The following is a 226,246-nucleotide window of genomic DNA, read 5'->3' as shown; positions in this document are numbered from 1 at the left end:
TCATTGCGGTCCCTCCTGAATCAGCAGTTGGCCCACGCAGCGTATATTTCCTTGGAACGAATGTCCATACCCGAATTGACTCATGGAGGAACCCTCCGCGTAGCCGCTGCCTGCTTAACGCAAGAGGACGACGGCGGGAGCCTCCCACCGTCGTCCTCTAGCGTTTTCCAGCGCGTGGCTTCCTCGAATGTGGGCGCCTTGGGAGCCTAGTTCTTGAGGCTGACCGTATACGTGTTGGGTCCGCTGCAGGTGACCGCGATGTGGTGCTTGGGAGCGTTCGCCCGTGCCGAAACATCGTTCACGACGGCGTCGAGAGTGTGGTCAACGGCTGAGCGGTCCCAGATTTTGAGCGTGACAGAGTGGGTGGTTTCGAACGTCATTATTCGGTACCTTCATTCAGATTCGGCCATGGCTCCGCGACGGTGCGGAGCCAGGAATTGGTCTTTCCATGATGCACAGCGCCGTACTAACGTCACAAGCGGAATGACGCGCACAGGCCCGTGAGACTCATCACAGCCACCCTTGGTGGTGCATGTGGCGCGGGCGCCCACAGCCGAGGAGACCATCATGACCACGCTGCCAAACCGCCCCAACACCGCCCTGCTGGTGATCGACGCCCAGAAGGGCGTCATGGCCGGTGTCCTCAGGCGCGACGCGGTGCTCGCCAACATCGGAACGCTTGTGGACAAGGCCCGCGGCGAGGGCATTCCGGTGGTGTGGGTCCAGCACTCCGACGAGCAGTTGGAGCTGGGCAGTGAGGCCTGGGAGTACGTCCCGGAGCTGGCGCGCCGGGAGCAGGAACCGCTGGTGCCGAAGACGTTCAGTGACGCCTTCGAGGACAGCCGGCTTGAGGACGTGCTCGCCGCAGCCGGGGTGGGACGCCTGGTGGTGGGCGGCGCACAGACGGATGAATGCATCCGGTCCACCATCCACGGTGCCCTGGTCCGCGGCTATGATGTGACGCTGGTCAGCGACGCGCACACCACGGAGGACCTGAGCGAGTGGGGCGCCCCGCCGCCGGAAATGGTCATCGCCCACACCAACCTCTACTGGCAAAACCAGGCGGCGCCCGGCCGCACCGCCGGGGTCACGGAGACCAAGGACGTGACGTTCTGATTAGAATCGAGCTAGTCGACTATTGAGGGAATCATGAAGAAACTCACCACCGTCCTGCTCGCTGCCGGACTCCTCGTCTCCGCTTCCGCCTGCTCCGCGACGAAGCTGACCACCGCGGAAACCTGCGATCGCGTCAAGAACGTCGTTTCCAGCTCCACGAGCGGCTCGGACAAGTACGCAATGACCCGCCTCGGCAACCAGATCCGGCCGATCGAAGCAGTGTCCTCGGACGAACTGCAGCCCGTACTGCAGGCCATCCTGGACTTCACGGACGAGTCCGCCAAGGACAGCCCGGATGCCGCGAAGCTCAAGGACCTACAGGCCGAGTACCAGAAGGCCGGCACCAAGTTCGGCCAGCTCTGCAGCTAAGGCGCCATTCCAACAGAAGACCTCCGTCCGGATTCGCTCCGGACGGGGGTCTTCTGCGTCTGCGACGTAGTCCCAGGCCGGCCGGCCACGTGAAGTGCACCGATTGAATTGTTGTCCGATGAAGGGGCGCGGGTTTATCCGCTTGCTGTGAGCTGATTTCGAGGTGCCGAAAGCGTGCTTACCGGTTGAGAAGGTAACCCCAGTCCATGGCCTTGTGGATGCTCTCATTGTTGAAGCCGGCGTGGGCATGCCTCAACTGCTGCATGCGCGCTTCCCCGGCCCCTGGTTCGTACCCAACGCTCCTCCAAGCGTCGTTGATTAAGGCGTCCGCCCGGACCAGGGCAGCGTTGATCTCGGCCTCGGCGTAGAGATCCCACAGGGTTTCATGGATGTTGATCCGCCCGAGGTCGTACTGACCCATGTGCTTGGAAAAGCGCCGATTGACGTAATGCAGGCGGTCGGCGCCACCGAACAGGAGCTCCCGGACGTGAAACTGCGATGCCGCTCTAAGGCGGAAGGTGCGGTCTTCGCCCCTCTCCACCTTGCGTTTGGCAGATCGGGACCGGCGCCCGATCAGCGCCCCCTGCAGCAGGGATCTAAGCAGCTGCCATCCGTTGTTCATAGGCGAAGCCTAGCTGCACCGACCATGGAGCCGGTCCCGGAGCGGGAAGCCATCCCGCTGGAACTGGAATCCAAGTCAGGAGCATTGCTTGACCCACGCTATAGCGAGCTACGTGATGTTCCGGGCGATGGCCTCACCCAGGATGCGCGCGCCCTCGGGGAATGCCCCGGGGTTCGGTCCCGCGTAGTTGAGCCGGATGAACGGGCCCGCGGCCTCGGCCGGGAACCATTCGGTGCCCGCGGCGATGATGACGCCGGCACTCTCGCAGTCGCGGGTCAGCCGCTCCAGGTCGGTTCCGTCGGGCAGGCGTGCCCAGAGGTTCAGCCCTCCCTTGGGGAGGTTGCTGATGTGGGCCTGCGGGGCGTGTTCGCGCAGGCTGGTGACCAGGAGGTCGCGCCGTGCCTGCAGCTGATGGCGGAGTCCGCGAAGGTGGGTCTGCCACCCGGGCTGCGTGACGACGTCGAGCGCTGCCGCCTGGAGGAGGCCGCTCACATACATGGACTCAGCCGCCTGGGCGGCGAGGATGCGTTCACGTGCCGGACCGCGGGCGATGACCCCGGCCACCCGGATGGCCGGGGAAACGCTCTTCGTCAACGAGCGCAGGTACACCACGTGGCCGGAGTCGTCCTGTGCGGCCAGGCAGATGGGGTTGGCGGTGATCCCGAAATCGTGTGCCCAGTCGTCTTCCACCAGGAAGGCCCCGTGCCGGCGCACCACGTCCAGGACCTCCTGGCCCCGCTGGGCGGACCACTGGGCCCCGGTGGGGTTCGCGAAGTTGGGCTGTGCGTAGAACATCCGCGCGCCGGTTTCCTCGAAGGCCCGGGCGAGCTCGACCGGATCGGGGCCGTCGGGCCCGCTGGGCACGGGGACCACGCGGACGCCGGCCTGCGACGCGGCCAGGATGGCGCCCCAATAGCTGGGGGATTCGATGAGCAGGGGCTGCCCGACGCCCACCAGTGCCCGGAAGATCGAGCTGAGGCCGCTCTGGCTGCCCGGCAGCACAATGACGTCGCTGGGCGTTGGCGGCATGACCCCCACCGGGGTTGCCGTGCCGAGTTCATGCGCGAACCACGACTGCAGCTCGGGAAGACCCGCCGCCGGTGGCCGGAACAGGGCGGCGTCACCCCGGGACGCCCGCGTGAGCGCCGCACGGACCAGGCGTTCCGGCAGGAGCTCCCGGGCCGGATAGCCCGAGTGGAACGCGATGACATCGTTCGCAGTGCTGCGCATCGCGGCGGAGGCCGGGCGCAGCGGGGCCTGCGGCGCCCGCAGCGCCGCCGTCTGCCAGCCGTAGTCCGAGGGGCGCGCGGTCCTCACGGCCCGCACAAACGTCCCGACGCCGGGCCGGCTCTCGATCAGTCCCTGCGTTGCGAGGACCTGCAGCGCCTTCTGCACCGTCACCGGGCTGGCCTGGTACTCGGCCACCAGGGACCGGGTGGACGGCAAGCGGGCCCCCGGTGCGGCGCCGGCGATCCATTCCTTCAGTCGCGCCACAATCCGGGAACTGCTATCGTTATTCATGAGAGACAATAGTAGCGCTACTACGCTGATTCGCCCAGTGGTATCGTCCAAGCCGGTCACCGGCCTGTGGTGGGGCCTTCTTGGAGTAGCGGCATTCTCCTTCACCGTTCCGTTCACCCGGGTTGCGGTGGGCGGGCTGTCGCCGCTCTTCATCGGCTCCGGCCGCGCCGTGCTGGCCGCGATCCTGGCGGCCTTTGCCCTCGCACTCACCCGGCAGCGGTTTCCGCACGGTGTGCAGTGGGCCAGGCTCGCGGTGGTTGCCGGCGGCATCGTCATCGGCTTCCCGCTGCTCACCTCCTACGCGCTCACCACCGTTCCTGCCAGCCACGGCGCCGTCGTCATTGCCCTGCTCCCGGCAGCGACGGCTACTGCCGTGGTCCTCCGCACCCGCGAACGCCCGCCACGGGCCTTCTGGGCCATGACCGCCGTGGGGGCCGTGGCGGCCATCGGCTTTGCGTTCATATCCGGCGGACCGGACCAGGCCGGCGGCTATGGACAATTCCACTCGGCGGACCTGCTGCTCCTCGGTGCCGTGGCGGCCGCCGCCATCGGCTATGCCGAAGGAGGGCTGCTGGCCCGCGAACTGGGCTCCTGGCAGACCGTCTCCTGGGCCCTCGTCATCGCGTCGCCGCTTATGGTCTGCCTGACGCTGCTCTCCCTGGCCCAGCAGCCGCCGGCCGCCACCCCGGTCCAGTGGGCAGCCTTTGCGTACCTGGGCATCGTCAGCATGTTCCTGGGGTTCTTCGCCTGGTACCGCGGCCTCGCTATCGGCCCCATGGCACAGGTCAGCCAGATCCAGCTCATCCAGCCGGTCCTGAGCATCTGCTGGGCCGGGCTCCTGCTGGGGGAGGCCCTCGGCTGGCCCACCCTCATCGGCGGCCTGGCCGTCATCCTCTGCGCCGGTGCCGCAGTCCGCGTACGGCTCAGGCCTGCGCCCGCGCCGCCCCGCATCTCCGCCGTAATGCCACTTGAGCCTGCAAAGGATTAGACCCATGTACATCCCAGCGCACTTCGCAGCCAGCACCGCCGCCATCCAGGACCTGCTCGCCCGGTCGGCCGCGGCCAACCTGGTCACCATGACCTCCCAGGGCCTGCTCGCCACCATGCTGCCCCTCATCCATGAGCCCTCCATTGGAGAACACGGAGCCCTGCACGGGCACCTGGCCCGGAACAACACGCAGTGGGCCGAGCCTGCCATCGGGGAATCACTCGCCATCATCCAAGGCCGGGACGACTACGTTTCGCCCTCCTGGTACGCCTCGAAGGCCGAACACGGACGCGTTGTCCCCACCTGGAACTACTCCACGGCCCACGTGTACGGCACCCTGGTGATCCACGACGACCCGGTGTGGCTCGGCAACCACGTGAGGCGGCTGAGCAACGTCCACGAAGCCCGGTTCGAGCGGCCGTGGTCCGTGGATGACGCACCGGAGCGCTTCATCGCGGGCCAGCTGCGCGCGATAGTCGGCGTCGAACTGCTCATCACGCGGATCGAGGCGAAGACCAAGCTCAGCCAGAACAGGAGCGAGGCCGACATCGACGGCGTGGTGGCCGGCCTGGGTGCCCAGGGCCGGGCCGAAAGCGCCGCCGACGTCGAACGGGCAAGGCCGAACAGGGCGGCCGTCCGGGGCTAGGGCGCGGCTGCAGTTACGGCGTACCCGTCGCCGGGCCCGTCACCGCGTCGTAGAAGGCTTGGGCTGCGGTGCCGGCGTCTGGACCATGGAGGCCGGCGGCGCGGGGAAGGGATCCGTGCGGTATAGCGGGGCGACGGCCAGCATGTAGTTGGCCCACTGCGGGCCGGCGAGCATGTACCCGTCAAGGTTCTTGTAGTGGTTGCCGTTGATGACCACGTCCCGGCCGAGCCGGCCCTGCCCCTCCAGGGCATCGCCGAAGAAGGAGGCGGTGGCGATGCCCCTGGTGTAGCCGACCACCCAGGTGGAGCCGTTGGTGTTGTTGGTACCGGTCTTGGCCGCGACGGGCGCCACGCTGTAGACCTTCGGATGGATCCAGTAGCCGGAGCCGACCTTCAGCATGTCCTGCAGCACGGAGTTGACGCCGCGGGCGACCTCGGGTTTGACGGCGGCCCGGCACTCGCTGGTCTGGGCCGGGAACTGCTGTCCGGACGAGTCCGTCACGGACGCAATGGCGATCGGGGCGCAGTACCGGCCATCGTTCGCGAACGTGGCGAAGGCGTTGGCCAGGACGAGCGGTGCCACGCCGATGGCGCCCAGCAGGTTGCCCAGCTGGTGCATGTTGATCTGTGCGTTGTCCAGGCCGCTGTGGAGGCCCACCGTGTCCACGATCTTCTGGATACCGCAGAAGTCCAGCTGCGCGGCCGAGGCGAACGTTGCGGTGTTGATGGAGTTGTAGAGGCCGTAGTTGACCGGCATGGGGCGGTAGTAGCCGAGGTCGTTGTTCTGCAGGTCCTCATCGGCGCCCAGCCCCGCGTTCTTCTGTGCCGTGCTGTAGCCGCCCAACACCTTGCCGCAGCTGGACCTCCACGGGAAGCCGACCGGGTACACGCGGCGGGACGCGTCCACCACGCCCGTGATGGACTTGCCCTCGTTGAGCCACTCCGCGAAGGTGAAGGGCTTCATGGTGGATCCGGGCTGGAAGCCGCCGGCGCCGTTGAGGTCGTTGCCGTTGGCGTCCTTGGAATCCACGTTGAAGTTCAGCTGGGTGTCGAACTTCCCCGGCTCGGGCAGGTACACGGTGTTTTGCACCATGGCGAGGATCCGGCCCGTGCCTGGCTCAATCGAGACCATGGACGAACCCCACTTGTCAGGATTCGCGCCCGCCGTCGCGTCCACCTGCGCCTGGGCCACCGGCTGAAGGCGGCTGTCCAGTGTGGTGGTGATGGTCAGGCCGCCGCGGTAGAGGAAGTTGTTCCGTTCCGAGAGGGAGACCCCATAGACGGGGTTGTTGAGGATCAGGTGGGCCACGTAGTCGCAGAAGTAAACCGCCATCACTGCGTTGGCGCAGCCCTGCCTCGCGGGCGTGATCTTGAGGTCGACGCCGGTGGCGATGGCGGCGTCGTACTCTGCTTGCTGGATCATGCCCTGCTCAAGCATGTCGTTCAGCACGCGGTTGCGGCGGCTCAGCGAGAGCTCGGGATTGACGGCGGGGTTGTAGAGGCTGGGGCTGTTCACCAGGCCGGCGAGCAGGGCCGACTGCGGCAGGGTGAGGTCCTTGGCAGACGTGCTGAAGAAATAGCGGGCCGCGGCCTCAATCCCGTAGGCGTCCCGGTTAAAGAACACAATGTTGAGGTATCCCTCAAGGATCTGGTCCTTGGTGTATCGCTTTTCGAGTTCCAGGGCGAGCTTGATTTCGCGGACTTTGTCGCCCACGGATTTCTGCCCGCTCAGCACCACCAGATCACCCCTGTCGGCTGAAATCCGCGATTCGTTGAGCACATTGGTGACATATTGCTGCGTCAGCGTCGAGGCACCCTGCCTGCCCTTTCCCGTGAGGTTGTAACTCAGCGCCCGGACAATTCCCTGGGTATCCACTCCGTTGTGCTCGTAAAAGCGGCGGTCCTCGACGGCGACAATCGCCTGCCTGACATAGGGCGATATTTGGTCAAGGGAAACTTTGATGCGGTTCTCCGCATAGAAACTGGCGATCAGCTGGCCGTCAGAGGCAAGGACCTTTGTTGACTGCGCCGGCGCATTGACCTCAAGTTCGGCAGGAAGACCCTCAAAAAAAGAAACGGAAGTTCCCACCGTGGCTTGCGTAAAAGCGACGGCCGGAAGCATCAGGCTGGCGGCCAGAACACCGCAAAGCGCACTCACTATGAAAAAGCCGATCACCCCGCCAAGGGTTGCGGCAAGACCAAGTCTCGGTCGGTTCTTTCGCGCCATCTTTTCCCGCTATCACGAGTCCGACGATGCTTTAGAATACGCCGGAATTCCGCTTTGTAGATAGCGCCGGGCCGGGCAGTAGCGGACCGGCCCGGGCCGGTGCACACTTAGCGTGTGAAGCCGTTTGTCCTGCTTGCATCCCGTGCCCAGGATGCCGCCGCCGAGGAAGAATACCGGGCATATCTGCGCTTTGGCGGACTGGCTCCGGAACGGCTGGAACGCATCCGGATGGAAGCCGCTCCCTTGCCGGAACTCGATCTGCAGGACTATTCCGGCGTGATCGTGGGCGGCAGCCCATTCACCTCCAGCGACCCGCCGGAGCACAAAAGCGAGACGCAGCAGCGCGTGGAGTCCGAGTTGGCCCGGCTGCTGGACCGGATCGTGGCAGCCGACTTCCCGTTCCTCGGCGCCTGCTACGGCGTCGGAACCCTCGGCCTGCACCAGGGCGCCGTGATTGACCGGACGTACGGCGAAGGCCTCGGCAGCGTGACCATCAAGCTCACCGCCGAGGGCGTCCGTGACCCGCTCCTGAACGGCCTGTCCGAACGGTTCATCGCGTTCACCGGCCACAAGGAGGCCTGCACCGTCCTGCCCGCCAACGCCGTGCTTCTGGCGAGCTCGGCAGCCTGCCCCGTGCAGATGTTCCGCATCAAGGAGAACCTCTACGCCACCCAGTTCCATCCGGAGCTCGACGCCGAAGGGCTCGTCACCCGGATCGACACCTACCGCCACTCCGGCTACTTCCCGCCCGAGCAGGCGGAACAGCTGATGGCGGACGCCCGCAGGTTCACGGCCACCGAGCCGATGAAGATCCTCCGGAACTTCACCGCTCGGTACGCGCGCTGAGGGGGGCGTTGAGGGGGAAAGATACGGCATGGCCAAGCTCATCTACTCAGGCATCACGTCCCTGGACGGCTACATTGCCGACGCCGACGGCAACGGCGTGGTCTACCTCCGCTACGCGGCTTAGCCCATGGTCGCGGTGTCGATCACGAAGCGGTACCGCACATCCGAGGCGAGCACCCGCTCGTAGGCCTCGTTGATCTTGCTGGCCGGGATGACCTCGATCTCCGCTCCCAGGCCGTGCTCGGCACAGAAATCGAGCATCTCCTGGGTTTCGCGGATGCCGCCGATCGCCGATCCGGCGAAGGAGCGGCGTCCCAGGATCAGCGAGAACACGTTGACCGGGAGCGGTTCCGCGGGAGCGCCGACGTTCACCAGGGCACCGTCGAGGGAGAGCAGCTGCAGGTAGGAGCTGATGTCGATCGGGGCGCTGACGGTGTTGATGATCAGGTCGAAGGTGCCCGCGAGCGTCTCGAAAGTGCCGGCGTCGCTGGTGGCGTAGAAGTGGTCCGCGCCCAGCTGCAAGCCGTCTTCCATCTTCTTCAGCGACTGGGACAGCACGGTAACCTCGGCGCCCATGGCGTGTGCGATCTTGACGGCCATGTGGCCGAGTCCGCCGAGCCCGACGACGGCAACCTGCTTGCCGGCGCCGGCACCCCAGTGCCGCAAGGGGGAGTAGGTGGTGATGCCCGCGCACAGCAGGGGAGCGGCGACGTCCAGCTCCAGGGCATCCGGGATCCGGACCACGAAGTGCTCGGTGACCACCACGTGGGTGGAGTAGCCGCCCTGGGTGACCGTGCCGTCGCGGTCCACCGCGCCGTAGGTGCCGGTCATGCCGGCCAGGCAGTACTGCTCCTCGCCCTTCTTGCAGTTGGCGCATTCCCGGCAGGAGTTGACCATGCAGCCCACGCCCACCCGGTCGCCGAGCTTGTGGCGGGTGACCTCGGAACCGAGCCCGATGACGATGCCCGCGATCTCGTGGCCGGGGGCCAGCGGGTACTGCTGCGGTCCCCAGTCGCCGCGGACGGTGTGGATGTCCGAGTGGCAGATGCCGGCGAACTTGATCTCAATCAGGACGTCGTGCGGGCCGACGTCGCGGCGTTCAACGGTGGTGGGGACGAGGTCTTCCATGGCGGACGGGGCGGCGTAGGCGTTGGCGGTAAGCATGGTTCTCCAGAGTTCGTGGGTGGCTTTTCGTGTCTGTCTTCAAGAAAACAGGAACCCTTCCCGCAGCGGGAGTCCCTGTTGGTCCGGGTACTGGCAGAACCCCTTGGGGTCCGGCCGGCTGTTCAGCCCCGCCGGGAGGGGCGCAGCGTCAGGCTGGCAGCGGTGGTCAGGATCAGCAGCCCGACGGCGGCCAGCAGGCTGATGCGGAGCCCGTCCGGGAAGCCGTGGTGGGCGATGAGCGTCCCGAAGACCGCGATGGCCAGGGCGCCGCCCAGTTGCCGGCAGGTGTTCAGGCCGCCGCTTGCCGCCCCGGCGCGCCGGGCCGGGACGCTGTCCAGGAGCACCGCCGTCATGGGCGGGATGGACAGCGAACCACCCAGCCCCACCGGGATCATGAGCACTGCCAGCGTTGCCGTGGGCGCCTCCGCCGCCGCCAAGGCGATGGCCAGGAGGCCTGCCGCCATGAGGGCCTGCCCGACGGCGATGGGCACCTTGGGCCCGTACCGTGCGGCGATCCTGGCCGAGAGCAGGTTGCTGAAGGCGACCAGTGCCGTCATCGGCAGGAACACCAGGCCGGTCTCCAAAGCGGACAGGCCCCTGTCCTGCTGGAGGTACAGGCTGAGCAGGAACACCATGCCGTAGAAGGCCACGGTGAAGGCGAAGCCCACGGACATGGACACCGCCACGGGCCTGGAACGGAACATGTCCAGGGGCAGCATCGGCTGGGAACCGCGGGACTGGGAAAGCAGGAAGGCGAGCAGGGCCGCCGTCGCGATCCCCAAAGCGAGCAGCACCTGCGGTGCATCGAAGCCCACGGCGCCGCCCTCGATCACCCCGTACGTCAGCGCCCCCATGCCGAGGATCGCGGTCGCCTGGCCGGTCCAGTCGAAGGGGACAGCCTGCCCGGGGGAGCGGGGGATGCGGCTGAGCAGGAACAGGGCCAGTAGGCCGACGGGCAGGTTGATGAAGAAGATGGAGCGCCAGCTGGACAGGGCCAGGAAACCGCCCAGCACGGGGCCGGCCGCCGAGGCGACGGCCCCGCCCACCGACCAGACGGCGATGGCGCGGGCGCGCCGGACCGGGTCCGGGAATGCCTCGCGGATCAGGGCGAGGGATGCCGGCATCATCAGCGCCGCTCCTGCGCCTTGCAGGAAGCGGGCCGCCACGAGCCAGCCGAGCGAGGGGGCCAGCGCGCAGGCGGCCGAGGCGGCGACGAAGACCAGGAGCCCGGCGCCGAAGCCCTGGCGGGCGCCGATCCGGTCCGAGAGCGTTCCGCCGAAGAGCAGCAGGGCGGCGAACATGAGTGTGTAGCTGTCCAGGACCCACTGCAGCCCGGTCATGCCGCCGCCCAGTTCCTGGCCGATCACGGGCAAGGCAACGTTGACCACCAGGGCGTCGAGCGTGATGACGAAGAAGCCCAGCAGTGCGACGGCCAAGGCCGGGCCGGGGGCGTGGGCGGCCACTGCCGTGGCCGGCGCTGCTCCAGATGCGGGCGGACGGCGGAACGTGAGGGAGGTGGGCACGGGCGCTACTCCTGGGCTGCCGTGGTTTGGCCCTCTTGGCAGATTTCCTTGAGGGTGACGATGGCGGACATGGCATTCGGCCATCCCGTGTAGAAGGCGAGGTGGGTGATGGCTTCGATGAGTTCCTCGGGGGTAAGCCCGTTGGCGAGGGCGCGGCGCAGATGGGATGCCTGCTGGCCGGTGCGGTAGAGCGACACCAGGGCGGAAACCGTGACGAGGCTGCGGTCGCGGGGAGAGAGGCCGGGACGTTCCCAGACGTCGCCGAACAGGACGTCGTCGGTGAGCTGGACCAGCTTCGGTGCGAAGTCGCCGATGAGCTGCTGGGCCGGCGAAAGGGTGGTTTCGGTCATGGTGGTTCTCCTGGACGTGGCTTGTTGGGTCCTCTGCGTGGGGTCACCATCCAGAAAACGCTCCTGCGTCCCTGCGTGGGAGATCCTGTTGATACAGGTACCAGCAGGACCTCCCGCCAGCCTAGGAAAGCCTCTAGCGTTGACAGCGTGGACAACCGCAATGAGATTCGTGAGTTCCTGGCGTCCCGGCGGGCCAGGATCAGCCCGGACCAGGCCGGGCTGCCTGCCTATGGTGGGAACCGCCGCGTGCCCGGGCTTCGCCGCGAGGAGGTGGCCCTCCTGGCCGGTGTGAGCGTTGACTACTACATCCGCCTCGAGCGGGGGAACCTGGGCGGCGTCTCCGAAAGCGTGCTGGAAGCACTCGCCCGGGCGCTGCAACTCGATGAGGCCGAGCATGCCCACCTGTTCGACCTCGCCCGGGCTGCGGGCACCACCACCGCGCCGCGCCGGGCTCCCCGGCAGCAGCGGATCCGGCCCAGCGTGCAGTTCACCCTGGACGCGATCACGGGCGCAGCGGCGTTCGTGCGCAACGGACGCCTGGACATCCTCGGCGCGAACAAGCTGGGCGAAGCCCTGTATTCGGACCTTTACAGCGATCCGCAGAGGCCTGTGAACCATGCCCGGTTCACCTTCCTCAATCCCCGCGCCGCCGCGTTCTACCCGGACTGGAACCGTGCGGCCAACGACACTGTGGCGATCCTGCGCGCTGAGTCCGGCCGCGACCCCTACGACCGCGGCCTGACTGACCTGGTGGGTGAGCTCTCGATGCGCAGCGAGGAATTCCGCACCCGCTGGGCGGCACACAATGTGCGCCAGCACCGCACCGGGCTCAAGCACTTCCACCACCCCGTGGTGGGTGACGTCCACTTCATGTTCGAGGCGCTGGACCTTGCAGCCGACCCCGGACTCTCAATGCTGATCTACACCGCCGAACCCGGCTCGGCCACCGAGGAAAAGCTGCGGCTCCTGGGCAGCTGGGCCGCGACGCAGCCACAGCAATCCCAGCCCCTCGAAAAGGCAAGCAGCACCGACGAAGCCTGACGCCGCCGTCGGGCCCCAAAACCGCCGAAGAAAGAGATCACATGGAAATCCAAGCCAAGACGCCCAGCAACGGGGGACCCGCGGAGCTGCTGTTCACTGGCGAGGCCGGGCCGGAAACCGAGGGGGGAAACCACCTCAGCGAGGCGGAATACGGCGGGAACCAGGAGGCCTGACATGCAGGAACCGGCCGGCGCCGGGCGCATGGACCATCGGAACGAGATCCGTGAGTTCCTGGCATCCCGGCGGGCCAGAATCAGCCCGGACCAGGCCGGGCTGCCCGCCTACGGCGGGAACCGGCGCGTGCCGGGGCTCCGCCGGGAGGAGGTCGCCATGCTGGCGGGGTGAGCATCGACTACTACATCCGCCTGGAGCGCGGGAACCTGGGAGGCGTCTCCGAAAGCGTGCTGGACGCCCTGTCCCGGGCGCTGTACCTGGACGAGGCCGAGCACGGTCACCTGTTCGACCTCGCCCGGACCGCGGGAATGTCCGCGCAGCCCCGGCGCCGGCCGGCCCCGCAGCACGTTCGGCCGACCGTGCAGCGGATCCTCGACGCGATGACCGATGTCCCGGCGTTCGTCCGCAACGGGCGCCGGGACATCCTAACCGCCAACCGGCTGGGCCTCGCCCTCTACTCGGAGCTGTACATCGACCCGGTGCGGCCGGTGAACATCGCGCGGTCCGTGTTCCTGAGCCCACGCGCCCAGGACTTCTCCCCGGACTGGGCCGGTGCCGCCACCGATCTGGCCGCCAGCCTGCGCCCTGAAGCTCCTCGCGAGCTGGGCGGCTACTTCTTCGCCAGGAACCCCAGCAGCGCCTCGTTGATCTCGGCGCCGTGCGTCCACAGCAGGCCGTGCGGGGCGCCGTCGATCTCCACATACTCGGCGTCGGGCAGGGCCTCGGCGAACCGGCGGCCGGTGATGTCGATGGGGAGGATCCTGTCCTCTGTGCCGTGCACGATCAGGGCGGGCACGTCGATCTTGGGGATGTCGGCACGGAAGTCCGTGAGCCATGTCGGCTGGGCTGCCACCGAGGCGAAGGCCCCGGACTGGGCCGCGAGGTTCCAGCTGGCGTTGACCGCTTCCTGGCTGAGCCGCGGCGTTCCCAGGAAGGCGTTGCTGTTGTAGAAGTTGCCGAAGAACTCCGTGAAGAAGGCGTAACGGTCCGCCGTGACGGCCGCGGTGAGGCCATCGAATACGGACTGCGGAACGCCGGCGGGGTTGTCCTCGGTCTGCAGAAGGAACGGTTCCAGGGACGCGAGGAACACGGCCTTGGCCACACGGGCCGAGCCGTACGTGCCGAGGTAGCGGCCAACCTCGCCGGTGCCCATGGAGAAGCCCGCCAGCACGGCGTCGTTCAGGTCCAGGGATTCCAGCAGCGTGTTGAGGTCCGCGGCGAAGGTGTCGTAGTCGTAGCCGAGCGTCGGCTTGCTGGACTTGCCGAAGCCGCGGCGGTCGTAGGTGATGACGCGGTAGCCGGCGCCGAGCAGGGCAGCCGTCTGCTTTTCCCAGGATGAGCCGTCCAGCGGGTAGCCGTGGATGAGCACCACCGCCTGGCCGCTGCCGTGGTCCTCGTAGTAGAGCTCGATCTCGGTGCTGTTTTCGTTTCCGACGGTGATGTAAGCCATGTCGGCGGTCCTTTCGACGCTGTGGGTGTGATCGATCTGTGGCGCTGACATCCACTATAGGGAGGGCGGGGGCTTGCCGGTCGCCGCTTCCATCGGGCGATTCTCGCTTGTGCTCCAGCTGGTGAGGAAATCGAGTTGCTCCTGGGCGTGGCTTCCCGGCTCGGCAGTGTAGGCGACCAGCGTCAAACCTTCTCCGGGGATTTCGAGTGCGTCGCCGGTGAGCTCGATGTCGCCCACGAGCGGGTTGCGGAGTGACTTGCGGGCCGAACGGTGGAAGCGGACGTTGTGCCGTGCCCAGCGTGTGGAGAACTCCGTGCTTCCGGTGGCGAGGTCACCGATGAGGCTGTTCAACTCCCGGTCGCGGGGGTTGCGGCCCGCTTCGGTGCGCAACGCGGCCGCAAGGTCATCCGCGAGGGTGTCCCATTCGAGAAAGAAGTCTTGGGAGCGGGGGTCGAGGAACATGAACCGTGCGAGGTTCAGCGGCAGGGTGCCGGGGCTGAGGATGCCGGCATAGAGGGCGAAGCAGACGCTGTTGGCGGCCACGATGTCCATGCGTGAGTTGCGGACGTATGCGGGCGTGCCCGTCATCCCGGCCAGGATCCGTTGAACGCTGGGGCGCACTTCTGCCCGGGCCCGGCGTGTTCCCGATGCCCGCGACGGCCCGGCGGCCTTGGCCAGGTCGAGCAAGTGGGCCCGTTCGGCCTCGTCGAGCTGGAGGGCGCCGGCGAGAGACTCGAGGACACTCTCGGAGACTCCCCGGAGGTTCCCCCGTTCGAGCCGTGCATAGTATTCCGTGCTGACGCCGGTGAGCATGGCCACTTCCTCGCGCTTGAGTCCGGCCACCCTCCTCGTCCCGCCGTAGGCGGGCAGCCCGGCTTGGGCGGCAGTGATGCGCGAGCGCCGGCTCATGAGGAACTCGCGGACATCTTTGCTGTTGTCCATGCGTCTACGCTACGACGGCCCTGCCCTGCCTAACAGGAACTGGCAGTACACCGCACAACAGGCACTCCCACGCGCAGTACTGGACTGCTTTTCTTGAAGGAGTCCACCTCGTGGCGGCGTCCCCGCCGCTGCGCCACGCCCAAAGGAGCCCAGCATGAAGCTCATACCCACCGCACCCACGGCAAAAGGCCCTGCGGACAGGTTCACGGGGGACGTCTACCTCAACGTGCTTCACAGCGGAGAGGTTCCATCCAGGTTGGTGGCCGCGGTGGTCCGCTTCACCCCTGGGGCCCGCACAAACTGGCACTCCCACCCCCTCGGCCAGACCCTGCACTGCACGGACGGCATCGGGATCGTCGCCACCCGCGACGGCAGGGCCATCCTCATGCGTCCCGGGGACACGGTCCACACCCCGCCGGGCGAGGAGCACTGGCATGGTGCCACGCAGGACAACATGATGTGCCACCTGGCCATGGTCGAGCAGCACCACGGCGAGAGCGCCACCTGGCTGGAACCCGTCAATGACCGGGACTACGCGGCCGCCCACACTCAAACCCAGCGATAACGACACACCCCAGCAAAGGACATTCCATGAACAACGTGACCCTCAACAACGGCGTCCAGATGCCGATCCTGGGCTTTGGCGTCTTCCAGATCCCGGAGGAGGAAACCCAAGCCGCCGTCGAAGCCGCCCTCGCTGCCGGCTACCGGCACTTGGATACGGCGGCCTCCTATGGCAATGAGGCGGCCGTCGGCGCGGCGATCAAGGCGAGCGGAATCGCACGCGAGGACCTTTTCGTCACCACCAAGCTTTGGATCCAGCACGCGCCAACAGGCAGCGTTCAAGATGACACCAGGCGTGCCTTCGAAGACTCCCTCCGCAGGCTCGGACTGGACTACCTCGACCTCTACCTGATCCACCAGCCACTCGGGGACTACTACAGCGAGTGGCGCGCAATGCAGGACCTCAACAGGCACGGCTTGGCCCGTGCGATCGGCGTCTCGAACTTCCACCCCGACAGGCTTGTGGACCTCATCGACCACAACGAAATCGTCCCGGCCGTCAACCAAATCGAGACCCACCCCTTCCACCAGCGCGCCGCTGACCAGACCCTGATGCGCGAGCGCGGCGTGCAGATCGAGTCCTGGGGGCCGTTTGCCGAAGGCAAGAACAATCTGTTCAGGGATCCGGTCCTCAGCGCCATCGCCGAGGCACAGGGCAAGTCCGTTGCCCAAGTGGTCCTCCGTTGGCTCATCCAGCGCGACGTCGTGGTCATCCCCAAGTCCGTGCGTCCGGAGCGCATGGCCGAAAACCTCGATGTCTTCGGCTTCACCCTTAGCGATGAGCAGATGGGCCGGATCGCCGCCCTGGACACCGCTGCCAGCCTCTTCTTCGACCACCGCGACCCCGCGATGGTCAGCTGGCTGGGCGGACGCCGGATCGGCTCATGAGCACGAAGCAACGGACAGTCGGCCGGCGCTCCATCCTGCGTTCGGCTGTCACCGGCCTGGGCGCCGCCATGATCACCACCGCAACGTCAGGCTGCGCCCCGGGAGAACGGAACGCACCCATGCGCGCGGAAGAAGCAGCGGTGCCTTCCGCGCAAGGGACCGCCAGTCCCCGGGAAGGGCGGCAGGTCCTGCTCGCCTACTACTCCCGCGCCGGGGAGAACTACTTCAACGGCGGCCGCAAGCACCTGGACACTGGCAACACCGAGGTGCTTGCCGGCATGATCGGCCGAACCATCGGCTGCGATGTACACCGCATCGAAGCCGCCGACGCCTACCCCGAGGACTACGACGCCACCGTGGCACGCAACGTCCGCGAGCAGAATACGGACGCCCGCCCGGCCATGGTCACCTCCCTGCCCTCGATCGGGCAGTACGGCACCGTGCTGCTGGCCAGCGGCATCTGGAACGTCCGGGCACCCATGATCATGACAACATTCGCTGAAAGCTACGACTTCACCGGCAAAACCATTCGTCCCGTCACCACCCACGCCATGAGCGGCCTCGGCACCACCGAGCGGGACTACGCCCGCTCCTGCCCCGGGGCGGTTATCGGCGAGGGACTGGCCGTCCGCGGCGAGGAGGTCCAGGACGCCGGACCGGACATCGAATCCTGGCTACGCCGAACCGGCCTCGTCCGGAATTCCCCGTGATCACGCGCGCGGGCGTCGACGAAGCAGCTGCCATGGCCTAAGCACCGGCTTCACGCCTCCCTGCGGTGTTCCAGCCGGGATGACTCGCTGCCTGGCAAAGTGCATTGCAAAAGGGCGCGCCCGGCCAGACCGGACGCGCCCTTCGTGTGCATCGACCCACGAACTGGCTAGTAGCGCCTGATTCAGTCGACCAGCGCCGGGTCCTCGACGCGCTCCGAAGACTCAACGCGTACCGGAGGCCCGGTACGGTCCTGGGCCTTCACGGAGCGGTGGTGCAAGCAGTTAGCCAACGCCAGGACGGCCACGAGCCCGAAGGTGCTCAGGAGCTGGGGACGGGAGTCCTCGCCGATGAGGCCGACGACGAAGATCGCCGCGAGGATGAGCAGCCCAAGGCCCGTGAGCCAGGGGAAGCCCGCCATCCGCAGGGGAAGCACCGTTCCCTCGCGATCCGCGCGGACGCGCAGCGCGAGCTGGGCGAGGAGGGCGGAGGTCCACACCAACAGGGACGTCGAGCCCACAATGTTGAGCAGGACGGGAAGGACCTTGTCCGGGAAGGCTACCTCGAGAACGGCCGTGACGACGCCGAAGGAGACGCTGGCCAGCACGGCAACCACCGGAACCCGGCCCTTCGACAGGGAAGCAAGGACGCGCGGCGCTTCGCCACGCTCGGCGAGCGAGAACGCCATCCGGGAGGCGCCGTAGAGGTTGGCGTTGAGGGCGGAGAGCAGTGCCGCCACGGCCACCAGGGTGATGGCGGTGGCCGCCCCGGGCATGCCGGCAGCCTCCAACACGGCGGCAAACGGGCTCTTTAGCCCAGCCGAACCCACGGGAACCACCGCCGCGATAACGAAGATCGCACCAATGTAGAAGACCAGGATGCGCCACAGCACCGTCCGGACTGCTTTCCGCACGCTGCGGGCCGGCTCCTCGGTCTCAGCTGCCGCCACGGACACGATCTCGGTGCCGCCGAACGCGAACGCCACCACGAAGAGTGCCGTGGCGATCCCGGCGAGACCGTTGGGCGCGAATCCGCCTCCGGTGAAGTTGGCCAGGCCCGGCGACTGGACGCCCGGCAGCCAGCCAAAGAGCAGGGCAGCGCCGACCAAGAGGAACCCGACGATTGCTACCACCTTGAGCAGGGCGAACCAGAACTCGAACTCACCGAAGTTCTTCACACTGGTGAGGTTCACGGCTGTGAGTACCACGATGAACACGAAGGCCATCAGCCACACCGGCAGGGCGGGGAAGATGGTGGAAAGCAGGCCTGCCGCGCCGAGGGCTTCCGCTGCGATGACCACCACGAGCTGCAGCCACCAGAGCCAGCCCACGGTGGCGCCGGCCACCGGCCCGTAGGCCTTGGCGGTGTAGACGGAGAAGGCGCCGCTGTCCGGATTGGCGGCGGCCATCTCACCGAGGGCCCACATCACGAGGATGATGAGGGTGCCGGCGACGAGGTAGGAGATCAGCACGGCCGGGCCGGCGGCCTGGATGCCGGCGCCTGAGCCGATGAAGAGGCCCGCGCCGATGGCGCTTCCGAGCCCCATCATGGTGAGCTGGCGGGGTTTGAGTGCGGCGCCCAGTGCGCGGCCAGACGTCATTGTCTGTTGTTCCATGGGGGGAGTCCTCAGGTTGTAGGTGGAACGGATGGGGTAACAGGAAGGTCGGTTTTTCAGGCTGCGTGGGCTTCCAAAAGCCGGAGCACACGATCGTTGGAGGCGGGGTCAGCAACGGTGATCCGGATGCCGTCTCCTTGGTATGCGCGGACCAGGATGTCCGCGCGGTCAAACGCGTCGACAAGCCTTTCCCGGAGCTCGTCGTCCGCACGGATCCAGAGGAAGTTGCCCTGGCTCGGCTGCAGTTTCCAGCCCTGGGCTTCCAGCTGGGCGGCCATCCGTGCGCGCTCCTTCTTGACGACGGCTACACGCGCGTCCATCTCCGTCCCGGCGTCCAGCGAAGCGATCGCGGCCTTCTGGGCCAGCGCGGTCACGGAGAAGGGGATGGCGGTCCGTCGCAGTCCCTCAGCGATGTCCGGCGCCGCCACGGCGTATCCCACGCGCAGGCCGGCGAGCCCGTAGGCCTTGGAGAAGGTGCGCAGGATGCAGACGTTCGGGTACTGGCGGTAGAGGGCCAGGGAATCGGGGCCGCTGCCGGCTTCGGCGTATTCCACGTAGGCCTCGTCGATCACTACGAGGACGTCGGAGCGGACGGATTGCAGGAAGGCCTCGATGCGTTTGTGGCTGATCGGCACGCCGGTGGGATTGTTGGGGGTGCAGAGCAGGATGACCTTGGTCCGTTCGGTGACGGCGGCGGCCATGGCGTCAAGGTCGTGGCCCTCAGCGCTGTCCAGCGGGATGCGGACCGGCCGGGCGCCTGCCAGCTCAACCAGGATGGGGTAGGCCTCGAAGGAGCGCCACGCGAAGATCACCTCATCCCCTGGGTCGCAAAGGCCGGTGATGATCTGCTGGAGGACGCCGACGCTGCCGGGTCCCACGGCGATCTCTCCGGCCGTGACGCCGAGGTGGCGGGCGATCCGTTCGCGGAGTTCGACGGCGGCACTGTCAGGGTAGCGGTTCATCGCACCGGCCGCTGCGGCCACCGCGGCGGCGGCGGCGGGCAGTGGTTCGTAGTGGCTTTCGTTGCTGGCCAGGGCTGCAACGTCCATGCCGGCGCTGCGCCGGCCCGGGACGTAGGGCGGGAGGCCGGCCACAGCGCCACGAAGGGTGGGGAACGCGGTGTGCGGTGCGGTCAGGAGCTGATCATGGGTCATGAGGACCGATCATGATTGTGACCCCGCCCACATTGCAAGATAGGCTCAACCCATTGGGACTTCTGCTCAAAATCTACTGTATGTGGTGAAAATATGACCATCCCGAACCCCCGCAACTTCGATTCCCTGGACGCCAGGATCATCCTCGCCCTCGACAAGGACCCCGAGGCCAGCGCCCTGGCACTCTCGCGGACGCTCGGCGTCGCACGGAACACGGTCCATGCCCGGCTGTCACGCCTTGAACGCAGCGGCGCCCTCCGCTCCTTCAGCCGCAGGCTGGATCCCGCCGCGCTTGGATACGATCTGATGGCCTTCCTCTCGCTGGCGATCAGCCAGACCCGGGCGGGCTCGGTGGAAGACGGGCTCGCCGCGATTCCGGAGGTCATTGAGGTGCACGCCACCACCGGGGACGCGGACCTCATGGCCAGGGTGGTGGCACGCGGTACGGCCGATCTCTACCGCATCACCAACCAGATCCTGGAAATCGAGGGGATCCAGCGGACCAGCACGGCCATTTCCGTGCTGGAACTCATGCCGCCCCGCTACGACGGCCTCCTGAGCCGGCTGTCGGAGCAGGAAAGCCGCCCCTCGGACTGAGTCGAGTGACCCGCGCCATACTTGGGCATATTGTCACTATTTCCGTTAGCTACTGATAATTCTCCCTACTGATTATTGCTCTCTTGCCTATCTGTGAGCCAGTGCACAAGATTCCTGCATGACTTCACTTACCGTCTCCGGCCGCGTGGCGCAGGTTCTCAGCAGCTATCTCAGCGATGTCTTCGGCGTGATGGGCAACGGCAACGTCTACTTCCTGGACGCCGCGGAGAAGCTGGGCCTCCGCTTCTCCGCCGTCCGCCATGAAGGCGCCGCCATCGCCGCGGCCGACGCGTACTACCGGGCGTCGGGTCGTCTCGCCGCGGGCACCACCACCTACGGCCCCGGCTACACCAACGCGCTCACCGCCCTCGCCGAGGCGGTCCAGGCCCAGATCCCCGTGGTGCTGGTCACCGGGGACGCTCCCAGCACCGGCGCCCGGCCCCAGGACGTGGACCAGGCGGCCATCGCCGCGGGCCTCGGCGCGGCCACCTTCACCGTCACCCGCGACGCCGCGGGCGCCATCACCCAGCAGGCGGTGGAGTACGCACTCACCAGGCGCACCGCCGTCGTGATTGCCATTCCCTACGACCTCGCGGCACTCGAGGCTGCGGACGAGGAACTTCCCGCGCCGCACGCACCACAGGTGACGGACGACGTCGACGGCGGCCTCGGGCAGGCAGCCCGCCTGCTCGCCGGGGCGAAGCGGCCGCTGATCCTCGCCGGCCGCGGTGCGCATCTCGCCGGAGCCGGCCCAGAGCTCCGGGAGCTCGCCGACCGCCTGGGCGCCCTGACCGCCGGAACCGCCCTGGCGCTCAACCTCCTCCAGGGCGAGGGTTACCTCGGCGTCGCGGGCGGCTTCGGCACGGACACCGCGGCCGGGCTCATGGGCGAGGCCGATGTGGTGCTGGTGGCCGGGGCAAGCCTGAGCCAGTTCACCATGCGCTTCGGCCACCTGCTCGGCCCGGACAGCACCGTCATCCAGATCGACACCGCCCTGCAGCCGACGCACCCCCGGGTGGATGTGTTCGTCAGCGCGGACGTGAAGTCTGCTGCAGGACACGTCCTGCGGATGCTGGCTGGCCCGGCCTCGCCGAACGCCGGCCGCTCGGACGCCTGGCGCGCGGAAGCCCGCAGGCGCCTGGCCGAGGGACCGGCGCACCATCCAGGCTCAGCAGAGACGCCGGACGGCCGGCTGGACCCGCGCTCCCTTGCCACGGCACTGGATGCCGTGCTGCCGGAGCGCCGCACGGTGGTCCAGGACGGCGGGCACTTCGTCGGCTGGGCACCCATGTACTGGCGCATCCCGAGGCCGCAGGACCTGGTCATGGTGGGGACCGCCTTCCAGGCCATCGGGCTGGGCCTTGCCAGCGCGGTCGGGGCGGCCCGCGCAGTGGAGGACGGCCGCACCCTGGTGCTGGCCTCCGGCGACGGCGGTTTCCTGATGGGCCTGTCCGACCTCGAATCGCTCATTGGCGCGGCCAGCAGCGCCGTCGTGGTGATCTACAACGACGCCGCCTACGGCGCCGAAATCCACCAGTACGGGTCCCAGGGCCTGACCGAAAAGCCCATGCTGATCCCCGAGGTGGACTTCAGCGGCATCGCCCGCGCGCTCGGCGCCGAGTCCGCGATCATCCGTTCACTGTCGGACCTTTCCGCGCTCACGGACTGGATCGATGCTGGCGCCAAGGGAACCTTCGTGGCCGACTGCCGGATCACGTCGAGCGTCCGGGCCCCGTGGATGAGCGAGTGGATGCAGGCCTCGCAGGCTGCCAAGGCGATGGTGGGCTAACTAGCCGTGTTCGGTCTCGATGCTGCGGCAGGCCAGCTGCAGGGCAAGCCGCTGGTTCGGATCGTCCAGGTCCACGCCCAGCCGCTCGCGAAGGCGGTGCAGGCGGGCCGTCACCGTGTTGCGGTGGAGCCCCAGGACAAGGCTCGTGGTTGACACCGAGCCGCCCGCTTCCAGGTAGGCCTGCAGCGTGCGCAGGAGCTGGCCGCCGTCGATGCCTTGGAGCGGCGCCAAGGCGGTCTCGGCGAAGGCCCGGAGGATCTCGGAATCCTGCCATGCCGCCAGAAGCCTGGCCACGCCCAGCTCGTCGATGTGTTCTGCGGCCGGGCGGTAGTCATGCGTCCTGGCGAGCGTTGCCGCATCCCGTGCTTCCAGCAGGGTACTGGCCAGCCCGCCGGGGCCGTGATGAACCCGGCCCACTCCGGCCACCACCTCCCAGTGCCGGGGCAACTCGGCAAGCATCAGGCGGACTGACCGCAGGACACGGCGGCCGTCCGAGGACGGCGGTTCGGTGGCACTGCTGATCCAGACTGTCCACCCATCGCCGCGGTCCACCACAGGGCCGTCGAGCTTCTGCGCGGCCAGGGCGCTCCGCAGCTTGCTCAGCGCTGTCAGGGGGTCATCCCGGAGGGGGTCCGGTGTGCGCGCGGTCCGGATCAGGTGGATGCCCACGTGCCAGTCCTGGAGCCGCCAGCCGGCGGACAGCGCCCGTTCCACAACATCCTGGCTCACCACGTCCTGTCCGGCGATGAGGTCCGCGAGAAGGCGTCCATGGAACACCGAATCGCGTTCGGCTGCTGCGCGCTGGCTGGTGAGCCAGGCCCGGACAAAGGGCTCGGCGACGGCCAGGGCGCTGGCCGTGGCGGTGCGCTGCTGCTCATCGCTGCCTGCCGAGTGTGAGGCAAGCCAGGCCGCGGCATGGGTGGAGCCTGGTTCAGTCACGGGGTGGATCAGGAGCTGGCCGCCAGGTGACGGGTCGCTGTGCTGGGGCACGGTCAGGTCCAGCCTGAGCGTGGGCGGCAGGCTCACTGGCTCGCCATGGATGGCCGAGCCGTCCGAGGACAGCAACCAGACTGGCTGCGACAACGCCAGGCTTAATGCGGCGAGGATGTCCTCTGCGGCGGTCTTGGTGCTGAGGCGCCGGACAACGTCCTCGATAAGCCGGGCCCGCTGCACCTCCGGCGCGCGCACCCGGATGGTGAGCCGGTGGAGCAACTCGACCAGATCGGCCCCGACGACGGACAGCACCGGGATGCCGAACCGGTCGGCCAGCCGGATGGTGGACAGGAGCGGCGGCTGCTCGTCCGCGGTAATCAGCAGCGCCGCCACGCCGGCCGACTCTGCGCGCCGGACGAGGGCCTCCAGGCGGTACGCCGGGCTCACGGCCGCCGCGGCGCACACCACAAGGTGACCATCCGCCGTCGTCGGGAGTTCACCGCTGTACCAGCTCAGGTCCCGCACGGCCCGGTCCAGTCCGTCGGCACCGGCCACCACGGAGGCTCCGCCGAGCACGGTCTCGGTGAGAAGTTCGCGAACGCTGACCGGCGCGTATCCGGCGGTCACGGGGCCGCACCCGGCCGGCCGGAGTCGATGCCGAAGGCGGCCAGGCCAATGTGTCCTTCCGAGCCGGCCGGCCAGCCTTGAATCGGCCGGAGGCAGAGCAGCGCGATGGACTGCCCGGAGCGGAGCCTGTCCGGCGGAACGGGAACGAACGTCACCGGGTCCATGACCACCAGGACATCCGGTGCCGATGCGCGGGAGGCGCCGTCGATGGCAGCGTTCAAGTACTCGTCGAGCATGTCGACCCTGACGATGTGCCCGGCGGACCGGTCCATGACCGTGATGCTTCCTGGGGTGTCGCCCCGTCGCGGCCGGATCTCGTCCACCCTGCCCTCGCACAGCAGCTCGCCGCCCAGCCGGGCGGCCAGCTCTGAAACGCTGAGGCCGGCAGCCGCGGCCAGTGCCTGTCCCAGCGCCAGGCAGGCGGTGACGGAACCGGGGAGACCGTGGACGGCCAGAGTGTCGGCCCTGCACGGGTACAGCGCCACGGCTGCGGCGCCGCCGAGAGCGGCGACGTTGGCGCGCATCAGCCGGTCAGCCGAGTCGATCGAGGGTGATTCGATGATGACGGAGTCCCCGGCGGCTCCGACCACTGCCATGGGTGTGGCGGAGTGGCCTGCGGCCGCCAACGTTGTCTGGCTGATCCGGGGGAAGGCCCTCCCCATGAGGTCTCCATCCACCACGGGCAGCCCCAGAACCTGTGCCGCCACGAGCGGGATCAGGGCGTTCAGGCCGCCGATCTCGATGACACCGATAGCGCCGACGCGCTCGCGCAAGGCACCTGCCAGTGCCACGACGGCGTTGGCGAAGTCCTCTCCTCCTGGCGGCCGCTCCGCGACGACGTCGGGCGCGCCGGCCAGGCCAATGTGGACCACCAGGGTGTCCGCCGGCAGGTTCCTGGCCTGCACCAGGCGGGTGTGCGCTCCATCCTGGAGCAGATGGCGCAGCAGCCGGGCGCCGACGGCGACGTCTCCGCCGCCGCCGGAACCCAGCAACCCCGCGCCGGCAGCGAGCGCAGATACATCGTCCACGCCCAGCCGGCGCTCCCCTGGAGTTCCTGTGGTCACGGCTGCCGTTGCACGGACTGTGTGGTCATGGTGATCATTGTGGCACGGCACTTCAGCCGATCGGCACGTACTCGTGGTCGTAGCCGAAGTAGCCAGGGCCCACCAGTTCCAGCGCCGCCTCGGTGCGCCAGCGCGGGTCGCAGGGGGCCGCCAGGACGGTGACCCGCACCCCGTAGCGGAGCATCTCCGTGGTCACCGGCTCGCCGGAATCCGTGTCAAGGACGCAGATGAGGTCCGGCACGCTGGCGACCACTTCGCCGTCGCGCCGTGCCACGAGGTGCTCGTTCTGGAACGCAAGCTCGAAGCGTGAGCCCGTGTCCTCGCCGACACCGTCCAGGTGTGCCTCGCCGCGGGCGAAACCGGCGACGGTTTTGCGCTGGATGTCCACGATCTTGCCGGTGAACAGCTTGCGGCCCTTCAACAGTGCGGTGGCCGCCGCCACCGGGTCCCGGTGCTGCTCGCGGGCCTCGCGGATGCCCTGCCCCAGCTGCTCGCACAGCGTGATGGTGCCTGGGACCATGAGGTCCTTGATCTGCCGGCCGGTGAGGACGTACAGGCTGACGGCGGCCGTGCAGCCCATCTCCACGGTGATGGCGCGGGCCAGCCGTTCGGCCCACGCGTTGTCCACCGTCCGCATGGTGACGGCGTTGCCGCGTTCGTCGGCCATGGTCAGGGGGCTGGCCTGGATGCCGCTGAGCGTGGGCAGGACCATCTGCAGCTCGGGGAAGGCCCGGCCCATGGCGTCCGCGTCGACGAGCGGCAGGCCCAGTTCCGCCGCGGCGATGAACGGTGTCACGGAGTTCAGGCCGCCTGCCTCTATGGAGACAGTGTGCGTGATGCGCTTGCCGATCGCCTGCTCGACGGCGCGCAGGGCGTTGGTGGCCTCGTCACCCGCGGGCATCTTTTCCAGCATCACGGTGGGGGCGCCCATGAGGGCCACGGGGACCACCACGGCGTCGTCCGGCAGTTCGTCCACATCGAGAAGCGTTACCGGTCCATGCTGGCGCAGGGCCTGCTCGGCCAGGAGCCGTCCCACGTACGGGTCGCCGCCGCCGCCGGTTCCCAGGACCGCCGCCCCGCGGGCGATGTCCTGCATCTGGGTTTCGTCGATTTCACGCATTGTTGCCTCCTAGAGCCAGATTGCCGACTACCTTGACCCGGATGCGCGTTGCGTTGCCGGGCAGATATGCCAAGGGAACTTCTTCTATGTCCACGATCGAGACGGAATCGGGCCGTGCGCCGGCTGCGATGGCGCGGTCCGTCGCTTCCTGCCGCGCGGCGTCGAGCACCGAATCCCGGCTACCCGGATCCACGGAGAAGACCCTGTCCACCTCGCCGCCCACCTGGGCGATGGCCGCGCCGATGGCGTTGGCCACGGAGCCGTGCTCCGGCCGCAGCACCGCCGAGGCTCCGGCCAGGTTGTCCGGAACCAGGAACCCGCCGCCGCCCACCACCACTACCGGCACAGGTTCGGCCGAGGTCCTCATCCGGTCCACCGTTTCGGCTGTCCGCGCGGCGATGTGCTCCAGGGCCGCCTGCACCAGCGAAGGGTCCAAGCCAGCCACGCGTTCCTGGTCACCGAGCCGGACCAGTCCTGCGGCGGCGGCCACGTCGGTGGCTGTGAGCGTGTCCCCGCCGAAGAGCAAGGCACGTTCGGTCAGCGCATAGCCGACGCTGCCCGGCCCCACCTGGACCCCGCCGTCGAGCGCCGTGACGAGGCTGCCGCCGCCGATGCCAATGGAAAGCACGTCCGGCATGCGGAAGTTTGTCTGGACGCCGGCAACGGCGACGTCGGTGGAGGCCTCGCGGGGGAACCCGGACTGCAGGATCCCGACGTCGGTAGTGGTGCCGCCGACGTCGACGACGGCGCAGTTTTGCTCTCCGGAGAGGAAGGCCGCGCCGCGCATTGAGTTGGTGGGGCCCGAGGCGAACGTTGCCACGGGGTAGCGGCGGGCATAGTCGATGTCCATCAGGGTGCCGTCATTCTGGCTGAGGTACACCGGCGCGTTGATGCCGGCCTCGGTAACCGTGCGGCTCAGGCCTGACGTGACGTGGTCCGCGAGGTCGCGGAGCGCCGCATTGATGATGGTGGCGTTTTCCCGCCCAAGCAGGCCCATCCGCCCGATCTCGTGGGAAAGGCTGACGGAGAGTTCCGGATACTCGCTCTCCACGATCTGGGCGGCCCGCAGCTCGAACTCGGCGTTGATGGGTGAAAACACGGAGGACAGGGCAATGGAGCGGGCGCCGGCGTCGGCCACCTTGTCCAGGACGTCCCGGAACTCGCGCTCGTCGAAGGGGCTGATCTCACGGCCGTCGTACTCGTGGCCGCCGTGGCACAGGTAGCTGTGGCCGCCGAGGACATCCACCAAACGGGCGGGCCAGTCCACCAGCGGCGGCAGCGCGCGGGTGGCCGGAAGACCGAAGCGGATGGCCGCCGTCGGGGTCAGGTTCTTGCCCTCCACCAGGGCATTGATGAAGTGCGTGGTGCCGATCATGACCGCCGCCACGTCACCGGGCTCGAAGCTGGCTTCCTGCTTCAGCTGCCGCAGCGCACTGACGATGCCGCTGGTGACGTCCGGTGTGGTGTGGGTCTTTGTGGCGGCCAGCACGCTGGTGCCGTTCATGAGGACCGCGTCGGTGTTGGTGCCTCCGACGTCTATGCCGATGCGCATCATGGCTGTTTCTCCTTTGATTTCAGGTTCGGGGACGGCCGGTTCAGCCTCAGGGGACAGCCGGGGCCGGGACGGAAGCCGGCTCGTGGCCGGGGTAGGTCTTGGTGCTGCCCACGCCTCGGATGAGGCCAAGGCGTCCGGCGATGATGTAGAGGACGAAGGCGACCACGAGGGAGTTGATGGACGGCAGGCCCCAGGTCACGAAGTAGCCGACCACGGAGGAGACCACCCAGATCACGATCGTGGCCGGCACCCAGGAGGGCGCGTGCTCAGGCAGGCGGCCGAGCTTGCGGCTGGATTCCAGCTCGCCGCGCCACTTGCGGACCACGAAGTACTCGGCCACCATGACGCCCGCGATGGGCGGGAAGACGACGCCGAGCAGGATGAGGAAGTCCGTGAAACGGCCCAGGATGCCCGCCGCACCCAGCGCGGTGCCGATGAGGCCTACCGTCAAGGTGACGGCCCCGCGGTGCAGATTGCGCTTCAGTGTGCGGTCGGCGAAGTTGACGATGCCCAGCGACGCCGCGTAGAGGTTCCAGTCGTTGATCTTCAGCGTTGCGGTAATGACGATGAGGGTGCCGATGAATCCCGACGTCGAGGTGACAATGGCGACGACGTCGTTCGTCTTGAGTGCGAGCGCCAGGAGGACGCCGATCAGGCCGATGACATACTCACCCAGGGTGATTCCCAGGACCGTCTGCTTGACGACGTCCTTGGCCGAACGGTTGAAGCGGGACATGTCCGGGGTGATGACGGCGCCCACGATGAAGCCTCCGGCGACGATGGTGGTGCCCTGCACCAGTGTCAGAGCCGGGCCGGCGGGCGGCGCGGACATGAGATCGCCGATGCTGTGCCGGGACAGCTCGGCAATGATGGACCAGCCTGCCAGCAGGAGGAACGCGGGGACAGCGACATATGCGGTCCAGGCCATCGACGACATGCCGAACATGACGATCACGGTGACCAGGACGCCGAAGACTAGCGCCCAGGCCCACACGGGCAGGACCCCCACGAGGCTGGCCAGCCCCTGCGCCGAGACGGCGTTCTGGATGCCGAACCAGCCGATGGCGCTGAGGCTGATGGCTATGCCGATCAGGGAGGAGCCGGCGCCGCCGAAGCCGGTCCAGCGGGCGAGCACCGACGTCGAGAGCCCTTCGCGCTGCCCCGCAATTCCGGTGAAAATCGTGACGATCTCCAGGATCACGGAGCCGAGCGTAATGGCAAGGACGGCGCTCCAGAAGTCCATGCCGAAGCCGAGGATGGCGCCGAGCAGGAAGCTTGCCAGCGAGCTGAGCTGGCCGAAGCGTTGCGTGGCTACCGAGAACCAGTGGAACCGCGCAGATGCCGGTACCCGTTCAAGTGCGTAGTCATCATGGCCGACTGCTGTTGCCATCGGGACCTCCAAGGTTGTGAGGATTGGGGAGATCTCCAACGTAGGCCCGGATGTGGCAAGCATCACGGTGCGTGTTGCCCTGTTTCCTGCCGGTAACAGGGCAGCGCGCATAGCCGGGCACAGGCGATAGCCTGAGGGTGGCAGCCACGACACCCACCTGGAACGAGGACTTCCCATGATCACACGCACCGACGTCGAGCAAGCCGCTGCCCGGATCGCCGGGAGGATCCGCGTCACCCCGGTGCTGGAAGCGGACCGCGGCTCGTTCCCCGGCGAGGTGTGGCTCAAGTGCGAGTTCATGCAGCACACCGGCACGTTCAAGGCCCGGGGTGCGTTCAACCGGGTCCTGGCCTGCCGGGAGCGCGGCGAACTGAAGGACGACGTCGGCATCGTGGTGGCCTCCGGCGGCAACGCCGGCCTCGCCAACGCCTACGCCGCGGCCCACCTGGGCGTGCCCGCCACCGTGTTCGTGCCCGAGTCCGCCCCGGCCGTGAAGGTCAAGAAGCTCTGGGCCATCGGCGCCAACGTGGTCCAGCGCGGTGCCGAATACTCCGAGGCCTACGACGCCGCGATGGCCTACGCCGCCGAGAAAGGCGCCGTCTACTGCCACGCCTACGACCAGCCCGAGATCGCCGCCGGTGCCGGCACCATCGGGACCGAACTGCTGGAGCAGCTGGGCGAGGTGGACACCGTGGTGGTGGCCGTGGGCGGCGGCGGGCTCATGGCAGGGGTCGCGGCCGCCGTCGAGGGCCGGGCCACCGTGGTGGGCGTCGAATCCGAAACCACGCCCACGCTCCACGCGGCGCTCGCGGCCGGGGCCCCGGTGGATGTTGCCGTTTCCGGGATCGCCGCGGACTCCCTGGGGGCCCGGCAGGTCGGCCGGATCGGCTTCCAGGTGGCCGTCCGGACCGGCGTCCGCTCCGTGCTGGTTTCCGACGAGCAGATCGTTGCCGCCCGCTCCCTGCTGTGGGAGCAGTATCGCATCATCGTGGAGCACGGCGCGGCCACGGCCTTCGCCGCCCTGCACTCCGGCGCCTACGTTCCGGCGGAGGGGGAACGCGTGGCCGTGATCCTCTGCGGCGCGAACACGGACCCCGCGACGGTCTGACACTCTCCACGACTGCACCCGCCAGGGACAAGCGCACCCGGTTCACCACACCAGGTGCGTTTGTCCTTGACGTGTGCAGGTCCGTCGGGGCCCGCTACCCGAGCATTTCCAGGAGCAGCGCGCAGGCAGCGGGCACAGGCTGGATGATCTCGGCGCGGGAGTTCTCGGCCAGCCTGCGCGCCGTTGCGCTCAGCGGGCCTCCCGCGATGATGACCGCCTGTGCCCCGTCCGTCCCGGAGGATTCCCCGACGGCGGCGGACAGCTCCCGGTACTGCTGCTCGGGGTCGGCGGCGAGCACCAGCGGCTCCGAGGGAGTCAGCCGGACGCCGGTGAACCATTCAGACTTGCCGTGTGCTGCCACCAGCGCGGCCAAGGATCCGGCCAGCAGCGGGGTGCTCGTGGCCATGCCGAAGCTGCGGTTGTTGCGTGACGCCGCGTGGATCGAGCCCTGGCCGATGCCCACCACCGGAAGGGCCAGCTCCTCGCTGAGCTGCTCCCGGCCAGGATCCCCGATGGCGGCAACCATCACCGCCGCCACCGCACCGCCGCCGGGACCGGCCAGGTAGTCCAGCACCGCCGTCCTGACATGCGCGGCGGATTCCGCCAGCGAAGCGGGGTCGATGATCATCGCCGGCCCCGCCGCGGCGGTGATGCCCACGACGTCGAAGCCCCGCGGTCCGAGCTCCGCCGCGGCAAGGTCCGCCATCATCGCGGTGGTTTTCGCGTTCGTGTTGGGATTGACCAGCAGCACAGTGCGGCGGGCACCCGCGTTCTGGGCACCTGCGTCCACGCGGCCGGACGGATCAGTGCCCATAGATCGCGGCCTCCTCGTCGCCGGAACCGGCGTCCGCGTCTTCCTCAAGCGGCTTGCCGAAGGTCTCCGGCGGGAACTGCACCACGATGGCCAGGATGCAGAACAGGACGGCGAGTGTGGTGAACATGCCCGGCAGGCCGGAGGAATCGAACACGGCACCGGAGATCAGCGGGAACAGGCCGCCCGAGAGCGAGCCTGCGGCCAGGATGATCGAGGTGCCGAAGCCGCGGGTGCTGGTGGGGTAGAGCTCCGGCGCGAAGAGCCAGATGGTGGTGTTCAGGATGATGACCGAGAAGTTGAACAGCACGCCGAAGACGACAACCAGCACGATGTCGTTGGCCAGGAACGCCATGGACAGGCCCGCCACGCAGCCCAGGATGGCCGCCGCCGTCAGCACCTTCTTGCGCGGCAGGCGGCTGGCGAGGTATGCCGCCGTCGCGGCCCCCACGAGGGAGCCGGACTGCATGATGAGGGTGAACCACAGGCTCGTGTTCACGGCGTAGCCGCGCGAGACCAGGATGGTGGGCATCAGGGTGAGCATGGAGATCTGTGCGGCGTAGGACATGCAGACCGCGATGCACAGCAGCACCGTGCGCTTGAGCAGCTTGCCGCGGAGGGCGTCCTTCCAGTGCCCGGACGATGTCGCCGCCACCGGGTCAGGGACTGCGGTGATGAACTGTTCGGGGTCGGTGATGGGTCCGGACAGCTTGCCGCGGGCCAGGCGGGTGATCACCAGGTTGGCTTCGTCGATCCTGCCCTTGGAGGCCAGGAAGCGCGGCGTTTCCGGGACATACCGGCGGAAGAACATCACCAGCAGGGCCGGGATGAAGAGCAGCCCGAAGACCCAGCGCCACTTGTCCGGGCCGTCAAAGAGGGTGAAGACCAGGATGCCGAAGGCCGGGGCCAGCATGTTGCCCAGCCCTGCCGCCGTCACGTTGATGAGCCCCACGGCCGTGCCGCGGTGTTTGGCGGCAAAGAACTCCGCCATCATGATCACGGCCACCGCGATCTCGCCGCCCAGGCCGAAACCGACCACGAAGCGTCCCGCTGCGAGGATGGGGTAATTGGGCGCGACGGCACAGAGCAGGGAGCCGCCGGCGAAGATCATCAAGTTGATGACCAGCATCTGGCGGCGCCCGTACTTGTCCACGATGAGTCCCGTGGCGAGCCTGCCGAGGGCTGTCGCAGTGAAGGTCATGGTGTTGAGCAGGCCGATTTCCGTGGCGCCGAGCCCCCACGACTGGCGCAGGACGGGCCCGGTGATGCCCACGGCGTTCTGCTCAAGGGCGTCGAAGAAGACGCCCAGAAGAATCATGAAGACGATCTGCCGGTGGGCGCCGGTGACGCCGATCCGCTGGTACGCGCCTTCGATTTGTTTGGCCAGCGAGCCGGTCCGCGGTGATGCGGCGGACTCCCGGGCAAGTTCCTTGTCCACAGTGTGCTCCTTACTGAGCTCTGAAGGGGATCGTCCGTGCCTGTCGGACGCGTTCCATAATGCGGAATGGGATTATCACATTAGGGAATGTGATGGAGATTACACTTTGGGATCCCAAATGATCAAGACCTTGCCAGGAATCCGAATGTGACCGGAAGGCTTTCGCAACACGGCGCCCGACGGCGGCACGCTCGTGCCGCCGTCGGGCGCGCTGCGTGGGCTGGACCCTACTGATCGACCGTGGTGACGTCCCTGCCGTTGAGCGGCTGGACCGGGCGGCTGTTGCCCGCGTGGGCCGCGCGCAGTGCGGCGAGCTGCCCGGCTCCCAGTTCCACGGGGGTCTCGAGCAGCAGCCAGCGGACGCCTTCCGAGCAGGGTGGCGTGGTCAGGCTGCCGTCGTATGCGAAGTGGTCCAGCGACGCCGGGAACAATGCCGGGAAGTCCACGACGCCGGCCGCCACCTTCTGCCTGCCGGCTGCGGGCACCCTGTCAGTGAACGGCGCCCACGCCGCATTGTCAGCCCCCGCCTTGGCGAGGATCCCGACGACGGCCAGCCCGCCGTCGTCGGCCTGGTGGACGAAGTGGAACTCGGCCTCGTGCCGGACGCCATCCAGCGTGTGCTCGGAGGGGGCGTGGAAGTGCATCTGCTTGAACGCGTACTGCTTGCCGCCCACCGTGATGCCCTGGGCCGCGAGGGACCGCAGCTCGCTGGTGTGGCCGTTGTCGGTCATCTCGCACTCCGACGCCGAATAGCCCAGGGTGAGCGGTGCCGGGGACGGGCCCGAGCCGCCGCGGACGTCGATGGGGGACTGGGCGGTGCCGGAGGAGCAGGAGCCGAAATCGGAGTTCAAAGCGCCCCAGTGTTCGGGGCCCTCGGCGCCCTCGTAGGACCATGCGTGGGGAGCGCCGGAGGCTGCTCCGGAAGCGGTGCCGGAGACGGTGCCGGAGGCTGCCGGCGAGGCGGCGGCGGAACCGGCGGCGGACTTGCCGCAGCCGGTGACGAGTGCCAGCAACCCCAGGCCGGATCCGACTATCAAAGACTTCCTGGTCATTATTGTGGCGCTGCGCATTTTCCATCCTTGCTTCGTGTGGGGTCCGCGCCGGAGGGCCCGGACGGACCTTCGACGAGTACCACGGGCGCCGGGGGCGGGTCTTGTCACGAGCCCTGGGCACAGGATGTGACCCGGCGCCGGGCTCAGCTGAGCGCGGCCCTCACCACAAGCTCGAACGTCGGGCGTGGGTCCGTGCAGTCGTGCCGGGCTATGCGGTGCAGGAGGAGGCCTTCGTAGCTGGCCGCGATAGCTGAGGCGGCGGTCTGCGGATCTTGCGCGCCGAGCAGGGCAAGCACGGGAATGAATGCCGACTCCATGGCGACACGGCCGCGGGACACGGTCTCTCGGAGCGCCGGGTTGTGGCTGGCCTCCATGAAGAGGACCAGGCGGGCCGTCGTCAGCGTGCGGTGAGTCGTGGTCGCCGACTCAAGCAGTCGGCAGAGCATCTCAACGAGTTCTGAGGCCGAGGCCGGAGGACGGTCGGGGCCGATCTCCGACATTTCACGGTCCACGATCCGATCAACGGCACCGCTCAGGAGGGCTGCCCTCGTGCGGAAGTAGTTGGACGTTGAGCCCTTCGGAATGCCTGCCCTATCGTCCACCCGGGCGTGAGTGAGAGCGCGCAGGCCCGCTGTTCCGAGCAGCTCGATCGCAGCGTCGAGTGCACGGAGTTTGGTTGGCGTCATATGCCGACTATAAACCTAGTGGCCGGGTAGGCGGTTTTGGCTAATCCTCGGACGATCCCCGGAAGGCGACGCCGAGCATGGCCAGGGCGGCCGTGCGTACTGGCAGGTAGTTCTCCGCGGCGGCGATGTTGTTCATCAGTCGAGAACCTGCGACGATCCGCTGGGTGGGCCGACGGCGCTCGGCGTCATAGCGGCTCAGCGCTTCCTCGACGCCCCTGCCCGCAGTGAGCGCCTTGGCAAGCGCGAGGCCATCCACGAGTGCCTCGCAACCGCCGCGCCCCAGATTGGGAGCCATGGCATGCGCGGCGTCACCCACAAGGACGTATTTGCCGCTGACATAGCTGCGCAGCGGCGCCAAGTCTTCAAGGTGGCGCCTGTCGATCCCGTCTTCCGTGATGTGGTCGATGACCTCCAAGACGCCAGCGTGCCAGCCGCGGTACTTCTCTTTGAGTAATGCGAGGTTGCCGCCGCCATTGACCTCTGCCAACTCGCTCCGAAGGCCGGCGTACCAGTTTGTGCCGCCGCCGGCGTAACCCCCGAAACCGAAGAGCCTCCCCCGCCCCCAGGTCTCTGATTGGGAATTTGGCGTGAAATCGAGCGTGCCCCGCAAGGCGTACGTGCCGAGGTCGCGCAGCCGGGCCGCGGGAAAGACGGCCTTTCGAGCAGCGCTGTGGACGCCGTCGGCCACCACCACAACGTCGGCCGCCGGCAGTTCGTGCAACTCTGCCACGGCGGAATCAAAGACCACCGTTCCATTGGGCAAGCCGGCATAGAGGCCCGCGAGCAGATCCTTACGGCGGAGGCCGCGGAGGTTACCGGGTACGCGTGGGCGCGCCAAGACCCGTCCTTCCGGGTTCCGGATCTCGAAATGGCTAAAGGTGGTGATGGTCTCATTGAGGAATTCGGTGACCCCGAGTTCCTCAAGAGCCCTGTATGTGTCTGGCCAAATCCCCAGCGCAGTTCCTGCTGTGGAGAGTCCGCTGAGACGCTCATGAATGGCGACGTCCCAACCCTCAGCAACCAAAGCCCTGCCGGCAGCGAGTCCCGCGATGCCGGCGCCAATGATGACTGCTGAACCTTTCATGAACGAAGAATACTATAAACATAGTGAGCTGTCACTACTTTCATAGTAAGGAGGGGCGCGTCCACAGTGGGTGCAGATTCCCGATGAACTCTTGTGACAATTCCGTCATTTTTGCCGAAATGCTGGATATGCTCTCTCCATGGCTGCCAGGCATTGGGGAACTGCAGCTTCTTCCCTCGCCTGCCGGCGCAATTCTCGGTTAGTTCTCCTCGGAATTCACTCGAAAGGCGCACCATGGCAAACAGCAAACCCCAGACCGCAGCACGGACAGCGGAGCTTGAGGCCGGCCCCTCGCTGGTTTCGCGCCTCGGGGCGGAAGCAATCGGCACGTTCATCCTGGTCTTCGGCGGCGTAGGCACGGCCCTGTTTGCCGCCAAATTCCCCGAAGCCTCCAACACCCTGGGGGTCGGTTTCCTGGGCGTGGCGCTCGCCTTCGGCCTCACGGTGGTGGCCGGAGCCTACGCGTTCGGCCACATCTCCGGCGGACACTTCAACCCGGCCGTCACCATCGGCGTGGCACTGGCCGGCCGGTTCCCCAGCAAGGACATCCCCGGCTACATCGTGGCCCAGATTGTGGGCGGCGCCCTGGCCACCAGCCTGCTCGTGGCCATCGCCGCCGGCGGCAAGGACGGCTTCTTCGATGCAGCCCGTGCGGGCGGCTTCGCCTCCAACGGCTTCGGCGAGCACTCGCCGGGCGGCTTCGGCCTGGTGTCCGCGCTGGTGATCGAAGCCGTCCTCACCGCCGTGTTCCTGCTGGTCATCCTGGGCGTCACGGACAAGCGCGCGACGCCGGGCTTCGCGGCCCTCGCGATCGGCCTCACCCTGACGCTCATCCACCTCATCAGCATCCCCGTCACCAACACCTCGGTGAACCCGGCCCGCTCCATCGCCACGGCGCTCTATGCCGAGGGCTGGGCATTCGGGCAGCTGTGGGTGTTCATCGTGGCACCCATCGCGGGTGCGGCCCTGGCGGCCGTGCTCTACAAGACGGTCTTCGGCAGCAAGCAGGCCTGAGGGGCGTCACGCCCCACACAGCCAGGCACGCTGCAAGCGCGCCAAGACCCGAAGGGCGGTGGCACCGGAATCCGGTGCCACCGTCCTTCATTTTGGGGCGGGCCTGCCGCATGGGACAAGGAGCGCGCCCTGGCTGGCGCCGATACTGCTTTATTCCTCCTTTCGGCTTCGCGTTGACTACAACGCAAGTCAGTGGCCGGACCCGGCGAAGAAGCCGGAACACGTCCCCCACAAGTGTTAGGAGCAGCTCCGTGTCACCACAGATCTCCCGCAGAACGGTCCTCAAGGGGGCGGGCGCGCTCTCCCTCGCCGCCGCAGTCAGCTCGATGTTCGCGCAGAGCGCCTGGGCCACAGATCAGCCGGGTGCCGCGGATTTCGCCACCCTGCGGGCCCGCTGGGTGGACCAGATCACGGGCCGCACCGTGATCCAGGCCGGAGACGCGGACTTTGCCAAGGCCATCGCCGGGCTGAACAGCGGCGCCGCGGCATCGCTGGCCAAGCTCAACAGGGCACCAGGCCGCACCTCGGTCTTCACCGACCTTTCATTCGCCAAGGACGCCGAGATGGTCAGCACCTACACGCGGCTCTCGCAGCTCGCCACGGCCTGGGCCACGCCCACCTCCGCGGTCTTTGGCGACGCGGCCGTCCTGGCGGACATCAAGGCAGGCCTGGCCGACGCGAACGCCCTGTGCTACAACGCCGGCAAGGACGAGGTGGGCAACTGGTGGTCCTGGGAAATCGGCGTTCCCCGGGCCCTGGCGGATGCCATGGTGCTCCTTCACGATGAGCTGTCCGCCGCGGAACGGGACGCGTACTGCGCGGCTATCGACCACTTTGTGCCCGATCCCTGGCTGCAGTTCCCGCCGAAGCGCGGCAAGATCACGTCCGTGGGAGCCAATCGGGTGGACCTGTGCCAAGGCATCATCATCCGCTCGCTGGCCGGAGAGGACGCCACCAAGCTCCAGCATGCCATCGCCGGGCTGAGCCAGGTGTGGCAGTACGTCACCAAGGGTGACGGCATCTTCCACGACGGCTCCTTCATCCAGCACAGCACCACCCCCTACACCGGCTCCTACGGGATCGTCCTGCTCAACGGCCTGTCCAAGCTCTTCGCCCTGCTGGGCGGCACGGCCTCCGAGGTTTCGGACCCGTCCCGCAGCATCTTCTTCGACGCCGTGGAGGGCTCGTTCGCACCGCTCATCGTCAACGGGGCCATGGTGGATTCCGTGCGCGGGCGCAGCATCAGCCGGGAGGCCAACACCGGCTACGCCCTCGCCGCCACCGGCATCGAGGCCATCCTGCTCCTGGCCCGGGCCATGGATCCGGCCACGGCCACCCGCTGGCGCGGCCTCTGCGCGGGCTGGATCACGCGCAACAGCTACCGCCCCATCCTTGTAGGGGCCAGCGTGCCCCGGACGGCCCTGGTCAAGGAACTCCTGGCCACCGGCATCGCCCCCGTGGCGGAGGCCCCGGGCCACCGGCTGTTCCCCGCCATGGACCGCACCATGCACCGCGGCCCGGGCTGGGCCATGTCCACGTCCTTGGCCAGCAACCGCATTGCCTGGTACGAATGCGGCAACGGCGAGAACAACCGCGGGTATCACACGGGCTCTGGCATGACCTACTTCTACACCGCTGACCTGGGCCAATACGATGACGCGTACTGGGCAACCGCCAACTACAGCCGCCTGCCCGGCATCACCGTGGACACCACGCCCCTGCCGGACAAGGTGGAGGGCGAATGGGGCGCCGCCGTCCCGGCGAACGAATGGACCGGCTCCACCGCCCTGGGTGAGGTGGCCGCCGTCGGGCAGCACCTGCTGGGACCGGGCGGCACGGGACTGACCGCCCGCAAGTCCTGGTTCGTCAGCGGGGACGTGGCCGTGTGCCTCGGCGCGGACATCAGCACCCGGAGCGGCGCACGCGTGGAAAGCGTCATCGACCACCGGAACCTCCACCAGGGAAACAACGCGCTCACGACGGCGGCCGGCACCATCGCCGGAACCGCCGGCAGCGCTGAGCTGCTGAGCGAGGAGCGGTGGGTGCACCTGGAAGGATTCGGCGGTTATGCCGTGCTGGACTCCGCCCCGCTGACCGTGCTGCGGGAGTCCCGCTCCGGCAGCTGGTCCGGCGTCAACATCAACGGCAGCACCACGGTGCAGCAGCGCAACTTCGCCACCCTCTACATCGACCACGGGGCCGGCACCACCGCCGGCAGCTACGCCTACCTGGTGGCCCCCGGCGCAACGCCCAAGGCCATCCAAGAGCTCGCCAAAGGCAACAGCCACACGGTCCTCCGCAACGATGCCACGGCGCAGTGCGTGGAGTTCAAGGCCGGGAAAACCACGGCCGCGACGTTCTGGAAGCCCGGAACCGCAGGGGATCTGGGGTCGACGGGCCCGGCCTGCGTGGTGTTTTCCCGGCACGGCGATGTGCTCACGCTGGCCGTCAGCGAGCCTACACAGAAGGCCGCCAGCCTCACCCTGACCCTGCCGCCGGGCGAGTGGGCCACCGTGCTGGAGGGCTCCGGAGGGACGCTGGGCACCGATGCCACCGGCCGGGCGACGCTGACGCTCGCCACCGCCGGGCTGGGCGGCCAGACGCAGGCGTTCAAGCTCCTGGCGCTGTAGGCCGTCCGGAACCGCTGCGTTGCGAGGCCCGCTCTACGTCCCCAAATAGCTCGAACAGACGTAGAACGGGCCTCGCAACGGGCAGCCTCAGTGCTTTGCCAGCAGTTTTGCCCCGCAGGAATCCCGCACCACGATCCGGGGCCGGAGGCGCACCTGGTACAGCGGACAGGCATCCCCTTCGTTGAGCCGGCGCAGCAGCACTTCCGCGGCCATGACGCCGAGCCTGTGCTTGGCCGGAGACACCGCCGTCAAGGGGACCTGTGCCAGGTCGGCCATCTCGTCGTCGTAGGACACCAGCGCCAGGTCCTGCGGGATCCGGACGCCGCGGCGCATGGCCACGGCCTCCAGCAGCGCCGCCTCGCGGTCGCCAAAGACCAGTGCAGCCGTGGCCCCGCAGCCGGCCAGCTGGGCGAACATGTGCTCGGCCTGGTCCGCCTCCCACTCCGGCTTGGTGGCGCTGAAGGCCATGGTTTGCCCGCCGTCCCCGGTCCTGTCGCCGTGCCCATCTCCGGCCAGGCCGAGGGCCTTCATGGCGCTGGTGTAGCCGGCAATGACCGCCGCCTGGGTGGGGTTGCTGCTGCGGGCGGCCTCGTTGGCGCGCGTCAGCAGCCCGATCCTGCGGTGGCCCAGGCGGTGGAGGTGCATCACGGCGTCGTAGGCTCCGCCTTGGTGGTCCGAACACACGTGTTCCGTCCGGTCCCCGGGGCCCAGATCATCCAGGCTCCGCTCCAGCAGGACCACCGGCACCGGCAGGGCCATCAGCTCGGCAACCCGGCTCTGGGGGTCCTCAATCCCGGTCAGCGTCGGCACCAGGATGAGGCCGTCCACCTCGGCATCGAGGAGGAACTGGATGCTGGCGTTCTCCCGGGTGAAATCGTAGTGGTAGGTGGAAAGCTGCAGGCTGGCACCGTGCGCCGAGAGGTGTTCCTCGATGCCCTGGAGCACGCTGGGGTAGTACAGCTGCGTATCCGGCAGCAGCACGCCGATGGTGTGCCGGGTCCGCTTCTGCAGCCGCTGCGGGGCCGCCACAAAGCTGCCGGCTCCCTGCCTGCGGACCACCAGGCCCTTGCGGACGAGGTCCTCGAAAGCCCGGCGGACGGTGGTCAGGGACAAGCCCGTTTCGTCCGAGAGCTGCTGCTCCGTGGGCAGCTTGGTGCCCACGGCCCACGTGCCGGCCAGGATGCCACGGCGGATATCGTCGCTGAGGTTCTGGAATTTCAGGTTCTGCTTGGCCGCGTCGCGGATGTCCGGGCGGCCCCGTCTCTTGTCACCCTGCACTTCGGCGGCCACGGCCCTTCCTTTCCTCAGCTGGTCCTTCCATCATGGGCCACCAGGAAGATAGTTTTCAGGGTGTAATCGGCAGGGATTCCTTCCGGGGGACGGTCTTCCGCCTTGGGAATCGCCAATGCTCCTTGAATCCTCCGGTCCGTGCCGCCTAGTAATGGTCGGAAGGTGCGCGGACACGCCGCGGGCCCACGACCCAGTGCTTGGAGTGCGGTGCCTGAGAAGAAGCCCAACATCGTCCTTGTCCTCAGCGACGACCAGGGGCCCTGGGCCTTGGGGTGCGCCGGGAATCCCGAGATCCGGACCCCGCATCTGGATGCCCTGGCCGCCCGCGGCACGCGGCTGGAGAACTTCTTCTGCGTTTCGCCCGTGTGCTCCCCGGCCCGGGCCAGCCTGATGACGGGGAACATCCCCTCCGGGCACGGCGTGCACGACTACCTCGACGGCGTCGAGACGGGGCCCGGCGCCGTCGACTACCTGGCCGGGCAGCGGCTCTTCACCGATGACCTGGCCGGGCAGGGCTACCGCCTGGGGTTGTCCGGCAAATGGCATCTTGGCGCCAACGATGTACCGCGCCAGGGCTTCACGCACTGGTTCGCCCTGGAAGGGGGCGGCAGCCCGTACCGCCGCTCCACCATGTACCGGGACGGCCGGGCGGAGCTGGTCACCGAATACCTCACCGACGCGATCACCCGGGACGCCCTGGACTTTGTCTCCGACGCGGCGCAGGCCCCGGAGCCGTTCTTCCTGGCTCTGAACTACACCGCCCCGCACAAGCCGTGGAAGGGCCAGCACCCGCCCGAGTTCGAGGCACTGTACAGGGACTGCGAATTCAGCAGCTGCCCGCAGGAGCCGGTGCATCCCTGGACGCCCACCGTGGACGGAGTCCCGATCGGGGGAGAGGCCGATGTCCGGGCCGCCCTGATCGGCTACTTCGCCTCGGTCAGTGCCATGGATGCGGGGATCGGGCAGCTCCTGTCCCGGCTCGAAGAACTGGGCGTGGACGGGGACACCCTGGTGGTGTTCAGCAGCGACAACGGCTTCAACTGCGGCCACCACGGCGTCTGGGGCAAGGGCAACGGAACCTTCCCGCAGAACGTCTACGATTCCTCCGTCAAGGTTCCGGCCATCTTTGCCTTCCCCGGCCGGATTGCCGAAGGTACGGTCCGCCACGAGCTGCTTTCGGCCTACGACCTGGCCGCCACGGTGCTCGAACTGGCCGGCCTGGATCCCCGGCCCTTCGAACAGGGCCCGGGGGAGTCCTTCGCGAGCCTGCTGGCTCCCGCTGGCGGTACCTCAGCGGACAAAGCCGACGACGGCGGACCCGACGACGGCGGCGCCCGGCCCGGCGGGCGCGGGGGACGCGCCGTCGTCGTCTTTGATGAATACGGCCCCGTGCGGATGATCCGCAGCACCGAATGGAAGTACGTCCACCGCTACCCGCACGGCCCCCACGAACTGTACGATCTGGCGGCTGATCCGGACGAACGGAACAACCTGGTGGATGAGCCCGGCCAGCGGGACCGCGTCGCCGGGCTCCGGAGGGAGCTGCAGGAGTGGTTCGACCGCCATGCGGTGCCGGGGCGGGACGGTAGCCCGCTCCCCGTGGCGGGGGCGGGCCAGACGGCCCCGGTGTGGCAGGACCCGCTCGGGGCGTTCACGCCCCCGAACTGGGACGGGACGGCCGGTTCGGGACAAGCTCAATAGCTCTGGGTGCGCCGGGACGGCTGAGCGCCTGAAGAAGCTACTGCCAGGACATTGTGAACCAGGCGATTGCGATGGCGTATCCCACGAGTGCCAGAAGGGCGAACCGTTTGGGCGTCCCGAACGGGTTGCTTTTCGTGAACCCGAAAAAGGAATTGATGTTGAAAAGGTGAAGCAGCAAACCGCCGCCCAACAGCCCGAGGTGCATGGAGGGCGGGGCCAGCAACAGAACTGTTACGGCGAAGAGGGCATATTCGAGGGTGAACGCCAGGCGTGGACGCGACCACAAGCCAAATCCGATTCGGCGGTCACTTTGGCCCCAGCCTCGAATCGGCAGGTCGCGGAGGTGAACCACTGCATCCAGAAGCCAGTGCGACAGGACGCCAATCCAGAAAAGCACGCCGACAAGCACGCTCTGATAGATCAGGCCGGCCAACAGCGCCGGCAAGAGGCTAAGTGCGCCGCCGAGAATCAGCGAATGAGAATACGGGTAGGAGGTGAATTCGACCGCCGTCTGCAACGGGTTGTCGCGGTCCACCTTCAGCCGCTCCTTGCCGGCGAAAACCAGTGCAGGCCACACAAGGTCGGGCCAGGCGACCGCGACGGCGATGGGCAGGGCGGGCGCCCCTGGCACCACTGTGAGAATGGCCGTTGCCGCGGCGAAATGACCTATGTACATGAGCGCAAAGCCTACAGCGTGGTGGCGAGCGGCGGTCTCACGCCCGGCTTAGTGAACCCCGTTCAGGAGGGAGCGGCTGACGGCCGGGATGGGCTGCCGGGCGGGCGGGATCCCGACGGCGGTGCCCGACTCCGCAGCATCGTATGCCGCCAGGATGACCTGCACGATGTGCCGCGCGTGCTCCACGCTGACCTTGGGCACGCCGCCGTCGAGCATGGTGATGAAATCCTGCAACTGCAGGAAGAATCCTTCCTGGATGTCCTCCGGACGCGGCTCCCAGACGGTGCGGCTCACGCCGTTGCTGCGCACCAGCGTGCCGCCGGCCGGGCTGGTGGAAATGGAACCGTTCTCGCACACGATGAGGACCTCGTCCACGCGGGCGGGCGGATCCGACACCACGGAAATGGTCACGTGGACGCCGTTGCGCAGTGTCAGTGACAGGGCGCCGTCCGTCTCCACCGGGGCCCCGAAACGGCTGAGCGTGCCGGCACTGACGGATTCCACCTCCGCGCCGCCGAACCACACGGTGCGGTCCAGGCAGTGCCCGCCGATGTTCATCAGGGCGCCGCCGCCGGCCATGCGCTTGCTGAAGAACCAGTCGGGCCGCGTGCCCGGGCGGTAGTCGGTGCTCCGGTAGTCGCGGATCATGAGGACACGGCCCAGTTCGCCGCCGGCAAGGACCTTCTCGGCGGCGATCTTCTCCGGCAGGAAATGCTGGATTTGCCCGATGGCCAAGGCCACGCCAGCCTTCCCGCAGGCACGGACCATGTCATCGCAGTCTTCAACCGTGGTGGCCATGGGCTTTTCCACCAGCACATGCAGGCCGTGGTCCGCGGCGGCAAGCACCATTTCCAAATGCAGCGCGTGCGGGGTGTTGATGATGACGGCGTCCAGGCCGGCCGAGCGGTACATCTCCAGGTAGTCCGTGTAGACCTCCGCCCCGCACAGACGTGCGACCTCGCGGGCCGCTTCCTCCCGCAAATCGCAGACGGCGCCCAGTTCCACACCGTTGATCCGCCCGGCGGACAGCGCATGGAAATGCGCAACCGCTCCTGCCCCAATAATTCCCAGTCGTATCAATGTCCCTCATAAGCTCGGCGCAGAAGCGCGGCCGCCGGACTCCGGCTACCGCGCAGTTCCCTTCCGATTATTTGGCTGCCGAAGAGAGGAATAAATGCCTATTGCGGGCTAAGTTCGCGGGGGATGCGCGGGAAGCGGAACCTTTTTCGGCGGCTTTTCGCAGGGGATCCCGAGAAAGGACGCAATACCCATTGAATCCTCCTTTCAGGCGCTGTGAGAGTCATCGAACCGAGCCGTACCCGGCCGGACCCCTCACTTGAAAGGTGATCCCCATGGGCAAAGCAGCCCGTCATCTTCGCCCGCTGGCCCTCCTGCTGGGTGCAGCCCTGGCCATGTCCACTACTGCCTGCGGCGGGGCCGGCGAAGCCTCCCCTGCGGCTGAGTCCGTGGACATCTCCGGGCCCATTTCGGGGCAGAGCATCAACTACTGGTCCATGTGGAAGGAAGGGGAGCCGCAGCAGAAGGTCATTGCCAAGGCCATCGCCGATTTCCAGCAGGAAACCGGGGCCACTGTCAGCGTCCAGTGGCAGGGACGCAGCAACACGGAAAAGCTGGTTCCGGCGCTGAACACGAACAACGTGCCGGACTTGGTGGACGGTACCTTCGCAAAATTGGCACCGGTCATCGGCGACACCGGCCAGGCCAGCCCGCTCACCTCTGTCTACGCCCACCAAATCGACGGCAAGCCGGTCAAGGCCCTGATCCCGGAGAAGTTCACCAGCGCCGGGGTCTTCAACGGCGAGGACGGACAGCCGTGGATGGTTCCCTACAGTGTCAGTTCCGATGCCATCTGGTTCGACGCCGCAAAGCACCCGGAACTCAAGGCCAAGCCGCCGGCATCGTGGGATGAATTCATCAAGGTCCTGGACAGGCTGAAGGCGGGCGGAACGGCCCCGATCGCCGCGGACGGCGATGTTGCCGGCTACAACTCCATGTGGTTCGTGACCAGCATGCTCCGGCTCAAGGGCTCAGGCAGCTTCAAGGCCCTCGTCGAGGACAAGTCCGGCGCCGCATGGGACGATCCCGCTGTCCTTGAGGCAGCCAAGAAGGTTGAATCCCTGGTCAAGGGCGGCTACCTCAACAGCGGCTACAACGCGAGCAAGTTCCCCGCCCAGCAGCAGCTGTGGGCCAACGGCAGCGCGGCCCTCATGCTCAACGGTTCCTGGACGCCCACCGAAACGGGCACGTACGCGGCCCCGGGCTTCGACTACTCCTCGTTCCAGTTCCCGTCGATCGATTCCAAGCCGGCCAGCGCCCGCGTGGACTTCATCGGCTTTGCCGTTCCGGCCAAGTCGAAGAACCAGGTGCCTGCACAGCGTCTCGCCGCGTTCCTCCTCGGCAGCAAGTACCAGAACGCCCTCGGCACGGAAGCCAAGGTGCTCCCGGTCCGGGCCGACGCGCCTGTTGCCCCCGCCGTCGCGTCCGTCAAGGCAGCCATCGACGCCGCCCCGGCCACCCACCTGCAGAACGACGGCGTGACCTTCCCCGGCTACATGGAGAAGGTCTTCTTCCCGAAGGACGACGAACTGTTCCTGGGCAAGAGCTCCGCTTCGGAGTTCGTCGCGAAGATGAAGGCAGCACAGATCCAGTACTGGAAGGACAACGGGTAATGGCACTGAGCCTGAAGACCCGCACGGGCAAGCCGTCCACCCAGCGGCCGTCCACCCAGCGGCCGCGGTTGCTGCGCCAGGCCGCCCCGGGGAACCGCCGTCGGGGAAGCTCCATCGACGAGCAGCGCAAGAAGCTGCTGGTGCCCTTCGTGGCCCCGGCGTTCGTCCTGTACACGGTGCTCTTCATCGTCCCGGCCCTGGGCGCGGTGTGGATCAGCCTGCACAAGTGGGCAGGCTCCGGCCCGATGAAGTTCGTGGGACTCGACAACTACGGCCGGATCCTCCGCGACCCGCAGTTCCTGCGTTCCTTCGGCAACACGCTGCTCCTGCTCTTCGTGGTGGGGGCCGCCATCTTCATCCTGGCGTTTGCCATGACCCTGGTCCTGCGGGACATGGCCGGGAAGAAGATCGCCCGCAACGTGATCTTCTTCCCGCACCTGGTCAACGCGCTCGTCTTCGGCGTGCTGGCAGGGTTCATCTTCAATCCCGGCGGGATTGTCAACAGCTTCCTGGCGCCCTTCGGAATCACGGAGCCGCCCAAGTGGCTGGCGCAGGACAACATCTTCCCGCTCATCATGGCCACGCTCATCTGCACCACCACCGGCTACTTCACCACCATCCTCATGGCCGGCGTGGACCGCATCCCGCCCTACTACTACGAGGACTGTGCCCTGGCCGGGGCCACCGCCTTCCAGCGGCTGCGCTACGTCATCCTGCCGCTGACCTGGGACGTTTTCGGCACCTGTGCCGTGCTGTGGACCATCTCCTCGGTGAAGATCTTCGAGATCATCTGGGTCTTCGGCGGCAGCAGCGGTGCAGGCGTTCCGCCGACCCAAAGCTGGACGGCGGCCGTCTACACCTACGTGAACGCCTTCTCCGGCCAGTCCACCCCCGCCTACGGCGCCGCCACCGCCTCGGCCGTCCTGTCCCTGGCCCTGATCTCCGTCCTGGTCATTGCGCTGCGGCGTGCCATGCGGCGCGACGCCGTCGAGTTCTAGAGGAAACCCATGAGCGAACACACAGAAACCCTCAGCTTCAAGGCCCGGCGGCAGGCGTCCGGACAGTCCGTCAGTCCCGCCCTCCGCGGCGAGCGCAGCGTTGGCCGGGCCATCGGCGTCGGACTCCTCTGGCTGGTGGTCGCCATCAGCATCGCCTCGCTGGTGTGGATGGTTGCACAGGCCTTCCGGGATACCCGCTCCATCCTGGACGATCCCTGGGGCGTCCCGGCGTCGCTGGACTTTGGCAACTTCGTCCGGTCCTGGACCGTGGGCGACTTCGCCGTCGCCACCTGGAACAGCCTGCTGACCACCGTGGTGTCCTCGGTCCTGACGGTCGCGATTGCCGCACCGTGTTCCTACTACCTGAGCCGGGTGGAGAACCGGCTGACCTGCGGGCTGAGCCTGTACTTCATCCTCGGCCTGGGCATTCCCGCGCAGGTCATCCTGATCCCGCTCTTCGTGATGCTGAACAAGGTGTACCTGACGGACAGCATCATCGGCCTGAACCTCGTGTACATCGGCGTCTCCATGCCGTTCACCGTCTTCCTGCTGACGGCGTTCTTCCGCTCCCTGCCCATGGAAATGGAGGAAGCGGCGGCCCTGGACGGAACCACGGCGTTCGGCACGTTCTGGCGCATCACCCTGCCGCTGGCCAAGGGCGGCATCCTGACCGCGTTCATCCTGCAGGTCATTTCGCACTGGAACGAGACCCTGCTGGCCCTGACGCTGCTGCAGTCCACGGAGAAGTACACGCTCCCCGTCGCCCTGATCTCCTTCGTCCAGCAGCAGACCTATTCCGGTGCAGACTGGGGCGGACTGTTCGCCGGCCTGGTGATCGTGGTCCTGCCCATGCTGATCATCTACGTCTGGCTGGGCCGCCGCCTGACCGAGGGGCTCACCCTGGGCATGGGCAAGTAGCCGCCGGGCGGGCGGACAGGCTTGGGGGCCCGACGGCGGACCTTGCGTGCTGTGGGCGGCTCAGCCTTGAGGGGGTTCCTGCGTCGCCGTGAACCGCACTGCTGAGTGGTACGGCCCCGGTGGTGGACCGAGGAAGGGGCCCGGCCTCGGGAAGCCCGGCGGTCCGGGCGGGAACTGGCCGTCTGCGTCGCCGTTGCTGCCAAGCAGGCTGCGCGTCAGGGCCTCGCCGTCCGCCATGAGCTGGACCACCGCGGCGTCCAGATGGGCGTCCCCGGGAGCCTCGCCGGCCAGGGCAGCGGCAAGCACCGAGCGCCGGATCAGCTCCTTGGCGAACGAGGCCGTGGTGCCGTCAGTCCGGGCAGCCGCGCCTTCCCGTGCGGGCACCGAGAAGTCCAAGCCCTGTGAGTAGAGCCGCAGCAGTTCCGTGCGTTCGTGCTCCGAAGGGAGCGGGATTTCCACGGCCAGGTCCACGCGCCCGGGCCGCTGCGCGAGGGCCCGTTCCAGCATGTCCACCCGGTTGGTGGTGAGGACGAAGGCGACGTTGGAATCGTTGTCCAGTCCGTCCATGGCATCGAGCACCTCGAAAAGCAGGGGCTTGGGGCCGTGGCCGAAGCTGCGGTCCTCCGCGATCAGGTCGCAGTCCTCCAGCACCACAATGGACGGCGCCAGGGCCCGGGCGAGCTTGGCCGCCTCCGAGACCCTGGCGAGCGAACCCCCGGAGAGGAGCACCGCCGTCGTGCCTTCGCTTTGGCTCAGCAGGTACCGGACGGTGTGCGTCTTGCCCGTCCCCGGCGGACCGTACAGCAGCAGGCCGCGCTTGAGGTGCTGCCCATGCGAGCTCAGGACCTCCGCCTGCCGGGCGATGCCCAGGGCGTGGTCCTCCACCTTGGCCAGGAGCCCGGCCGGGAGGATGACGTCTCCGCTGCCCAGCACGGGGCGCCGGACAAACGTCACCCCTCCCATGCTCGGCCCGTAGTCGCTGACGCTGAGGGCGATGACCTGGCCCTTGAAGACGCTCCGGTGCTCCAGCTCGCGGCGTATTTCGGCCAGGAAATCGGCTGCCACCGCGGGCTCCGTGGCCAGTACCTCCAGCGTGGCGACGGGGCGGCCGAAATTCGGCTTGGCCTCGCGCTGCAGGACCGCCACGGGCGAGCCCTTGTAGCTGAACAGCCAGAGCCCCTGGGCCACCGCCTGGCGCTGCTCGTCCGGTCCGATCGCCAAATTGGTGTAGTCCGGCCGGGCCAGCGGGAAACGCGGAAAGAGGTGCGATTGCTGCAGGATGTCGCTGAAGGACAGGTGGTTGCGCTGGTCTCCGCCGCCCACGCCCACCAGCCTGCTGTCCGGATCACGGCCGGCCACGGCCTCCATGAGGATGTCCAAGTCCACCAGCCGGTGCGAAGGCACCTGCTCCACCACCACGGACAGTTCGTGGGCGGGCAGGCCCAGGTGCCCGGTGAGCGCGTCCAGCAGTTGCGTGCCGTCCTTGACCTGGTTGGCGCCGGCCTGCGACAACTCCACCAGTGCGCCGAAGTGTTCGATGAATTTCCCCAGTTTTTCATCCATGCACAGACCCTAGCAGGAGGGCATTGCCTGGCCGGGGCACCGATGCCACAGTGAACCATGGCCACAGAGGAAGACGTCCGCAGGATCTGCCGCGGGTTTCCCGGAGTCAGCGAACGGCCCAGCTGGGGCCGGCCCGCCTGGTTCGGCAAGACCCTCATGGCCCGGATCTGGGAAGACGGCGTGCTCACCGTGAAGAGCGAAGAACGCGAGGCGCTCGCCGGCACCGCCCCGGACACCTATTTCTGGACCCCGCACCACCAGCAGTCGCCCACGCTGGTGCTGGTGCGCCTGGACCGGATCGACGTCGAGGAACTGGACGAGCTGCTGCAGGAGTCCTACCGCGTGGCCGGCGGCCCCGGCAGGGCCTGAGCGGCGGCGCCGGCCTCCCGCGCTGCGACCTCGATGCGGGCGCAGTGCTCAGCCCATTCCTCGGAACTGCGCGCCGGGATGTTGGGATCGCCAGGTCTCTGGCCCGCTGTGCCGTCGATGAGTTCGCGCAGGATGTCCGCGTGTCCCGCATGCCGGGCCGTTTCCACGGACATGTGCACCAGGATCTGATGCAGGGTCACATCCCGCTTCTCCTCGGCCCACCACGGCACCACACCGGGCGCGTCCAGGGGGAGGGCCTCGATGGTGGCGTCGCTGTGCGCGGCCGAGAAATGGTGCAGCTCCACAATCTCGTCACGGCTCTCCGAGGCAGGTACCCACAGATCGGCGTCCGGCTCCGCATCCTCCGCAAACCACGGCAAGTCCCGGCCGCTCGGACGCCCGAACGTTTCCCCGAAGTACCCCAGTTCCACGCTGGCCACATGTTTCACCAGGCCCAGCAGATTGGTTCCCGTGGGCGTCATCGGCCTGCGGGCATCGTATTCGCCCAGGCCATCGAGCTTGCCGAGCAGGTCCGCCCGGCGCAGGCGCAAATAGCTGAGCAACGTCGCTTTGTCATCCATGGCTGCACTCTACCGAAGGGGTCCGACAAGACCCGCGAGCCGGACGGCGGGAACAGACGGCTAAGCTGGCGCGCATGGGGGAACACAACATTCATGGGGAACATGCCACACCGAAGCCTGCCCGCAGGGCCTCTGCCGCCGTCGTGCCCATACTGGGACTGGCAGCGGTGCTGGCGGGCTGCGTATTCGCGTGGAACAGCGCAACGAGCGACATCGGCTGGTTTGCGTATGCGCCGCTCAGCAACAAGATCGTCACGGGGAACGGCACGATCTTCGTCAGCCAAGGGACACAGATCGGCATCGTTGTCGCGGCCCTGGGCCTGCTGCTCCTGGCGTTTTGGGCGGGGTACCGGATCGGCAGGCAGCGCCCCGCTCGGCGAGACCCTTAAACGACGAAACCGTGGGTGCGGCCCGGTTGCTGCGTTCTGGAACCCAGCAACCGGGCCGCAGCCACGGTTTCGATCTAAGGGAGCCCGGGATTAGCCCGGCAGCGGGGCCCCGGTGAGGCGGACCTGGCGGTTCATGTCCTTGTAGAGCAGGTAGCGGAACTGGCCGGGACCGCCGGCGTAGCACGCCTGCGGGCAGAACGCGCGCAGCCACATGAAGTCGCCCGCCTCAACCTCCACCCAGTCGTTGTTGAGCAAGTACATGGCCTTGCCCTCGAGCACGTACAGGCCGTGCTCCATGACGTGGGTCTCCGGGAAGGGGATGACGCCGCCCGGCTGGAAGGTGACGATGTTGACCTGCATGTCGTGGGCCAGGTCGTTGGAGTCCGTGAAGCGGGTGGTCTTCCAGACGTCGTCGGTGTCCGGCATGGAGGTCGGCTCCACGTCCTTCTCGTTGGTGACGAAGGACTTGGCCTCGTACCCTTCGAGGCGCTCGTAGGCCTTGCGGATCCAGTGGAAGGAGACGATGTCGTCCGAGACGTTCTCCAGGCCCCACTCCGAACCGGCGGCGAGGTAGGCGTAGCCGCCTTCTTCGAGTTGGTGCAGTTCCCCCTCGAGGCTCAGGTTGACCTTGCCCTTGGTGACGAAGATGACGCCTTCGACGCCGGCCTCGAACTCGGCCTTCGGGGCGCCGCCGCCCGCGGCGATCTCGACGATCAGCTGCGAGAAGGTGGTGGCGAAGCCCGAGATCGGCCGGGCAATGATCCAGGAGCGGGTGTTGGTGAAGCCCGGCAGGTTGCTGGTGACGATGTCCGTCATCACGCCCTTGGGGATGACCGTGTAGGCCTCCTTGACGATCGCACGCTCCGTGGTGAGGTGGGTCTGCGGCGGCAGGCCGCCCTGGGGGTAGTAGTAGTTGCCCATGATGGGATCCTTACTTCGAAGTGGAGTTGGCCAGCCGCGGGTGCGCCAGTGCGGTCAGCTGGGAAAGTTCGACGCCGGCGAGCGCGTGGACCTCTTCGGTCCCCACGGCGCCGCACTGGACGCCGCGCAGGACGAAGGCGGCCAGGGCCCGGGCGGTGGCGGGCTCGTCCATGACCCCGCCTTCCGTGCGTTCCACGTAGTTGCGCAGGCGCAGTGCCGCTGCGGGCAGGCCCTCGCGGTAGAACGCGTAGCTGGCCGCGTAGCGGCTGGGCAGCTGGGCTGCGTGCAGGTCCCAGCCCTGGTAGTAGCCGTTTTCCAGGGAGCGGCGGACCAGCCGGCCGTGCAGCTTCCAGGCATCCTCGACGGCGTCGCCCACGGGGATGATGTTGGTGGAGCCGTCGGAGAGGCGGATGCCCGTTCCGGCGACGGCCAGCTGCATGACTTCTTTGGCGAAGTCGGCCACCGGGTGCTCCATGGACTGGTACTCGGCCGAGATCTGCAGCGAGGCGCTGTAGTCGTAGGTGCCGTAGTGCAGGCCACTGATGCGGCCCGGGACCACGTGCGGCAGCCGTGCCAGCGGCGAGGTGCCGTCGGCGCCGAGGATCAGCTGCGGCGTTTCCACCTGGACCTCGAAGCGGAGCCGGCCGGCGGGAAGCCCGTGGACCTCCTCCAGCCGGGACACGGCGAAGTCCATGGCCTGGACCTGCGCCACGGTGGTGACCTTGGGCAGGGTCAGGATCAGCCCGGCCGGCAGTTCGCCGGCCTTGGCCAGCGTGGAGACGAACAGGTCCAGGGTCCGCAGGCCGCGGGCCCGGGTGGGGGCCTCGAAGCACTTGAAGCGGATGCCGATGAAGGGCGGCGCGGTGCCGGCGGCGACCGCCGCGGCCACCTGCTTGGCGGCAGCAACGGCGTCGGCGTCTTCTGCCTCGTCGCCGCGGTTGCCGTAGCCGTCCTCAAAGTCCAGGCGCAGGTCTTCGATCGGCTCGCTGGCGAGCTTCGCCGCGACCCGCTCCGCAACGGCAGCGGCCAGCTCAGGCTCCTGGCCGAGCAGCGAACCCAGGCGGGCAAGCCCGCCGTGGGCCTCCGCCGCCGCGAGCGCCTGGGCGCCCCATTCGGCGGCGAGCTGCGGCGTGAAACGGTCGGCCGGCACGTAGACGGTGTGGATGGGCTGGCGGCTGCCGTCGTCGCCGGGGTAGCCCTGGTCCAGGAGCTGGTCGGTGGCGGCCAGCTGTTCCTCGATCCGGGCGAGGTCCGCGGCGCTGAAGGACGGTTCGGTCATCTCAGCCCACCAGTTCGTAAGCAGGCGTGGTGAGGAAGTCCGTGTAGTCGTCAGACAGGCAGATGTCCTCGATCAGCTTCGACGCCGGCTCGTAGTACGCCTTGAAGTTCTCGTCGCCGAACTCGATGCGCAGCCGCTCGGTCTCTTCGCCGAGGATGCGGCTGACGAGTTCGCGGGTCACGGTGTTGCCCGTATCCGCGAGGACCGACTTGTTGCGGATCTGCTGCCACACCTGCGAGCGGGAGATTTCCGCGGTTGCGGCGTCTTCCATGAGGTTGTGGATGGCCACGGCACCGCTGCCGGAGATCCATACACCGGTGTACGCGACGGCGACGTACAGGTTCAGCCGCATGCCCGCCTCGGTGACGTCCCCGCCGGCGGATGCGACGTCGATCAGCTGCTCGGCCGTGACGCTGACCTCCGGGCGCTGCTTGTCCAGCTGGTTCGGACGGTCGCCCAGGACGGAGTCGAACACTTCACGGCACGTGGAGACGAGGTCCGGGTGGGCGACCCAGGAGCCGTCGAATCCGTCGTTGGCCTCGCGGGTCTTGTCGGCGCGGACCTTGTCGAAGGCCGCGGCCGTGACCTCGGGCTGCTTGCGGTTGGGGATGACGGCGGCCATGCCGCCCATGGCGAAGGCGCCGCGCTTGTGGCAGGTCTTGACCAGGAGCTCGGTGTAGGCGCGCATGAACGGTGCGGTCATGGCCACGGTGGCGCGGTCCGGCAGCACGAATTCCTCGCCGGCGTCGCGGAAGTACTTGATGATGCTGAAGAGGTAGTCCCAGCGTCCGGCGTTCAGGCCGGAGGCGTGGTCACGCAGTTCGTAGAGGAACTCGTCCATTTCGAAGGCGGCCGGGATGGTTTCGATCAGCATCGTGGCGCGGACGCTGCCCTGCGGGATGCCGAGGAAGTCCTGGGCGAACACGAAGATCTCGTTCCAAAGGCGGGCCTCGAGGTGGGACTCCATCTTGGGAAGGTAGTAGTACGGTCCGTGGCCGTTGAGCAGCAGCTGCTTGGCGGTGTGGAAGAAGTGCAGGCCGAAGTCCACCAGCGCGCCCACGGCGGGGGCACCGTCGATCAGCAGGTGGCGCTCTTCCATGTGCCAGCCGCGCGGGCGGGCCACCACGACGGCGAGCGGCGCGTCGGTGCGGAGCTTGTATTCCTTGCCCTCCGGAGAGGTGTACGCGAGGGTGCCGGCGGCGGCGTCGCGCAGGTTCAGGATGGCGTCGATGACGTTGGGCCACGTGGGGGTGCTGGCGTCCTCGAGGTCCGCCAGCCACACCTTGGCGCCCGAGTTCAGCGCGTTGATGGCCATTTTGGCCGGCGTGGCCGGGCCGGTCATTTCGACGCGGCGGTCCTGCAGCGCGGCGGGTGCCTCGGCGACCTTCCAGTCGCCGTCGCGGATTTCCTGGGTCTCCGGGAGGAAGTCCAGGCGGCTGGTGCGCGCGACGCCGTCGCGCTTGGCCTTTCGGGCCTCGAGCAGTTCGTTGCGGGTGCCGGCGAAGCGCTTGTGGAGCTCCTCGACGAAGGCCAGCGCTTTGGGGGTGAGGATCTCTTCGGCGCGTTCGACCGGCTGGCGGTCCGTGACAGTGATAGCCATATTGGTAAGTCCTTTACTAGAGAGCGCGGGCGGCGTGCGCTGCGGCTGCCACTGCGGCGGCCACATCAGCGGCGACATGCGGATCGAAGACGCTGGGGATAATGTAGCTCGCGTTGAGCTCGTCGTCAGCCACCCGGTTGGCAATAGCGTCTGCGGCTGCCACCAGCATGTCCGGCGTGATGTCCGATGCTCCGGCGTCCAGCAGACCGCGGAAGAAGCCCGGGAAGGCCAGGACGTTGTTGATCTGGTTCGGGAAGTCGCTGCGGCCCGTGGCCACCACGGCGGCGTGCTTGGAGGCGAGCACCGGGTCGATTTCCGGCGTCGGGTTGGCCATGGCGAAGACGATCGCGTTCTCGGCCATGGCAGCAACCTGCTCCTCGCCGATCACGTGCGGGGCGCTGACGCCGATGAAGACGTCGGCACCGGCCATGGCTTCGTGCAGGGTGCCGGAGAAGCCTTCCTCGTTGGTGTTCTCGGCGATCCAGGAGCGGTGCTCGTCGTCGTACTGCTGGCCGGAGTGGATGGCGCCCGAGCGGCCGGCGGCGACGATGTGCTGCGCGCCCTGGGCCTTGAGGAGCTGGATGATGGCCGAGCCGGCAGCGCCCACGCCCGAGACCACGATCTTGACCTCGGAGAGCTTCTTGTCCACCACGCGCAGGGCGTTGACGAGGGCTGCCAGGGTGACGATTGCGGTGCCGTGCTGGTCGTCGTGGAAGACGGGGATGTCGAGTTCATCGCGCAGGCGCTTCTCGATTTCAAAGCAGCGCGGCGCAGCAATGTCCTCGAGGTTGATGCCGCCGTAGACGGGGGCCATGGCCTTGGCGATCATGATGATTTCCTCGGTGTCCTGGGTGTCCAGGCAGACCGGCCAGGCGTCAACATTGGCGAACTGCTTGAACAGCGCGGCCTTGCCTTCCATGACGGGCAGGGCCGCGGCGGGGCCGATGTTGCCCAGGCCTAGGACGGCCGAACCGTCGGTGAGGACGGCGATGGTGTTGCGCTTGACGGTCAGATTGCGGGCCGCGGCCGGGTCTTCGGCGATGGCGAGGCAGACGCGTGCGACGCCGGGCGTGTAGGCGCGGGAGAGATCGTCGCGGTTGCGCAGGGCCACCTTGGGGACCACTTCGAGCTTGCCGCCGAGGTGCATGAGGAAGGTGCGGTCCGAGACGTGCTGGACCGTGACGCCGTCGAGCGCGTTCAGGGCGTCTTTGACGCGGGCGGCGTGGTCGTCGTCGGTGGTGTTGCAGGTGACGTCGACAACAAGGGTGTCGTGGTGGGATTCCGTGACGTCAAGCGCGGTGATGGCTGCGCCGGCTGCGCCGACGGCGGCGGCGAGTTCACTCGTGGCGGTGAAGCTAGACGGCGCGGCAACGCGCAGGGTGATCGAGTTACCGGGGCTCGGGTTCGCCATTGAAATTCCTCCTCATAGGGTCCGTTCCCGGACCACCAGTCCAACTAAATGTTTTCGTATTATGGATATTATTATCTACAAAGTGGAAACACAACCCCCTGACGGTCATGTTTGGGGCATCGCCCGCGGCCCGGATGTGCTGTATCTTGAGTGTTCTAAGCAATTTTTTTCACGATGTGGATAAGAGTTGTCGGAATCTGAGTCATTGGAGACAAGGGAATGGCTGAAAAAGCCTCCGGAGGCGTGCAGTCCGTCGAGCGCGTCTTCGAACTGCTGGAACTCATCACGGACGCCGGCGGAGACGTCACGCTCAGTGAACTGTCCTCCTCCACGGACCTGCCCCTGCCCACCATCCACCGCCTGCTGCGCACGCTGGTCTCGCTCGGCTACATCCGCCAGCTGCCCAACCGCCGCTACGCGCTGGGCCCCCGGCTGATCCGGCTCGGCGAAGGCGCCAGCAAGCAGCTCGGCGCCGTGGCCCGCCCGCAGCTGAAGTCCCTCGTGGAACGGCTCGGCGAAACCTCCAACATGGCCGTGCTGGACTCGGACATGGTCATCTACGTGGCCCAGGTGCCGTCCATGCACTCCATGCGCATGTTCACCGAGGTCGGCCGCCGCGCCCACACGCACGACACCGGCGTGGGCAAGGCCATCCTGGCCCAGCTGGACGACGACGTGGTCCGCGGCATCGTGGCCCGCACCGGCATGCCCACCCCCACGAACAAGAGCATCGGCGACATCGAGTCCCTCCTTGCCGACCTCAAGCTGATCCGCGAACGCGGCTACTCAATCGACGAGGAAGAGCAGGAGCTCGGCGTGCGCTGCTTCGCCATGGCCGTGCCCAATGCTCCGACCCCCACCGCGATCTCGGTCTCCGGGCCGATCACCCGCGTGGACAAGGCCTTCGCCGACCGAGCCGTGCCGCTGCTGCGCCAGGCCGCCCTGGCCATCTCCATGGAGCTCAACCAGAGCTAGCTTTCAGCGCCGCGGTGGCCGGGTGTGCCGCTTGAGCATGGAGTCCACCACCATGGGGTGAACAGGGCGCACGACGCCAAAGTACAGCCGCCCACGCCACCCCTTGAGTTCGACGGCGGTAGTCACCCGGATGATCCGGCTCACCGGATCGACCCCGACGGCGATTGCGCAGTCCAGGTGCCGGTCGCGGATGAAGATCAGGGCTTCTTCGCCCGACTGCTCGCTCACGGTGAATGTGTCCCGCGGTGCCTTTGGAATGCCAAGCAATGGCACCAGGACCTGGCGCAGGCGCATGGCTCCCGCGATCCACGGTGGCATTGATTCCACGGAGAAGAGCCGCTTTGCCCACTCCGCGGGGTCCGTGCCGGCGCCGGCAGGGAGGGCGGCCAGGCAAACGTCTGCGTAGTCGGGCCGGGGGATCTCGCGGAGGGCGAGCGAACGGAAGCAGGGCAGCTGTTCGGTCATGACCTGATCCTATTTGGCGTTCCCTTGCAGCGGCACAAGGCTGGGTGGCGAGTGCCGCCGTCGTACGTTCTGCGCGACATGACAAAAGACGGCAGTGTCCCCCAAGGAAACACTGCCGTCAGCTGTCATGCCTGGGGACGGGAGCTAGTGCTCCGCGACGGTGGACGCCTTGAGCGGCACTTCCTTGCCGTCGGCGTCGATCAGCTTGCCGTTCTCGAAGCGGTCGCCGTCGGCCAGGCAGGCGAGGTCCTGCTCGCTGACCACACGGCCGGTGCCGGCCACGAACACCGACTGGTTGTCCGAGTTGCCCGCCTTGAGGTGGTTGAAGAGCAGGTTCAGGAGGATCGCCATGATGGCGGCCGAGCTGATGCCGGAGTGGAAGATCGTGCCGAACCAGGACGGGAACTGATCGTAGAACTTCGGGGCGGCGATGGGGATCATGCCGAAGCCGATGGAGGCCGCCACCACGATCAGGTTCATGTTGTTGCGGTATTCCACCTTGGCGAGCGTCCGGATGCCGCTTGCGGCCACCGTACCGAAGAGCACGACGCCGGCGCCGCCCAGGACGGGCGTCGGCACCGCTGCGACCACCCGGCCCAGGATGGGCAGCAGGCCGAGGACCACCAGGATGAGCCCGCCGGCGCTGACCACGAAGCGGCTCTTGATGCCGGTGATGGCCACGAGGCCCACGTTCTGGGCGAAGGCGCTCTGGGTGAAGGAGTTGAACAGCGGGGAGATCGCGCTGGAGAGCATGTCCGCGCGGAGCCCGTCGCCGATGCGGCGGGAGTCCACCTTGGTGTCCACGATCTCGCCGACGGCGATGATGTCCGCCGAGGTTTCCGTGAGGGTCACCAGGATGACGATCAGCATGGACACGATGGCCGCGATCTCAAAGGTCGGCGCGCCGAAGGCGAACGGCGTGGGGAAGGCCACGATGTCGCCCTGGCCCACCTTGGAGAAGTCCGCCATGCCGGTAACCAGGGCGATCGCGGTGCCGATCACCATGGCGAGCAGGATGGACAGGCGCGAGATGGCGGCGTTGCCGACCTTGCTGAGGAGCAGGACCACGCCCATGGTGGCCGCGGCGAGCCCGATGTTGGCGATGCTGCCGTAGTTCTCGGCCTTGGCGTTGCCGCCCATGGCCCAGTTGGCGGCCACGGGCATGAGCGTCAGGCCGATCGTGGTGATGACCGTGCCGGTGACCACGGGCGGGAAGAACTTGATGATCTTGGAGAAGAGCGGCGTGATGGCCAGGCCGATCAGGGATGCCACGATGACCGATCCGAAGACAGCCTGGATGCCTCCGCCGCCGTTCACGATCGCCACCATGGTGGAGACGCCGGCGAAGGACACGCCCTGGACGAGCGGCAGCTGGGAGCCGAAGAACGGGATGCCGATGGTCTGCAGGATGGTCGCGAGGCCGCCGACGAACAGGCAGGCGGCGATCAGGAGGCCGATGTCCTGCGAGGACATTCCGGCGGCTGCTCCGATGATGAGCGGCGGGGCGATGATGCCCCCGTACATGGTCAGGACGTGCTGGAATCCGTAGGCGAACGTGCTGCCCAGGGAGAGGCGCTTGTCCTCGGGGCGGGCTTCCGCGGATCTGATCGACGCGGGGCGTGACTTCTTCTTGCTGTTCATGGCAGACCTTCTTGGTTCATGGCAGACGCCTTCGTCTGGCTAACAATGTCTGGCTAACAATTGGGTTTTTGGGGTTGCTGGTTTTGGGGTTGCTGGCCCAACTGACTCGCATTTGTGGTTGTTCTGAGCCTCCAAAACAACCACTACTGCGAGTCAGTTGGGCGTGCGCGGGTGGCCTAGCAGAAGCCGGCGATGCCGTTCCAGGCGGCCGGGGCCGAGCCTGAGTTTTCACGCTGCACTGTGGCCTCGATCAGGCCGTAGGGGCGGTCCGCGGCGAAGAAGACCTCGTTGGGGTTGTCCAGGCCGAACGGCGAGAGGTCAACCAGGAAGTGGTGCTTGTTGGGCATCGAGAACTTGATCTCGTCCACTTCGCTGTGAGCCTCGAGGACCTTCTTGCCCATGTCGAAGAGGGTCTGCTGCAGGGCGTGGGAGTAGTTCTCGGTGAAGCCCTCCAGGAGCAGCGCCTTGATGTCCTCGTAGCTCTTGTTGAAGTCCGTGGCGGCGAGGTCCAGGCCCGTGCTGTAGCGCCAGCGGGCAGAGACGTCCGTGGCCAGGATGCGGTCCGTGGTCTCGGGCAGGGTGGTGTATTTGTCGCGCGGGTAGCCGACAAAGCCGGACTGCGTGGTCTTCAGGACGGTGAGGTCCTTGAGGCCGGAGACCACGTGCGTCGTGTTTCCGTCGCGGACAACGACGGCGGTGCGGACTTCCTGGCCGTTGCGGACAAAGCTGTGGTCGTGTTCGGCGCCGTGCGCGTGGATGCGGTCCCAGCTGTAGGACTCGGCTTCCCAGCGGCCGCCGGTGACCCATTCGAAGCCCGAGGTGAAGTGCTCGCTGAGGCGCAGCAGGAAGGCCTCGGGGGAGCCGACGCCTTCACGGGCGAACGCGTAGATGGTGTTCTTCTGGGTGTCGGTGGCCACGACGTGGGCGTTGTCGCCCTGCAGGTGCGCTGCCTGGAAATCGCCGCGCAGCTGCGAGGTGACGTTCAGGTCTTCGATCTGGTGGCGGTCGGTGTCGCGGGTGACTTTGACGACGCGGACTTCTGCCTTGCCGTACTGGTTGTCGCCGAGGACGATCTTGTTGCTCATGGTCATATCCCAACTTCTGCGAGGTGGAACCCCTAAGGTCCACCAATGAAATTAAGCGCGTGTTTCCCACGCGTTTCTGGTGGAGCCGACCCCAACAAAAAAGAGCCGGCATCCATTGATGCCAGCTCATTACGACCCTGCCTGCTGCTCCCAGGTTACGTGACCTGGGCCACGAATTGATGAAAGCGTAGCCCACGTCCGCCAGTGGTGTACATCACTTCCACGAATCGTTATGTACTTTTCGATTGTGACCGGCCCTGTGGTTGCCGCCCATTGGAGGTCTTGACGCCCGTTCCCATCCGGCCTTAGTATTTCCACATAACAATAAAAGTTTTCCGAAGTGCGGAAAAGCCAAGCAAGGTGAATGAGGAGGAACAGATGGACTCGAAGGACAAGAACAACGTCGTGGAATTCCCGGCCCCGGGCCAGGTGCTGTACCTGCCGTTCGGTGCCACGGACCCCGACTTCTACATTCCGGCCGACTGCGACCGCAAGAGCGGCGGGTTCTCCCGCTGGCTCCGCGCGCTCCCGGTGTTCGGCCGGCAGCGTCCCTAAGGTTCCTGCCCCGAAGGACGCGGCCTCTGCGCAACAGAGCCAAAGAGCGGGCGGCACCTGGGGAGGTGCCGCCCGCTTTTGCGTGCCCGGGAGCTGCCGGCGCCGGTCCACGCACCGATTCGATGGTTCCCTGCGCAAACGATGATTCGAACCACCGGGTGCGCGCGGAACCATCGAAGCGGCGGATGGAGGCGCGCACCCCGCCCGCGGGCCTACCCGCTGATCAGCTTCCGCGCAGCGGCCGTGTGCTCCGCGATGAGCCCGGCCACGTCGAGCCCCGGAATGGCGCTGTCCACCACGCGCCACTGCCCGCCCACCATGACGCGGTCCGCGCGGTCCGCCCCGCACAGCAGCAGCGCCGCCACCGGGTCGTGGCTGCCGGAGAATCGCAGCTCGTCAGGCTTGAACAGTGCCAGGTCAGCCTGTAGCCCGGGCGCCAGCTGGCCGATGTCCGAACGGCCCAGGACGGCTGCGGAGCCCCGCGTCGCCCAGCCAAGCGCCCGCTCCACCGGCACGTCCGCCCCGTACCGCAGCCGCTGGAGATATAGTGCCTGCCGTGCCTCCAGGATCATGTTGGAGGCATCGTTCGACGCCGATCCGTCCACGCCCAGCCCCACCGGCACCCCGGCCGCCTCCAGTTCCAGCACGCGTGCGGTGCCGGACGCTAGCCGCATGTTCGACGTCGGGCAGTGCGCGACGGCGGTGCCCGCGGCACCCAGCCGGGCGATCTCCTCGTCGTTGAAGTGGATGCCGTGGCCCAGCCAGGTGCGGTTGCCCAGCCAGCCGACGCTGTCCAGGTAGTCCACGGTGCGCAGCCCGAACATCGACTGGCAGAAGTCCTCCTCGTCGATGGTCTCGGCGAGGTGCGTATGCAGCCGGACGTCGAAACGCTCCGCCAGTGCGGCGCTTTCGGCCATGATCTCCTTGGTCACGGAGAAGGGCGAGCACGGCGCCAGCGCAATCTGGATCACGGCGCCGTCGCCGGCCTCGTGGTACTCGCGGATGAGCCGCTCGCTGTCGGCAAGGATCACCTCCGGCGGCTGGACCGTGGAACGCGGCGGCAGCCCGCCGTCGTCCTCGCCGAGCGTCATGGAGCCGCGGGTCAGGGTGGCCCGCATGCCCATCCGGCGCACCACCCCGGCCTCGATGTCGATCGCGTCCTCCATGCCGGCCGGGAACAGGTAGTGGTGGTCCGCGGCGGTGGTGCAGCCGGAGAGCAGCAGTTCCGCGAGGGCCACCTCGACGGCGAGCTCCAGGCTCCGCGGGCTCAGCCGCGCCCACACGGGGTAGAGGTTCTGCAGCCACGGGAACAGCGGGGCGTTGGCCACCGGTCCCCAGGCGCGGGTGAGCGTTTGGTAGAAGTGGTGGTGCGTGTTGATCAGGCCCGGCATGAGGACGTGCGCCGAGGCATCAAACACCGAATCAACGGCTGAGGATGGCTGCCCGCCGGCGGGGACGAGCTCGGCGATCTCCCCGCCGCGGACCACCAGGCCGCCGCCGGCGTCGAGCTGGTTGGCCGTGAAAACGGCGAGCGGGTTCTTGATCCAGAGCCTGGACGGGGACAGGGACGGGGTGTGCGGGTGGGCCATGGATGGCTCCTTGTCTGGTCGGCATGGTTGCGTTCCAGCTCAGTTAGGCCCTGTCTGCTGATCCAGGTTGTGCCGCGAGGCTGCCGCCTTTTGGTTCGGCCAGCGTAGGATGCCCGACGGCGGCAGTCAACGCATGTGGGGACGTACCGGTCACATTCGGCCGCCAACCCGCTCGCAGCATGAATTTCACATCACGAAATTAAGTTTTCAAAAAACTATGGCGCGGCTCACAGGTCCGGTGCTATTCTCGATCTTGCCAAAGGCGGGCACCGGACTCCGGGAAGCTATCTACCAGGCGAACCTTCAAAAGCACATGCTGAAGCCTGGTAACCGTCGCACTGGCACGTCACGTCTCGGGGTCACCTGGCTTCCTCAGCACTAAGGAAGTCGCAACATGAGTACAACCGTCACGGCCGAGCACTATCTGGCCACTTCCATTGAGCTGGCAACAGCCAATGTCCTCAACAGCGGCGGGCCCTTCGGCGCCGTCATTGTCACCGCGGACGGACAGACCTTCGAAGGCGTCAACCGCGTCACCGCCACCAACGATCCCACCGCCCACGCAGAAGTCACGGCCATCCGTACCGCCTGCCGCGAACTGGGCACGTTCGATCTGAGCGGCGCCACCCTCTACACCAGCTGCGAGCCGTGCCCCATGTGCCTGGCCTCCGCACTCTGGGCCCGGATCAGCCGCGTTGTCTTCGCCGCGGACCGGCACGACGCCGCGTCGGTCGGTTTCGACGACGCCGTCTTCTACGAGTACTTCGAGAACGAGAACCGGGATGCACTCATGCCGGTCTCCAAGCTGGAACTGGGCGATCCCCAGGCCCCCGCCATCCTTGAACCGTTCAACACCTGGAACGCGCTCGACTCCAGGATTGACTACTAGGGCCCGGTGGCTGACATGACAATCCTGGACCCCGCAGAAATGCAAACGGCAGCTGAAAAGCAGGCCGCGCTCTCCGGCGCGGAGCAGACAGCGGCACGCGAAATGCACACGGCAACCGGACTGGCACAGGGCAACGGCCCCAAGCCCCCGGCGTCGAACTCCTTCCTGGATGGTTTCTTCCAGATCACCAAGCGTGGCTCCACGCTGGCCCGCGAGTTCCGAGGCGGCCTGGTCACCTTCTTCACGATGGCGTACATCGTGATCCTCAACCCGCTCATCCTGGGCGGCTTCTCCGCAGACAACGCCCCCACCGACGTCGCGGGCGGCTGGCTCTCGGCAGCACAGGTAGGCGCGGTCACCGGCCTCACCGCCGGCGTCATGACCATCGTTTTCGGTCTCGTCGCCAACCTGCCCTTCGGCCTCGCAGCCGGCCTGGGCATCAACTCCTTCCTCGCCGTGGCGGTCATCCAGGAAGTCACATGGCCGGAAGCCATGGGCCTGGTGGTCATCAACGGCATCCTGATCGTCCTCTTCGGTGCCACCGGCGCCCGGACGGCGATCTTCAAGGCAGTCCCCAAGGAACTCAAGGCCGCCATCACCGTCGGCATCGGCCTGTTCATCGCCTTCATCGGCTTTGTCGACTCCGGCTTTGTCCGCCCCACAAAGGGCGGCCCGCCGGTCCAGCTCGGCACGGATGGCTCCATCACGTCCATCCCCACGCTCGTCTTCATCATCGGTCTGCTGGTCATGGGCATCCTCGTGGCCCGCAGGATCCAGGGTGGCCTGCTCATCGGCATCGTCGCCACCACCGTCCTCGCCGCTGTTGCCGAGGCCGTGTTCCACATCGGCCCGGGCTCCGCGGACAACCCCGGCGGCTGGCACCTGAACGTGCCGATCCTTTCGAGCCAGCTGGTCTCCGTCCCGGACCTCAGCCTGGTGGGGCAGTTCGACCTGTTCGGCTCGTTCGCCCGGATCGGCGGCCTGGCCGCCACCATGCTGGTGTTCACCCTGGTGTTCACCAACTTCTTCGACGCCATGGGCACCATGACCGGCCTCGCCAAGAGCGCCGGCGTGGCCCACAAGGACGGCACGTTCCCCAAGCTGAAGTCCGCCTTCATCGTCGAAGGCCTGGGCGCAGTAGTGGGCGGCGGGACGTCCGGGTCCTCCAACACGGTGTACATCGACTCCGCGGCGGGGATCGGCGAAGGTGCCCGCACGGGCCTGGCCTCCGTGGTCACCGGCGTGCTGTTCCTGGGCTCGATGTTCTTCACGCCGCTGACCTCGGTGGTACCGCTGGAAGTGGCAGCAGCCGCCCTGGTGGTGGTGGGCGCGATGATGATGGCGCAGATCCGCGAGATCAAGTTCAGCAAGTTCTCCATCGCACTGCCGGCCTTCCTGACCATCGTCACCATGCCGCTGACCTACTCGATCGCCAACGGCATCGGCGTCGGCTTCATCTCCTTCGCCGTCATCAGCGCGGCGTCGGGCCGGGGCAGGAAAGTCCATCCGCTGATGTGGGTGGTCACGGCGGGCTTCATCATCTACTTCGCCCGCGGACCCATCAACGCCCTGATGGGCGTGTAGCCCGGGCCGCAATCCGCCCCTTCAGGGGGCGCCTCAAGACGGCGGTCCATCCGCACCCACCGCATTGAATAGGCGTCCGCCGCCGTGGTCCGCAGCACCGGATCCACGACGGCGGGCGGCGGCCCTGGTTCCCAGGGACGGGTGTGTTTGCTCCGCTATGGACCGGGGACGGGGATGGTGAACCCCGTCCCCGGTCCTATGACTTCATTTACCGCGACTTCCCCTCCACAGGCTCAAGCAGTGAGACGATGGGGCAAGATCGCGCACTCTCCGGTCGGCCCGTCCGTCCGGACCTTCGGAAAATAAGGACGTGTAGCCATGCTGGATCTGATGCCTTCGCTGGGCAACTGGCAGCCTGCGGTCTCCGGCCAGCGCTGTGCCGTAGCCACCATCGTGGGCACCGGCGGCTCCGTGCCCCGGCCCCTCGGCACCTCCATGCTGGTCTCCGAGAACGGCGACGTGTTGGGCAGCCTCTCCGGCGGCTGCGTGGAGGGCGCGGTGGTGGACTCCGCCCTGGAAACACTGCGCGACGGCGGCACGCGCCGCGAGTTGTTCGGCTACAGCGCCGAGGACGCGTTCGCCGTCGGGCTGACGTGTGGAGGGGAGCTGGAAGTCCACATCCAGCCGCTCGGCTCCTCGCCCGAGGCCATGGATTTCGCCCTGCTGCACAGCCTGGCGGGCCACCATTCCACCGCGGCCGTGGCACTGATCCGCAGGCTCGACGCCGGCGGGGGAGCCGTGGTGGTGCATGACCCCGTGCGCTTCCGCGCCATGGAATCCCCGGACCTTGCCCGGCTGGTGGGTGACCATCCCGCCACCGTCTACGCGGCAGCCGCCCAGCTGGAGCCGCTGCTCCAAGGCGGCCGCGCCGGCCTCGTCCGGCTGGCGCCGCCCGAGGGCTGCACCGGCTCGGAGCTCGAGCCCGAACCCATCACCCTCTTCGTGGAAAGCCGGCTCCCTTCCGCGCGCATGCTCATTTTCGGGGCCAACGACTTCGGCGCCGCACTCCTCCCTGCGGGCAAACTCCTCGGCTACGACGTCACGCTCTGCGATGCCCGCCCCGCCTTCTCCCGGCAAAGCCGCTTCGACGCAGCGGACCGGCTCGTCACGGACTGGCCGCACCGCTACCTGGCGGCCGAAGCCGCCGCGGGCCGCGTGGACGGCCGCACCGTGGTGTGCGTCCTGACCCACGACCCCAAATTCGACATCCCGCTGCTGGAAACCGCGCTCCGGCTGCGGCTGGCCTACGTGGGCGCCATGGGCTCGCGCCGCAGCCACCGCCAGCGGATCGACGCCCTGCTCGCGGACGGCACCCCGGCCGAGGCGCTGGAACGGCTGCACTCGCCCATCGGCCTGGACCTCGGTGCCGTCACGCCCGCCGAAGTGGCGGTGTCCATCACGGCCGAGATCGTCGCCTCCCGCGGCCGCGCCGGCCGTGGATACGCCCCGCTGGCGCCGCTTGCTGCATCCTCGCTGAGGGACGGTGCCGGCCCCATCCACCGCACGCACGAAACCCGCCCGCACGAACTTTCCACATTCGAACCCCGCTCGCACGAACTGCGCTCCACGCACGATCCCCGCCAGGAGGACCCATGGACATGAACACCATCGAGGCCGTCGTCCCCACCACGGACCCCGCCGATTGGCGCGACGGCGATGCCTGGCTGGCCGGCGGCACGGTCCTCTTCTCCTACGGCAGCACCGTCCTCAAACGATTGCTGGACCTGGGCCAGGCCGGCTGGCCCGCCGTCACCGTGAGCGACGCCGGGATCGAACTGGCCGCTACCTGTACCGTGGCCGAGCTCTACGCCCTGCCGGGTTCGGATGCCGTGGCCGGCAGCCAGTGGCCGGGGCTGGACCTGTTCCGCCCGTGCTGCGACTCCTTCGTGGCGTCCTTCAAGGTCTGGAACATGTCCACCGTGGGCGGCAACCTCTGCACCTCGCTCCCGGCCGGGCCCATGATTTCGCTCTGCGCCGGGCTGGACGCCACCGCCACCATCCTCGGCCCCGGCGGCAGCAGCCGCACCGTCCCGGTGGCCGCCTTCATCACCGGGGACGGGCAAAACAGCCTGGCACCCGGCGAGCTCCTGCGCAGCATCCAGCTGCCGGCGTCGGCGTTGTCCGCGAAGGTGGCCTTCCGGCGGCTTTCGCTCAGCAATCTCGGCCGTTCCGGGGTGCTGCTGATCGGCCGGCTCGACGCCGATGGCAGCCTGGTCATCACCGTCACCGCCGCCACCAAGCGCCCCGTGCAGCTGCGGTTCGCCGCCGCCAAGATGGCTGGCCCCGCGGCCCTGGCGGCCGCCGTCGGGAAGGCCATCCCGGAGGAGCTGTACCACGACGACATCCACGGGCTCCCGGCCTGGCGGCGGGACATGACCCTGCGGCTCGCGGAGGAAATCCGCGGCGAACTGCTCGGCGAACGGCTGGTGGTCTCGGGCGACTTCTGGACAGGACCCTCCGGGCGGCCGCACGCCACCTCGCCGCAGCCGAGCGCGCAACCCGAAACAACACAGAACAAGCAGCAGAAGGAGGCCTGAGCATGGCAACCGAAATCAACGGCACCGCCACCCCGGCCACCCCGCGCCCCGGCCAGTGCCTGCGCACGTTCCTGCGCGAACAGGGCAATTTTGGCGTCAAAAAGGGCTGCGACGGCGGCGACTGCGGAGCCTGCACCGTCCACGTGGACGGCACCCCGGTCCACAGCTGCATCTACCCGGCCGTCCGCGCCGAGGGCAAGGCCGTCACCACCATCGAAGGGCTCGCCGGGACGTCCGGTGCAACGGACGGCGGACTGCATCCCGTGCAGGAGCAGTTCCTGGCCGAACAGGGCTTCCAGTGCGGCTTCTGCACCGCCGGCATGATGATGACCGCAGCCACGTTCGACGACGAGCAGAAGGCCAACCTGCCCCGCAGCCTCAAGGGCAACCTTTGCCGCTGCACCGGGTACCGTTCCATCGCGGACGCCGTGTGCGGGAGTCAGGGGAGCCACGCGCACGACGGCGGTGCGGCGGCTTTGGGGAGTAGCGCGCCAGCGGCCGCCGCACGCTCCGCCGGGCGGCTCGGCGACAACGTGCCCGCACCCGCCGGCACCGCCGTCGTCACCGGCACCGCCCGCTACACCCTGGACGTCCCCGGCGAGGAGCTCCAGGGCCTGCTGCACCTGAAACTGCTCCGCTCGCCCCACGCCCACGCGCGGATCGTCTCCATCGACAAGACCGCCGCGCTCCAGGTGCCCGGCGTCGTCGCGGTCTTCACGCACGAGGACGCCCCGGCGCAGCACTTCTCCACCGCCCAGCATGAGCTCTACACGGACGATCCGGACGATACCCGCGTGCTGGATGACGTGGTGCGGTTCATCGGGCAGCGGGTGGCCGCCGTCGTGGCCGAATCCGTGGGCGCCGCAGAGGCCGGTGCCCGCGCCCTGCGCGTGGAATACGAACTGCTGGACGCCGTCTTCAGCCCGCAGGACGCCATGCTTCCCGGCGCCCCTGCCCTGCACGGGGACAAGGATCCTGAAAAGGCCCGGATCTCGCGCCCGCGGCAGAACGTGGTGGCCGAGCTCCATTCGGAACTGGGCAGCGTGGCGGATGGTTTCGGATCGGCCGACTTCATCCACGAGCACACGTACCGGACCCAGCGCGTGCAGCATGTCGCCATGGAAACGCACTCCTCCATCGCCTGGCTCGACGAGGAGGACCGCCTGGTGGTCCGCTCCTCCAGCCAGGTCCCGTTCCTGGTCCGGCGCACGCTGGGCCGCGTGTTCGACCTCCCCGAGGACCGCATCCGCGTGGTCGCCGGACGTGTGGGCGGAGGCTTCGGCGGCAAGCAGGAAGTACTCACCGAGGACCTCGTGGCCCTCGCGGCGCTCACCCTGCGCCGGCCCGTGCAGCTGGAGTTCACCCGTACGGAACAGTTCACCGCCACCACCACCCGGCACCCCTTCACCATCAAGCTCAAGGCCGGCGCCAGCAAGGACGGACTCCTCACCGCGCTGCAGTTGGATGTGGTCACCAACACCGGCGCCTACGGCAACCACGCCCCCGGCGTGATGTTCCACGGCTGCGGCGAATCGCTGGCCGTGTACAAGTGCGCCAACAAGAAGGTGGACGCGCACGCCGTGTACACCAACACCGTGCCCGCCGGGGCGTTCCGGGGCTACGGGCTGAGCCAGATGATCTTCGCGATCGAGTCGGCCATCGACGAGCTGGCCGTGGGCATCGGCATGGATCCGCTCGAATTCCGGCTCCGGAACATGGTGCGCGAGGGCGACGACATGCTCTCCACCACCCCCGAGCCCGAGGAGGACGTGCACTACGGCAGCTACGGCCTGGACCAGTGCATCGCCCTGGTGCGCGATGCCCTGGACCGCGGCAAGGAGCGCTACGCCGCCGCCGGGCTCGATGACCTCGGCCCGGACTGGGTCACGGGCCAGGGCGCCGCGCTGTCCATGATCGACACCGTCCCGCCGCGCGGCCACTTCGCCCATACCCGCGTGAGCCTGCTTCCGGACGGCACGTTCGCGGCCGACGTCGGGACCGCCGAATTCGGCAACGGCACCACCACCGTGCACGCCCAGCTGGCCGCGACGGCGCTCTCCACGACCGCCGGGAAGGTGGCCGTGCGGCAGTCCGACACGGACCTGGTGGAGCACGACACCGGCGCGTTCGGCTCGGCCGGCACCGTGGTGGCCGGCAAGGCGACGCTTCTGGCCGCCACCGAGCTCGCCTCGCGGATCGTTTCCGTGGCGGCGGTCCTGGCCGGCGTTCCGGAGGCGGACTGCGTGCTCGACGACGGCGGCGTGGACTGTGCCGGGCGGCGGCTTCCGCTCGCTGACATCCACGACGCCGCGCGGCACCGGGGCGTGCACCTCGCCGCCGAGGGCAGCTGGGACGGCACGCCGCGATCGGTGGCGTTCAACGTCCACGGCTTCCGGGTGGCGGTCAACACCGGCACGGGCGAGCTGCGGATCCTGCAGAGCGTGCAGGCCGCCGACGCCGGCGTGGTGGTCAACCCGCGGCAGTGCCGCGGCCAAATCGAAGGCGGCATCGCGCAGGCGCTGGGTGCTGCGCTGTACGAGGAAGTCAGGGTGGACGACGCCGGCCGGGTCACCACGGACATCCTGCGGCAGTACCACATCCCGTCCTTCGCGGACGTGCCGCGCAGCGAGGTCTACTTCGCCTCAACCAACGACCAGATGGGCCCGCTCGGTGCCAAGTCCATGAGCGAAAGCCCCTTCAACCCCGTGGCCCCGGCCCTGGCCAACGCCATCCGGAACGCCACCGGGGTCCGCTTCGGCGAGCTGCCCATCGCCCGCGACAAGATCTACCTCGCCCTGCAGGAGGCTGCGGCTGGGTAGGGGCTGCCCAATCCCAACTAGGTAGCAGTAACTGTCGTTTTGAGCCTTCAAAACGACAGATGCTGCTACCTACATGGGCCAGGTCATGGCTCAGAGGCGGAGTTCCATGAAGACGCTGTTGGGGTCCAGGGCATAATCCGCGAAGGGCGGGCACTCGGCGAAGCCGTGCCGTTCGTACAGCCGCCGCGCAGGAGCGAAGTACTCCTCTGTTCCGGTTTCAAGACAGATGCGCCCGAAGCCCCGGCTTCGGGCGTCCTCCAGGATGTGGTTGAGCATGAGGCTGGCGACGCCGCGCCCGCGGGCACTTTCCGTGGTGCGCATGGACTTGATTTCGCCGTGCTTGGTTTTGTCCTGACCCGCCCCATCCTGCCCGGACCCGAGTTCCTTGAGCGCGCCGCATCCCAGGAGCTCGCCGTCCTCGCGGGCCGTCCAGAAGGTGATCGACGGTCCGGACAGCGCCGACGGGTCCAGGGCGTGCACACTTTCGGCCGGCGAGGTGGCGAACATATCCGCGAGGTGTTCACTCAGGAGCTGGTGGACGTCCCCGCGCGTGGGGTCATCGCGGTCAATGAGAATCATGGGCCATAATCTACCGGCCCGCGCGGATCTCCAAGGAACCGCGGGAGGGAGCACTTCAGCGGGAGTCTTCAGCTCCAGGGTGCTGTGCTGCTTTCAGTTCCTTGATGCGGAGGCGCAGAAAAATCACGAGCAGGACCAAGGCGTACACAGCGAGTACGGCAATGACCGATACGACGATGGCGTAGAGAATCCCAAAAAGCCCGAATGACACCAAAACCAGTTCCCCCCAACGAGTCCGTGCAGCAAATGCATGCAGGATGCTCAGAGCCTAGCAGTGGGCCGTGCTGCGCCGCCGACATGCCACGGCGCAGCCGCAGACCCAGCAGCACCCGCAGCTTTCGTTTCTCCCAAGAGAGCCCTAATCGCCCGGAGGTGTCCACCAGAACTGGAAGCTGCAGCTTGCGTTCAGTGCGCGCTGAGCGAGTACGGTCATCTCCAGCACGATGGCATGGGACCGCTCCGGCACAGCCGATGGCGGGTAAGCAACCGACATTGCGAGCTGGCGATGGCCGTCGGCGCTGCTGATCGCGATCGCCCCGTAGCCTGGCATGTCGCCGGAATGGCCATGGTAAAAGCCGTTGGTACACCTGTCGTTCCATTGATCCAAGCCCAGGCCGTAGTCGGCGTAGATGCGGCCTTTCATCTCAATGAGGCCGGCTGGAGACAGCAGCTCGCCCCGCAGCAGCGCGGCGTAGAAAGTGTTGACGTCCTCCACGGTGGAAATCATGCCGTCGGACGCGGACCCGTCCTGCAGGGCCGGGTACGCTACGTCCACCAGCCCGCCGTCGGCCAGCGTGTAGCCGTGGACGAGGTTGGCCGGGGCCGGGCCGTCGCCAATCATCGACGTGGAGCGAAGACCCAGCGGCTCCACAATGTCGGCCCTGAGGACGTCGGCGAGTGGCCGGCCGCGGAGCCGCTCCACCAACAGCCCCAGGGCCACGTAGTCCGAGCGGGAAAAGCTGAACCCCTGCGGCTCGCCCAGCTGCCAGGGGACAGTCCCGGCCAGTGCCAGGCGCTTCTCCGGCGTCAGCGGGGTGGCCAGTACTTGCCCGAGCGGGGCCGATTCCAGCAGGGGAGCGTAGTAGTCGGGCATGCCGGAGGTGTGGCCAAGGAGCTGGCGCACTGTAACGGGCGTGGGGGGCCGCAGGAGTCCCTCCAACTCCGGCAGATGCCTGCCGACGGGTTCGTCAAGCGCCAGCCGGCCCTCGTCCACGAGCTTCAGCACGGAAACCGCCACCATGGTCCGGGTAATGCCGCCCACCTGCACGGGATCGCCCGCTTGGACGGGCACGCCGCCGTCGCGGCTCCTGACGCCCGCCGCATGGGACCACTTCTCGCGTCCCACTTTCGCCTCGATCAGAACGGCCGGCGCTCCCTCCTGGAGCACTTCCCCGCTGTACAGCTCAAGCATCGCCTGCAGCTCGCGGAAGGAGGACGACCCCGACGCCGGTGCTGTCGCCGCCGGTGCTGTCGCCGTCGTCGGCGGTGGGCTTGGCAGGAACGGCGCAGGCTCCGGTACTCCGGTGCAGCCGCCCAGGAACACGCCGGCCAGCAATGCGCCGCTGCCCAACAACCTGCCCGCCCGCTTGGGCGATCCGCAGACGCGAGCCGCAACCATGTGAAACCTTTCGCCTGACGTCCCCCGACCGCGCGCCCCCGTGAGGCCTCAGCCCAGCAGGTGCAGCTGGTCCTTGGTGTCGAGGTCGTCGCCGGAACATAGATCGCTGCAATCGACGAGGTCAACCAGCCCTGGGTGTGCCTTGAGGAAGGAGCGGGCTCCGGTGTCGCCGTTGGCGGCTTCTGCCGCTTCGGCCCGGAGGCCGGCGTCGATGATTACGGGATGCCGGCGGTGCAGCTTGCCGGAAACATCGGGGTAGGCTGCGGCAGTGACGCGGCCGGGATGGTGCCGTTCGAGCAACCTGGACACGGCCTCGGGGGTGAGCCCCGGCTGGTCCACGAGGGCCACTAGGACGTTGCTGCCATTCGCGGCCGCTGCCACTCCGGCACGGAAGGAGCCTGCCATGCCCTTGGCCCAGTCGGTGTTTTCCACGGTGCGGTGCTGGCCCAGGTCCACGGTGGCGCGCACCCGTTCGGCTTCCGCACCGAGCACCACCACGACGTCGGTGCAGCCGCCGTCGAGCAGTACATCCGAGAGGACCTCCACAAGGGTCCGTCCCTGAAAAGGAAGCAGGGCCTTGGGACCCCGGCCGAGCCGCGTGCCGGCCCCCGCGGCGAGCAGCACCCCGGTGGTTGCGGCCACGCTGGAATCGCTCATGAACTCACCATACCCGCGGGTCTCTCCGGGGTCTCTAGCTCCAGGCCCGCCATCGTCCCAGTTCTACCGAAAAAGGTTGAAAATTACCCGCCGGTAAGCCTTTTGAAGCTCCCCATCGGCGGCTAGGGTCTGTAGGGAATTGTGCAAGACAGCTCTGGTGCAACGATGCGTGGAGGGTAAAGAGAAATATGGCGGGCAGTTTCGAAATCGTCAACGCAGGGACAGACACTTTCCGGTTCAGGCTGACAGCCGACGACGGCACCCTGGTTGCGGTGTCCCCCCGGTTTCCCAGCATTAGCGCTGTGGTGGCGGGAATCAACGCAGTGCGTGAAAATGCGGCAACGGGATTCGTAGTGGATCGGCGGAATTTGGGCACGTGAGTCCTGTCGGTTTCCCGTCGAAACGACAGTTGGCGGCAGTGTTCACGAAGAACACTGCCGCCAACTGTCATGTGGACGCCTTTGCCGTGGCCGGTGCTTAGGCGTCGCCGCCCGAGCCGCCGGTGGTGCCGGCGTTGACATCAAGCAGCTTGTAGCGGTCAATGGCGTACGCCGGGGCGCCGGAATCCACCTCTCCCTTGGCGGCCAGGAGCTGCAGGGTCTTCACGACGATGGAGTGGGTGTCGTTCTTGAAGAAGCGGCGGGCTGCCTGGCGGGTGTCGGAGAAGCCGAAGCCGTCCGCGCCGAGGGAGGCGAACTCGTTCGGGAGGAACTGGCGGATCTGGTCCGGGACGGCCTTCATGTAGTCCGAGACGGCCACGACGGGTCCGGTGGCGCCGGCGAGCTGCCGGGCCACGAAGGGGGTCCGGGCCGGGGCGCCGGGGTTGAGGAAGGCCTCTTCCTCGGCGGCGAGGCCGTCGCGGCGCAGTTCGTTCCAGGAGGTCACGGACCAGACGTCGGCCGAGACGCCCCAGTCGTTGGCGAGGATGGCCTGGGCGTCCAGGGCCCAGGGCACGGACACGCCGGAGGCCAGGAGCTGGGCGCGGGGGCCTTCGGTCTTGGCCGGGGCCAGCAGGTAGATGCCCTTGAGCACGCCTTCCAGGTCCAGGTTCTCCGGCTCCTTGGGCTGGGTGATCGGCTCGTTGTACACGGTGAGGTAGTACATGAGGTTCCGGTCTCCGGAGGCGGGCCCGTACATGCGTTCGAGGCCGTCGCGGATGATGTGGCCGATTTCGTAGCCGTAGGCGGGGTCGTAGGTGAGGACGGCCGGGTTGGTGGAGGCGAGCAGGGGGGAGTGGCCGTCGGCGTGCTGGAGTCCTTCGCCGGTGAGGGTGGTCCGTCCTGCGGTGGCGCCGATGATGAAGCCGCGGGTCATCTGGTCCGCGGCGGCCCAGAAGGCGTCGCCGGTGCGCTGGAAGCCGAACATGGAGTAGAAGACGTAGATCGGGACCAGGGGTTCGCCGTGGGTGGCGTAGGCGGTGCCGGCGGCGGTGAAGGCCGCGACGGCGCCGGCTTCGTTGATGCCGGGGTGGATGAGCTGGCCCAGGGGGGATTCCTTGTAGGCCAGGACGAGGTCGCGGTCCACGGAGAGGTAGTTCTGTCCCTTGGGGTTGTAGATCTTCGCGGTGGGGAAGAACGCGTCCATCCCGAAGGTCCGCGACTCATCCGGAACGATCGGGACCAGCCGGTGGCCGAAGTTCTTGTCGCGGAGGAGATCCTTCAGGAGCCTGACAAACGCCATGGTGGTGGCGGCCTGCTGCTTGCCCGAACCACGGGCTGCCGTTTCATATGACTTTGCGGCGGGAAGCTCGACGTCGGTGTGCCCGGGCCTGCGCTCCGGCACGAAGCCACCGAGCTCACGCCTCCGGTCGAGGAGGTAGGCAATCTCTGGTGCATCGGGGCCCGGGTGGTAGTACGGCGGGCGGTACGGATCCGCGTCCAGCTGCTCATCGGAAATCGGAATCCGGAGGTAGTCCCTGAATTCCTTCAGGTCCTCGATGGTGAGCTTCTTCATCTGGTGCGTGGCATTGCGCGCTTCAAACCTGGGTCCGAGGCCGTAGCCCTTGACGGTCTTGGCGAGGATGACGGTGGGCTTGCCCTTGAACTCGGTGGCGGCCTTGTACGCGGCGTAGACCTTGCGGTAGTCGTGGCCGCCGCGCTTGAGCTGCCAGATCTGCTCGTCGGACAGGTCCGCGACCATGTCCTTGGTCTGCGGGGTCTTGCCGAAGAAGTGCTCGCGGACGAAGCCGCCGGACTCGGCCTTGTAGGTCTGGTAGTCCCCGTCCACGGTCTCGTTCATGATCTGCACCAGGGAGCCGTCCTGGTCCTTCTCGAGCAGGGCATCCCACTCCCGGCCCCAGACGACCTTGATCACGTTCCAGCCCGCGCCGCGGAAGAACGCCTCCAGTTCCTGCATGATCTTGCCGTTGCCCCGGACCGGGCCGTCCAGGCGCTGGAGGTTGCAGTTGATGACGAAGTTCAGGTTGTCCAGGTTCTCGTTCGCGGCGAGCTGGAGCAGGCCGCGGGACTCGGGCTCGTCCATCTCGCCGTCGCCCAGGAACGCCCAGACCTGCTGGCCGGAGGTGTCCTTGATGCCCCGGTCGGCCAGGTAGCGGTTGGACTGGGCCTGGTAGATCGCGTTCATCGGGCCGATGCCCATGGACACCGTGGGGAACTCCCAGAACCCGGGCATCAGCCGCGGGTGCGGGTAGGAGGACAGGGCGTGGCCTTCCTTGGACTTCTCCTGCCGGAAGCCGTCCAGGTCCTCCTCCGTCAGCCGGCCCTCCATGAACGCCCGGGCGTACATGCCGGGGAGGCATGGCCCTGGAAGAAGACCTGGTCCCCGCCCGTGGCGTGGTCCTTGCCGCGGAAGAAGTGGTTGAAGCCGACCTCGTACAGGGTCGCGGCCCCGGCATAGGTCGAGATGTGCCCGCCCACGCCGATGTCGGCCCGCTGGGCCCGGTGCACCATGACCGCCGCGTTCCAGCGCATGTACGCCCGGTAGCGGCGCTCGTACTCCTCGTTCCCGGGGAACGGCGCTTCCTGGTCCACCGGGATCGTGTTCACGTAGTCCGTGGTGGTCACCATCGGCACGCCCACCGAACGGGCACCGGCCCGCTGCAGCAGGCTGCGCATGATGTACTGGGCACGCTCCGTGCCCTGCTCCTGGATCAACGCATCCAGGGACTCGATCCACTCCGCGGTCTCTTCCGGATCACGATCAGGCAGCTGGGCAGTCAACCCGCTGAGGATATGGGAGGTCTCTTCTCCTGCAGCCACGTCCAACCTCTCTTCATTGAATGTCAGGGCGCTTGCTATGTGGGGCGCTCAAGAATTTTCGTATTGTGAGAATAAAATTCTGTAATTCGAGATTATCCGCACACTTGGGCAGCGTCAACAAGGCAGCCCCGCCCTAAGCGCAAGAAGGGTCGCGGCGCGCCAATCGACCGATTGTGACCCCGGGGCCGATAGATGCCCCCTTGACGCGGGAGTGACCTGGATCATAAAGTAATTTCACTATTCAATAACTTGATTCCACAATGTGGAATCAGTACGAAGTGGAGATCCACGATGCAGAAGACCTCACCAGTCAGCGTCACTGAGACTCCGGAACATGTGGCAGTGGCGGGTACCCACCCGTCCGTGGGCAGTGCAGCCCTCTGCGAGATCGCTTCCGAAGCATCAGGCCGTACCATCAGCCCCAGCCTGTACAACCTCGACCTTGCCCCGACCAAGATCGCGGGGCGCCGCTGGACCAGTTACAGCATCTTTACCCTCTGGGCCAATGACGTCCACAGCCTGGGTAACTACGCGTTCGCCATCGGACTCTTCTCGCTCGGCCTCGGCGGCTGGCAGATCCTCGTGGCCCTCGGCATCGGAGCCGTGCTGCTCTTCGCCCTCCTGAACTTCTCCGGCTTCATGGGACAGAAGACCGGTGTTCCCTTCCCCGTCATGAGCCGCATCAGCTTCGGCATCCGGGGAGCCCAGATCTCCAGCCTGATCCGAGGCGCCGTCGCCGTCGCCTGGTTCGGCATCCAGACCTACCTTGCCTCCGTGGTGCTGCGCGTCATGCTCGTCGCTATGGCCCCCGGCCTCAAGGACCTGGACAGCAACTCCATCCTTGGCCTGTCCACGCTGGGCTGGATCGCCTTCGTGGCCCTCTGGATCATCCAGCTCGTCATCGTCAGCTTCGGCATGGAGATGATCCGCAAGTACGAGGCCTTCGCCGGCCCCATCATCCTGGTCACCATGGCTGCCCTCGCCATCTGGGTCTTCGTCGAAGCAGGCGGAGCCATCCAGTGGTCCGGCATCAAGGGCCTGGAAGGCGGCGACATGTGGCTGACCATCTTCGCAGGCGGCGCCCTGTGGGTCTCCATCTACGGCACCTTCGTCCTGAACTTCTGCGACTTCACCCGCTCCTCCACCTCCAAGAAGTCTGTGGTCCGCGGCAACTTCTGGGGCATCCCGATCAACATGCTCGTCTTCGGCGCCATCGTGGTCATCATGGCCGGCGGACAGTACAAGATCAACGGCACCGTCATCGAAAGCCCCTCGGACATCGTCCAGAGCATCCCCAACACCCTCTTCCTTGTCCTGGCCTGCCTGGCGTTGCTCATCCTCACGGTCGCCGTGAACCTCATGGCCAACTTCGTGGCCCCGGTCTACGCCCTCACCAACCTCTTCCCCAAGCACCTGAACTTCCGCCGGGCAGCCTGGGTCAGCGGCATCATCGGCCTGGTCATCCTGCCGTGGAACCTCTACAACAACCCGCTGGTCATCGTCTACTTCCTCGGCGGTCTCGGTGCCCTCCTCGGCCCGCTGTTCGGCGTGGTCATGGCCGACTACTGGCTGCTGCGCCGCGGCAAGGTCAATGTCCCCGAGCTCTACACCGAGGACCCGGCCGGCGCCTACTTCTACAAGCGCGGAGTCAACCCCAAGGCGATCATTGCCATGGTTCCTGCCGCCGCCGTCGCGATCCTCATCGCCTTCATCCCCGGCCTCGCCTCCGCAGCGCCGTTCGCCTGGTTCATCGGTGCCGGCCTTGCCGCCGTGACCTACTACTGGATCGCCGACAAGAAGCAGCTCCACGACGACGTCTCCGGTGAGCCGATCGCCATCGTCAGCACCCACTGACAACACCCCCCAGCAAGACCCAAGCACCATCAAGCCGGTGCCCGTCCTTCCCCGTGAATCCGGAACGGGCGGGCGCCTGCATTGATTGAGAGGACACCATGCGCATCCTTGTCGCAAACGTGAACACCACGCAGTCCATGACCGATTCCATCGCAGCCCAGGCCCGCGGTGCGGCCGCCCCCGGCACGGAAATCATCGGCATTACCCCGCGCTTCGGTGCCGATTCCTGCGAGGGGAACTTCGAAAGCTACCTCGCCGCCATCGCCGTTATGGACCGCGTGGTCAACTACCCGGAACCGTTCGACGCCGTCATCCAGGCAGGCTACGGCGAACACGGCCGCGAAGGCCTCCAGGAACTCCTGGACGTCCCGGTGGTGGATATCACCGAGGCAGCCGCGAGCACGGCCATGTTCCTCGGCCACAAATATTCCGTGGTTACCACCCTGGACCGGGCCGTCCCCCTGATTGAAGACCGGCTCAAGCTGGCCGGCCTCGACGCCCGTTGCGCCTCCGTGCGTGCCAGCGGCATGGCCGTGCTGGAGCTGGAGGAGCACCCCGACCGCGCCGTGGAAGCGATCGTCCAGCAGGCGCTGGCCGCCGTCCGTGACGACAAGGCCGAGGTCATCGTCCTCGGCTGCGGCGGCATGGCCGGGCTCGACGAGCAGATCCGCCAGCGCGCCGGCGTCCCGGTGGTGGACGGCGTCGCCGCCGCCGTCACCATCGCCGAATCCCTGGTCCGCCTGGGCTTGTCCACGTCCAAGGTCCGCACGTACGCCGCACCGCGCCCCAAGACTGTCATAGGCTGGCCCCTGACCGCGGTGGACGTCCCCGCGGCCCACTAAGCCATGCGGCCAAGCAGTCCGTGCAGCCGATCCGCCAGGAGAACCACGTGAACCAAACAGCCGCTGCCGCGCCCCGCGTCGCCGTCGTGACCGGAGCCGGCTCCGGGATCGGTCGGGCGGTCGCCCGGCTCCTCCTGGCCGAGGGCTACCGCGTGGCCCTCGCCGGGCGCCGCGAGGCGCAGCTCGTTGAGACGGCGGACGGGCACCCGGACGCCCTTGCGGTGCCGTGCGATGTCACGGTGCCCGACGACGTCGGGCGGCTTTTCGCCGCGGCCCGCCAGCGCTGGGGGAGGGTGGATGTGCTCTTCAACAACGCCGGCATCTTCGGCCCCTCCGGCAGCGTGGACCAGATCAGCGTTGCCGACTGGGAGTCCACCCTGGCCGTAAACGTCACCGGGTCCATGCTGTGCGCGGCGGAGGCCGTGCGGACCATGAAGGCGCAGGAACCGCAGGGCGGGCGGATCATCAACAACGGCTCCATCTCGGCGCATTCGCCGCGGCCACTGTCCGTGGCGTACACGGTGAGCAAGCACGCCATGTCCGGCCTGACCAAGAGCATCGAACTGGACGGGCGGCCCTTCGGCATCACGTGCGGCCAGATCGACATCGGCAACACACGCACCGAGATCATGGACACCATCGGCGTCGGTTCCGGTGCCCTCCAGGCCGACGGCAGCCGCCGCGTGGAACCCATGTTCCCGGTGGAGGACGCCGCCCGTGCCGTCCTCATGATGGCCAACATGCCGGCCACGGCGAGCGTCGGCTCCGTGGTGGTCACGGCCGCCGGCATGCCCTTCGTTGGCCGCGGCTAGGCTCCGGAGCGCCGCCGCCCAGCCGCCCGGCTTCCGTCCTGACCTTCATTGGCTTCCCCCTGACTGCGACACGCCCTGACCAAGGGCGTGTCGCAGGCGTTTAACCGTCAAAGAGGGTCGGAAAGCCACCATCAGTGAGCTTCACACCAAATGTGACTTCCGCAATATGGAAATTCATTTTCCCCTTGCGGAATGATGTGACTGGGATTACATTGAAAACATCCCCCAAATGTGGGGCTGTTCCCAACTGATTGGTACAGATCAATGAAGATCCCAGACTCCGCGGCGCTGAAGGCGAGTTCGGCCCCGCAGAAGAAGAAGCCACTGTATAAGTCGCTCTTCTTTCAAATCCTGATCGCCGTCGTCGCAGGCGTGCTCATCGGCCACTTCTGGCCGAACATCGGGTCCACGCTCCGGCCACTGGGCGATGGTTTCATCCAACTCATCAAGATGATCATTGCCCCGCTGATCTTCCTGGTGATTGTCACCGGCATTTCGGCAGTGGGCGACGTCAAGGCGGTCGGACGAGTCGGGGTCAAGGCCCTGCTGTACTTCACCGGCGCCACCCTCTTTGCCCTGGTCTTCGGCCTGATTGTCGGAAACCTGGTCCAGCCCGGTGCAGGACTGCACATCGATCCGAGCACGCTGTCCCAGGAAGCCCTGGACGCCAAGACCGGCCACGCAGTGCCCAAGGATGCCGCGTCCTTCATCCTGGACGTCATCCCCACGTCCGTCATCGGCGCCTTCGCCAGCAACAGCCTGCTCCAGGTCCTGTTCTTCTCCGTCTTCTTCGGTGCGGCCATTGTGGTCATCGGCCGCGAACGCTGCATGCCGGTCATCAGCCTCATGGAAACCGTCCTGGAGCTCATCTTCAAGATCATGTCCTGGATCATGAAGGTGGCGCCCATCGGGGCCTTCGGAGCCATGGCGTTCATCATCGGCCAGTACGGACTCGGCACCCTCGGAACCTACGCCCTGCTGATCGCGGCCTGCTACGGCGCGGCCATCGTCTTCATCGGCCTGCTGTTCCTGGTGGCCTGGGGCTTCGCCCGCGTTCCGCTGTGGCACTTCCTCAAGTACACCCGCGAGGAATTCCTCCTGGCACTGGGCACGGCGTCCACGGAAGCCGTGATGCCGCGCATCATGACCAAGCTGACCAACGCCGGCTGCTCCCGCGCCACCACAGGCCTGGTGGTCCCCACGGGGTACTCCTTCAACCTGGACGGCGCCGCGATCTACCTCTCCATTTCGCTGCTCTTCCTGGCCCAGGCCTTCGGCCACAACCTTGATCTCGGCCAGCAGCTGGCAGCGCTCGGCGTGCTGCTCCTGACCTCCAAGGGCATGGCCGGCGTCCCCGGCTCGTCCTTCCTGGCCCTCTCGGCAACGGCCGCCGCCCTCGGCATCTTCCCGGTTGCCGGCGTCGCCCTGCTCCTGGGTGCGGACCGCCTCATGGACTCCATGCGCGTCGTGGTCAACCTGCTGGGCAACTGCGTGGCAACGTTCGTCGTCGCCAAATGGGAAGGCCAGTTCGACCGCTCCGTCATGCTCCGCGCCTTCCGCGGCGAGATCACCAACGAGGACTCGGCCATCATGCTGGGCGCCGAGGAGGTCTTCGAGGAACAGGAACTCGAGCGCATCAGCGAAGGCCAGTCTCCCTCGCCGAAGTTCCGCGGGGGCCCCAAAGCGGACGAGATCCCGCAGTTCGAGATGAGCAGGCCCGGGCAGAAGGACGGCGCCGACTTACCGGACTAACCGTCCCGCAACCGCTGTGACGCGGCAACGCCCCTCAGGAGATTCCGAGGGGCGTTGCCGCGTTTGCGCAGTTCAGGGCGGGGCCGGCTTCAGAGTGGCAGGAGCCCGGACAGGTCCGCGCGCAGACCGGAGGCGGCAACCCGGCCGGCGTTCACGGCGTCCGCCCAGGCCAAGCGGCCGATCACCAGCTCAAGCCAGGTACCGGCGTCGCACTCTATGACGTTGGGGGGAGTGCCGCGCGTGTGCCGCGGGCCCTCCACGCACTGCGTGACGCCGAACGGCGGCACCCGGACCTCCACGGAATTCCCGGGCGCGCGGGCGGTGACTTCCTCAAGGGTGTAGCGGACCGCCGTCGCCATGACAGTGCGCGACGGCGGGGTGCCGGCCCCGGAGGCAGCGCCCCCGGCGGTGGACTGCCCGGAGGCGGACTGCCCGACGGCGGCCTGCCACGCCGCGAGCGCGGCGCGGCCCTCTTCGACGTCGATCCGGCGCCGTGCAACAGCCATGGTTCGGCCCTTCCCTTACTGCTACTGGCTCAGTCGAGCATCGCGGACACGGCGTGTCCCAGGCGGATCTTGCCGACCGGGCGGCCACCGCCCAGCACGGGCTCCACCACCTTTTCCAGCACGCTGGAGACGCCCGGGATGTCCACGGCGCCGGCCACCGCCAGCAGGGTCAGGCCCACCAAGGTGGTGGCACGCAGGTTGCCGTCCAGCATTTTTACGGCCGCGGTGGCGCCCTTGGGCGTTGCCAGGACCAGCACGCCCTCGGCGCCGATCTTGGCGATGACCCCCAGCTCGTCCATGACGATGGTGTTGGCCTCGCCCCTGCCCTGCACGGCCCAGGGGTAGTCGAGCATGGACGTGGCGATGGTGGCCGCACGGGCATTGGAGCCAGGGTCCCGCGGCGCCTTGGCCAGCGTGGAGTAGGCGCGCGCCAGGCCGGTCAGCGAGATCGCGGCCACGGGGGCGCCGCAGCCGTCGATGCCTAGGTGGGCGATCTTTTCCTCGCTGTATTCCTGGATCACGGAGCGGACGCGCTGCTGCAGGGGGTGGTTGGGTTCGAGGTAGCTGCGCGTGTCCCAGCCGTTCTGGGTGCAGGCCCACAGGAACGCCGCGTGCTTGCCGGAACAGTTGTAGGCCAGCCGCGACTGCCCGTGCTCGGAGCGCACCAGCCAGTTGCGTGCTGTTTCGTCCTGCGGCCAGGCCGGCGGGCACTGGAGTTGCTCCTCGCGGACGCCGGCTGCCTTGAGCATGCCCTCCACCACGTCCATGTGGTCCAGGGATCCGACATGGCTGCCGCACGCAATGGCCACCTGGGCGCCGCGCAGGGGCACTCCGGACTGCATGGAGGCCAGCGCCTGGAACGGTTTGAGGGTGGAACGGGCGAAGATCGGGGTGGTGATGTCGCCGAGCTGCGTGACCACGGTGCCGTCGCCGGAAAGGACCACTGCGGAGCCGATGTGCCGCGACTCGATGAATCCGCTGCGCTCGATGACGGCCAGTTCCACGGCGGACTCCACGCTGAACGTTTCATGCGGACTCAAGGGCATGAGGTAAGTCTATGGCTCGGCGTGTCCCGCGCCGATCAAGACCACGGGCTGAACGCCTTAGGAGTCCGCGCCCTGCACAAAGTACCCTTGAAGACTGTGAAGGTACTCGTCATTGGCCCCGGTGGCCGCGAACACGCCATTGTCCGTTCCCTGCTCGAAGATCCGAATGTTTCCGAGGTCCACGCGGCTCCGGGCAACGCCGGCATCAGCAGGCTCGTCCCCACGTACGGGATCGACGGCAATGATCCCGCCGCCGTCGCCGGGCTGGCCACCAAGCTGGCCGTCGACCTGGTGGTTGTAGGCCCCGAGGCCCCGCTTGCCGCGGGCGTTTCCGACGCCGTCCGCGAAGCCGGCATCCCGGTGTTCGGCCCCAGCAAGGCCGCCGCGCAGCTGGAAGCCTCCAAGGCTTTCGCCAAGCAGATCATGGCCGAGGCCGGCGTCCCCACCGCCATGGCCCGCGTGGCCATCAACGCCGAGGAAGCCGCGGACGCCCTGGACACCTTCGGTGCCCCGTACGTGGTCAAGGATGACGGCCTGGCCGCCGGCAAGGGCGTGGTGGTCACCAACAACCGCGACGAAGCCCTGGCCCACGCCCGGAGCTGCTTCGACGCCGGCGGAACCGTGGTGATCGAGGAATTCCTGGACGGCCCCGAGGTCTCCATCTTCGTCCTGTGCGACGGCCGCACCACCGTGGCCCTGTCCCCGGCCCAGGACTTCAAGCGCATCTTCGACAACGACGAGGGCCCCAACACCGGGGGCATGGGTGCCTACACCCCGCTCGAGTGGGCCCCCGAGGGCCTGGTCCAGGAAGTCATCGACCGCGTGGCGCAGCCCACCGTTGACGAGATGGCCCGCCGCGGCACCCCGTTCGTGGGCGTGCTGTTCGTCGGCCTCGCCCTGACCTCGCGCGGCACGCGCGTCATCGAGTTCAACGTCCGCTTCGGCGACCCGGAGACCCAGGCCGTGCTGGCCCGCCTCAAGACCCCGCTCGGTGCGCTGCTGCTGGCAGCCGCCAAGGGCGAACTGGACAAGGCAGAAGAGCTGCGTTGGTCCAAGGACACCGCTGTCGCCGTCGTCGTGGCTGCTGAAAACTACCCGGACACCCCCCGCACGGGCGACCGCATCCGCGGCCTGAAGAAGGCCGAAGCGCTGGAGGGCGTCCACGTCATCCACGCCGGCACCAAGCTGGACGCCGAAGGCAAGGTGGTTTCGGCCGGCGGCCGCGTTCTGGCGGTTGTCGCGCTGGGCTCGGACCTCGTGGAGGCCCGCGAAAAAGCCTACGACGGCGTGGAGCTGGTCCAGCTGGACGGCTCCCAGTTCCGCACGGACATCGGTGGGAAGGCGGCCCGCGGCGAGATCCGCGTGTCCTCCGCCAACACCGGCACCATCCCGAAAGTGCAGGCCTGAGCATGACTGAATTCAACTCCGCCGCAGGCTTCGACACCGAGACGCCGGACCTGCCGGGCTGGACGCACGTCTACTCCGGCAAGGTCCGCGACCTCTACGTCCCCGCGGACGACGCGACGAAGGAAATGGTCGGCCAGGACTGCGTGCTGGTGGTTGCCAGCGACCGCATCAGCGCCTTCGACCATGTCCTGAGCAGCGAAATCCCGGACAAGGGCCGCATCCTCACCCAGCTGAGCCTGTGGTGGTTCGAGCAGCTCGGCGTGGAGCACCACGTCCTGGCGTCCACCGCGGCCGCCGGCGTGCCCGCAGCCGTCGAAGGCCGGGCCATGATCTGCAAGAAGCTGGACATGTTCCCCGTGGAATGCATCGCCCGCGGCTACTTGACCGGTTCGGGCCTGGCTGAGTACAAGGAATCCCGCACGGTCTGCAGCATCCCGCTGCCCGAGGGCCTGGTTGACGGCTCGCGCCTGGAGGAGGCTCTTTTCACGCCTTCCGCCAAGGCTGATGTGGGCGAGCACGATGTGAACATCACTTACGACGACGTCGTGGCCATGGTGGGCGACGACATCGCCGCGCGCCTCAGCGAGCTGACCCTGAAGATCTACACCCGCGCCGAGGAAATCGCCCGCGAACGCGGCATCATCCTGGCCGATACCAAGGTGGAGTTCGGCATTGACGCCGCCACCGGCGTGATCACGCTCGGCGATGAGGTCCTGACGCCGGATTCCTCCCGCTTCTGGGACGCCGCCACCTATGCGCCGGGCCAGGCGCAGCCTTCCTACGACAAGCAGTACGTCCGCGACTGGCTGACCTCTGCTGAATCCGGCTGGGACAGGTCCTCGGACACGCCGCCCCCGGCACTGCCGGCCGACGTCGTGGCCCGCACCCGCGGCCGTTACGTGGAAGCGTACGAGAAGCTGACCGGACGCACGTTCGCCTAGCCAGCGGCACGCACTACATGCTGAGGGAGCCCCGGACCACCTGGTCCGGGGCTCCCTCTGTACGTGCGGTGCCTAGCTCGCCATGGACGCGTTGCCGGGGCTGGACGCGTTGCCGCGTGCCGCGGCTGCACGGCGTTCCGCCAGCCGGATTTCCAGGACGGCGTCCATGGCCTGCTGAACCCGGTCCTGGGCGCCGGCGGCGCTGAAGTCGCGCTGGGCCTCCTCGAGGTGGACCAAGGCGTCCTCGCTTTCGCCGGCCGCCTTGAGGGCCTTGCCCAGCAGCAGGGAGACCTCGCCGGCGGTGTGCCGGGCCAGGGCCTTGCGGTCGGCATGGATTTCGCGGAGCTTGGCGACGGCGGCCAGGATGTCGCCGGTCAGGTACAGCCACCGGGCACGGATGAAGGCGACCTCGAGCTGGTCCGTCAGGTTGCCTCCGACGATCGACAACGCCAGCTCGGCGCGTTCGATCGATGAGAGCGTCTCCGGCTCCACGATGCCCGAGGACAGCCGGACGGCTGCCGATGCCTTGTTGAACCGGGCCCACAGCTCGATGTCGTTGGCAGGGGAGAGGAGCTTCGCTGCCCGCTCATGGTGCTTGATGCCTTCGGCGTAGTCGTGGCGCATGAAGGCAACGTTGCCCACCACCCAGGCGACCTCGCCGGCCAGCTGCGACATGGCGTGTTCGTCCATGTGCTCCATCATGGCCTCGCAGTACTTCCACGCCTCGTCCAGCTTGCCGCTCTCGGCCAGGGCACCGATCAGCGCACGGTGGGCGCCGATGATGAGCGTTGAGCCCTTGGGCAGCTGCTCGGAGAGCTCCACCGCCTCCTTGGCGTACTCGACGGCGGTGGACAGCTCGCCCTGGCCGTGGCAGACGGCGGCAAGCATCTGCCGGGCGCGTACGCCCAGGCCCGCGGACTCCGTTGCCATGGGGTGTTCCAAAAGGTGCTGGATGATCTGCTGGCATTCCTTCAGCTGCCCCTGCTTCATGAGGCATTCGGCCTGCATGTACGTCATGTTCCACCACGCGCTGGTGTTCTTGCCTTCAAGGGCAATCTGGGCCGCAGTGGCCGCGTGGCTGGCCGCCAGGGGGTAGTCGCGCAGATCCCAGGCCTGCCGCGCATACAGTCCTGCAAGCACATACTCGGCATCGCTGACCGAAACGGGCTGGCTCCAGGCTTCCAGGGCTTTCGGGGCCAGTTCCAGCCTCCGGGCCAGTTCCTCGATGACCTCCGCAGTGGGTTCGCGCCTGCCGGTTTCGAGGAGGGAGATGTAGCTTGGCGAGTAGAGGTTCTTGCCGAGCTCTGCTTGTGTTAACCCGCGTTCGAGCCGTTCGGCACGGAGCTTTTCGCCGAATCCGTTTCCCACGGATGCCTCCTGAAATCGAGTCTTTAAAGCCAAGACCTTGACAGTCCCTGTGGAAAACATTTTACAATGTATGTCAACAGGGACCGCGCCACTTTCAGTAACGAATCCGACTCGCATTGAGGAAAATCATGTTCAAGAAGATCGCAGCGTCCGTCGCCTTGGCTGGCGCGCTTGCATTCTCCGCGGCGGCTCCGGCCGTTGTGTCCGCAGCCCCCGTCGCAAATGTTGTCAGCAGTGTGGTTGCTATCGGCAACTGGCCTGATCCCATGCGGGTCAGCAATGCCATTGGCAACTGGCCTGATCCCATGCGCTCCAGCAGCGCCATCGGCAACTGGCCGGACCCGATGAGCTCCACCAACTCCGGGATCGGTAACTGGCCGGACCCGATGTAAGCAATTCCCCGGGGTTGCCTCCACAGAGGCGGACCGGATGAATTACAAGTTTTGAAAGAAACCCCAGGACATTGACAAGCAATGTCCTGGGGTTTCTTCATGCTCGACGGGCTTGTCAGATCCGCTTGACATGGGGTTCTGTGGCTGGGGGTCCTTGACCGGTGGCCCTGGACAACCGTGGCCAGCCGGCCGTGCGAAGGGTGGGCCCACGGTGGCCCCTGACCTCACAGGGCATGCAAAAGAGGGCCTTCCAAAATGGAAGACCCTCTTTCTTTGGTCGGGATGACAGGATTTGAACCTGCGACCTCTTCGTCCCGAACGAAGCGCGCTACCAAGCTGCGCTACATCCCGATCCGCTGCGAAAGCAACTGTTCAAGAATAGCTGAAACGGCCCGTGATGCGAAATCGAGGAGAGTGTCGCTGCTCACATCCGGCCCGCCGGCGCCATCCCTCAGACGAGTGAATCGCGCCAGGCCCCGTGCAGCCGGGCGAACCTGCCCCCGCCGCTGATCAGTTCCGCCGGCGTGCCGTCCTCCACCACGCGGCCGTCGTGCACCACCAGGACCCTATCCGCCGTCTCCACCGTGGAGAGGCGGTGCGCGATGATGATGGCCGTGCGCCCGGCGTCGGAGGAGGCGGAGCCCTCCAGAAGCCTCGCCAGGCCGGACTGGACCATCCGCTCCGAGGGGATGTCCAGGGAGGACGTCGCCTCGTCCAGGATCAGCACCGCCGGAGCCGCCAGGAACGCCCGGGCAAAGCCGATCAGTTGCCGCTGGCCGGCGGAAACCCGGCCGCCGCGCTTGTTGACGTCCGTGTCGTAGCCTTCGGGCAGCGCCGAGATGAACTCGTGGGCGCCCACGGCGCGGGCGGCGGCCTCGATCTCCTCACGCGATGCCTCCGGCCGGCCGAGGGCGATGTTGTCCGCCACGGAACCGCTGAACAGGAACGCCTCTTGGGTGACCATCACCACCGCGCGGCGCAGGTCCGTCGTCGAGAGTTGCCGCAGGTCCACGCCGTCGAGCGCCAGGGAACCCGAGGTGACATCGTAGAAGCGGGCCACGAGCTTGGCGAGCGTCGACTTGCCGGCGCCCGTCTGGCCCACCAGGGCCACGGTCTGGCCTGCCGGGATGTGCAGGTCCAGGTGCGGGACCACCAGGCGGCCGTCACCGTAGCCGAACTCGACGCCGCGGAATTCGATCTTGCCCCGCGGATTCCTGAGGGCCACGGGGTTCCTGGGCGGGCGCACGGTGGGAACCTCCTGCAGCAGCCCCGAGACCTTCTCCAGCGCCGCCTGGGCGCTCTGGAAGGAGTTGTAGAACATGGCCATCTGGTCCACCGGCTGGAAGAAGCGCTTGGTGGACAGGATGAGGGCCAGCAGCACGCCCACGGCCAGCCCGCCGGAGAGCACCCGGAAGCCGCCCAGCAGGAGCACCACGGCCACGCACACGTTGCCGATCAGCACCAGCCCCGGCTGGAAGACGCCGTTGAGGTTGATGGACCGGACCGTGTTCTTCCGGTAGTCCTCCGAGAGCTGCCCGTAGCGCGCGGCGTTTTCGCGTTCCTTGCGGAAGGCCTTCACGGCGCGGATGCCGGTCATGGTCTCCACGAAGTGGACGATCAGCCGCGCCGAGACCACCCGGGACTCGCGGAAGGCGATCTGGGAATGCTTCTGGTACCAGCGGGCCAGGAAGAACATGGGGACGCCGGCGCAGAGCATGACCAACCCGGTGCGCCAGTCCAGGATGAACACCGTGACGGCGGTGAACACCATGAACAGCAGCCCGGAGGCCAGGGAGCTCACGCCGGAATCGAGCAGCTCGCGCAGGGCCTCAAGGTCCGAGGTCTGCCGGGCGATGATGCGCCCGGAGGTGTACTTTTCGTGGAACTCCAGGCTCAGCCGCTGGGTGTGGCGGAAGACCCGGAGCCGCAGGTCCAGCAGCATGGCCTGGCTCAGGCGCGCCGTGGAGGTCACATACAGGGCCGTGGTGGCGGCGGTGGCGATGGCCGCCGCCAGGTATAGCACGCCGCCGAGGACCAGCGGCGCGTTGTCGCCGGCCTGGAGCGCGGGCAGGGCATGGTCTATGCCGAAGGCGATCAGGGCGGGCCCGGCCACGCGGGTGAGCTGCGAGACCACCACCATGCCGATGGTCAGCCAGAACCTCAGCCGCACGGGGCGGATCAGCGAGGCCAGCAGGGCGAGCGACCGGCGTCGTACGGCTTTGCTGTCCGCGCGGGTGAGGTGGGCGTTGTCTTCATCGGCGGTTCCGAATGCGGTCGTGCTCATCGGCGGGCCTCCTTGGCGTCGGCTTCCAGCTCGTGCAGCTCGGTGTCGAGATCACTGTCCAGGTCCTTGGGGTCCGTGTCCAGGCTGGCGATCACATAGCGGTAATGGTCGTTCCCGGCCAGCAGTTCCGTGTGGGTCCCGACGGCGCTGATCCTGCCGTCCTCGAGCAGGGCCACGCGGTCCGCGAGAGCCACGGTGGAGGGCCGGTGCGCCACGATCAGCGTGGTGGTGTCCCGCAGCACCACGCGGAGCCGGGCCTCGACCAGTTCCTCGGTGTTGACGTCCAGCGCGGACAGCGGATCGTCCAGGACCAGCACCTTGGGCTTGGCCGCGATGGCCCGGGCCAGGGCGATGCGCTGGCGCTGGCCGCCGGACAGGCTGAGGCCCTCCTCTCCGATCAAGGTGTCCACTCCGTCGGGCAGCGAGTACGCGAAGTGCGCCTGGGCGACGTCGAGCGCCTCGTCCAGGGCGGCGTCGCTGGGGTCCGGGGCGCCGAGCAGCACATTGTCCCGGACCGAACTGGAGAACAGCGTGGTGTCCTCGAACGCGACCGCCACAACGGTGCGGAGCTCATCCAGGGCGAAGTCGCGGACGTCGGTGCCGTCGATGGTCACGGAACCCTCCGTGACGTCGTACAGGCGGGGGACAAGCTGCAGGAGCGCACTCTTGCCGCTGCCCGTGATGCCCACCAGGGCCATGGTCTCGCCCGGCCGGATGTCCAGGGTGATGTCCTCCAGCAGCCGGCCGCCGTCGTCGAAGCCGAATCCGGCGCCGTTGAAGCTCAGGGCGCCCTGCACAGCCGCGGGCCGCGCGGGAAGCTCCGGGCTGGTGATGGTGTTGGCGGAGTCCATGACCTCGAAATGCCGGTCCAGGGCGGTCTTGGCGGTGAGGGCCATGGCCAGGAGCATGCCGGAGAATTCGACCGGCGCCGCCACTACGGCCGCCGTGGCGAAGAACGCCACCAGCGCGCCGATGCTCAGCTGTCCGCTGGCCGCGAGCATGATGCCCACCACCAGCCCGACGCCGAGCGCGAGTTCCGGCAGCAGCGTCACCACCAGCGTGAAGCTGGCCTGCTGCTTGGCCTTGGTGATTTCTGTCTGCCGCAGTTCCTCGGCCTGCCCGTTGAAGTTCTCCAGCGCTTCGCGGCTGCGGCCGAAGGCCTTGAGCACGCGGATGCCGTGGACGGATTCCTCCACCGTGGTAGCCAGGTCGCCGGCCTGGTCCTGGCTGAGCCGCGCCACCTGGCTGAAGCGGCGGCGGAAACGGAACGAGTAGACCATGATCGGCACGGCGGCGGCGAGGAAGATCAGCGCCAGCTGCCAGCTCATGGAGAACATCACCACCACGCCGATCGCCACGGTCAGGGTGGTGACCACCAGCATGATGGCGCCGAAGGCCATCCAGCGGCGCAGGAACGCGAGATCGCTCATGGCGCGCGAGAGCAGCTGCCCGGAACCCCAGCGGTCGTGGAAGGACACGGTGAGGTCCTGCAGGTGGCCGTAGAGCGAGACGCGCATCCTGGTTTCCACCGTGGTGGCCGGGTTGATGACGAACTGGCGGCGCAGCGCCACCAGGCCTGCCTCGGCGAGGCCGAGGAGGAGGATCACGACGGCGGCGGCCCAGACGGCGTCCGTGGCACCGCCGGGGCGGAGCGAATCGTTGATCAGGACCCGCAGCACCTGCGGGATGGCCAGGGCCACGATGCTGGCCAGCAGGGCGCAGACAAGGCCCATGAACAGCCGGGGGAGGATGGGCCGCACATGAGGGTAGAGGCGGCCGACGGAGGTGAAGAATGATGTTTGCTTGGACATGCCCGCTTCTCAACAGCTGGATCTTCAGACGGTGCGGAGGTAGTTTCCCGTAGCAACTACCCTATGCCATGGGGTGACGGGGTTCACAGGGCATAGCGGCGTCGGTGAAATGTTCTACCAGATATTGCGTTTCGTAATCAGAGTCGGGCGCCGGGAAACGTAGGGCGTTGGAGAGTCCTACGCGCGGGCGGTCAGCGTCAGCAGCACGGCCTCGGGCCGGCACGCGATGCGGACCGGGGCGAAGCGTGAGGTGCCGATCCCGCCCGAGACGTTGACCGGCGTCGTGCGTCCCTTGCTTTCCCAATCGTGCAGGCCCTTGGCCCGCCAGGTGGGGAGATCGCAGTTGGAGACGAGGGCGCCGTAGCCGGGGATGCAGATCTGCCCGCCATGGGTGTGGCCGGCCAGGATGAGGTCCGCGGCGTCCTCTGTGAAGTGGTCCAGGACGCGCTGGTAGGGCGCGTGGATGGCGGCGACGCGAAGGTGCGGACGTGAATCCTGGTCCGCTGTGCCGCGCGGCCAGCCGGCGTAGCGTTCCCGGTTGAGGTGCGGATCGTCGACGCCGGAGAAGTCGAAGCGAATGCCGTTATGGACCACGGACTGGCAGCGGTTGGTGAGATCCACCCAGCCGGACATGCCGAAGCCGGAGCGCAGCCGCGGCCAGTCCAGCGCCTGTGCATCCCGCTTGAGCTTGGACGGGCCCAGGAAATACGTTGCCGGGTTCTTGAGGCGCGGTGCGAAGTAGTCGTTGGAGCCCGGCACGAAGACGCCCGGGAACTCCAGCAGCGGACGCAGGGCAGCCAGCAGAGGATCGATGGCATGTGCGTGGCTGAGGTTGTCGCCCGTGTTGACCACAAGGTCCGGCTGAAGCCCGGCCAGGGACTCGAGCCAGGCGGCCTTCCGGTGCTGGCCGGGTACAAAGTGGATGTCGCTCAGGTGCAGCACGCGGAACGGGGCCGAGCCCTCCGGCAGGATCGGCAGGGACTCCTCGCGGACGCCGAACTGCTCCTTCTCCCACAGGCCGTAGGCGGCGGCCGCCGCCCCCGCAGTAGCCCCCAGGGCCGCGGTAACGGCGAAGCCGCGCCCGATGCTCCGGACGCGGCTTGCCAAGGTGTTCGTGACGCTCACAGGCCTTCTAGCCGTTCTTCTTCTCGCCGTTCCCGGGCGTGGTGGGCGCGGTGGACGGCGCCGGGCTGGGCGTCGCGGGCTTTGTGGTGGTGGGCGTGCCGAGCAGGTTCGCCGGAGGTGCCGGGAACGGGTTGGTGCCGTACGCCGGGGCAATGGCGGACATGAACCTGGTGAACTGCGGGCCGGCGATCATGTAACCGTCGATGCTCTTGTAGAAGGTGCCGTTGACCGTGAGGTTGCGGCCGAAGCGCTGCTGGTTGCCCAGGGGGTCACCGAACCACGTGGCCGTGGCCAGGCCGGTGGTGTAGCCGACAACCCAGGTGGAGCTGTTGTTGTCGTTGGTACCGGTCTTGGCAGCCACCGGGAAGTTGTTCTTGGTGCTCAGTGCCGGCCGGATCAAGGAACCGGAACCGCCGTTGAGGACTTCCTGCATGGCGTAGGCAACGCCGCGTGCGACCTCGGGCTTGACGGCGTCGCGGCAGCTGGACGACTGGGCCGGCAGCGTGGCGCCGGACTGGTCCGTGACGGCGGTGATGGCGATCGGCTCGCAGTACTTGCCGTCATTGGCGAACGTTGCGAAGGCGCTGGCCATGGTCAGCGGAGCGGTCTGCGTGGAACCGATCAGGTTGGCCAGGGTGGTCATCTTGACCTTGGGGTTCGGATCGTCGACAGCCCCGGACGCGTCGAGGATGACTGCGCCGGTGTCCGGGTTCTTGGCCGGGTTGCCGGCGTGGATGCCGGTGGCGTCCACGATCTTCTGGATGCCGCAGAGGTCAACCTGGGAGGCCGAGGCGAAGGTGGCGGTGTTGATGGAGTTCATGAGGCCGTACAGCACGGTCATGTTCCGGTAGTAGCCCTCGTCAGAGTTCTGCAGGTCGAAGCTGCCGGCAACCGAGCCGTCATACCAGCCGACGGTGGGCTCAGGGCAGGTGTTCCGCCACGGGAAGGTCGGCGAATAGCGCCGGGTGGCGGCGTTGATGTTGGTGTTCATCGACTTGCCCTCGTTCAGCCACTCGGCGAACGTGAAGGGCTTCATGGTGGAGCCGGGCTGGAAACCGCCGATGCCGTTGAGGTCGTTGCCGTTCGCGTCCATCACGTCGACGTTGAAGTTCTGCGTCTGGTCGAACTTGCCCTCTTGCGGCAGCCACACGGTGTTCTGCGCCATGGCGACGATCTTGCCGGTGTTCGGCTGGACCGAGACCAGGGCAGCACCCCACTTGTCCGGGTTGGCGCCGGTGGAGCCGTCAACCTGCTGCTGGGCAACGTTCTGGGCGTTCGGATCCAGGGTGGTGGTGATGGTCATGCCGCCGCGCATGATGCGCTTGGTGCGCTCGTCCTGCGTGGCGCCGTAGGCCGGGTTGTTGAACAGCAGGTGCAGCACGTAGTCGCAGAAGTACGGTGCCATGGTGGCGTAGGCGCAACCTTGCCGCGGCCTGGTGACCTGCGTGGTGACCGGCGTGGCCACTGCGGCATCGTAGTCGGCCTGCTGGATCTTGCCCTGCGTCAGCATGGCGCCCAGGACGAGGTCGCGCCGCTGCTTGGCGTGGTCCGGGTTGGTGATGGGATCGTAGTAGGACGGGCTGTTGACCACGCCGGCAAGGAGGGCCGCCTGGGGCAGCGTGAGGTCCTTGGCCGTGGTGCTGAAGAACAGCCTGGCTGCGGCTTCGATGCCGTAGGCGTCCGTGTTGAAGAAGACGATGTTGAGGTAACCCTCGAGGATCTGCTCCTTGGAGAACTGCTTCTCCAGGGCGATCGCGAGCTTCATTTCACGCAGCTTGGTGCCCACGCTCTTGCTGCCGTTGAGCTGGACGTCGGCTTCCTTGCCTTCGGCCACCAGGGACTCGTTGATGACGTTGTTGACGTACTGCTGCGTGATGGTGGAGGCGCCCTGCTTGTTGCCGCGGGCCGTGCTGACGATCGCGCGCATGATGCCGGTGGTGTCGATGCCGCCGTGATCGTAGAAGCGGCTGTCCTCGATGGCGATGACCGCGTCCTTGATGTACGGGCTCATCTGGTCCAACGGAACCTTGGTGCGGTTCTCCATGTAGATCGAGGCGATCTTGCTGCCATCCGCCGCCAGAATGGTGGTGTTCTGGCTCGGCGGGTCCACCTGGAGCTCCGCCGGAAGCGTGTCAAAGAACTGGATGGAACCGCTCGCGGCACTGCCCGAGACGGCGGCAGCCGGAACCAGCAGGCCGGCCACCAGGACGCCACAAATTGCGCTCACACCAAGGAAACCGAAGATCTTTCCGAGGGTTGTGGCAGTGTCGAATATGGGGTTCTTACGAGTCGCCATGTTTTCCACTTTACCGGCAAGGGCTAGTCTTTCTGTCATGACCAAATGGGAGTACGCGACGATTCCGCTCATTATCCACGCCACAAAGCAGATCCTGGACCAGTGGGGTGAAGACGGCTGGGAGCTGGTTCAGGTCGTCACCGGACCGGACGGAAAAGGCCTCGTTGCATACCTGAAAAGGGAGAAGCAGTAACCATGACAACCCCCGCAGAAACCACTGCTGCCGCGGAATCCGCAGCTCCGGCCTCCGCCGTCGAGCAGCGTCTTGCCGAGCTCGGACTGACCCTTCCGGCGGTGGCCGCACCCGTGGCCGCCTACGTGCCGGCGGTCATCTCCGGCAACCACGTTTACACCTCCGGGCAGCTGCCGTTTATTAACGGCAAACTCGAAGCTTCGGGCAAGGTTTCCACTGGCACCGAGGGCACGTCCGACGAGCCCACCGTGTCCCCTGAGGACGCCAAGGCCTACGCCGCCGTCTGCGCCATCAACGCGCTGGCCGCCATCAAGAGCGTCATCGGCGACCTCGACCGCATCACGCGCATCGTCAAGGTGGTGGGCTTCGTGTCCTCCGATCCTTCCTTCACGGGCCAGCCGGGCGTCATCAACGGTGCGTCCGAACTCCTCGGCCAGGTCTTCGGTGAGGCCGGGCAGCACGCCCGTTCCGCCGTCGGCGTGTCGGTTCTTCCGCTCGACTCTCCCGTAGAGGTCGAACTGATCGCTGAATTCAGCTAAGGAACCGGTTCACTCAATTGCCTCAGCTTGCCCGGCGCCTGTTTGTCCTCCCTCCTGAACTGGAAGGTGCGGCGCAAAACTGGCTTCAACTCGGTGAGCGGACCCCCAGGGCCGCCCGCTATGCATCTTCTGTTGTCCTGTTGAGGGACTCGCCCACCGGCCTGGAGACGTGGCTGGGCTACCGGCCCGGCTCCTCGCCGTTGGGCGTCCTCGCGTTCCCGGGCGGCTCCCTGGAGGCGTCCGACGACGACGCCGTCGGCTGGCTGGGCCCCTCGCCGCAGCATTGGGCCGAGGCGCTGGGGACCGCCGACGTCGGGCTCGCCCGCCGCCACGTGGTGGGCGCCATCCGCGAGCTGTTCGAGGAAACCGGCGTGTTGCTGGCCGGGACGGACCAGTCCTCCACGGTGGAAGCGACGTCCACGCACGAATGGATGAAGGCCCGCGAGGCCGTCGCCGCACAGGAGAAGTCGTTCACGGACGTCTTGGCCAAGCGCGGTCTGTCCGTGCGGACCGACCTGCTCAAGCCGCTGGTCAACTGGCTCAGCCCGGACTTTACGCACCGCCGCTTCAACACCCGCTACTTCGCCGCCACCGTGCCGATCAACCAGCAGCCCAGCCTCCTGGAGAGCAAGGGCGTCTGGGGCCGGTGGGTCTGTGCCAAACAGGCCATCGACCTGCGCGACACTCCGGCCTTGGGCGACGAGGTGGCACAGGAAAACACGATGGGGCTGAACCTCGGCCAGCTGCTGGTGCCAGGTTCCGAGATCATGCTCGAGAAGATGGCCGCGGCCAACGGCTGCATCGCCTACCTCAGCTACAAGCGCAAGGCCCACGTGTACCAGCCGAAGCTCGTCGACGAAGGCGGGATCCTGATGCTCGAAGTCGAGGCGGCCAAGACGGTCGCCGGAGAGCCCCAGCGCGAGCGCTGAGCGGCTACCCCGAGGACTGAAGTCCGCCGTCCTCGGCGTGCTCGCTCGTTCCTCGCTTAGACGCACGCTGCCGGACGCCGGACTTCAGTCCCTGACTGTCCGACTCGCAAGCAGACCGCGGTCCTTCGCGAAGGAGCGCATCGCGGTGCATCGGGTGCCGGAGGTCGCCCGGCGACCGTAGGTGCCCCTATGCACCGTGTCTAAGCGACGGCGAAGGGCCGCTGTCTGCGTCTCAGGTGACCACAAAGAAGGCAACAGAAAGCCGCTCCGGTTCAGAACCGGAGCGGCTTTCTTGCTTGGCTTAGCGGGAGCGCTGGCGGAGGCGCTGCATGTCCAGGATGACCACGGCGCGGGCTTCCAGGCGGAGCCAGCCGCGCTGCACGAACTCGGCCAGGGCCTTGTTCACGGTTTCGCGGGAAGCGCCCACCAGCTGGGCCAGTTCTTCCTGGGTGAGCTCGTGGGCCACCAGGACGCCGTCGGTTGCCGGGCGGCCGAAGCGGTCTGCCAGGTCCAGGAGGGCCTTGGCCACGCGGCCGGGGACGTCCGAGAACACGAGGTCGGACAGGGAGTCGTTGGTGCGGCGCAGGCGGCGGGCCAGGGCCTGCAGCAGCTGGGCGGAGACCTCGGGGCGCGTGCGCAGCAGGGCGTTGAGGCTCTCGTTGCGCAGGCCGGCCAGGCGGGTCTCGGACACGGCGGTGGCCGTGGCGGTGCGGGGGCTGGGATCGAACAGGGCCATTTCGCCGAAGAGCTCGCCCGGGCCGAGGATGGCCAGCAGGGACTCGCGGCCGTCGGGGGACGTGCGGCCGAGCTTCACCTTGCCGGACACGATGAAGTACAGCTGGTCACCCTGGTCACCTTCACGGAACACGGAGGCTCCACGTGAAAGGTCCACCTCGGTGAGTTCGTCCGTCAGCAGGCGGAAGGCGTCGTCGTCTAGGGTGGCGAAGAGGGGTGCGCGGCGCAATACCTCGATGTCCATAAAAGTCTCCTGAGTAAGTTTCGGTCGTGGCGCTTCAGCCATTGTTTCAGAATTTTGGCGCTTCTGTGACGTACTTGGCACCTGAAACGCCCTAAATCACACGGAAGGGCCGCCGTGGGGCCGTCCCAGGACCGTCCCGGAGGGCCCTGCGGGCCGGCCCTCCCGGCTCATTGTCAGATCACGCCTCTACAATTGGGGCTTACCCGGCTGTGAGGAGCAATGGTGTTTGGCTTGACCATCCTGGACTTGGCGTTGGTTCTGATGCTGGTCTCCTACCTGATCTATGGCCTGCGCAACGGTTTCCTGGTGACCCTCGGCGGCATCGCCGGTTTCGCTGCGGGCGCAGTCGCGGCCTTCATGGCCGTGCCGCTGGTGAGTGGCTGGGTCAGCGACAGCGGCTGGAGGCTCACCGCCACCATCGGTTCCGCCGTCGTGCTCGTGGCCCTTGGCCATGGCCTGGGAACGATGATCGGTCACAAGGTCCGCGGAGCGGTGAAGATCAAGCCCCTGCACGGTGTGGACCGCCTGGTGGGCGGCGCCGTCAGCGTGGTTGTTGCCGCCCTGGTGATGTCCATGCTGGCGTTCAGCATCAGCTCGCTCGGCGTGCCGTTCGTGTCCCAGCAGCTGGGCGAATCCAAGGTCATCAGGTTCATTGACGCGCTCACCCCCACACCCGTCAAGACCACCATGGCGCAGCTCCGGTCCACAGTGATCGGCAACGGCATTCCGAAGCTCATTGAGGGCATCGGCCCCGTGGCGCCGGTTCCGGTTCCGGACGCCAGCACGGACACCCCGGCCTTGAACAACGCTGCCCGCTCGGTCCTGAAGATCGCCGGCACGGCCTTCCAGTGCGGCCAGAACCAGACCGGCTCCGGATTCGTGGTCTCGCCCGGCCGCGTGGTCACCAACGCGCATGTCGTGGCCGGCGTGTCCCAGCCGGTGGTGGAGATTCTCGACGGCGGGGCGCTTCCAGGCCGCGTGGTGTACTTCGACAGCCAGCATGACCTGGCGGTCCTGGCCGTGGACGGACTTCCCACGGCGCCGCTGTCCCTGAGCCCGGACCTCGGCCCGGGCAGCCCCGCGGCCTTTGCCGGTTACCCGCACGGCGGTCCGTTCCAGTCCAAACCCGCCACGGTGCAGGATATTTCGACGCTGATGGTCCCGGACATCTACGGTGGCAACCCCGCCCCGGAACTCGTCTACCGGCTGGCCGGCGACGTCCAGCCGGGCAACTCCGGCGGGCCGCTGCTGACCACGGACGGCGCGGTGGCCGGCGTGATCTTCGCCAAGACCACCACGGACGCTGCCCTTGGCTTCGCCCTCACCATGGAAGACCTCGGCCCCGTGGCCGCCCAGGCGCCCGGCCTCAGCGCTCCGGTGTCCTCGGGACAGTGCACCCAGAAGTAGCGGCACGCGGAAATAGGCCCGCCTGACGCTCGTTGGTTCCTAGAGCGTTTCGGCCAGGTACTCGATGGCCAGCCTGTAGCCGAGCACGCCTGCGCCCACGATCACGGCCGCGCACACGGGGGACAGGTAGGAGTTGTGCCGGAATTCCTCGCGCTGGTGCACATTGGTGATGTGGACCTCGACGGCGGGCAGCTGAACGGCCGCCAGGGCGTCGCGCAGTGCCACGGACGTGTGCGTGTAGGCTCCGGCGTTGATGACGATCCCCACGGCGGTGGTCCGTGCGGCGTGGATGGCGTCCAGGAGGTCGCCCTCGTGGTTGGACTGGACGCAGTCCACGGTGAAGCCGTGCGCCCCGGCCGCGTCCATGGCCAGCTGTTCGACGTCGGCGAGCGTGGACGTGCCGTACTTTTCCGGCTCGCGGGTGCCCAGCAGGTTCAGGTTGGGGCCGTTGATAACGAGGATGGTTCCGCGGCCGGCTTCGGTGGTGGGGGAGGCTTCAGTCATGCCTCCCAATCTATAGCCGGTGCGGGGCCGGCCGCGCGTTCTTTACACAATGCAGCCCGGTGGCCTGAGCGTGGGCTAGGAAAACCCAAGGAGCGCGGCGTCGCCCGGAGGCCCCGGACCGCGCGCGGTGGGGCGTAATAACGAAAAATGCGGGGCCCGCCCTGCGTGCGTGGATGGTTTCCACAGCACCCAGTGCGGGCCCCGCAACGTTCCCGGGAGCTTCAGCTAGAGTGCCGTGAAGCGCAGCAGGATGGCGTGTTCCGGGTTGAGGACCGGCATCGGCAGGCCCACCTGGGCCAGGAAACGTCCCGTGGCCTCTGCCCCGCCCGCGAGCCAGGCCGGAGGCTGCACCTGGGTGTGGGTGCGGGCGTAGTCGGCGTCGCCGGGGGCCGGGAAGATGGCCTCCACACGGTAGTTGCGCTCGGGATCCAGCCCGGGCACGGTCACCCGTCCGGGCTGCTCCGCGAAGGCCGTCCGGGTCCTGACCAGCGCAAACAGCGCCGCCGTGGCACCCGCCGGGACACCGCCGTCGGGGGTTGCAGAAACCACACCGTGCAGCATCAGCGACTCGTCCGGCAGGTCCGCGCGCACCATGGTGCCGGAGTGGATGAGCTCCCGGTGCTCCTTGTAGAGGGCGATGAAGCGCTTGAGCTCGACGCGCTCGGCGCCGCGGACCCCGCGGACATCCCATTCCATGCCGAAGTGCCCGAACAGGGCCGTAATGGCGCGGAAGGAAAGGTCGTGGGTGCGGGCCGTGGTGTGCGAGGTGGTGGGTCCGATGTGCCCTCCGACCAGCTCCGGGGGGACCACCAGCCCGGTCCAGCGCTGGATGGTCTGCCGTTCCAGGGCGTCGTTGCAGTCCGAGCCCCAGATCCGGTCCGTGCGCTCCAGGATGCCCAGGTCCACACGCGCGCCGCCGGAGGAGCAGCTTTCAATCTCGACTCCGGGGTGGGCCTTGCGGAGCTCGTCGAAGAGCCGGTAGGCGGCGAGGGTCTGTTCGTGGACCGAGGCCCGGCCGCCGTGGCCGTGCTCCAGCAGGTCGCGGTTCTGGTCCCACTTCAGGTAGCTGATGTTGTTTTCGCGCAGCAGCGCATCGATGCGGTCGAAGATGTACTGCCATGCTTCCGGGTTGACCAGGTCAACGATGTGCTGGTTGCGCCACTCGAGTGCCAGCCGCCCGCCGTCCTTGGGCGACACGGCAGACGGGCCCACGATCCAGTCCGGGTGGGCGCGCGCGATGTCCGAGTCGAGGTTCACCATTTCCGGCTCCACCCACAGCCCGAACTCCATGCCGCGGGATGTCACGGCGTCGATCAGCGGGGTGAGGCCTTCCGGCCACAGCGTCTCGTCCACGTACCAGTCGCCCAGCCCGGCGTGGTCGTCGCGGCGCCCACGGAACCAGCCGTCGTCGAGCACAAAGCGTTCGACGCCGAGCTCCGCGGCGGACTCGGCCAGCTCGATCAGGGTGTCCAGCTTGTGGTCGAAATACACGGCTTCCCAGGTGTTGAGCACCACCGGGCGCGGCTTGCCGGCGGTGCCGGCGGCAGCGGCGGGGAGGACGTGGTGCGGGCGGGCGCGGAACCAGCTGTAGAACGCCTCGCTGATGCCGTCCAGGCCGCGCTCCGAATAGGCCGCGAACAGGGCCGGCGTGGTGTAGCCCTCGCCGGGCTGCAGCACCACCTCGGCCGAGCCCAGGAGCTCCGAGCCGCCGATCATGGTGCGGCCGTCCGCCACATTGTCCGCGAACTGTTCGTGGTTGCCGCTCCACGCCAGGTGCGTGGCCCAGACCTTGCCGTGGCGGTTGCCGAAGCCGGCCGTCCCGGCAGCGAGAAGGAGAGACGAGTCGTGCCCGGTGCGGCCGTGCCGGCCGGTGCGGACCCAGGTTCCCTGCTGGATGGCGCGGCGCTGCGGGTGGCGCTCGCGGCACCAGCGCCCGGTCAGGTCCAGGAGCTCGACGGCGTCCGGCGCCACCGGGAGCATCGTGGCGAGTTCGTCGAGCTGGAACGGTGAGGTGCCGTGGTTGCTGGCCGTGTGCCGCAGTTCCAGCAGCCCGCCCGGGTGCAAGGTGAGGTGCGAGGTCACGGTGATCCCGGCGTCGGGATCCGATTGGGTGACGACGGCGGTGGTGCCGTCCGCGGTGGCGTCAACGACGCGCAGGCGGAGGGAGAAGTCGAGACCGGGCACGCCGTCGGCGATCCGGTGGCCGCGCAGGCCCGGGCGGCCCTGCCAGGAAGAGGAGCCCTGCGGGAGGAGCCCGGAGGGGACCGTGGCATCGATGGCGGAGTGCGGGATCGGTTCGCCTAGGATGGCCAGGTCCGGAAGGGTGCTGCCTAGATCGGCGCCCCAATGAATGACCTCGGCCTCTCCGCTGCTGAAACTCATCACCAGGCTGGTGCCGGCGGATCGGAGGTGGAGGGGGCGCATAGGGTTCGCTTTCAGTGGTGGTTGCTGATTGTAAAAAAGGGGTCCGGGCGCCGCCACCGAGGAGCAAGCGGCGCCCGGACCTGTCAGGGGTTCCCCGTGGGGATCCAGGCCTACTTCGCGAACAGGGCGTTGACCTGTTCATTGGCGGCGGTCAGGGAGCTGGCCGGGGACTTGCCGGCGAGCACCGCGTCCATGGCCGGCTTCATGATTCCCGCAACCTTGGAGGCGTTGTCCGTGATCGGAAGCATGAAGGTGGTCTTGTCCTTCACGTGCTGGGTGAAGGCGGTGACGTCCACGTTCTTGGCCTTGAAGGCGTCAGCGGCCTTCTCGGAGGAGGTGGAGATGGCCGGGAACACGACGGCCTTGGATGCGACGACGTCCTGGCAGGCGGCGGAGCCGAGGTACTCGACCCACTTGATGGCGGCGTCCTTCTTCTTGGTGCCGGCCCAGATGGAATCGGCCAGGCCGTTGAACATGGAGGCGCGCTTGCCGTCGGGGCCCTGGGGGGTGGGGGCGATGCCGACGTTGATGCCCTTGTAGCCTGTGTACTGGCCGATCATCCAGGAACCGTTGCTGTTGATCGCAGCTTTCCCTGCACCGAAGCTGTCTGCAGCGTTGGCGCCAACGGTGGTTTCAAGCTTGGGCATGTAGCCCTTCGCAGCGAGCGAGGCCCACCAGTCGATGGTCTCCTGGAGCTTCTTGTCATCGTAGTTGAAGTGGGTGCCCCAGGGGTTCTTGTCCGTGGTGGTCCAGCCCGTGGTGGCGGACAGGTAGCTCCACTGCGTCTGGCCGGCGTTCTCGGCATCGGAGCCCGGCAGGCCCAGGCCGTAGACGGCAACGTTGTTCTTGTCGAAACCCGCTTCGTCGCCGCGCTTGCCGTTCTTGTCCACGGTGAGGCGGGCGATCGCCTTCTCGTAGCTTCCGCCGTCCTGCGGGTTCCAGCTCAGGGAACCCATCTGTTCAGGGGTGATGCCGGCGTCGGTGGCCATCTTCTGGTTGTAGAACAGTGCGATGGTGTCCCAGTCCTTGGGCAGGCCGTAGCGCTTGCCGTCCTGGCCCACCCAAAGGTCGGCGAGGCCCTCGTTGTACTGCGCAAGGTCCACCTTGTCCTTGGTGACGGCGTCGTCAAGGGCCACCAGCTGCTTGGTCTTGAGGAAGTCCGGGTACTTGGAAAGGTGGTCGGTGAAGACGTCCGGTGCGGTGCCGGAGGCCATGCCGTTGGTGATCTTGGACCAGTAGTCATCCCAACCGGTCTGGGTGATCTTGACGGTGATGTCCGGGTTGGCCTTGGTGAAGTCCGCGGCGCACTGCTGGTAGGCGGGGAGCTGGTTGGCGTCCCAGAGCCAGTAGCTGATCTCGCCTTTGGCAGTATCTCCTCCGGCGCTTCCGCCCGAGCAGGCGGACAGGGCGAGAGCGGCGGCCGCTGCTACGGCGACGGCGCCGAATGCCTTCTTGTTCATCATGGTTGGTCCTTTCAGGACGGGATGGGGATGCGGGCCGGGCATGTGCCGGTTCCCGCGGGAGGGCGGTGGAGAAAGCTATTTGGTGCCGTTGAAGCCGATGGAGTTGACGATCCGTTTGCCGAAGATGGCGAAGAGGATCAGCACGGGCGTGGCGGACACGAGTGTGGCGGCCATGAGCCCGGACCAGTCCGGCGCGCCTTGCGGGGACTGGGACTTGAAGACTCCCAGTCCCACGGTGAGAACGCGGGATTCCTCGGAGGTGCCCACGAGCAGGGGCCAGAAATATTCGTTCCACTGGCCCATGAAGGTCAGCAGCGCGAGGGTCGCGATCGGCGCGGCGGCGTTGGGCATGACGATCTGGAAGAAGATCCGCCAGTGCTTGGCGCCGTCGAGCATGGCCGCCTCTTCGACCTCCCTGGACATGTTCAGGAAGAACTGGCGCATGAAGAAGATCGCGAACGGGGTCATGAACAGGTAGGGCAGCACGAGTCCGAGCATGGAGTTCAGCAGGCCCAGGTTCTTGATGAGCAGGAAGTTGGGCAGTGCGGTGAAGATCGGCGGCACGAGCATGGTGGCCAGGAACAGGGAGAAGACCGCGTCGCGGCCCTTCCATCGCAGCCGGGAGAAGGCATAGGCGGCCATCGAGCTGAAGAACACGGCGCAGGCGGTGGTGATGCCGGAGAAGAGCAGCGAGTTCCACAGGTACTGCCAGAAATTGATCGAGGCCCCGGAGCCGCCTTCTGCGATGGCTTCGGAGGCGCTTTGCAGGCCAAAGACCCGCTTGAAGGCGCCCAGGTTGAAGTCAGCCGGCAGCAGGTTGGCGGAGTTCGCGGCGAGGGAGCCGTTGGTGGACAGGGCTGTGCGCAGCACCCAGTAGAAGGGCAGGATGCTGACGGCGACGGCCAGGGCGAGGAGGGTCAACGCTATGGCGCGGCGCCAGTTGAAGGGACCGGAGAAGGGACGACGGCGGGCGCCGGTCTTGGGGGAGGCGAGAGTGCTCATGGGGTGTCCTTAGTCCAGGTCCGACTGGTTGCCGCGCAGGAACTTCATCTGGATGAATGCCACGATGGCGAGGATGAGGAAGAGGATGACGGCCAGGGCTGATCCGTAGCCGAAGTCCTGTTCATTGAAGGCGCGCTGGTAGATGTAGAACTGCAGCACGCGGGTCGCATTGACAGGTCCGCCGGCGGTGGTGACGGCAACGGTGTCGAAGACCTGGAAGGAACCGATCACGGTCACCACGAGGACCAGCACCAGGACGGGGCGCAGCAGCGGCAGGGTGATCCGCCAGAAGGTGCTCGCGGCCTTGGAACCGTCGATGCTGGCTGCCTCGTAGACGCTGTGGGGGATAGCCTGCAGGCCGGCGAAGATCAGGAGTGCCGTGTAGCCCATGTGCCGCCAAGTGTTGATGAGTGCCTGGGTGGGGATAGCCCATTGCTCGCTGCCGAAGAAGGCCACCCGGGGCAGCCCGGTCCATTCGATGATTTGGTTGATGATGCCGATCTGGTAGTCAAGCATCCAGAACCACAGCAGGGCAGCGATGACGTTTGCCATCAGATAGGGCATCAGGAGCGCACCCCGGACGAGGGTGGACTTTGCCACGCGCTGCATCAGAAGTGCCAGGCCCAGGGCCAACGCCGTCTGAAGGACGATGTTGATCACCACGTATTCAGAGGTGACCCCCAGGGCGTTCCAGAACAGCGGATCCTTGGCTATGCGTTCGTAGTTCCTGGCCCCGATCCATTCCGGGTCGCCCAGGATGCTGTACTCGGTGAAGCTGAGGTAGATGCCCCGGATGGTCGGCACGAGGTAGAAGAGGATCAATCCGATCATCGCCGGAGCGATGAAGAACAGTGCGATCTTCAGGTCGCCGAACCGGCGGGCCAGGCTCTGCTTTTCGCCTTTCCCGGCCTTGGGCCGCGGTGACCGAGCGGCCTGGCCTGAATGTTTGGTAAGGGTGGTCATCTTCGACCCTTTCCTGACTGTGATGTGGGTAACAACTGGACTTGAATCTACACGAGTAGATTCGGAGGCGTCAAGACCTTGTGTGCAATTTTGTTCGGTTATCTTGGACTTCTTTCGTTTTGATTGACTCGAGTAGATCCCAGTGGAAGACTCGATTCGTTCCGAGAACCAGCGATCATGAAGGACAAACAATGGTGTTTTCAATAGGCGTGGTGGGTGTCGGCCAGTTCGGCGGCCAGTTCGCGCATCTGTTCAAGCTCCACCCCGGCGTCAGCGAGGTTTACGTAGTGGATGAGCTGCCGGAGCGTGCCGCCTCGGCGCAGCAGCGCTGGGGGCTCGACGGCGTGATGGACAGTTTCGATGAGCTGCTCGCCTCGAAGGTGGACGCCGTCGCGATCTTCACCCAGCGTTGGACGCATGGACCCCTGGTGGAACGGGCGCTGCGGGCCGGAAAGCACGTGTACTCCGCCGTGCCGATGGCGATTTCCGAGGAGGAAATCTCGCGCATCATCGACGCCGTCCGCGAAACCAAACTTGTCTATGCCATGGGCGAGACCAGCTACTACAACCCGGCCACCGTCTACGCCCGCAAGCAGCACGCCGCCGGCAAATTCGGCCGCATCTTCTACACCGAGGGCGACTACGTCCACGACATGGACCTGGGCTTCTACGAGGCCTACCAGTACAGCGGCGGCGAAAACTGGAAGGCCACAGCCAGCTACCCGCCCATGCTGTACCCCACGCACGCCATCGGCGGCGTACTGGGCGCCGTCCCCGGCCATGCCGTCAGCGTCAGCTGCATCGGCGTCAAGGACGATCGCGGCGACGGAGTCTTCGACAAAGACGTCAGCATGTTCGGCAACGACTTCTCCAACGCCACGGCGTTGTTCGAAATGAACGACGGCGGCGTGATGCGTACCAACGAGATGCGCCGCGTGGGCTACCCCTCGCACATCCGCGAATCGCGCTTCCGCTTCTTCGGCACCGAGGCGAGCTTCGAGCAGCTGGCCACCACCACGCTGTGGCAGGACAAGAAGGGCGTGCTGGACGTCTCCGCCCAGGTGGAGACCAGGCCGAGCATGTCCGCCGATGATCCGTCCCTGGCGGATGTGGCGCCCGAACTTCGCACCGCCTTCATCTCTGGCCTCGCTCCGGTGCACGACGCCGGCCGGCTGCCCGCCGAATTCGAAGGAGCCCCCACCGGGCACGAGGGCAGCCACCAGTTCCTGGTGGACGACTTCGTCACGGCCGTCAACACCGGCAGCGTCCCACCGGTCAACGCCTGGGTAGCGGCCCGCTTCACCTTGCCCGGCGTGGTGGCGCACGAGTCCGCCCTGCGCGGCGGCGAGCGGCTGCCCATCCGCGACTTCGGCGATGCCCCGGAGTCTTTGTAGTTAGCATGATCTCCATGACTACTTCGGCAGTGCACACCCCGCGTGGACCCGTGACGCGCAAGGACGTGGCCCGGTACGCCGGGGTGAGCACCGCCGTCGTCAGTTATGTGGTCAACGGAGGGCCTAAGAACGTGGCGCCTGCCACGGAAGCCAAGGTCCGCGACGCCATCAGCATCCTGGGCTACCGGCCCAACGCTGCCGCGCGGGCGCTGAAACTGGGCTCCAGTGAAACCATCGGGCTGGTGGTTCCGGACAGCGGCAACCCCTTCTTCGCACTTTTGGCGCATGCCGTGGAGGACGCCGCGGCGGAGCTCGGCTACGGCATGGTGCTGGCCAACTCCGACGGCAGCTTGGCCAAGGAAAAGCGCAACATCCGCAACCTCGCCGCCCGGCAGGTGGACGGCGTGGTCCTGGCCAGCTGTGTCTTTGAACCCGAGCTGGCCGATCTGGAGTCCTCGGAGATTCCCTCGGTGCTGCTCAACCACGCAGCGGCGTCCCCGGGGTTCAACAGCGTGGGCGTCGACCTCGAAGCCGGGGCGCGGATCGCCGTCGAACACTTGATCGCGCACGGCCACAAGAACATCGGCCTGGCCATCGGCATCAATGTGGGCAACGAACTCGATGGCCGTGAGGTCGGCTGGCTGAACGCGCTGCGTGATGCCGGCCTGCCGGAGGGCCCCACGGCCCGCAGCGAGTTTGACCGCGCCGGTGGCTATGCCGCCGGCAAGCGGTTGCTGGCGTCCGTGAACCGGCCCACCGCCATTTTTGCCAGCTCCGACATGCAGGCTGTCGGCATCCTCCGGGCCATCCACGAGGCCGGCCTGTCGGTGCCGGGCGACATCGCCATGGTTTCCTTCGATGGATCCACCGAGTCCGAGTACACGTGGCCCGCCCTGACCACCGTGGCGCAGCCGGTGCGGGTCATGGCGGAGTCGGCCGTGCGGGCCCTCATCGGCGAGGGCCGGGGCGGGGAACTGCAGCACCGGATCTTCCCCACGGAGTTGATCGTGCGGCAGTCCTGCGGCTGCCCCTGACTGTTGCCGGGCCTGCCCAACTAGGTAGCAGCAGGTGTCGTTATGAACCTTCAAAACGACAGTTACTGCTAGTCCGAAAATGAGGTGATGTGCGTTCGTTGGCGCGCGTGTTTGGGCATCCGGGGGCGAAAGGCAGCCCTCGGTGGACGGGGAATGTTGGAGTCAGGCGGCAGGGGTCAGGGTGACGGTGTAGCCGAGGGCCTCGAGTTGCCGGATGTGGCTGTGCTTCCTGGTTTCGGGGTTGGTGTGGCGGGTGAAGTGGTCGGCGCCGAGATCCTGGAACCGTGTGTCCGGGCCCTGCAGGAGGTGCCAGACGATGACGAGGATGGAACGTCCGATGGCGACAATGGCGCGTTTCTTGCCCCGCCGCCGGACGAGCCTTCGGTAGCGTTCGCCCAGGAAGGTATTGGTCTTGCCGGCTCCGAAGGCGGCCTCGCCAAGGGCCCGGGCGAGATAGCGGTTGCCGTGCCCGGTCGAGCCGTTTCCTTTGGTCTTGCCTGCGGAGGAGTTGATGCCCGGGGAGAACTTTGCCCAGGAACACAGGTGCCCCGCGGTCGGGAACCGGGACATGTCGACCCCGATTTCGGCCAGAACTACGGCGGCGGCGATGGGGCCGATGCCCGGGATCTCATCCAGGCGTTTGGCCGCCGCGGCGAAAGGGGCCAGCTGGACCTCGATCTGTTCATCGAGCGCGGCGATATCGGTGTCGATGCCGTCAATCCTTGCCAGCATCCGGGCGAGCAGGAAGCCGTGGTGGTCATCGAAGCGGCCGGTGAACGCCTCCTCCAGTTCGCTGATCTTCCTGCGCATGCTGGAGCGTGCCAGCTGCGCGAGCACGCCCGGGTTGCGTTCTCCGGCGATGAGCGCTGCCATCATTTCCCGGCCGGACACCCCGAAGGTGTCCGAGGCCACCGAGGAGAGTTTGATGCAGGCGTCCTCGAGGAGTTTCTCGACCCGGTTCTTCTCCGCGGTCCGGGTCCCGACCAGGTCAATCCGGTACCGGGTCAGGTCCCGGAGCCTGCGGATCGGGGCGGGCGGGACGAAGCTGGGCCGGAGCATCTGCCGTTCGGCGACCTTGCACAGCCACACCGCATCCAGCACATCGGTTTTGGGACGTCCCGGCAGATGCTTCACGTCGCGGGCGTTGACCAGCCACGGTTCGAGCCCGTGCGCCTCGAGGAGGTAGAACACCGGCTTCCAGTAGTCGCTGGTCGCCTCCATCACCACCCGCTCGATGCGCAGGTCCACGAGATGGTTGGCCAGGTCCGCCAACGAACGGGTCATGGTCGAATGCGTGGACACCTCCTGCAACCGTTTCTTTCGGTTCCCCTCCGCGGGGACCCGCACGCAACACACGAGTTCGGCCTTGCCAATGTCGATCCCGGCGACCCTGGCAATGATCTGTTCCTCATCCTGGGTTTCAGCCAGCATGATCCTGCTCATCTCCTCACGGCGCGGCCCTTCTGAATATCGAAGTGGCCGCCCGTGGGGATCACCAGGGACAACGGGAATCTAGTCCTCGTTCTCGATGAAAGGAACAATGAAGGGCCCACAACGTGACCCCCAACGCCCGGCTACTTAGCGGCCTCAACGAACCATGGAAGCACGGCGTTGGCAGGCGGCCACAAGCACATTTTCAGCCCGGAACGGGCGTCCCGCAAGGGACACAAAGGCTACTTACATGGGCCCGCCGGGCGCGATCCGCAGCTTGCCAACGCGCTCGCCCAGGATCCTGCGCGCGTCCTCGCCTAGCAGGGCGTCCGAGATGAGTTCGTCGGCTTCCTCGAGCGGTGCAATCGAGGCGATGCCCGCCATGCCCCATTTGCTGTGGTCGGCAAGGACCACGGTGCTCCGGGCCGAGGCCATGAACGCCCGGTCCGTCTCGGCTTCCAGGAGGTTGGGGGTGGTGAAACCGGCGCGGGCATCCATGCCGTGGACGCCCAGGAACAGCACATCCAGGTGAAGCTGCTTGAGCGACGACGTGGCGATGGGCCCCACCAGGGCGTCCGACGGCGTGCGCTCGCCGCCGATCAGGATGACCGTTGAGCCGAAGCGGGCCGGGCCCGAGGACGCGCCGTGGTGGAACAGCTCGGCGATCCGGACGGAGTTGGTGACCACGGTGATGCGCGGCCCGTCCACCAGTTCCTTGGCCAGTGCCCACGTGGTGGTTCCGGCGCTCAGGCCCACTGCCATGCCTTCGTGGACCATGGACGCGGCCTCCACGGCGATGGCATGCTTTTCGGCCGTGAGCTGCGTGGACTTGAGCTCGAAGCCGGGCTCGTGGGTGCTCGCATCGCCGGGCAGCTTGGCACCGCCGTGGATGCGCTCCACCCGGCCGGTTTCTTCAAGCGCCTCGATGTCCCGGCGGACAGTCATGGGGGAGACGCCCAGCAGCAGGGCCAGTTCGGAGACGCGGACCACGCGCTCGCGCTGGACGGCGTCGAGGATTGCGGAGTGGCGTGCTGCCTGGAGCATCGAGGGCCAACCTTCGGGCTTGGGACGACTGATCAGCCCCAGTCTATGGGTGGGGCCGGGTTGGGAAGCCAATTGGCCGGGCAGACGCCGACGGCGCCGCACACCGGGAAGGTGAGCGGCGCCGTCGGGCGTTTGCTTTGTCCGCTACTTGCGCAGCGACTCCTACTTGCGCAGGGACTCAGCGATCTGGGCCATGATCGTGGGGTCGGAGAGGGTGGTGGCGTCACCGGGGTCGCGGCCTTCGGCGACGTCCTTGAGGAGGCGCCGCATGATCTTGCCGGAGCGCGTCTTGGGCAGTTCGGGGACCACCAGCAGCTGCTTGGGCTTGGCGATCGGGCCGATTTCCTTGCCCACGTGATTGCGCAGTTCGAGGACGGTTTCCTCGCCCTTGTTGACGGCGTCACCGCGCAGGATGACGAACGCGACGACGGCCTGGCCGGTGGTTTCGTCCGCTGCCCCCACCACGGCGGCTTCGGCCACGGAGGGGTGCGAGACGAGGGCGGATTCGATTTCCGTGGTGGAGAGGCGGTGGCCGGAGACGTTCATGACGTCGTCCACGCGGCCCAGGAGCCAGACGTCGCCGTCCTCGTCCTTTTTGGCGCCATCGCCGGCGAAGTACATGGTCTCGAAACGGGACCAGTAGGTGTCCTTGAAACGCTCCGGGTCGCCCCAGATGCCGCGCAGCATGGCCGGCCACGGTTCGCGGATGACCAGGTAGCCGCCCTCGCCGTTGGCCACCGATTCACCGGCTTCGTCCACCACGTCCACGGCGATGCCGGGCAGGGGGACCTGCGCGGAGCCGGGCTTGGTGACGGTGACGCCGGGGAGCGGTGCGATCATCTGGGCGCCGGTTTCGGTCTGCCACCAGGTGTCCACGATCGGGGCCGGGTTCTCCTTAGTGCCGCCGTTGCCGCCGATGACCTCGCGGTACCACATCCAGGCCTCGGGGTTGATGGGCTCGCCCACCGTGCCGAGCAGGCGGATGGAGGAGAGATCGTACTTGGCCGGGATCTCGCGGCCCCACTTCATGAACGTGCGGATGGCCGTGGGGGCGGTGTACAGGATGGAGACCTTGTACTTCTCGATCAGCTCCCACCAGCGGCCCTGGTGCGGGGAGTCCGGGGTGCCCTCGTACATGAGCTGGGTGGCGCCGTTGATGAGCGGGGCATAGGCGACGTAGGAGTGGCCGGTGACCCATCCGACGTCGGCGGTGCACCAGTACACGTCCGTCTCCGGGTGCAGGTCGAACACGGCCTTGTGCGTGTACGCGCCCTGGGTGAGGTAGCCGCCGGTGGTGTGCAGGATGCCCTTGGGCTTGCCGGTGGTGCCGGAGGTGTAGAGGATGAACAGGGGGTGTTCGGAGTCATGCCCGACGGCGGTGTGTTCCGTTGCGGCGGCGCCGACGGTGTCGTCCCACCAGAGGTCGCGTCCCTGGACCCAGGTGACGGTCTCGCCGTTGCGCTTGACCACCACCACGTTCTCGACCGTGTGGCCTTCCTTGGACAGGGCTTCGTCCACGGCGGGCTTGAGCGGGCTGGGCTTGCCGCGGCGGTAGGTGCCGTCCGCGGTGACCACCAGCTTGGCCTCGGCGTCGTCGATGCGTGAGCGCAGGGCGTCGGCGGAGAAGCCGCCGAACACCACGGAGTGCACAGCGCCGATGCGGGCGCAGGCCAGGATGGTGATGACGGCCTCGGGGATCATGGGCAGGTACACGGCCACGCGGTCGCCCTTGGCCACGCCGAGGGATTCGAAGGCGTTGGCGGCCTTCTTGACCTCTTCGGTCAGCTGCGCGTAGGTATATGTGCGGGTGTCGCCGGGTTCGCCTTCGAAGTAGATGGCCACGCGGTCGCCCAGGCCGTTTTCAACGTGGCGGTCCAGCGCGTTGTAGGCCGCGTTGATCTCGCCGCCCACGAACCATTTGGCGAACGGCGGGTTGGACCAGTCAAGGGCTTTAGTGAAGGCCTTGTCCCAGGTGAGGAGTTCACGGGCCTGCCTGGCCCAAAAGGCGGGGCGGTCCGCCGCGGCCTCGGTGTAGTCGGCAGCGGAAACGACGGCGTTGGCGGCGAATTCCTCCGAGGGGGCGAACTTGCGGTCCTCGTGGAGAAGGTTTTCGAGGGCTTCGACGTGCGGGGCCTGCTCCTGTCCAGCCGACGTAGCTGCAGCGGGCGCCGGGGATCCGGTGGTGTCCTGAGACATGGTGAACCTCATTATTCATCGATCTTTTGCTGCGCGGAGGCCGCCGGCCGGACCGCCGCCGGGGTCACGGCGTCGTGCGGTCCCGCGGAAGTTCCGCAGAGTGCTGTCCGCCATAAACACTAGCGCTTCGGGAGGTCCTACGTGTGCCTTGTCACAAAGCCGCCAGTGAACGGTCGATTTTTAGCGCCGAATGGCGCTGTGGCGCTGAATTATGCGTTTCATGACGTCCGCGGCCGCGCGCTCGGAGATTCGGGGCCGCCGGTTTCGCCCCTGGAGGATCAGGGGTCCATCCGCTGGAACACTGTCAGGGGCGTGGCATAGGCTGAAGAAGTCTTGAGACGCACCGACCGGGCACCGGCCCGCCGCGGGAAACAGCCCGTGGCAGCCGCCGGACCAGCCCGTGCAAGGCGCCGCCGCACGAAGGAGATACACAATGAACCAGCTCAGCCTAGGCCCGAACAAAGGTGCGGATCCGCACGGAACGGCCCCCGAAGCAGGAGCTGGAAGCGGACTGGCCGCTGAAGCCCCTCCCGCAGCCGGAAGTGCCGCTGGGACCGCTCCAGTAGCCGGAGGTGCCACTACGCCTGCAAAGTACGATGCCGTGTTGGGCCCCTTCACCATCCGTGACCTCACCGTCTTTGGGTCCACGGCGATCCTTTTTGTCGCCTCCCTGCTGCCCATGCTCGGCGGGCGCTACAACCTGTGGAACGTCAACAACCTCTTCTTCCTGGGCATCGGCATCATCCTGCCCCTGATCGTGGCCGCCCTGTTCGTGGCCCGCCGCCTGCAGCCGGACGCCGTGGTGCGCATCGGTTCCCTGTCAGTGGACCAGTTCGCGTCCGTCACCGCCTCCTTTGCCGTGGCCCTGTTCTTCCTCGCCACGGCCTCGTTCTTCACCGGCAGCGCCCTCCTGGGACTGGTCGGTTCACTGGGACTCCTGCTCGCCACCGTCTTCGCGACGCGCCTGCCGTGGCTCTGCGACGACTTCAAGGGCCGCGCCGAAACCCCGGCCCATGTGGTGGCCCGCGACGCCGCCGTGCCCAGCCGCAAGCCGGCAGCCCCCAAGGCGCCCAAGGCCCCCAAGGCACCCAAGGAAAGCAAGCCCGCAGCCTGGAGCCCGGTAATGCCGGGCGGCACCGCACCGGCCACCCAGGCCGCACCGGTTTCTTCCACAGCCCCGGCCGCTCCCACGGCCCCCGCCACCCAGGCCGCCGCCGTCGTGCCTCCCGCAGCACCTGCTCCGGCTGGGGCGCAGCCCGCGGCCGTTCACCCGGCCCCGCTGTCCGCGGCCCCGCAAACGGTCACCCCGGAGCCCGTCGTCGACCATCCCGCAGCAGCCCAGCCTGCCGAGGCGGCACCGGAAGCCGCCGCACCCCAGCCGCTGGCGGCCACCATGGCAACGCCAGTGGTCTCCGCGGACACCCGGGCCGTCAGCGAATCCATCGGCGCCACCGTGGACCCCGCCAGCCGCCCCGAGGAATCCGGGCACGCCCCTGCCTACGAGGCCTTCTGGTTCGCCGTCGCACAGCCCCGCCCGGCCGTCAGTGAGCAGACCGGGGAGCCCGTCTTCACGATCGAACCCGGCGGCTGGGTGCTCGCCCTGGAAGACCGCGGCCACGAGTTCCTCGTCCAGGACACCGACGGCAAGGTGGGCGTCCTGCGCGACCTCAGCCACATCGAACGCGGCTAGGCAGCCCGCCCGTGGCCGCCGACGGAGCCGAAACGCCGCTCGCCCTCAAGCGCCGGGCGCGCCGGATCAACAAGGCCCTCGCCGTGATGTACCCGTACGCGCACGCCGAGCTGGACTTCCGGAATCCTTTCGAACTCGTCGTGGCCACGGTGCTGTCCGCCCAGACCACCGATGTGCTGGTCAACCAGGTCACCAAGATCCTGTTCGCCCGCTACCCGGACGCCCGCGCCATGTCCGAGGCCGAGCCCGCCGAGCTGGAAGCCATCCTGCAGCCCACCGGCTTCTTCCGGGCCAAGGCGAAAAACGTCTTGGCGCTCAGCACCCGCCTGGTGGACGAGTACGACGGCGAGGTGCCCGGCCGGCTCGAAGACCTGGTGACGCTTCCCGGCGTCGGGCGGAAAACCGCGAACGTGGTGCTGGGCAATGCCTTCGGGGTCCCCGGGATCACCGTGGACACGCACTTCGGCAGGCTCGCCCGCCGCTTCGGCTGGACCGCCTCCGAGGACCCCGTGAAGATTGAATTCGACGTCGCGGAGCTGTTCGAACCCAAGGACTGGACCATGCTCTCCCACCGGGTGGTCTTCCACGGCCGCCGGGTCTGCCATGCGCGCCGGCCCGCCTGCGGCGCCTGCCCCGTCGCCACGCTGTGCCCCAGCTACGGGGACGGCGAGACCGACCCCGCCAAGGCTGCCAAGCTGCTCAAGTACGAGCTCGCCCCGGGCAACGAGGCGCTTCTGGCGCAGCTGCTGGCCGAGACGCACCGCGCGGCGGAGATCCGGATGGAATCGCAGAGGAGGCCTTCGTGACGGCGCTCGAGGACCTGGCAGGCCTGATTACGCGCTTTGATGCGGGCGCGGAACATCGTTCAGAGCATTGGGCGCAGCTGGCAGTGGGCGAGGAGACGAACAGGCCCGCGGCCGTCCTGATGCTGTTCGGCGTGCTCGATGACATCCCCGCCGAGTCCGGGCGGCCCATCGCGCCCGCGGACCTGGACGTCCTGCTGCTGGAACGCGCACACACCCTGGATGACCACCCCGGCCAGGTGGCGTTCCCTGGCGGCAGCGTCGATCCCGGGGACGACTCGGTGGTGGCGGCTGCCCTGCGGGAGGCCGTGGAGGAAACAGGGCTCGACGCCGGCGGTGTCCAGGTTCTGGGCGTCATCCCGGAACTGGGGCTGGCCCGCAGCAAGTTCAGGGTGACGCCGGTGCTGGCGTGGTGGGCGTCGCCGTCGCCGGTCCGCGTAGTGGACTACGGGGAATCGGCGCAGGTCTTCCGGGTGCCGGTGCGGGATCTGCTGGATCCGGACAACCGCGTCACGGCGACCATCAGCCGCTTCGGGCGGACGTTCACGAGCCCGGGCTTCATCGTCAACGGCGTTGTGGTGTGGGGCTTCACGGGGATGGTCCTCAGCGGGCTCTTCGATGAGCTCGGCTGGACGGTTCCGTGGGATGAAGAGCGGCTGTTCGAGATCGATATCTAGCGGCGGGGCCGGCTGGCGCGGGGCGCTGGTGCGGGGGCCGCACGGCGCGGATGCCGGCGTTGGGGCGGCACAGCGCGGATGCCCGGCGTTGGGGCCGCACGGCGCCCGCTGTGGGCGCCGGTGCGGCTCATGCTGCTAGGCCGCCATGCGCTCCGTGCCGGAGCGGTCCACGATGAGACCCGTGGCGGCGTTTTCGCGGACCGCGTTGATGCCGTCAACCACGCCCTGAAGGTGCTTGAACGTCGGCGACACCGCCACAACTGTTCCGTCCGCGGCCGTGAGCCGGAACCGGTACGAGGTGTCGCTGTCCTTGAGAATTTCGAACTTGCCAGCCATAGCTGCAGTCTCCCCCTTAATGCTTCCTTGCATAACGGCATCCGCGTGTGTCGGACGCCACAGTGCGATAGTAGGCGGAAGCCGCAGGGCAAACGAAGTTACCGCACGGTACATGACCTCCCCGGGGTCATACCGGCTCATCCGGGTGAATATGACTGGCCTTGAAGGCTCTCCGGGGCTATGGTGCGGTGCGCGCCTGGCACGCCTGCGCGGTGCCCCCGGGGCGCGCAGGCGGGTGTTCAGAACAGCAGGACGCGGCGCGGCGCGGGAACCGGAAATTCGACGGCGGCGGCCCGGAACTGTGCCTCGGCGCCGGCCAGCCGGCGGGCCTCCATGGCCCGGAGTTCCGCGGCGTCCGAGCTGTCCACGCCCGGGCTGGCCGCAAGCGCCTCGAGCCATGCTCCGGCCACCACGCTGTCGTGCTGCTCGCCGAGGATCCGCTGCATGGCGATGGCCGGCTGGATGATCCCCGCCGCTGTGGGACCAAAGGCCTCGGCCGCGGCCTCCACCGCATACCTGAGGCACTTGATGTCCTTGCGTGCCTGGTGCAGCAGCGTGTTCCGTTCCGCCTCGTCGGTGGCTGTTGCCTCTGCGGCCAGGCTGAGCTGCAGCGTTTCCCACTGGGTCTGCAGCCGCTGCGCCAGCTCATCCAGGGTGTGGTTCCGTCCGTCCTGGCGCAACCGGTGGGAGGCCTTGCCCTTTCCCTTGCGCTTTCCGGCGAGCAGGGCCTCCCGGGCCGCCTGGACCGCCCGGCGGCTGCGCTTTCCTGCGCCCAGGGCAGCCGCGGAGCGCCCGCTGGCGGCCATCAGGGCGTCCACCGAGGCGTGCAGGGGGCCGGGCGCACGCCATGAGCCATTCGCGTCAAGGGAGAGGGCGATCCGTTTGCCCAGCACGTATGCGTCCCTGGCCTCACCCAGGGACCGCGCCAGCCATCTGACCTCCTCGCGGACGGGGCCGGGCACCTTGGGGAGGATCTCCTTGTAGCAGCTCAGGACCGACCTCAGGCGGCGCAGGGCAAGCCGTGCGCCGTGGATGGCTTCCTGGTCGGCCGCCGCGATCAGGGGGAGGTAGCCCTCCAGTTCGGTCAACTGGAAAGCAAGGTATGTTCCCAGCGCGTCGCGGCTGTCGGATCCCACGGGGCCAGTGTCCTACGGCGCGGGGGTGCGGGCAAGGGGCGGGCTTCGGCTGCCGGTCCGGCGGCTGCTATTTCGCCTTGTCGTAGGAGTCGACGACGGCGATGCTCACCGGGAACTCGACCGGGATGGCGCCGAAGAGGAGTTCCTTGGCGGCATTGGCGGATTCCTCGATGGCCCGGATGCATGCTTCCACGGCATCGTCCGGGGCATGGACCATGACTTCGTCGTGGAGGAAAAACACCAGTTCCCCGGTCGGCGAGCCCCCGGCACGCAGCGCGCGCAGCCGCCGTCGTAATTCAGCCAGCCAGCACGAGGCCCAGTCCGCGGCGGAACCCTGCACCACGAAGTTGCGGGTGAAGCGGCCGCGGGTGCGGGCCAGGCTGTCCGCGCGGCGCTGCTCCTCCGCCGTCGTGGACCGCTGGCTGCGGAGCCATCCCTGCGATGGCGGCGGGCTGCTGCGGCCAAGCCGCGAGGTGACGGTGCGGCCTGCCTCGCCGTCGCGCGCCGCCTGTTCCACGAAGCCGACCGCCCGCGGGTAGGTCCGGGCGAGCTGGGGCATGAGGCGTCCCGACTCGCCGGTGGTGGCGCCGTAGATGGCGCCAAGGAGGGCGATCTTGGCCTTGGCCCGGTCGCCGCCGAAGCCCTGGGCCGCGATGCCGGCGTAGAGGTCTTTGTCGCGGGCGGCCTCGGCCATCTTGGTGTCCTGCGCGAGTGCCACGAGAACACGCGGCTCGAGCTGGGAGGCATCGGCGACGATCAGTTTATGGCCGGGATCGGCGTGGACGGCGCCACGGATGTTGCGCGGGATCTGCAGCGCCCCGCCGCCGCGCGAAGCCCAGCGCCCGGACACCACGCCGCCCACCACGTATTCGGGCCGGAAACGCCCGTCGCGCACCCAGGCGTCCAGCCACGTCCAACCGTTGGCGGTGTGCAGGCGCGAGAGCTTCTTGTAGGCCAGGAGTGGCTGGATGGCCGGGTGGCTGGATTCCTGCAGTTCCCACTGCCGCGTGCTCTTGACCTCGATGCCGTTCCGGTGCAGGGCACGCATGAGGTCCTGCGGGGAGTCCGGGTTCAGATTGGGCGACTTGAGGATGCTCCGCAGCTCGGCGCAGAGGGCCTCCAGCTTGGCCGGACGGTGGCCTGCCGGCGGGCGCGGGCCCAGATGGCCGGCCAGGATTTCCTCGTGCAGCTGCTCCCGCCACGGCACGCCGGCATGCTGCATCTCCGCGGCGATCATCGCCGCCGCCGATTCGGCGGCCAGCAGCAGCTGGAGCCTTTTCTGCTTGTCCGCGGGTGCCTGGACGAGGGCGTGCTGATGGGCGGCGAATTCGGTGCGGAGCTCCTCGAGGCCGGCCTGCGCCTGGCGCGGACCGGGATCCTCGAAGAGGGCGCCCTGCTCGGCGGGCGCGGCGGGCGGCTGCAGGGCCCGCGGCGGTTGGGAGTCGTCGTCCTGCGTGAGCTTCTCGGCGTTCAGGGCGTAGGCGGTGTGGGCGGTGAATTCGGAATGGGCCAGGATGGCGCCGCACAGGGTGAGGTCGTGGCAGCGCTCCAGCTCGATGCCGGCCGCCAGGAGCGCCGGGTACCAGTCCTGGGTCCGATGCCACACCCAGCGCGGGCGCTGGGCTTCCAGTTCACGCACGACGGCGGGCAGATCGCCTTCGCTGACCAGGCGCGCGTCCGCTGTGGCCTTGCCAGCAGGGGAGACCCGCTGGATGGCTGCGCCGTCGGCATGGGCGGCGAGCAGCAGGTACATGCCTCAATCATGCCTTGCCTCTCTCTCGGCCGGCGCGCGCATTGCGGACAGCTGCTGTCCTGTTCTGTTCTGTTGGGTTGGGCCGGGCGGGCGCTGGTGCTTGTGCTGGTGCTTGGCCGGGGGCGGACACGTCCTCCACAGCCGGGTTCGCGGCGTGTTGTCCACATAGGCGGGTTTCCGGCTGTTCCCGGCATGCCGCCGTCGGCGACATTGGCTGCATGAGAAGGCGACACCTCCAGCAGCGGGAACCCGGCGGCGCCATGGGCGGCGGCACCACCCATGACGGCATCCGTGGAAGCAGCGACGGCGGCCGGGACGGCCCGGGCGCGTGGCTGCCTCCGGCGTCGGGCGAGATTCTTCTGGTCACGGGCAACAGCTACCTCCGCGATGAAATGGAACGCATCGTGGCCGCGGCCGGAGGGAGCCTGCGGACCGCTGCGGACGCCGCCCAGGCCGCCGCAGGCTGGGACAGCGCTGCCGTCGTGCTGATCGGCAGCGATGTCCGCGAACTCCCTCCGCGCCGGCGTGCCCCTGCCGTCCTGCTCGGCGTGAGCGGCGATGACGCAAACATCTGGCAGCTCGCGGCCGTGCTGGGTGCCGAGCGTGTGGCGCTTCTGCCGGACGCCGCGGCATGGCTAGCGGAGCATCTCAGCGCCGCCCGGTCCCCGGAAGCGGGAGGGCATGTGCTCGGGCTGACCGGCGGCAGCGGCGGTGCCGGGGCAAGCACAGCGGCAGCCTGGCTGGCCCAGGCAGCGGCCGGACATGGCGCCCGGACCCTGCTCATCGACGGCGATCCCTGGGGTGGCGGCCTTGAGCTCACCCTCGCCGCGGAGGACACCCCCGGGCTGCGCTGGCCCGACCTCGCCGAAGCCCGGGGCAGCATCGACGCCGTCCAGCTGTCCGACTCCCTACCCGTTGCCGGCGGCTTCTCCTTCCTCTCCTGGCCCGGAACCAGGGAACGGCCACCCGCCGTGGACTCCGCGTCCGTGGCTGCGGTCATGGACGCCGCCCGCCGCGGCTTTGAAGTGGTCATCGTCGACATCGGCCGAGGCACCGACTCGCTGCGGACGTTCGCCTGGGACTGCGACAGGATCCTGCTGCTGGCCACGGCCCAGCTGAAGTCGGCCGTGGCCGCCGCACGGCTGCTGAATGAGCTGCCTCCCGTGGACACCGGGCTCGTCATCCGGGGCAACACCGGCGCCGGAATGGACGCAGCGCTCATCGCCGAATCCCTGGGGATGCCGCTGCACGGCGTCCTTCCCGACATCCGGGGCACGGGCACCGCCGCCGAGCTGGGCCGCCTGCTGGAGCTGGGCCGCCGCAAGCCGGTCCGGCGCTTCGCCGCCGGTGTCCTCGAACTGCTCGACGGGGACGCGCCATGAACGGGCTGGGGGTGGGCGCGGGCCTGCCCGGTTCCGGGCCACGGCGCCGCCAGGGCCAGCGCCTGGACTCGGTCCTGCTGGAAACTGTCCGCGAATCCGTCATGGCAGGAACAGGGCCCGTCACTCCCACCCGGGTGGCCGCGGCCGTCCATGCCAGCGGCCGCCTGCTCGGCACCGCGGGGGCGCTCGCCGCCGTCGAGTCCATCAGCGCCGAACTCAACGGGCTCGGGCCCTTGCAGCAACTGGCACGGGATCCGGCAGTGACGGACATCTTCGTCAACGGAACGCAGTCCGTGTGGCTGGACCGGGGGCACGGACTGGAGCAGTCCGCGGTCCACTTTGAGAGCGAGGCCCAGATCAGGGCCTTGGCAGCGCGGCTGGTTGCGGCCGGTGGCCGCCGCCTGGACGACGGCTCGCCCTGCGTGGATGTCAGGCTCGACGGCGGCTACCGGGTCCATGCCGTGCTGCCGCCGATCTCCACCGCCGGCACCCTGCTGTCCATCCGCATTCGCCGCGAAGAGGTGTTCACCCTGGCGGAGCTGCGGGCCGGCGGCATGTTCGGTCCGCTCGTGGAGCGAGTCCTGCGTGCGGTCATGCAGCGAAGGCTGAGCTTCCTGATCAGCGGTGCCACAGGATCAGGAAAGACCACCCTGCTGTCCACCATGCTTGGCCTGAGCAGGCCGGAGGAACGGCTGGTCCTGATCGAGGACGCCGCGGAGCTGAACCCCGTCCACCCCCATGTGGTGTCCCTGGAATCACGGCACGGGAACCTCGAAGGCGGCGGTGCGCTGGATCTTGGCGAGCTGGTCCGGCAGGCCTTGAGGATGCGCCCGGACCGTTTGATCGTGGGCGAATGCCGGGGCGCGGAAGTCCGCGAGCTGCTGACGGCCCTCAACACCGGCCACACCGGCGGAGGCGGGACGATCCATGCCAACACGGCCGAGGCCGTGCCGGCCCGCCTCGTGGCACTCGGTGCCCTCGCCGGTCTGAGCCAGGACGCCGTGCGGCTGCAGGTCTCCAGTGCCCTCGACGCCGTGATCCACGTGGAACGGACGGCCCGCGGCCGTGCCGTGGCCTCCATCGGACTCCTGACCGACGATGCCGCGGGCCAGGCCGTGGTTCCGGCCCTGGAACTGCGCGGGGGCCGGGTGCAGGCAGGCCCTGCGTGGGGGAGGCTCGCAGCAAAGCTGGAGCTGGATCCGGAGGGGTTGGAACAGCCGGAGGGGCTGGCCGGGATGCCAGGGCTGGAAGGGCCGGAACCTGCCGGCGGGTTTGCTCCGGCTGCCCCGGGGGCCAAGGCCGGGGCCGGTGAGACCGCATGACGGTCCTTCTGGTCTTGGTGCTGGCGGCCACAGCCTGGCTTGTTGTGGGCCATCGCCGTGGCCGGGCCCTGCGGGTGCGGCGTGCCCTCCGTGGTGTTGCCGCCCACGGTGGCAGGACACCGTGGGCGCGAGGGACACGGGGACGGCAGGAGACGCTGCCCCTGATGGTCCTCGTCCAGCAGCTCGCTGCCCTTCTGCGTGGCGGACGGTCGCCGTCAAAGCTGTGGGCGGAACTATGGATCGTCCACGCAGGAGAGGAGCGTACGGCCAGCGGTGATGGTTCCCTTGGAGTGCCAGCGGGCGGGACCCGCGGCCGGCCCTCGGTGACGGCCGCATCCGCCCGCCTGTCGCAGGCATCCTTGGACGTCCTCGCCGCAGCGAGAGCGGCCTCGGCCCTCGGAGCCTCAACAGCGGACGCCATCCGGGGGTCATTGGATCCTGCCTTCGCGCAGCGCGGCGGCTCCACGGCACAGCAAAGCAGGGCCGAGCGGCGGATCTGGGGCGAGCTCGCGGCCTGCCTCGATGTTGCCGAAACCAGCGGCTGCCCGCTGGCGGACATCCTCACGCGGTTCTGCGCACAACTTGAAGCCGAGGACGACGCCGATGCTGCCCGGCAAACAGCGCTCGCCGGACCCAAAGCCACCGTGCGGCTGCTGAGCTGGCTGCCTGTCCTGGGCCTTGGACTGGGCATGGTCCTCGGAGTGGATCCGCTGGGTATCCTGCTCGGCAACGCCGTGGGCGTCGCCGCACTCGTGGCGGGCGTGGTCCTTACCGTGGCCGGAAGGGTATGGTCCACGCGGCTGGTCAGCTCCGCGGCGGGCGGACCGTGATGACCGGAGCCGCTCCCGCGCTTGCCGTGGCCCTCCTGCTGGCTGTTGCAGCCGTGCTGGCCCTCACCGGCCCGGGCGGGAGCCGTGGCCGCCTGGTCATGGAATCAATGGGCCGGCCGGCCGCTGCGCCCCCGGCCGGCGGCACGGAATCTGCCGGATCCCAGGGCGCGCGCGGAGGCCATCGGGACGGCCTGCGCGACACCGCGATGATGCTTGAACTCATCGCGGCGATGCTCGACGCCGGGGCGGGGATCGGGAGGGCCCTGGAGTTGATCGCGGCGTGTGCTGCGCCGCCACTCGGCCGGTCCCTTCACCCGGTCGTTGGCGCCCTGGCCATCGGCGCCGACTGGGAAACGGCGTGGCGCAGCTCCGCCGCGCAGACCGCCGAGGTCCTGCGCCTGAAGGACGCCCTCGCTTTCGCGGCCCTCACCGGTGCCCCTTCGGCGGCCATCCTCTACGCGCAGGCAGCCCGGGACCGGCGGGAACAGTTCAGGTCCGCGGAGAAGCGGGCAGCTGCCCTGGGCGTGAAGCTCGTCATCCCCCTAGGCCTGTGCTCCCTCCCGGCCTTCCTGTGCCTCGGCGTGGTTCCGGTCCTCATTGCCATGCTGCCGGGCGGCTGAGCCGGCCGCGGCGAGTTCCCCTCCACATGCTCCGGCCCTGTCAGTTTTCCACTTAGGCGAATCCGTGGCTTCAGCTGCACGGCTTCGCCGAGGAAGAGTCAAAGAAGTACCGGCAGTAGCGCCGGCACCCAACGAAAGGAACATCATGCAATCCACAGCCAAGGCCCTGTCCGTCCCTTCAGCCACGCTGCCTGCCCAGGGCGAAAGGCAGCACACGGCGCCGTCCGGACTCGGAATTCCGGCGAGGTCCGCCATCGCACCAAGGACGGCCTCCTCGCCGGGGCTGGCCGCGATCCTTGAACTCCGACCCGGCTCATCCCCGGCCCAGGCAGTCGAGCAGCCTGGCGGACAGGGCGCAGGCCGCACTGTCCGCAGCCGCGCACGGCTCACCGGATCCGAGCTGGGAATGGCCACGGCCGAATATGCAATTGCCACGCTGGCAGCCGTCGGTTTTGCCGGCCTGCTGGTGGTCATTCTGCGCAGCGACGAAGTCCGCGGATTCCTGCTGAACCTTATCCGCACGGCCCTCTCGTTGCCATGACCGCGCCGAACGGCAGGCGTGCGGCCCGGCCCAGGCCCGCCGCCGCGGCCAGGCACCCTGGTCCGGGGAAGGACCGGGGCGCCGTCACCGCCGAGTTCGCCGTGGCCCTGCCCGCGGTCCTGCTTCTGCTCGCCTTCCTCCTGGCCGGTTCCGCAGCAGGCGTCATGCAGTTCCGTTTGGAAGAAGCTGCGCGGGCGGGCGCGCGCGCCCTGGCGCGCGGCGAGAGCACCGGAATCATCGACGACGTCGTCCGGCGCCTTGCCGGACAGGGCGCCACGGCGGTGGTTGCGGCCGACGGCGAGTGGGTGACCGTCACCGCGTCGGCGAGGGTTCCCGGGCCCCTCGGCTCCGTCATCCCGTGGACGCTCTCGGCGTCCGCATCGGCCCGCGGGGAGACCCCGGAAGCCTCGGCCGCGCAGGTGTATCCCCTGGGTCGGAGCGTTCCGTTTCCGGTCCTGAGGGAGGCCGGTGCCGATGAACTCAAGGCACTGGACCGGACCTGGGGCTGGCAAGGAGTGGCCGCATGAATCGCGGCGCGCGTGGCCAGAGCCCGGGCCCGGACCAGGACTCCGGCCCCTGTCCCGGGCGCCTGGATGCCGGCCAGGCGGAACGCGGTTCGGGAACCATCCTGGCCGCCGCTCTGGGAATTGTGGTCATGCTTATGACGGCCGGTGTGCTGCTGCTTGCCCAAGCCGGGGTGATGGCTTCAAGGGCGGCCTCGGCGGCGGATCTGGCTGCCCTGGCTGGGGCTGATGCCGCGCGGGGGATCACTCGGGGCGATCCCTGCTCCATCGCGGCCACTGTGGCCAACCGCCACAGTGCCGCGTTGCTCTCCTGCACCGTGGTCGGCGGCGAGATCGTCGAAGTCCGGACGCAGATGGCGCAGCATTCACCCTTCGGGGTGGCCACGGGCCGGGCCAGGGCGGGACCGCCGCCCTAACAAACACCACTGCCGCCCGGCGCGCGAGCCTACTGTGTTGCTTACACGGCGTCCTTGAGGAAAACGTCGATCAGCGTGATGGCGGCTGCCTTGTCCAGTGGGTTGTTCTTGTTTCCGCACTTGGGTGACTGCACGCAGGAGGGGCAGCCGTTGTCGCACTCGCAGGAGCGGATGGCGTCGCGGGTGGCCGTGAGCCACACCTTGGCCTTCTCGAAGCCCCGTTCGGCGAAGCCGGCGCCGCCCGGGTGGCCGTCGTACACGAAGATCGTCGGTACCCCGGTGTCGGCGTGGATGGCCGTGGAGACCCCGCCGATGTCCCAGCGGTCGCTCGAGGCGACCAGGGGGAGCAGCCCGATTGCGGCGTGTTCCGCGGCATGCAGGGCGCCGGGGAACTGTGCCTCGACCAGTCCAGCCCCCGTCAGGGAGCGGTTGTGCACCACGAACCAAACTGCCTTGGTGAAGAGGTCCCGGGCCCCGAGCTCCAGGGGCTCCTCGCCCAAGATCTCGTTCGATACCAAGGCCTTGCGCTGGAAGGAAACCACCTGTGTTGTCACTTTCACCTCACCGAAGTGAACCGCGACGTCCCCCCATTCCACCGTCCGGAGAGTTTTCAGCACCTCGATCTGGGTTACGTCCCGGGCCGTCGTGTAGAAATCGGGATTGGCCCGGCGGACCATCACGCAGTGGTCGCCTTCATTCAGGTCCTCCACGATGTAGCTCTCGCCCTGGTGTACGTACACGGCCCCGGTGTGCGCCTGGTAGTGGGTCTGGGGCGAATCCATGGTCCCCAGCAGGGACCCGGTTTCGGAGTCCACGATGCTCACCGGACCGCCGCCGTCGGCCCGCAGGTTCACCATGGCCGCGGCGCTTTCCGGATGCGTCCAGAACCAGCCTGCGGGCCTCTTCCGCAGGTACCCCTGGGTCACGAGCTGCCCCAGCAGGCCCTCGGCGGAGGGACCGAACAGCTCCAGTTCGGCCGGCCCGATCGGCACTTCGGCCGCCGCCGCGCACAGGTGGGGTCCCAGCACATACGGGTTGCCGGGATCGAACACGGTCGCTTCCACGGAGACATCGAAGATCGCTTCCGGATGGTTCACCAGGTACGTGTCCAGGGGGTCGTCGCTGGCCACGAAGGCCGCGATGGCATCCTGCCCGGCCCGGCCGGCCCGGCCGATCTGCTGGAAGAGGGACGCCCGGGTTCCCGGCCATCCGGCCACGAGCACGGCGTCGAGGCCGGAGATGTCGATGCCCAGTTCCAACGCCGAGGTGCTGGAAACGCCCAGCAGCTCACCGGACCGCAGGGCCCGCTCCAGGGCGCGGCGCTCCTCGGGCAGGTAACCGGAGCGGTAGGCCGCCACCCGCCCGGGCAGGCTCGGGTCGACCTCGTCCAGCAGTCTCTTGGCGATGGACGAAATGGTCTCGGCACCGCGCCGCGACTTGATGAAGGCGATGGTGCGGACCCGCGAGGAGACAAGATTGGCCAGGATGTCCGCGGTTTCGGCAACGGCCGTCCGGCGGTTCTTGGCACCGTTTTCGCCCTTGAGCTCGGTCAAGGCCGGTTCCCAGAACGCCACCGTGGTGGAACCATGCGGCGAGCAGTCCTCCGAGACTTCCCTGACCGGGGCGCCGATGAGCCGGCCGAAGGACGTGGCGGGGTCGGATGCTGTTGCCGACGCAGCGATGAACACCGGTTCCGGGAAGGAGGTCCCCGCCCCGTAGTAGGCGCAGATCCGCCGGAGCCGGCGCATCAGATTGGCCACATGTGAACCGAACACGCCCCGGTAGCTGTGTGCTTCGTCCACGACCACATAGCGCAGGCGTCGGAAGAACCGCGCCCACCAGGTGTGGTTGGGCAGGATCCCGAAGTGCAGCATGTCGGGGTTGGCCAGGATGAAGTTGGCGTGGTCCCTGATCCAGCGCCGGGACGAAGGGTCGGTGTCCCCGTCGTAGGTTTCGGCACGGACCGTGGGCAGCTTCAGGGCGCGGATGGCGGCCAGCTGGTCGGCGGCCAAGGCCTTGGTGGGGGACAGGTACAGGGTTACGGCGCCGTCGTCGTGGAACTTTCCAGGCTCGGACAGCACGCGCAGTTCGGAACGGTGGATCGCATCCAAGGCCGGGAGCTGGTAGGCGAGGGACTTGCCGGACGCTGTCCCGGTGGCGATCACCACGTGCTGTCCGGAGTGGGCCAGTTCCGCGGCCTCGGTCTGGTGCCGGTACGGTTCGTGGATTCCGAGGGTGCCGTAGGCGGCGATGACGTCCGGGTGGGCCCAGGCCGGCCATGGCTCGTGGACGGCCTCCCGGGCGGGGATGGTGCGGACATGACGGAGCTGCTCAGGGTCCGGGGTACGGCCCAGGAGGGAGATCAGCGAGTCGCGTGCGGCCACCTGTTCATTCTGTCACCGCGCCGGAGCCGCCAGCGCCGCAGGAGTCACCGCACGGGAGCCACCGCCGCGCTGGACGATCACCCCATCGCTACAGCTACGCCACGGACAGGTCGGCTCCCTCGCCCCCGGTGGTTGAAATCATCAGCACATGGCAGACGTTCTTCCAGCCGAGGTGCGAATAGAGCTTCTGCCCGTCCAGGGATGCCAGCAGGAGGCCGTTCTGGACATCGTGCTCGAAGGCCTGCGCTGCGAGCGCCTTCATGATGAAACTTCCCAGCCCGCGGCGCTGGAAGGCGGGCTCCGTGACAATCTTGTCGAACACCGCGGTCCCGTTGACCACATAGACCCGGCCGCTCGCGGCCACCTGTTCGCCGGAGTGGACCACGGCATGGTGCACGCCGTTGGCCTCGGAGGTGGCCAGTTCCAGGTCATCGTCAGGCAGCCATGGGTCCTCGGCATCCTGTGTTTCCATGTCCACGATCATCATGGTCTGGGAGGCCGAGGTGACGTTCAGCCCATGCTGCCCGGCCAGGTAGCTGTAGCGGGCGACGTCGTTGGTCAGGATGGTGAGGATGCGCGTAGGGGCTTCCGATGTCCTGGCAGCCAGTTCGGCGAATTCGCTGTCCGAAGGATCATGCGCGAAGTACTCCCAATCGCCGGTCTTGTCTGCGCGCAGTGCTGCCTCGAAACGTCCCTCTTTGCGCGTCTCGTAGCCCCGGCAACCGGACCAGCCGGCCACCCAGACCTCCAGGAGGTGCGCGATGTCTTCAACCAAGGCGTCTGGACTCATGTAGAGAGACTATGCCAGCGCCGCACTTCGCAACAGAGGGCCGCCAGTAACGGCTGCGTTAACACTTCGGGCACCAGCTTCGGGCGCCCGGCAGGGGCTCCGACACACGGATTTTCCCCCACCCAGTACCCTTAAATACGTGGCTTTGAACCGAATTGTGCTCTTCTATGGCTTTACCCCGATCGCCGACCCTGATGCGGTGCGGCTCTGGCAGCGTGCCCTGTGCGAGAAGCTCGGCCTCACCGGGCGCATCCTGATCTCCCCGGACGGCATCAACGCCACTGTGGGGGGCGAGCTGAACAACATGAAGCAGTACGTCAAGACCACCCGCGAATACAAGGGTTTCCACGGCATTGACTTCAAGTGGTCCGAGGGCGGCGCCGCCGATTTCCCGCGCCTGAGCGTCAAGGTGCGCGACGAGATCGTGTCCTTCGGCGCCCCGGGCGAGCTGAAGGTGGATGGGAACGGCGTTGTCGGCGGCGGCACGCATCTCCAGCCGGAGGAACTGCACGCCATGCTGGAAGCGAAGAAGGCGGCCGGACAGGAAGTGAAGTTCTTCGACGGCCGCAATGCCTTTGAAGCGCAGATCGGCAAGTTCAAGGACGCGATCGTTCCGGACGTCGCCACCACGCACGACTTCATCAAGGAACTCGATTCCGGCAAGTACGACGACCTCAAGGACCAGCCGGTGGTCACGTACTGCACCGGCGGCATCCGCTGCGAAGTCCTCTCCAGCCTGATGGTAAACCGCGGCTTCAAGGAGGTCTACCAGCTCGACGGCGGCATCGTCCGCTACGGCGAGACGTTCAAGGACCAGGGACTCTGGGAGGGCTCGCTGTACGTGTTCGACAAGCGCATGCACGTCGAATTCAGCGAGGACGCCAAGACCATCGGCGAATGCGTGCGCTGCGCCGCGCCCACCAACAAGTTCGAGAACTGTTCCAACCTCAGCTGCCGGACCCTGACCCTGTACTGCGCCGAATGCGCCTCCAGCCCGGAGACCCTGCGCTGCCCCGGAGGCTGCGCCGCCGCCTGAGCAGGCTAGAGCCGGCTGACGCGGTAGGCGAAGTTCGCGTCGCTGTTCGCCGACACCGTGATGGCCAGCACGGCATCCCTGGCCAGTTGCAGCACGTTCACGCGAGTGTTGGCGCAGTCCAGCGTCAGCTCCACCAGTGCCGCGTCGCCGTTCTTCACCACGAACGATGCCCGCCGCGTCCCCCGGCAGGCCAGGGACACGGCGTAGGTGCCGCCGGGAAGCTGTACGGTTTGTTCGGTGCGCGACTCCCCGGCGTTCACGAGCCCGCGGCTGTCATAGAACGACTGCCCCTGGGCATCCGGCACCACCGCCCGTGCCCAGGCGTCCAGTTTGTCCCCCGTGACCGTCCGCCCCAGCTCCGGGTCGCGCGGCAGCACCGCATCCGTGAACGACCGTGCGGCAGGGCTGGGAGTCAGCCTCCCGCCGTCGTCGATGTATTCGCACGCGGCCAGCGGGGCGCAGAGCCCAAGCAGAATCACGACGGCGGCGCTCGCCAGCCGTCCAGACCGCACCTTCCGGGCGCCCGGGCTGCCCATGTGATGACTCTACGCCTGGCCTTCGGCGGCCAAAAGCCCGTCAGCGGCGCCTTGTCCGGACATGAATTCCGGCCCATCAGGGGCGGGGCGTCACGGGAACGATCCGGTATCCGAACATCCCTGAACCGGTGCTGGCTGCTCCCGACCCGTCCCCGGGCCCGCCGTCCTCCGGCTCGAGACGCAGGAAGAAGCCGCCGCTGTCCACCGCCGCGCGGATCGTCCGGACGCCCGTGCAGCCCATGGTGTCCGTGGCGATGACGGCCCCGGACACCTGGTTGGTGAAGGTGAGCTTGACCTTGCGGTGGCCCTGGCAGGCCAGGATTACGTCGAACGTTGCGTCCGCCGCGCCGTCGGGGACCACCGTGGGGCCGTTGAGATCCCCGACGACGAGGCGCTGGTAGGGGCCGGGCTCGCCGAGGATGCCCGCGGCCCACCGCCGAACGGCAGCATCCCTCGGCAGGGGGAACGGTGCCGGGGCTCCTGCCGGGGCCCGTACCAGCCATGCTCCGCCCATCGCGGCCAGGTGCGCATCCGTTGACTCCATGGAGATGGCCGCACTCCCCGCCACAAGGTCGAGCATGATGCTCAGAGGCGCGCCACACTGCACGGGAAGCCCGGCAACGATTCCCAGCTCCTGGCTGAGCAGGAACCGTGCCGTCGCCGCTCCGCTGCATGCTCCTGTCAGAACGAAACTGCCTGCCTCCACTGGAACTGCGGTTACGTCGTTCGAGGCGCCGTCCAGGCGCCCGAAGACGCCGCCCACGAGGCGGCCGATGTCCGGTCCGGGACTGAGCTGTGCCAGCACCTGCTGCCTGTTCTGCTCCCGCAGGACAGGGAGCGGTGCCTCCGCCGGCCCGCTGGCAGACTGACGCGGCTCGTCGTATTCGGTGGAGTATTCACAGCCCGGGGCAGCCATGATCAGCAGCAGCGCAAGCATGGGAAGCAGGGCATGGTGCACCAACCGTCCCCCGATGGCGGACATGGCTTGAGACTACGCCCGGAAGGCTCGCCGCAGAAGGCCGCAGGGAAGGGCACCTGCGCGGAAAGGCCGTCAGGCGGCGGGAACCAGCTGGTAGGCGAAGATCAGGGGTGCGTCCACGCTTGAGGTGCTGATGCTCAGTGGCCCGCTCGTGGCCACCTTGATCTTGACCGTTTCGAGGCTGCCGTTGCAGGCCGCCCCGGCATCGGCGATCTGGCTGCCCGCGGAGGACACGGCGAAGAAGACCTTCCCGCCGCCGTCGCAGGCCATGGTGAGGGTGTAGTTCCCGGCGCTGACCCTGGCCGCGTCCTTGACGAGGGGGTCCCGGTTGAGGATCTTCCCGGCATCCTCCAGCACGATGCCGCTGGCGGCCGGCAGGGTCTTGGCCTTCCATGCGGGGACATCGGCATCGGTGATGCTGCCGGGCGCCTGGCAGCCGGTTGCTGCCGCGAGCGTGCCGGCCGCGACGGCGAGCAGGGCGGCGCGGCGCCATGTGGAGGGGAGGAAAGCCATGCTTCAACGCTACCTGCTCCGGCCCGCCGGGCCCTTATCCACATAGGGGCATTGCCCGGTCCGGGGCCGCGATCCCCGGCAATAGACTGGCAGGGTGACTGATTCTGCAAGCCTTTTCGCCACCGGCAACATCCCCGACGCCCCGCGCAGCGACCTCCCGGGGCTGCTCGCGGGGCTCGCCGCGGACCTCCGTGCCGTGGGCTACACGGTGGACGGCGTCGCCGATTTCCTGGGCGCCGCCGCGTCCTCGGCGCTCAACCGGGACCAGCTGATCCCCGCACTCATCGCCGCCCGGCAAGCCGTCACGGCCGATCCGGCCGCCCGTGCGCTCGCGGCCGTCGTCAGCCTGTGGCTCCTCGCCGTCCCGCAGCCTCCGGAAGAGATCGACGCCGCCCTCCCTGGGATCCGCACCGCGGGTTTGCTGGAGCTGGGCTTGGCCCAGCTGGACGACGACGGCGCTGTCGCCGCCAAGGCGGATCTGCGCCCCTACGGCTGGGATGCCAATGAAGACGGCAGCGGAGGCGCGGAGCTGTGGGTCTCCAGCGACCTGGCGGCCCACCAGCGGGCCGGTGTGCTGCGCCATGACCATGTGCTGGGAATCGGGCAGGCCTCCACCACACTGGTGCAGACCACCATCCGGCGCCACACCGAACGCGCCCTGGACCTGGGCACCGGCTGCGGCATCCAGACCTTCCACCTGCTGCACCACTGCGAGCACGTCACCGCCACGGACATTTCCGAGCGGGCGCTCGCCTTCACCCGCTTTAACCTCCTGCTCAACGCGGAGGCGCTGCACCTGGACCCCGGAAACCTGGACGCCCGTGTCAGCCTGCGCCTGGGATCGCTGCTGGAACCTGTGGAGGGGGAGCGCTTCGGGCTGGTGGTCTCCAACCCGCCTTTCGTGATCACCCCGCGCAGCACCGGCGAGTCCGCGTCGGAGCAGTTCACCTACCGCGACGGCGGACTGCCGGGCGATGAGATCGTGGCCAGCCTGGTCCGGAGCTTGTCCGGCGTCCTGGCTCCCGGCGGCACGGCCCAGATGCTCGGCAACTGGGAAATCACGGCAGGCACGCAGTGGAGCGAGCGGCCCAAGTCCTGGCTGGATGGTTCCGGCACCGATGCCTGGTTCATCCAGCGCGAGCAGGTGGGCCCTGAGCTGTACGCGGAAACCTGGCTACAGGACGCCTCGGAATCCCGGGACCGCAGCCACTACCAGGAGTCGTACGCCGCCTACCTGGCGGACTTCGCCTCGCGCGAGGTGGAGGGCATCGGCTTCGGCATGATCTGGCTCCGCCGCCCCGCAGATGCCGGGAACCCCGTAGATGCCGGGAACGCCGCCATCAGCCGCTTCGAGGAAATCACCTACCCCATTGAGCAGCCCGTGGGACCGCACCTTGGCGCCTCCGTGGAGCGCGCCGACTGGCTGGCCGCCCACCACCTCGCGGAGGCCCACTTGGTGGTCGCCGAGGACGTCACGGAGGAACGCCACCAGCGCCCCGGCGCGGAACACCCGGGCGTCATCCTCCTGCGCCAGGGAGCCGGCCTGCGCCGTACCAACCTGCTGAGCACGGAGCTCGCTGGCTTCGTCTCTGCGTGCGACGGCGAGCTCTCCGTCAGCCAGATCATCGGAGCCCTTGTTGCGCTGCTGGGCGGCGGCGAGGATTTCGATCCGCAGGCCTTCCGCGCAGGCCTGCTGGGCGATGTCGCCAATCTGGTGCGCGACGGTTTCCTGCTCCCGGACGGGCAGTAGACCTTGGGCAGCCAGGGCGCTGGCTACACTGATCAGGTGATTCCAGACAGCCAGCAAGGGGAAACCGCGGCAACGTCCGCCCGCCGGAAACGGCCTGAGAAAACGGTCGAGATCAGCGATCCCAAAGCCATCCGAGCCCTCGCCCACGCCGCCCGCCTGGAGGTCATTTCGGAGCTCTACTCCACGCAGGCAAGCCACACCGCCACGGAACTCGCCGCCCGCACCGGGCTGACCCCCAGTGCCATGAGCTACCACCTGCGGGCACTGCGGAAATGGGGGATCGTCGCTCCGGCGGAAACGTCCGGCGACGCCCGGGAGCGGCGCTGGAAGGCGGCCGGAACGGACTTCACCATCAAATCCGGCGGCAGCGCAGCGAACCCGGAGATCGCCGTCGTCGATCTTGAACTGGATGCTTTCCGGCGCCGCGCAACGGCATTTGCCCGGGCCCGGGCGGAACGGCGGCAGCAGGGCAACGCCGCTGCGGAGCCCGCCTCGATGTTGTTGTCCAGCAATCTGCTGTACCTGACTGACCAGCAGCGGGCCGAGCTTTCCGAGAAGCTTCTCGAGCTCCTGCGAAGCTACGAACTCGAGGACCCGGCACGGATTCCCGCCGGCGCGCAGAGGGTCGCCACCTTGTGGTCCATGATCCCGGATGACCGGGTGGCGCCCGGAAACTAGCAGGCGGCCAGGGCCCCGGGTTTTCCACATGGATGCGCAGGATTCTGCAAAATATGGTGAACTAGGCCAATATGGGCACATCGCCCGAGCAAATCTTTTTCTGTAGGAGCACCGTGCCAAGCAAGGCCAAAACCGGTAAGAAACTCGTGATCGTGGAGTCTCCTGCCAAGAGCAAGACCATCGCCAAGTACCTGGGCGAAGGCTTCATTGTCGAGGCCTCCATCGGCCACATCCGTGACCTCCCGCAGCCCTCGGACCTCCCTGCAGAACTGAAGAAGACCTCGGTTGGCAAGTTCGCCGTCGACATCGAAAACGACTTCAAGCCGTACTACGTGGTGTCCCCGGACAAGAAGAAAAAGGTTGCCGAGCTCAAGGCCCAGCTGAAAGACGCCGACGCGCTCTACCTCGCAACCGATGGGGACCGCGAAGGCGAAGCCATCGCGTGGCACCTCCTGGAGGTCCTGAAGCCCAAGGTTCCCGTCTACCGCATGACCTTCGGTGAAATCACCAAAGAAGCCATCCACCGTGCCATGGACAACCTGCGCGACGTCGACACCGCACTGGTGGACGCCCAGGAAACCCGGCGCATCCTGGACCGCCTCTACGGCTACGAGATCTCCCCGGTGCTGTGGCGCAAGGTGGCGCGGGGCCTGTCCGCCGGCCGCGTGCAGTCTGTGGTCACCCGCATGGTGGTGGACCGCGAACGCGAACGCATGGCCTTCAAGTCCGCGTCCTACTGGGACCTGACCGGCCAGTTCGGCACGGGTTCGGCGTCCTTCAAGGCCAAGCTTGCTGCCGTGGACGGCGCGAAGGTTGCCAGCGGCCGCGACTTCAACGACGACGGCGTGCTCACCTCCTCCAACGCCGTGCACCTCAACGAGGAGCTGGCCACCTCGTTGGCGGCTGCGCTGGAGACCGCGGACTTCCGCGTCCGCTCCGTCGACACCAAGCCGTACACGCGCCGGCCCGCAGCCCCGTTCACCACCTCCACCTTGCAGCAGGAAGCCGGCCGCAAGCTGCGCTTCTCCTCCAAGAGCACCATGCAGGTCGCCCAGCGCCTGTACGAAAACGGCTACATCACCTATATGCGTACGGACTCCTCCGCGCTGAGCGACGAAGCCGTCACGGCCGCCCGCCGCCAAGCCTCTGAGCTCTACGGCCCCGAGTACATCCCGGCGTCGCCCCGCGTATACACCGGCAAGGCAGCGAACGCGCAGGAAGCCCACGAGGCCATCCGTCCCGCCGGTGACTCGTTCCGCACGCCGGCCCAGGTGGCCAGCCAGCTCAGCGGCGATGAATTCCGCCTCTACGAGCTGATCTGGAAGCGCACCGTTGCCTCCCAGATGGGCGATGCCAAGGGATCCACCGCCACCATCCGCCTGGGTGCCGTGGCGAGCGACGGCCGCGACGCCGAATTCTCGGCTTCCGGTACCGTCATCACCTTCCCCGGCTTCCTGGCCGCCTATGAAGAAGGCAAGGACGAGAGCCGCGGAGACGACGACTCCGAGGAAGCCCGCCGCCTGCCCAACGTGGCCAAGGACGACGCGCTGAGCGCCTCCGAAATCGTCGCGATCGGCCACGACACCTCGCCGCCGCCGCGCTACACGGAAGCCTCCCTCACGGCGGAGCTCGAAAAGAAGGGCATCGGACGCCCGTCCACCTATGCCTCCACCATCTCCACCATCCAGGACCGCGGCTACGTCCGGAAGCAGGGTTCGGCCCTGGTGCCGAGCTGGATCGCGTTCTCGGTGATCCGGCTGCTTGAGCAGCACTTCACGGACTATGTGGACTACGAGTTCACGGCTGACATGGAAGGCGATCTGGACAAGATCGCCAACGGCCAGGCCGTGGGCGCGGCTTGGCTCAAGCACTTCTACTACGGTGAAGACTCCGATCCCGGCCTGCTCAGTATCGTGAACAACCTCGGTGAAATCGATGCCCGCGAGATCAACTCCGTGCCGATCGCCGAAGGCATCACCCTGCGCGTGGGCAAGTTTGGCCCGTACCTGGAAAGCTCCATCCCCACCATCGACGCCAAGACCGGTGAAGTGGTGGAGTCGGCGCGCGCCAATGTGCCCGAGGACCTGGCTCCGGACGAGCTCACGCCCGCCAAGGCCATCGAGCTCATGGAGACGGCGGCCCCGGAGGAACGCGTCCTGGGCCACGATCCCCACACCGGCCACACGGTGGTGGCCAAAAACGGCCGCTACGGCGCCTACGTCACCGAGGTCATCCCGGAGATGACCGAGGAACAGCTGGCCAACCAGCCGGTGGAGTACTACAAGAACGGCAAGCCCAAGCCGCCGAAGAAGCCCGTCAAGGCCAAGCCGCGCACGGGTTCGCTCTTCAAGTCCATGACGGTTGATTCCATCACCCTTGACGAGGCGATGCAGCTCATGAGCCTGCCCCGGGTGCTGGGCGCCGACGCGGAAGGCACCCCGATCACGGTGCAGAACGGCCGCTTCGGCCCGTACCTGAAGAAGGGCACCGACTCCCGTTCGATCGGCACGGAAGAGGAAATCTTCACGATCACGCTGGAACAGGCGCTGGAGATCTACTCGCAGCCCAAGCAGCGTGGCGCACGTTCCGCGGTGCCGCCGCTGGCCGAGTTCGGCCCGGACCCGGTCTCGGAGAAGAACATCGTGGTGAAGGAAGGCCGATTCGGCCCGTACATCACCGACGGCGTCACCAACATCACGGTCCCGCGGGCCACCTCCCTGGAGGAGCTGACCCGGGAACAGGCCATCGAGCTTCTCGCCGAAAAGCGCGCCAAGGGCCCGGTCAAGCGGACCACCACGGCCCGCAAGGCACCGGCGAAGAAGGTCGCAGCCAAGAAGTAACCCCGGACCGGGATGGCAGAAATCCTCCCCACCGTCTCCCTAACCTCGCAGGCTCGGTCAGGGAACCCCGGACGGTGTGGGCCCAGGCGTGCTCGCTCGTTCCTCCCCGGCGACTCCCTAACCTCGCATGCTCGGCTAGGGAACCCTGTCGCCGTGGGCCCAACTTAGACGCACGCTGCCGGATTCCTCCCATCCCGGTCCGTGTGTCATCCTCGGAATTGCGGTGCCGGGCTCAAACGTGGTCGAGTAGAAGCATGACTGAACAGACGGTTTCCCCGGACGACGCGCCCCTGAACGACCTCGAAACCCAGCTTGCCTTGGCCGAACAGCCGGATGCCAACCCCGTGGACGTCATCCTGGCCTTCCTCAACAACGAGGTGTTCCTCATCAGCGCGGAGGCCGTGGAAGGCCCGGAATCGTCGGTGGAGCCGCTGGTGCTCTCCAACGCCGAGGGCCAGCCCGTCCTTGCCGTGTTCAGCCACCCCAGCCGCGTGGACACCCGCTTCCTCGAAGCCGCCCCGTACGTCCTGGGCACCATGGGCTCGGCCGTGCTGGGCAACATCGGCGACGAACTCGGCATGGTCATCAACCCCGGCAGCGCCTACGGCTTCGAAATCGATCCGGAAGGCATCGCCAACATCCGCCGCGACTTCAAGCGCGCCGACGAAGCCGGGCAGCCCGCAGAATAGCGGCCACCGGCCAGGCAGCACCAGCCGGCCAGGTAACACGGGGCCGCCATGATGCGAAAACGCCCTGCCAATTTGCTCCGCGGGCTTCGAATCGGGGAATAATGGCAGAATGCGTCTTGGCGTTCTCGACATCGGGTCCAACACCGTCCATCTTCTACTGGTGGACGCGCACCCGGGCGCACGCCCCATAGCCTTCGCCTCGCACAAGCGGCCGTTGTCACTGGTGCAGTACCAGGACGGCGACGGCAACATCACCGAAGCAGGCCAGCATGAACTCATCGAGTTCATCTTCGAAGCCTGGGAGTTCGCGGCCCGCCACAAGGCCAAGGACCTCCTGGCGTTCTGTACCTCGGCCATCCGCGAAGCCAGCAATGGCCCCGAAGTGCTGGCCAGGGTCAAGCACGAAACCACGGTGACGCTGCAGGAACTGACCGGCAGCGAGGAAGCCTCCATGACGTTCTTCGCCGTGCGGCGTTGGTACGGCTGGGGGGCCGGGCCCATCCTGGACCTGGACATCGGCGGCGGCTCCTTCGAAATGGCCTACGGCACGGACGAGCTTCCCGAACTGGCCACCTCGGTCCCGCTGGGAGCCAGCCGGTTGACGCGCGACTGGCTCCATGACGATCCGCCCACGGCCAAGAGCGTCAAGGAACTGCGCCGCTACATCCGCGACACCCTCAAACCGGTGGTTCCCGGCTTTGCCTCGCTCGGCCGGGCGAACCTCGTTGCGGGGACCTCCAAGACCTTCCGTTCGCTGGCGCGCATCGCCGGGGCTGCCCCCAGCGGTGCCGGCCCCTACGTCAAGCGCGAGCTCCACGCCACGGACCTCGGCCTGTGGTCCCAGCGCATCTCCGCGATGACCGTGGCGGACCGGCTGTACCTGCCCGGCGTTTCGGACGCCCGGGCCCGGCAGTTGCTGGCCGGCGCGCTCGTGGCCGAGGCGGCGCTGGAAATGTTCGAGTTCCCCACGATGGAGATCTGCCCCTGGGCTCTGCGCGAGGGCCTGATCCTGCGCCGCCTCGACCAGCTGGTCTTCGACGATGCGCTGGACCCCGCGCCGCACGTTGGCAAGGGCGCCAAGGCAAAGGAAAAGGCCGCCAGGAAGGCCGCCAAGCTGCAGGAGAGCATGGACGAGGCCCTCCGCGACCCCGCCGCAGAGCCGGCTCCCGCCGCCACCGCGGCAGCAACAGAGCCGGCCGCAACAGAACCGGCCCCGGCGGCAGGCGGGCTGACGGTCTGAGATGAGCACCGACGTCGAGCACTCCGAAGAAAACGGCCGCCGCATCCCGGTGGCGCTCTCCAGCGCGTCCGTCTACCCGCTGAGCGTCTACGACGCCTTCGCCGTGGCTCAGGATCTCGGTTACGACGGCGTGGAGGTCATGGTCACCAACAACGCCACGAGTCAGAACCCGGACGCCCTGATCCAGCTCAGCCACCGCTACCGGCAGCAGATCGTCTCCATCCACGCGCCCACGCTGTTGCTCACCCAGCAGGTGTGGGGTGCGGCCTGGAACAAGATCGAGAAGTCCTGCCAGATGGCCCGCGAGGTCGGCTGCGACACCGTGGTGGTCCACCCGCCGTTCCGCTGGCAGTCCAACTACGCGGAGAATTTCGCCGAGGGCGTCCGCGAGATCGCCGCCATGTACCAGGTGCACATCGCGGTGGAGAACATGTACCCGTGGCGCGTGCGCGGCCGGGAGGCGGTGGCGTACCTGCCGCACTGGGACCCCATCGGGCAGGACTACGACGACGTCACCTGGGACTTCTCGCATGCCGCCACGGCGGGCGCCAACAGTCTTGAGGCGGTGCGGGCGCTGGGCGGCAAGCTCCGCCACGTCCACCTCACGGACGGCTCCGGCTCGGGCAAGGACGAGCACCTGGTCCCCGGCACGGGCACTCAGCAATGCGCCGATGTCCTGCAGCACCTGGCATCCAACGGCTTCAACGGCGTGGTGGTGGCCGAGATCTCCACCCGCAAGGCGAAGATCGCGGGGGAGCGGGAACAGATGCTCGCCGAGACGCTCCGTTTCGCCCGCCAGCACCTGGGGGCACCGCTCGTGCGGAATTTCGAACGCTAGCCCCCGACGGCGGCGGGCAGGCCGTGCGACCGGCGCCTGCCCGGGGCGTGCGGCGAGCTAAAGGCGCGTTAAACGCGAAAGCACCGGCGGCCTGGACGGAAAAATGGGGGAAACCGTCCGGACCACCGGTGCTGTTGGCGGACATCCCCATGCCCGCCTCATCACTCGCACCCTCTATGAGGTAACTACTAAGCTACGCAGCAATCTTGGGCACAGCCTGCAATCTTCTTGGGAACTTGCTGTGAATCCAGGCGGCACCTGCACCGGCCCCGGCGAACTGGCATCATGGAGCAATGAGCAACCGAATCGCTTTCCTTGGCTGTGGATCCATGAACGAGGCCATCCTGGCCGGAATGCTGGCCGCGGGGACTGACCCTGCAGATATCGTCGCCACAGTCCGCCGTGCCGAGCGCGCCGCGGAACTTGCGCAGCGCCACGGCGTCATGGCCATCGCCGGCGAGGAAGAACCGGACAACAACAAGCTTGCGGCCAAGGGCTCAGGCCTGGTGATCGTGGGCGTCAAGCCCGTCGGCGTCGCCGATCTCCTCCGCGACATCAGCACCTCGCTGGCGCCGGACACGATCGTCCTCAGCGTCGCAGCCGCCGTCTCCATCGCGCAGATTGAGGCGTTGCTGCCCGCCGGCCAGCCCGTCATCCGGACCATGCCCAACACGCCCGCCAAGCTGGGCCGCGGCGTCGTCTCCGTCTCCGCGGGCACGCACTGCTCCCCGGAACAGCTGCAGAAGGCCAAGGACCTGCTGGGTGCCGTGGGCACAGTGGTGGAGATTCCCGAGGAGCAGGTGGATGCCCTGTCTGCGATCAGCGGCTCCGGGCCTGCCTACGCGTTCTACCTGGCGGAGGCCATGGCCGCAGCGGGCGTCGAACTCGGTCTGGATGCCGATCTGTCACTGCTGCTGGCCCGCGAAACCGTCGCCGGTGCAGGCTTCATGCTGGCCGAACCGGGCGCCGACCCCACAGCGCTGCGCATCGCCGTCACCAGCCCCAACGGCACCACCGAGCGGGCCATCGCGGCCTTCAACGACGGCGGGATCCCGGCGATCATCGCCGACGGTGCCCGCGCGGCGGCCGCCCGCGCAGCCGAAATCACCAAGCAGCTCGGCTGACCCAAGCGGCTCGGCTGACCCCCGGGCGGGTGAGTGGGGACGTTACGGCCGCGCCGCGAAGCGTTCCAGCAGGTCCACGTGGCCGGAGACGATCAGCATGTCGTGCCCGGAGACCTTGGTCTCCGGGCGGGCGTACGTGAAGTCCTCGCCCGGGGTCTTCACGCCCACAATGGTCACGCCGTACTTGGAGCGGACCTTGGATTCCTCCAGGGTGAACCCCACGGTCTCCTTGGGCGGGTACATCTTCACGATCGCATAGTCGTCGTCGAACTCGATGAAGTCCAGCATGCGCCCGGAGACCAGGTGCGCGGCGCGGACGCCGGCGTCTGCCTCGGGGTAGATCACGTGGTTGGCGCCGATCCGGGTGAGGATCTTGCCGTGCGAGGGCGTGATGGCCTTGACCCAGAGGTGCTGGATCCCCAGGTCCACGAGGTTCACCGTGATCAGCACGGACGACTCGATGGACGTGCCCACGCCCACCACGGCCGAGCTGAATTCCTGGGCGCCGAGCTGGCGGAGGGCATCGATGTTGGTGGCGTCCGCCTCCACCACGTGCGTCAGGACGGGCGCCCATTTCTGCACCAGGGCGGTGTCGCGCTCGATGGCCAGTACTTCCCGGCCTTGCTTGACGAGCTGCTCGGCCGTGGCGGAGCCGAAGCGGCCCAGGCCGATCACCAGCACGGGCGCGTTGTGGGCGGGGCGGTTGGGCGCTCCTGAGGAACTAGCCAATGATTGGCCTCTCTTCCGGGTAGTGGTACAGCTGGCTGCGTTGGCGCAGGGCCAGGGCGGCGGCCAGGGTGACGGTGCCGACGCGGCCGGCGAACATGAGGGCCGTGAGGACGTAGACGCCCGACGGTGGCAGCTCGGCACTGAGGTTCGTGCTGAGGCCCACGGTGGCGAAGGCGGAAATGGTCTCGAAGAGCACGCGGTCCAGCGTGGCCCCGCTGATCTGCAGCAGCAGGAACGCCGAGACCGAGACGAGCGTGGCGCCCGCGACGATCACCGAGATGGCCACGCGCATGGTGCCCTGGGGGATGGTGCGGCCGTAGACCTTCACATCGGCGTCGCCGCGGGCCTCGGCCACAATGGCGAGGAACATGACGGCGATGGTGGTCACCTTGATGCCGCCCGCCGTCGACGCCGAACCGCCGCCGGCGAACATGAGCGCATCGGTGAGCAGCATGGTGGTGGATTCCATGTGGTTCTGGTCCACCAGGTTGAAGCCGCCCGAGCGGGTCATGACGGAGGCGAAGAGGGAGTGGGTGATCTTGTCGCCCAGGTCCATGTGGCCGATGGTCCGCACGTTGTCCCACTCCATGAGGCCCCACAGGACCGTGCCTGCGGCCAGCAGGATGAAGGACACCTGGATGGTGAGCTTGGTGTGCAGGTTCCACTTTTTCCAGTTGAGCCCGTTTTGCTGCAGAACCATCACCACAGGGAAGCCCAGGCTGCCCAGGAAGACGCCCAGCATGAGCGGGATGAGGATCCAGAGATCGGTTTCGTAGGGCACGATGCCGTCCGAATGGGGGGTGAAGCCGGCGTTGTTGAACGCGGAAATCGAGTAGAAGACGCCATGCCACACGGACTGCCAGAAGTCTTCGCCGAGCGTCATGAACCGGGGGACCAAGGCCAGGGCCAAGGCCGCCTCGATCACCACGGACGTGACAATGACGATCCGCAGCAGGGTGCCTACCTCGCCCAGCCTGCCTGCGTTGTTCATGGCCTCCTGTGCGATGAGCTTGCCACGCACTCCCAGGCGTTTGCTGACCATGAGGGCCAGCAGCGAGGCGAGGGTCAAAGTGCCCAAGCCGCCCACGAAGATGCCCACCAGGATGACCAGCTGGCCGAAGAAGGTCCAGTGCGTGGCAGTCGAGACCACGGTGAGCCCGGTGACGCAGACGCTGGAGACGGCCGTGAACATGGCCTGGTGCAGCGGCGTGGCCACGCCGGAGGCCGAGGCGGCGGGCAGGGACAGCAAGCCGGTGAACAACAGGATCACCACGCCGAAGACAGTCAGCGCCAGGCGCGCCGGGGACGTGTTGGCGATGTTGTCGATGAAGTCGCGCACGCCTGTGAAGATCCACAGGCCTTCCCGCTCGGACTGGACGGGTTGCCAGTTGGCAGGGCTCTTGGACCTCGACTGGCTCTGAGTCATGGTGCTTCCTCGATCGAACATGCTTTCCTGAGTAGTAAACCACTAATCGTCCTTCGTAACCGGGCGGCCGGGCACGACGGGCTCAGGTAGCCTGATCTGGATGACTTTCCGGTCCAACATCCGCCAGTCCGCACTGCCAACGACGGTGGTGTGGGATCCCGCCATGGCCGCCTACAATTTCGGGCCCGGCCACCCCATGGCGCCGGAACGGCTGGAGCTCACCGCGAGGCTCGCCGCGGCGCTTGGATTGTTCGAGCAGGAGCACGTGACGGTCGAAGCGCCGGAGCCTGCCACCGACGCCGAACTCCACGCCGTGCACAGCGAGGACTACGTCGCGGCGGTCCGCCGCGTCAGTGAAGACCCGACGACGCCGGACGAGTCCCGCGGCCTGGGCACCGAAGACGATCCCGCCTTCGCCGGCATGCACGAGGCCAGTGCGCGCCTGGCGGGCGGTTCGCTGCTCGCCGCCCACGCCGTGCTGTCCGGCAGCGCCCTCCGCGCCGTGAACTTCAGCGGCGGCATGCACCACGCGGCCCGTGACCGGGCCAGCGGATTCTGCATCTACAACGATGCGGCCCTTGCCGTACAGCGACTGCTCGACGGCGGTGTGGGCCGGGTTGCGTACATCGATGTGGACGCCCATCACGGCGACGGCACGCAGAACATCTTCTGGAACGATCCCCGCGTCCTGACCATCTCCCTGCATGAATCCGGGCTCTCGCTGTTCCCCGGCACGGGCTTCGCCAACGAGATCGGCGGCCCGGACGCGCAGGGCACGGCCGTCAATGTGGCCCTGCCGGCCTGGACCGAGGACGCCGCCTGGCTGCGCGCCTTCCATGCGGTGGTGCCGCAACTCGTGGGGGCGTTCCAGCCGGAAGTGATCGTCAGCCAGCACGGCTGCGACTCACACCGCCTCGACCCCCTGACTCACCTGAACCTCAGCGTGGACGGACAGCGCGAGGCGGCCGCCGCCGTCGCCGGCCTGGCGTCCCGGTACTGCGGGAACCGCTGGATCGCCACCGGCGGGGGAGGCTACGAGGTCACGGGCGTGGTCCCGCGTGCCTGGAGCCACCTGATCGGCATGGTGGCGCAGCGCCCCGTGCCGGTCTCCACACCGGTTCCCGAGGCCTGGCGCAGCTACGTCCGGGAGCACTACGGTGTCACGGCACCGGAACTCATGGGCGACGGCGTGGACACCTGGTGGCGGTCTTGGGAGGTCGGCTACGACCCCAACGACGCCGTGGACCGCAGCATCATGGCCACGCGCAAGGAAGTGTTCCCGCTGCACGGCCTGGATCCCTGGTTCGACTGAAGGCTTGCTTCGGCAGGCCGCCTGCGTCCAGCGGGCGGGCAGCCGTCAAGCTGGCGGGCAGCCGTCAGCGCCCGGTCTTCTCCGTCTGGAACACCACGCCGGCCGCCCCCACGAGCCAGCCCAGCAGGGACAGGGCGAACGCTCCGAGCAGGTCCGTGGATGCGGGTCCCTTGAACAGCCACAAGACCAGGACCAGCATGCCTACGGTCATGTAGACCATGATGGCGCAGATGACCCGGCCGGACAGCCGCTCCGCCACCTCCACCGGATTCACGCCGGGAACGGCGCCGCCGCCGTCGGCATGGTCCCGCTTCACTTCGGCGATGGTGAAACCCAGCGCGGAGGCCGTCAGGGAACTCAGCGAGGTGGACAGGACGCCCGCAGCCGTGACCAGGGCCCCGTTCAGCTCCGGGGCAGCTGTGATGCCCGTGGGGATCCAGGTGCCGACGCGCAGCAGGACCGTGGCCCACACGAGCACGAACAATGCCAGGAACACACCAGCGATGATGTTGAACATCTGCCTGCGGAAATAGTCAGTCATGGCCTCGCACCCCAAGCTGCTCAGCGGCCGGGGCCTGGCAGGCCGGACGGACCGTGACTCCGTTGTAGCACCGGCCCCCGGCCCGGTCAACGATCCGCCGCCCGCAACCCGGCGCACTCCGGTCCTCACCCCAACCTCACCCCGGCGAAATAGTGATGCCAATCGGCGTATATGTCGCTAGGGTGGGAGACATGGTGACTGACGACGTATTTGCCGTCATTGCTGAGGCAACCAGGCGCGACATCCTGGTTTCCCTCCGCTCTGGGGACAAGGCTGTAGGTGAACTGGTGGAGGAGCTCGCTGCGAGCCAGCCCACCATTTCGAAGCATTTGAAGGTTCTGCGGGAGGCAGATCTCGTCAGCATGCGTGCCCAGGGCCAGAAGCGCTACTACGCGCTGAACCCCAAGCCCTTGGCGGGCATCGCCAGCTGGCTGGAGACGTTCGACGTCGGCGCTGCCCCCACCGCCGTCGTTCCCTCCGCCGTCGTTCCCGTCACCGGAACCACGCACGGCCGCCCCGCCGGCGAGGCAGCGAAGGAAAAGCCGGCCGCTGCCGTCACCACGGCCGTCACCGCCGTCGAGCCCCAGGTCCCGGCGCTCCCCGAAACGGCCGCCGAGCCCGGAGCGGACGATACTGTTCCGCAGCAGATCGGACGCACGGTGGGACGCGCCGCAACCAAGGCCGCCGACCTTCTGGCGAACCTGCCGAGCCTGCCCAACCTGCCGAAGTTCGGCCGGAAGAAGTAATCTCCGCCGCGCCCGGGAAAGCGCACAACGTACACCGAAAACACAGCAATCCAACGTGACGCTCCTCACACCGTTAGGTCGGTGTTCATCGCTGGTTTCCGCGTGATTGCGCCAATTTGCCGCGCCTCCACGTCCTGATGCGGCGCCGGTCACAATGGGCAGAAATGGATGTCCTACCTCCGGTGGTGCGACCATGGGCGAGATTTATACGTCTCGCCGCGGGTCGGCGACCTGAGTGATTGGAACATGCATGGATTCGAGGCTTGAGGCTGTCCGGGACACCGTATTGGCACGCAACCCCGGCGAACTGGAATTCCACCAGGCCGTAACCGAGGTCTTCGAAAGCCTCGGCCCGGTGCACGACCGTCACCCTGAGTTCCTCGAGGGCGCCGTCCTCGAACGGCTGTGCGAGCCGGAGCGCCAGATCATCTTCCGCGTCCCGTGGACCGACGACTCCGGCCGCGTGCACGTCAACCGCGGCTTCCGCGTTGAGTTCAACTCCGCACTGGGTCCCTACAAGGGCGGCCTGCGCTTCCATCCCTCCGTGTACCTGGGCATTGTGAAGTTCCTCGGCTTCGAGCAGATCTTCAAGAACGCACTCACCGGCATGCCCATCGGCGGCGGCAAGGGCGGCTCGGACTTCGACCCCCGCGGCCGCTCCGACGCTGAAATCATGCGCTTCTGCCAGTCCTTCATGACCGAGCTGTACCGCCACATCGGCGAATACACCGACGTCCCCGCCGGCGACATCGGCGTGGGCGGCCGCGAAATCGGCTACCTGTTCGGCCAGTACAAACGCATCACCAACCGCTACGAGTCCGGCGTCCTTACCGGCAAGGGCATGTCCTGGGGCGGCTCCCTGGTCCGCCCGGAAGCCACCGGCTTCGGCACGGTCATCTTCGCCGAGGAAATGCTCAAGACCCGCGGCCAGTCCTTCGACGGCCAGCGCGTGGTGGTTTCCGGCTCCGGCAACGTGGCCATCTACGCCATCGCCAAGGCCCAGGCCCTCGGCGCCACCGTGGTGGCCTGTTCCGACTCCGCCGGGTACATCGTGGACGAAGCCGGCATCGACGTCTCCCTGCTGCGCCAGATCAAGGAAGTCGAGCGCGCCCGCCTCACCGAATACGCGGCACGCCGCGGTTCCTCCGTCTCCTACGTTGCCGGCGGTTCCGTCTGGGACGTCAACGGCACCGTTGCGCTGCCCTGCGCCACGCAGAATGAGCTCGACGGCGACGCCGCAGCAAAGCTTGTCAGCAACGGCCTGGTCGCCATCGCCGAGGGCGCCAACATGCCTTCCACCCGCGAGGCCGTCTCGGTCTTCCAGGAAGCCGGCATCCTGTTCGGCCCGGGCAAGGCGGCCAACGCCGGCGGCGTGGCAACCTCCGCCCTGGAAATGCAGCAGAACGCCAGCCGCGACTCCTGGAGCTTCGAGCACACGGAAGCACGCCTCACCGAAATCATGATGGGCATCCACGACCGTTGCGCCGCGACCGCCGAGGAATACGGCGACCCGGGCAACTACGTGCTGGGCGCCAACATCGGCGGCTTCGTCAAGGTGGCCGACGCCATGCTGGCCCAGGGCCTGATCTAGTCCTTTCCCACCCCAACTGACTCGCATTAGTGGTTGTTTTGAGTCCTCATAGCAACCACTAATGCGAGTCAGTTGTGTTTGGTGCTACTTCTGCAGCAGCCGGACGTGCTCCGGGGTGAGTTCCGCGACCTTGCTGACGCCGAGGAGCGCCATGGTGCGGGCCATGTCCTTCTCCAGGATCTGGATGGTCCGGTCCACGCCCGCCCGGCCGCCGGCCATGAGCCCGTAGAGGTAGGCGCGGCCGATCAGCGTGAAGTCCGCGCCCAGGGCCAGCGCGGCCACGATGTCGGCGCCGCTCATGATGCCGGTGTCCAGGATGATGTCCGCCTTGCCCTTGAGCGCGGCGGAGACCTCCGGCAGCAGGTGGAACGGGATCGGTGCGCGGTCCAGCTGGCGGCCGCCGTGGTTGGAGAGGACGATGCCGTCCGCGCCGTGGTCCACCACCTTGCGGGCGTCGTCCACGGTCTGGATGCCCTTGACCACCAGCTTGCCCTTCCACGTTTCGCGCAGCCAGTCGAGGTCATCGAACGTCAGGGTGGGGTCGAACATGGAATTGATGAGGTCGGCCACCGTGCCGGTGTAGCGAGAGAGCGAGGCGAACGTCAGCGGCTCGTGGGTGAGGAAGTTGAACCACCAGGCCGGGCGGTACGAGGCGTCCAGGACCGTCTTGATGGTCAGCGCCGGGGGAATGGTCATGCCGTTGCGGACATCGCGCAGGCGGGCCCCGGCGACGGCGGTGTCCACCGTGACCATGAGGGTATCGTTCCCGGCCGCGGCGGCCCGTTCGATGAGTTCCAGCGAACGTTCGCGGTCCGTCCACAGGTATAGCTGGAACCAGTTGCGCCCGTTCGGGGCGGCGGCGGCCACGTCCTCGATGGAGGCGGTGCCCATGGTGGACAGGGTGTAGGGAATGCCGGCGGCCTCCGCGGCCTGCGAGCCGGCGTATTCGCCCTCGGACTGCATCATGCGGGTGAAGCCCGTGGGTGCGATGCCGAAGGGCAGCCGGGATTCCTTGCCCAGGATGTCCGTGCGGAGGTCGATGCTGGACACGTCGCGCAGGATGCCCGGCCGGAACTCGATGTCCTGGAAGGCCTCGCGGGCCCGGCGCAGGGTGATCTCCGCTTCCGCGGCGCCGTCGGTGTAGTCGAAGGGGGCCTGCGGGGTACGGCGCTTGGCGATGTCCCGCAGCTCCCAGATGGTGCTGGCGCGGCGCAGGCGGGCGGCCTGGCTGAAGTCCGGCTTCTTGAACTGCATCAACGGAGCCAGGTCGGCGATCTTCGGCACGCGCCGCTTGAGGGCCGGCGGGCGCCCGACGGCGGTGCCGCCGCGTGCGGAGGCGTCACCGCTGGCGCCGTTCAGCGGAGTGGTGGGCTGGATGGTCTGCGTCATTGCTGTCTCCGGACTCGATTGTGTGGTTGGACCACACTCTAGATCATGTGGTCCAACCACATCAAGTAAACTTCGATTATGCGTACCCACGAACTCGTCCTGCACTGGATCGAGAAGCAACTCTCCGATGGCCAGCTGCTTCTCGGCGGCCGGCTCCCGGCCGAGCGGGCCCTGGCCGAGCAGCTGCAGGTGTCCCGCACCTCGGTCCGGGAGGCCATCCGGATCCTCGAGGCCATGGGAGTGGTCCGCGCAGGAGTCGGCTCGGGCAAGGACGCGGGGACCGTGGTCATCGCGGAGCCCGCCTCGGCACTCGGCTCGGCGCTCCGTCTCCATGTCGCCACCCAGCACCTGCCCGTCGCCGACATCGTGGAGACGCGGGCCCTGCTGGAATCGTGGGCGGTGGCGCGTGCCACCGCGGACGCCCCCGCCCTGGCGGAGGCCGCCAGGCTGCTGGACGAGATGGACGCGCACTCCGCCGTCGAGGACTTCCTCGGACTGGACGTCCGCTTCCACCTGGCGCTGGCGGAGGCGGCCGGAAATGCCGTGGTGAGCACCATGATGGGCTCGCTCCGGGAAGCGATTGAAGGCTACGCCGCTGCGCTCACGGCCAATCTGCCCGACTGGGATGCCACCGCCGCGCGCCTGCGGTCCGAGCACCGCGCCATCCTGCAGGCCGTGAACGACGGCGACGGCGCACGCGCGGCCGGGCTGGTGGCCGCGCACATCCACGGCTTCTACCGCGAAGCGGGGATGGGGCAGGCCGCCAAGGCTACGCCCTGACCGGTCCTGTGCTGCCCCGGATTTCCATCTGCGGCGCGAAGTAGTCGGTGGGGGACTCGGCGTCGTTGTTCATGATCTGGTCCCGCATGCGCCGCCAGGCGAGGTCGCCCAGGCTGGCAATAGGGACCGCCGCCGTGGTGAGGGGAGGCATGGTGTACCGCGCGAACGGCATGTCATCGAAGCCGGTGAGGGACATGTCCTCGGGGACGCGCACGCCGCGCGCACTGAGCCCGTTGAGGAGCCCCATGGCGGCGAGGTCGTTGAAGACCAGGATGCCCGTGGCGCCGCTGGCCTGCACGGCGTCCGTTGCCTCAAAGCCGGCGTCGAAGGTGTTCCCGCCAGGCAGGATCTGCAGTTCCACCTCGGGGAAGTCGGCAGTGAACTGCCTCAGGCCCGCGAGCCGCTGCACATTCGAGGCACTGGCCTTGGGGCCGGTCAGGTAGAGCAGCCGGCGGTGGCCGAGGCCCACCAGATGGGCGCCGAGTTCCTGGATGCCCTGGCCGTAGTCCACCACCAGGCTGGGGGTGGGAACCGAGGTGGTGGTGCGGTTGATGAGGACCAGCGGATACAGGGACGGGGCCAGCTCCTCCAGCTCTGCGTCGCTCATGCGCGGGGCGCAGAGCACCACGCCGTCGCAGCGGCGCCTGGCCTCACCGGCCAGGATGGCTTCCTCGCTGGAGACCTCGGAGGAATCGGCGATCAGCACGCGGTAGCCGTCCCGTGCGGCCGCGACACTGAGGCCGCGGAGGATGGCCTGGAAGGTGGGGTTGGAGAGATCCGGGACCACGATGCCGATCGTGTCCGATTTTCCCAGCGCCAGGCTGCGGCCCATGGGGTTCGGCTTGTATTTCAGCTCGGTGGCGGCGGCCCGCACCCGGGCCGCGATGACGGGATCAACGGTGGTGTTCCCGTTCATGACCCGCGACACCGTGGCATGGGAAACTCCGGCCTTGAGGGCGACGTCGGCGATGCCGATGCGCCGGGTTTCGCGTCTGCCCGCCATGGAGTCCTTCCTCTGCCAAACACTTGCTGCCACAGAAAGCCTAGCGGGTACGGGGAAGCGTTTTCTCATCATGACTCGGGGGCCGGCGTGCATGACGGCGGTTTGGCGCGCGGGCCGTTGCTCCTGGAGCCGGGGCGGGTGCCCCAGAAACGCCAGGGCGCCACATCGTGGACGGAATTTGGCCGGCCCGGGACGCCCGGGCTATGGTGTGTCCATGACTAACCGTTGGTATGCGTATTTTTCGTTGGCTCTGGAGGGGCCCGCGTCGCACTGACACGCATCCAACACACCTTCAGAGCCAACAGGGCAGAGATCATTCTCTGCCCTTCGCCATATCCGGCGGGTTCTGAACTGGGACCCGCTCCACATCCGGAACAGGACCCATCATGACCAGCATCGCCGCAGAAACCACCGAAACCGAAGGCAGCGCCCTGAGCGGCGGCGCCAGCCAGCCGTCGACGTCGAACCTGCGCGTCGGCCGCTTCGAGCCCCTTCCCGCCCCGCAGGAAGTGATCGCCGAGCTGCCGCTGAACGAGAAGACCGCAGCCGTCGTCGAACGTGGCCGCGACGAAGTCCGCGCCATCATGGACGGCGTGGATGACCGCCTCCTGGTGATCGTGGGACCGTGCTCCATCCACGATCCCAAGGCGGGGCTCGAATACGCCCGCCGCCTGGTCAGCCAGGCCGAAAAGCACAAGGAAGACCTGCTGGTGGTCATGCGGGCGTACTTCGAAAAACCGCGCACCACCGTCGGCTGGAAGGGCCTCATCAACGATCCCCACCTGGACGGCAGCCACGACATCGCCGCCGGCCTGCGCGCCGCCCGCGGCTTCCTGCACCAGGTGACTGCCCTGGGCCTGCCCACCGCCACCGAATTCCTCGAGCCGATCAGCCCCCAGTACATGGCCGACCTCGTCTCCTGGGGCGCCATCGGTGCCCGCACCACCGAAAGCCAGATCCATCGCCAGCTCGCGTCCGGGCTGTCCATGCCGATCGGCTTCAAGAACGGGACCGACGGCGACCTACAGGTCGCGATCGACGCCTGCGGTGCCGCTGCAGCGCAGCAGGCCTTCCTCGGGATCGACGGCGATGGCCGTGCGGCCCTGGTGGCCACCGCCGGAAACCCGGACACCCACGTCATCCTGCGCGGCGGACGCAAGGGACCCAACTACTCTGCCGACGACGTCGCAGCGGCCTCCGGGCGCCTCTCGGCCAAGGGCCTGAACCCGCGCCTGATCGTGGACGCCAGCCATGCCAACAGCGGCAAGAGCCACCACCGACAGGCCGAGGTGGCCCTCGAAATCGGTGCGCAGCTTGAGGCCGGGGAGTCCTCCCCGATCGCAGGCGTCATGCTCGAAAGCTTCCTCGTGGGCGGCGCCCAGAACTTGGACGTCTCGGAACAGCTCTCCGGTTCCGCCGAGCTCGTCTACGGCCAGAGCGTCACCGATGCCTGCATGGAATGGGACGTCACGGTGTCCGTGCTGGACCAGCTCGCCGCCTCTGCCCGGAAGCGCCGGCTGGCTACGGCCGCCTAGGCCCCTCCCGGGAACGCGGATTTGGCCCAGACACTTTCACAGCGGCACCATCAGCACCTAGAGTATCTAGCAGATGGTTAGATTGATGGCTCAGCATCGACGGACCCAGGCAATTTCGTGGCGTCACTGTCGCGAGCTGAGAGCAAAGGAATAAGAGAAATGTCTTCAGGGGCTAACTTCTCGAACGCACGCTTCATGACCGTGGCAGAAGTAGCCGAGGTCCTGCGTGTTTCCAAAATGACCGTGTACCGCTTGGTCCATTCCGGGGAAATGCCTGCCGTCAGGTTTGGCCGGTCCTTCCGCGTTCCCGAAGAAGCTGTGGCGCAGTATCTCAAGAGTGCCATCGTGGACGGACAATCCGAGTCGGCCTGAGGCCTGCTGTGGTCCGTTGAGCGGACGGCGGTCATTGGGTGCCCCGGATAGGCGGTACCCTGTTAAGGAACGTTTTACGTCATTGTAAGAATCTGTCAGTTGACGAGTCTGTTGCTCAGCTCAAGGCCTCACCCAGCGGACAGGATCTTCATCTAGTTTGGTAAGGAACTTTCGTGGGTTCAGTTATTAAGAAGCGCCGCAAGCGTATGGCCAAGAAGAAGCACCGCAAGCTGCTTCGCAAGACCCGTCACCAGCGCCGCAATAAGAAGTAGAGATACTTCACAAAGCGTGAATGCCCGTCACCTTCCGAGGTGGCGGGCATTTTTGCGTCCTGGGTGGGGCCGACGGCGGCGTTTCGCCGTCGGGCAGTCAGCCGCGACGCCGGGTGTGGATTTAGACGCGCGGCCCGCGGAACTTGGAGAAGCCCCGCCACAGGCCGTACACGGCACCGCCAACGGTCGCGGCCTTCAGCCCGAGGGTGGCGGCACGGCGGCCGGAGCGGAAGTCGTACACGGGCCAGTTGTTCTCCCGGGCATGGCGGCGCAGGGACGCGTCCGGGTTGATGACCACCGGGTGGCCCACCAGGGTCAGCAGCGGGATGTCGTTGTGCGAGTCGCTGTACGCCCAGCAGCGGTCAAGGTCCAGGCCCTCTTCCTCGGCTACGCGCTTGACCGCCACGGCCTTGGCGGGGCCGTGGAGGATATCGCCCACCAGTTGGCCGGTGTACTTGCCGTCGTGGATTTCGCCGACCGTGCCGAGCGCGCCCGTCAGGCCGAGCCGGGTGGCGATGACGCTGGCCACTTCAATGGGCGTCGCCGTCACCAGCCACACCCTCCTGCCGACCCGCAGGTGCTGTTCGGCCAGGGCCTTGGTGCCCGGCCAGATCCGCGACTCGATCATTTCGTCGTAGACCTCTTCGCCGAGTTCCTTGACATCGGCCACGGAGATGCCGGCCGCGAGCGTCAGGGCGGAATCCCGCACCGAGTGCACATCGTCCATGTTCTCGCCGCGCAGCACGAACTTGAACTGCTTCCACGCGAATCCGGCGGCCTGCGACAACGTGAACGCCTTGCGTTCGTACATCTTGCGCGCCACGTGGAAGAGGCTGGCGCCCTTCATCAAGGTGTTGTCGACGTCGAAGAATGCGGCTTCGCCGTAGTGCTGCGGTGCGTTGGGCGCCTTGGCCGCAGCGGCGTTCTTCTCGTCGGGCATGCCTTGAGTCTAATCAATCGCCGGAGCCTTGCGGTGCTGGCCGGGCCCCGCCACCCCGCGTCGACGGCGCGCCCCGCCTCCCGCTACCGTTGAGGCATGCCGAATCCCGACGTCGTACTTCTTACCAAATCTGACTGCCACCTGTGCGCCGCGGCGCGCGACGCCGTCGAACGCGTGACCTCAGGGCTGGGGCTGGGCTGGACCGAGCAGTCCATCGACGCCGACCCCGCCCTGCAGGAGCGCTACGCGGAAGAAGTCCCCGTGGTGCTGGTGGACGGGGTCCAGCGGGACTTCTGGAAGATCGACGAGGCCCGGCTGGCGCGGGTCCTGCAGAAGGCGCTGGCCGGCTGAGCCGGCTGCACGTTCTGTCATCGCTTTGTTGCGTCCGGCAACGGAGTCATAGAGTGGAACAACCAAGAGACGCAATGGAGAGACCGTGACTGCGCTGGAACCGTCGCCCAAGGCGACAACAGGGGATCAAGAATCTGCCGCCAAGCAGATTCCGCCCGCGGCCGTGGCCCGGATGACGCTCTACCTGCGCGCGTTGAACTCCCTGCTGGCCGAAGGCGTGGAACGGGTGTCGTCAGAGGCTCTGGCCGAGGCCTCCGGTGTCAGTTCCTCCACGCTCCGCAAGGATCTCTCGTACGTGGGCTCCTACGGCACGCGCGGGGTGGGCTACGAGGTCCAGAACCTGAGCCGCCACATCGCCGCGGCCCTCGGCCTGACACACGACTGGAAGGTCGCGATTGTCGGTGCCGGCAACCTCGGCAAGGCCCTCGCCCGGTACGGCGGTTTCGAATCCCGCGGCTTCGACGTCGTGGCGATCTTCGACGCGGATCCCATGGTGATCGGCAACGAGGTCGGCTGGCTGCGCGTCAGCGACAGCGCTGAACTTGAACGCGTGCTGGAGCGGACAGGCGCCAATATGGTGGTGCTGGCCCTGCCGGCCACTGTGGCGCAGGACGTCTGCGACCGCGTAATTGCGGCGGGCATCCGCAGCATCCTCAGCTTCGCCCCGGTCCTGCTGCAGGTGCCCCCGCACGTCAACCTGCGCAAGGTGGACATGGCCACCGAACTGCAGATCCTCGCCTACCACGCACAACGGGCGCAGACACCGGGCCGGGCAGTCTAGCCCCGGCCGGGTCCGCGCCCGTTCGCTTGCTGGTCCCTGGCCTAGCGGCCGTACGGGTTCCCCGGCTGGTTGTAGGGGTTCGCGAAGGGCTGGGCCTTGCGGAAGTACGGTGCCGAAGCCGGCAAGTACAGCAGCACGATCGCAGCGATGCCCAGCAGGATGCTGATGGTGCCCACGCCGGGCTGGCTCAGCCCCAGCAGCGAAATTGCGGCGAAGACCGTGCCGAGGATGCGTGCCCAGTTCTTGCCCTTGCGGACACCGAAGGCAACCAGGGCGTAGAGCCCGGCAAAGATCACCGAGAAGACAATGAAGACGGTGACCGCGATGCTGATGAGGCTGTCAGCGTCCAGGCCGGAGGCATTGCTGCCCTGGGCGGCCAGCGCCTCGTCGATCATGCTCCTGCCCTCCGGTGAATTCAGGGTGGCGGACGCGAAGGGGATACCGACCAAGGTCAGCAGCCCGGCAGCAAGGATCAGCCAGAAGGAGATGTTGACCAGCTGCGGCACTCCGGCGGGCGCCGGCTGCTGGCTCGGCCACACGTTTTGCTGCGCGTAAGGGGAGGGCTGCTGGCCGTAGGGCGAAGGCTGCTGCCCGTACGGGGACGGCTGCTGTCCGTATTGGGGAGCCTGCTGGCCGTACTGCGGTGCGGCGGGCTGGCCCGGCTGCGGGGCGTTCTGCCCGTACTGGGGCGCGGGCTGGCCGAACTGCGGCGCGCGCTCGCCATACTGCGGCTCTTCGGGGGTTCCGTTACCGGGGCTGGTTCCGTTACCCGGGTTGGACGGCGGATAAGGAGGGTTGCTCATGGCGTTCCTTTGCTTGGTCGACTGCGATAGCGGCTGCCGGGTGCAGCAAAACGACCCTGCCCCCAGCCTGGCTTAATTCCACCGTACCCCTGCAGCAAGGCGCCAGGGAGGATCACACGCAGGAAATGTGGTGGCAGGGAGCCTGGCGACATTGGCACTGAAGGCCACGGCAGCTTGCCGTGGCCTTCAGAGGTGAGAGCGGTGGGACGGGACTACACGAAGTGCTTCTGCGATTCCGGGAGCCACATCAGGACGGCTGCTGCGACTGCTGCGGCCGATCCGATGAAGTTGATGTTGAGGGTGATGAGCTGGAACAGCAGCGAAATGGCCGCCAGTCCGCCCAGGATCGACAGCACCAGGCGAGCCCAGCGGGCGCCTTCCTTCAGCCGGATCGCAATGAATACATAGAACGCCGCGAAGACCAGGCTGAACACAAGGCCCGCTATGCCGGCTCCGATCAGCAGTTCGCCGAACATGCTCCGGATAGTGAAGATGTTGATGATGCTTGCAATGACTCCAAGGGCCGCAGCTGCGACCCACAGCCAGTAGGAAATGGTCAGCTGCTGCGGCACACCGGTGGTGTCCCTGAGCCGCTGGGCGATGTTGTTGAAATCCAGTCCAAAGGCGTTGCGGGCCGGGGCGGCATAGCCTAGGCCTGCCGGCGGTGCATTGTTGGGGCCCGCAGGGACTCCGTAGCCCGGCATGGGCTGGCCCGGCTGAGCAGGAGGCTGGTACCCCTGAGGCGGCTGATAACCCTGCGGAGGCTGGTAACCCGCAGGAGGGACATTGCCGGGCTGTGGTGGCTGTGCGCCTGGCTGCTGAGGCTGAGGAACTTCGTTTGGGCTACTCATGGCACTCACTTTAGACCCGGGGTTGAAGGATGCCTAGGAAATTTTCAGCCAATTTGATGCCACCGGCGGGGGTTTGTCCAAAGAATTGCCGGATTGTCCGGGACAGCAAAACGGCGCCCTTGGACCGTGCAATGCACGGTCCAAGGGCGCCGCGGGCGCCGGTCCGGGTATTCTGCCGGCGCCAGGACTGTGCGGAGTTATGCGGCAGGCGCGATGAACGCGAGCTCGAGGCTGATGACAACCTTGTCGCTGACCAGGACGCCGCCGGCCTCAAGCACGGCGTTCCAGGTCAGGCCGAAGTCCTTGCGGCTGATGGTGGTTTCGCCCGAAACGCCGGCGCGGGTGTTGCCGAAGGGGTCAACTGCCACGCCGTTGAATTCGGTCTCAATGGCGACCTCCTTGGTGACGCCCTTGATGGTGAGATCGCCCACCAGGTCGAAGCTGTCGCCGTTGGCCTTGACGTGGCGGGAGACGAAGGTGATTTCCGGGAACTTCTCGACGTCGAAGAAGTCTTCGCCCTTGACGTGGCCGTCGCGGTTGGCGTCGCCGGAGTCGAAGCTGGCGGTCTGGATGCTGGCGTTGACCTTGGACGCTGCGAGGGATTCGCCCAGTTCCAGGGTGGCCTCGGCCTGCGTGAACTGGCCACGGACCTTGCTGATGCCTGCGTGCCGGACGGTGAACCCGATTTCGCTGTGGGAGTTGTCGAGGGTCCAGATGCCGGTGGTGACGTTGGCGGGGAGAGTCATGGTGGTGCTCCTTGGTTCGTGTGGAAGGTGGTCCGTTTGCCTGGCCTGCTGATTGTTAGTTGAACTATCAACCGACCCTTGTGTCAAGTATAAACATGCATATGCATCTTTTATTCCAGTGCGGCGGGAACATTTCGCAACAATCTCGAGTTCTACAATCTGTAGAAGATTTCAGATCACCCGACATCTTTGAGAAACTGGTAAACATGCCCCAAGCAACTGTCCATCTGCTTCGCCATGGCGAGGTCCACAATCCCGATGGCGTCCTCTATGGCAGGCTGCCCGAATTCCACCTGTCCGAACGCGGACGGGACATGGCGCAGATGCTTGCCGACCACTTTGCCGCCCGCGTCCAGGCCGGCGCCAAGATCGTGCACCTGGTCGCTTCGCCGCTGACGCGCGCCCAGGAGACGGCGCAGCCCACGGCCGAGGCACTCAACCTTGAGATCCACACCGAGCCGCGCATCATCGAGGCCGAGAACCACTTCCAGGGCCTCCACGCCACCATGGGCGAGTTCATCAAGCCCAAGCACTGGTTCCAGCTGCGCAACCCGCTGCGCCCGTCCTGGGGCGAAGCCTACAAGGACCAGGCCGCCCGCATGCTGGCGGCCGTCGAGGACGCACGGCTGCGCGCCATCGCCCTGGGCGGCGACGGCGCGGAAGCCGTCCTGGTCAGCCACCAGCTGCCCATCTGGGCCACCCGGCTGAGCGCCGAAGGCCGCCGCCTGTGGCACGATCCGCGCAAGCGCGAATGCACGCTCACATCCCTGACCTCCCTGGTGTTCGACGACGACGGCAGGATCGTGCGCGTCGACTACAGCGAGCCGGCCGCGGTGCTGCTGCCCGGCGCAGCCACCACCCCGGGGGCATAGGCATGGACGGCAAGACCCCCCTCGCCTCGCGCCGCGGCGTCCTGGCCGCCGGCGGCGTGCTGCTGGCCGGGCTGACCATGGGCCTGTCCGCCTGCGCGCAGGAGGACGCCCTGGCCAAGCAGGCCAAGGCAGGCGACAACAAGAACTACGTGGCCGGAGACGGCTCCGTGACCGAGTTCGCCAAGGCAGACCGCAGCGCCGCCATCGCCATCAAGGGTTCGCTCTTTGACGGCACCGCCATCGAACCCAAGGACCTGCTGGGCAAGGTGACCGTGCTGAACTTCTGGTTTGCCGCCTGCGCACCGTGCCGCGTGGAGGCGCCCGTCCTCGAAGGGCTGCACCAGGAGTTCAAGGATCAGGGAGTCCAGTTCTTCGGCGTCAACCTCCGCGACGAAAAGGCCACGGCCGAGGCCTTCGAGAAGTCCTTCGGTGTGGGGTACCAGAGCTTCGATGACAAGAACGGCGCCGTGCTCCTCTCCGTCGCCGGCATGGTGCCGCCGGGCGCGGTCCCCACCACGCTGGTCCTGGACAAGGATGGCAAGGTGGCTTCCCGCGTGCTCGGCGAGATCCAGAAGAGCACCCTGAAGGCACTCATCACCTCTGCCGTGGCCGAGTAGGCCGCAGCCCCATGAACAGCCCTTTCGCCGAGACCATCCTGAACGGATCGCTGCTCCTTGCCGTGCCCGTTGCGCTGCTGGCCGGCCTGGTCTCCTTCCTCTCGCCGTGCGTGCTGCCCCTCGTCCCGGGGTACCTGGGCTACGTCACCGGACTCACCGGCGTCGACCTCCAGAAGCAGAAGCGCGGCCGCATGCTGGCCGGTATCGGCCTGTTCGTGCTGGGTTTTTCGGTGATTTTCGTGCTGCTGGGCGGTGCCTTCGGGCAGCTCGGAACGCTCATCACCGGCCCGCAGAACGCCTGGATCACGCAGCTGCTGGGTGTCCTGGTCATTGCCATGGGCGTGGTGTTCATGGGCGGCTTCGGCTGGCTGCAGCGCGACGCCAAGATCCACGCCAAGCCTCCGGCCGGCCTGTGGGGCGCGCCGCTGCTGGGCATCACCTTCGGGCTCGGCTGGGCGCCGTGCATCGGGCCCACCTATTCCGCGGTCCAGCTGCTGAGCCTGTCCGGCGGGTCCTCCGCGGCCAAGGGCGCACTCCTGGCCTTTGTCTATAGCCTTGGCCTTGGCATCCCGTTCCTGCTGATCGCCTTGGCGGTCCGGCGCGGAATCGGCGTCATGGCCTTCTTCCGCACCCACCGCCTGGCCATCCAGCGGATCGGCGGAGGGATCCTGGTCCTTCTCGGAATCCTCATGGCCACCGGGGTGTGGGGCGCCTGGGTGACCGGGCTGCAGTACTGGTTCCAAACCGACGTGAAGTTGCCGATCTGATGAGCGAGCCCGTGAAAGCCAAGAAGAAGTCCGCCGCCAAGTCCGCGGCTCCCGCACTCGACGAGGCCAAGGCCGAGGCCGCGCTGCCGATGCTGGGGGTCAAGGGCATGCTGCGCTGGGCCTGGACCCAGCTGACCAGCATGCGCACGGCACTGTTCCTGCTGCTCCTGCTGGCCGTGGCGGCCGTCCCCGGCTCCCTGTTCCCGCAGCGCCCGGCCAACCCCTCGATCGTCACCCAGTACATCAAGGACCACCCGGACTACGGCAAGATCCTGGATGCACTGCAGCTGTACGATGTCTACTCCTCGGCCTGGTTCTCGGCCATCTACATCCTGCTGTTCGTCTCGCTGATCGGCTGCGTCACCCCGCGCGCCATCGCGCACTACAAGGCCATGCGCTCCCAGCCGCCGCGCACCCCCAAAAGGCTCTCCCGGCTCCCCGAGTACGGCACACTCGTGCTGCCCGCCGACGCCGGGATCCCGGCGTCGCGCGCCATCACGGACGCCGCCGGGCTGCTCAGGAAGCGCGGCTACCGCGTGGAAGTACGGGACGCCGACGGCGCCATGCCGAACCTCGGTGCGGAGCGCGGCTTCCTCAAGGAAGTCGGCAACCTGGTCTTCCACACCTCGCTGATCGGCGTCCTGGTGTCCGTGGCCGCCGGCGGCCTGTTCGGCTACAGCGGCCAGCGCATCTTGGTGGAGGGCGACACCTTCGTGAACACCCTGGTGGGCTATGACCAGTTCACTCCGGGCACCAACTTCCAGAGCAGCTGGCTGCAGCCGTACTCCATCCAGCTGGACAAGTTCGAGGTCAAGTTCGACCGCGAATCACCCAAGAAGTTCGGCCAGCCGATCGATTTCACCGCCGACGTCACCACCAAGGACAACCCGGACGCGCCCGCCCAGAAGCAGGTGCTCAAGGTCAACGATCCCGTCAGCCTCGGCGACACCAGCATCTACCTGACCGGCAACGGCTACGCGCCGGTGGTCACCGTCCGCGACGGCGCCGGCAACATCGCCATGCAGGGGCCCGTGGTGGCGAAGCTGCAGGGCGACAACTACTACTCCTCCGTGGTCATCAAGGTCCCCGACGCCAAGCCGGAGCAGCTCGGCTTTGCCGGCTTCTTCCTGCCCACCGCGTTCGTCACGGACGACGGCATCTCCTTCAGCGGCGACCCCGAGCTGATCAACCCGCAGATGAGCCTCAACTCGTACTACGGCGACCTCGGCCTGGACAAGGGCGTGCCGCAGAACGTCTTCGAACTGGACGTCAAGGGCCTCAAGCAGCTCAACGGCCGCGACCTTCCCACCAAGGGCATCACGCTCGCCCCGGGCATGACGTACACCCTGCCGGACGGCAAGGGCAGCATCAGCTTTGACGGCGTCAAGAAGTACGTGGGCGTGGACATCCACCACAACCCGGGCCAGCTTTACGCGCTGGTCTTCGGCCTTCTCGCCGTGGCCGGCCTGGTCCTCTCCCTGTACCTGAACCGCCGCCGCGTCTGGGTCCGCACCGGCACCCACCACGACGGCCGCACCATGGTGGAATACGGCCTCCTGGCCCGCGGCGAGGACCACCGGCTCGCCGGCGAAGCCGCAGCACTCCGCGAACTCTTTAGCCGGGAATGGCAGCTTGCCGAGCAGGCGGACGCCCCCACCGTCTCTTCCTCAACCTCGAAGGACAACTAATGCCCGTCATCAACGAAACCCTGGGCCAGTACAGCGAGCTGTTCATGCTGCTGGCGGCGGCCACGTACACGGTGGCGTTCATCGCGTTCGCCTGGGACCTCGCCAAGAGCTCCAAGACCCTGCAGGCCGTGGACCTGAAGGCGGCCGCGTCCGCGGCAGGCGCCAAGGTTGCGGTGGCGGCCGGCCGTCTGGGCGGGTCCGACGCCGGCGGGCCGGCAGGCCGGGCCGAGCGTCCGACGTCGGGACTCACCGTTGAGGGAGGCACCGCGTCAGGTGACATGAAGTACGCCGCCGAACGCCGCGTCCCTGCCCGGGTGGCGGTCGCGCTGACGGTCCTGGGTGTCGCGATCCACGGCGCCGGTGTGCTGACCCGCGCACTGGGCGCCGGCCGCGTGCCGTGGGGCAACATGTACGAATTCCTCACCACCGGCGCGTTCGTGGCCGTGGCCGTCTTCCTCCTTGCCCTCATCCGCCGCGACCTGCGCTTCCTGGGCACCTTCGTGCTGGGGCTGGCCGTCATCATGCTCGTGGCCGCATCCGTGGCCTACTGGACCCCCGTAGGCCACCTTGTTCCCGCGCTGCAGAGCTACTGGCTGGTCATCCACGTTTCCATCGCTGTGCTGTCCTCCGCGCTGTTCACGCTGACGTTTGCGATGTCCGCGCTGCAGCTGGTGCAGTCGTACCGGCAGAAGACCCTGGCCGCCGGCGGTGCCGACAAGCTGGGCTTCATGCGCGTGGTCCCCAACGCCCTGAGCCTGGAGAACTTGTCCTACCGCATCAACACCGTGGCCTTCGTGGGCTGGACCTTCACCCTCATGTTCGGCGCCATCTGGGCCGAAAAGGCCTGGGGCCGCTTCTGGGGCTGGGACACCAAGGAAGTCTGGACCTTCGTGATCTGGGTGGTCTACGCAGGCTATCTGCACGCCCGCGCCACCCGCGGCTGGACCGGCACGCGCGCAGCCTGGCTGTCGATCGTGGGCTACCTGTGCGTGATCTTCAACTTCACCATCGTGAACCAGTTCTTCAACGGCCTGCACTCGTACTCGGGGCTGTAAGGGCCGGGCTGGTCGGCGATGCGCTCCTTAGCAAGACACAGACGCCTACTGGTGCCTTAGTCCAGATGGACGGTCAGGACTCCATGCCGCGGCCCTTCCAGCTGCGGATTGCCACTTTGGGCCGCTTTGGGAGCTGGAATGCGGCCTGAAGTGGCAAACGGGTTCTGAATTCGAGGGTTGGTTTTAGGCCTAGGGTTCCCCACTGGCCGTCCAACAGCGTCGGCCAGGTGGTCTGCCGAGAACCAGGTGGTCTGCCGAGAAGAGGCGCTTCCAGCTGCGGATTGCCATTTTGGGCCGGTATTTTGCCATTTTGGGCCGGTATGAGGGCTGGAATGCGGCCCCAAATGGCAAACGGATTCTGGATATCGGGGCTACTTCTGGGCCTAGGAATTCCCGTTGGCCGTCCAGCCGCGTTCTTTGAGCGCCGTCCGAACCCTGGTGACGGCTCTTGGCTCGGCTCCAGGGACGGCTACGTCCAGATCGGCCTGTGTCAGCCGGACCACCCGCCAACCCAGTTCCAGGGCATTTTCGTCACGGGCGATGTCCATGCGCCGCTGCGCTGGCCTTGCATGATGGCCGCCGTCGTACTGAATGGCAATCTTCAGCTCCTCGTAAGACATGTCCGGGTCCTGGATCCAGCCACCGGTCTCGTCAAAGATGGGCAGATTGATTCCTGGTTCGGGAAGCCCGTGCTTCACGAGGAGGAGCCGCACCTCGGTCTCCTTGGGCGAATCGGTCCCTGTGCGCATGCGTTTCCTCGCGTTTTTGGCCTTGTGGTGGCCGGCCGCACCACGTCGCGACTCGAGATACGCGTCCAACTGCCCAGGCGTGGCATCTGGATTGCGGCGCCGGAGAAGGTGGTCGCCGGCGATCACCAGGTCGTCGTCATCGAGGACCGATGCCAAATCGAACCACGTCCGCAGCGCCGAGGTGCAGGTGACCATCCGCCCGTGGGTGATCTCGTCAGGGTGCAGCCGCAACTGATGGCCTTTGACTCCCTTGCGGCGCACGGCCCTTTTGCCGGGCAGCTGCGTCAGATGGATGAAGGCGTGGTCTTGCAGCGTCAAAGGCAGAGGGAAACCCCACAATGCCGCCGCCGTGACGTGGGACGCTACGGCGCCTGTGGCTGCGGTGAGTGCCTGGACCCGCTGCAAGAGCGTGACTTCGGTGCCGGCCCGGATGCGGACTCCGCGACACGGAGTTACTAGATCCGTTGCCCTGGTCCGACGTCGCGTGAGGCCTGCTTCCAGGGCTTGGGCCACGGTGAAGGGGGCGTCGAGGAATTCCGCCGGCAGGCGGTCGGGGCGTCGCATGAATTGATTCTGGGGCCGTGCAAGGCGCCTACCAGCGTTATCCACAGAATTGCGTGCCTGTGGAGGGGGAGTCGGCTGCCAAGGGGTGCCCTGGCGAATAGCCCTTTCGGGCCGGAATGGAGGTCCGAAAGCGGCCTGAAATGGCTAACCGGGCTGGCTAAGCGGAGAAGGCCAGGACGGGGCGTCAGCCTGGCCAGGACGGATGGCCCGGGTGGGTCAGGAGGTGATGCCGTCGCTGCCTTCGACGCCGGTTTCGCCCTTGAGCTTGCGCTCCTTGGCGTCCAGTTCGTCCTTGAGCTTCTTCAGGCGCTCGGCCTCGGCCTTGTTGCGGCGGCGCGCCTCGAGGTTGCGCAGGAACTCGGGATCGTCGTCGGGGGCCGTGGGGTGGCTGAGGGTCTTCGGAGCCTTGCGCGCGGCGTAGGGGCGGCCGAAGATGAACCACAGGATGGCTCCCAGGACCGGGAGGAACACCACGACCACAAGCCAGGCCGGCTTGGAGAGTCCCCGCGTTGAACGGCCATCGGTGCGGATCACGTCCACGAGTCCGTACACGTAAATGACTAGAACGACGATGACGCCAACAACCCGGAGCATGAACCAAGTCTAGTCGCCGCCGGGGTCCTGCATTGGCCCGTGATCAGAGTGCAACCATTCGGGCCGCTAAACTTGGATGGTGGCTTTCCTGAAGTATTCCCTGATCCGTCTGGCGCTGTTCGTGCCGTTGTTCGTGCTGTTTGCCTTTTTGCAGGTCGGCTGGATCCTGGCGGTGATTTTTGCCGGGCTGATTGCGTTCGCCATCAGCTACCTGTTCTTCCAGAAGCAGCGCGACGCCGCCACCGCGGCCATGCGCGAGCGCTTCTCCGGCCGCGCCAAGCCCATCCGCACCGCCGGTGAGGTGGAGGACGCCGCCGCCGAGGACCGCCTGGTGGACGAAAACCCGGACATCGCGGTCAATAACGACAAGCGCCCCAAGGAAGCCTAAGGCTCAATGCTGCAGGAGGGTTGCGAAAAACCGTCTCAGATTTGAGCGAGGGTCGGGGAAACCGGGCCATTTTCTGAGCGAGCGTCGGGGTGGATGGACGCTCGCTCACTTTTGGGGAGTTTCCTGCGGACGCTCGTTCACCTGATGTGGGCGAGGGTTAGAACCCGTGGCTCAGCACCAGTCCGAGTGAGAACAGCAGGCTGTAGCCGAGGTTGATCAGACCGGTCTGCTTGAGCACCGGGATCAGGCTCTTGCGCTTCTTGCCGTTGACCATGAGCCAGGCCGGCATGAGGCAGGCGGGGATCAGCAGCAGCACGATCAGCATCCACGGCTTGGTGGGCGCCAGCACGATCACCAGCAGGATCGCCACGGCGAGCATCAGCACGTAGCTTTCGCGGGCGTGGCGGTCGCCCAGGCGGACTGCGAGGGTCTTCTTCCCGGCCACGATGTCCGTGGGGATGTCGCGGACATTGTTGGCCATGAGCAGGGCGCAGGCAATGAGTCCCGTGCCGATCGCGCCGATCACCGCGGCCAGGCTGAGCTGGCCCGCCTGCGTGTAGGTGGTGCCCAGCGTGGCCACCAGCCCGAAGAAGACGAAGACGAACACGTCGCCCAGGCCCATGTAGCCGTAGGGGTTCTTGCCCCCTGTGTAGCCCCAGGCCGCCAGGACGCAGCCGAGGCCCACCAGGATCAGCCACCAGGTCTGGGTGATGATCACCAGGATCAGGCCGCACACCATGGCCGCGCCGAACAGCGCGAACGCCGCCCACTTCACCTGTTCCGGCTTGGCCGCGCCGGAGCCGACCAGCCGCAACGGACCCACCCGGTCCTCGTCCGTGCCGCGGATGCCGTCCGAGTAGTCGTTGGCGTAGTTGACGCCGATTTGCAGGAGGAGCGCCACGAGCGCTGCCAGGATCGCGTTCGGCAGCCGGAACGCCTGCAGCTCGTAGGCCGCGGCGCTACCGATCAGCACCGGCGCAATCGCCGCCGGCAGGGTGCGGAGCCGGGCCCCTTGGATCCATTGTGCAGCTGTCGCCACGTTCAGTACCTCGCGTAGTTTCGCAGTGATTGTTTCGCAGTGTTGTTCAGGTGTCGCGGGTCCCGCCGCCGCCATGAAGGCCCGGACCGGACCTGTCTATTGTCCCTGATGCAGCTTGGAGAGCTGCTCGATCATGGCCAGCCGGTCCGGTTTGCCGTTGGGGAGCATGATGAGCCCGTCCGCCGCGAGCACGGTTTTGGGCGCCAAGGCCCCCAGCGCCGCGTGGCCGCGGGCGGCGAAGTCCTCGCGGCCTTCCGCCGAGCCTTCGGCCACGGCCACATAGGCGGCCACCGCCTGGCCCCACTCGCGGGACGGCACGCCGGCCACGAAAGCCGCGCTCACGCCGTCGAGCCTTTCCAGCTCGGCCTGGATGAACGCGGCGGAGACCTTGACGCCGCCGGTGATGATGACGTCGTCGGCGCGTCCCAGGACGGTGAGGGTGCCGTCGGCGGCGAGCTCGCCGAGATCGTTGGTGCGGTACCAGCGGACGCCGTCCTCCTCGAAGAAGGCCCCGGCCGTGGCCCTGGGGGCGTCGAGGTAGCCCGCCGCTACCGTGTCGCCGCCCAGCAGGATCCTGCCGCCATCGCCGAGGCGGACCTCGACGCCGTCCAGCGGCCGGCCGTCGTACACACACCCGCCGCACGTCTCGGCCGAGCCGTAGGTGGTGACCACCTTCAGGCCGGCGTCGCGCGCGGACTCCAGCAGCTCAGATGAGGCGGGGGCACCGCCCAGCAGGATCGCGTTGAAGCGGCGCAGCGCAGCGAGCGTCTCCGGCGAAGGCGATTCCAGCAGCCGCTGCAGCTGCGTGGGCACCAGGGAGGTGAAGCGGATTTTGTCCGTGAGTTCCTCGGCGGCAGCCGTGAAGGCTTCCGGCGTGAAACCGCCGCTGAGGTCCATCGCCCAGGGGCGCGTGCCGCCGAAGAGGGAGCGGACCAGGACCTGGACACCCGCCACGTACTGCAGGGGGAGCGCCAGGAGCCACTGGCCTTCGCCGCGCAGCGCCATGGCCGTGGCCACGGAGGACGCCGCGAGGGCGTCGACGGTGAGGATCGTCGCCTTGGGGGCGCCGGTGGAGCCGGACGTCCGGACCACCACGGCGGCCTCCTCGATGCCGGTCTCTACCGGAACGGCGGTTGGCTCGCCGTCGGCGTCCACCAGGATCTCGACGGCGGGGCCCTCGCCGTGGAGGGCGGCCGCGAGGGCCTTCAGTACGGGATCGATGTCCACGGGCGCGTCCTAGAAGTAGTAGGGGAAGTTGGACCAGTCCGGATCGCGCTTTTCGAGGAAGGCTTCCTTGCCCTCCACGGCCTCGTCCGTCATGTAGGCCAGGCGCGTGGCTTCGCCGGCGAACACCTGCTGCCCGGCCAGGCCGTCGTCGGCAAGGTTGAAGGCGAACTTGAGCATGCGGATGGCCTGCGGGGACTGCCGAGCGATGTCCGCGGCGTATTCCAGGGCCACTTCCTCCAGCCGCTCGTGGTCCACGGCCTCGTTCACGGCGCCCATGCGGACCATGTCCTCGGCGGAGTATTCGCGGGCCAGGAAGAAGATCTCCCGGGCGGCCTTCTGGCCGATCTGGCGGGCCAGCAGCGCGGAGCCGTAGCCGGCGTCGAAACTGCCCACCGTGGCGTCCGTCTGCTTGAACTTGCCGTGCTCGCGCGAGGCGATGGTCAGGTCCGAGACGACGTGCAGCGAGTGCCCGCCGCCGGCTGCCCAACCGTTGACGACGGCGATGACCACCTTGGGCATGGTGCGCATGAGCCGCTGGACTTCCAGGATGTGGAGGCGGCCGGCGCGGGCGGGGTCGATGGTTTCCTGGGTATCGCCTTCGGCGTAGCGGTAGCCGTCGCGGCCGCGGATGCGCTGGTCGCCGCCGGAGCAGAACGAGTGCCCGCCGTCCTTCTCCGAGGGGCCGTTGCCTGTGAGTAGGACCGTGGCTACGTCGGGGGTCATCCGGGCGTGGTCCATGGCCCGGTAGAGCTCGTCCACGGTGCCGGGGCGGAAGGCGTTGCGGACCTCGGGGCGGTTGAAGGCGATGCGGACCGTGGGGAGGTCCTTGATGATGGAGCCGTCAGCGGAGCGTTCCACCTGCCGGTGGTAGGTCATGTCCTGGAAATCGTCGAAGCCGGAGACGGTGCGCCAGCGCGAAGGGTCAAAGACGTCGGATACCTGGGCAGGAAGGTGGTTGTTCACAGTCCGAGTCTAGTAATCGCCTCAGCTGATGCAGAACTCGTTTCCTTCGGGGTCCGCCATGGTGTGCCATTCGTGCGGTCCCTGGCTGGCCGTCCAGAGGTAGGTGGCACCGCGCGCCTCCAACGCCGCGCGGACCCCATCCTTGTCCCGGCCGTCCAGGCGGACGTCCCAGTGCACCCGGTTCTTGACCGCCTTGTCATCCGGTGAGGTCTGGAAGAGGATGCGCCGTTCCGGCCGTGCCGCGTCCAATTCGTCCTGCGGCCGTATGGCCGAGCCTTCGCGCCAGACGAGCTTGCCGTTGTGGATGAGCGTTTGGTCGTCGGTGGCGAACCCCTGCTCCACCATGGAGCGGATGAAGGCCTCGTCCTGCGGCTCCACCGTCCACTCGAGCGTCTCGGCCCACCAATCGGCGAGCGGGTGCGGGTTCTTGCAGTCGACCACGATCTGGATGCTGAGTGCCATGACTCGAAACTACGACGACGGCGCGCGGCCCGGTAGGGGATCGCGGACAGTTTGCGTCCGGGTTTCCCAACTGGGTAGCAGTAACTGTCGTTTTGCCCCCCCAAAACGACAGTTACTGCTAGTCCGAAAATGAGGTGATGTGCGTTCGTTGGCGCGCGTGTTTGGGCATCCGGGGGCGAAAGGCAGCCCTCGGTGGACGGGGAATGTTGGAGTCAGGCGGCAGGGGTCAGGGTGACGGTGTAGCCGAGGGCCTCGAGTTGCCGGATGTGGCTGTGCTTCCTGGTTTCGGGGTTGGTGTGGCGGGTGAAGTGGTCGGCGCCGAGATCCTGGAACCGTGTGTCCGGGCCCTGCAGGAGGTGCCAGACGATGACGAGGATGGAACGTCCGATGGCGACAATGGCGCGTTTCTTGCCCCGCCGCCGGACGAGCCTTCGGTAGCGTTCGCCCAGGAAGGTATTGGTCTTGCCGGCTCCGAAGGCGGCCTCGCCAAGGGCCCGGGCGAGATAGCGGTTGCCGTGCCCGGTCGAGCCGTTTCCTTTGGTCTTGCCTGCGGAGGAGTTGATGCCCGGGGAGAACTTTGCCCAGGAACACAGGTGCCCCGCGGTCGGGAACCGGGACATGTCGACCCCGATTTCGGCCAGAACTACGGCGGCGGCGATGGGGCCGATGCCCGGGATCTCATCCAGGCGTTTGGCCGCCGCGGCGAAAGGGGCCAGCTGGACCTCGATCTGTTCATCGAGCGCGGCGATATCGGTGTCGATGCCGTCAATCCTTGCCAGCATCCGGGCGAGCAGGAAGCCGTGGTGGTCATCGAAGCGGCCGGTGAACGCCTCCTCCAGTTCGCTGATCTTCCTGCGCATGCTGGAGCGTGCCAGCTGCGCGAGCACGCCCGGGTTGCGTTCTCCGGCGATGAGCGCTGCCATCATTTCCCGGCCGGACACCCCGAAGGTGTCCGAGGCCACCGAGGAGAGTTTGATGCAGGCGTCCTCGAGGAGTTTCTCGACCCGGTTCTTCTCCGCGGTCCGGGTCCCGACCAGGTCAATCCGGTACCGGGTCAGGTCCCGGAGCCTGCGGATCGGGGCGGGCGGGACGAAGCTGGGCCGGAGCATCTGCCGTTCGGCGACCTTGCACAGCCACACCGCATCCAGCACATCGGTTTTGGGACGTCCCGGCAGATGCTTCACGTCGCGGGCGTTGACCAGCCACGGTTCGAGCCCGTGCGCCTCGAGGAGGTAGAACACCGGCTTCCAGTAGTCGCTGGTCGCCTCCATCACCACCCGCTCGATGCGCAGGTCCACGAGATGGTTGGCCAGGTCCGCCAACGAACGGGTCATGGTCGAATTCGTGGACACCTCCTGCAACCGTTTCTTTCGGTTCCCCTCCGCGGGGACCCGCACGCAACACACGAGTTCGGCCTTGCCAATGTCGATCCCGGCGACCCTGGCAATGATCTGTTCCTCATCCTGGGTTTCAGCCAGCATGATCCTGCTCATCTCCTCACGGCGCGGCCCTTCTGAATATCGAAGTGGCCGCCCGTGGGGATCACCAGGGACAACGGGAATCTAGTCCTCGTTCTCGATGAAAGGAACAATGAAGGGCCCACAACGTGACCCCCAACGCCCGGCTACTTAGCGGCCTCAACGAACCATAGAAGCACGGCGTTGGCAGGCGGCCACAAGCACATTTTCAGCCCGGAACGGGCGCCCCGCAAGGGACACAAAGGCTACTAGTTGGGCGGGGCTCAGGGCTGGAGCTGCTGCAGCTGGTCTATGAACTCCGGCGGCAAGGCGTAGATGAGCACCACGGCCAGGAGATTCTTGGAGGCGTGCACGAGGTAGGAGAACATCAGGTTCTTCCCCGTCCAGACGTACACGGCCACCAGGATGATGGCCATGCCCAGGTACGGTGCCACGGCGGAGAGCACCAGTCCTTCCCTGCCCACCACGTGGATGGACGCGAAGACCACCGCGGAGAGGGCGCAGCAGATCCAGATGTTCATGTGCCGGGAGAGCTTGCCGATCAGCAGGTGCCGGAAGAGGTACTCCTCCACGAACGGGCCGATGACCACCAGGAGCGGGACCATCAGCCATGGGGGCACCTGCAGCATGAGGCCCTGGATGTCCAGCTGGTTCTCCGAGCTCTGCACGCTGCCCGTGGCTGCCACCAGGATGGCCGTGAACACCAGCATGGCCACCAGGGACGCCGGCACCATGGCGGCGGTGAACCATGGCCGCGTGCCCAGGATGCGCACGTCGCGGACCACCACGTGCCGGGCCGAGGCCACGGCGAACACACCGACGCACGCGTAGAACACGAGATTGACCGCATATGACTCGGTGGCGGTATCCGGGAAAAGGGGCCGCAGGAGGGGCTCCAGAAGATCGCTGGCCAGGGTGAAAAACGCCGTGAATGCAAGGTACACGGCGGCCGCGGTGGCATCCAGGCCGTTGAAGCGGTACAGCGTGGCCGGCTCTTGAATGGTGCCCATGTGCCCAGCCTAACTTTGCGTGGCGGCATCCGCCTGGCTAAAATGTTCGGCATGCCTAACTTATTGTTTCGGTGCGCCAAAGAAGTCCGCCGATCCGTCGCTGTCCTTGCCGTCCTGGGGCTCTCCCTGGGGCTCGCAGCCTGCGGCGGCACCTCGGCCTCCAGCACTGATGAGCGCCCCGTTGTCCTGACCACCTTCACCGTCCTCGCCGACGTCGCCAAGAACGTCGCGGGGGACAAGCTCCGCGTCGAATCCATCACCAAGGCCGGGGCCGAGATCCATGGCTATGAGCCCACGCCCGGAGACATCCGCAAAGCCGCGCAGGCGGACCTCATCCTGGACAACGGCCTGAACCTGGAAGCCTGGTTCGCCCAGTTCGTGGAGGGCCTGGACGTGCCCCATGCCGTGGTCAGCGACGGCGTCAAGGTCATGCCGATCGCCGAGGATTCCTACCAGGGCAAGCCGAACCCGCACGCCTGGATGTCGCCCAGCAACGTGCAGATCTACGCCAACAACATGGCCAAGGCCTTCGCCAAACTGGATCCCGCCAACGCCGCCGTGTTCGAGGCCAACGCCAAGGCCTACAACGCCCAGCTCCAGTCCGTCCAGGACGAGATGGTGGCCAAACTCTCCGTCCTGCCAGAGAACCACCGCGCCTTGGTGACCTGCGAAGGCGCCTTCTCCTACCTGGCCCGCGATGCCGGGCTCAAGGAGGTCTACATCTGGGCCGTCAACGCTGAGCAGCAGGCCACTCCCCAGCAGATCACCCGCGCCATCGAGTTCGTCAAGGCCAATCAGGTTCCCGCGGTGTTCTGCGAGTCCACGGTCTCGGACGCCCCCATGCAGCAGGTGGTCGGCGCCACGGACGCAAAGTTCGGCGGCGTGCTCTATGTTGACTCCCTGTCCGAGGCCGACGGCCCCGTGCCGACATACCTGGACCTGATGCGGCACGACGCCAAGACCATCACCACGGCCCTGACGGGCGGCACCCCGTGAGCAACCCCGCCATCGTGGTTGACAACGTCACCGTCCACTACGGCGAGGTCCTGGCGCTGGACGGCGCTTCCCTGTCCCTGGACCACTCGCGCATCTGCGGCCTGGTGGGGATGAACGGCTCCGGCAAGTCCACCCTGTTCAAAACCATCATGGGCATGGTCAAGCCGGACTCCGGCCGCGTCCTCATCAACGGACACGCGCCAGTGAAATCCCGCAAGGAAGCCGGGATCGGCTACGTGCCGCAGAGCGAGGACGTGGACTGGGCGTTCCCGCTGTCCGTGCGCGATGTGGTGATGATGGGCCGCTACGGGCAGCTCGGGTTCACCCGCCGCCCCCGCAAGGCGGACCGCGACGCCGTCGAGCAGGCACTGGAACGCGTGGAGCTGAGCGAGTTTGCCGACCGGCAGATCGGCCAGCTGTCCGGCGGGCAGAAGAAGCGCGCCTTCGTGGCGCGCGGCATCGCGCAGGGCGCCACCATGATGCTGCTGGACGAACCGTTCGCCGGCGTGGACAAACGCTCCGAAGCCACCATCACCCGGCTGCTGCGCGAACTCGCCGCCGACGGCGCCACCATCCTGGTCTCTACCCATGACCTCCATGCCCTGCCGCAGCTGTGCGACGAAGCCGTGCTCCTGATGCGCAAGGTCCTCATGCACGGCAGCCCCGACGTGGTGCTGCAGCCGGAAAACCTTGCCATGGCCTTCGGCCTCGACGTCATGAACCGTGATTCTTCCGAAGGCAGGGGCTAGCCGCCATGGACATCCTCAATTTCCTGCTGGAACCGCTCAGCTATGACTTCATGGTCCGGGCGCTCGCGACGACGGCCATCGCCGCCGTGGTCTGCGCCGTGCTGAGCTGCTGGCTCGTCCTGATCGGCTGGTCCCTCATGGGCGACGCCGTCTCGCACGCGGTGCTGCCCGGCGTCGTGCTCGCCTACATCGTGGGGGCGCCGTTCGCGCTCGGTGCGCTGGTGTTCGCGCTGATCGCGGTGACCTTGATCGGCGTGGTGCGGAACACGAGCCGGGTGAAGGAAGACGCCGCGATCGGCATCGTCTTCACCTCGCTGTTCGCCCTGGGCCTGGTGCTGATCTCCGTCACGCCCAGCCAGACCGACCTGAACCACATCATCTTCGGCAACCTGCTGGGAGTGAGCATCCCGGACCTCATCCAGGTGGTTGTCCTGGGCGTGGTGGCCTTCGCCATCCTCATCTTCAAGCGCCGCGACCTCACGCTGTACGCCTTCGATCCCACCCACGCGCACGCGATCGGGCTCTCGCCCAAGCGTCTCGGCGCACTGCTGCTGGGCCTGCTGGCCCTCACGTCCGTGGTGGCGCTGCAGACCGTGGGCGTGGTTTTGGTGGTGGCCATGCTGATCATCCCCGGCGCCACGGCCTACCTGCTCACGGACCGTTTCTCCAGGATGCTGGTCATCGCGCCGGTCGTCTCCGTGGTGTGCTCGGTGTCGGGCATCTACCTGAGCTACTACCTGGACACCGCATCGGGAGCCATGGTGGTGGTGACACAAGGTGCAGTCTTCGCGGCCGTGTACCTCTTCAGCCCCCGCCAGGGCCTGATCGGCACCCGGCTCGCCAAGGCCCGCCGCAAGCGTGCGGCGGTCCTGGCGGCCTAGGAAGCAACGCGGGGTCACTTAGCGCCCATCCGGAGGCCCAACATGGGCCGTAACTGACCCCGCGTTGCTTTGGCCGGTGTCGCGGCTTGACGCGTTGGCCAGCACCGGGCAGTCTGGGTCGATGAAGTCCTAAGCGCAGCCCACATTCCGGCTGCATCCCAGTACCCAAACGGCCATGTGCCATCCACTGCGGACTTGCGAGGACTCCTCTTGACTGACCACCTTCACCTTTCCGGCGTTTCCCACGGCTACGGGGACCGCGAACTTTTCCATGGCGTGGATCTCGTCATAGACCACGGCGAGCACGTTGCCATCGTCGGCGAAAACGGGGCGGGGAAATCCACCCTCCTGCGCCTGCTGGCAGGCCTCGAAACGCCCGACGACGGCACGGCAGGTTCCGCGAACGCCGCCTACCGGGTGGGTTACCTCGCCCAGACGCACGGGCTCCCGGAGTCACTGACCGTCGGAGACGCCATCGACTCCTCCCTGGGCACCCTGCGCGAGCTTGAAGCGCGCATCCTTCAGCTGGAGCGGGACCTGGCCGACGCGGACAGCGAGACGCTCGAGCTCTATGGCAGTCTGCAAACCCAATACCAACTGCGTGAAGGCTACGCGGCCGAATCCAGGGTGGACGCGGCGCTGGACCGGCTGGGGCTGGGAGGCCTGGACCGGCGTCGGACGCTTGGATCCTTGTCCGGCGGAGAGCAGGAGCGCGTGGCGCTCGCCTGCCTGCTCGCGGACCCTGCCGACGCCTTGCTTCTGGATGAGCCCACCAACCACCTGGACGCCAGCGGCACGGCCTGGCTGGAGCAGCGCCTGGCCGCACACCGCGGGACCGTAGTGGTGGTCTCGCACGACCGCATCCTGCTGCGAAAGGTGGCCAGCACGGTCATCGAAGTGGACGCCGAGCGCCGGGCCGTGAACCGCTACGGCAACGGCTACGACGGTTATCTTCGCGAGAAAGCCGCCGAGCGGGCCCGCTGGGTCCAGCAGTACGAAGAGTGGCTCGACTCCATGGCCGCGGAACGGCTGCAGGCCGCTACAGTCTCGGACTCCATGGGCTACGGCCGGAAGCGTGACAACGACAAAATGGGGTTCGGTTTCAAGGCCGGAACGTGGCAACGGGCGGCCACCAGCAAGGTGCGCAACGCCCAGGAACGGCTCCGCAGACTTGAGGAGAACCCGGTGGACCGGCCGCCCGTGCCGCTGAGGCTTTCAGCGCCGCTGACGCCGGCCGCGCCGCTGACGCCGGCCGGGGTGATCGGGACGGGCCTTGGCGGGGACTTGTCCCCTGCAGCCCTTGAGGTCCATGGCGTGGCCGTGCCCGGGCGTCTGCATCCCACGGACCTGCGGGTGGAACCAGGCCAGAAGGTCCTGATCACCGGCCCCAACGGCGCCGGTAAGTCCACGCTGCTCTCGGTCCTGGCAGGAACCCTGGAAGCTGTTGCCGGGACAGTCCAAATACACGGCAAGGTGGGCTACCTGCAGCAGGAACTGGACGTGCCTGCCCGTCCAGGGCTCCGCTTGCTCCCCGCGTTCGCTGCCGGCCTTGGCGGGAACATCGACGAACATGCCGAGGGGCTGCTCCGGCTCGGGCTGTTCCGGACCACGGAATTCCACGTTCCCGTCGGCGGCTTGTCCGCCGGACAGCAACGCCGCCTGGCCCTTGCCCGGCTGCTGCTTGGTGGATTCGAGACCATGATCGTGGACGAACCCACCAACCACCTGGCGCCCGTCCTGGTGGAGCAGTTGGAGGCCGCGCTCGCGGAGTTTGCCGGGACCCTGGTGATCGTGAGCCACGACCGCGCGCTGGGGGAATGGTTTGACCGGTGCGCGGGTGCCCGTTCGGCCAAGGCCGGGAGCTGGGTCCGCTACGGGATGCGGGACGGCGAACTGCTGTAGCCCTGCACGGGATTCACGCGGCGGTGAGCAGGCCGCAAACGGATGGTTACCTTCTGGCCTGCGCGCGGAAACATACGGCGGCGTGTTCTGAAACAGCGGCGGAGCACCATGGAAGGGTGTCAGCCGGCTGAAAGGACTTGCCCCGTGATCGTCAAGAATCTCTTCCTGCAGGGCATCTACCCTTTCGAGGGATCCGGGCTGGACAAGCCGGTTCCTATCCACGCTGAGCTCTCCCACTTCGTCCCGGACGGCGTCATCAATCAGACGTTGTACTTCCGTGGCGGCAATTCGAGCCCGGAGCTCATCACAGTGATCCTCATGCGTGACGGCGTCCCCATGCGGTACTTCCCGATCGGCGCCAAAGGCGATGTGCACGTGCCGCTCCGCGTGGTGGAAGACACCGACGGCGGTTCGGTGATCGAGCTGTTCATGGTCGCGGCCGCGGGTGTGCGGGGAGCCGTGGTGGTGGATCTGGGCATGGTGGAGCACTGATGCGGCGGCTGGTGGTGATCGGCAACGGAATGGCCGGCGCACGGACTGTGGAAGACATCCTGGCCCGTGGCGGTGCCGCCCAGTTTGAGATCACCATGTTCGGTGACGAGCCATACGGGAACTACAACCGGACGTTGCTCGGCCGCGTGCTCTCCGGCAAGGAAAGCGAGGCGGACATCGTCCTCAACGCCCTGCCCTGGTACTGGGAAAACAACATCACCCTGCATGCCGGGGTCCGTGTGGACCGGGTGGACAAGTACAGCAAGCACGTCTTCACTGGTGACGGCCGCGTGGTGCCCTACGACGTCCTGATCATCGCGACGGGAAGCCGTTCATACCTGCCGCCCATGGACGGTATCCACACGCCCAGCGGATCCTTGCGGCACGGCGTCTTCACCTTCCGGACCATGGACGATACCCGAAGGATGGTCCAGTTCGCCCGGGAGGAGCACCACCGGCGGGCCGTGGTGATCGGCGGCGGATTGCCCGGCGTGGAGGCGGCCCGGGGGCTGCGAAGCCGCGGAATGGACGTGGCCCTGGTGCGCTCCGGCGGGGGTCCCGCCGCGATCCTGGGCAAGGACCGGATCACGGGCATCCGGCTGGGCAGCCAGGCCGCCCTCGACTGCGACATGGTGGTAGTGGCGGCGGGCGTCAGGCCCAACGTCGATGTCGCCGTCGTCAGTGCGCTGGAGGTGGAGCGGGCCATCGTGGTGGACGATCAGCTGCGCGTCATGGACGAAGAAGACATCTATGCAGTGGGCGACTGTGCGCAGTACCGGGGCGAGGCTTACGGCCTGGTGGCGCCCTTGTGGGAGCAAGCCGCCGTCCTGGCCGACCACGTCACGGGCGCGGATGGTTCTTCGGCCTATCTCGGTCCCGGGCGTTCTTTGTTGCCTGCGTCACGGGTTGCCCCGCGGATCCAGTAAGATAAACGGGTTGCGCGAACCTTCGACGTTTCGCGGTCTTTGGCTCACAGTCAGGCTCCCAAGCGGGAAAACCTCGAATTAAGTGTGCAAAACTGCCTGTGTTCCGGCATTGGCGCGACCCCCTTACAGCAAGACCCCGACCCACAAGGAACAGCTGTGCCGCAAAGTACCCCCACAGAACTCCAGAGCCCCACGGCAGTATCCAACGCCGTCGGCTCGACCCTCAGCGCCGAGGGCTACCAGAAGACCCTCAGCCGCCGCCACGTCACCATGATCGCCATGGGCGGCGCCATCGGCGTCGGCCTGTTCATGGGCGCGGGCGGCCGCCTCGCCTCCACGGGCCCGGCCCTGATCTTCTCCTACGCCATCGCCGGCGTCATCGCCTACCTGCTGATGCGGGCCCTCGGCGAACTCATCATGTACCGCCAGACGTCAGGCTCCTTCGTCAGCTACGCCGGCGAAATGTTCGGCAAGAAGGGCGCCTTCCTCTCCGGCTGGATGTACTTCATCAACTGGGCCATGACCGGCATTGCCGAACTCATCGCGATCGGCCTGTACTTCCAGTTCTTCTTCCCGAACGTCCCCGTTGAACTGTCCGCCATCGCAGCGCTGGTGCTGCTGGTGGCCGTGAACCTGTTCAGCGTCAAGGCCTTCGGCGAGTTCGAATTCTGGGCCTCCTGCCTCAAGGTCGCCGCGATTGTGATCTTCCTGGCCGTGGGCACCTTCATGGTGGCCACCAACGCGCAGGTGGGCGCAGGCCACGCCTCCGTGAACAACCTGTTCAGCGGCGACGGCGGCATGTTCCCCAAGGGCGGCCTGGTGATGATCCTGGTCCTCAACGCCGTGATCTTCGCCTACAACGCCATTGAACTCGTCGGCATCACCGCCGGCGAGATGCAGAACCCGGAACGCGAAGTTCCCAAGGCGATCCGCGCCGTCGTGGTCCGCATCGTGGTGTTCTACGTCGGTTCCGTCATGCTCCTCGCCATGCTGCTTCCCTCGGACCGGTACGTGGCCGGCACCTCGCCGTTCGTTACGGTCTTCGGCCAGATGGGCCTGGGCTGGATGGGCGATGTCATGAACATGATCGTCATCACCGCCGCCCTGTCCTCCTGCAACTCCGGCCTGTACTCGATCGGCCGCATCTTCCGCACCATGGCCAACAACGGCCACGCGCCGCAGTGGCTGACCAAGATGTCCACGCGCCACGTCCCGTACGCGGCCATCCTGGCGATCGGCGGCGTGTACCTGGTGGGCATCCTGCTGAACATCTGGCTGGGTGGCTCCCACGCCTTCGACCTCGCACTGAACACGGCGTCCATCGGGGTCATCTTCACCTGGGGCACCATCTTCGCCAGCCAGATCGCGCTGCGCAAGAAGCGCGGCAACGTCTCCAGCCTGCCGATGCCCGGTTCTCCGTGGACCAGCTGGCTGGGCCTGGTGGCGCTGCTGGCGATCACTGTGCTGATCGGCTTCGACACCATGACCAGCAAGACCGGCGAGGTGTACCTCCTGGGCCTGTGGACCCTGGCCACGATCCCGTTCTTTGCCGTGGTCCTGTGGCTTGGCTGGCAGAAGGTCAAGAACAACGAGCCGAAGAATGAGCTGTTCAGTTAGCCTTCCGACTTTGCCCATCTCTTAGTACGCTGGGCCATGCCGACGGTGGGTGCTTCCATCTGGGGGAGGCACCTGCCGTCGTGCTCTAATCCCCCCCAACTAGCCCGCATTAGTGGTTGTTTTGGGGGCTCTAAACAACCACTAATGCCAGTCACTTGGGTGTCCACCCGCGGTCAGTCAGCGCGGTCCGGACCTTTGCGACAGCGGACCTTGCGTCGTTCGTCATGTGTCGTTTGGAGATCCTGACTGGGATCCACCCAGCGCGGCTGAAGTCTTCCTCGCGGGCGATGTCCCGTACTATCTGTGCCGGATCGGAGTGCCCCTCGCCCTCGTATTCGACGGCCACGCGGTGCTCGGGATAGGAAAGATCCGGTTGACGTACGACGCCGAAACTCAGCTCAGTGGGCTTGTTGACTTCCGCTTCGGGCAGCCCAGCCCACTCAAGTGCCAGCCTGAGGCGGGTTTCGGGGGCTGAATCCGCCCCGATCCGCGCCTGTTCCAGGGCCAGCCGCGCCTTGCGGATGCCCGGTGTTCCCTTGTGGCGGTCCAGCATGCCTTCGAGGTCTTCGCGCGTGCAGAATGGCTCGCTGCGCCCTTCAAACTCGGGCCTTGGTATCCGCAGCAGATGGTCCGCCACCACCGTAATTTCGTTGGTGGTCATCTTGCGCGCGCAGTCGAGCCAGGTCCGTGCCCTGCTGGTGATGAGCAAACCGGCGAGGTTGGTAATTTCGTCGTCGAAGAATTGACCTGCATGCCCCACCACCCCCTTCCTTCGCGGGATCGCCATGGTGTCAGGGCGGGAGATGTGAATGGCGGCTTCGTGGCTGCCGGGCAGGAAGCCTGGAAAGTCCCAGAGAACGAAGGCCGTGGCGTGGGAGGCCGCCGAAAAAGGTGTGACCACGGTGTAGGGCCGGACCGCGGCGGAAAGCTCCAATGTCTGGTCCGTATTCGGAGCGCGGATTCCTCTGCTCGGTGAGTCAAGCGCTCGGTGCCTCCACCGCTGCCGGGAGACACCGGCGTCGAGCGCTTCCTGCCAGGTGAAAGGCGCCGACGCAAGGGGAGCGGGCAACTGTTCCGGGATGCGCATTCCCCTATGCTGGCAAACGTTCATGGCGTGCGGACGGTTATCCACAGGCTTTGCGCATGCGCACCCATCTGGCTGGCATTAGTGGTTGTTCTGAGGGCCCAAAACAACCACTAATGCCAGCCACTTGGGACTGTCCGGGGCCGGGGCTAGGCTCAGTCCATGGACCACAGCACCAGCCTCAGCCAGCACGTCAACGCAGCCCCGGACAAGGTCTGGGCCGTCATCTCGGACATTCCCGGCTCCGCAGCCACCCTTTCCGGCATTGACGCCATCCAGATGCTCAGCGACGGCCCCTACGGCGAGGGCACCCGCTGGAAGGAGACCCGCACCATGATGGGCCGGCAGGAAACCGTGGAAATGTGGGTGTCGCAGACGGATCCGCCGCGCAGCACCACGGTCAAGGCCTTGCAGGGCGGCGCCGACTACACCACCCGCTTCACCTTGGAAGAGCACGACGGCGGCACGCAGCTGACGCTGTCCTTCGGCGCCGAGATCCTCAAACCCACCCTCCTGAGCAAGATCTCCATGGCCCTTTTCGGGAAGCTCGGCATGAGCATGACGCGCAAGGCGCTTGCCAAGGACCTGGCGGAGATCGCCGCGAAGGCCGAGTCGCTCCAGTGACGGCAGCGAAGGTCGCCGCCCCGCGCCTTTCCCCCGTCCGCCTGGACGGGCTGCGGGACGACGACGCCCCGGACTTCCAGCGCGGCGAACGGTACGACGGCGTCCGGTACCGCCGTGCCTCGGCCGACGGCCTGGAGCTGAGCGGCACCGACTTCATCGAATGCGAATTCGCGGGCGTCTCCTTCAACGAAACCCAGCTGCGCGGGGCCACGTTCCGGGACTGCGTCCTGGCCGAACCCTATGCGCCGGTCCTCATGGCGGCCCGGACCTCGTGGCAGGAGGTGGAGATCGGCAATCCGCGCTGGGGTTCCGCCGAACTGTACGAGGGCAGCTGGCGCTCGGTGAGGATCGACGGCGGCAAGCTGGACTATGTGAACCTGCGCGGTTCCAAGCTGGTGGACGTGCTGATCTCCGACTGCATCATCAACGAGCTCGATCTCGGCGCCTGCACCGCCAACCGCGTGGCGTTGAAGAACTGCACCATCGGGACGCTGGACGTCACCGGCGCCAAGCTCAAGGACGTGGACCTCCGCGGCACCGACTTCCGGGCGATCAACGGACTCGACGGCCTGGCGGGCGTGGTGATCGACGACTACCAGCTCGGCCTGCTGGCGCCCCTGCTGGCCGGGCACCTGGGAATCCGCGTGGTGTAGCCGGTGGCGAAGGGGGCTTCATCTGTTGACCGCTTGGCGGCAGCGTGTAATCTTTATAGAACGAACGGTCGGTAATTTATTCCCGCGCCGGCCCTTTTCCCTTCGCGAAGGATGTTCTCATGGTTGAGGCTTTTCTTGTTGGCGGTGCCCGCACACCCGTAGGCCGGTACGGCGGCGCACTTTCCTCCGTCCGCCCCGATGACCTTGCTGCACTGGTGGTCCGCGAGGCCGTGGCCCGGGCCGGCGTGGACCCGGATGCCATAGACGAGGTCATCCTCGGGAACGCGAACGGCGCCGGCGAGGAAAACCGCAACGTGGCCCGCATGGCCACCATCCTGGCAGGCCTCCCGCTCCACATCCCTGGCATCACCGTCAACCGCCTCTGCGCCTCCGGGCTGAGCGCCATCATCATGGCCAGCCAGATGATCAAGTCCGGCGCCGCGGACATCGTGGTGGCCGGCGGCGTCGAATCCATGAGCCGCGCCCCCTGGGTCCAGGAGAAGCCCGCCACGGCCTTCGCCAAACCCGGCCAGATCTTCGATACCTCCATCGGCTGGCGCTTCGCCAACCCGCTCTTCACCAAGGGCGAGCTGTCCCGTGGCGGCAAGATGACGTACTCCATGCCGGAAACCGCCGAGGAAGTGGGCCGCGTGGACGGCATCAGCCGCGAGGACGCCGACGCCTTCGCCGTCCGCTCCCACGAGCGCGCCCTGGCCGCCATCGCAGGCGGCCGCTTCAAGGACGAAATCGTCCCCGTCACCGTCAAGACCCGCAAGGGCGAAACCGTGGTGGACACCGACGAAGGCCCGCGCGAGGGCACCACCATGGACGTCCTTTCCGGACTCCGCCCCGTGGTGGCCGGCGGATCCATCGTCACGGCCGGCAACTCCTCCACGCTCAACGACGGCGCCTCCGCCATCATCGTGGCCTCGGAAGCGGCCATCCAGAAGTTCGGCCTCACGCCGCGGGCCCGCATCATCGACGGCGCTTCAGCCGGCTGCGAGCCCGAGATCATGGGCATCGGCCCGGTGCCGGCAACGCAGAAGGTCCTGGCCCGCACCGGGCTCTCCGTGGACGACATCTCCGCGGTGGAACTCAACGAAGCCTTCGCCACCCAGTCGCTCGCGAGCATGCGCCGCCTGGGGCTGGACCCGGAGATCGTCAACCTCGACGGCGGTGCGATCTCCCTGGGGCACCCGCTGGGTTCCAGCGGCTCGCGTATCGCCATCACCCTCCTGGGCCGCATGGAGCGGGAGCTCGCCGGAACGGAACGCAAGATCGGCCTCGCCACGATGTGCATCGGCGTCGGGCAGGGCACCGCAATGCTGCTGGAAGGCGTCTGATGGCACTGAACCCGGAAGACTTCGGCACGCTCCTCATCGAGGAACGCGAAGACCGCCTCACGGTCCTGCTCAACCGGCCCGAGGTCCGCAACGCGATTGACCAGCAGATGGTGGACGAACTCCACGCCGTCTGCGCCTACCTTGAACGCGAACCGAAGATCCTCATCATCGCCGGTACGGATGGCGTGTTTGCCTCCGGCGCGGACATCGGCCAGCTGCGCGAACGCCGCCGCGATGACGCCTTGCAGGGCATCAACTCCACCATCTTCGTGCGGATCGCCAAGCTGCCCATGCCCGTCATCGCGGCGCTGGACGGCTACTGCCTGGGCGGCGGCGCGGAGCTCGCCTACGCCGCTGACTTCCGCATCGGGACGCCGAGCGTACGCATCGGCAACCCCGAAACCGGCCTGGGCATCCTGGCCGCAGCGGGTGCCTCCTGGCGGCTCAAGGAGCTCGTGGGCGAGCCGGTGGCCAAGGAGATCCTCCTGGCGGGCCTGGTTCTCCGTGCCGAGGACGCCCTGCGGGTTAACCTGATCACCGAAATCCACGAGGCCCCGCTGCTGATGGAGGCCGCCCACAATCTGGCGGACCGCATCTCCCGGCAGGATCCCCTGGCCGTCCGCATCACCAAGTCCGTCTTCCACGCCCCGGCCGAGGCCCATCCGCTGATCGATACCCTCGCCCAGGGCATCCTCTTCGAATCGCAGGCGAAGTTCGACCGCATGCAGGCGTTCCTGGACCGGAAGAACACAGACAAAAGGCCCGACGCCGGTTCCACCGCATCCACCACAGGCACCACCGCAGACAGGACCGAGAAATGACAGCTGTTCCCGCCATCCCGCACGTTGTCGGAGTCCTCGGCGGCGGCCGCATGGGCGCAGGCATCGCCCACGCCTTCCTCATCAAGGGCGCCACGGTGGTGGTGGTGGAACGGGACCACACATCCGCCGCCGGCGCCCAGGACCGCGTGGCCGAGGCCGTGGCCAAGTCCGCGGCCCGCGGCACCCTGAACGAAACAGCCGAGGAGGCGCTGTCCCGCTTCAGCACCTCCACCGACTACGAATCCTTCATCCACTGCGGGCTGGTGGTGGAAGCCGTGCCGGAGGACTACGAGCTGAAGGTCTCGGCCCTGAAGGCCGTGGAAGAGCACCTTTCCGCAGACGCCTTCCTGGCCTCCAACACCTCCTCACTTTCCGTCACGGCGCTGGCGAGCACCCTCCGCCGCCCTGGCAACTTTGTGGGCCTGCACTTCTTCAACCCGGTGCCTGCCTCCACCCTCATCGAGGTGGTCCTGGCCAAGGAGACCTCGCCCGAACTCGCAGCAGCCGCCAGGGACTGGACCGAGGCACTCGGCAAGACCGCCGTCGTGGTGAACGACGCTCCGGGGTTCGCGTCCTCCCGCCTGGGCGTGGCCATCGCACTGGAGGCGATGCGCATGGTGGAGGAAGGCGTCGCCTCTGCCGAGGACATCGATGCCGCGATGGTGCTTGGCTACAAGCACCCCACCGGCCCGCTGAAAACCACGGACATCGTTGGCCTGGACGTGCGCCTGGGCATTGCCGAATACCTGCACTCCACGCTGGGTGAGCGCTTCGCCCCGCCGCAGATCCTGCGCGACAAAGTGGCCCGCGGAGAGCTTGGACGCAAGAGCGGCAAGGGCTTCTTCGACTGGAACGACTGACGTTCCTGCTCCCGGGTCATCCCCGGAGCACGTGCCCGCTCACCTCTTGACGGCGGTGTCCACTGCCGGCCGGTAGCCGTTGGTGTATCCGGCCGCATTCGGGTGGAAATTGTCCGGGTTGAAGGGGGTGCCGTCGAAGTTGATCCACGGCGTGTCGGAACCGACCCCGTGGCCCTTGAATCGGTTGGTCACATCCACGAAAGGCACGCCGGCGGCATCAGCCCCGGCCTTGACGGCGGCGTTGAGCTGGTCGGCCATGCCGTTCAGCGTGGTGGCCAGCGCCCGCTGCGCGGGCGGCATGGCGCTGGTGATGGTGAACAGCCGCGGATAGCCGGTCAGCACGATGTCGGCATTCGGCGCCAGGGGCCTGACATGGGCCACCATGGCGGCCACATTCCCCGGCACGGCCGGCAAGGCGGCCTGCGCGGCGGCAACGGCGGCTGCGCAGGCCAGGCCGGCAGGATCGGGAACGCAGACGGCGGTGACATTGCCGACTCCGGCATCGTTTCCGCCGGCGGTGATGGTCACTTCGGTGGCCGGGGCCAGCAGCGGAGCGAAGCTTGAGGCGATGAACCGAACGTCGGCGGTGGTGGCCCCGAAGCAGCCGAGGTTGGTGCCGCCCAGCAGGGCCGGGTAGGCCTTGGCGGTCTGCAGGCACTGGAACGGAAGGTACGGGCTCTGGACGGTGGCGCCGCCGCCGGTGCCGGCAGCGTAGGAATCGCCGAGCGCAACGTAGACGGCGGCCTGCTTGGCGGCCGGCTGCGGAGCCGGGGCGGCCTGTGCCGGAGCGCCGGACAAGGACAACGCGAGGGTGACGGAGGCGAGGGCGGCAGCCAAAGCAAGCGGCCGGCGTCGGGCATTGAAGACTTTCACGGGACTTCCCCTTAGTCGCACGGATACGGTCATTCGCAGGCTACGCCCGAAAGTACCCGGGCGTCACCGGCGGCCGGTACTTTGTCTGTCGGGGCCACCACTAGGCTGGCACGGTGACCTCATTTGAACCCATTACCCTGAGCGGCCGGTACGTGACCCTGGAGCCCCTCAGCCATGACCACCACGACGGACTGGTGGAGGCCGTCCGCGACGGCGAACTCTGGAAACTCTGGTACACCTCCGTTCCGGAACCGGACGGCATGGCGGCGGAGATCGGGCGGCGCCTGGCCCTGCAGGACCAGGGGTCCATGCTGCCTTTCGCCACCCGCCTCAACGCCACCGGCAAGCTCATCGGCATGACCACCTACATGAACATCGACGCCGCCACTCCCCGCGTGGAGATCGGATCCACCTGGAACGCGGCCTCGGCCCACGGCAGCGGCAGCAACCCCGATTCCAAGCTGCTGCTCCTGCGCCACGCCTTCGAAACCCTCGGGTGCCCCGCCGTGGAGTTCCGCACGCACTGGCTGAACCAGCAGTCGAGGGAAGCCATCGCCCGGCTCGGGGCCAAGCAGGACGGCGTCCTGCGGAACCACTCGCGCAGCGCAGACGGCGCCCTCCGCGACACCGTGGTCTTCTCCATCCTGGAGCACGAGTGGCCCGCCGTCCGCAACGGACTCGAATTCAGGCTGGCCAAGCACGGCGCGTAGGGCTCACACCCTCTGCCAGCGGCTCTCCTGCCGTAGACCGCATGGGGGCATACGACTGTATGAGGCACGGTCTGGCATGCGATCCATGGAGAACGGACGCCTCCGCATCCGCTGAATCAGAGATCGACTGGCTCAATGCCGAGGTTAGCCGGCGGTGTGGTTTCGGGTCCTGAACTGGTGAGATCAACGATGCGCCCTTTCGCCGCGGCCTCGCGCACTGACCAGATCGCTGCGATTGCCGCATCCTCGTCCGCAAAAGCATCGGAGGTGAGCAGCACGTCTCCGTTTCCGGTGACGAGTTGGAATCTCAGGCTGGCATCCGCGTCAACGTAGAGATTGAATTGTGTAGCCATTGTGGTTGCTTCCTTGTCTGCAGGTAGGTGCGTCTCAGGCCTTTGCGCGCCCGAAGCGTTTGGATCATCGCTTGGGTCGGCGGTTCCGGAGTATGGATGCCAGGTAGAAGGCCAGCAGGCCTCCGATGAAGTAGACGGCCCAGAACGGGAATCCGGTGTTGGTTTGGCGTCCTGCCAGGGTTTTCTGCTCCGGGGCGTCTTTGGGAAGATCCGCGATCCGCGAGGCGTGGACGAGGAGCCGGTGCGAGTTCACTCCGATGGGGGTGCACGTGACCAGTGTGATGGAGTCCTCGGCTGCGGTGATCTTGAGGGAGGAAATGTCGTCCGGTTTGACCACCTCGATCTTGTTCACCTGGTACAGGAAGGTGTGGTCCATGACTTCGGTGGAGAAGATGTCACCCGTTTTCGCGTTGTGGAGGGGGTTGAAGAGTTCCGCGTTCGGGATTCCCGAGTGGGATGTCAGGACGCTGTGTGTACCGGGGCCGCCGACGGGAAGGGAGGAGCCGTAGAGGTGGCCGACTCCTTTGGCCAGGACGTCGTCGCTGGTTCCGTGGAAGATGGGTAGATCGATGTTCAGCGAGGGGTAGCGGAATCTGCCGATCACCTCGTCGTTGGCCACGTTCAATTGGCTTTGGTAGTCCTCCAGCGGCCCGTTCATGGCCGGGGTGGGGGCAGCGGCGGAGTAGGGGTCCCGCAGCTGACCTGGCGGGATGCGGGAGTTGTATTCGCGTGCCCGGTCCAGCACTTTCGTCCGGGCCGAGGGTTCCAGCTGTTCCACTTCCTGCGCGTAGCCGGAAAGCTGGGTGTTGTGGGAGATCGAACTGAACCAGTCCGCTGCCTGTGGGTAGAGGACCAGGCCCAGCCCGACGGCTGCGATCACCATCATCGTTACGAGCCTCCGGTCAGCAAGACCGAATCGGATGCCCTTGCGTCCGGTCGCCGTTCTGCCGGTTCTGCGGCGCCGAGGGGAGCCCGGGCCGGGTTCGGAACCCTCCATGAGTTCTTCGAGGGTCTGGGTCATTGGGGCCTCTTGCTGTGATGGACGGGAGCTGTATGGGGCATCCACCAAGTGGTGGATGCCCCATACCCTGCATCAAGGGGTGCAGGTCACCGAGGGACGGCTACTTTGCCTCGTTGCGGCTCCGTCGGCCGGTGACCATGAAGAGACCGGCGCCTGCCAAGACGAGGACGCCGCCGGCGGTCAGGGCCCAGGTTCCCACGCCACCGGTGAGCGGCAACTGGAATCCGGCGTTGTGCGGGACGTTGTCGATCGTCACCGTGACGACCGACGGATCAGCGCTGGTGACCGTCGTTTCAACCGGCTGGGCGAGCAGCTCGTAGCCGGCCGGAGCCTTGGTCTCCACCAGCCAGTAGGACTGGTAGCCGGGCTGGCCCGGGCTTACAGCTGCTCCGTTGGCCCAGTTGGAGTAGCGCAGTCCGGAGATCACGAGGTTGCCGGTGGCATCGGTGGTCCAGGAGCTGACACCGGCGATGGTGATGGCGTTGGTGCCGGCCAAGGCATCGACCTGGGTCGGGTACACCGAGAACGTGGCGCCCGCGAGGGCCGCGGAGCTCTGGGAGTCCTGCTTGTGCAGGACGATGTCGCCCCATTTGGTAATCACCGGGGGTGTGACGACCGGTCCGCCGGGCTGGCCCGGGGTGATGGTGAAGCTGGCCGCGTTCGAGTAGACGAAGGCCGTGTTCGCGATCTGGCCGACCGTGTTCACGGTGGTGTTCACCGTCACCAGGACCTTGGCTGTCGGGTCGGCAGCCAGGATGGCCCGGCCGCTGGCGGTGAAGTCGACCGTGAGGGTGTTCGTGGCCGCGTCGAACACGATGGTGTAGTCCGTGTTCAGGGTCAGTGTGGCGCCGTTGGAGAGCGCCACCGTCGAGTTCGTGTACGTCAGCTTCGGGTCGAGCTGGTCCACGATCCGGTATCCATCGATCGGGTTGACATTGGGGATGTCGCCGGTGATGGTCCACTGAACGTTGTCGCCGAGCTTGATGGCCGGGGCGTCCGTGACGGTCTTCGTGGCCCCGGTCACGGCGTTCTTGGGGTAGGCGTTGACGTTGTAGATCCAGTTGCTCTCGTTCACGGGGTCCGTCATGGGTAGCGTGACGAGGAACGGGGATGCGGGAGTGACGCCGGCCGGGTAGCCGGTCTCCGTCACGAGGTACAGGCCCAGGGGAAGGTTCCCCAGGGTGGCTGTTCCGGCCGCGTCGGTGATGACCGTGGAGCCCGGAGTGGCTGCCTGCGCGGCGGCCTGGGCCGGTGTCAGGGCGGCCGCGGCGGTCCAGCCCGCGTTGGTTGTCAGGTCAATGTTGTTGACCTTCTGAACCGTGAACGTGACTCCGGCCATGGGCGTCAGGCCCGCCAGCTGGGCCGGGGTCAGTGCTGTTCCGTTGTTGGGCAGGTTGGTCGGCGTGGCCGGCGTCTGGTACTTGTGGATGGTCAGCGAACCGGTTTGGGACGGATCGATGTTCGCGGTGTTCGCCGCGTGCGCGCCCCCTGCCCCGAGGGCAAGCATTGCTGCTGAGGCAATTGCGGCCAGGGAAGCTACTATTCTGCGCCTCACCTTCGATGATTTCATCGTTTTCCTTTCTTGTTTCCCCATTGGTGTGCGCGGAGCTGCGCTACGGAGTTTGGGTATGTGGGGTTTTGTCCGTTCGCCTGGTCACGATGAGGGCGAGCGAAGTCATGAGGAGGAGGAGGATCCCGAGAAGGGCGCCTCCGAGGAGGCCGGCGTTGCCTGGTCCGCCGGCGGCCGGCAGCTTGACGGCCGCCATGTCCAGGACGGTGATGGTCAGGCCGTTTGCTGTCACTGAGGTGCCGGCGGTGGCCGTGTCCAACGTGATGCTGCCGTTGGCCGCAACGGTGAACTTCACTGGAGTCGCTAGGAGCGAGTAGCCGTTCGGGGCCTTGGTCTCGAGCAGCCAGTACGTTCCTGGAAGCAGGTTTCTGACCTCGACCAGTCCGGGGGATCCGGACACGTCACTGCTCACCCCGACCACGGTGGTGCCCATTTGCCCGGCAGCATCGTTGTGGATCTCAAAGGTCGAGCCGGTCAGCGGGACAGTGGAACCCTGGGTTGGACCTGGCCCTGCTTTTTGCAGGAACAGGTGGCCCGTGGTGGGGTTCGTGGTGAAGCACGCCGGGTCAAGCGGTGCCGTGCTGCCCGTGGCACATCGGACCGGGGGGATGAGCCCGTTGCCGGTGGCCCCGTTCTTGAGGGTGACGAGCCACGCATTGGAGTTGACAGTCACCGTGTAGGTCAAAACGGCCGTGCCGTTGCCCGGGAGAACGAATGAGGGGGTGACCAGCTTGAGGTCGGCACCGGGATCCGGAACTGCGGTGGGTGTGCCGCCATTGATGGTCAGTTTCGCCGATCCGGCGGTGAACGTGGCGTTGTTCAGTACCTGGCTCAGGTCATCGGTGAGGATAACACCGGTGATGGGGTTGGCGGTGGAGTTGGTGGCGGTCACGGAGTAGGTGATCACCCTGCTCGCGCTTGGATCGGCGGGGTTGATGGAGGTTCCGGACGCCGGGGACGCGGTCTTGCCCAGCGTCCACACGCCCACGGGGTTGACCGTGCAGGTGGTGCTGCCGGCAGGGCAGGTGGTTGGCGGTGTTGTGGTGGTCGAGGGCGTCAGGTAGTTCTCGACCGAGGCGTTGCCAAGACTGCCGGGGTTGTTGACTTTCACCTGGTAAGTCACGACGCTTTTCGCGCCTGCGGCCACCGTGCCAGTGATGCTCAGGCTTGGTGGTACCGCTCCCGAATTGTTCGTGACTACCAGAGGAGTCCCAAGCAACGGAGTCCCGCCCGTGGTGGTCGTGGTGATAGAGCCGGCCACAAAGGTCGAAGCATCCAAAGCTTCCCCAAGCCAGTCGGTGTAACTCACGGCAGCCGGCGCCGTACCGGTCGTATTGTCGAAGGTCAGCGTGTACGTGAGGACCTGGCCCGACTTGACCAAGGTCCCGGCAGCCGGATCCACACTCTTGGAGGCCACCAGGTTGGGGGTGGCAATCGGGGTCACCGTCGGGTCTGTGCCGCCCGGCTTAGTTGGATCATCGGTAAGGATCGGGGGCGAGCCGACGAAGACGACTGTGCCTTGGTTGCGCACCTCGCCGGTGGCCAGTGCTGAGGGGTTGACCACCACCTGGAAGGTGATGGTTGCGGTGTCGCCGGCGGGGATGACGCCCTTGAAGCTCGTGGTGCCGCCGTTGACCGGTTGGGCGGTGGTGTACGGCATCGCACCGCTCGAATCCGCCACGGCAGTGCCGTTGAGCTTCGTCGAGCCAGGCACGTAAGCCGACCCAACGGGCATCGAGTCCTGGAAGGTGGCACCTGTAGCGGAGAGGCTGCCGATGTTCTTAACGGCGACCGTGTAGGTCAAGGTGGTGCCCACGGTCACGGGACCGGGCGGCGAGACGGTCTTGCTCGCGACAAGCTGCGGCTTGGGCAGGGCGCAGGAGGTCAGGTCGGCGGCGTTGCCGTGGGTCGCGCTGCTGAACGTGGTGACCAGGGTCGTCGTGCCTGTGTCCTTGTTGACGGTGTATAGGCTCGAGTTGGTTCCGTCGTTCGTCGTCGCGTAGAGGGTGCCGTTCGTGTCGAAGGCCAGGCCGTTGTAGAACGTGTTCCCGCCGGGGGAAGTCATGACGCCGACGAGGGTCGCCTGCGGGGTGGCCGTGGTCAGCTGTGCGGCCGAGATTGTGTAGAGGTAGGTTGTGGGGGTGGTGATGCTGCCGCCTGAACCGGTGGAGACGAGCGCCCACATATTGCCGAGGCCATCGAAGGCGATGTCACCCGATGTCAGCGTTGGGGGATTGATCGTGCCACCGTTCCCGTCAGGGAACGTCGCAGTCTTAGCGGGCGAGATCCCGCCGCCCGTAGGGGTCCACGAGTAGAAGTTACCGTCGTTGGCGAAGGTCCACAGGGTGCCGGACGCATCAAAGCCCAGCCGATTGGTCTGGAACGCGGAGATGCCCGAGGCCACCTGCTCTTGGACGCCCGTGGTCAGGTTCACCCGGTAGAGATTCGACAAGAACGTGTTGCCGGATCGGGCGGTGTAGTAGACGTACCCGGGGTTTTTCGGGTTCATGGCGATGGCAGAGGTGTTCGCGTACGACCCGGTCTGGCCCGGCGGTGCTAGGGTCGCTACATTCTGCAGGGTGGGGAGCACGGTTCCGATGCTGCCCGGGGTGGCGCCCGCAGCGACGGATCCGTACCAGATCGCATCGCACGTGTAGTTAGAAGGGGTCGCGACGTCGACCGTCGCCTTGGCCGCGGCCTGAGACTGGGCACCCGCGCAGCCAGCCCACCAGCTGCAGTCGGTGTTGAAGGTGAAGGTCGCCGTGTTGGTCGTGGTGACCGTGACCGTCTGCGCGCACGTGAAGGTGACGGTGGCGCCGCCGAGGATGTAGTACCTGGCCCGAATAAAGTCATAGCTCAGCTGGCTGCTCGACGGCGTACCGCACTTGTCGTCCGTCGCGCTCACGAAGTATTCAGGCGCCGTCGTATTGTTCGTGACCGTGTAGGTGTAGGTGACTTGCCCGCCGCCGAGCGGAAGGCTGTAGGTGCTGGCGGTCTTCGTCGCCGTAATCCGCCCATCGGCCGAGGTGACACTCCCGCCCGATCCGCCCGCATTCGCAGCAGGGGCGCTTACTGCGGCCTGGAACGTGACAAGCAACGAGACGATCGTGGCAGTGAGGAGAATCGCCAGCAGCTTGGCTGGAAGGGACTGCTTCATGGGATTTTCTTGCTTCACTTTCAGGAGCGTGCACGGAGGGGGTTTCCAGCCATCAAGTACGCGTTTCCGGCGATTCGTGACGCGAAAAACGGGATTACTTTTTACGGAGTTTGATCGGGGACTGGATGTGCCTGATGGAAGTCGTGGGAATCGTTTTGGTGACGATCCTCCGCTGCAGACTGTGGGGCCGCGGCAGGCTTCAGGCCTTCGATGTCCACATGCCAGAGAACGGCCTGCCGGCGCCCCGGAAGAGACTTGAACGCCCTCGCCACGGTGCTGGACTCAAAGGCCTCAAGAACGGTGCTGGACTCAAAATAGGCCTAATAAGCCAGATGGTTCCGGGGAGCCCGCCCTCGGCTGGGTCACGTTCCGGGTGCCGGAGCCGCCTATTGTGCTTCGGTGGGCTGCCGGCGGCCGGTGACCATGAACAGGCCTGCGCCTGCCAGCACGAGGATCCCGCCGGCGGGCAGGGCCCAGGTTCGCATGCCGGTGAGCGGCAGCTGGAATTCGGCGTTCTGCTTGATGTTGTCGATCGTCACCGTCACAGCGGAGGGGTCGTTGCTGGTGACCGTGGTTTCGACCGGCTGGGCGAGGAGCGCGTACCCGGCCGGGGCCTTGGTCTCGACCAGCCAGTACGACTGGTAGCCGGGCTGGCCCGGGCTCACTGCAGCCCCGTTGGCCCAGTTGGAGTAACGCAGTCCCGAGATCAGCAGCTTGCCGCTGGCGTCGGTGGTCCAGGAACTGGCACCTCCGACGCTGATCGCGTTGGTGCCGGCCAAGGCATCGGCCTGGGTCGCGTACACCGAGAACGTGGCGCCCGCGAGGGCTGCGGAGCTCTGGGAGTCCTGCTTGTGCAGGACGATGTCGCCCCATTTGGTGGTGCTTACCGGGGGTGTGACCACGGGGCCGTTGGGCTGGCCGGGGGTGATGTTGAAGCTGGCCGCGTTCGGGTAGACCAGAGCCGTGTTCGAGATGTGGCCGTCCGTGTTGACGGTGGTGTTCACCGTGACCTGGACTTTGGCGGTGGGGTCCGTGGCCAGGATGGCCCGGCCGGAGGCGGTGAAGTCGACCGTGAGGGTGTTCGTGGCCGTGTCGAAGACGATGGTGTAGTCCGTGTTCAGCGTCAGCGCGGCGTTGTTGGACAGCGCCACGGTCGGGTTGGTGTACGTCAGCTTCGGGTCGAGCTTGTCGACAATCCGGTACCCATCGATCGGGTTGACGTTCGGGATGTCGGATGTGATGTTCCACTGCACCTTGTCGCCGAGCTTGACGACCGACGCATCATTGACGGTCTTCGTGGCTGTAGTCACGGCGTTCTTGGGATAGACGTTCACGTCGTACAACCAGCTGTTCCCGCCGGTGGGGTCCGTCATGGGCAGGGTCACCAGGAACGGGGTGGCGGGAGTGACGCCGGCGGGGTAGCCGGTCTCCGTCACCAGGTACAGGCCCAGGGGAAGGTCCGCGAGGGTGGCCGTTCCGGTCGCGTCGGTGGTGGTGGCCGAGCCGGGGGTGGCTGCCTGCGTGGCAGCCTGGGCCGGCGTCAAGGCGGCCGCGGCAGTCCAGCCCGCGTTGGTCGCCAGGTCAATGTTGTTGACCTTCTGAACCGTGAACGTGACTCCGGCCATGGGCGTCAGAGCCGCTAGCCGAGTCGGCGTCAGTGCCGTTCCGTTGTTGGGCAGGCTCGTCGGCATGACCGGCTTCTCATACTTATGGATAGTCAACGAACCCGACCGCGGAACGGGTTTCGTGATGCCGGTTCCGGATTCAGCCACCCTGGCCGTCTCCTGCGGCACAGGAACCGCTGCGGCAGCGCTTGGCGCGGGCGCCGGGGATTGCGGCACCGCAATGGCAGGCGGGTCCGGCGTCGGCGGATTTGACGGGGGTGCCGTCGGGGCACGTTCCAGCACGGACGGTTGGGCTGACGGTGCACTGCTAGGAACATCGGCTCCAGCGATTGGCGCCGGATCGGTCTGTCCAAGCCACGTGAGGACGCCCGCAACTATGAAGCCTCCCAGGATCAACGCGCCCACGGCAATCTTCCAGAAGCCACTGACCGAGCGCAACCCGGCGTCGGCCGGTTCTGTCCCGGCAGGGAGGAAGGTCCCCGAAAGTCCCGCTCCGGGGAGGAAACCGGTGGTAACAGCAGGTGTGAACACCACCCCGGCCACCAGCGGGAAGACAGCCGCCCTCATGCCTCCCTGGACATCGTTCAGTTCCACGAACAAGGCCGTGCACTTCGGGCACTCCTCCAGATGGGCTTTGACCTTTTCGTGCGATGTGCGTTTCAGGCCGTCGCGGGCGTATTTTCCGAGCTGGCTCGAATACTCGAAACAGGAATCGTCATCCGACAAGCTGATGTGGTTCTGCAAGTAGGCCTGCCGGAGGCCCTCGCGTGCCCGGATCACCAGCGAGGACACCCCGTTCGGCGTCAGTCCGATGAAGGGTGCGGCCGCGGCAGGTTTCAGGCCTTCGATGTCCATGTGCCAGAGAACGGCCTGCCAGCGTTCCGGAAGGGACTTGAACGCCTTTGCCATGGTGCTGGACTCAAAGGCCTCAAGAACACTGTCTGCGTCGACGGCAACGGTGTCCAAGACCTCGACATCGCCCACAGCCTGGGTACGTCTGGCCTTCCGGTTCCGGTCGTAAGCGATTCGCCGCACGGCAGTCAGGAGATAGGAGCGGAAGAACTGGTCAGGTCCCTTGCCCTCAGTGAGGGCCTGGAAAATGGAGGCGAACGCCTCGGCTACGACGTCGTCGGCGTCACTGATATTGTCCGTCTGGGCGCGGGCAACAAACTGGGCCGCTGCCACATGTCGCCGGAAGAGCACATCGAAGACGGACGAGTCTCCGCCGCGCACCAGGGCCATGATTTGAGGGTCGCTGTGCGACCCGACGGCCAACGACGCGTCCCCACCATTCGATCCGCCCTCTGAAGCCTGCCCCATTAGACGTTCGCGATTAGCCCGAGTTCGGCTTTGGATGCCAGGGCCGGGTGCTTCGGGAAGACACGGACGGTGTAGCCGAAGGAGCCGGAGCGGTTGATCACCACGGAGCCGCTGAAGAGGTGGCGGCCGTTGCCGAGGTTTTCCAGGGCGCCGAGCTCGGCGACGGTGAGGGCGCCGAGCTCGGCGGATGCCTCGGGCAGGATGAGCACTGCAAAGCTGCGGTGCCAATGTCCCTTGCTGGCTGCGAGAACAACCGAGGAACCGTTCACCATCTCACCAGATCGATACGCTGTGCTGGAATCCCATGCCTCAAAGTTGCTGGCATCCGTGAGCACGGTCGGCACTGACCCAGGGGCAGCCACCACAAATCCAGAGGACTCGAAACAGAGCATGTCGGCTCAGAATCGCTCAGGTGTTCGGGTGCAGGAGAGCCTGCACTTCGAGCGGGTGTTCCTGTGGGTTGCAAGCCTTCTACGTGCAGTCATCTTCCAAGCCTTGTCATGGAGTAGTTGTCGCGACCGGGTTCGCCGATCTGGGTGCGTTTCATGCGGTCGTCGTCTCGGTCGCCGGACGATCGCGGACTTCACGAGCCCGGTCTTGTCGAAGCGCGTCGATGATGACCTCAGAGTGTTCACGCTCGTGGTGCTGTTGCGCCGCCTTCAACAAAGGGTCGGCCGGGCGGGGGCTCACAGCCGATCCGGAGACCCCGCCCTTGGGTCATACGGTTTCCCACCTGCTTGCGGCCGAGGCGCTTGCTTCGACCGCCGCGAGCACGCGTTGGACCTGAAGTGCGTCGGCGAACGACGGCTCAGCTTGGCGACCCTCAGCGATGGCGGTCACGAGGTCCACCACCTGATGCGTGAAGCCGTGCTCGTAGCCGAGGCCGTGTCCGGTGGGCCACCAGTTCCCGACATACGGGTGGGACGGCTCCGTGACCATGATGCGCCGGAAGCCGGCATCGGGTTCTTCGGCCGCGTCGTAGTAGGACAAGACGTTCATGTCCTCAAAGTCGAAGGCCAGAGACCCCAGCGTCCCGTTCAGCTCGAGCCGCATCGCGTTCTTGCGTCCCAGTGCAAACCGCGTCGCCTCGAACACGCCGATCGGGCCCGGTACCTCGGAATGTTCGACGGCGTTGCTGCCGCCAGCTGCGGGGGCCGGCTGTCCGCCGTCGCCCGCGGGCCGGCCACCGAACCCTGCGGGCCGGCTACCGAACCTTGCGGTGAAGATCGCGGCGTCGTCAACGGTGACCGGAGCGCGTGGACCGTCGGCCCCGCCGTGTCCGCCAAGGCCCACGAAGTCCCCGCCGATGGGCCGTTCCGTCACGAAGGTTTCCGTCAGGGCCGAAACCCCGGTGATGCTGGAGCCTGTGATCCATTGTGCGGCATCGATGCTGTGCGCGCCGATGTCGCCCAGTGCCCCCGAGCCGGACTTGGCCTTTTCCAGCCGCCAGGTCAGGGGAGCGTCGGCATCACTCAGCCAGTCCTGGAGGTATTGCGCCCGGACGTGCCGGAGCTGGCCCAGCCGCCCGTCGTCGACCATCCGCTTGGCAAGCGCCAGGGCAGGCGTGCGTCTGTAGGTGAACCCGCACATCGAGTAGACGCCCCGTGCCGCCGCCGAGTCAGCAACTGCTGTCATGAGCTCGGCTTCCTCCACGGTGTTGGCCAACGGCTTTTCGCAGAGGACGTGCTTCCCGGCCTCAAGCGCAGCAATCGCGATCTCGGCGTGGGTGTTGCCGGGGGAGCAGATGTCGATGAGGTCGATGTCGTCCCGTTCAATGAGCCGGCGCCAGTCCGTCTCTACCGAGTCCCAACCGTATTTGGCGGCGGCGGCCTGTGCTCTTTCGGGGTTCCGTCCCGCAAGTGCCGTCAGCTCCGGGGCCAGCGGTAGCTCGAAGAACCTCGGCGCGGTTCGCCAGGCATGGGAGTGGGCGGCTCCCATGAAGGAGTAGCCCACCATGCCGACGCGCAGTCTTCGTGTCACAGCCGGATGCTCTCGCTGGCCAGAGCATCGCGAACCGATGTCCAGGACGTGAGGACGTCCCGGACTGCCGGGTCGCGCTCGGCGAGGAGTGCCTGTTGGTAGGAGTCCTCAAGCAACGCATCCACGGACACCCGGGTGCCGGAAGAGGCGCTGTGGATGGCCGCTTCCACCATGGCCAGGCTCATGATGTTTTGGTGAACCCGGCCCATGGGAGTGCTTCCGGTGCGGACAGCGGAAACGAAGTCACGGAGAGACCCGGCGATCTCCTGACCCGGATCCTCCCCCGGTCCCGCAGTAGCGGCAAGGGACGAGACGGGCTCGTTGTCCCCGTCCCAGAGGACTGTGCCGTGTTCGCCGCTGATCCGCCAGGAAGCATTCCACGAGGTTTCCTGGCCCGGGCTGCACCAGCTGCCGGTGAACACGAAGCGCGCGCCGCCGGTCATCTCGAAGATGGCGGTGGAGCCGGCGTCCCCGCGGTACCAGCTCCACGAAGGGTTGTACTCCTCGCAGAACACGGAAACCGGATCGGCGTCGAGCAGGAAGCGTGCCATGTCGAACTGGTGGATGGCCATGTCCAGCAGCAAGGGGTGGTCCATGGCGTCCCGGAAACCGCCAAAGTGCGGTGCTTTGAAAAACTCGGCCGATACGATGCCAACCGGGCCCAAGGACGAGGACAACTGCTTGGCGTCAAACAGTTGCCGGTTGTAGCGGCGGGACTGGCTGACCATGAAGAGCTGGCCGTGCAGTTCCGCGGCGGCAGCCAAGGACAGGCCCTGCGCCACGGTGGACGCCACCGGCTTCTCACCCAGGACCGGGAGCCCGGCCGCCAACGCCTCGGTGGTGACGGGGTGGTGAGCGGCGGGGACGGTGACGTTGATGACCGCCTGGGCTCCGACGTCGGACGCCAACGCGGCTGTACCGGCACCTACCGGGAGGTCGGGACGACCCAGCGAGGCCGCAGCCTCGGCAGCGGCGTCCAGGTCCAGGTCGACGATGCCGGCGAGTTCCACCAACGGTGACGCTTCCACGGTCCGAAGCCAGGCCCGGCCCATGCCCCCGGCGCCGACCACGAGGACGCGCAGGGGAGTGCCGTCGTCGGGAATGGTGGCGAAGGGGGTGTTCACGCGTTGGCTCCCTGGTAGCTCTTGCCGTTGAAGAAGTCGTTGGTCTCGTAGCGGAGCAGTTCCGGGACGGCGCGCTCGGGGCGGTCGGTGACGGCCCATTCCACGGCGTTGGCGATCACGCGCCGGATGTCCTTGTGGTGGTAGACCGGGTAGTCCTGGTCGCCGGGGCTGAAGAAGAAGATCTTGCCGTGGCCGCGGCGGAACGTGCAGCCGGAGCGGAAGACTTCGCCGCCGCTGAAGGAGCTGATGAACACGAGTTCCTCGGGCGTGGGGATGTCGAAGAATTCGCCGTACATTTCCTGCTGGGGGATCACGATGGGGTGCGGGACGCCCTTGGCGATCGGGTGGGTGGGGTCGACCGTCCAGACGAGTTCGCGGTCCTGTTCGGAGCGCCAGCGCAGGGTGCAGGTGGCGCCCATGAGCTTGGTGAAGATCTTGGACCAGTGCCCGGAGTGCAGCACGATCAGTCCCATGCCCGCCAGGACATGGCGGTGGACCCGCTCCACAATCGCGTCGTCCACGTCGGCGTGGGACATGTGTCCCCACCAGGTGAGGACATCCGTATTGGCGAGGACTTCCTCGGTGAGGCCGTGTTCCGGTTCGTCCAGGGTTGCGGTACGGACCTCGACGGCGGAGCCCAGGTTCTCCTCGATGCCCGCCTTGACGGCTCCGTGCATCCCTTCGGGGTAGAGGCGGGCGACCAGTTCGTCGCGCTTTTCGTGGCGGTTTTCGCTCCAGACGGTGACGCGGATGGGCTTGCTGTCAGTCATGGTTTTCTCCTTGTAGGTTGTCGAAAGCGGTCTACTTGACCGCGCCGCCGGTGGTACCTGCGGCGATGTATTTCTGGGCTGCGACCAGCAGGACGATGGCCGGAATGGAGGCGAGTACCGCGGTCGCCATCACTGAACTCCAGTCATTCACGTAGGCTCCGATGTACTGGAAGATGCCCAGGGTCACGGGTCGCACGGCCTCGGTGGTGGTCAGGGTCAAAGCGAACAGGAAGTCGCTCCAGGCGAACAGGAACGTGAACAGCCCTGCGGTGATCAGGGAATTCCGGCTCAACGGAATCACGATCGACCAGAACGCCCGGACGTGTCCTGCCCCATCCACGCGGGCGGCCTCGATCACCGAGGACGGCATGCCGTTCATGAAGGCGCGGATGATCAGGATGGCGAACGGGATGCCGTGTGCCGAATCCGCAAGGATCAGGCCGGGGATGGAGTTGAGCAGGCCGAGATCGTTGTATGCGGTGTACAGGGCGTTGGCCACCACGATGCCCGGGATCATCTGGCTGATGAGGATGGCAAAGAGAACCACCCCCGCACCGCGGACCTTGAAATAGGCCAAGGCGTACGCCGCCGGGGCCGCAATGGCCAGGCTCAACACCACGCTTCCCAGCGAGATGATCAGGCTCGTGCCGAGGTTCCCGCCCTGTTCGCTGATCGCCGTGGCGTAGCCCGTGAAGTCGGGCTTCAGCGGGATCCAGGACGTCTCCAAGGTGGTGCCGTTGGGCTGCAGGGAAGCGTTGACCATCCAGTAGACCGGGAAGAGCATGATGGCCAGGAAGAAGATGGCCAGTGCCGTGTAGCCCCAGTTCCTGCGATTTGTCACGGCCGTTGATGTGTTGCGGCGGCGAGTGGGGGCTGTCAGTTGTGTTGCCATGCGTTCCTCACTCATCCACTGCGCGTCGGCTGGCCCGCAGGTACAGGACCGCGAAGACCAGGGAAATGATCACCAGCACGTTGCCCAGCGCCGCGCCCTCGCCGAACTTGAACTCGTGGAAGGACAGGTCATAGGACTGGGTGGCGATGGTCTGGGTTGAATTGGCGGGGCCGCCGTTGGTCAGGCCCAGGATGATGTCCAGCACCTTGAGCGTGTACACGACGCCGAGCACCAGGACCACGCTCACCACGGGTCGGAGCATGGGCCACGTGATGTGGCGGAACGCCTTCCAGCCTGTGGCGCCATCGAGTGACCCGGCCTCGTAGAGCTCATCCGGAATCTCCTGCAGGCCGCCGTAGAGGATGGTCAGGTTGAACGGGATGCCGATCCAGATGTTCACGCCCACCACCGCGATCAGCGCCAGCGAGGTGCTGGTCAGCCACGGAATGCCCGTGTGGATGAGGCCCAGGTCACCCAGGAAGCGGTTGAGTGCGCCGCTGTCCTTGTCCAGGATCCACCGCCACACGGCACTCGAAACGATGAGCGGCAGGAGCCACGGGAGCAGGAGCAGCGAGCGGAGGATCCCGTTGAGCGGGAACTTGCGCTGGAAGAAAATGGCCAGCGCCAGCCCGATCACGAACTGGCCCAGGATGGACCCCGCGGTGAACAGGACCGTGTTGAGCAAGGACGTTGAAAACAACGACGACGACAGTACAGTCACGTAGTTGGCGAACCCCACCCAGGGGGCTTCTCCGGTGAAGAACGTGGCGGTCGTGTAGTCCTGGAAACTCATGACGACGTTCTTCACCACGGGGTAGCCGAAGAACAGAGCCATGTAGACCACGGCAGGGACCAAGAACAGCCACTGGAAGATGCGCTCGCGGCGTTGGCGGGTCCGTCGCCGGGGTGCTTGCGTTGCGCCGGTGCCCGCCCGGGACTTGTTAGTCCCGGGCCGGGTGGTGGAGCGCGACAAATCGGTTGTCAGTGACATGGCAGGCTACTTGCTGGCCTGTGCTTGCTTCAGGGCGTCAGCCGGCGAAGCTTTGCCAGTCAGTGCTGTCTGGATGGCCGTGTAGATCTTGGTGGCTTGCGCCGGCCATCCCTCGCCGAGCTGTCCGGTACGTGCCCGGGCGGTCTTGATGAGCTCGGTGAACGTTGCAAGCTTGGGGTTCTCCGAGGCGAACGTCCCCGCCAGTGTTGTCTTGGAAGGAATCGTGTTGCGGACCTTGGCCATGGCGAGCTGGTTTTCATCGCTGTTCAGGCAAGCAACCACTTCAGCTGCTTTGGCCTGGCGTGCCTTGTTGCCCGTTTGCGGCACGGTCCACACTTCGCCGCCCAGCGGGGCCACGGAGGTCTGGCCGGCTTCCTGGACCGGGATCTTCACCACGCCGTACTGGAGCGTCGGCTGCTTGTCGAGGGACGGGATCTGCCACGGACCGTTGACCATCATGGCGGCCTTGCCTGCCATGAACTGGTCCTTCACATCTGCCTGGGTCCAGTTGAGGGCCGATGACGAGACCGATCCGTCCTTGACCAAGTCCGTCCAGAGCTGAAGGGCTTGCTCAGTTTCCTTGGTGTCGATCTTCTTCTCGTCACCACCGTTGGACCACATCACGGGGAGGAACTGCCACGTACCTTCGTAGGTGGGGTTGGCGTTGAAGGCAAGGCCATACTGGTCGCCGGCGGTCAGCTTGGCGGCGGCTGCCTTCAGCTCATCCCAGGTGGTGGGCGGCGTGACGCCGGCCTTGGCAAGGATGTCCTTGTTGTAGAAGAGCGCGATCGTGTTGACCGTGGGTGCCAAGCCGTACACCTTGTCCTTGTAGGTGCCGGCGCTCAGGACACCTGGAGCGAAGCCGTCCGTGCTGATCTTGAAGTCGGCCAGCGGAGCCAGCGCACCTGTGGCGGCGATCTGCTGCAGGTCCGGGTTATCCAGCATCAGCACGTCCGGCAGCGTCTTGGACGAGGACTGCTGGAGCACCTTGGAGATGAGCGATTTGCCCGGCACGGTTTCGCGCTTGATGGTGACGCCGGCCTTGGTGCCGCACTTTGTGAGCGCATCGCCGATGAACGACTTGTCCGGTTCGTTGTTGTAGTAGTCCATCACGGAGATCTCGGTGACGGCCTCGGATGAGGACGCTGCGGGGGAGGACCCGCAGCCGGATACGAACAGCGGCAGGCCGACGAGCGCGGCAACGGCCAGGGCGAGCGGACGGGTAGTCCTGAGTGCTGACTTCATTGTCTGTTCCTTTGTTATGGGAATCGAAGAGACAATCGATGCGTATCGACGATGCGTATCGATAAATTCGGAAACGGATTTTCAGGCGGGGTGGAACGTTGGGAAAGGATTAAGCGCCGTGGGGTGGACGGAGCGTGCTGGCACGGTGCGTGATGACCGTGGGTACCAGTTCCAGGGATTCGTGTGGTCCCGGGGTACCGGCTTCGAGGAGGTCGCAAATGATCTTCACTGCCCGCATGGATACTTCCTTCGGCCGCAAATCGATCGTGGACAGTGGAACGGGCTGGAGCTCGGCAAGCATCGGCGAGGCACTGCCGATGATTGAGACATCCTTGCCGGCGGTCAGGCCGCGGGTGGCCAGGGCTCGTCTCAGGATGTCTTGGATGGTGCGGTCCGGTGCGATGAAGGCCGGTACGCCATGGGTGGCGGCCAGGGCCTTGTCTACGGAGTCTGCGATGACGGCAACGTCCGCGCCGCCGGGCAGGTGCAGTACGGCCACTCCCAGCGATTCGGCGGCGGCATCGGCTCCGCGCGTGAATCGGTCAACGAAGTTCACATGTCGGTTCACCACGGCTGGCTGCCATTCGATGATCGAAATGACGTCGTGACCGGCTGCGGCCAGGTCGCGAACGCATTGTTCACCTGCCATTTCGAAGTCCGCGTCGATGCAGACCAGGCCGGATGGATCTCGGGGTATGCCGATCAGCAGCACCGGGACGTTGAGTGTCCGGGCAACAGGGAGCCGTTCATCCTCGTCTTCCACTTGCATGAGGATCAAACCATCACAGATCTGTTGACCAACCACGCGACGGAGCCCTGCGGCGCCCTCGTCGTCGGTCACCAGCAGGATGTCGTGATCGAACTGCCTTGCCGTTGATGCGATCACGGAGACGAATTCCATCAAGGATGCCATTTCCAGTTCCGGAATGAACGGAATGACCAAGCCGATCACATGCGTCCTGCGCCCCGCCAGGGCCCGGGCGCCTGCGTTCGGTTGGTAAGTGAGTTGCTCGATGGCAGCCTCAACCTTTTTCCGCGTTTTCTCGGAAATGGGCCGCTTGCCGCTCAGGACGTAGGAAACCGTGCTTTGGGCAACTCCGGCGGCCTGGGCCACGTCCTTGCTAGTGGGCATGTCCCTGCCTCCTGCCGTTACGGGGTGTTCGCGGTCTCCTGGCAATTATGCCCTGAGTGTTGATAGTGCGGTGATCGTCGATACGTATCGTCGATGCGTATCGAGAAAAATTATGACATGAGTCACTTGGGAGCGCAAGACCCCTCGCACCCCTCTCGCGCCCTGCCGACCGGCTTCTGGCGAAGCCCACTCCGGCATCCCTCCTGCATGTGCTTAGCTGGCTCCTATGGATGGCAAGACTGCTCGACTGCTGCACGGGGGAGTCCACTGGGACGGCGCAGTGAACGCCTGGCGGATCGCCGGCGGCGTGTACCGGATGGGCCGCCGGGAATGGCTCACCGAGGCCGGGTGGCGGCAGATGTACGACGACGGCGTCCGCGCCGTGATCGATCTGCGGAGCTTTGCGGAGGGGCAGCGCCGTGCGACGGACCCCGAGGTGGGCGAACAGGCAATGGCCGGCATCGACGTCGTGCACTGCCCCACGGAAGACCCTGCCAACGGGGAGTTCACGGCGCTCGTGGGCCCCTACCTCAAGGATCCCGCGCACTATGCCGACTACGTGCGGCTGTTCCCGGAGAAGTTGGCGGCCGTGTTCGCGGCGATCGCGGACGCCCGGGGCAAGGTGGTGGTGCACTGTTCGGCGGGGCGGGACCGCAGCGGGATCATCGCGGTGATGCTGCAGGACCTGGCGGGCGCCACGGACGAGGACGTGGTGTGCGGCTATGAGCTCGGTGCCCGCGGCATCAATGACCGCCACCGTGACCACCCAGCCCCGCATGCCCACGATCCCTATCTGGACGAAGCCGCGCTGGAGGCCCTGCTGGAGTCGCGCCGCGCCATCGTCCTGGCGTTCCGGCACTCCCTGGATACCGCCGCGTTCCTGCGGGCCAACGGCCTGTCCGCCGGTCAGCTGGCGGCGCTCCGGGCGAAGCTGGGCGGCGGCACCGCGCATTGAGGGGCGGCAGCGCCTTGCCGGGACCGGGCGAAGGGCGGCGAAATTTCTGCTGTGCACCGGGGCGTCTTCATGTACCCTGTATATATTACCGAACGGCCGGTCAGTAATGCCCTCCTGATGCCGCGCCGGTCAGCCACGCCTTGATCGCCACCGTCTTGGAAGGACCCGTCGACGATGACCAGTACCGCAGTCGCTCCGGAAACCACAGCCGTTGCCACCGTCCCCAGCTACATCCAGGATGCCTGGTGGACCCCCGCCGCCGAATCGGCCGGTGTCCCGGTCCGCGACGCCAGCACCGGCGAGCTGCTCGCCACGGTCAGCACGGACGGCCTGGACCTGGCCGCCGTCGTGAACCACGGGCGCACCACCGGGCAGGCCGAACTCGGCAAGCTGACCTTCCACCAGCGCGCCCTCAAGCTCAAGGAACTCGCGCAGTACCTCAACGGCCGCCGCGAGGAGCTCTACGCCTCCTCCGCCAAGACGGGCGCCACCAAGATCGACTCCATGATCGACATCGACGGCGGCATCGGCGTCCTCTTCACCTTCGGCTCCAAGGGCCGCCGCGAACTGCCGAACTCGCAGGTGGTGGTGGACGGCCCCATGGAGGTCCTGTCCAAGGACGGCTCCTTCGTGGGCGAGCACATCTACACGTGCATCCCGGGCGTCGCCGTGCAGATCAACGCCTTCAACTTCCCGGTCTGGGGCATGCTGGAGAAATTCGCCCCCGCCTTCCTGGCCGGCGTCCCCACCATCGTCAAGCCGGCCACCCCCACGGGCTATGTGGCCGCGGCCGCCGTCAAGGCCATGGTGGAATCCAACATCCTGCCCGCCGGCTCGCTGCAGCTGATCTCCGGTTCCGCGCGGACCCTGTTGGACGAACTCGACTACCGCGACCTCATGGCCTTCACCGGCTCGGCCTCCACCGCCAACTCGCTCAAGTCGCACCGCAACGTCATCGAGGGCGGGGTCCGCTTCACCTCGGAAACCGACTCCCTCAACGCCGCCATCCTCGGCCCGGACGCCGTTCCCGGCACCCCGGAGTTCGACGCCTTCGTCAAGGCCGTCGTCACCGAGATGACCGTCAAGGCCGGCCAGAAGTGCACCTCCATCCGCCGCATCATCGTGCCGCAGGAACTCACCGCCGAGGTCTCCGCCGCCATCGGAGCCCGCATCAACGAACGCGTGGTGCTCGGGGACCCGCGCGCCGAGGGCGTCACCATGGGTGCCCTCGCCTCGCTCGAGCAGCTGGCCGATGTCCGTGCCGCTGTCCAGACCATGCTCGACGCCGGCGGCGAGCTCGCGTACGGAACGCTCGATTCGCCGTCGGTCACATCCGTCGGCGGCACCGTTGGCGTGGTGGAGGACGGCGCCTTCATGTCCCCCGTGCTGCTCAGCTGGGCCGACGCCGAAGCCGAGGAAGTCCACTCGCTCGAGGCCTTCGGCCCCGTGTCGTCCGTCATCGGCTACACGGGCCTGGCCGACGCCATCCGCCTCGCGGCCCGCGGCGCCGGCTCCCTGGTGGCCTCCGTGTGCACCAACGATCCCTCCGTGGCCCGCGAACTGGTGACCGGCATCGCCGCGCACCACGGCCGCGTCCACATGCTCAACCGCGAGGACGCCCGCAGCTCCACCGGCCACGGTTCACCGGTTCCGCACCTGGTCCACGGCGGCCCCGGCCGCGCCGGCGGCGGCGAAGAGCTGGGCGGCATCCGCTCGGTCATGCACCACATGCAGCGCACCGCCATCCAGGGCTCGCCGAACATGCTCACGGCCGTGACCGGCGTCTGGCACACCGGCGCCGACCGCAACTTCACGGTGGAAACCGAGGGGGAGCACCCGTTCCGCAAGTCCCTGGCGACCCTGCACATCGGCGACGCCGTCCGCTCGGAGCTGCGCCAGGTCACCCTGGAGGACATCACCGCGTTCGCCAACTCCACCGGCGACACCTTCTACGCCCACACCAACCAGGAAGCCGCGGCGGCCAACCCGTTCTTCCCCGGCATCGTGGCCCACGGCTACCTGCTCCTGAGCTGGGCTGCCGGACTGTTCGTGGAGCCGGCCCCGGGCCCCGTCCTGGCCAACTACGGCCTGGAGAGCCTGCGCTTCATCACCCCCGTGGCGGCCGGCGACTCCATCCGGGTCACGCTCACCGCCAAGAAGATCACGCCGCGTGAGACCGACGAATACGGCGAGGTGGCCTGGGACGCCGTGCTGACGAACCAGAACGACGAAATCGTGGCCAGCTACGACGTGCTCACCCTCGTGGAAAAGTAACCCAACTAGTAGCCTTTGTGTCCCTTGCGGGACGCCCGTTCCGGGCTGAAAATGTGCTTGTGGCCGCCTGCCAACGCCGTGCTTCTATGGTTCGTTGAGGCCGCTAAGTAGCCGGGCGTTGGGGGTCACGTTGTGGGCCCTTCATTGTTCCTTTCATCGAGAACGAGGACTAGATTCCCGTTGTCCCTGGTGATCCCCACGGGCGGCCACTTCGATATTCAGAAGGGCCGCGCCGTGAGGAGATGAGCAGGATCATGCTGGCTGAAACCCAGGATGAGGAACAGATCATTGCCAGGGTCGCCGGGATCGACATTGGCAAGGCCGAACTCGTGTGTTGCGTGCGGGTCCCCGCGGAGGGGAACCGAAAGAAACGGTTGCAGGAGGTGTCCACGCATTCGACCATGACCCGTTCGTTGGCGGACCTGGCCAACCATCTCGTGGACCTGCGCATCGAGCGGGTGGTGATGGAGGCGACCAGCGACTACTGGAAGCCGGTGTTCTACCTCCTCGAGGCGCACGGGCTCGAACCGTGGCTGGTCAACGCCCGCGACGTGAAGCATCTGCCGGGACGTCCCAAAACCGATGTGCTGGATGCGGTGTGGCTGTGCAAGGTCGCCGAACGGCAGATGCTCCGGCCCAGCTTCGTCCCGCCCGCCCCGATCCGCAGGCTCCGGGACCTGACCCGGTACCGGATTGACCTGGTCGGGACCCGGACCGCGGAGAAGAACCGGGTCGAGAAACTCCTCGAGGACGCCTGCATCAAACTCTCCTCGGTGGCCTCGGACACCTTCGGGGTGTCCGGCCGGGAAATGATGGCAGCGCTCATCGCCGGAGAACGCAACCCGGGCGTGCTCGCGCAGCTGGCACGCTCCAGCATGCGCAGGAAGATCAGCGAACTGGAGGAGGCGTTCACCGGCCGCTTCGATGACCACCACGGCTTCCTGCTCGCCCGGATGCTGGCAAGGATTGACGGCATCGACACCGATATCGCCGCGCTCGATGAACAGATCGAGGTCCAGCTGGCCCCTTTCGCCGCGGCGGCCAAACGCCTGGATGAGATCCCGGGCATCGGCCCCATCGCCGCCGCCGTAGTTCTGGCCGAAATCGGGGTCGACATGTCCCGGTTCCCGACCGCGGGGCACCTGTGTTCCTGGGCAAAGTTCTCCCCGGGCATCAACTCCTCCGCAGGCAAGACCAAAGGAAACGGCTCGACCGGGCACGGCAACCGCTATCTCGCCCGGGCCCTTGGCGAGGCCGCCTTCGGAGCCGGCAAGACCAATACCTTCCTGGGCGAACGCTACCGAAGGCTCGTCCGGCGGCGGGGCAAGAAACGCGCCATTGTCGCCATCGGACGTTCCATCCTCGTCATCGTCTGGCACCTCCTGCAGGGCCCGGACACACGGTTCCAGGATCTCGGCGCCGACCACTTCACCCGCCACACCAACCCCGAAACCAGGAAGCACAGCCACATCCGGCAACTCGAGGCCCTCGGCTACACCGTCACCCTGACCCCTGCCGCCTGACTCCAACATTCCCCGTCCACCGAGGGCTGCCTTTCGCCCCCGGATGCCCAAACACGCGCGCCAACGAACGCACATCACCTCATTTTCGGACTAGCAGCAGGTGTCGTTTTCAACCGTCAAAACGACACCTGCTGCTACCTACTTGGGGGTTTTAGCGGGCGCTCGATTCCCGAAGAGTGTGAGCCCGGGATCTGATGGTGTCGAGGAACAGGGAGGCGTAGCGGGGACCGTCCCTACGGCAGGATCTTTCGGACCGTGCCCGGCGTAAAATTTCGTAGGTAGGAGGTGGCCACATGAACCTAGCCCTCAACCACGCCACTACTGTCCTGCCCGTCGATGACATGAGCCGCGCCCGCATGTTCTATGCGGAAAAACTCGGCTTACCCCACCGCGGCATGACTTGGGATGGAAATGATTTGTTCGGCAACGACGGCGGTCCCATGCTGCAGTTGTTGCCCATCACGGACGGTAAGCACTCCGGTCACACCGCCCTGAGTTTTGAAGTCGAGGACATCGAACGGCTAGTCGCGGAGATGGAAGCCAAGGGCATCACCTTCCAGGACTACGACGAGCCTGACCTCAAGACCGAGAACCACATCTGCACCACGGACGCCGAAAAGTGCGCCTGGTTCATGGACACGGAGAACAACGTCCTCTGCATCCACGAAACGCTGGGCATGCAGGCCGAGTACCAGCTGTAAAGGAATCGAGCCGACCGCCGAGGCCGCACCCGGGCGCATGTTCCGGTAGTGCCGGCCGCGGCGGCCATCATGAGGGGGGCAAGCATGGGCAATCCCGTTCATCTGGGAGTCGCGCGGCACAGCCATCAGGGTGCGGAACAAAACTTCCGCACGATCCTCGGGATCGATCTGGGCATCCTGTTTCCCGGGTTTGGTCCGCTGCCGTCGGTCCGCGGCAAGGAGGATGAACGCGGCACGTGGGACCACCCCGGCGCCAGCAGGCGGCCCAGGCTGTCGGATGGCTCATCTGCCTTGGAGACGCTCACCCTCGTTGAGCCGCCGCGCAGCATCGTCTACGACATCACCGAAATCACCGGGCTGCTCGGTTGGCTGGCGGCGCAGGTCCGGACGGAATGGCTGATGGTCCCCGACGGCGACTCACTAGGCGCCGAACTTTCGGGAACAACCGTCCGCTGGGGCTATGCGGTGCATCCGCGAAAATACCGCCGGCTCCTGGTCCGCGTCGGGCTCGGTCCGCTGTGGAAAATGTACATGCGCCGCTCCCTTGAAGCCGTGCTCAACGAGGTGGACCGCCAAGCGTCAGCCGGCCACTAGCCTGGAGTTTCAGGCCGCGGCGTGCAGGCCGGCGGTCTTCTGTTGGGAAGAAAGTTTGGTTTCACCGTTCTAGCTGTTCAGGCTCAAAGGAGATGCAGCGGTGGTTGAACGTCAGACGCTGAAGGTTCCCGATCTTGTTGGGCAGCCTGTGCATATTGCACAAGAGATGGCGGCGAACCTTGGGTTTGGTCTCGCAGCCGGGGACCCTGACGGGCCCGGTCCGGTGTTAGCGGCCATGTCATTCTGCCCGCTGGCGGCCATCTCGGATGCCCTTAGGTGGCCAGGAAATCTAGCCGCCCGCAGGCGCCCGAAGTTGTCGAATTGGCCCCTCCGGCCGCCGCGGAAATTGTCTGATGCCGGCTGAGGAACGCCACCGATACTTAATCTTGGGACTGTGGGGACGAACTCCTGAATTTCCAGCCTAGTCGCCGATGGATCCGTCCAGCAGCTCGCGCAGAATATCCAAATGGCCGCAGTGCCTGCCGGTTTCCTCGATCATGTGCACCAGGACCCACCTCACGCTCTGTCCGCCGTCGCCGCCGCGGCAGCGCTCCTCCATCTCATACCGCCGCAGCACTTCGCGCGACTGGCGGCAGGCGGCCTCATAGTCCTCGATAATCTCCGACAGGCTGTCCTCTTCGCTCACACGGAACGCGCCGCCGGGATCCTCAGCGGACCACCGGGTGGGCACACCTTGCTGCCCGTCGATGCGGTCCTGGAACCAGAACCGCTCAATGTCGGTCAGGTGCTGCACCAGCCCCGACACCGTTGTCAGCGAGGGCACGAGCCGCCTGACGCCGTCGGCGTCGCTGAGTCCACCGGCCTTCATCACCACGGTGGCCCGGAAGTAGTCCAGGAAGCCGGTCAGCGTCTCCCGCTCTCCGGCTGTCTCCGGTGGTTCTGTCCGAGTGTCATTTTCCATCCGTCCAACCTAGCCACGGGCGTCGTGCTGCAGCGCAGGCGCGCCGAACTTGACGAAACGGGACCTAGCCTGGAGTTTCAGGCCGCGGCGTGCAGGCCGTCGAACGCCATGGTGATGACGTCGTCGGCGAGCTTCTCGGGGGAGAGGGAGCCGCCTGGCTTGTACCACTCGACAATTGAGTTGATGGTGCCGAACAGCAGCCGGGTGACGGTGCGCGGATCGATGTCCTGGCGCAGCGAGCCGTCGTCGCGGGCCGCCGAAATCAGGGCCGCCACCTTGTGGTCGAAGGCGCGCCGCCGTTCAAGGGCGTCGCGCTCGATCTCGGTGTTGCCGCGCAGCCGCAGCAGCAGGGTCACGAACGGGAGCCTCTCCACCAGCACGGCGATGGTCTGCCGCAGCACGAACTCCAGGCGCGCATCGGCCGGCCCGGACATGGCCGCGGGTTCCTCCAGGATGCCTTCCAGGCCGCCCAGGGCGTGGTCCAGTGCGAGCTTCAGCAGCTCGCCCTTGGACGGGACGTGGTGGTAGATGGCCGACTTGGAGATCCCGAGGTTCTCGGCCAGGATGCCCATGGACGTGGCGTCGTAGCCGTGGCGGTTGAAGACGTCGACGGCGATCCGCAGCACCGACTGCTGGTCGTAGCCGGGGCGGCCCCGCTTGGTGGTTGTCTCAGTAGGCATGCTGGCATTTTCTCACGATCTCTTGGCGGGCAGCCGTTCAGCGACGCCGCATGTCAAGGACAGGCGGCGTCCTCAACGCTCAGCCCTTGGGGCGCAGGTCGTAGATGCGGCGCAGCTTGCCGTTGGACCGCTCGAGCGAGCCCGGCTCCACCACGTCCACCACGCAGGAGGACCCCACGTGGATCTTGATCTGCTCGCGCAGGGCGAGGGCCGCCGTCGAGCTTGCCTCGCCCGAAACGTTCTCGCGGCGTTCGATCTTCACCGTGAGGGAATCCATGCGCTTGCCCTCGGGGCGGGTGATTTCGAGCTGGAAGTGCGGGCTCAGCTCCGGGATGCGCAGGGCGATTTCCTCGATCTGCGAGGGGAAGATGTTCACACCGCGCAGGATGATCATGTCGTCGCTGCGGCCCGTGATGCGGCCGATGCGGCGGTGCGCCGGGCGGGCGGTGCCGGGCAGCAGGCGCGTGAGGTCCTTGGTGCGGTACCGGATGATCGGCAGCGCTTCCTTGGTCAGCGAAGTGAAGACCAGCTCGCCCGGTTCGCCGTCGGCCAGCACCGTGGAGTGGTCGAACGGATCGATGATCTCGGGGCGGAAGTGGTCCTCCCAGATGTGGCAGCCGTCCTGCGTTTCCACCGCTTCGCCGGCCACGCCGGGGCCCATGACCTCGGACAGGCCGTAGATGTCGGAGGCCTTGATGTTCATGGTGGTCTCGAGTTCGTGGCGCATTTCCTCGGTCCACGGCTCGGCGCCCAGCACGGCGTACTTGAGCGAGGTGGAGGCCGGGTCGATGCCCATGTGCGCCATGGCGTCGGTGATGGTCAGCAGGTAGCTGGGCGTGGCCAGGATGGCGTCCGGCTCGAAGTCCTGGATGAGCTGGATCTGGCGCTCGGTCTGGCCGCCGGACATCGGGATCACGGTGCAGCCAAGCGCCTCGGCGCCTGCGTGGGCGCCCAGGCCGCCGGTGAACAGGCCGTAGCCGTAGGCGTTGTGGACCTTCATGCCGGGGCGGACGCCCGAGGCGCGCAGGCATCGGGCCACCAGGGTGGCCCAGTTGGCGAGGTCGTTCTTGGTGTAGCCCACCACGGTGGGCCGTCCGGTGGTGCCGGAGCTGGCGTGGATGCGGGCCACCTCGTTCTGCGGCACCGCGAACATGCCGAAGGGGTACTCCAGGCGGAGGTCTTCCTTGGTGGTGTAGGGGAACTTGCCGAGATCGCTCAGTTCGCGGAGGTCCGAGGGGTGGACGCCGGCGTCGTCGAACTTGCGCTTGTAGAGCGGCACGCGGTCGTAGGCGTAGGCCACGGTGTGCTGGAGGCGGCTGAGCTGCAGCGCCTCGAGCTCGTCGCGGGACATGGTTTCTTCGCGGTCCAGCACGGGGGCGTCCTGGGCGGACACTGCGGCGGCGGTGTTCTGGGTCATGGGGATTCCTACTTCTTGGAGATGGTGCGGCTGCGGCCGCGGAACTCGGCGATGAGTTCGCCTGGCGCCGCCGGATCGGTGGTGGCGCCGGCGTCCGCGGCGTAGATCTGGATGTCGTAGAGCCCGCTGCGGCCGGTGTGGGCGCGGCGGTTCGCGACGGCGGTGATCACCTGGCCCTTGTAGGCGGGCTTGAGGAAGTTGATGTCGACGCCGGACGCGACAGTGATCTTGTGCGCTTCAGCCGGTGTGGGGTTGGCCGGGTTGCAGGCGAGGGCGAAGGCGGAGTCGGCGAAGGCGAAGATCATTCCGCCGTGTGCCATGCCGAAGCCGTTGAGCATCTCCTGCCGGAGGGACATGCGGATGGTGGCGTGGCCGTGGTCCAGCTTGAGGACCTCGATGCCCATCCATTCGGAGGCGTAGTCGTTCGCCAGGATGTGGTGCGTTGCACCGGAGAGGGTTGCTTCAACCATGCGTCATTGCCTCCAGCTTTATTTACCGAATGTTCATTAGGTAATCCCAGATCGCTTGAACTGTCAAGAGCGGGAGTTCTGGCGAGATCCATCGGTTGCTCCGTAACTGCCGTTGTGGGGCCCGAAAAGGGCAGGTACGGAGCAATGGATGGACTAGGGAGTAGCCTCGATCCCATGCCCGATATTGAACTCCCCATCACCACCGAACGGCTGGTCCTGCGGCGCTTCGAGGCCGGCGACCTCGAGGCCTTCCACGCCTACCAGTCGCTGCCCGAGACGGCCCGGTTCCTGCTGCGCCCCGAGCTGACCCTGACGCAGTCCATGGCGGCCCTGGGCCGCTACGCGAATTCCGAGTTCACCAAGGAAGGCGACTGGCTGTGCCTGGCCATCGAACGCCGCGAGCAGCCGGGGATGGTGGGCGAGCTGGTGCTGAAGTGGCTGCCGGGAGCCGGGCAGGCCGAACTGGGCTGGATCCTGGCCCCCGAGGGCCGCGGGCAAGGCATCGCCACCGAGGCCGCGGAGGCCGTGATGCGCCTGGCCTTCGAGGAACTGGGCTTCCACCGGATCGACGCGAAGCTGGACCTCCTCAACACGGCCTCGGCAGCCATCTGCCGGCGCCTGGGCATGCGGCTGGAGGCCACGCTGGTGGACAACTGGCACTACAAGGGCCAGTGGGCCTCCGAGGCCATCTACGCCATCCTCGACTCGGAATGGCGCGCCCGGCAGTCCCCGACGGCGTAGCCCGTCGCCGGGGGCGCCGCCCAGTAGTCCGTCGCCGGGGGCGCCGCCGGTATCAGTTCGCCGCGGTGGGCGCCTGGACCAGGCCGGCGCCGACGTCCACGGGATCCGTCCCCGCCTTGAGCGGCTTGAATGTCCCGGAGCCGATCAGTTTGGACTGCAGCAGGGTGGGGCTCAGGGGGCCCTGCGCCAGGAGCCGTTCGGCCCAGAGCGCGGTCACGCCGGCCACGTGCGGAGTCGCCATGCTGGTGCCGCTGATGGTCTTGGTGCCGCCGTTGAGCCACGCGCTGGTGACGGCGACGCCGGGGCCGGCAACGGTGGCCATGGTGTTGGAGAATGGCGCCACGGTGTGGCCGTTGGCGCCTTCCGCGAGGGCTGCAACGGACGTGATGCCGTAGGCCGCGGCGGGCGGGGCCACGTTGATCTCGTAGGCCGGATTGCTGGCGCGCTCGCTTTCGTTGCCGGCTGCCGCCACCACCATGGTGGTCTGGGCCACCGAGGCGCGGGCGTTGAGCAGGTTGGCCAGCTGCTCAAACAGCCGGATGTTGGCCCGGTAGCCGTCCAGGGCGATGGACGTGGCGGCAGGGATGGGCAGTCCGTGGACCTTGACCAGCTCGTCCACCAGTCCGGGGAAGTCCATGCCCAGGGACATGGAGATGACGTTGGCCCCGTTGTCCGCCGCCCACAGCATGGCCGTGGCGAGGGTGTCGCTGCGGCCGCCGTCGGGTCCGCCCAGGACCTTGCCGATGAGTGCCTTCTGGACGCCGCGGGCCACGCCGATGCGCTGGCCTGCCAGGTCGCGGCCGAAGATGGTGCCCGCGCAGTGCGTGCCGTGGCCGTTGTCGTCCTCGGCGCTTCCTGCGCCCGTGAAGTCCTTGGTGACCAGGTTGACGCCGGCGAACGCCGGATGGTCGGCGTCGATTCCTGTGTCCAGGACGGACACTGTGACACCGGCTCCGGTGAAGGGGGAGGTGTCCGCGCCCACGGCCTTGACGCCCCAGGTGACGGCCGCGGCTGCGGCCGGCTCGGGGGCCGCGAGCGGTTCGATGAGTTTGATGGGCATGAGCGGCGCGTAGCCGAGGACGGTGGGGTCCCGGTGCAGGGCGTCGATCGCGGCACTGTTGGGGTTTTCCGCCGTCTCTGCCCTGAGGGCAACGGCCCGTTCCGCTTGGGCGCCGTTGGGATCGCCGAGGCCCCTGGCGCCCAGGCCGTCAAAAGGGTCACGGGTGGCCCGCAGGGCAGGCGCACGGAGGATGAGGATATTCTGCTTGACTGTTGCGGGCATGGGGTGCTCCTAGGCCGCCTGCACCGCCGGGCCGGCCGTCAGCCGGAGTGGCGGTATGGGGATGTGCAGGCGCCGGGCCTGCACGCCCGGCGCGGAACGGGGCACTACCCAGATGCGGAACGGGCCCCAGACGCGGAACTGCATGGCGCACGGCCGCGAATCCTGTTGGGATGGGCCGGCGCCGGGTTATTCAAATGAATGCACTAAAAGGCTAGTGACGGCCCAAATGGCTGTCAATGGGATCGCATCTGAGGGTTGGGAATTATGGAGTTTAGGTAGTTTTATCTACCATAGATAAAGCTACCTAAACTAGCTAAGATGTCTCCATGGACGCAGCATCGAACCCTTACACCCCGAATGCGGGGGCAGCCCCTGAGGTCATCGTCGGACGTGATGAGCAGCTTGATTCTTTTCGTGTGCTGCTTCAGCGACTGGCAAGACGGCGGACAGAGCAATCGATGATCATCACGGGGCTGCGGGGAGTCGGTAAGACGGTCTTGCTGGGAGAATTTCGCGACATAGCGCAGGACCAAGAATGGATTGTCGTTGAGCTTGAGGCAAGCAAGAACGACGACCAACAGTTCCGCCGAACCCTCGTTTCGCAGCTGAAATCTGCATTGCTGCGGCTATCTCCGCGGGCGCGGTGGACTGAGGCAATGAAGCGAGCGGCTTCAGTGCTCACGTCCTTCAACATGTCAGTTGATCCCGCGGGCAGCGTGCAGCTTGGGTGGGACATTGAGGCAGCGGCGGGGTTTGCGGATCATGCGGATCTCGGACTGGACCTTACGGATGTTCTGGTTTCGCTGGGGGAGGCGGCCCAGAGTAAGGAAGTGGGCATCGTGCTGCTCATCGACGAGATTCAGTTCCTCCAGGTACGGCAATTGGAGGCCCTGATCCAAGCTGTGCACAAACTCGTCCAGCGGAAGCTCCCCGTAACCATGATTGGGGCTGGCCTGCCGCAAATCGCGGAGCTGGTCGGCGATGCCAAGTCGTACGCAGAGCGACTATTCAAGTTTCCTCGCATCGGCAATCTTGAGGGAGATGACGCAGGACGTGCATTGGCGGAGCCAGCCAAAGCCGAGGGCGTCGAATTCCGTCCCGATGCCCTCCAGATGGCCGTTCGGATCACAGGGGGTTATCCCTATTTCATTCAGGAACTCGGATACGCTGTGTGGCCCATTGCCTCAAATAACACCATCACCCTGGAAGATGTGCAGGATGCCCGCGACGTCTATGAAAGCAAGCTCGATGGTTCTTTCTTTCGAGTTCGCCTCGATCGGACCACACCCTTGCAGAGCGCCTACCTTCGAGCTATGGCGGGGCTGGGACCGGAACCACAGAAGGCTGCCGACGTCGCGCAAGCGATGGGAAGGAACTCTACGCAGTTGGGGCCAACCCGCGCGGAACTCATCGGCATGGGGTTGCTTTACACGCCCGACCACGGCTACGCGGCCTTCACGGTACCTCACTTCGATAAATTCATGTTGCGCGCCATGCCTGAGCTGATCGTCCCCGAGCTTAGGGCCCGTCGGGGACAAAGCCAGTCCACGTAGACGCCGCTGCTGGGCCCCCGAACCCCTCGACGTAGTAGCGCCCCCCCGGTGGCCTACTTCAGGCCCGCACCCGGCAGCAGCTCCACCGCACCCAGGGCATCGGCCACGAAGGCGTAGTCCCAGGCGCGTTCCCGCCACTGCACGTACCGGCCGGAGGCTCCGCCGTGGCCGCCGTCCATCTCGATCTTCATCACGATCGGTTCCGGACCGGTGGTCACGGACCGCAGTTCCTGCACCCACTTGGCGGGTTCCACGTAGAGCACGCGGGTGTCGTTGAACGAGGTCACGGCCGCAATCCGCGGGTAGTCCACGGCCCGGATGTTCTCGTACGGCGTGTAGGCCTTCATGTACTTGTAGACCTCCGGATCCGTGATGGGGTTGCCCCATTCCTCCCACTCGAGGGCGGACAGCGGCAGCTCGGGATCCAGGATGGTGTTCAGCGCATCCACGAACGGCACCTGCGCCACCACGGCGGCATACTTCTCCGGGGCCAGGTTGGCGATGGCACCCATGAGGAGCCCGCCGGCGGATCCACCCATGGCAGCGATCCGGCCCGGCGCCGCCCAGCCGGACTGCGCCAGCCAGTCGGTGGCGGCCACGAAGTCCGTGAAGGTGTTCATCTTGCTGAGCTTCTTGCCGTCCTCGTACCACTTCCGGCCGAGTTCGCCGCCGCCGCGGATGTGCGCGATCACCATGACGATGCCCCGGTCCAGCAGGGACAGCCGGGCCACGCCAAAGCCCGGGTCCATGCTCACTTCGTAGGAGCCGTAGCCGTACACCAGGCCGGCGGCGGTGGAGTCCTGCGGCACCGAGGCATGGCGCAGCACGGACAGGGGCACGCGCGTGCCGTCGGCGGCGACGGCCCACTCGCGGGTGGCCACATAGTCGGCGGCGGAGTAGCCGCCCAGGACGGGGCTTTCCTTGCGGAGCAGCAGCTCGCCGGCAGGCTGTTCCGCGGTCGGCAGGACGAAATCGTACACGCGCGACGGCGTGAAGTAGGAGGTGTACCCCATGCGGATCACGGGCGCCTCGTAGTCCGAGCCCGAGACCCCTGCCGTGTAGAGCTCCTCGTCGAAGGCCGGCTCCACGGCGGCGCCCTGCTCGGGCGTCCCCAGCCCGGCGAGCGGCAGCACCTGGACGCGCTCGATGGTGTCCTCGCGGACGGAGAGCAGCAGGTGCGTTGAGGTGACGCCCGCGCCGTTGACGCGGACCGCGTCGGAATGCTCGACGACGGTGCGCCAGTGCTGCTCGGCAAGCGGCTTGGCCAGCTCGGCCGGGTCCACCAGGCTCACCATCGAGTTGACGGCGTCCTTGTTGTGCGTGATGAGCAGGGTCTCGCGGCCATCGAGGAGGAACGGCTCTGCCTCGTAGAGCACGTGCTCGTCGCGGGAGATCACGGTGCTCAGGCCGCCGCGGTAGTCATCAAAGCGCAGCAGGCGCGTTTCGCTGAACTCGGAGCAGCCGATGCCCACCACGAGGTGGCGGCGGTCCGCGGAGAGCTCGAAGCCCAGCCACATGGCGACGTCATCCTCCTGGTAAAGCACCTCATCCTCGGTGACGGGCGTGCCCAGGACGTGCGACTTCACCTGGTACGGGCGCCAGGAATCGTCCACCACGGTGTAGAAGATGCGGGTGCCGTCCGGGGAGAACGCGACGCCGTAGAAGATGTCCTCGATGACGTCCGGCAGCAGCCCGCCCGTGCGCAGGTCCTTGATCCGCATGGTGAAGCGTTCCTCGCCGGAGTTGTCCACCGCGTAGGCATACAGGTTTCCGTCGATGGTCACCGCGGCGCCGCCCACGGAGAAGAAGGGCTGGCCCTCGGCCTCCACGTTGCCGTCCAGCAGGACTTCCTCACCGGGGATCGCGACGCCGGCCTCCACCACCGGGGGAGTCCAGTCGGCCACGGGATCGCCGGAATCGACGGCCCGGACCCGGCACTGGATGCTGTACTCCTTGCCTTCCACCGAGCGCGAGTAGTACCACCAGCCGTCCTTGCGGTTGGGCACGGACAGGTCCGTTTCCTGCGTGCGTCCCTTGATCTCCTGGAACATGGCCTCGCGCAGGGGTTCCTGGTGCGCCGTGACGGCTTCCTGGTAGGCGTTCTCGGCCTTCAGGTGCTCCACGACTTCCGCGGACTCCTTCTCCCGAAGCCACTCGTAGTTGTCCACAAAGACATCGCCGTGGTGTTCACGGGAGGTGGGGACGCGCTTGGCGACGGGCGGCTGTGCGGGGGACTGGCTCATGGGGCAAGTCTAGGGACCGCCGCTGGCAGGCAGCCAACGATTTCGCTCACAGCGCGGTGGGCGCCCGGAACGGGGGGACTACGGGCCGTAGGCGGCCATTCTCCCTTCCGCCAGGGCGGCCGAAACGCCGGCGATCCCGGCGTAGTCGGGGAACACCACCGAGGCTCCCGTGGACGTCATGCCGGTGCCCGCCGTCGGGAGCGTGAAGAACACGGCGGTGCCGGGATCCACGCCGCGCAGCCCGTAGGCCAGTCCCGCCAGGTTCAGGACATCGAAGCCCTGGTCCACCAGCATGTACGGAGCCACGGTGGTGATGAAGCCAAGGGTGCGGGCGGGGTCGTTCAGGATGCCGGAGCTTGCCATCGCGGACATGAGCGCCCGGACGTACGTCTGCTGGTTGCGGACGCGCTGGTAGTCGCCGTCGATGAAGGCGTACCGCTCGCGCACGAACTCAAGGGCTGCCTGCCCATCGAGCTTGTTCACGCCGGCCGGGAAATAGTGCTGGGTGTCGTGCGTGGACGTGAACGGCACCGTGACGTTCACGTCCACCCCGCCGAGGAAATCCGTCAGTGTCTTGAAGCTGTTGAAGTCCACCAGGACTGTGTGGTCGATGTGCGTGTTCAGCAGCGAGCCCACGGTCTGCGCCACCAGGGCCACGCCGCCCACTTCCAGGGAAGCGTTGATCTTGGAGGTGCCGTACCCGGGAATGTCCACCCACAGGTCCCGCATGATGGAAATCCCGTAGACCCGCTGGTGGTCGGCCGGAATATGGATGAGCATCAGCACGTCCGAGCGGTGGTCCGAGGGCTGGCCGGTGGCTGCGGTGTATTCAGCCGCGGCCTTGCCGTCGCCGCGCATGTCACTGCCGATCAGCAGGACGTTCATGGGCGCGGAGGGGAGCCCCGGCAGGACCAGGGGCGGCGGGATGGCCGGTGCAGGCGGTGCCGGCGGCGGCGTTTCCGAGGCACTGGGGGTGGCGGTCTGTGTGGTGCTCGCCTGGGCGCTGGAGCCCGAGGGCGGACTGCTGGGCGCCGCGGTCCGGTTGACGTTGACGAGGATCCCCGCAAGGACGATGCCGAACGCCAGCACCATGGCCAGTACCGCGCCCACCCGCAGGCGCCGTAGCCGTTCGCCGGACTTGCCGGCCGGTGGCGGAGGCTCCGTGGTGGCTCCGCCCGGATCAGACTGAGGTTCCATGCACGGAACGTACCACCGGCCCGCCCCGGATACACGCGCGCCAAGGACTCAATATGGCAACGGATTTTGCGCCTGGGAATTCAAGCCCAACTGACTCGCAGTTGTGGTTGTTCTGAGCGCTCAAAACAACCACAACTGCGAGCTAGTTGGGGCGGTGCCGGGCCTCAGGAGCCGGCGCTGATCCTGGCGAAACGCAGGATGCCCAGAAGGGCCGGGGCCAGCTCGTCCTCCATCTGGGCGTAGGCTTCGTCGCCGCGCCGGTAGGGGTCAATGACGTCGTTGTCAGCGGCGTCCTGGGCGAGTGCGAGGTGGCGTACGGAGGCGGCGCGGGCCGGGAGCGCGCGCCAGAATCCGGCGAGATCGTCCCCCGCCGGCTCCACGCCTTTCTCCTCCAGCACGGCCAGCATCCGCGCAAATTCGCGGACGGTGAACGTGCGCTTGAGCAGGGAGGCATCCAGTTGGAGGACCTCGCCTCGGTGCGCGGCGGTCATGGCCAGGACCAGGTCTGTTTCCCGCAGTATTTTCGGGGTCAGCTGCCGGGCCGCAAAGTGGTCAGGGCTGCCGTTGAAGGCCTGGATGATTGTGGCCGACGGCGGCTGGATCGGCTCGCCCACCATGGCGCGTGTTCCGGCACTGCGGACCTCAAAGGCACCGGGCCGCACCTGGTCGAGCCCTGCTTGCAGCAGGCGTTCGGCCACGGGGGAGCGGCAGATGTTCCCGGTGCAGACGGTGAGGATCCGGAAGGGCTGAGGCGATTCCAAGTAGGGCTCTTTTCTTGCGTTGGCTGGGGCGGGGCGGCTGCTACCCCAAGTTAACACGGGCCACCGCACACAACCTTGTCAATAAGACGGAGCCGCAGAGCGAGACGCAAAACGGGAGCCGGACGCTTGACGGAAATCGCACCCTCCGCATATTCTGAACGAACGGTCGGTAATTTATTAGGAGCAACCATGGCATCGCAGAATCTGCAGTCTGTGCCCGCTGAGCTGTCCCCGGAAGGGCAAGAGCGGGAGGCGGCCGGTCAGGCGTACTTTGACCGCATCATTTCGGAGGACTCGCGCATCGAACCGCGCGACTGGATGCCGGAGGCCTACCGCAAGACGCTTCTGCGCCAGATCTCCCAGCACGCGCACTCGGAAATCATCGGCATGCAGCCGGAGGCGAACTGGATCACCCGCGCCCCCAGCCTGAAGCGCAAGTCCATCCTCATGGCGAAGGTCCAGGACGAGGCCGGCCACGGGCTCTACCTGTACTCGGCGGCCGAGACCCTTGGCCAGAGCCGGGACAAGATGATGGATGACCTCATCGCCGGCAAGGCGCGGTACTCGTCCATCTTCAACTACCCCGCGATTTCCTGGGCGGACATGGGCGCCATCGGCTGGCTGGTTGACGGCGCCGCCATCTGCAACCAGGTGCCGCTCTGCCGGGCCTCCTACGGCCCCTACGGCCGCGCGATGGTGCGCGTCTGCAAGGAAGAATCGTTCCACCAGCGCCAGGGTTTCGAAATCCTGCTCGAGCTCTCCAACGGCACGCCTGCGCAGAAGCAGATGGCCCAGGAGGCCGTGAACCGCTGGTACGCGCCGTCGCTGATGATGTTCGGTCCGCCGGATGACGATTCACCCAACTCCAAGCAGTCCATGGCCTGGAACATCAAGCGCTTCAGCAACGACGAACTGCGCAGCCGCTTCGTCGGAATGATGGTGGAACAGGTCCGCGTCCTGGGCCTCACCCTTCCGGACAAGGACATCCGTTTCAACGAAGAAACCAAGAAGTGGGAACACGGCCCCCTGGACTGGAACGAGTTCAAGGAAGTCCTGGCCGGCCGCGGCCCCTGCAACTCGCAGCGCCTCGAGCGCCGCCGCGAGGCACACGAAAACGGTGCCTGGGTCCGCGAAGCCGCCGCCGAGTACGCCCGCAAGCAAGCACAGAAGGAAGTCGCATGAACACGCCCGAAGCACCCCGGCACGAAGAAACCCCCTGGTCCCTCTGGGAAGTCTTCGTCCGCTCCAGCCGCGGCCTGTCCCACGTGCACGCCGGCTCCCTGCACGCCCCGGATGCCGCGATGGCCCTGCGCAACGCCCGTGACCTCTACACGCGCCGCAACGAAGGCGTCTCCATTTGGGTTGTCCCGGCCGAGGCGATCTCCTCCAGCGACCCCGATTCCAAGGGCTCCTTCTTCGAGTCCCCGCAGGGCAAGGACTACCGCCACGCCACGTACTACACCAAGAGCGAAGGCGTGAAGCACCTGTGAGCGCACCCGAAACCCCCGCCACCGATAGCAAGGCCGAGTTCGCCATCGACGGCCACGGCGATATCTCCGTGGGCGTCAGCGGCGCCGGCGCCTCGGGAGACGGTTCCGCAAGCGCCACCCGCATCACGCCGGGCAACGCCCTCCGTCCCGAGGACATCGCCCTCGAAATCCGCCGCGGCCAGGTCAGTCCCAGCCAAGATGCGGCCGAGCTCGCGCTGCGCATCGGCGACGACGCGCTGATCCTGGCCCAGCGCCTGGGCCACTGGATTTCCCGTGCCCCGGAGCTTGAGGAGGACGTGGCCCTGGGCAACATCGCCCTGGACCAGCTGGGCCACGCCCGGTCCTTCCTCACGTACGCGGGTGCGGCCTGGGGGAAGTCCGAGGACGATCTGGCCTACTTCCGCCGCGAGCCGGAGTTCCGTTCCGCGCACCTTTTCGAGCAGCCCAACGGCGACTTTGCGGTCACCATTGCCCGCCAGTTCGTGGTGAGCTACTACCAGTTCGAGCTGTACCGCCGGCTCACGGAGTCCACCGATGCCACCATCGCGGCCATTTCGGCCAAGGCCGTCAAGGAAGTGGACTACCACCGCGACCACAGCGCCCAGTGGGTGCTGCGCCTGGCCGGCGGCACCGAGGAATCCCGGGCCCGCATGATCCAGGGCTTCCACTTGGTCTGGCCGTACGTGGACGAGCTCTTCGAGGACGATGAGCTCACCGCCCGCCTGGCCGCAAGCGGCGCGGCAGTGGAGCCTTCCAGCCTGCGCGCGGACTTCGACCGCCTCACCGGCGAGGTCCTGGTCGAGGCCGGCCTGGAGATCCCGAACGTTCCGCAGGCCCTGGGCGGCGGCCGCCGTGGCAAGCACTCCGAGTTCCTCGGCTACATCCTCGCCGAGATGCAGGTCCTGGCCCGCGAACACCCCGGCGCAAGCTGGTGAGCAGCGTGGACATGTTCGTTCAAGAGACTCCCGTGCAAACCAGGGCGACCACGGCCGAGCAGAAGGCCTGGGCCATCGCCGCAACGGTCTGCGATCCGGAGATTCCGGTCCTCACCATTGAGGACTTGGGCATCCTTCGTGGTGTCCAACTGTTCGACGACGGCGGTATCGTCCCCGCTGTCCAGGTCACCATTACGCCGACGTACTCGGGTTGCCCCGCAATGGACGCCATCCGTGACGACCTCAAGACTGTCTTCCAGAAGGAGGGCTACCCCAGCGTCCACGTGGAGCTCGTCCTCGCCCCGGCGTGGACCACTGACTGGATGACCGAGTCCGGCAAGGCCAAGCTGCAGGAGTACGGCATCGCCCCGCCCACGGGAAGCTCAAAAGCCGGCGGGCACTCGGGCCCCGTACGCCTGAGCCTGGCCGTGAAATGCCCGCAGTGTTCCTCGCTCAACACCAAGGAACTCACCCGCTTTGGTTCCACCTCCTGCAAGGCGCTGTTCGTCTGCCAGGACTGCAAGGAACCGTTCGACTACTTCAAAGTGCTCTAAGGAAACAGGTAGCCAGATGACCACCGAAACCCAGACGGCCAGCCGCCGTCGTGCGTCCTTCCACAAGCTGACCGTCGCGGAAGTCCGCCGCCTCACGGACGACGCCATCGAGGTCACCTTCGGCGTCCCCGCGGAACTCGCCGGCCAGTACGACTACCTGCCCGGCCAGTACGTTGCCCTGCGCACCACGCTGCCGGACGAGGACGGCGAGCCGCACGAGATCCGCCGCAGCTACTCCATCTGCGCAGAGCCGCGCGGCTTCGAGGACGGCAGCAGCGAGATCCGGGTGGCCATCAAGAAGGACCTGGGCGGACTTTTCTCCACGTGGGCCAACGCGGAACTCACGGCCGGCGACACGCTGGACGTCATGAGCCCGCAGGGTGCGTTCATCTCCCGCCACGGCAAGGACGGCGCGTCCGTCCAGCACAACGTCATGAACTCCATGAACCACCCGGAGGAGCTGGCCGCGGACGCCGGCAGCTTCGTGGCCATCGCCGCCGGCTCCGGCATCACCCCGGTAATCGCCATCGCCCGCACCCTGCTGGCCGCCAATCCGGACACCCGCTTCGACCTCATCTATGCCAACAAGGCCGCCATGGACGTCATGTTCCTCGAGGAACTCGCGGACCTGAAGGACAAGTACCCGTCGCGCCTGGCACTGCACCACGTGCTGTCCCGGGAACAGCGCATCGCGCCGCTCATGACCGGCCGCATCGACGCCGAAAAGCTGCAGGCCCTGCTCGGCAGTGCCATCCACGCCGAAGACGTGGACGAGTGGTTCCTCTGCGGGCCGTTCGAGCTCGTCCAGCTCTGCCGGGACACCCTGGCCGCCCGCGGCGTGGAGCCCGAGCACGTGCGCTTCGAGCTGTTCACCACCGGCCGCCCGGACCGCCCCGAGGGCAACGCCGGCCGCCCCGTGGTGGAGGACGAATCCCAGGACACGTTCAAGATCACCTTCAAGCTGGACGGCCTCACGGGCGATGTCGCCAGCCCCACGCACGCCCGCGAATCCATCCTGAACGCGGCCCTGCGCGTGCGCCCGGATGTGCCCTTCGCCTGCGCCGGCGGCGTGTGCGGCACCTGCCGCGCCAAGCTGGTCACCGGATCCGTGACGATGGACGAGAACTACGCACTGGAGCAGGATGAGCTGGACAAGGGTTATGTGCTCACCTGCCAGGCCCACCCCACCAGCGAAGCCGTCACCGTCGACTTCGACGTCTAAGCACCCCACCCACCGCACACCAGGAGCACGCATGATCGAGCTGACCATCGCCGGCGGCATTGCCGAAATCGTCCTGAACGCCCCGGAAAAGCTGAACTCGCTTGACGAGGCGGCGCTTGCCGAGCTGGAAACAGCGTACGACGACGCCGCTGCCGCCGCCGGCCGCGGGGAGGTGCGGGCGCTGCTGCTCCGCGGAGAGGGCCGCGCCTTCTGCGCGGGCCGCGACATTGCGGGCGTGACGCCGGAGACCGACGACGCGCAGGCTTATCTGGGCGGGCTCGTGGAGCCGCTGCTGAAGAAGATGGCTGCCTTCCCGGCGCCGACGTTCGCGGCCGCGCAGGGGGCGTGCCTGGGTGTCGGGCTGGGGCTCTTGCTGGCCACGGACGTGGTGTACGTGACGGAGAATGCCAAGTTCGGTTCGCCCTTTGCCAAGCTGGGCGCCACCTTGGATTCCGGCGGGCACTGGTACTTTGCCGAGCGCTTGGGCATGCACCGCACCCTGGACCTGATCTACACCGCGGAACTCATGAGCGGAACCGAGGCCGTGGCCCAGGGCATGTTCAGCCGGGCGATGCCCGCTGACTCTCTTCTGTCCGAGACCCGCGCCATTGTTGAACGGGTTGCTGTTGGAGCGACCGGCGCGTTCAACGCTTCGAAAGAGCTCGTGGCCCACATCCGCGATCAGCGGCTGGGCCTCTGGGCCTCCATGGCCGAGGAAAACACGGAGCAGGCCCGGCTGTGCAAGACCGAGGACTACGCCGAAGGCTTCCGTGCCTTCCAGGAGAAGCGGGCGCCTGTTTTCAAGGGTTAACTCCAAAGGGCAGGTGCTTTCCGGTTTCCCGGAGAAGCACCTGCCCTTTGTCTAGACGTGTTATTTGCCTGGAGCTTAGGCCTTGGATTCAGCCTTGGCGCGGCGGCGAACCACCGCTACGGATGCTGCGCCGGCGGCCAGTCCAGCTGCGCCGACCAGCGACCACAGAACCAGGCCGGACTCGGCAAAGGCGTTGGCCTGGCCGGCTGAGGTGCCCGCGGCGGTAACACTGGAAACAGCAGCGAGACTGGAATCACCCTTGCCGTTGCCATTGTTCACAACCACGGCTGCCCAGCGAATGTTGCCGGACGTGGCGCCGACGGCGCTGATGAGGTACTTGCCGCCGTCCATGAAGGTAATGCTGGTGGAAAAGGCGTTGGTGCCGTCAGCGATGACGCTGAAGCTGGACGGAGCGGGCCGATCCCCACCGGGATCCTTCTGGCCGCCGGTCCGTTCGAAGGAAATGTTGATGGTTTCGCCGGCGATGTAGCCGCTGCCGGAGAAAGTGATGGATTCGCCGCGGGCTATGTTTCCGTCGGAAACGGTGCCCTGCTCATTGCCCGGCGCCGGGTAGGTGTCTGCCACGGCCGGAGCGGTGCCAGTCAGTGCGATTATTCCTGCAAGTGCGAGCGCTGCAATAGACTTCTTCATTTTGTCCCCCCTGAGACGAATTGCGATTTCCCGTGATGGCGGGGGTTCAGCTCCCCATGCGAAACTTGCTGAAATCCCATTTGTCTAGCCGGTGCCGACCGTATCATTCACAATCCGCTCCCGGCAACGTAATCCCAGAGTAGTTACAAGTGGTTAACCTGCGGTCCACCTGATCGACTCACAGCTTAGTATTTCGCTGCCGCTGATTGATGTTTGTGACAGAATCAACAGCTTTGTGTGACAAGAAGTTTACTTTCCGTGTGCTGCACGATGCGGCCGAAAACGGAGTCGGCGGCCGTGCTTTGGTCCGCGGCTAAGCGTCACCGAGACCGTGCCTGCAGCTCGGTCCCCTGCCCATAGCCAGGCGCCAGGCGGGCTTCTTCTCGCCGCTTACGGGCAGCCTTTCTATGTTGACTTGACAGGGCTGGGGGTGCATGTTTTCAAGGAACGTTCTGAAGCGCCAAGAAATCTTGCCTCTCCTATTCTTGATTCAAGGCCCCGCTTTTGTAGACTTTCCCTATGTCATTGGGGAGATCAGTTCGTAAAGCAGTTATTCCGGCCGCCGGTTTGGGCACGCGCTTCTTGCCTGCCACTAAAGCGATGCCGAAGGAAATGTTGCCGGTTGTTGACCAGCCGGCCATTCAGTATGTGGTTGAGGAGGCCGTGAGAGCCGGGCTCGATGACCTGCTGATGATCACCGGGCGCAGCAAGCGTTCCCTGGAGGACCACTTCGACCGCGCCCCTGCGCTGGAGCGCACCCTGGAACTCAAGGGCGACCAGGCGCGGCTGGACGCCGTGCAGCAGGCTTCCAGTCTGGGCCCCATCCACTACGTGCGTCAGGGTGAACCAAAGGGCCTGGGCCACGCGGTGCTGTGCGCCAAGCAGCATGTGGGCCAGGAACCCTTTGCTGTGCTCCTGGGCGATGACCTGATCGACGAGAACGATGAAGTGCTGTCTACCATGATGGCCGTTCAGGCGAAGACCGGCGGTTCCGTGATCGCCCTGATCGAGGTGGATCCCTCGCAAATCAGCGCCTACGGTTGTGCCGACGTGGCGGCAGTGGACGGCGAGGACTTTGTTCGCGTCAACAGCCTCGTAGAGAAGCCCGCTGTCGAAGACGCTCCCTCCAACCTCGCGGTGATCGGCCGCTACGTTCTGCATCCGGCCGTGTTCGAGGTTCTCGAACGGACCGAACCAGGCCGGGGCGGCGAGATCCAGCTGACCGATGCCCTCCAGACCCTAGCGGCAGGGGAGGGCGAAGGCTCGGGCGTCTACGGGGTCGTCTTCCGTGGCCGCCGTTACGACACCGGGGACAAACTCAGCTACCTCAAGGCCGTCATCACCATCGCCTCTGAGCGCGCCGAATTCGGCGAAGACCTCAAGTCGTGGATGAAGGAATTCCTCGGCTGAGCCGACGCTGAGCGGACACTCGGAGCAGGGCGGCAATTAGAAGCCCAGCGGCGGTGCCCAGCGTGTTCATCAGGACGTCCAGCCAGCTGGGGAACCGGTCCGCCAGGAAGAGCATCTGACCCAGCTCCAGCGTTCCGGACACCGCCATGCCAAGTCCCAGGAGCTGCCACCACAGAAGGCGGGGTATTGCCATGTGCAGCAGCGCTCCCAAGGGCACAAAAAGGAGCACGTTGGCGAAGGCTTCCACGAACGGGTAGTTGAACCATCCGGGGAAGCCGTGCCCGTGCAGGAAGCCTAGAACTGTGTCCAGGGTTCCGGCCACGGGATTGTCCACGGGGGAGGGCCAGAATCCGATCAATGCCAAGAATCCGAAATATCCCAACAAAAGCCATGGCCAAAGTCCCAGGCGGGAGGCGACGGCCTGGAATTTCACTGTGTTTTCAGCAGGGCCAGCCCTGCAACCGCGAACGAGGCCGCCGCCAGCAGCACCAGAAGGATCACAGGCCAGGCCTGGCGTGGAATGGAAGGAAATACCCGCACGGCCGGAAAGCGCGGAAATGCACCCAGGATCCTTACCGGGCTGATTCTCCTGCGCTGCCGCCAATGTCTCCCCATGCTCATAAAGTACCGTACGCGCAAACAAGGAAGGGTTGTTTCCGGGCGAACCAGAAACAACCCTTCCTTGTTTGATAAGGAAAATTGCAGTTATGCCCCTGCCTTGGCACGGCGGCGAACCATGACAACGGAGACGCTGCCGGCGGCCAGAGCGCCTGCACCTGCCAAGCCCCAGAGGATGAGGCTGGAGTCGGCACCGGTGTTGGCCAGTCCGGCACCCGTGTTGGCCAGCGGAGTTCCGCCGCCGGTGTTAGCCAGTCCGGCACCGGCCGTAACAACAACCGTGGCCGTCACGCTGCGGCCGGAGGTGGCTCCGACGGCGGTGAGCAGGTAGGTGCCCGGGGCGTCGAAGGTGACGGTGGTGGACCATGCACCGGCGCTGTTGGCGACAGCCGACGGTGCAATGGGTGCCAGTGGTATCACTCCTCCCACTGCACGGACGACGCTACCGGTACCAGCGCCAGCGGCTTGCGGGCCGCCGGTCAGGGTCACGGTGACGTTAATGGTTTCGCCGGGCGTGAAGCCGGTGCCGGAGAAGGTGACGGATGTACCCGCCGGAGTTGTGGCGCTGGAAACGGTACCCTCGGCGGTTGCCGGGTAATCGACAGCCAGGGCCGGCGCGGAGCCGGCCAGTGCTATGGTGCCTGCCAGCGCAAGCGCTGCAATAGATTTCTTCATTTGTCCCCCTGAGACCCAGATGTGAAATGTGATGTGAATATCGGACGTTCCACTCACCAAGACCCCGTGAGCCGGAACTAAGACCTACCCAAAAAAGACAATATCAGCCGAGCTGACGTCCAGCAAAGTAAGTCCAGAGTAGTTACAAAGGTTTAACCTGCTGGTCGCACAGCGTCGCTGCAAGTCTCAATTTGGGTGGCCAGAATCATGGAATTGGCAGATTGGGTGGTGGGCGTTGCCACCACCGTGGGCTCGGTGTGCTGCACAATTCGGCTGAAATTGAAGTCCACGGTGCTGCTTTGCCCTGGCGCCAGTTCCACGGTGAGGGTTCCGACAGGTCGGTCTCCGTGCAGCTGGGCTCCGAAGGGAACTTGGCCGCCGTCGCGCAAGGTGGTTTCCACACGCGCTTGGGCCGGGCCGTAGGCCACAACGTTGGTGCGGACGGTTC

209 protein-coding genes, 1 tRNA gene and 2 pseudogenes (2 of these 212 cut by a window edge) are annotated in these 226,246 nt (G+C 67.0%); 103 read left to right on the top strand and 109 right to left on the bottom strand.

Going from position 1 to position 226,246, the window contains the following annotated elements; genetic code table 11:
• Both NVV90_RS17265 and NVV90_RS17260 read right to left on the bottom strand, forming a co-directional pair.
• Nucleotides 1–4 carry the start of an alpha/beta fold hydrolase gene (locus NVV90_RS17265; protein WP_258438470.1) on the bottom strand. 833 nt of this gene lie to the left of the window's left edge, so only the first 4 of its 837 coding nucleotides appear in the window; the start codon lies at nt 2–4; the stop codon falls past the left edge of the window.
• A 202-nt stretch (nt 5–206) separates the two neighbouring features.
• A complete protein-coding gene (locus tag NVV90_RS17260; RefSeq protein ID WP_258438469.1) occupies nt 207–380 on the bottom strand; it encodes a hypothetical protein in 174 nt (57 codons plus the stop codon).
• Between the two features lie 187 nt (nt 381–567).
• Between NVV90_RS17260 and NVV90_RS17255 the strand changes: the two genes are divergently transcribed.
• Nucleotides 568–1,116, top strand: coding sequence for a cysteine hydrolase family protein (locus NVV90_RS17255; RefSeq protein WP_258438468.1), 549 nt, complete (start codon nt 568–570; stop codon nt 1,114–1,116).
• Between the two features lie 33 nt (nt 1,117–1,149).
• Nucleotides 1,150–1,485 (top strand): hypothetical protein, encoded by a 336-nt coding sequence (locus tag NVV90_RS17250; RefSeq protein WP_258438467.1) that lies wholly within the window; start codon nt 1,150–1,152, stop codon nt 1,483–1,485.
• A gap of 178 nt (nt 1,486–1,663) precedes the next feature.
• Here NVV90_RS17250 and NVV90_RS17245 read toward each other — a convergent pair whose 3' ends face one another.
• Together NVV90_RS17245 and NVV90_RS17240 are read right to left on the bottom strand one after the other, a co-directional pair.
• Nucleotides 1,664–2,107 (bottom strand): hypothetical protein, encoded by a 444-nt coding sequence (locus NVV90_RS17245; protein WP_258438466.1) that lies wholly within the window; start codon nt 2,105–2,107, stop codon nt 1,664–1,666.
• A gap of 108 nt (nt 2,108–2,215) precedes the next feature.
• Entirely contained in the window at nt 2,216–3,628 is a 1,413-nt protein-coding gene (locus NVV90_RS17240; RefSeq protein WP_258438465.1) for a PLP-dependent aminotransferase family protein, read from the bottom strand.
• Between NVV90_RS17240 and NVV90_RS17235 the strand changes: the two genes are divergently transcribed.
• Both NVV90_RS17235 and NVV90_RS17230 read left to right on the top strand, forming a co-directional pair.
• On the top strand, nt 3,627–4,616 hold the full coding sequence (locus NVV90_RS17235; RefSeq protein ID WP_258438464.1) for a DMT family transporter: 990 nt from the start codon (nt 3,627–3,629) through the stop codon (nt 4,614–4,616). The genes NVV90_RS17240 and NVV90_RS17235 overlap by 2 nt on opposite strands.
• A 4-nt stretch (nt 4,617–4,620) precedes the next feature.
• Nucleotides 4,621–5,262, top strand: a complete 642-nt coding sequence (locus NVV90_RS17230) for an FMN-binding negative transcriptional regulator (protein ID WP_258438463.1) — start codon at nt 4,621–4,623, stop codon at nt 5,260–5,262.
• Nucleotides 5,263–5,301: 39 nt separating this feature from the next.
• On the opposite strand, the gene NVV90_RS17225 is transcribed toward NVV90_RS17230, so the two are convergent.
• Entirely contained in the window at nt 5,302–7,488 is a 2,187-nt protein-coding gene (locus tag NVV90_RS17225) for a transglycosylase domain-containing protein (RefSeq protein WP_258438462.1), read from the bottom strand.
• Between the two features lie 114 nt (nt 7,489–7,602).
• Here NVV90_RS17225 and NVV90_RS17220 point away from each other — a divergent pair, with 114 nt between their 5' ends.
• The gene (locus NVV90_RS17220; protein WP_258438461.1) at nt 7,603–8,334 is read left to right on the top strand and encodes a glutamine amidotransferase; all 732 of its coding nucleotides are present in this window, start codon (nt 7,603–7,605) and stop codon (nt 8,332–8,334) included.
• Between the two features lie 120 nt (nt 8,335–8,454).
• Here NVV90_RS17220 and NVV90_RS17215 read toward each other — a convergent pair whose 3' ends face one another.
• The 3 genes from NVV90_RS17215 to NVV90_RS17205 form a co-directional block, all read right to left on the bottom strand.
• Nucleotides 8,455–9,498 (bottom strand): NAD(P)-dependent alcohol dehydrogenase, encoded by a 1,044-nt coding sequence (locus NVV90_RS17215; RefSeq protein ID WP_258438460.1) that lies wholly within the window; start codon nt 9,496–9,498, stop codon nt 8,455–8,457.
• Nucleotides 9,499–9,620: 122 nt separating this feature from the next.
• Entirely contained in the window at nt 9,621–11,021 is a 1,401-nt protein-coding gene (locus NVV90_RS17210; protein WP_258438459.1) for an MFS transporter, read from the bottom strand.
• A gap of 5 nt (nt 11,022–11,026) precedes the next feature.
• Nucleotides 11,027–11,371 carry a carboxymuconolactone decarboxylase family protein gene (locus tag NVV90_RS17205; RefSeq protein ID WP_258438458.1) on the bottom strand — a complete coding sequence of 115 codons (345 nt, stop codon included), beginning with the start codon at nt 11,369–11,371 and terminating at the stop codon, nt 11,027–11,029.
• Nucleotides 11,372–11,518: 147 nt separating this feature from the next.
• Here NVV90_RS17205 and NVV90_RS17200 point away from each other — a divergent pair, with 147 nt between their 5' ends.
• The 3 genes and pseudogenes from NVV90_RS17200 to NVV90_RS17190 form a co-directional block, all read left to right on the top strand.
• The gene (locus NVV90_RS17200; RefSeq protein ID WP_258438457.1) at nt 11,519–12,412 is read left to right on the top strand and encodes a helix-turn-helix transcriptional regulator; all 894 of its coding nucleotides are present in this window, start codon (nt 11,519–11,521) and stop codon (nt 12,410–12,412) included.
• 41 nt (nt 12,413–12,453) lie between these two features.
• Nucleotides 12,454–12,585 (top strand): hypothetical protein, encoded by a 132-nt coding sequence (locus NVV90_RS17195; protein ID WP_258438456.1) that lies wholly within the window; start codon nt 12,454–12,456, stop codon nt 12,583–12,585.
• A gap of 28 nt (nt 12,586–12,613) precedes the next feature.
• A pseudogene (locus NVV90_RS17190) lies at nt 12,614–13,185 on the top strand (helix-turn-helix transcriptional regulator); the annotation flags it as partial.
• A gap of 11 nt (nt 13,186–13,196) precedes the next feature.
• Here NVV90_RS17190 and NVV90_RS17185 read toward each other — a convergent pair.
• Nucleotides 13,197–14,036, bottom strand: a complete 840-nt coding sequence (locus NVV90_RS17185; RefSeq protein WP_258438455.1) for an alpha/beta fold hydrolase — start codon at nt 14,034–14,036, stop codon at nt 13,197–13,199.
• Between the two features lie 54 nt (nt 14,037–14,090).
• Nucleotides 14,091–14,978, bottom strand: coding sequence for a helix-turn-helix transcriptional regulator (locus tag NVV90_RS17180; RefSeq protein WP_258438454.1), 888 nt, complete (start codon nt 14,976–14,978; stop codon nt 14,091–14,093).
• Nucleotides 14,979–15,132: 154 nt separating this feature from the next.
• Here NVV90_RS17180 and NVV90_RS17175 point away from each other — a divergent pair, with 154 nt between their 5' ends.
• From NVV90_RS17175 to NVV90_RS17165, 3 genes are read left to right on the top strand one after another with little or no spacing between them, the layout of a single operon-like run.
• A complete protein-coding gene (locus tag NVV90_RS17175) occupies nt 15,133–15,543 on the top strand; it encodes a cupin domain-containing protein (RefSeq protein ID WP_258438453.1) in 411 nt (136 codons plus the stop codon).
• Nucleotides 15,544–15,569: 26 nt separating this feature from the next.
• Nucleotides 15,570–16,430 carry an aldo/keto reductase gene (locus NVV90_RS17170; RefSeq protein WP_258438452.1) on the top strand — a complete coding sequence of 287 codons (861 nt, stop codon included), beginning with the start codon at nt 15,570–15,572 and terminating at the stop codon, nt 16,428–16,430.
• Nucleotides 16,427–17,140, top strand: coding sequence for a flavodoxin (locus tag NVV90_RS17165; protein WP_258438451.1), 714 nt, complete (start codon nt 16,427–16,429; stop codon nt 17,138–17,140). Before NVV90_RS17170 ends, NVV90_RS17165 begins: the two co-directional genes overlap by 4 nt.
• Before the next feature lie 182 nt (nt 17,141–17,322).
• Here the strand turns inward: NVV90_RS17165 and NVV90_RS17160 are convergent, their stop codons facing one another.
• Nucleotides 17,323–18,753 (bottom strand): amino acid permease, encoded by a 1,431-nt coding sequence (locus tag NVV90_RS17160; RefSeq protein WP_258438450.1) that lies wholly within the window; start codon nt 18,751–18,753, stop codon nt 17,323–17,325.
• A 56-nt stretch (nt 18,754–18,809) separates the two neighbouring features.
• Nucleotides 18,810–19,907, bottom strand: coding sequence for a histidinol-phosphate transaminase (gene hisC, locus NVV90_RS17155; protein WP_258438449.1), 1,098 nt, complete (start codon nt 19,905–19,907; stop codon nt 18,810–18,812).
• A 93-nt stretch (nt 19,908–20,000) separates the two neighbouring features.
• On the opposite strand from hisC, the gene NVV90_RS17150 reads away from it, so the two are divergent.
• Nucleotides 20,001–20,504, top strand: a complete 504-nt coding sequence (locus NVV90_RS17150) for an Lrp/AsnC family transcriptional regulator (protein ID WP_258438448.1) — start codon at nt 20,001–20,003, stop codon at nt 20,502–20,504.
• Between the two features lie 118 nt (nt 20,505–20,622).
• Nucleotides 20,623–22,293, top strand: coding sequence for a thiamine pyrophosphate-binding protein (locus NVV90_RS17145; RefSeq protein ID WP_258438447.1), 1,671 nt, complete (start codon nt 20,623–20,625; stop codon nt 22,291–22,293).
• Here the strand turns inward: NVV90_RS17145 and NVV90_RS17140 are convergent, their stop codons facing one another.
• Genes NVV90_RS17140 through NVV90_RS17120 form a run of 5 tightly spaced genes read right to left on the bottom strand, consistent with a single transcriptional unit; the run spans nt 22,294 to nt 28,982 of the window.
• The gene (locus NVV90_RS17140; RefSeq protein ID WP_258438446.1) at nt 22,294–23,853 is read right to left on the bottom strand and encodes a PucR family transcriptional regulator; all 1,560 of its coding nucleotides are present in this window, start codon (nt 23,851–23,853) and stop codon (nt 22,294–22,296) included.
• A complete protein-coding gene (locus tag NVV90_RS17135; RefSeq protein ID WP_258438445.1) occupies nt 23,850–24,917 on the bottom strand; it encodes a DUF917 domain-containing protein in 1,068 nt (355 codons plus the stop codon). Before NVV90_RS17135 ends, NVV90_RS17140 begins: the two co-directional genes overlap by 4 nt.
• 52 nt (nt 24,918–24,969) lie before the next feature.
• Nucleotides 24,970–26,037, bottom strand: a complete 1,068-nt coding sequence (locus NVV90_RS17130) for a DUF917 domain-containing protein (RefSeq protein ID WP_258438444.1) — start codon at nt 26,035–26,037, stop codon at nt 24,970–24,972.
• On the bottom strand, nt 26,030–27,589 hold the full coding sequence (locus NVV90_RS17125) for a hydantoinase/oxoprolinase family protein (protein ID WP_258441221.1): 1,560 nt from the start codon (nt 27,587–27,589) through the stop codon (nt 26,030–26,032). Before NVV90_RS17125 ends, NVV90_RS17130 begins: the two co-directional genes overlap by 8 nt.
• Before the next feature lie 49 nt (nt 27,590–27,638).
• Nucleotides 27,639–28,982 (bottom strand): cytosine permease, encoded by a 1,344-nt coding sequence (locus NVV90_RS17120; protein ID WP_258438443.1) that lies wholly within the window; start codon nt 28,980–28,982, stop codon nt 27,639–27,641.
• Nucleotides 28,983–29,157: 175 nt separating this feature from the next.
• Here NVV90_RS17120 and NVV90_RS17115 point away from each other — a divergent pair, with 175 nt between their 5' ends.
• Nucleotides 29,158–30,090: a threonine/serine dehydratase gene (locus tag NVV90_RS17115; protein ID WP_258438442.1), complete on the top strand. Its 933-nt coding sequence runs from the start codon at nt 29,158–29,160 to the stop codon at nt 30,088–30,090.
• Nucleotides 30,091–30,184: 94 nt separating this feature from the next.
• On the opposite strand, the gene NVV90_RS17110 is transcribed toward NVV90_RS17115, so the two are convergent.
• From NVV90_RS17110 to NVV90_RS17090, 5 genes are all read right to left on the bottom strand, one after another.
• A complete protein-coding gene (locus tag NVV90_RS17110; RefSeq protein ID WP_258438441.1) occupies nt 30,185–30,904 on the bottom strand; it encodes an aspartate/glutamate racemase family protein in 720 nt (239 codons plus the stop codon).
• Entirely contained in the window at nt 30,894–32,339 is a 1,446-nt protein-coding gene (locus NVV90_RS17105) for an MFS transporter (RefSeq protein ID WP_258438440.1), read from the bottom strand. Before NVV90_RS17105 ends, NVV90_RS17110 begins: the two co-directional genes overlap by 11 nt.
• A gap of 227 nt (nt 32,340–32,566) precedes the next feature.
• A complete protein-coding gene (locus NVV90_RS17100) occupies nt 32,567–33,409 on the bottom strand; it encodes a carbonic anhydrase (protein WP_258438439.1) in 843 nt (280 codons plus the stop codon).
• A gap of 125 nt (nt 33,410–33,534) precedes the next feature.
• Nucleotides 33,535–34,077, bottom strand: coding sequence for a TetR/AcrR family transcriptional regulator (locus tag NVV90_RS17095; protein ID WP_258438438.1), 543 nt, complete (start codon nt 34,075–34,077; stop codon nt 33,535–33,537).
• 40 nt (nt 34,078–34,117) lie between these two features.
• On the bottom strand, nt 34,118–35,161 hold the full coding sequence (locus NVV90_RS17090; RefSeq protein WP_258438437.1) for an FAD-dependent monooxygenase: 1,044 nt from the start codon (nt 35,159–35,161) through the stop codon (nt 34,118–34,120).
• Between the two features lie 234 nt (nt 35,162–35,395).
• On the opposite strand from NVV90_RS17090, the gene aqpZ reads away from it, so the two are divergent.
• Together aqpZ and NVV90_RS17080 are read left to right on the top strand one after the other, a co-directional pair.
• The gene (aqpZ, locus tag NVV90_RS17085) at nt 35,396–36,175 is read left to right on the top strand and encodes an aquaporin Z (RefSeq protein WP_258438436.1); all 780 of its coding nucleotides are present in this window, start codon (nt 35,396–35,398) and stop codon (nt 36,173–36,175) included.
• Between the two features lie 251 nt (nt 36,176–36,426).
• Nucleotides 36,427–38,805, top strand: a complete 2,379-nt coding sequence (locus NVV90_RS17080) for a polysaccharide lyase 8 family protein (protein WP_258438435.1) — start codon at nt 36,427–36,429, stop codon at nt 38,803–38,805.
• An 87-nt stretch (nt 38,806–38,892) separates the two neighbouring features.
• Here NVV90_RS17080 and NVV90_RS17075 read toward each other — a convergent pair whose 3' ends face one another.
• On the bottom strand, nt 38,893–40,095 hold the full coding sequence (locus NVV90_RS17075) for a substrate-binding domain-containing protein (RefSeq protein WP_258438434.1): 1,203 nt from the start codon (nt 40,093–40,095) through the stop codon (nt 38,893–38,895).
• A gap of 207 nt (nt 40,096–40,302) precedes the next feature.
• On the opposite strand from NVV90_RS17075, the gene NVV90_RS17070 reads away from it, so the two are divergent.
• Nucleotides 40,303–41,796, top strand: coding sequence for a sulfatase-like hydrolase/transferase (locus NVV90_RS17070; RefSeq protein ID WP_258438433.1), 1,494 nt, complete (start codon nt 40,303–40,305; stop codon nt 41,794–41,796).
• A gap of 37 nt (nt 41,797–41,833) precedes the next feature.
• On the opposite strand, the gene NVV90_RS17065 is transcribed toward NVV90_RS17070, so the two are convergent.
• Both NVV90_RS17065 and NVV90_RS17060 read right to left on the bottom strand, forming a co-directional pair.
• Nucleotides 41,834–42,472: a hypothetical protein gene (locus NVV90_RS17065; RefSeq protein WP_258438432.1), complete on the bottom strand. Its 639-nt coding sequence runs from the start codon at nt 42,470–42,472 to the stop codon at nt 41,834–41,836.
• A 48-nt stretch (nt 42,473–42,520) separates the two neighbouring features.
• Nucleotides 42,521–43,552, bottom strand: coding sequence for a Gfo/Idh/MocA family protein (locus tag NVV90_RS17060; protein WP_258438431.1), 1,032 nt, complete (start codon nt 43,550–43,552; stop codon nt 42,521–42,523).
• Nucleotides 43,553–43,824: 272 nt separating this feature from the next.
• Between NVV90_RS17060 and NVV90_RS17055 the strand changes: the two genes are divergently transcribed.
• From NVV90_RS17055 to NVV90_RS17045, 3 genes are read left to right on the top strand one after another with little or no spacing between them, the layout of a single operon-like run.
• Complete coding sequence (locus NVV90_RS17055) at nt 43,825–45,162, top strand: ABC transporter substrate-binding protein (protein ID WP_258438430.1); 1,338 nt, start codon at nt 43,825–43,827, stop codon at nt 45,160–45,162.
• Nucleotides 45,162–46,160 carry a carbohydrate ABC transporter permease gene (locus tag NVV90_RS17050; protein ID WP_258438429.1) on the top strand — a complete coding sequence of 333 codons (999 nt, stop codon included), beginning with the start codon at nt 45,162–45,164 and terminating at the stop codon, nt 46,158–46,160. Before NVV90_RS17055 ends, NVV90_RS17050 begins: the two co-directional genes overlap by 1 nt.
• A 9-nt stretch (nt 46,161–46,169) precedes the next feature.
• Complete coding sequence (locus tag NVV90_RS17045; protein WP_258438428.1) at nt 46,170–47,078, top strand: carbohydrate ABC transporter permease; 909 nt, start codon at nt 46,170–46,172, stop codon at nt 47,076–47,078.
• Between the two features lie 60 nt (nt 47,079–47,138).
• Here the strand turns inward: NVV90_RS17045 and NVV90_RS17040 are convergent, their stop codons facing one another.
• Nucleotides 47,139–48,641 (bottom strand): ATP-binding protein, encoded by a 1,503-nt coding sequence (locus NVV90_RS17040; protein WP_258438427.1) that lies wholly within the window; start codon nt 48,639–48,641, stop codon nt 47,139–47,141.
• A 57-nt stretch (nt 48,642–48,698) separates the two neighbouring features.
• Here NVV90_RS17040 and NVV90_RS17035 point away from each other — a divergent pair, with 57 nt between their 5' ends.
• Nucleotides 48,699–49,010 carry an MmcQ/YjbR family DNA-binding protein gene (locus NVV90_RS17035; RefSeq protein ID WP_258438426.1) on the top strand — a complete coding sequence of 104 codons (312 nt, stop codon included), beginning with the start codon at nt 48,699–48,701 and terminating at the stop codon, nt 49,008–49,010.
• Here the strand turns inward: NVV90_RS17035 and NVV90_RS17030 are convergent.
• The gene (locus NVV90_RS17030) at nt 48,977–49,591 is read right to left on the bottom strand and encodes a DinB family protein (protein WP_258438424.1); all 615 of its coding nucleotides are present in this window, start codon (nt 49,589–49,591) and stop codon (nt 48,977–48,979) included. The two genes, NVV90_RS17035 and NVV90_RS17030, sit on opposite strands and share 34 nt — an antisense overlap.
• A 74-nt stretch (nt 49,592–49,665) precedes the next feature.
• Between NVV90_RS17030 and NVV90_RS17025 the strand changes: the two genes are divergently transcribed.
• Complete coding sequence (locus tag NVV90_RS17025; RefSeq protein WP_258438423.1) at nt 49,666–49,980, top strand: hypothetical protein; 315 nt, start codon at nt 49,666–49,668, stop codon at nt 49,978–49,980.
• 90 nt (nt 49,981–50,070) lie between these two features.
• Here the strand turns inward: NVV90_RS17025 and NVV90_RS17020 are convergent, their stop codons facing one another.
• The 4 genes from NVV90_RS17020 to NVV90_RS17005 are packed head-to-tail and all read right to left on the bottom strand — an operon-like array spanning nt 50,071 to nt 55,191.
• Nucleotides 50,071–50,901, bottom strand: a complete 831-nt coding sequence (locus NVV90_RS17020) for a bifunctional allantoicase/(S)-ureidoglycine aminohydrolase (RefSeq protein ID WP_258438422.1) — start codon at nt 50,899–50,901, stop codon at nt 50,071–50,073.
• A 10-nt stretch (nt 50,902–50,911) separates the two neighbouring features.
• Nucleotides 50,912–52,180 (bottom strand): DUF6986 family protein, encoded by a 1,269-nt coding sequence (locus tag NVV90_RS17015; RefSeq protein ID WP_258438421.1) that lies wholly within the window; start codon nt 52,178–52,180, stop codon nt 50,912–50,914.
• Nucleotide 52,181: 1 nt separating this feature from the next.
• Complete coding sequence (gene aceB, locus NVV90_RS17010; RefSeq protein WP_258438420.1) at nt 52,182–53,780, bottom strand: malate synthase A; 1,599 nt, start codon at nt 53,778–53,780, stop codon at nt 52,182–52,184.
• A gap of 16 nt (nt 53,781–53,796) precedes the next feature.
• Complete coding sequence (locus NVV90_RS17005) at nt 53,797–55,191, bottom strand: NAD-dependent malic enzyme (protein ID WP_258438419.1); 1,395 nt, start codon at nt 55,189–55,191, stop codon at nt 53,797–53,799.
• 219 nt (nt 55,192–55,410) lie between these two features.
• Between NVV90_RS17005 and NVV90_RS17000 the strand changes: the two genes are divergently transcribed.
• Complete coding sequence (locus NVV90_RS17000) at nt 55,411–56,166, top strand: IclR family transcriptional regulator (protein ID WP_258438418.1); 756 nt, start codon at nt 55,411–55,413, stop codon at nt 56,164–56,166.
• 3 nt (nt 56,167–56,169) lie between these two features.
• Here the strand turns inward: NVV90_RS17000 and NVV90_RS16995 are convergent, their stop codons facing one another.
• From NVV90_RS16995 to pucL, 3 genes are all read right to left on the bottom strand, one after another.
• Nucleotides 56,170–56,631 carry a DUF2867 domain-containing protein gene (locus NVV90_RS16995; protein ID WP_258438417.1) on the bottom strand — a complete coding sequence of 154 codons (462 nt, stop codon included), beginning with the start codon at nt 56,629–56,631 and terminating at the stop codon, nt 56,170–56,172.
• A 144-nt stretch (nt 56,632–56,775) separates the two neighbouring features.
• Nucleotides 56,776–58,272: a nucleobase:cation symporter-2 family protein gene (locus NVV90_RS16990; RefSeq protein WP_258438416.1), complete on the bottom strand. Its 1,497-nt coding sequence runs from the start codon at nt 58,270–58,272 to the stop codon at nt 56,776–56,778.
• A gap of 176 nt (nt 58,273–58,448) precedes the next feature.
• Nucleotides 58,449–59,363, bottom strand: coding sequence for a factor-independent urate hydroxylase (gene pucL / locus NVV90_RS16985; protein WP_258438415.1), 915 nt, complete (start codon nt 59,361–59,363; stop codon nt 58,449–58,451).
• Between the two features lie 372 nt (nt 59,364–59,735).
• Between pucL and NVV90_RS16980 the strand changes: the two genes are divergently transcribed.
• Nucleotides 59,736–59,912, top strand: a complete 177-nt coding sequence (locus NVV90_RS16980) for a hypothetical protein (protein WP_258438414.1) — start codon at nt 59,736–59,738, stop codon at nt 59,910–59,912.
• Nucleotides 59,913–60,124: 212 nt separating this feature from the next.
• Here the strand turns inward: NVV90_RS16980 and NVV90_RS16975 are convergent, their stop codons facing one another.
• Nucleotides 60,125–61,501, bottom strand: a complete 1,377-nt coding sequence (locus tag NVV90_RS16975; protein ID WP_258438413.1) for an 8-oxoguanine deaminase — start codon at nt 61,499–61,501, stop codon at nt 60,125–60,127.
• A 394-nt stretch (nt 61,502–61,895) separates the two neighbouring features.
• Between NVV90_RS16975 and NVV90_RS16970 the strand changes: the two genes are divergently transcribed.
• From NVV90_RS16970 to NVV90_RS16950, 5 genes are all read left to right on the top strand, one after another.
• Nucleotides 61,896–62,390 carry a nucleoside deaminase gene (locus NVV90_RS16970; RefSeq protein WP_258438412.1) on the top strand — a complete coding sequence of 165 codons (495 nt, stop codon included), beginning with the start codon at nt 61,896–61,898 and terminating at the stop codon, nt 62,388–62,390.
• Nucleotides 62,391–62,396: 6 nt separating this feature from the next.
• Nucleotides 62,397–63,974 (top strand): NCS2 family permease, encoded by a 1,578-nt coding sequence (locus NVV90_RS16965; protein ID WP_258438411.1) that lies wholly within the window; start codon nt 62,397–62,399, stop codon nt 63,972–63,974.
• 318 nt (nt 63,975–64,292) lie between these two features.
• Nucleotides 64,293–65,576, top strand: coding sequence for an XdhC family protein (locus NVV90_RS16960; RefSeq protein WP_258438410.1), 1,284 nt, complete (start codon nt 64,293–64,295; stop codon nt 65,574–65,576).
• Complete coding sequence (locus NVV90_RS16955; protein ID WP_258438409.1) at nt 65,567–66,511, top strand: FAD binding domain-containing protein; 945 nt, start codon at nt 65,567–65,569, stop codon at nt 66,509–66,511. The genes NVV90_RS16960 and NVV90_RS16955 overlap by 10 nt, the downstream gene beginning before the upstream one ends.
• 2 nt (nt 66,512–66,513) lie before the next feature.
• Complete coding sequence (locus tag NVV90_RS16950) at nt 66,514–69,330, top strand: molybdopterin-dependent oxidoreductase (protein ID WP_258438408.1); 2,817 nt, start codon at nt 66,514–66,516, stop codon at nt 69,328–69,330.
• Nucleotides 69,331–69,420: 90 nt separating this feature from the next.
• Here the strand turns inward: NVV90_RS16950 and NVV90_RS16945 are convergent, their stop codons facing one another.
• The 4 genes from NVV90_RS16945 to nboR form a co-directional block, all read right to left on the bottom strand.
• Complete coding sequence (locus tag NVV90_RS16945; RefSeq protein ID WP_258438407.1) at nt 69,421–69,909, bottom strand: GNAT family N-acetyltransferase; 489 nt, start codon at nt 69,907–69,909, stop codon at nt 69,421–69,423.
• 55 nt (nt 69,910–69,964) lie between these two features.
• Entirely contained in the window at nt 69,965–70,120 is a 156-nt protein-coding gene (locus tag NVV90_RS16940) for a hypothetical protein (RefSeq protein WP_258438406.1), read from the bottom strand.
• Nucleotides 70,121–70,267: 147 nt separating this feature from the next.
• Nucleotides 70,268–71,527: a serine hydrolase gene (locus NVV90_RS16935; protein ID WP_258438405.1), complete on the bottom strand. Its 1,260-nt coding sequence runs from the start codon at nt 71,525–71,527 to the stop codon at nt 70,268–70,270.
• 48 nt (nt 71,528–71,575) lie between these two features.
• Nucleotides 71,576–72,184, bottom strand: a complete 609-nt coding sequence (nboR, locus tag NVV90_RS16930) for a nicotine blue oxidoreductase (protein ID WP_258438404.1) — start codon at nt 72,182–72,184, stop codon at nt 71,576–71,578.
• Nucleotides 72,185–72,372: 188 nt separating this feature from the next.
• On the opposite strand from nboR, the gene NVV90_RS16925 reads away from it, so the two are divergent.
• Entirely contained in the window at nt 72,373–72,564 is a 192-nt protein-coding gene (locus tag NVV90_RS16925) for a YegP family protein (protein WP_258438403.1), read from the top strand.
• A 97-nt stretch (nt 72,565–72,661) separates the two neighbouring features.
• Here the strand turns inward: NVV90_RS16925 and aceE are convergent.
• Nucleotides 72,662–75,402, bottom strand: a pseudogene (gene aceE / locus NVV90_RS16920) (pyruvate dehydrogenase (acetyl-transferring), homodimeric type).
• A 291-nt stretch (nt 75,403–75,693) separates the two neighbouring features.
• Between aceE and NVV90_RS16915 the strand changes: the two are divergent.
• The 4 genes from NVV90_RS16915 to NVV90_RS16900 all read left to right on the top strand — a co-directional run bounded on the left by NVV90_RS16915 (nt 75,694) and on the right by NVV90_RS16900 (nt 80,662).
• Nucleotides 75,694–77,256, top strand: a complete 1,563-nt coding sequence (locus NVV90_RS16915) for an NCS1 family nucleobase:cation symporter-1 (RefSeq protein WP_258438402.1) — start codon at nt 75,694–75,696, stop codon at nt 77,254–77,256.
• A gap of 98 nt (nt 77,257–77,354) precedes the next feature.
• Nucleotides 77,355–78,098: an aspartate/glutamate racemase family protein gene (locus NVV90_RS16910; RefSeq protein ID WP_258438401.1), complete on the top strand. Its 744-nt coding sequence runs from the start codon at nt 77,355–77,357 to the stop codon at nt 78,096–78,098.
• Nucleotides 78,099–78,145: 47 nt separating this feature from the next.
• Entirely contained in the window at nt 78,146–78,910 is a 765-nt protein-coding gene (locus NVV90_RS16905) for an SDR family oxidoreductase (protein ID WP_258438400.1), read from the top strand.
• Nucleotides 78,911–79,174: 264 nt separating this feature from the next.
• Nucleotides 79,175–80,662: a cation:dicarboxylate symporter family transporter gene (locus NVV90_RS16900; protein WP_258438399.1), complete on the top strand. Its 1,488-nt coding sequence runs from the start codon at nt 79,175–79,177 to the stop codon at nt 80,660–80,662.
• Between the two features lie 89 nt (nt 80,663–80,751).
• Here NVV90_RS16900 and NVV90_RS16895 read toward each other — a convergent pair whose 3' ends face one another.
• On the bottom strand, nt 80,752–81,168 hold the full coding sequence (locus NVV90_RS16895; RefSeq protein WP_258438398.1) for a sterol carrier family protein: 417 nt from the start codon (nt 81,166–81,168) through the stop codon (nt 80,752–80,754).
• Between the two features lie 29 nt (nt 81,169–81,197).
• Nucleotides 81,198–82,214 (bottom strand): asparaginase, encoded by a 1,017-nt coding sequence (locus tag NVV90_RS16890; RefSeq protein WP_258438397.1) that lies wholly within the window; start codon nt 82,212–82,214, stop codon nt 81,198–81,200.
• 96 nt (nt 82,215–82,310) lie between these two features.
• Between NVV90_RS16890 and purD the strand changes: the two genes are divergently transcribed.
• Nucleotides 82,311–83,621 (top strand): phosphoribosylamine--glycine ligase, encoded by a 1,311-nt coding sequence (gene purD / locus NVV90_RS16885; RefSeq protein WP_258441220.1) that lies wholly within the window; start codon nt 82,311–82,313, stop codon nt 83,619–83,621.
• Between the two features lie 2 nt (nt 83,622–83,623).
• Nucleotides 83,624–84,562, top strand: a complete 939-nt coding sequence (locus NVV90_RS16880) for a phosphoribosylaminoimidazolesuccinocarboxamide synthase (protein WP_258438396.1) — start codon at nt 83,624–83,626, stop codon at nt 84,560–84,562.
• Nucleotides 84,563–84,634: 72 nt separating this feature from the next.
• On the opposite strand, the gene NVV90_RS16875 is transcribed toward NVV90_RS16880, so the two are convergent.
• Nucleotides 84,635–85,930, bottom strand: coding sequence for a helix-turn-helix transcriptional regulator (locus tag NVV90_RS16875; protein WP_258438395.1), 1,296 nt, complete (start codon nt 85,928–85,930; stop codon nt 84,635–84,637).
• Nucleotides 85,931–86,058: 128 nt separating this feature from the next.
• Between NVV90_RS16875 and NVV90_RS16870 the strand changes: the two genes are divergently transcribed.
• Nucleotides 86,059–86,322, top strand: coding sequence for a hypothetical protein (locus NVV90_RS16870; RefSeq protein WP_258438394.1), 264 nt, complete (start codon nt 86,059–86,061; stop codon nt 86,320–86,322).
• Between the two features lie 274 nt (nt 86,323–86,596).
• Here NVV90_RS16870 and NVV90_RS16865 read toward each other — a convergent pair.
• The 5 genes from NVV90_RS16865 to NVV90_RS16845 all read right to left on the bottom strand — a co-directional run bounded on the left by NVV90_RS16865 (nt 86,597) and on the right by NVV90_RS16845 (nt 93,838).
• A tRNA-Pro gene (locus NVV90_RS16865) sits at nt 86,597–86,673 on the bottom strand.
• Between the two features lie 100 nt (nt 86,674–86,773).
• The gene (locus tag NVV90_RS16860; protein WP_258438393.1) at nt 86,774–88,606 is read right to left on the bottom strand and encodes an ABC transporter ATP-binding protein; all 1,833 of its coding nucleotides are present in this window, start codon (nt 88,604–88,606) and stop codon (nt 86,774–86,776) included.
• Nucleotides 88,603–90,417 (bottom strand): ABC transporter ATP-binding protein, encoded by a 1,815-nt coding sequence (locus NVV90_RS16855; RefSeq protein WP_258438392.1) that lies wholly within the window; start codon nt 90,415–90,417, stop codon nt 88,603–88,605. Before NVV90_RS16855 ends, NVV90_RS16860 begins: the two co-directional genes overlap by 4 nt.
• Nucleotides 90,418–90,594: 177 nt before the next feature.
• Nucleotides 90,595–91,542 carry a metallophosphoesterase gene (locus tag NVV90_RS16850; protein WP_258438391.1) on the bottom strand — a complete coding sequence of 316 codons (948 nt, stop codon included), beginning with the start codon at nt 91,540–91,542 and terminating at the stop codon, nt 90,595–90,597.
• Between the two features lie 7 nt (nt 91,543–91,549).
• A complete protein-coding gene (locus NVV90_RS16845) occupies nt 91,550–93,838 on the bottom strand; it encodes a transglycosylase domain-containing protein (protein WP_258438390.1) in 2,289 nt (762 codons plus the stop codon).
• A gap of 37 nt (nt 93,839–93,875) precedes the next feature.
• Here NVV90_RS16845 and NVV90_RS16840 point away from each other — a divergent pair, with 37 nt between their 5' ends.
• The 3 genes from NVV90_RS16840 to NVV90_RS16830 are packed head-to-tail and all read left to right on the top strand — an operon-like array spanning nt 93,876 to nt 95,499.
• Nucleotides 93,876–94,031: a DUF4177 domain-containing protein gene (locus tag NVV90_RS16840; RefSeq protein WP_207617701.1), complete on the top strand. Its 156-nt coding sequence runs from the start codon at nt 93,876–93,878 to the stop codon at nt 94,029–94,031.
• A gap of 2 nt (nt 94,032–94,033) precedes the next feature.
• The gene (locus NVV90_RS16835) at nt 94,034–94,570 is read left to right on the top strand and encodes a RidA family protein (protein ID WP_258438389.1); all 537 of its coding nucleotides are present in this window, start codon (nt 94,034–94,036) and stop codon (nt 94,568–94,570) included.
• A gap of 17 nt (nt 94,571–94,587) precedes the next feature.
• Entirely contained in the window at nt 94,588–95,499 is a 912-nt protein-coding gene (locus NVV90_RS16830; RefSeq protein WP_258438388.1) for an NUDIX hydrolase, read from the top strand.
• Nucleotides 95,500–95,800: 301 nt separating this feature from the next.
• Here NVV90_RS16830 and NVV90_RS16825 read toward each other — a convergent pair whose 3' ends face one another.
• The gene (locus NVV90_RS16825; protein ID WP_207617697.1) at nt 95,801–96,478 is read right to left on the bottom strand and encodes a Crp/Fnr family transcriptional regulator; all 678 of its coding nucleotides are present in this window, start codon (nt 96,476–96,478) and stop codon (nt 95,801–95,803) included.
• 222 nt (nt 96,479–96,700) lie between these two features.
• Here NVV90_RS16825 and NVV90_RS16820 point away from each other — a divergent pair, with 222 nt between their 5' ends.
• Nucleotides 96,701–97,885 (top strand): MarP family serine protease, encoded by a 1,185-nt coding sequence (locus NVV90_RS16820; protein WP_258441219.1) that lies wholly within the window; start codon nt 96,701–96,703, stop codon nt 97,883–97,885.
• A 39-nt stretch (nt 97,886–97,924) separates the two neighbouring features.
• Here the strand turns inward: NVV90_RS16820 and aroQ are convergent, their stop codons facing one another.
• The 5 genes from aroQ to NVV90_RS16795 form a co-directional block, all read right to left on the bottom strand.
• Nucleotides 97,925–98,389, bottom strand: coding sequence for a type II 3-dehydroquinate dehydratase (gene aroQ / locus NVV90_RS16815; protein ID WP_258438387.1), 465 nt, complete (start codon nt 98,387–98,389; stop codon nt 97,925–97,927).
• A gap of 225 nt (nt 98,390–98,614) precedes the next feature.
• Complete coding sequence (locus NVV90_RS16810; RefSeq protein WP_258438386.1) at nt 98,615–100,813, bottom strand: alpha-galactosidase; 2,199 nt, start codon at nt 100,811–100,813, stop codon at nt 98,615–98,617.
• Between the two features lie 110 nt (nt 100,814–100,923).
• Entirely contained in the window at nt 100,924–102,276 is a 1,353-nt protein-coding gene (locus NVV90_RS16805) for a sugar ABC transporter substrate-binding protein (RefSeq protein WP_258438385.1), read from the bottom strand.
• Nucleotides 102,277–102,351: 75 nt separating this feature from the next.
• Nucleotides 102,352–103,278 (bottom strand): carbohydrate ABC transporter permease, encoded by a 927-nt coding sequence (locus NVV90_RS16800; RefSeq protein WP_258438384.1) that lies wholly within the window; start codon nt 103,276–103,278, stop codon nt 102,352–102,354.
• Between the two features lie 9 nt (nt 103,279–103,287).
• Entirely contained in the window at nt 103,288–104,241 is a 954-nt protein-coding gene (locus tag NVV90_RS16795; protein ID WP_258438383.1) for a carbohydrate ABC transporter permease, read from the bottom strand.
• A 191-nt stretch (nt 104,242–104,432) separates the two neighbouring features.
• Here NVV90_RS16795 and NVV90_RS16790 point away from each other — a divergent pair, with 191 nt between their 5' ends.
• On the top strand, nt 104,433–105,635 hold the full coding sequence (locus tag NVV90_RS16790) for a Gfo/Idh/MocA family protein (RefSeq protein ID WP_258438382.1): 1,203 nt from the start codon (nt 104,433–104,435) through the stop codon (nt 105,633–105,635).
• Between the two features lie 14 nt (nt 105,636–105,649).
• Entirely contained in the window at nt 105,650–106,669 is a 1,020-nt protein-coding gene (locus tag NVV90_RS16785; protein ID WP_258438381.1) for a LacI family DNA-binding transcriptional regulator, read from the top strand.
• A 162-nt stretch (nt 106,670–106,831) separates the two neighbouring features.
• Here the strand turns inward: NVV90_RS16785 and NVV90_RS16780 are convergent, their stop codons facing one another.
• The 3 genes from NVV90_RS16780 to acs form a co-directional block, all read right to left on the bottom strand.
• Nucleotides 106,832–108,100, bottom strand: coding sequence for an IS110 family transposase (locus NVV90_RS16780; protein ID WP_258437945.1), 1,269 nt, complete (start codon nt 108,098–108,100; stop codon nt 106,832–106,834).
• Nucleotides 108,101–108,346: 246 nt separating this feature from the next.
• Nucleotides 108,347–109,144 carry a DeoR/GlpR family DNA-binding transcription regulator gene (locus tag NVV90_RS16775; protein ID WP_258438380.1) on the bottom strand — a complete coding sequence of 266 codons (798 nt, stop codon included), beginning with the start codon at nt 109,142–109,144 and terminating at the stop codon, nt 108,347–108,349.
• Between the two features lie 162 nt (nt 109,145–109,306).
• Nucleotides 109,307–111,340, bottom strand: coding sequence for an acetate--CoA ligase (gene acs, locus NVV90_RS16770; RefSeq protein ID WP_258438379.1), 2,034 nt, complete (start codon nt 111,338–111,340; stop codon nt 109,307–109,309).
• Nucleotides 111,341–111,773: 433 nt separating this feature from the next.
• On the opposite strand from acs, the gene NVV90_RS16765 reads away from it, so the two are divergent.
• The 3 genes from NVV90_RS16765 (at nt 111,774) to NVV90_RS16755 (ending at nt 114,510) form a co-directional block, all read left to right on the top strand.
• Nucleotides 111,774–113,030, top strand: a complete 1,257-nt coding sequence (locus NVV90_RS16765) for a hypothetical protein (protein WP_258441263.1) — start codon at nt 111,774–111,776, stop codon at nt 113,028–113,030.
• Between the two features lie 86 nt (nt 113,031–113,116).
• Entirely contained in the window at nt 113,117–113,836 is a 720-nt protein-coding gene (gene nth, locus NVV90_RS16760; RefSeq protein WP_242701704.1) for an endonuclease III, read from the top strand.
• Nucleotides 113,833–114,510 carry a CoA pyrophosphatase gene (locus NVV90_RS16755; RefSeq protein WP_258438378.1) on the top strand — a complete coding sequence of 226 codons (678 nt, stop codon included), beginning with the start codon at nt 113,833–113,835 and terminating at the stop codon, nt 114,508–114,510. Before nth ends, NVV90_RS16755 begins: the two co-directional genes overlap by 4 nt.
• A 135-nt stretch (nt 114,511–114,645) precedes the next feature.
• Here the strand turns inward: NVV90_RS16755 and NVV90_RS16750 are convergent, their stop codons facing one another.
• From NVV90_RS16750 to NVV90_RS16740, 3 genes are all read right to left on the bottom strand, one after another.
• Nucleotides 114,646–114,846 carry a DUF1508 domain-containing protein gene (locus NVV90_RS16750; protein ID WP_258438377.1) on the bottom strand — a complete coding sequence of 67 codons (201 nt, stop codon included), beginning with the start codon at nt 114,844–114,846 and terminating at the stop codon, nt 114,646–114,648.
• A gap of 239 nt (nt 114,847–115,085) precedes the next feature.
• A complete protein-coding gene (locus NVV90_RS16745; RefSeq protein ID WP_258438376.1) occupies nt 115,086–115,982 on the bottom strand; it encodes a CHAD domain-containing protein in 897 nt (298 codons plus the stop codon).
• A gap of 67 nt (nt 115,983–116,049) precedes the next feature.
• Nucleotides 116,050–117,735, bottom strand: a complete 1,686-nt coding sequence (locus tag NVV90_RS16740) for a bifunctional 3'-5' exonuclease/DNA polymerase (RefSeq protein WP_258438375.1) — start codon at nt 117,733–117,735, stop codon at nt 116,050–116,052.
• Between the two features lie 218 nt (nt 117,736–117,953).
• On the opposite strand from NVV90_RS16740, the gene ssd reads away from it, so the two are divergent.
• The 7 genes from ssd to NVV90_RS16705 all read left to right on the top strand — a co-directional run bounded on the left by ssd (nt 117,954) and on the right by NVV90_RS16705 (nt 123,370).
• Entirely contained in the window at nt 117,954–119,117 is a 1,164-nt protein-coding gene (gene ssd, locus NVV90_RS16735; RefSeq protein ID WP_258438374.1) for a septum site-determining protein Ssd, read from the top strand.
• Complete coding sequence (locus NVV90_RS16730; protein WP_258438373.1) at nt 119,114–120,439, top strand: TadA family conjugal transfer-associated ATPase; 1,326 nt, start codon at nt 119,114–119,116, stop codon at nt 120,437–120,439. The genes ssd and NVV90_RS16730 overlap by 4 nt, the downstream gene beginning before the upstream one ends.
• Entirely contained in the window at nt 120,436–121,269 is an 834-nt protein-coding gene (locus NVV90_RS16725) for a type II secretion system F family protein (RefSeq protein WP_258438372.1), read from the top strand. Before NVV90_RS16730 ends, NVV90_RS16725 begins: the two co-directional genes overlap by 4 nt.
• Nucleotides 121,269–121,889, top strand: a complete 621-nt coding sequence (locus NVV90_RS16720) for a type II secretion system F family protein (RefSeq protein WP_258438371.1) — start codon at nt 121,269–121,271, stop codon at nt 121,887–121,889. Before NVV90_RS16725 ends, NVV90_RS16720 begins: the two co-directional genes overlap by 1 nt.
• 145 nt (nt 121,890–122,034) lie before the next feature.
• Entirely contained in the window at nt 122,035–122,430 is a 396-nt protein-coding gene (locus tag NVV90_RS16715) for a DUF4244 domain-containing protein (RefSeq protein WP_258438370.1), read from the top strand.
• Nucleotides 122,427–122,957, top strand: coding sequence for a TadE family type IV pilus minor pilin (locus NVV90_RS16710; RefSeq protein WP_258438369.1), 531 nt, complete (start codon nt 122,427–122,429; stop codon nt 122,955–122,957). The genes NVV90_RS16715 and NVV90_RS16710 overlap by 4 nt, the downstream gene beginning before the upstream one ends.
• Nucleotides 122,954–123,370 carry an Rv3654c family TadE-like protein gene (locus NVV90_RS16705; RefSeq protein ID WP_258438368.1) on the top strand — a complete coding sequence of 139 codons (417 nt, stop codon included), beginning with the start codon at nt 122,954–122,956 and terminating at the stop codon, nt 123,368–123,370. Before NVV90_RS16710 ends, NVV90_RS16705 begins: the two co-directional genes overlap by 4 nt.
• A 41-nt stretch (nt 123,371–123,411) precedes the next feature.
• Here the strand turns inward: NVV90_RS16705 and NVV90_RS16700 are convergent, their stop codons facing one another.
• Both NVV90_RS16700 and NVV90_RS16695 read right to left on the bottom strand, forming a co-directional pair.
• Nucleotides 123,412–125,754, bottom strand: a complete 2,343-nt coding sequence (locus NVV90_RS16700; RefSeq protein ID WP_258438367.1) for a DEAD/DEAH box helicase — start codon at nt 125,752–125,754, stop codon at nt 123,412–123,414.
• Between the two features lie 94 nt (nt 125,755–125,848).
• A complete protein-coding gene (locus tag NVV90_RS16695) occupies nt 125,849–126,544 on the bottom strand; it encodes a GNAT family N-acetyltransferase (protein WP_258438366.1) in 696 nt (231 codons plus the stop codon).
• 139 nt (nt 126,545–126,683) lie between these two features.
• Here NVV90_RS16695 and NVV90_RS16690 point away from each other — a divergent pair, with 139 nt between their 5' ends.
• On the top strand, nt 126,684–127,580 hold the full coding sequence (locus NVV90_RS16690) for a rhodanese-related sulfurtransferase (protein ID WP_258438365.1): 897 nt from the start codon (nt 126,684–126,686) through the stop codon (nt 127,578–127,580).
• A 5-nt stretch (nt 127,581–127,585) separates the two neighbouring features.
• Here NVV90_RS16690 and NVV90_RS16685 read toward each other — a convergent pair whose 3' ends face one another.
• From NVV90_RS16685 to NVV90_RS16675, 3 genes are all read right to left on the bottom strand, one after another.
• Nucleotides 127,586–128,059, bottom strand: a complete 474-nt coding sequence (locus tag NVV90_RS16685) for a hypothetical protein (protein ID WP_258438364.1) — start codon at nt 128,057–128,059, stop codon at nt 127,586–127,588.
• A 133-nt stretch (nt 128,060–128,192) separates the two neighbouring features.
• Complete coding sequence (locus NVV90_RS16680) at nt 128,193–129,098, bottom strand: hypothetical protein (RefSeq protein ID WP_258438363.1); 906 nt, start codon at nt 129,096–129,098, stop codon at nt 128,193–128,195.
• A gap of 69 nt (nt 129,099–129,167) precedes the next feature.
• On the bottom strand, nt 129,168–129,608 hold the full coding sequence (locus NVV90_RS16675; RefSeq protein ID WP_258438362.1) for a hypothetical protein: 441 nt from the start codon (nt 129,606–129,608) through the stop codon (nt 129,168–129,170).
• Between the two features lie 94 nt (nt 129,609–129,702).
• Between NVV90_RS16675 and NVV90_RS16670 the strand changes: the two genes are divergently transcribed.
• From NVV90_RS16670 to proC, 7 genes are all read left to right on the top strand, one after another.
• Nucleotides 129,703–131,358: a methyltransferase gene (locus NVV90_RS16670; RefSeq protein ID WP_258438361.1), complete on the top strand. Its 1,656-nt coding sequence runs from the start codon at nt 129,703–129,705 to the stop codon at nt 131,356–131,358.
• A 36-nt stretch (nt 131,359–131,394) separates the two neighbouring features.
• Complete coding sequence (locus NVV90_RS16665; RefSeq protein ID WP_258438360.1) at nt 131,395–132,036, top strand: helix-turn-helix transcriptional regulator; 642 nt, start codon at nt 131,395–131,397, stop codon at nt 132,034–132,036.
• A 113-nt stretch (nt 132,037–132,149) separates the two neighbouring features.
• Nucleotides 132,150–134,876, top strand: a complete 2,727-nt coding sequence (topA, locus tag NVV90_RS16660; RefSeq protein ID WP_258438359.1) for a type I DNA topoisomerase — start codon at nt 132,150–132,152, stop codon at nt 134,874–134,876.
• Between the two features lie 254 nt (nt 134,877–135,130).
• Complete coding sequence (locus NVV90_RS16655) at nt 135,131–135,565, top strand: SseB family protein (RefSeq protein ID WP_258438358.1); 435 nt, start codon at nt 135,131–135,133, stop codon at nt 135,563–135,565.
• 109 nt (nt 135,566–135,674) lie between these two features.
• Complete coding sequence (locus NVV90_RS16650; RefSeq protein ID WP_258438357.1) at nt 135,675–136,805, top strand: Ppx/GppA phosphatase family protein; 1,131 nt, start codon at nt 135,675–135,677, stop codon at nt 136,803–136,805.
• Between the two features lies 1 nt (nt 136,806).
• Nucleotides 136,807–137,643, top strand: a complete 837-nt coding sequence (locus NVV90_RS16645) for a sugar phosphate isomerase/epimerase (protein WP_258438356.1) — start codon at nt 136,807–136,809, stop codon at nt 137,641–137,643.
• A gap of 293 nt (nt 137,644–137,936) precedes the next feature.
• Entirely contained in the window at nt 137,937–138,767 is an 831-nt protein-coding gene (proC, locus tag NVV90_RS16640) for a pyrroline-5-carboxylate reductase (RefSeq protein WP_258438355.1), read from the top strand.
• Between the two features lie 42 nt (nt 138,768–138,809).
• Here the strand turns inward: proC and NVV90_RS16635 are convergent, their stop codons facing one another.
• Entirely contained in the window at nt 138,810–139,448 is a 639-nt protein-coding gene (locus NVV90_RS16635; RefSeq protein WP_396125414.1) for a potassium channel family protein, read from the bottom strand.
• Nucleotides 139,449–139,488: 40 nt separating this feature from the next.
• Nucleotides 139,489–140,922 carry a TrkH family potassium uptake protein gene (locus tag NVV90_RS16630; RefSeq protein WP_258438353.1) on the bottom strand — a complete coding sequence of 478 codons (1,434 nt, stop codon included), beginning with the start codon at nt 140,920–140,922 and terminating at the stop codon, nt 139,489–139,491.
• A gap of 163 nt (nt 140,923–141,085) precedes the next feature.
• On the opposite strand from NVV90_RS16630, the gene NVV90_RS16625 reads away from it, so the two are divergent.
• Nucleotides 141,086–142,234: an acetoin utilization protein AcuC gene (locus tag NVV90_RS16625; RefSeq protein ID WP_396125413.1), complete on the top strand. Its 1,149-nt coding sequence runs from the start codon at nt 141,086–141,088 to the stop codon at nt 142,232–142,234.
• A gap of 64 nt (nt 142,235–142,298) precedes the next feature.
• On the opposite strand, the gene NVV90_RS16620 is transcribed toward NVV90_RS16625, so the two are convergent.
• Nucleotides 142,299–142,775 carry a hypothetical protein gene (locus NVV90_RS16620; RefSeq protein WP_258438349.1) on the bottom strand — a complete coding sequence of 159 codons (477 nt, stop codon included), beginning with the start codon at nt 142,773–142,775 and terminating at the stop codon, nt 142,299–142,301.
• Between the two features lie 191 nt (nt 142,776–142,966).
• Here NVV90_RS16620 and NVV90_RS16615 point away from each other — a divergent pair, with 191 nt between their 5' ends.
• Together NVV90_RS16615 and gdhA are read left to right on the top strand one after the other, a co-directional pair.
• Nucleotides 142,967–143,521, top strand: coding sequence for a helix-turn-helix transcriptional regulator (locus NVV90_RS16615; RefSeq protein WP_258438347.1), 555 nt, complete (start codon nt 142,967–142,969; stop codon nt 143,519–143,521).
• A 250-nt stretch (nt 143,522–143,771) separates the two neighbouring features.
• Nucleotides 143,772–145,112 (top strand): NADP-specific glutamate dehydrogenase, encoded by a 1,341-nt coding sequence (gdhA, locus tag NVV90_RS16610; protein WP_258438346.1) that lies wholly within the window; start codon nt 143,772–143,774, stop codon nt 145,110–145,112.
• Nucleotides 145,113–145,196: 84 nt separating this feature from the next.
• Here the strand turns inward: gdhA and NVV90_RS16605 are convergent, their stop codons facing one another.
• Nucleotides 145,197–146,501: an alpha-hydroxy-acid oxidizing protein gene (locus tag NVV90_RS16605; protein ID WP_396125320.1), complete on the bottom strand. Its 1,305-nt coding sequence runs from the start codon at nt 146,499–146,501 to the stop codon at nt 145,197–145,199.
• Nucleotides 146,502–146,579: 78 nt separating this feature from the next.
• Here NVV90_RS16605 and NVV90_RS16600 point away from each other — a divergent pair, with 78 nt between their 5' ends.
• Nucleotides 146,580–147,281, top strand: a complete 702-nt coding sequence (locus NVV90_RS16600; RefSeq protein ID WP_258438345.1) for a FadR/GntR family transcriptional regulator — start codon at nt 146,580–146,582, stop codon at nt 147,279–147,281.
• Here NVV90_RS16600 and NVV90_RS16595 read toward each other — a convergent pair.
• On the bottom strand, nt 147,271–148,284 hold the full coding sequence (locus NVV90_RS16595; protein WP_258438344.1) for a LacI family DNA-binding transcriptional regulator: 1,014 nt from the start codon (nt 148,282–148,284) through the stop codon (nt 147,271–147,273). The two genes, NVV90_RS16600 and NVV90_RS16595, sit on opposite strands and share 11 nt — an antisense overlap.
• Nucleotides 148,285–148,670: 386 nt before the next feature.
• On the opposite strand from NVV90_RS16595, the gene NVV90_RS16590 reads away from it, so the two are divergent.
• The 3 genes from NVV90_RS16590 (at nt 148,671) to NVV90_RS16580 (ending at nt 150,463) form a co-directional block, all read left to right on the top strand.
• Nucleotides 148,671–149,819: a 3-deoxy-7-phosphoheptulonate synthase gene (locus NVV90_RS16590; protein WP_258438343.1), complete on the top strand. Its 1,149-nt coding sequence runs from the start codon at nt 148,671–148,673 to the stop codon at nt 149,817–149,819.
• A gap of 159 nt (nt 149,820–149,978) precedes the next feature.
• Nucleotides 149,979–150,191, top strand: coding sequence for a helix-turn-helix domain-containing protein (locus tag NVV90_RS16585; RefSeq protein ID WP_258438342.1), 213 nt, complete (start codon nt 149,979–149,981; stop codon nt 150,189–150,191).
• A 173-nt stretch (nt 150,192–150,364) separates the two neighbouring features.
• Nucleotides 150,365–150,463, top strand: coding sequence for a 30S ribosomal protein bS22 (locus NVV90_RS16580; protein ID WP_003792170.1), 99 nt, complete (start codon nt 150,365–150,367; stop codon nt 150,461–150,463).
• 121 nt (nt 150,464–150,584) lie between these two features.
• Here NVV90_RS16580 and NVV90_RS16575 read toward each other — a convergent pair whose 3' ends face one another.
• Nucleotides 150,585–151,403 (bottom strand): HAD family phosphatase, encoded by an 819-nt coding sequence (locus NVV90_RS16575; RefSeq protein WP_258438340.1) that lies wholly within the window; start codon nt 151,401–151,403, stop codon nt 150,585–150,587.
• 96 nt (nt 151,404–151,499) lie between these two features.
• Here NVV90_RS16575 and NVV90_RS16570 point away from each other — a divergent pair, with 96 nt between their 5' ends.
• Together NVV90_RS16570 and NVV90_RS16565 are read left to right on the top strand one after the other, a co-directional pair.
• Nucleotides 151,500–151,754: a glutaredoxin family protein gene (locus NVV90_RS16570; RefSeq protein WP_258438339.1), complete on the top strand. Its 255-nt coding sequence runs from the start codon at nt 151,500–151,502 to the stop codon at nt 151,752–151,754.
• Between the two features lie 85 nt (nt 151,755–151,839).
• Entirely contained in the window at nt 151,840–152,535 is a 696-nt protein-coding gene (locus NVV90_RS16565; RefSeq protein ID WP_258438337.1) for a redox-sensing transcriptional repressor Rex, read from the top strand.
• A gap of 41 nt (nt 152,536–152,576) precedes the next feature.
• Here the strand turns inward: NVV90_RS16565 and NVV90_RS16560 are convergent, their stop codons facing one another.
• The 3 genes from NVV90_RS16560 to NVV90_RS16550 all read right to left on the bottom strand — a co-directional run bounded on the left by NVV90_RS16560 (nt 152,577) and on the right by NVV90_RS16550 (nt 154,935).
• Nucleotides 152,577–153,338: a hypothetical protein gene (locus NVV90_RS16560; protein WP_258438335.1), complete on the bottom strand. Its 762-nt coding sequence runs from the start codon at nt 153,336–153,338 to the stop codon at nt 152,577–152,579.
• Nucleotides 153,339–153,550: 212 nt separating this feature from the next.
• A complete protein-coding gene (locus tag NVV90_RS16555; protein ID WP_258441262.1) occupies nt 153,551–154,042 on the bottom strand; it encodes a hypothetical protein in 492 nt (163 codons plus the stop codon).
• 344 nt (nt 154,043–154,386) lie between these two features.
• Nucleotides 154,387–154,935: a YceI family protein gene (locus NVV90_RS16550; RefSeq protein ID WP_258438334.1), complete on the bottom strand. Its 549-nt coding sequence runs from the start codon at nt 154,933–154,935 to the stop codon at nt 154,387–154,389.
• Nucleotides 154,936–155,141: 206 nt separating this feature from the next.
• On the opposite strand from NVV90_RS16550, the gene NVV90_RS16545 reads away from it, so the two are divergent.
• Genes NVV90_RS16545 through ccsB form a run of 5 tightly spaced genes read left to right on the top strand, consistent with a single transcriptional unit; the run spans nt 155,142 to nt 159,934 of the window.
• Nucleotides 155,142–155,807: a histidine phosphatase family protein gene (locus tag NVV90_RS16545; protein ID WP_258438333.1), complete on the top strand. Its 666-nt coding sequence runs from the start codon at nt 155,142–155,144 to the stop codon at nt 155,805–155,807.
• 2 nt (nt 155,808–155,809) lie between these two features.
• The gene (locus NVV90_RS16540; protein ID WP_258438332.1) at nt 155,810–156,424 is read left to right on the top strand and encodes a TlpA disulfide reductase family protein; all 615 of its coding nucleotides are present in this window, start codon (nt 155,810–155,812) and stop codon (nt 156,422–156,424) included.
• Nucleotides 156,425–156,435: 11 nt separating this feature from the next.
• Complete coding sequence (locus tag NVV90_RS16535) at nt 156,436–157,191, top strand: cytochrome c biogenesis CcdA family protein (protein WP_258438331.1); 756 nt, start codon at nt 156,436–156,438, stop codon at nt 157,189–157,191.
• Nucleotides 157,191–158,879, top strand: coding sequence for a cytochrome c biogenesis protein ResB (locus tag NVV90_RS16530; protein ID WP_258438330.1), 1,689 nt, complete (start codon nt 157,191–157,193; stop codon nt 158,877–158,879). Before NVV90_RS16535 ends, NVV90_RS16530 begins: the two co-directional genes overlap by 1 nt.
• On the top strand, nt 158,879–159,934 hold the full coding sequence (gene ccsB / locus NVV90_RS16525) for a c-type cytochrome biogenesis protein CcsB (RefSeq protein WP_258438329.1): 1,056 nt from the start codon (nt 158,879–158,881) through the stop codon (nt 159,932–159,934). Before NVV90_RS16530 ends, ccsB begins: the two co-directional genes overlap by 1 nt.
• A 383-nt stretch (nt 159,935–160,317) precedes the next feature.
• Here the strand turns inward: ccsB and NVV90_RS16520 are convergent, their stop codons facing one another.
• Together NVV90_RS16520 and NVV90_RS16515 are read right to left on the bottom strand one after the other, a co-directional pair.
• Nucleotides 160,318–161,001: an endonuclease domain-containing protein gene (locus NVV90_RS16520; RefSeq protein WP_258438328.1), complete on the bottom strand. Its 684-nt coding sequence runs from the start codon at nt 160,999–161,001 to the stop codon at nt 160,318–160,320.
• 462 nt (nt 161,002–161,463) lie between these two features.
• Nucleotides 161,464–161,841, bottom strand: coding sequence for a PLDc N-terminal domain-containing protein (locus tag NVV90_RS16515; RefSeq protein ID WP_258438327.1), 378 nt, complete (start codon nt 161,839–161,841; stop codon nt 161,464–161,466).
• Between the two features lie 76 nt (nt 161,842–161,917).
• Here NVV90_RS16515 and NVV90_RS16510 point away from each other — a divergent pair, with 76 nt between their 5' ends.
• Complete coding sequence (locus NVV90_RS16510; RefSeq protein ID WP_258438326.1) at nt 161,918–162,229, top strand: DUF4229 domain-containing protein; 312 nt, start codon at nt 161,918–161,920, stop codon at nt 162,227–162,229.
• A 157-nt stretch (nt 162,230–162,386) separates the two neighbouring features.
• Here NVV90_RS16510 and NVV90_RS16505 read toward each other — a convergent pair whose 3' ends face one another.
• From NVV90_RS16505 to NVV90_RS16480, 6 genes are all read right to left on the bottom strand, one after another.
• Nucleotides 162,387–163,268 (bottom strand): 1,4-dihydroxy-2-naphthoate polyprenyltransferase, encoded by an 882-nt coding sequence (locus tag NVV90_RS16505; RefSeq protein ID WP_258438325.1) that lies wholly within the window; start codon nt 163,266–163,268, stop codon nt 162,387–162,389.
• 96 nt (nt 163,269–163,364) lie between these two features.
• Nucleotides 163,365–164,495, bottom strand: a complete 1,131-nt coding sequence (locus tag NVV90_RS16500) for an AMP-binding protein (protein WP_258438324.1) — start codon at nt 164,493–164,495, stop codon at nt 163,365–163,367.
• Between the two features lie 9 nt (nt 164,496–164,504).
• Nucleotides 164,505–165,458 (bottom strand): 1,4-dihydroxy-2-naphthoyl-CoA synthase, encoded by a 954-nt coding sequence (locus tag NVV90_RS16495; RefSeq protein ID WP_258438323.1) that lies wholly within the window; start codon nt 165,456–165,458, stop codon nt 164,505–164,507.
• Between the two features lie 21 nt (nt 165,459–165,479).
• The gene (locus NVV90_RS16490; RefSeq protein ID WP_258438322.1) at nt 165,480–165,920 is read right to left on the bottom strand and encodes a VOC family protein; all 441 of its coding nucleotides are present in this window, start codon (nt 165,918–165,920) and stop codon (nt 165,480–165,482) included.
• A 212-nt stretch (nt 165,921–166,132) separates the two neighbouring features.
• Nucleotides 166,133–167,401, bottom strand: a complete 1,269-nt coding sequence (locus NVV90_RS16485; RefSeq protein ID WP_258438321.1) for an IS110 family transposase — start codon at nt 167,399–167,401, stop codon at nt 166,133–166,135.
• A 260-nt stretch (nt 167,402–167,661) separates the two neighbouring features.
• A complete protein-coding gene (locus tag NVV90_RS16480; protein ID WP_258438320.1) occupies nt 167,662–168,408 on the bottom strand; it encodes a CPBP family intramembrane glutamic endopeptidase in 747 nt (248 codons plus the stop codon).
• Between the two features lie 51 nt (nt 168,409–168,459).
• Between NVV90_RS16480 and NVV90_RS16475 the strand changes: the two genes are divergently transcribed.
• The 7 genes from NVV90_RS16475 (at nt 168,460) to NVV90_RS16445 (ending at nt 175,971) form a co-directional block, all read left to right on the top strand.
• Nucleotides 168,460–169,404, top strand: coding sequence for a metal ABC transporter substrate-binding protein (locus NVV90_RS16475; RefSeq protein WP_258438319.1), 945 nt, complete (start codon nt 168,460–168,462; stop codon nt 169,402–169,404).
• Complete coding sequence (locus NVV90_RS16470) at nt 169,401–170,153, top strand: metal ABC transporter ATP-binding protein (protein WP_258438318.1); 753 nt, start codon at nt 169,401–169,403, stop codon at nt 170,151–170,153. Before NVV90_RS16475 ends, NVV90_RS16470 begins: the two co-directional genes overlap by 4 nt.
• A gap of 5 nt (nt 170,154–170,158) precedes the next feature.
• On the top strand, nt 170,159–171,034 hold the full coding sequence (locus NVV90_RS16465; protein WP_258438317.1) for a metal ABC transporter permease: 876 nt from the start codon (nt 170,159–170,161) through the stop codon (nt 171,032–171,034).
• 210 nt (nt 171,035–171,244) lie between these two features.
• Nucleotides 171,245–172,936, top strand: a complete 1,692-nt coding sequence (locus NVV90_RS16460; RefSeq protein WP_258438316.1) for an ABC-F family ATP-binding cassette domain-containing protein — start codon at nt 171,245–171,247, stop codon at nt 172,934–172,936.
• Between the two features lie 144 nt (nt 172,937–173,080).
• Entirely contained in the window at nt 173,081–173,428 is a 348-nt protein-coding gene (locus tag NVV90_RS16455; RefSeq protein WP_258438315.1) for a molybdopterin oxidoreductase, read from the top strand.
• Nucleotides 173,428–174,354 carry an NAD(P)/FAD-dependent oxidoreductase gene (locus tag NVV90_RS16450; protein ID WP_258438314.1) on the top strand — a complete coding sequence of 309 codons (927 nt, stop codon included), beginning with the start codon at nt 173,428–173,430 and terminating at the stop codon, nt 174,352–174,354. The genes NVV90_RS16455 and NVV90_RS16450 overlap by 1 nt, the downstream gene beginning before the upstream one ends.
• A gap of 156 nt (nt 174,355–174,510) precedes the next feature.
• On the top strand, nt 174,511–175,971 hold the full coding sequence (locus NVV90_RS16445; RefSeq protein ID WP_258438313.1) for an amino acid permease: 1,461 nt from the start codon (nt 174,511–174,513) through the stop codon (nt 175,969–175,971).
• 151 nt (nt 175,972–176,122) lie between these two features.
• Here the strand turns inward: NVV90_RS16445 and NVV90_RS16440 are convergent, their stop codons facing one another.
• A complete protein-coding gene (locus tag NVV90_RS16440) occupies nt 176,123–176,905 on the bottom strand; it encodes a hypothetical protein (protein ID WP_258438312.1) in 783 nt (260 codons plus the stop codon).
• A gap of 312 nt (nt 176,906–177,217) precedes the next feature.
• Between NVV90_RS16440 and NVV90_RS16435 the strand changes: the two genes are divergently transcribed.
• From NVV90_RS16435 to NVV90_RS16415, 5 genes are all read left to right on the top strand, one after another.
• Nucleotides 177,218–177,679, top strand: a complete 462-nt coding sequence (locus NVV90_RS16435) for an SRPBCC family protein (RefSeq protein WP_258438311.1) — start codon at nt 177,218–177,220, stop codon at nt 177,677–177,679.
• Nucleotides 177,676–178,332 (top strand): pentapeptide repeat-containing protein, encoded by a 657-nt coding sequence (locus NVV90_RS16430; RefSeq protein ID WP_258438310.1) that lies wholly within the window; start codon nt 177,676–177,678, stop codon nt 178,330–178,332. Before NVV90_RS16435 ends, NVV90_RS16430 begins: the two co-directional genes overlap by 4 nt.
• A 119-nt stretch (nt 178,333–178,451) precedes the next feature.
• Nucleotides 178,452–179,675 (top strand): acetyl-CoA C-acyltransferase, encoded by a 1,224-nt coding sequence (locus NVV90_RS16425; protein ID WP_258438309.1) that lies wholly within the window; start codon nt 178,452–178,454, stop codon nt 179,673–179,675.
• The gene (locus NVV90_RS16420) at nt 179,675–180,496 is read left to right on the top strand and encodes an enoyl-CoA hydratase/isomerase family protein (RefSeq protein ID WP_258438308.1); all 822 of its coding nucleotides are present in this window, start codon (nt 179,675–179,677) and stop codon (nt 180,494–180,496) included. Before NVV90_RS16425 ends, NVV90_RS16420 begins: the two co-directional genes overlap by 1 nt.
• The gene (locus NVV90_RS16415) at nt 180,493–181,356 is read left to right on the top strand and encodes a 3-hydroxyacyl-CoA dehydrogenase family protein (protein ID WP_258438307.1); all 864 of its coding nucleotides are present in this window, start codon (nt 180,493–180,495) and stop codon (nt 181,354–181,356) included. Before NVV90_RS16420 ends, NVV90_RS16415 begins: the two co-directional genes overlap by 4 nt.
• Before the next feature lie 39 nt (nt 181,357–181,395).
• Here the strand turns inward: NVV90_RS16415 and NVV90_RS16410 are convergent, their stop codons facing one another.
• Complete coding sequence (locus tag NVV90_RS16410; protein ID WP_258438306.1) at nt 181,396–182,229, bottom strand: SGNH/GDSL hydrolase family protein; 834 nt, start codon at nt 182,227–182,229, stop codon at nt 181,396–181,398.
• A 113-nt stretch (nt 182,230–182,342) separates the two neighbouring features.
• Between NVV90_RS16410 and NVV90_RS16405 the strand changes: the two genes are divergently transcribed.
• Nucleotides 182,343–182,939, top strand: a complete 597-nt coding sequence (locus NVV90_RS16405; RefSeq protein WP_258438305.1) for a GNAT family N-acetyltransferase — start codon at nt 182,343–182,345, stop codon at nt 182,937–182,939.
• A 116-nt stretch (nt 182,940–183,055) separates the two neighbouring features.
• On the opposite strand, the gene NVV90_RS16400 is transcribed toward NVV90_RS16405, so the two are convergent.
• The 13 genes from NVV90_RS16400 to NVV90_RS16340 form a co-directional block, all read right to left on the bottom strand.
• The gene (locus NVV90_RS16400) at nt 183,056–183,292 is read right to left on the bottom strand and encodes a DUF1508 domain-containing protein (RefSeq protein ID WP_258438304.1); all 237 of its coding nucleotides are present in this window, start codon (nt 183,290–183,292) and stop codon (nt 183,056–183,058) included.
• Nucleotides 183,293–183,356: 64 nt separating this feature from the next.
• Nucleotides 183,357–184,313 carry a class C sortase gene (locus tag NVV90_RS16395; RefSeq protein ID WP_258438303.1) on the bottom strand — a complete coding sequence of 319 codons (957 nt, stop codon included), beginning with the start codon at nt 184,311–184,313 and terminating at the stop codon, nt 183,357–183,359.
• Between the two features lie 100 nt (nt 184,314–184,413).
• A complete protein-coding gene (locus tag NVV90_RS16390) occupies nt 184,414–185,883 on the bottom strand; it encodes a SpaH/EbpB family LPXTG-anchored major pilin (protein WP_258438302.1) in 1,470 nt (489 codons plus the stop codon).
• A 43-nt stretch (nt 185,884–185,926) separates the two neighbouring features.
• Nucleotides 185,927–189,040 carry a SpaA isopeptide-forming pilin-related protein gene (locus tag NVV90_RS16385; RefSeq protein ID WP_258438301.1) on the bottom strand — a complete coding sequence of 1,038 codons (3,114 nt, stop codon included), beginning with the start codon at nt 189,038–189,040 and terminating at the stop codon, nt 185,927–185,929.
• A gap of 386 nt (nt 189,041–189,426) precedes the next feature.
• Entirely contained in the window at nt 189,427–191,907 is a 2,481-nt protein-coding gene (locus tag NVV90_RS16380) for a SpaH/EbpB family LPXTG-anchored major pilin (RefSeq protein WP_258438300.1), read from the bottom strand.
• Nucleotides 191,908–191,984: 77 nt separating this feature from the next.
• Nucleotides 191,985–192,257 carry a hypothetical protein gene (locus NVV90_RS16375; RefSeq protein ID WP_258441261.1) on the bottom strand — a complete coding sequence of 91 codons (273 nt, stop codon included), beginning with the start codon at nt 192,255–192,257 and terminating at the stop codon, nt 191,985–191,987.
• 445 nt (nt 192,258–192,702) lie between these two features.
• On the bottom strand, nt 192,703–193,941 hold the full coding sequence (locus NVV90_RS16370; protein WP_258441217.1) for a Gfo/Idh/MocA family protein: 1,239 nt from the start codon (nt 193,939–193,941) through the stop codon (nt 192,703–192,705).
• 20 nt (nt 193,942–193,961) lie between these two features.
• Nucleotides 193,962–195,089, bottom strand: coding sequence for a Gfo/Idh/MocA family protein (locus NVV90_RS16365; RefSeq protein WP_258438299.1), 1,128 nt, complete (start codon nt 195,087–195,089; stop codon nt 193,962–193,964).
• Nucleotides 195,086–195,859 carry a ThuA domain-containing protein gene (locus tag NVV90_RS16360; RefSeq protein ID WP_258438298.1) on the bottom strand — a complete coding sequence of 258 codons (774 nt, stop codon included), beginning with the start codon at nt 195,857–195,859 and terminating at the stop codon, nt 195,086–195,088. Before NVV90_RS16360 ends, NVV90_RS16365 begins: the two co-directional genes overlap by 4 nt.
• 31 nt (nt 195,860–195,890) lie before the next feature.
• Entirely contained in the window at nt 195,891–196,751 is an 861-nt protein-coding gene (locus NVV90_RS16355) for a carbohydrate ABC transporter permease (protein ID WP_258438297.1), read from the bottom strand.
• A gap of 7 nt (nt 196,752–196,758) precedes the next feature.
• Complete coding sequence (locus tag NVV90_RS16350; RefSeq protein WP_258438296.1) at nt 196,759–197,742, bottom strand: carbohydrate ABC transporter permease; 984 nt, start codon at nt 197,740–197,742, stop codon at nt 196,759–196,761.
• A 6-nt stretch (nt 197,743–197,748) separates the two neighbouring features.
• Complete coding sequence (locus tag NVV90_RS16345; RefSeq protein WP_258438295.1) at nt 197,749–198,987, bottom strand: sugar ABC transporter substrate-binding protein; 1,239 nt, start codon at nt 198,985–198,987, stop codon at nt 197,749–197,751.
• Nucleotides 198,988–199,096: 109 nt separating this feature from the next.
• A complete protein-coding gene (locus tag NVV90_RS16340; RefSeq protein WP_258438294.1) occupies nt 199,097–200,119 on the bottom strand; it encodes a LacI family DNA-binding transcriptional regulator in 1,023 nt (340 codons plus the stop codon).
• Between the two features lie 226 nt (nt 200,120–200,345).
• Here NVV90_RS16340 and NVV90_RS16335 point away from each other — a divergent pair, with 226 nt between their 5' ends.
• The 5 genes from NVV90_RS16335 (at nt 200,346) to NVV90_RS16315 (ending at nt 206,166) form a co-directional block, all read left to right on the top strand.
• Nucleotides 200,346–201,074: a tyrosine-protein phosphatase gene (locus NVV90_RS16335; protein WP_258438293.1), complete on the top strand. Its 729-nt coding sequence runs from the start codon at nt 200,346–200,348 to the stop codon at nt 201,072–201,074.
• A 174-nt stretch (nt 201,075–201,248) separates the two neighbouring features.
• Complete coding sequence (gene paaZ, locus NVV90_RS16330; protein ID WP_258438292.1) at nt 201,249–203,348, top strand: phenylacetic acid degradation bifunctional protein PaaZ; 2,100 nt, start codon at nt 201,249–201,251, stop codon at nt 203,346–203,348.
• 254 nt (nt 203,349–203,602) lie between these two features.
• Nucleotides 203,603–204,871 (top strand): IS110 family transposase, encoded by a 1,269-nt coding sequence (locus NVV90_RS16325; RefSeq protein WP_258437945.1) that lies wholly within the window; start codon nt 203,603–203,605, stop codon nt 204,869–204,871.
• Between the two features lie 293 nt (nt 204,872–205,164).
• A complete protein-coding gene (locus tag NVV90_RS16320; protein ID WP_258438291.1) occupies nt 205,165–205,572 on the top strand; it encodes a VOC family protein in 408 nt (135 codons plus the stop codon).
• Nucleotides 205,573–205,656: 84 nt separating this feature from the next.
• Nucleotides 205,657–206,166 (top strand): SRPBCC family protein, encoded by a 510-nt coding sequence (locus NVV90_RS16315; protein WP_258438290.1) that lies wholly within the window; start codon nt 205,657–205,659, stop codon nt 206,164–206,166.
• 421 nt (nt 206,167–206,587) lie between these two features.
• On the opposite strand, the gene NVV90_RS16310 is transcribed toward NVV90_RS16315, so the two are convergent.
• From NVV90_RS16310 to NVV90_RS16295, 4 genes are all read right to left on the bottom strand, one after another.
• Nucleotides 206,588–207,088: a DinB family protein gene (locus NVV90_RS16310; protein WP_258438289.1), complete on the bottom strand. Its 501-nt coding sequence runs from the start codon at nt 207,086–207,088 to the stop codon at nt 206,588–206,590.
• 77 nt (nt 207,089–207,165) lie between these two features.
• The gene (locus NVV90_RS16305; protein ID WP_258438288.1) at nt 207,166–207,768 is read right to left on the bottom strand and encodes a TetR/AcrR family transcriptional regulator; all 603 of its coding nucleotides are present in this window, start codon (nt 207,766–207,768) and stop codon (nt 207,166–207,168) included.
• Between the two features lie 79 nt (nt 207,769–207,847).
• The gene (paaK, locus tag NVV90_RS16300; protein WP_258438287.1) at nt 207,848–209,185 is read right to left on the bottom strand and encodes a phenylacetate--CoA ligase PaaK; all 1,338 of its coding nucleotides are present in this window, start codon (nt 209,183–209,185) and stop codon (nt 207,848–207,850) included.
• Between the two features lie 8 nt (nt 209,186–209,193).
• Nucleotides 209,194–209,655, bottom strand: a complete 462-nt coding sequence (locus tag NVV90_RS16295) for a hotdog fold thioesterase (RefSeq protein ID WP_258438286.1) — start codon at nt 209,653–209,655, stop codon at nt 209,194–209,196.
• A gap of 174 nt (nt 209,656–209,829) precedes the next feature.
• On the opposite strand from NVV90_RS16295, the gene NVV90_RS16290 reads away from it, so the two are divergent.
• On the top strand, nt 209,830–210,396 hold the full coding sequence (locus NVV90_RS16290) for a GNAT family N-acetyltransferase (RefSeq protein WP_258438285.1): 567 nt from the start codon (nt 209,830–209,832) through the stop codon (nt 210,394–210,396).
• Between the two features lie 52 nt (nt 210,397–210,448).
• Here NVV90_RS16290 and NVV90_RS16285 read toward each other — a convergent pair whose 3' ends face one another.
• Nucleotides 210,449–211,678 (bottom strand): S8 family serine peptidase, encoded by a 1,230-nt coding sequence (locus NVV90_RS16285; RefSeq protein WP_258438284.1) that lies wholly within the window; start codon nt 211,676–211,678, stop codon nt 210,449–210,451.
• Nucleotides 211,679–212,004: 326 nt separating this feature from the next.
• Here NVV90_RS16285 and NVV90_RS16280 point away from each other — a divergent pair, with 326 nt between their 5' ends.
• Nucleotides 212,005–213,231 (top strand): ATP-binding protein, encoded by a 1,227-nt coding sequence (locus NVV90_RS16280; RefSeq protein ID WP_258438283.1) that lies wholly within the window; start codon nt 212,005–212,007, stop codon nt 213,229–213,231.
• A gap of 53 nt (nt 213,232–213,284) precedes the next feature.
• Here the strand turns inward: NVV90_RS16280 and NVV90_RS16275 are convergent, their stop codons facing one another.
• From NVV90_RS16275 to NVV90_RS16265, 3 genes are all read right to left on the bottom strand, one after another.
• On the bottom strand, nt 213,285–215,474 hold the full coding sequence (locus NVV90_RS16275; protein WP_258438282.1) for a S9 family peptidase: 2,190 nt from the start codon (nt 215,472–215,474) through the stop codon (nt 213,285–213,287).
• A gap of 78 nt (nt 215,475–215,552) precedes the next feature.
• A complete protein-coding gene (locus NVV90_RS16270; RefSeq protein ID WP_258438281.1) occupies nt 215,553–216,671 on the bottom strand; it encodes an LCP family protein in 1,119 nt (372 codons plus the stop codon).
• A 164-nt stretch (nt 216,672–216,835) separates the two neighbouring features.
• The gene (locus NVV90_RS16265) at nt 216,836–217,432 is read right to left on the bottom strand and encodes a low molecular weight phosphatase family protein (protein WP_258438280.1); all 597 of its coding nucleotides are present in this window, start codon (nt 217,430–217,432) and stop codon (nt 216,836–216,838) included.
• Nucleotides 217,433–217,621: 189 nt separating this feature from the next.
• Here NVV90_RS16265 and paaA point away from each other — a divergent pair, with 189 nt between their 5' ends.
• The 6 genes from paaA to NVV90_RS16235 are packed head-to-tail and all read left to right on the top strand — an operon-like array spanning nt 217,622 to nt 222,444.
• Nucleotides 217,622–218,614 carry a 1,2-phenylacetyl-CoA epoxidase subunit PaaA gene (paaA, locus tag NVV90_RS16260; protein WP_258438279.1) on the top strand — a complete coding sequence of 331 codons (993 nt, stop codon included), beginning with the start codon at nt 217,622–217,624 and terminating at the stop codon, nt 218,612–218,614.
• Complete coding sequence (gene paaB, locus NVV90_RS16255) at nt 218,611–218,922, top strand: 1,2-phenylacetyl-CoA epoxidase subunit PaaB (RefSeq protein WP_258438278.1); 312 nt, start codon at nt 218,611–218,613, stop codon at nt 218,920–218,922. The genes paaA and paaB overlap by 4 nt, the downstream gene beginning before the upstream one ends.
• A complete protein-coding gene (gene paaC, locus NVV90_RS16250) occupies nt 218,919–219,857 on the top strand; it encodes a 1,2-phenylacetyl-CoA epoxidase subunit PaaC (RefSeq protein WP_258438277.1) in 939 nt (312 codons plus the stop codon). The genes paaB and paaC overlap by 4 nt, the downstream gene beginning before the upstream one ends.
• Before the next feature lie 11 nt (nt 219,858–219,868).
• On the top strand, nt 219,869–220,411 hold the full coding sequence (paaD, locus tag NVV90_RS16245; protein WP_258438276.1) for a 1,2-phenylacetyl-CoA epoxidase subunit PaaD: 543 nt from the start codon (nt 219,869–219,871) through the stop codon (nt 220,409–220,411).
• A 16-nt stretch (nt 220,412–220,427) separates the two neighbouring features.
• Nucleotides 220,428–221,633, top strand: a complete 1,206-nt coding sequence (paaE, locus tag NVV90_RS16240; RefSeq protein WP_258438275.1) for a 1,2-phenylacetyl-CoA epoxidase subunit PaaE — start codon at nt 220,428–220,430, stop codon at nt 221,631–221,633.
• Nucleotides 221,634–221,664: 31 nt separating this feature from the next.
• Entirely contained in the window at nt 221,665–222,444 is a 780-nt protein-coding gene (locus tag NVV90_RS16235; RefSeq protein WP_258438274.1) for an enoyl-CoA hydratase/isomerase family protein, read from the top strand.
• A gap of 75 nt (nt 222,445–222,519) precedes the next feature.
• Here the strand turns inward: NVV90_RS16235 and NVV90_RS16230 are convergent, their stop codons facing one another.
• Nucleotides 222,520–223,095, bottom strand: a complete 576-nt coding sequence (locus NVV90_RS16230) for a hypothetical protein (protein ID WP_258438273.1) — start codon at nt 223,093–223,095, stop codon at nt 222,520–222,522.
• Between the two features lie 519 nt (nt 223,096–223,614).
• On the opposite strand from NVV90_RS16230, the gene galU reads away from it, so the two are divergent.
• Complete coding sequence (gene galU, locus NVV90_RS16225) at nt 223,615–224,505, top strand: UTP--glucose-1-phosphate uridylyltransferase GalU (RefSeq protein WP_258438272.1); 891 nt, start codon at nt 223,615–223,617, stop codon at nt 224,503–224,505.
• Here galU and NVV90_RS16220 read toward each other — a convergent pair.
• From NVV90_RS16220 to NVV90_RS16210, 3 genes are all read right to left on the bottom strand, one after another.
• Complete coding sequence (locus NVV90_RS16220) at nt 224,474–224,869, bottom strand: VanZ family protein (RefSeq protein ID WP_258438271.1); 396 nt, start codon at nt 224,867–224,869, stop codon at nt 224,474–224,476. The two genes, galU and NVV90_RS16220, sit on opposite strands and share 32 nt — an antisense overlap.
• A gap of 341 nt (nt 224,870–225,210) precedes the next feature.
• Entirely contained in the window at nt 225,211–225,798 is a 588-nt protein-coding gene (locus tag NVV90_RS16215) for an LPXTG cell wall anchor domain-containing protein (RefSeq protein WP_258438270.1), read from the bottom strand.
• Nucleotides 225,799–225,950: 152 nt separating this feature from the next.
• Nucleotides 225,951–226,246 carry the 3' portion of a DUF4012 domain-containing protein gene (locus tag NVV90_RS16210; RefSeq protein ID WP_258438269.1) on the bottom strand. 1,585 nt of this gene lie beyond the right edge of the window, so 296 of the gene's 1,881 nt are visible here — the last part of the coding sequence; the start codon falls outside the window, past its right edge — the gene reads right to left on this strand; the stop codon is at nt 225,951–225,953.

The organism is Arthrobacter sp. CJ23, assembly GCF_024741795.1.
Lineage (GTDB): Bacteria > Actinomycetota > Actinomycetes > Actinomycetales > Micrococcaceae > Arthrobacter.
Note: the sequence above shows the minus strand (reverse complement) of the source record. Positions and strands in the feature narration are given on the sequence as shown.

Excerpts from the sequence above, each read along its gene's own strand:
- NVV90_RS17245 (WP_258438466.1), bottom strand. The coding sequence starts at position 2,107 with ATGAACAACGGATGGCAGCTGCTTAGATCCCTGCTGCAGGGGGCGCTG.
- NVV90_RS17180 (WP_258438454.1), bottom strand. The coding sequence starts at position 14,978 with ATGGACAACAGCAAAGATGTCCGCGAGTTCCTCATGAGCCGGCGCTCG.
- NVV90_RS16385 (WP_258438301.1), bottom strand. The coding sequence starts at position 189,040 with ATGAAGCAGTCCCTTCCAGCCAAGCTGCTGGCGATTCTCCTCACTGCC.
- NVV90_RS16465 (WP_258438317.1), top strand. The coding sequence starts at position 170,159 with ATGGACATCCTCAATTTCCTGCTGGAACCGCTCAGCTATGACTTCATG.
- NVV90_RS17090 (WP_258438437.1), bottom strand. The coding sequence starts at position 35,161 with ATGAAAGGTTCAGCAGTCATCATTGGCGCCGGCATCGCGGGACTCGCT.
- NVV90_RS17230 (WP_258438463.1), top strand. The coding sequence starts at position 4,621 with ATGTACATCCCAGCGCACTTCGCAGCCAGCACCGCCGCCATCCAGGAC.
- NVV90_RS17125 (WP_258441221.1), bottom strand. The coding sequence starts at position 27,589 with ATGCGCATCGGCATAGACGTCGGAGGCACCAACACCGACGCGGTCCTC.
- NVV90_RS16215 (WP_258438270.1), bottom strand. The coding sequence starts at position 225,798 with ATGAAGAAATCTATTGCAGCGCTTGCGCTGGCAGGCACCATAGCACTG.
- NVV90_RS16880 (WP_258438396.1), top strand. The coding sequence starts at position 83,624 with ATGACTGAATTCAACTCCGCCGCAGGCTTCGACACCGAGACGCCGGAC.
- NVV90_RS16925 (WP_258438403.1), top strand. The coding sequence starts at position 72,373 with ATGGCGGGCAGTTTCGAAATCGTCAACGCAGGGACAGACACTTTCCGG.
- NVV90_RS16555 (WP_258441262.1), bottom strand. The coding sequence starts at position 154,042 with ATGCCGGGCTACGGAGTCCCTGCGGGCCCCAACAATGCACCGCCGGCA.
- NVV90_RS16990 (WP_258438416.1), bottom strand. The coding sequence starts at position 58,272 with ATGAACAGCAAGAAGAAGTCACGCCCCGCGTCGATCAGATCCGCGGAA.
- NVV90_RS16485 (WP_258438321.1), bottom strand. The coding sequence starts at position 167,401 with ATGCTGGCTGAAACCCAGGATGAGGAACAGATCATTGCCAGGGTCGCC.
- NVV90_RS16995 (WP_258438417.1), bottom strand. The coding sequence starts at position 56,631 with ATGACCGAACAGCTGCCCTGCTTCCGTTCGCTCGCCCTCCGCGAGATC.
- nboR (WP_258438404.1), bottom strand. The coding sequence starts at position 72,184 with ATGAGCGATTCCAGCGTGGCCGCAACCACCGGGGTGCTGCTCGCCGCG.
- NVV90_RS17120 (WP_258438443.1), bottom strand. The coding sequence starts at position 28,982 with ATGGCAACAGCAGTCGGCCATGATGACTACGCACTTGAACGGGTACCG.
- NVV90_RS16530 (WP_258438330.1), top strand. The coding sequence starts at position 157,191 with ATGAGCGAGCCCGTGAAAGCCAAGAAGAAGTCCGCCGCCAAGTCCGCG.
- NVV90_RS16710 (WP_258438369.1), top strand. The coding sequence starts at position 122,427 with ATGACCGCGCCGAACGGCAGGCGTGCGGCCCGGCCCAGGCCCGCCGCC.
- NVV90_RS16285 (WP_258438284.1), bottom strand. The coding sequence starts at position 211,678 with ATGCCCGCAACAGTCAAGCAGAATATCCTCATCCTCCGTGCGCCTGCC.
- aroQ (WP_258438387.1), bottom strand. The coding sequence starts at position 98,389 with ATGACTGAAGCCTCCCCCACCACCGAAGCCGGCCGCGGAACCATCCTC.
- NVV90_RS17040 (WP_258438427.1), bottom strand. The coding sequence starts at position 48,641 with ATGGATGAAAAACTGGGGAAATTCATCGAACACTTCGGCGCACTGGTG.
- NVV90_RS17020 (WP_258438422.1), bottom strand. The coding sequence starts at position 50,901 with ATGGGCAACTACTACTACCCCCAGGGCGGCCTGCCGCCGCAGACCCAC.
- paaE (WP_258438275.1), top strand. The coding sequence starts at position 220,428 with ATGACCACCGAAACCCAGACGGCCAGCCGCCGTCGTGCGTCCTTCCAC.
- NVV90_RS17215 (WP_258438460.1), bottom strand. The coding sequence starts at position 9,498 with ATGCTTACCGCCAACGCCTACGCCGCCCCGTCCGCCATGGAAGACCTC.
- NVV90_RS17100 (WP_258438439.1), bottom strand. The coding sequence starts at position 33,409 with ATGCGCAGCGCCACAATAATGACCAGGAAGTCTTTGATAGTCGGATCC.
- NVV90_RS16375 (WP_258441261.1), bottom strand. The coding sequence starts at position 192,257 with ATGGTGAACGGTTCCTCGGTTGTTCTCGCAGCCAGCAAGGGACATTGG.
- NVV90_RS16970 (WP_258438412.1), top strand. The coding sequence starts at position 61,896 with ATGAGTACAACCGTCACGGCCGAGCACTATCTGGCCACTTCCATTGAG.
- NVV90_RS16680 (WP_258438363.1), bottom strand. The coding sequence starts at position 129,098 with ATGTCCGCCATCGGGGGACGGTTGGTGCACCATGCCCTGCTTCCCATG.
- NVV90_RS16400 (WP_258438304.1), bottom strand. The coding sequence starts at position 183,292 with ATGGCTACACAATTCAATCTCTACGTTGACGCGGATGCCAGCCTGAGA.
- aqpZ (WP_258438436.1), top strand. The coding sequence starts at position 35,396 with ATGGCAAACAGCAAACCCCAGACCGCAGCACGGACAGCGGAGCTTGAG.
- NVV90_RS17045 (WP_258438428.1), top strand. The coding sequence starts at position 46,170 with ATGAGCGAACACACAGAAACCCTCAGCTTCAAGGCCCGGCGGCAGGCG.
- NVV90_RS16535 (WP_258438331.1), top strand. The coding sequence starts at position 156,436 with ATGAACAGCCCTTTCGCCGAGACCATCCTGAACGGATCGCTGCTCCTT.
- paaK (WP_258438287.1), bottom strand. The coding sequence starts at position 209,185 with ATGACCCAGAACACCGCCGCCGCAGTGTCCGCCCAGGACGCCCCCGTG.
- NVV90_RS17000 (WP_258438418.1), top strand. The coding sequence starts at position 55,411 with ATGGCTGAAAAAGCCTCCGGAGGCGTGCAGTCCGTCGAGCGCGTCTTC.
- NVV90_RS16890 (WP_258438397.1), bottom strand. The coding sequence starts at position 82,214 with ATGCCCTTGAGTCCGCATGAAACGTTCAGCGTGGAGTCCGCCGTGGAA.
- NVV90_RS16585 (WP_258438342.1), top strand. The coding sequence starts at position 149,979 with ATGTCTTCAGGGGCTAACTTCTCGAACGCACGCTTCATGACCGTGGCA.
- NVV90_RS16795 (WP_258438383.1), bottom strand. The coding sequence starts at position 104,241 with ATGACCACCCTTACCAAACATTCAGGCCAGGCCGCTCGGTCACCGCGG.
- NVV90_RS16620 (WP_258438349.1), bottom strand. The coding sequence starts at position 142,775 with ATGACTGACTATTTCCGCAGGCAGATGTTCAACATCATCGCTGGTGTG.
- NVV90_RS17015 (WP_258438421.1), bottom strand. The coding sequence starts at position 52,180 with ATGACCGAACCGTCCTTCAGCGCCGCGGACCTCGCCCGGATCGAGGAA.
- NVV90_RS17175 (WP_258438453.1), top strand. The coding sequence starts at position 15,133 with ATGAAGCTCATACCCACCGCACCCACGGCAAAAGGCCCTGCGGACAGG.
- NVV90_RS16545 (WP_258438333.1), top strand. The coding sequence starts at position 155,142 with ATGCCCCAAGCAACTGTCCATCTGCTTCGCCATGGCGAGGTCCACAAT.
- proC (WP_258438355.1), top strand. The coding sequence starts at position 137,937 with ATGAGCAACCGAATCGCTTTCCTTGGCTGTGGATCCATGAACGAGGCC.
- NVV90_RS17130 (WP_258438444.1), bottom strand. The coding sequence starts at position 26,037 with ATGCGTGAAATCGACGAAACCCAGATGCAGGACATCGCCCGCGGGGCG.
- NVV90_RS16765 (WP_258441263.1), top strand. The coding sequence starts at position 111,774 with ATGAACCAGCTCAGCCTAGGCCCGAACAAAGGTGCGGATCCGCACGGA.
- NVV90_RS17260 (WP_258438469.1), bottom strand. The coding sequence starts at position 380 with ATGACGTTCGAAACCACCCACTCTGTCACGCTCAAAATCTGGGACCGC.
- NVV90_RS16910 (WP_258438401.1), top strand. The coding sequence starts at position 77,355 with ATGCGCATCCTTGTCGCAAACGTGAACACCACGCAGTCCATGACCGAT.
- NVV90_RS17150 (WP_258438448.1), top strand. The coding sequence starts at position 20,001 with ATGACCATCCCGAACCCCCGCAACTTCGATTCCCTGGACGCCAGGATC.
- NVV90_RS17055 (WP_258438430.1), top strand. The coding sequence starts at position 43,825 with ATGGGCAAAGCAGCCCGTCATCTTCGCCCGCTGGCCCTCCTGCTGGGT.
- NVV90_RS17030 (WP_258438424.1), bottom strand. The coding sequence starts at position 49,591 with ATGGATGACAAAGCGACGTTGCTCAGCTATTTGCGCCTGCGCCGGGCG.
- NVV90_RS16650 (WP_258438357.1), top strand. The coding sequence starts at position 135,675 with ATGCGTCTTGGCGTTCTCGACATCGGGTCCAACACCGTCCATCTTCTA.
- NVV90_RS16595 (WP_258438344.1), bottom strand. The coding sequence starts at position 148,284 with ATGGCGGGCAGACGCGAAACCCGGCGCATCGGCATCGCCGACGTCGCC.
- NVV90_RS16625 (WP_396125413.1), top strand. The coding sequence starts at position 141,086 with ATGGCCGCCTACAATTTCGGGCCCGGCCACCCCATGGCGCCGGAACGG.
- NVV90_RS16895 (WP_258438398.1), bottom strand. The coding sequence starts at position 81,168 with ATGGCTGTTGCACGGCGCCGGATCGACGTCGAAGAGGGCCGCGCCGCG.
- NVV90_RS16575 (WP_258438340.1), bottom strand. The coding sequence starts at position 151,403 with ATGCCCGACGAGAAGAACGCCGCTGCGGCCAAGGCGCCCAACGCACCG.
- NVV90_RS16780 (WP_258437945.1), bottom strand. The coding sequence starts at position 108,100 with ATGCTGGCTGAAACCCAGGATGAGGAACAGATCATTGCCAGGGTCGCC.
- NVV90_RS16490 (WP_258438322.1), bottom strand. The coding sequence starts at position 165,920 with ATGGCACTCAGCATCCAGATCGTGGTCGACTGCAAGAACCCGCACCCG.
- NVV90_RS16980 (WP_258438414.1), top strand. The coding sequence starts at position 59,736 with ATGGACTCGAAGGACAAGAACAACGTCGTGGAATTCCCGGCCCCGGGC.
- NVV90_RS17255 (WP_258438468.1), top strand. The coding sequence starts at position 568 with ATGACCACGCTGCCAAACCGCCCCAACACCGCCCTGCTGGTGATCGAC.
- NVV90_RS17035 (WP_258438426.1), top strand. The coding sequence starts at position 48,699 with ATGGCCACAGAGGAAGACGTCCGCAGGATCTGCCGCGGGTTTCCCGGA.
- NVV90_RS16540 (WP_258438332.1), top strand. The coding sequence starts at position 155,810 with ATGGACGGCAAGACCCCCCTCGCCTCGCGCCGCGGCGTCCTGGCCGCC.
- NVV90_RS16475 (WP_258438319.1), top strand. The coding sequence starts at position 168,460 with ATGCCTAACTTATTGTTTCGGTGCGCCAAAGAAGTCCGCCGATCCGTC.
- NVV90_RS16350 (WP_258438296.1), bottom strand. The coding sequence starts at position 197,742 with ATGTCACTGACAACCGATTTGTCGCGCTCCACCACCCGGCCCGGGACT.
- NVV90_RS16855 (WP_258438392.1), bottom strand. The coding sequence starts at position 90,417 with ATGTCCAAGCAAACATCATTCTTCACCTCCGTCGGCCGCCTCTACCCT.
- NVV90_RS16480 (WP_258438320.1), bottom strand. The coding sequence starts at position 168,408 with ATGGGCACCATTCAAGAGCCGGCCACGCTGTACCGCTTCAACGGCCTG.
- NVV90_RS16915 (WP_258438402.1), top strand. The coding sequence starts at position 75,694 with ATGCAGAAGACCTCACCAGTCAGCGTCACTGAGACTCCGGAACATGTG.
- NVV90_RS16825 (WP_207617697.1), bottom strand. The coding sequence starts at position 96,478 with ATGGACATCGAGGTATTGCGCCGCGCACCCCTCTTCGCCACCCTAGAC.
- NVV90_RS16720 (WP_258438371.1), top strand. The coding sequence starts at position 121,269 with ATGACCGGAGCCGCTCCCGCGCTTGCCGTGGCCCTCCTGCTGGCTGTT.
- NVV90_RS16355 (WP_258438297.1), bottom strand. The coding sequence starts at position 196,751 with ATGGCAACACAACTGACAGCCCCCACTCGCCGCCGCAACACATCAACG.
- NVV90_RS16550 (WP_258438334.1), bottom strand. The coding sequence starts at position 154,935 with ATGACTCTCCCCGCCAACGTCACCACCGGCATCTGGACCCTCGACAAC.
- acs (WP_258438379.1), bottom strand. The coding sequence starts at position 111,340 with ATGTCTCAGGACACCACCGGATCCCCGGCGCCCGCTGCAGCTACGTCG.
- NVV90_RS16860 (WP_258438393.1), bottom strand. The coding sequence starts at position 88,606 with ATGAGCACGACCGCATTCGGAACCGCCGATGAAGACAACGCCCACCTC.
- NVV90_RS16235 (WP_258438274.1), top strand. The coding sequence starts at position 221,665 with ATGATCGAGCTGACCATCGCCGGCGGCATTGCCGAAATCGTCCTGAAC.
- NVV90_RS16740 (WP_258438375.1), bottom strand. The coding sequence starts at position 117,735 with ATGTACCTGCTGCTCGCCGCCCATGCCGACGGCGCAGCCATCCAGCGG.
- NVV90_RS16270 (WP_258438281.1), bottom strand. The coding sequence starts at position 216,671 with ATGGAACCTCAGTCTGATCCGGGCGGAGCCACCACGGAGCCTCCGCCA.
- NVV90_RS17250 (WP_258438467.1), top strand. The coding sequence starts at position 1,150 with ATGAAGAAACTCACCACCGTCCTGCTCGCTGCCGGACTCCTCGTCTCC.
- NVV90_RS16630 (WP_258438353.1), bottom strand. The coding sequence starts at position 140,922 with ATGACTCAGAGCCAGTCGAGGTCCAAGAGCCCTGCCAACTGGCAACCC.
- NVV90_RS16290 (WP_258438285.1), top strand. The coding sequence starts at position 209,830 with ATGCCCGATATTGAACTCCCCATCACCACCGAACGGCTGGTCCTGCGG.
- NVV90_RS16695 (WP_258438366.1), bottom strand. The coding sequence starts at position 126,544 with ATGAGTCCAGACGCCTTGGTTGAAGACATCGCGCACCTCCTGGAGGTC.
- NVV90_RS17185 (WP_258438455.1), bottom strand. The coding sequence starts at position 14,036 with ATGGCTTACATCACCGTCGGAAACGAAAACAGCACCGAGATCGAGCTC.
- NVV90_RS16810 (WP_258438386.1), bottom strand. The coding sequence starts at position 100,813 with ATGCGCCCCCTCCACCTCCGATCCGCCGGCACCAGCCTGGTGATGAGT.
- NVV90_RS16945 (WP_258438407.1), bottom strand. The coding sequence starts at position 69,909 with ATGATTCTCATTGACCGCGATGACCCCACGCGCGGGGACGTCCACCAG.
- NVV90_RS17005 (WP_258438419.1), bottom strand. The coding sequence starts at position 55,191 with ATGGCGAACCCGAGCCCCGGTAACTCGATCACCCTGCGCGTTGCCGCG.
- NVV90_RS16730 (WP_258438373.1), top strand. The coding sequence starts at position 119,114 with ATGAACGGGCTGGGGGTGGGCGCGGGCCTGCCCGGTTCCGGGCCACGG.
- NVV90_RS16955 (WP_258438409.1), top strand. The coding sequence starts at position 65,567 with ATGGACATGAACACCATCGAGGCCGTCGTCCCCACCACGGACCCCGCC.
- NVV90_RS17025 (WP_258438423.1), top strand. The coding sequence starts at position 49,666 with ATGGGGGAACACAACATTCATGGGGAACATGCCACACCGAAGCCTGCC.
- NVV90_RS16560 (WP_258438335.1), bottom strand. The coding sequence starts at position 153,338 with ATGAGCAACCCTCCTTATCCGCCGTCCAACCCGGGTAACGGAACCAGC.
- paaB (WP_258438278.1), top strand. The coding sequence starts at position 218,611 with ATGAACACGCCCGAAGCACCCCGGCACGAAGAAACCCCCTGGTCCCTC.
- NVV90_RS16230 (WP_258438273.1), bottom strand. The coding sequence starts at position 223,095 with ATGAAGAAGTCTATTGCAGCGCTCGCACTTGCAGGAATAATCGCACTG.
- NVV90_RS16805 (WP_258438385.1), bottom strand. The coding sequence starts at position 102,276 with ATGATGAACAAGAAGGCATTCGGCGCCGTCGCCGTAGCAGCGGCCGCC.
- NVV90_RS16600 (WP_258438345.1), top strand. The coding sequence starts at position 146,580 with ATGCGTACCCACGAACTCGTCCTGCACTGGATCGAGAAGCAACTCTCC.
- NVV90_RS17165 (WP_258438451.1), top strand. The coding sequence starts at position 16,427 with ATGAGCACGAAGCAACGGACAGTCGGCCGGCGCTCCATCCTGCGTTCG.
- NVV90_RS16315 (WP_258438290.1), top strand. The coding sequence starts at position 205,657 with ATGGGCAATCCCGTTCATCTGGGAGTCGCGCGGCACAGCCATCAGGGT.
- NVV90_RS17205 (WP_258438458.1), bottom strand. The coding sequence starts at position 11,371 with ATGACCGAAACCACCCTTTCGCCGGCCCAGCAGCTCATCGGCGACTTC.
- NVV90_RS16975 (WP_258438413.1), bottom strand. The coding sequence starts at position 61,501 with ATGGCCCACCCGCACACCCCGTCCCTGTCCCCGTCCAGGCTCTGGATC.
- NVV90_RS17065 (WP_258438432.1), bottom strand. The coding sequence starts at position 42,472 with ATGTACATAGGTCATTTCGCCGCGGCAACGGCCATTCTCACAGTGGTG.
- NVV90_RS16845 (WP_258438390.1), bottom strand. The coding sequence starts at position 93,838 with ATGGCGACTCGTAAGAACCCCATATTCGACACTGCCACAACCCTCGGA.
- NVV90_RS16510 (WP_258438326.1), top strand. The coding sequence starts at position 161,918 with ATGGTGGCTTTCCTGAAGTATTCCCTGATCCGTCTGGCGCTGTTCGTG.
- NVV90_RS16420 (WP_258438308.1), top strand. The coding sequence starts at position 179,675 with ATGGCACTGAACCCGGAAGACTTCGGCACGCTCCTCATCGAGGAACGC.
- NVV90_RS16380 (WP_258438300.1), bottom strand. The coding sequence starts at position 191,907 with ATGGCCCTGGTGCGCGGCGGAGACTCGTCCGTCTTCGATGTGCTCTTC.
- NVV90_RS16645 (WP_258438356.1), top strand. The coding sequence starts at position 136,807 with ATGAGCACCGACGTCGAGCACTCCGAAGAAAACGGCCGCCGCATCCCG.
- NVV90_RS16305 (WP_258438288.1), bottom strand. The coding sequence starts at position 207,768 with ATGCCTACTGAGACAACCACCAAGCGGGGCCGCCCCGGCTACGACCAG.
- NVV90_RS16425 (WP_258438309.1), top strand. The coding sequence starts at position 178,452 with ATGGTTGAGGCTTTTCTTGTTGGCGGTGCCCGCACACCCGTAGGCCGG.
- NVV90_RS16275 (WP_258438282.1), bottom strand. The coding sequence starts at position 215,474 with ATGAGCCAGTCCCCCGCACAGCCGCCCGTCGCCAAGCGCGTCCCCACC.
- NVV90_RS17145 (WP_258438447.1), top strand. The coding sequence starts at position 20,623 with ATGACTTCACTTACCGTCTCCGGCCGCGTGGCGCAGGTTCTCAGCAGC.
- aceB (WP_258438420.1), bottom strand. The coding sequence starts at position 53,780 with ATGGCTATCACTGTCACGGACCGCCAGCCGGTCGAACGCGCCGAAGAG.
- NVV90_RS16515 (WP_258438327.1), bottom strand. The coding sequence starts at position 161,841 with ATGCTCCGGGTTGTTGGCGTCATCGTCGTTCTAGTCATTTACGTGTAC.
- gdhA (WP_258438346.1), top strand. The coding sequence starts at position 143,772 with ATGGATTCGAGGCTTGAGGCTGTCCGGGACACCGTATTGGCACGCAAC.
- NVV90_RS16390 (WP_258438302.1), bottom strand. The coding sequence starts at position 185,883 with ATGAAATCATCGAAGGTGAGGCGCAGAATAGTAGCTTCCCTGGCCGCA.
- NVV90_RS16675 (WP_258438362.1), bottom strand. The coding sequence starts at position 129,608 with ATGGCTTTCCTCCCCTCCACATGGCGCCGCGCCGCCCTGCTCGCCGTC.
- NVV90_RS16415 (WP_258438307.1), top strand. The coding sequence starts at position 180,493 with ATGACAGCTGTTCCCGCCATCCCGCACGTTGTCGGAGTCCTCGGCGGC.
- NVV90_RS16345 (WP_258438295.1), bottom strand. The coding sequence starts at position 198,987 with ATGAAGTCAGCACTCAGGACTACCCGTCCGCTCGCCCTGGCCGTTGCC.
- NVV90_RS16775 (WP_258438380.1), bottom strand. The coding sequence starts at position 109,144 with ATGCTCCAGGCAGCACGCCACTCCGCAATCCTCGACGCCGTCCAGCGC.
- NVV90_RS17160 (WP_258438450.1), bottom strand. The coding sequence starts at position 18,753 with ATGGAACAACAGACAATGACGTCTGGCCGCGCACTGGGCGCCGCACTC.
- NVV90_RS16840 (WP_207617701.1), top strand. The coding sequence starts at position 93,876 with ATGACCAAATGGGAGTACGCGACGATTCCGCTCATTATCCACGCCACA.
- NVV90_RS16655 (WP_258438358.1), top strand. The coding sequence starts at position 135,131 with ATGACTGAACAGACGGTTTCCCCGGACGACGCGCCCCTGAACGACCTC.
- NVV90_RS16360 (WP_258438298.1), bottom strand. The coding sequence starts at position 195,859 with ATGACTGACAGCAAGCCCATCCGCGTCACCGTCTGGAGCGAAAACCGC.
- NVV90_RS16340 (WP_258438294.1), bottom strand. The coding sequence starts at position 200,119 with ATGCCCACTAGCAAGGACGTGGCCCAGGCCGCCGGAGTTGCCCAAAGC.
- NVV90_RS16435 (WP_258438311.1), top strand. The coding sequence starts at position 177,218 with ATGGACCACAGCACCAGCCTCAGCCAGCACGTCAACGCAGCCCCGGAC.
- NVV90_RS16935 (WP_258438405.1), bottom strand. The coding sequence starts at position 71,527 with ATGGTTGCGGCTCGCGTCTGCGGATCGCCCAAGCGGGCGGGCAGGTTG.
- nth (WP_242701704.1), top strand. The coding sequence starts at position 113,117 with ATGTACCCGTACGCGCACGCCGAGCTGGACTTCCGGAATCCTTTCGAA.
- NVV90_RS17095 (WP_258438438.1), bottom strand. The coding sequence starts at position 34,077 with ATGACGCCAACCAAACTCCGTGCACTCGACGCTGCGATCGAGCTGCTC.
- NVV90_RS16750 (WP_258438377.1), bottom strand. The coding sequence starts at position 114,846 with ATGGCTGGCAAGTTCGAAATTCTCAAGGACAGCGACACCTCGTACCGG.
- hisC (WP_258438449.1), bottom strand. The coding sequence starts at position 19,907 with ATGACCCATGATCAGCTCCTGACCGCACCGCACACCGCGTTCCCCACC.
- NVV90_RS16785 (WP_258438381.1), top strand. The coding sequence starts at position 105,650 with ATGACTACTTCGGCAGTGCACACCCCGCGTGGACCCGTGACGCGCAAG.
- ssd (WP_258438374.1), top strand. The coding sequence starts at position 117,954 with ATGAGAAGGCGACACCTCCAGCAGCGGGAACCCGGCGGCGCCATGGGC.
- NVV90_RS16280 (WP_258438283.1), top strand. The coding sequence starts at position 212,005 with ATGGACGCAGCATCGAACCCTTACACCCCGAATGCGGGGGCAGCCCCT.
- NVV90_RS16370 (WP_258441217.1), bottom strand. The coding sequence starts at position 193,941 with ATGGTGGGCTACTCCTTCATGGGAGCCGCCCACTCCCATGCCTGGCGA.
- NVV90_RS16590 (WP_258438343.1), top strand. The coding sequence starts at position 148,671 with ATGACCAGCATCGCCGCAGAAACCACCGAAACCGAAGGCAGCGCCCTG.
- pucL (WP_258438415.1), bottom strand. The coding sequence starts at position 59,363 with ATGACCATGAGCAACAAGATCGTCCTCGGCGACAACCAGTACGGCAAG.
- NVV90_RS16800 (WP_258438384.1), bottom strand. The coding sequence starts at position 103,278 with ATGAGCACTCTCGCCTCCCCCAAGACCGGCGCCCGCCGTCGTCCCTTC.
- ccsB (WP_258438329.1), top strand. The coding sequence starts at position 158,879 with ATGCCCGTCATCAACGAAACCCTGGGCCAGTACAGCGAGCTGTTCATG.
- NVV90_RS17195 (WP_258438456.1), top strand. The coding sequence starts at position 12,454 with ATGGAAATCCAAGCCAAGACGCCCAGCAACGGGGGACCCGCGGAGCTG.
- paaZ (WP_258438292.1), top strand. The coding sequence starts at position 201,249 with ATGACCAGTACCGCAGTCGCTCCGGAAACCACAGCCGTTGCCACCGTC.
- NVV90_RS16900 (WP_258438399.1), top strand. The coding sequence starts at position 79,175 with ATGAAGATCCCAGACTCCGCGGCGCTGAAGGCGAGTTCGGCCCCGCAG.
- NVV90_RS16320 (WP_258438291.1), top strand. The coding sequence starts at position 205,165 with ATGAACCTAGCCCTCAACCACGCCACTACTGTCCTGCCCGTCGATGAC.
- galU (WP_258438272.1), top strand. The coding sequence starts at position 223,615 with ATGTCATTGGGGAGATCAGTTCGTAAAGCAGTTATTCCGGCCGCCGGT.
- paaD (WP_258438276.1), top strand. The coding sequence starts at position 219,869 with ATGTTCGTTCAAGAGACTCCCGTGCAAACCAGGGCGACCACGGCCGAG.
- NVV90_RS16335 (WP_258438293.1), top strand. The coding sequence starts at position 200,346 with ATGGATGGCAAGACTGCTCGACTGCTGCACGGGGGAGTCCACTGGGAC.
- NVV90_RS16450 (WP_258438314.1), top strand. The coding sequence starts at position 173,428 with ATGCGGCGGCTGGTGGTGATCGGCAACGGAATGGCCGGCGCACGGACT.
- NVV90_RS16950 (WP_258438408.1), top strand. The coding sequence starts at position 66,514 with ATGGCAACCGAAATCAACGGCACCGCCACCCCGGCCACCCCGCGCCCC.
- NVV90_RS16310 (WP_258438289.1), bottom strand. The coding sequence starts at position 207,088 with ATGGAAAATGACACTCGGACAGAACCACCGGAGACAGCCGGAGAGCGG.
- NVV90_RS16615 (WP_258438347.1), top strand. The coding sequence starts at position 142,967 with ATGGTGACTGACGACGTATTTGCCGTCATTGCTGAGGCAACCAGGCGC.
- NVV90_RS16835 (WP_258438389.1), top strand. The coding sequence starts at position 94,034 with ATGACAACCCCCGCAGAAACCACTGCTGCCGCGGAATCCGCAGCTCCG.
- NVV90_RS17110 (WP_258438441.1), bottom strand. The coding sequence starts at position 30,904 with ATGGGCACTGATCCGTCCGGCCGCGTGGACGCAGGTGCCCAGAACGCG.
- NVV90_RS17170 (WP_258438452.1), top strand. The coding sequence starts at position 15,570 with ATGAACAACGTGACCCTCAACAACGGCGTCCAGATGCCGATCCTGGGC.
- NVV90_RS17235 (WP_258438464.1), top strand. The coding sequence starts at position 3,627 with ATGAGAGACAATAGTAGCGCTACTACGCTGATTCGCCCAGTGGTATCG.
- paaA (WP_258438279.1), top strand. The coding sequence starts at position 217,622 with ATGGCATCGCAGAATCTGCAGTCTGTGCCCGCTGAGCTGTCCCCGGAA.
- NVV90_RS16790 (WP_258438382.1), top strand. The coding sequence starts at position 104,433 with ATGGTGTTTTCAATAGGCGTGGTGGGTGTCGGCCAGTTCGGCGGCCAG.
- NVV90_RS17115 (WP_258438442.1), top strand. The coding sequence starts at position 29,158 with ATGATCACACGCACCGACGTCGAGCAAGCCGCTGCCCGGATCGCCGGG.
- NVV90_RS16395 (WP_258438303.1), bottom strand. The coding sequence starts at position 184,313 with ATGACCCAGACCCTCGAAGAACTCATGGAGGGTTCCGAACCCGGCCCG.
- NVV90_RS16725 (WP_258438372.1), top strand. The coding sequence starts at position 120,436 with ATGACGGTCCTTCTGGTCTTGGTGCTGGCGGCCACAGCCTGGCTTGTT.
- NVV90_RS17225 (WP_258438462.1), bottom strand. The coding sequence starts at position 7,488 with ATGGCGCGAAAGAACCGACCGAGACTTGGTCTTGCCGCAACCCTTGGC.
- NVV90_RS16325 (WP_258437945.1), top strand. The coding sequence starts at position 203,603 with ATGCTGGCTGAAACCCAGGATGAGGAACAGATCATTGCCAGGGTCGCC.
- NVV90_RS16705 (WP_258438368.1), top strand. The coding sequence starts at position 122,954 with ATGAATCGCGGCGCGCGTGGCCAGAGCCCGGGCCCGGACCAGGACTCC.
- NVV90_RS16870 (WP_258438394.1), top strand. The coding sequence starts at position 86,059 with ATGTTCAAGAAGATCGCAGCGTCCGTCGCCTTGGCTGGCGCGCTTGCA.
- NVV90_RS17240 (WP_258438465.1), bottom strand. The coding sequence starts at position 3,628 with ATGAATAACGATAGCAGTTCCCGGATTGTGGCGCGACTGAAGGAATGG.
- NVV90_RS16715 (WP_258438370.1), top strand. The coding sequence starts at position 122,035 with ATGCAATCCACAGCCAAGGCCCTGTCCGTCCCTTCAGCCACGCTGCCT.
- NVV90_RS16960 (WP_258438410.1), top strand. The coding sequence starts at position 64,293 with ATGCTGGATCTGATGCCTTCGCTGGGCAACTGGCAGCCTGCGGTCTCC.
- NVV90_RS17050 (WP_258438429.1), top strand. The coding sequence starts at position 45,162 with ATGGCACTGAGCCTGAAGACCCGCACGGGCAAGCCGTCCACCCAGCGG.
- NVV90_RS16605 (WP_396125320.1), bottom strand. The coding sequence starts at position 146,501 with ATGACGCAGACCATCCAGCCCACCACTCCGCTGAACGGCGCCAGCGGT.
- NVV90_RS16570 (WP_258438339.1), top strand. The coding sequence starts at position 151,500 with ATGCCGAATCCCGACGTCGTACTTCTTACCAAATCTGACTGCCACCTG.
- NVV90_RS16295 (WP_258438286.1), bottom strand. The coding sequence starts at position 209,655 with ATGGTTGAAGCAACCCTCTCCGGTGCAACGCACCACATCCTGGCGAAC.